The 230,686-nt window shown below is 38.9% G+C and carries 214 protein-coding genes, 1 tRNA gene, 12 pseudogenes and 1 riboswitch (2 of these 228 cut by a window edge); of the genes and pseudogenes, 126 read left to right on the top strand and 101 right to left on the bottom strand.

Annotation, left to right across the window (positions count from 1 at the left end; translation table 11 throughout):
* The 4 genes from atpD to sdbB form a co-directional block, all read left to right on the top strand.
* Positions 1-561 carry the 3' end of a F0F1 ATP synthase subunit beta gene (atpD, locus tag D7D53_RS04850; protein ID WP_000094357.1) on the top strand. It extends 846 nt beyond the left edge of the window, so only the last 561 of its 1,407 coding nucleotides appear in the window; the start codon falls outside the window, past its left edge; it ends in the stop codon at positions 559-561.
* A 10-nt stretch (positions 562-571) separates the two neighbouring features.
* A complete protein-coding gene (locus D7D53_RS04845; protein ID WP_049493458.1) occupies positions 572-991 on the top strand; it encodes a F0F1 ATP synthase subunit epsilon in 420 nt (139 codons plus the stop codon).
* 196 nt (positions 992-1,187) lie between these two features.
* Positions 1,188-1,895: a thiol-disulfide oxidoreductase-associated membrane protein CcdA2 gene (gene ccdA2, locus D7D53_RS04840; protein WP_049500759.1), complete on the top strand. Its 708-nt coding sequence runs from the start codon at positions 1,188-1,190 to the stop codon at positions 1,893-1,895.
* An 11-nt stretch (positions 1,896-1,906) separates the two neighbouring features.
* A complete protein-coding gene (sdbB, locus tag D7D53_RS04835; RefSeq protein ID WP_049493461.1) occupies positions 1,907-2,473 on the top strand; it encodes a thiol-disulfide oxidoreductase-associated lipoprotein SdbB in 567 nt (188 codons plus the stop codon).
* Positions 2,474-2,662: 189 nt separating this feature from the next.
* Here the strand turns inward: sdbB and pbp3 are convergent, their stop codons facing one another.
* The gene (gene pbp3 / locus D7D53_RS04830; RefSeq protein ID WP_120770297.1) at positions 2,663-3,904 is read right to left on the bottom strand and encodes a D-alanyl-D-alanine carboxypeptidase PBP3; all 1,242 of its coding nucleotides are present in this window, start codon (positions 3,902-3,904) and stop codon (positions 2,663-2,665) included.
* A gap of 102 nt (positions 3,905-4,006) precedes the next feature.
* On the opposite strand from pbp3, the gene D7D53_RS04825 reads away from it, so the two are divergent.
* Positions 4,007-5,116 (top strand): AI-2E family transporter, encoded by a 1,110-nt coding sequence (locus tag D7D53_RS04825; protein WP_049551951.1) that lies wholly within the window; start codon positions 4,007-4,009, stop codon positions 5,114-5,116.
* Positions 5,117-5,322: 206 nt separating this feature from the next.
* Positions 5,323-6,519: an elongation factor Tu gene (gene tuf / locus D7D53_RS04820; protein ID WP_120770296.1), complete on the top strand. Its 1,197-nt coding sequence runs from the start codon at positions 5,323-5,325 to the stop codon at positions 6,517-6,519.
* A gap of 282 nt (positions 6,520-6,801) precedes the next feature.
* Here the strand turns inward: tuf and D7D53_RS04815 are convergent, their stop codons facing one another.
* A complete protein-coding gene (locus D7D53_RS04815; protein WP_120770295.1) occupies positions 6,802-7,815 on the bottom strand; it encodes a lactonase family protein in 1,014 nt (337 codons plus the stop codon).
* Positions 7,816-7,968: 153 nt separating this feature from the next.
* On the opposite strand from D7D53_RS04815, the gene D7D53_RS04810 reads away from it, so the two are divergent.
* Together D7D53_RS04810 and D7D53_RS04805 are read left to right on the top strand one after the other, a co-directional pair.
* Positions 7,969-9,135 (top strand): AI-2E family transporter, encoded by a 1,167-nt coding sequence (locus tag D7D53_RS04810; RefSeq protein ID WP_049511091.1) that lies wholly within the window; start codon positions 7,969-7,971, stop codon positions 9,133-9,135.
* Positions 9,125-10,360, top strand: a complete 1,236-nt coding sequence (locus D7D53_RS04805) for a tetratricopeptide repeat protein (protein ID WP_162927872.1) — start codon at positions 9,125-9,127, stop codon at positions 10,358-10,360. Before D7D53_RS04810 ends, D7D53_RS04805 begins: the two co-directional genes overlap by 11 nt.
* Before the next feature lie 696 nt (positions 10,361-11,056).
* Here the strand turns inward: D7D53_RS04805 and D7D53_RS04800 are convergent.
* Positions 11,057-12,043 carry an L-lactate dehydrogenase gene (locus tag D7D53_RS04800; protein ID WP_023942623.1) on the bottom strand — a complete coding sequence of 329 codons (987 nt, stop codon included), beginning with the start codon at positions 12,041-12,043 and terminating at the stop codon, positions 11,057-11,059.
* Positions 12,044-12,236: 193 nt separating this feature from the next.
* On the opposite strand from D7D53_RS04800, the gene gyrA reads away from it, so the two are divergent.
* The 24 genes from gyrA (at position 12,237) to lacD (ending at position 36,451) form a co-directional block, all read left to right on the top strand.
* A complete protein-coding gene (gene gyrA, locus D7D53_RS04795) occupies positions 12,237-14,705 on the top strand; it encodes a DNA gyrase subunit A (protein ID WP_120770293.1) in 2,469 nt (822 codons plus the stop codon).
* The gene (locus D7D53_RS04790; RefSeq protein WP_033681684.1) at positions 14,705-15,448 is read left to right on the top strand and encodes a class A sortase; all 744 of its coding nucleotides are present in this window, start codon (positions 14,705-14,707) and stop codon (positions 15,446-15,448) included. The genes gyrA and D7D53_RS04790 overlap by 1 nt, the downstream gene beginning before the upstream one ends.
* Positions 15,449-15,591: 143 nt before the next feature.
* On the top strand, positions 15,592-16,389 hold the full coding sequence (locus D7D53_RS04785; protein ID WP_000254773.1) for a formate/nitrite transporter family protein: 798 nt from the start codon (positions 15,592-15,594) through the stop codon (positions 16,387-16,389).
* Between the two features lie 146 nt (positions 16,390-16,535).
* Positions 16,536-17,816 (top strand): O-acetylhomoserine aminocarboxypropyltransferase/cysteine synthase family protein, encoded by a 1,281-nt coding sequence (locus D7D53_RS04780; RefSeq protein ID WP_120770292.1) that lies wholly within the window; start codon positions 16,536-16,538, stop codon positions 17,814-17,816.
* Between the two features lie 95 nt (positions 17,817-17,911).
* Positions 17,912-19,186 (top strand): DUF2130 domain-containing protein, encoded by a 1,275-nt coding sequence (locus D7D53_RS04775; RefSeq protein ID WP_120770291.1) that lies wholly within the window; start codon positions 17,912-17,914, stop codon positions 19,184-19,186.
* 10 nt (positions 19,187-19,196) lie between these two features.
* Positions 19,197-20,075, top strand: a complete 879-nt coding sequence (gene truB / locus D7D53_RS04770) for a tRNA pseudouridine(55) synthase TruB (protein WP_120770290.1) — start codon at positions 19,197-19,199, stop codon at positions 20,073-20,075.
* A 109-nt stretch (positions 20,076-20,184) separates the two neighbouring features.
* Positions 20,185-20,823 (top strand): uridine kinase, encoded by a 639-nt coding sequence (udk, locus tag D7D53_RS04765; RefSeq protein ID WP_049551857.1) that lies wholly within the window; start codon positions 20,185-20,187, stop codon positions 20,821-20,823.
* Between the two features lie 125 nt (positions 20,824-20,948).
* Positions 20,949-22,289, top strand: a complete 1,341-nt coding sequence (gene xseA, locus D7D53_RS04760) for an exodeoxyribonuclease VII large subunit (protein ID WP_120770289.1) — start codon at positions 20,949-20,951, stop codon at positions 22,287-22,289.
* Positions 22,267-22,479, top strand: a complete 213-nt coding sequence (locus D7D53_RS04755; protein WP_000043226.1) for an exodeoxyribonuclease VII small subunit — start codon at positions 22,267-22,269, stop codon at positions 22,477-22,479. Before xseA ends, D7D53_RS04755 begins: the two co-directional genes overlap by 23 nt.
* Positions 22,476-23,351, top strand: coding sequence for a polyprenyl synthetase family protein (locus tag D7D53_RS04750; RefSeq protein ID WP_120770288.1), 876 nt, complete (start codon positions 22,476-22,478; stop codon positions 23,349-23,351). Before D7D53_RS04755 ends, D7D53_RS04750 begins: the two co-directional genes overlap by 4 nt.
* Entirely contained in the window at positions 23,344-24,159 is an 816-nt protein-coding gene (locus D7D53_RS04745) for a TlyA family RNA methyltransferase (protein ID WP_120770287.1), read from the top strand. The genes D7D53_RS04750 and D7D53_RS04745 overlap by 8 nt, the downstream gene beginning before the upstream one ends.
* A complete protein-coding gene (locus tag D7D53_RS04740) occupies positions 24,152-24,583 on the top strand; it encodes an arginine repressor (protein ID WP_020900686.1) in 432 nt (143 codons plus the stop codon). Before D7D53_RS04745 ends, D7D53_RS04740 begins: the two co-directional genes overlap by 8 nt.
* Positions 24,584-24,589: 6 nt before the next feature.
* Positions 24,590-26,257: a DNA repair protein RecN gene (gene recN, locus D7D53_RS04735; protein ID WP_120770286.1), complete on the top strand. Its 1,668-nt coding sequence runs from the start codon at positions 24,590-24,592 to the stop codon at positions 26,255-26,257.
* A 1-nt stretch (position 26,258) separates the two neighbouring features.
* Positions 26,259-26,987: a metallophosphoesterase family protein gene (locus D7D53_RS04730; protein ID WP_120770285.1), complete on the top strand. Its 729-nt coding sequence runs from the start codon at positions 26,259-26,261 to the stop codon at positions 26,985-26,987.
* 78 nt (positions 26,988-27,065) lie between these two features.
* Positions 27,066-28,889, top strand: a complete 1,824-nt coding sequence (gene lepA / locus D7D53_RS04725) for a translation elongation factor 4 (RefSeq protein ID WP_001047207.1) — start codon at positions 27,066-27,068, stop codon at positions 28,887-28,889.
* Positions 28,890-28,993: 104 nt separating this feature from the next.
* Positions 28,994-29,605, top strand: coding sequence for a hypothetical protein (locus tag D7D53_RS04720; RefSeq protein ID WP_120770284.1), 612 nt, complete (start codon positions 28,994-28,996; stop codon positions 29,603-29,605).
* A 209-nt stretch (positions 29,606-29,814) separates the two neighbouring features.
* Positions 29,815-30,291: a PTS sugar transporter subunit IIA gene (locus tag D7D53_RS04715; RefSeq protein ID WP_000521974.1), complete on the top strand. Its 477-nt coding sequence runs from the start codon at positions 29,815-29,817 to the stop codon at positions 30,289-30,291.
* A gap of 38 nt (positions 30,292-30,329) precedes the next feature.
* Positions 30,330-30,635 (top strand): PTS sugar transporter subunit IIB, encoded by a 306-nt coding sequence (locus tag D7D53_RS04710; protein WP_023942583.1) that lies wholly within the window; start codon positions 30,330-30,332, stop codon positions 30,633-30,635.
* Positions 30,636-30,682: 47 nt separating this feature from the next.
* Complete coding sequence (locus tag D7D53_RS04705; RefSeq protein ID WP_070479246.1) at positions 30,683-32,158, top strand: PTS galactitol transporter subunit IIC; 1,476 nt, start codon at positions 30,683-30,685, stop codon at positions 32,156-32,158.
* Positions 32,159-32,256: 98 nt separating this feature from the next.
* Positions 32,257-33,153, top strand: a complete 897-nt coding sequence (locus D7D53_RS04700) for an aldose 1-epimerase family protein (protein ID WP_120770283.1) — start codon at positions 32,257-32,259, stop codon at positions 33,151-33,153.
* A 286-nt stretch (positions 33,154-33,439) separates the two neighbouring features.
* Positions 33,440-33,865, top strand: a complete 426-nt coding sequence (gene lacA, locus D7D53_RS04695; protein WP_000029277.1) for a galactose-6-phosphate isomerase subunit LacA — start codon at positions 33,440-33,442, stop codon at positions 33,863-33,865.
* Between the two features lie 148 nt (positions 33,866-34,013).
* On the top strand, positions 34,014-34,529 hold the full coding sequence (lacB, locus tag D7D53_RS04690) for a galactose-6-phosphate isomerase subunit LacB (RefSeq protein WP_001216913.1): 516 nt from the start codon (positions 34,014-34,016) through the stop codon (positions 34,527-34,529).
* A gap of 10 nt (positions 34,530-34,539) precedes the next feature.
* Positions 34,540-35,469, top strand: a complete 930-nt coding sequence (locus D7D53_RS04685; RefSeq protein ID WP_120770282.1) for a tagatose-6-phosphate kinase — start codon at positions 34,540-34,542, stop codon at positions 35,467-35,469.
* Position 35,470: 1 nt separating this feature from the next.
* A complete protein-coding gene (gene lacD / locus D7D53_RS04680; RefSeq protein ID WP_120770281.1) occupies positions 35,471-36,451 on the top strand; it encodes a tagatose-bisphosphate aldolase in 981 nt (326 codons plus the stop codon).
* 65 nt (positions 36,452-36,516) lie between these two features.
* On the opposite strand, the gene D7D53_RS04675 is transcribed toward lacD, so the two are convergent.
* From D7D53_RS04675 to nrdH, 4 genes are all read right to left on the bottom strand, one after another.
* A complete protein-coding gene (locus tag D7D53_RS04675) occupies positions 36,517-37,284 on the bottom strand; it encodes a DeoR/GlpR family DNA-binding transcription regulator (RefSeq protein WP_120770280.1) in 768 nt (255 codons plus the stop codon).
* 141 nt (positions 37,285-37,425) lie between these two features.
* Positions 37,426-38,388, bottom strand: coding sequence for a class 1b ribonucleoside-diphosphate reductase subunit beta (nrdF, locus tag D7D53_RS04670; RefSeq protein WP_000451386.1), 963 nt, complete (start codon positions 38,386-38,388; stop codon positions 37,426-37,428).
* Between the two features lie 194 nt (positions 38,389-38,582).
* On the bottom strand, positions 38,583-40,742 hold the full coding sequence (gene nrdE / locus D7D53_RS04665) for a class 1b ribonucleoside-diphosphate reductase subunit alpha (RefSeq protein ID WP_120770279.1): 2,160 nt from the start codon (positions 40,740-40,742) through the stop codon (positions 38,583-38,585).
* Positions 40,743-40,822: 80 nt separating this feature from the next.
* Positions 40,823-41,041 carry a glutaredoxin-like protein NrdH gene (gene nrdH, locus D7D53_RS04660; protein ID WP_000259240.1) on the bottom strand — a complete coding sequence of 73 codons (219 nt, stop codon included), beginning with the start codon at positions 41,039-41,041 and terminating at the stop codon, positions 40,823-40,825.
* A 350-nt stretch (positions 41,042-41,391) separates the two neighbouring features.
* Here nrdH and D7D53_RS04655 point away from each other — a divergent pair, with 350 nt between their 5' ends.
* From D7D53_RS04655 to D7D53_RS04625, 7 genes are all read left to right on the top strand, one after another.
* Positions 41,392-41,655: a phosphocarrier protein HPr gene (locus D7D53_RS04655; protein ID WP_000146947.1), complete on the top strand. Its 264-nt coding sequence runs from the start codon at positions 41,392-41,394 to the stop codon at positions 41,653-41,655.
* A gap of 5 nt (positions 41,656-41,660) precedes the next feature.
* The gene (gene ptsP / locus D7D53_RS04650) at positions 41,661-43,394 is read left to right on the top strand and encodes a phosphoenolpyruvate--protein phosphotransferase (protein ID WP_042751092.1); all 1,734 of its coding nucleotides are present in this window, start codon (positions 41,661-41,663) and stop codon (positions 43,392-43,394) included.
* Between the two features lie 142 nt (positions 43,395-43,536).
* Positions 43,537-44,454, top strand: a complete 918-nt coding sequence (adcAII, locus tag D7D53_RS04645) for a zinc-binding lipoprotein AdcAII (RefSeq protein WP_120770278.1) — start codon at positions 43,537-43,539, stop codon at positions 44,452-44,454.
* A 7-nt stretch (positions 44,455-44,461) separates the two neighbouring features.
* Positions 44,462-46,990, top strand: coding sequence for a pneumococcal-type histidine triad protein (locus D7D53_RS04640; RefSeq protein ID WP_120770277.1), 2,529 nt, complete (start codon positions 44,462-44,464; stop codon positions 46,988-46,990).
* A 157-nt stretch (positions 46,991-47,147) separates the two neighbouring features.
* Entirely contained in the window at positions 47,148-49,733 is a 2,586-nt protein-coding gene (locus D7D53_RS04635) for a pneumococcal-type histidine triad protein (protein WP_120770276.1), read from the top strand.
* A 180-nt stretch (positions 49,734-49,913) separates the two neighbouring features.
* Entirely contained in the window at positions 49,914-50,804 is an 891-nt protein-coding gene (gene adcAII / locus D7D53_RS04630; RefSeq protein WP_419965913.1) for a zinc-binding lipoprotein AdcAII, read from the top strand.
* Between the two features lie 7 nt (positions 50,805-50,811).
* Positions 50,812-54,405, top strand: coding sequence for a pneumococcal-type histidine triad protein (locus D7D53_RS04625; RefSeq protein WP_120770274.1), 3,594 nt, complete (start codon positions 50,812-50,814; stop codon positions 54,403-54,405).
* A gap of 36 nt (positions 54,406-54,441) precedes the next feature.
* On the opposite strand, the gene pepT is transcribed toward D7D53_RS04625, so the two are convergent.
* Positions 54,442-55,665, bottom strand: a complete 1,224-nt coding sequence (gene pepT / locus D7D53_RS04620) for a peptidase T (RefSeq protein WP_120770273.1) — start codon at positions 55,663-55,665, stop codon at positions 54,442-54,444.
* Between the two features lie 153 nt (positions 55,666-55,818).
* Here pepT and hemH point away from each other — a divergent pair, with 153 nt between their 5' ends.
* Positions 55,819-56,913, top strand: coding sequence for a ferrochelatase (gene hemH / locus D7D53_RS04615; protein ID WP_120770272.1), 1,095 nt, complete (start codon positions 55,819-55,821; stop codon positions 56,911-56,913).
* Between the two features lie 41 nt (positions 56,914-56,954).
* Here hemH and mscL read toward each other — a convergent pair whose 3' ends face one another.
* Both mscL and D7D53_RS04605 read right to left on the bottom strand, forming a co-directional pair.
* On the bottom strand, positions 56,955-57,332 hold the full coding sequence (gene mscL / locus D7D53_RS04610) for a large conductance mechanosensitive channel protein MscL (RefSeq protein ID WP_061864154.1): 378 nt from the start codon (positions 57,330-57,332) through the stop codon (positions 56,955-56,957).
* Positions 57,333-57,417: 85 nt separating this feature from the next.
* Positions 57,418-57,849, bottom strand: coding sequence for a GtrA family protein (locus tag D7D53_RS04605; RefSeq protein ID WP_120770271.1), 432 nt, complete (start codon positions 57,847-57,849; stop codon positions 57,418-57,420).
* A 28-nt stretch (positions 57,850-57,877) separates the two neighbouring features.
* A riboswitch (PreQ1 riboswitch) is annotated at positions 57,878-57,974 on the top strand.
* Here D7D53_RS04605 and D7D53_RS04600 point away from each other — a divergent pair.
* The 4 genes from D7D53_RS04600 to dapA all read left to right on the top strand — a co-directional run bounded on the left by D7D53_RS04600 (position 57,972) and on the right by dapA (position 61,104).
* Positions 57,972-58,481 carry a QueT transporter family protein gene (locus tag D7D53_RS04600; protein ID WP_000737071.1) on the top strand — a complete coding sequence of 170 codons (510 nt, stop codon included), beginning with the start codon at positions 57,972-57,974 and terminating at the stop codon, positions 58,479-58,481. Its footprint overlaps the riboswitch before it by 3 nt.
* A 99-nt stretch (positions 58,482-58,580) precedes the next feature.
* A tRNA-Thr gene (locus tag D7D53_RS04595) sits at positions 58,581-58,653 on the top strand.
* Between the two features lie 382 nt (positions 58,654-59,035).
* Positions 59,036-60,112: an aspartate-semialdehyde dehydrogenase gene (locus D7D53_RS04590; RefSeq protein WP_000542494.1), complete on the top strand. Its 1,077-nt coding sequence runs from the start codon at positions 59,036-59,038 to the stop codon at positions 60,110-60,112.
* Positions 60,113-60,168: 56 nt separating this feature from the next.
* Positions 60,169-61,104, top strand: coding sequence for a 4-hydroxy-tetrahydrodipicolinate synthase (gene dapA, locus D7D53_RS04585; RefSeq protein ID WP_070842327.1), 936 nt, complete (start codon positions 60,169-60,171; stop codon positions 61,102-61,104).
* Positions 61,105-61,148: 44 nt separating this feature from the next.
* Here dapA and mnmE read toward each other — a convergent pair whose 3' ends face one another.
* Both mnmE and D7D53_RS04575 read right to left on the bottom strand, forming a co-directional pair.
* The gene (gene mnmE, locus D7D53_RS04580) at positions 61,149-62,522 is read right to left on the bottom strand and encodes a tRNA uridine-5-carboxymethylaminomethyl(34) synthesis GTPase MnmE (RefSeq protein ID WP_120770270.1); all 1,374 of its coding nucleotides are present in this window, start codon (positions 62,520-62,522) and stop codon (positions 61,149-61,151) included.
* Positions 62,523-62,659: 137 nt separating this feature from the next.
* Positions 62,660-62,842, bottom strand: coding sequence for a 4-oxalocrotonate tautomerase (locus D7D53_RS04575; RefSeq protein ID WP_001117401.1), 183 nt, complete (start codon positions 62,840-62,842; stop codon positions 62,660-62,662).
* Positions 62,843-62,965: 123 nt separating this feature from the next.
* Between D7D53_RS04575 and D7D53_RS04570 the strand changes: the two genes are divergently transcribed.
* The 12 genes from D7D53_RS04570 to pezT all read left to right on the top strand — a co-directional run bounded on the left by D7D53_RS04570 (position 62,966) and on the right by pezT (position 73,394).
* Positions 62,966-63,556 carry a thymidine kinase gene (locus D7D53_RS04570; RefSeq protein ID WP_061864149.1) on the top strand — a complete coding sequence of 197 codons (591 nt, stop codon included), beginning with the start codon at positions 62,966-62,968 and terminating at the stop codon, positions 63,554-63,556.
* Positions 63,553-64,632 (top strand): peptide chain release factor 1, encoded by a 1,080-nt coding sequence (gene prfA / locus D7D53_RS04565; protein ID WP_061864148.1) that lies wholly within the window; start codon positions 63,553-63,555, stop codon positions 64,630-64,632. Before D7D53_RS04570 ends, prfA begins: the two co-directional genes overlap by 4 nt.
* Positions 64,632-65,468 carry a peptide chain release factor N(5)-glutamine methyltransferase gene (gene prmC, locus D7D53_RS04560; protein WP_061864147.1) on the top strand — a complete coding sequence of 279 codons (837 nt, stop codon included), beginning with the start codon at positions 64,632-64,634 and terminating at the stop codon, positions 65,466-65,468. Before prfA ends, prmC begins: the two co-directional genes overlap by 1 nt.
* Positions 65,452-66,054 (top strand): L-threonylcarbamoyladenylate synthase, encoded by a 603-nt coding sequence (locus D7D53_RS04555; RefSeq protein ID WP_061864146.1) that lies wholly within the window; start codon positions 65,452-65,454, stop codon positions 66,052-66,054. Before prmC ends, D7D53_RS04555 begins: the two co-directional genes overlap by 17 nt.
* A gap of 1 nt (position 66,055) precedes the next feature.
* On the top strand, positions 66,056-66,487 hold the full coding sequence (locus tag D7D53_RS04550; RefSeq protein WP_061864145.1) for a GNAT family N-acetyltransferase: 432 nt from the start codon (positions 66,056-66,058) through the stop codon (positions 66,485-66,487).
* Between the two features lie 49 nt (positions 66,488-66,536).
* Positions 66,537-67,793, top strand: a complete 1,257-nt coding sequence (gene glyA / locus D7D53_RS04545; protein WP_120770269.1) for a serine hydroxymethyltransferase — start codon at positions 66,537-66,539, stop codon at positions 67,791-67,793.
* Between the two features lie 7 nt (positions 67,794-67,800).
* Complete coding sequence (locus D7D53_RS04540; RefSeq protein ID WP_162927871.1) at positions 67,801-68,775, top strand: nucleoid-associated protein; 975 nt, start codon at positions 67,801-67,803, stop codon at positions 68,773-68,775.
* Positions 68,775-69,389 (top strand): cell wall hydrolase Pmp23, encoded by a 615-nt coding sequence (gene pmp23 / locus D7D53_RS04535; RefSeq protein ID WP_120770267.1) that lies wholly within the window; start codon positions 68,775-68,777, stop codon positions 69,387-69,389. The genes D7D53_RS04540 and pmp23 overlap by 1 nt, the downstream gene beginning before the upstream one ends.
* A 73-nt stretch (positions 69,390-69,462) precedes the next feature.
* Complete coding sequence (locus D7D53_RS04530; protein WP_001227769.1) at positions 69,463-70,437, top strand: DUF1002 domain-containing protein; 975 nt, start codon at positions 69,463-69,465, stop codon at positions 70,435-70,437.
* Between the two features lie 73 nt (positions 70,438-70,510).
* The gene (gene rlmD / locus D7D53_RS04525; RefSeq protein ID WP_120770266.1) at positions 70,511-71,872 is read left to right on the top strand and encodes a 23S rRNA (uracil(1939)-C(5))-methyltransferase RlmD; all 1,362 of its coding nucleotides are present in this window, start codon (positions 70,511-70,513) and stop codon (positions 71,870-71,872) included.
* A gap of 287 nt (positions 71,873-72,159) precedes the next feature.
* On the top strand, positions 72,160-72,636 hold the full coding sequence (gene pezA, locus D7D53_RS04520) for a type II toxin-antitoxin system antitoxin PezA (protein ID WP_000579616.1): 477 nt from the start codon (positions 72,160-72,162) through the stop codon (positions 72,634-72,636).
* Positions 72,636-73,394 (top strand): type II toxin-antitoxin system toxin PezT, encoded by a 759-nt coding sequence (gene pezT, locus D7D53_RS04515; protein WP_000405378.1) that lies wholly within the window; start codon positions 72,636-72,638, stop codon positions 73,392-73,394. The genes pezA and pezT overlap by 1 nt, the downstream gene beginning before the upstream one ends.
* A 395-nt stretch (positions 73,395-73,789) precedes the next feature.
* Here pezT and D7D53_RS04510 read toward each other — a convergent pair whose 3' ends face one another.
* The gene (locus D7D53_RS04510; RefSeq protein ID WP_050088029.1) at positions 73,790-74,686 is read right to left on the bottom strand and encodes a tyrosine-type recombinase/integrase; all 897 of its coding nucleotides are present in this window, start codon (positions 74,684-74,686) and stop codon (positions 73,790-73,792) included.
* Positions 74,687-74,777: 91 nt separating this feature from the next.
* On the opposite strand from D7D53_RS04510, the gene D7D53_RS04505 reads away from it, so the two are divergent.
* Positions 74,778-77,057 (top strand): tetratricopeptide repeat protein, encoded by a 2,280-nt coding sequence (locus tag D7D53_RS04505; protein ID WP_050088027.1) that lies wholly within the window; start codon positions 74,778-74,780, stop codon positions 77,055-77,057.
* Here the strand turns inward: D7D53_RS04505 and D7D53_RS04500 are convergent.
* Positions 77,041-78,282, bottom strand: coding sequence for an aminotransferase class I/II-fold pyridoxal phosphate-dependent enzyme (locus D7D53_RS04500; RefSeq protein WP_120770265.1), 1,242 nt, complete (start codon positions 78,280-78,282; stop codon positions 77,041-77,043). The genes D7D53_RS04505 and D7D53_RS04500 overlap by 17 nt on opposite strands.
* Positions 78,283-78,711: 429 nt before the next feature.
* Between D7D53_RS04500 and D7D53_RS04495 the strand changes: the two genes are divergently transcribed.
* The 8 genes and pseudogenes from D7D53_RS04495 to D7D53_RS04455 all read left to right on the top strand — a co-directional run.
* Entirely contained in the window at positions 78,712-79,026 is a 315-nt protein-coding gene (locus D7D53_RS04495) for a YdcP family protein (protein WP_000420680.1), read from the top strand.
* A gap of 15 nt (positions 79,027-79,041) precedes the next feature.
* A complete protein-coding gene (locus D7D53_RS04490; protein ID WP_000985016.1) occupies positions 79,042-79,428 on the top strand; it encodes a YdcP family protein in 387 nt (128 codons plus the stop codon).
* A gap of 39 nt (positions 79,429-79,467) precedes the next feature.
* Entirely contained in the window at positions 79,468-80,862 is a 1,395-nt protein-coding gene (locus D7D53_RS04485) for an FtsK/SpoIIIE domain-containing protein (protein ID WP_015646594.1), read from the top strand.
* 5 nt (positions 80,863-80,867) lie between these two features.
* Positions 80,868-81,305, top strand: coding sequence for a hypothetical protein (locus D7D53_RS04480; protein ID WP_015646595.1), 438 nt, complete (start codon positions 80,868-80,870; stop codon positions 81,303-81,305).
* 176 nt (positions 81,306-81,481) lie between these two features.
* A pseudogene (gene mobT / locus D7D53_RS04470) lies at positions 81,482-82,686 on the top strand (MobT family relaxase).
* A gap of 42 nt (positions 82,687-82,728) precedes the next feature.
* Positions 82,729-82,950 carry a hypothetical protein gene (locus D7D53_RS04465; protein WP_001009056.1) on the top strand — a complete coding sequence of 74 codons (222 nt, stop codon included), beginning with the start codon at positions 82,729-82,731 and terminating at the stop codon, positions 82,948-82,950.
* A 116-nt stretch (positions 82,951-83,066) separates the two neighbouring features.
* Positions 83,067-83,564, top strand: coding sequence for an antirestriction protein ArdA (locus D7D53_RS04460; protein ID WP_000342539.1), 498 nt, complete (start codon positions 83,067-83,069; stop codon positions 83,562-83,564).
* A gap of 86 nt (positions 83,565-83,650) precedes the next feature.
* Positions 83,651-83,758 (top strand): annotated as a pseudogene (locus D7D53_RS04455) (TcpE family conjugal transfer membrane protein); the annotation flags it as partial.
* Here D7D53_RS04455 and D7D53_RS04450 read toward each other — a convergent pair.
* From D7D53_RS04450 to D7D53_RS04430, 4 genes and pseudogenes are all read right to left on the bottom strand, one after another.
* Positions 83,744-84,781 (bottom strand): annotated as a pseudogene (locus tag D7D53_RS04450) (site-specific integrase); the annotation flags it as partial. The pseudogenes D7D53_RS04455 and D7D53_RS04450 overlap by 15 nt on opposite strands.
* A gap of 81 nt (positions 84,782-84,862) precedes the next feature.
* Complete coding sequence (locus tag D7D53_RS04445; RefSeq protein WP_000814511.1) at positions 84,863-85,066, bottom strand: excisionase; 204 nt, start codon at positions 85,064-85,066, stop codon at positions 84,863-84,865.
* A 459-nt stretch (positions 85,067-85,525) separates the two neighbouring features.
* A complete protein-coding gene (locus D7D53_RS04435) occupies positions 85,526-85,756 on the bottom strand; it encodes a helix-turn-helix domain-containing protein (protein WP_000857133.1) in 231 nt (76 codons plus the stop codon).
* Positions 85,753-86,175 carry a sigma-70 family RNA polymerase sigma factor gene (locus D7D53_RS04430; RefSeq protein ID WP_000804885.1) on the bottom strand — a complete coding sequence of 141 codons (423 nt, stop codon included), beginning with the start codon at positions 86,173-86,175 and terminating at the stop codon, positions 85,753-85,755. Before D7D53_RS04430 ends, D7D53_RS04435 begins: the two co-directional genes overlap by 4 nt.
* Before the next feature lie 504 nt (positions 86,176-86,679).
* Between D7D53_RS04430 and D7D53_RS04420 the strand changes: the two are divergent.
* Positions 86,680-86,901, top strand: a pseudogene (locus D7D53_RS04420) (helix-turn-helix domain-containing protein); the annotation flags it as partial.
* A 73-nt stretch (positions 86,902-86,974) separates the two neighbouring features.
* Here the strand turns inward: D7D53_RS04420 and D7D53_RS04415 are convergent.
* The 5 genes and pseudogenes from D7D53_RS04415 to D7D53_RS10265 form a co-directional block, all read right to left on the bottom strand.
* Entirely contained in the window at positions 86,975-89,893 is a 2,919-nt protein-coding gene (locus D7D53_RS04415; protein WP_001240982.1) for a Tn3 family transposase, read from the bottom strand.
* Positions 89,894-89,896: 3 nt separating this feature from the next.
* Positions 89,897-90,451, bottom strand: coding sequence for a recombinase family protein (locus tag D7D53_RS04410; RefSeq protein ID WP_000576156.1), 555 nt, complete (start codon positions 90,449-90,451; stop codon positions 89,897-89,899).
* Between the two features lie 354 nt (positions 90,452-90,805).
* Positions 90,806-91,543: a 23S rRNA (adenine(2058)-N(6))-methyltransferase Erm(B) gene (gene erm(B), locus D7D53_RS04400; RefSeq protein WP_001038790.1), complete on the bottom strand. Its 738-nt coding sequence runs from the start codon at positions 91,541-91,543 to the stop codon at positions 90,806-90,808.
* Positions 91,544-91,667: 124 nt separating this feature from the next.
* Positions 91,668-91,751, bottom strand: coding sequence for a 23S rRNA methyltransferase attenuation leader peptide (locus D7D53_RS04395; protein WP_001814874.1), 84 nt, complete (start codon positions 91,749-91,751; stop codon positions 91,668-91,670).
* 48 nt (positions 91,752-91,799) lie between these two features.
* Positions 91,800-91,884: pseudogene (locus D7D53_RS10265) on the bottom strand (MLS leader peptide); the annotation flags it as partial.
* Positions 91,885-92,167: 283 nt separating this feature from the next.
* Here D7D53_RS10265 and D7D53_RS04385 point away from each other — a divergent pair.
* A pseudogene (locus D7D53_RS04385) lies at positions 92,168-92,305 on the top strand (XRE family transcriptional regulator); the annotation flags it as partial.
* A 59-nt stretch (positions 92,306-92,364) separates the two neighbouring features.
* Here the strand turns inward: D7D53_RS04385 and D7D53_RS04380 are convergent.
* The 8 genes and pseudogenes from D7D53_RS04380 to D7D53_RS04345 form a co-directional block, all read right to left on the bottom strand.
* Positions 92,365-92,532: a cysteine-rich KTR domain-containing protein gene (locus D7D53_RS04380; protein ID WP_000336323.1), complete on the bottom strand. Its 168-nt coding sequence runs from the start codon at positions 92,530-92,532 to the stop codon at positions 92,365-92,367.
* A 118-nt stretch (positions 92,533-92,650) separates the two neighbouring features.
* On the bottom strand, positions 92,651-94,570 hold the full coding sequence (gene tet(M) / locus D7D53_RS04375) for a tetracycline resistance ribosomal protection protein Tet(M) (RefSeq protein ID WP_120770264.1): 1,920 nt from the start codon (positions 94,568-94,570) through the stop codon (positions 92,651-92,653).
* Positions 94,571-94,585: 15 nt separating this feature from the next.
* Positions 94,586-94,633: pseudogene (locus tag D7D53_RS10345) on the bottom strand (hypothetical protein); the annotation flags it as partial.
* A gap of 313 nt (positions 94,634-94,946) precedes the next feature.
* Positions 94,947-95,882 carry a conjugal transfer protein gene (locus tag D7D53_RS04365; RefSeq protein ID WP_001224320.1) on the bottom strand — a complete coding sequence of 312 codons (936 nt, stop codon included), beginning with the start codon at positions 95,880-95,882 and terminating at the stop codon, positions 94,947-94,949.
* Positions 95,879-96,880 carry a bifunctional lytic transglycosylase/C40 family peptidase gene (locus D7D53_RS04360; RefSeq protein ID WP_000769868.1) on the bottom strand — a complete coding sequence of 334 codons (1,002 nt, stop codon included), beginning with the start codon at positions 96,878-96,880 and terminating at the stop codon, positions 95,879-95,881. The genes D7D53_RS04365 and D7D53_RS04360 overlap by 4 nt, the downstream gene beginning before the upstream one ends.
* A complete protein-coding gene (locus D7D53_RS04355; protein ID WP_120770263.1) occupies positions 96,877-99,054 on the bottom strand; it encodes a CD3337/EF1877 family mobilome membrane protein in 2,178 nt (725 codons plus the stop codon). The genes D7D53_RS04360 and D7D53_RS04355 overlap by 4 nt, the downstream gene beginning before the upstream one ends.
* A 2-nt stretch (positions 99,055-99,056) precedes the next feature.
* Entirely contained in the window at positions 99,057-101,504 is a 2,448-nt protein-coding gene (tcpF, locus tag D7D53_RS04350; protein WP_000331148.1) for a conjugal transfer ATPase TcpF, read from the bottom strand.
* Positions 101,488-101,787 (bottom strand): annotated as a pseudogene (locus D7D53_RS04345) (conjugal transfer protein); the annotation flags it as partial. The gene tcpF and the pseudogene D7D53_RS04345, both read right to left, overlap by 17 nt.
* Positions 101,788-101,997: 210 nt before the next feature.
* Here D7D53_RS04345 and D7D53_RS04340 point away from each other — a divergent pair.
* The 20 genes and pseudogenes from D7D53_RS04340 (at position 101,998) to D7D53_RS04245 (ending at position 120,407) form a co-directional block, all read left to right on the top strand.
* Complete coding sequence (locus D7D53_RS04340) at positions 101,998-102,564, top strand: hypothetical protein (protein WP_120770262.1); 567 nt, start codon at positions 101,998-102,000, stop codon at positions 102,562-102,564.
* Positions 102,565-102,755: 191 nt separating this feature from the next.
* Positions 102,756-103,835, top strand: a complete 1,080-nt coding sequence (locus tag D7D53_RS04335; RefSeq protein ID WP_120770261.1) for a hypothetical protein — start codon at positions 102,756-102,758, stop codon at positions 103,833-103,835.
* 291 nt (positions 103,836-104,126) lie between these two features.
* Positions 104,127-104,459 (top strand): hypothetical protein, encoded by a 333-nt coding sequence (locus D7D53_RS04330; protein WP_120770260.1) that lies wholly within the window; start codon positions 104,127-104,129, stop codon positions 104,457-104,459.
* Between the two features lie 134 nt (positions 104,460-104,593).
* Positions 104,594-105,064, top strand: a complete 471-nt coding sequence (locus D7D53_RS04325; RefSeq protein ID WP_120770259.1) for a hypothetical protein — start codon at positions 104,594-104,596, stop codon at positions 105,062-105,064.
* A 157-nt stretch (positions 105,065-105,221) separates the two neighbouring features.
* Positions 105,222-105,334: pseudogene (locus tag D7D53_RS04320) on the top strand (ADP-ribosylglycohydrolase); the annotation flags it as partial.
* Positions 105,335-105,448: 114 nt separating this feature from the next.
* The gene (locus tag D7D53_RS04315) at positions 105,449-106,066 is read left to right on the top strand and encodes an SAP domain-containing protein (protein ID WP_120770258.1); all 618 of its coding nucleotides are present in this window, start codon (positions 105,449-105,451) and stop codon (positions 106,064-106,066) included.
* Positions 106,067-106,106: 40 nt separating this feature from the next.
* Positions 106,107-106,961 (top strand): ADP-ribosylglycohydrolase family protein, encoded by an 855-nt coding sequence (locus D7D53_RS04310; protein WP_120770257.1) that lies wholly within the window; start codon positions 106,107-106,109, stop codon positions 106,959-106,961.
* Positions 106,962-107,071: 110 nt separating this feature from the next.
* Positions 107,072-107,953 carry a diacylglycerol/lipid kinase family protein gene (locus tag D7D53_RS04305; protein ID WP_120770256.1) on the top strand — a complete coding sequence of 294 codons (882 nt, stop codon included), beginning with the start codon at positions 107,072-107,074 and terminating at the stop codon, positions 107,951-107,953.
* Between the two features lie 52 nt (positions 107,954-108,005).
* A complete protein-coding gene (locus D7D53_RS04300) occupies positions 108,006-108,461 on the top strand; it encodes a hypothetical protein (RefSeq protein ID WP_120770255.1) in 456 nt (151 codons plus the stop codon).
* A 112-nt stretch (positions 108,462-108,573) separates the two neighbouring features.
* Positions 108,574-109,065: a phosphoribosylanthranilate isomerase gene (locus tag D7D53_RS04295; RefSeq protein WP_120770254.1), complete on the top strand. Its 492-nt coding sequence runs from the start codon at positions 108,574-108,576 to the stop codon at positions 109,063-109,065.
* 176 nt (positions 109,066-109,241) lie between these two features.
* Positions 109,242-110,984: a glycoside hydrolase family 13 protein gene (locus D7D53_RS04290; protein WP_120770253.1), complete on the top strand. Its 1,743-nt coding sequence runs from the start codon at positions 109,242-109,244 to the stop codon at positions 110,982-110,984.
* A 119-nt stretch (positions 110,985-111,103) separates the two neighbouring features.
* A complete protein-coding gene (locus D7D53_RS04285; RefSeq protein WP_120770252.1) occupies positions 111,104-111,415 on the top strand; it encodes a hypothetical protein in 312 nt (103 codons plus the stop codon).
* A 552-nt stretch (positions 111,416-111,967) separates the two neighbouring features.
* A complete protein-coding gene (locus D7D53_RS04280; RefSeq protein ID WP_120770251.1) occupies positions 111,968-113,428 on the top strand; it encodes an aminotransferase class I/II-fold pyridoxal phosphate-dependent enzyme in 1,461 nt (486 codons plus the stop codon).
* The gene (gene speE, locus D7D53_RS04275; RefSeq protein ID WP_000366710.1) at positions 113,429-114,289 is read left to right on the top strand and encodes a polyamine aminopropyltransferase; all 861 of its coding nucleotides are present in this window, start codon (positions 113,429-113,431) and stop codon (positions 114,287-114,289) included.
* Positions 114,286-115,545 (top strand): saccharopine dehydrogenase family protein, encoded by a 1,260-nt coding sequence (locus D7D53_RS04270; RefSeq protein WP_120770250.1) that lies wholly within the window; start codon positions 114,286-114,288, stop codon positions 115,543-115,545. Before speE ends, D7D53_RS04270 begins: the two co-directional genes overlap by 4 nt.
* Positions 115,545-116,672: a carboxynorspermidine decarboxylase gene (gene nspC, locus D7D53_RS04265; protein WP_120770249.1), complete on the top strand. Its 1,128-nt coding sequence runs from the start codon at positions 115,545-115,547 to the stop codon at positions 116,670-116,672. Before D7D53_RS04270 ends, nspC begins: the two co-directional genes overlap by 1 nt.
* Positions 116,669-117,754 carry an agmatine deiminase gene (aguA, locus tag D7D53_RS04260; protein WP_061589722.1) on the top strand — a complete coding sequence of 362 codons (1,086 nt, stop codon included), beginning with the start codon at positions 116,669-116,671 and terminating at the stop codon, positions 117,752-117,754. Before nspC ends, aguA begins: the two co-directional genes overlap by 4 nt.
* Before the next feature lie 9 nt (positions 117,755-117,763).
* A complete protein-coding gene (aguB, locus tag D7D53_RS04255) occupies positions 117,764-118,639 on the top strand; it encodes an N-carbamoylputrescine amidase (RefSeq protein WP_120770248.1) in 876 nt (291 codons plus the stop codon).
* 191 nt (positions 118,640-118,830) lie between these two features.
* Positions 118,831-119,532: a response regulator transcription factor gene (locus D7D53_RS04250; RefSeq protein ID WP_120770247.1), complete on the top strand. Its 702-nt coding sequence runs from the start codon at positions 118,831-118,833 to the stop codon at positions 119,530-119,532.
* A complete protein-coding gene (locus tag D7D53_RS04245) occupies positions 119,529-120,407 on the top strand; it encodes a sensor histidine kinase (protein ID WP_120770246.1) in 879 nt (292 codons plus the stop codon). Before D7D53_RS04250 ends, D7D53_RS04245 begins: the two co-directional genes overlap by 4 nt.
* Positions 120,408-120,447: 40 nt before the next feature.
* On the opposite strand, the gene D7D53_RS04240 is transcribed toward D7D53_RS04245, so the two are convergent.
* The 3 genes from D7D53_RS04240 to D7D53_RS04230 all read right to left on the bottom strand — a co-directional run bounded on the left by D7D53_RS04240 (position 120,448) and on the right by D7D53_RS04230 (position 123,070).
* The gene (locus D7D53_RS04240; RefSeq protein WP_084946507.1) at positions 120,448-121,200 is read right to left on the bottom strand and encodes an ABC-2 family transporter permease; all 753 of its coding nucleotides are present in this window, start codon (positions 121,198-121,200) and stop codon (positions 120,448-120,450) included.
* A 10-nt stretch (positions 121,201-121,210) separates the two neighbouring features.
* A complete protein-coding gene (locus tag D7D53_RS04235) occupies positions 121,211-122,119 on the bottom strand; it encodes an ABC transporter ATP-binding protein (RefSeq protein ID WP_084946508.1) in 909 nt (302 codons plus the stop codon).
* A gap of 141 nt (positions 122,120-122,260) precedes the next feature.
* Complete coding sequence (locus D7D53_RS04230) at positions 122,261-123,070, bottom strand: HAD family hydrolase (RefSeq protein WP_120770245.1); 810 nt, start codon at positions 123,068-123,070, stop codon at positions 122,261-122,263.
* A gap of 116 nt (positions 123,071-123,186) precedes the next feature.
* On the opposite strand from D7D53_RS04230, the gene rexB reads away from it, so the two are divergent.
* The 7 genes from rexB to xerS all read left to right on the top strand — a co-directional run bounded on the left by rexB (position 123,187) and on the right by xerS (position 136,310).
* Entirely contained in the window at positions 123,187-126,462 is a 3,276-nt protein-coding gene (gene rexB, locus D7D53_RS04225) for an ATP-dependent nuclease subunit B (RefSeq protein WP_120770244.1), read from the top strand.
* Positions 126,459-130,109: a helicase-exonuclease AddAB subunit AddA gene (addA, locus tag D7D53_RS04220; RefSeq protein WP_120770243.1), complete on the top strand. Its 3,651-nt coding sequence runs from the start codon at positions 126,459-126,461 to the stop codon at positions 130,107-130,109. The genes rexB and addA overlap by 4 nt, the downstream gene beginning before the upstream one ends.
* Before the next feature lie 17 nt (positions 130,110-130,126).
* Positions 130,127-131,305: a hypothetical protein gene (locus D7D53_RS04215; protein ID WP_120770242.1), complete on the top strand. Its 1,179-nt coding sequence runs from the start codon at positions 130,127-130,129 to the stop codon at positions 131,303-131,305.
* Between the two features lie 188 nt (positions 131,306-131,493).
* Positions 131,494-132,345: a ribosome biogenesis GTPase YlqF gene (ylqF, locus tag D7D53_RS04210; protein ID WP_000201306.1), complete on the top strand. Its 852-nt coding sequence runs from the start codon at positions 131,494-131,496 to the stop codon at positions 132,343-132,345.
* Complete coding sequence (locus tag D7D53_RS04205) at positions 132,332-133,111, top strand: ribonuclease HII (RefSeq protein WP_120770241.1); 780 nt, start codon at positions 132,332-132,334, stop codon at positions 133,109-133,111. The genes ylqF and D7D53_RS04205 overlap by 14 nt, the downstream gene beginning before the upstream one ends.
* A 16-nt stretch (positions 133,112-133,127) precedes the next feature.
* Positions 133,128-134,678 carry a ClC family H(+)/Cl(-) exchange transporter gene (locus tag D7D53_RS04200; RefSeq protein WP_120770240.1) on the top strand — a complete coding sequence of 517 codons (1,551 nt, stop codon included), beginning with the start codon at positions 133,128-133,130 and terminating at the stop codon, positions 134,676-134,678.
* Between the two features lie 561 nt (positions 134,679-135,239).
* Positions 135,240-136,310, top strand: coding sequence for a tyrosine recombinase XerS (xerS, locus tag D7D53_RS04190; RefSeq protein WP_120770239.1), 1,071 nt, complete (start codon positions 135,240-135,242; stop codon positions 136,308-136,310).
* Between the two features lie 72 nt (positions 136,311-136,382).
* Here the strand turns inward: xerS and D7D53_RS04185 are convergent, their stop codons facing one another.
* From D7D53_RS04185 to pynA, 10 genes are all read right to left on the bottom strand, one after another.
* Positions 136,383-137,372, bottom strand: coding sequence for a lipoate--protein ligase (locus D7D53_RS04185; protein ID WP_120770238.1), 990 nt, complete (start codon positions 137,370-137,372; stop codon positions 136,383-136,385).
* 59 nt (positions 137,373-137,431) lie between these two features.
* Complete coding sequence (gene lpdA, locus D7D53_RS04180) at positions 137,432-139,135, bottom strand: dihydrolipoyl dehydrogenase (RefSeq protein WP_120770237.1); 1,704 nt, start codon at positions 139,133-139,135, stop codon at positions 137,432-137,434.
* A gap of 45 nt (positions 139,136-139,180) precedes the next feature.
* Complete coding sequence (locus D7D53_RS04175; RefSeq protein WP_120770236.1) at positions 139,181-140,224, bottom strand: dihydrolipoamide acetyltransferase; 1,044 nt, start codon at positions 140,222-140,224, stop codon at positions 139,181-139,183.
* 102 nt (positions 140,225-140,326) lie between these two features.
* Positions 140,327-141,319: an alpha-ketoacid dehydrogenase subunit beta gene (locus D7D53_RS04170; RefSeq protein WP_000448714.1), complete on the bottom strand. Its 993-nt coding sequence runs from the start codon at positions 141,317-141,319 to the stop codon at positions 140,327-140,329.
* Between the two features lie 15 nt (positions 141,320-141,334).
* Positions 141,335-142,303 (bottom strand): thiamine pyrophosphate-dependent dehydrogenase E1 component subunit alpha, encoded by a 969-nt coding sequence (locus tag D7D53_RS04165; RefSeq protein WP_120770235.1) that lies wholly within the window; start codon positions 142,301-142,303, stop codon positions 141,335-141,337.
* Between the two features lie 153 nt (positions 142,304-142,456).
* Positions 142,457-143,818, bottom strand: a complete 1,362-nt coding sequence (gene pdrM, locus D7D53_RS04160) for a sodium-coupled multidrug efflux MATE transporter PdrM (RefSeq protein ID WP_120770234.1) — start codon at positions 143,816-143,818, stop codon at positions 142,457-142,459.
* Positions 143,819-143,858: 40 nt separating this feature from the next.
* Positions 143,859-145,127 (bottom strand): dihydroorotase, encoded by a 1,269-nt coding sequence (locus D7D53_RS04155; protein WP_120770233.1) that lies wholly within the window; start codon positions 145,125-145,127, stop codon positions 143,859-143,861.
* A 12-nt stretch (positions 145,128-145,139) separates the two neighbouring features.
* On the bottom strand, positions 145,140-145,604 hold the full coding sequence (locus tag D7D53_RS04150) for an NUDIX hydrolase (protein ID WP_120770232.1): 465 nt from the start codon (positions 145,602-145,604) through the stop codon (positions 145,140-145,142).
* A gap of 9 nt (positions 145,605-145,613) precedes the next feature.
* Complete coding sequence (locus tag D7D53_RS04145; protein WP_000401338.1) at positions 145,614-146,267, bottom strand: uracil-DNA glycosylase; 654 nt, start codon at positions 146,265-146,267, stop codon at positions 145,614-145,616.
* 61 nt (positions 146,268-146,328) lie between these two features.
* Positions 146,329-147,021, bottom strand: a complete 693-nt coding sequence (gene pynA / locus D7D53_RS04140) for a pyrimidine 5'-nucleotidase PynA (RefSeq protein ID WP_120770231.1) — start codon at positions 147,019-147,021, stop codon at positions 146,329-146,331.
* A 157-nt stretch (positions 147,022-147,178) separates the two neighbouring features.
* Here pynA and D7D53_RS10175 point away from each other — a divergent pair.
* A pseudogene (locus D7D53_RS10175) lies at positions 147,179-147,377 on the top strand (DUF5960 family protein); the annotation flags it as partial.
* Between the two features lie 41 nt (positions 147,378-147,418).
* Here the strand turns inward: D7D53_RS10175 and D7D53_RS04130 are convergent.
* The 6 genes from D7D53_RS04130 to D7D53_RS04105 all read right to left on the bottom strand — a co-directional run bounded on the left by D7D53_RS04130 (position 147,419) and on the right by D7D53_RS04105 (position 152,078).
* Complete coding sequence (locus D7D53_RS04130) at positions 147,419-147,997, bottom strand: hypothetical protein (protein WP_120770230.1); 579 nt, start codon at positions 147,995-147,997, stop codon at positions 147,419-147,421.
* Positions 147,998-148,032: 35 nt separating this feature from the next.
* A complete protein-coding gene (locus tag D7D53_RS04125; protein ID WP_120770229.1) occupies positions 148,033-149,802 on the bottom strand; it encodes a DUF262 domain-containing protein in 1,770 nt (589 codons plus the stop codon).
* Positions 149,803-150,281: 479 nt separating this feature from the next.
* Positions 150,282-150,827 carry a ClbS/DfsB family four-helix bundle protein gene (locus tag D7D53_RS04120; protein ID WP_120770228.1) on the bottom strand — a complete coding sequence of 182 codons (546 nt, stop codon included), beginning with the start codon at positions 150,825-150,827 and terminating at the stop codon, positions 150,282-150,284.
* Positions 150,828-150,884: 57 nt separating this feature from the next.
* Complete coding sequence (locus tag D7D53_RS04115) at positions 150,885-151,379, bottom strand: YkgJ family cysteine cluster protein (RefSeq protein ID WP_000031481.1); 495 nt, start codon at positions 151,377-151,379, stop codon at positions 150,885-150,887.
* A 119-nt stretch (positions 151,380-151,498) separates the two neighbouring features.
* Positions 151,499-151,795: a hypothetical protein gene (locus D7D53_RS04110; RefSeq protein WP_120770227.1), complete on the bottom strand. Its 297-nt coding sequence runs from the start codon at positions 151,793-151,795 to the stop codon at positions 151,499-151,501.
* Between the two features lie 103 nt (positions 151,796-151,898).
* Positions 151,899-152,078: a hypothetical protein gene (locus tag D7D53_RS04105; protein ID WP_120770226.1), complete on the bottom strand. Its 180-nt coding sequence runs from the start codon at positions 152,076-152,078 to the stop codon at positions 151,899-151,901.
* Between the two features lie 64 nt (positions 152,079-152,142).
* Here D7D53_RS04105 and D7D53_RS04100 point away from each other — a divergent pair, with 64 nt between their 5' ends.
* Complete coding sequence (locus D7D53_RS04100; protein ID WP_120770225.1) at positions 152,143-152,382, top strand: hypothetical protein; 240 nt, start codon at positions 152,143-152,145, stop codon at positions 152,380-152,382.
* A 141-nt stretch (positions 152,383-152,523) separates the two neighbouring features.
* Here the strand turns inward: D7D53_RS04100 and D7D53_RS04095 are convergent, their stop codons facing one another.
* On the bottom strand, positions 152,524-152,715 hold the full coding sequence (locus tag D7D53_RS04095; RefSeq protein ID WP_049506360.1) for an antirepressor: 192 nt from the start codon (positions 152,713-152,715) through the stop codon (positions 152,524-152,526).
* 296 nt (positions 152,716-153,011) lie between these two features.
* Between D7D53_RS04095 and D7D53_RS04090 the strand changes: the two genes are divergently transcribed.
* The 7 genes from D7D53_RS04090 (at position 153,012) to D7D53_RS04060 (ending at position 158,759) form a co-directional block, all read left to right on the top strand.
* The gene (locus D7D53_RS04090) at positions 153,012-153,365 is read left to right on the top strand and encodes a helix-turn-helix domain-containing protein (RefSeq protein WP_120770224.1); all 354 of its coding nucleotides are present in this window, start codon (positions 153,012-153,014) and stop codon (positions 153,363-153,365) included.
* Between the two features lies 1 nt (position 153,366).
* The gene (locus D7D53_RS04085) at positions 153,367-154,461 is read left to right on the top strand and encodes a hypothetical protein (RefSeq protein WP_120770223.1); all 1,095 of its coding nucleotides are present in this window, start codon (positions 153,367-153,369) and stop codon (positions 154,459-154,461) included.
* Between the two features lie 222 nt (positions 154,462-154,683).
* Complete coding sequence (locus D7D53_RS04080; RefSeq protein ID WP_120770222.1) at positions 154,684-155,064, top strand: ImmA/IrrE family metallo-endopeptidase; 381 nt, start codon at positions 154,684-154,686, stop codon at positions 155,062-155,064.
* A 37-nt stretch (positions 155,065-155,101) separates the two neighbouring features.
* Positions 155,102-155,773, top strand: a complete 672-nt coding sequence (locus D7D53_RS04075; protein ID WP_120770221.1) for a zinc ribbon domain-containing protein — start codon at positions 155,102-155,104, stop codon at positions 155,771-155,773.
* A 130-nt stretch (positions 155,774-155,903) separates the two neighbouring features.
* Positions 155,904-156,668 carry a type II toxin-antitoxin system PemK/MazF family toxin gene (locus D7D53_RS04070; RefSeq protein WP_120770220.1) on the top strand — a complete coding sequence of 255 codons (765 nt, stop codon included), beginning with the start codon at positions 155,904-155,906 and terminating at the stop codon, positions 156,666-156,668.
* 231 nt (positions 156,669-156,899) lie between these two features.
* The gene (locus D7D53_RS04065) at positions 156,900-157,496 is read left to right on the top strand and encodes a CD20-like domain-containing protein (RefSeq protein WP_120770219.1); all 597 of its coding nucleotides are present in this window, start codon (positions 156,900-156,902) and stop codon (positions 157,494-157,496) included.
* A 129-nt stretch (positions 157,497-157,625) separates the two neighbouring features.
* Positions 157,626-158,759 carry a tyrosine-type recombinase/integrase gene (locus tag D7D53_RS04060; protein WP_218961677.1) on the top strand — a complete coding sequence of 378 codons (1,134 nt, stop codon included), beginning with the start codon at positions 157,626-157,628 and terminating at the stop codon, positions 158,757-158,759.
* Positions 158,760-159,215: 456 nt separating this feature from the next.
* Here the strand turns inward: D7D53_RS04060 and D7D53_RS04055 are convergent, their stop codons facing one another.
* The 15 genes and pseudogenes from D7D53_RS04055 to D7D53_RS03995 all read right to left on the bottom strand — a co-directional run bounded on the left by D7D53_RS04055 (position 159,216) and on the right by D7D53_RS03995 (position 165,262).
* On the bottom strand, positions 159,216-159,626 hold the full coding sequence (locus D7D53_RS04055; RefSeq protein WP_049540168.1) for a hypothetical protein: 411 nt from the start codon (positions 159,624-159,626) through the stop codon (positions 159,216-159,218).
* A 17-nt stretch (positions 159,627-159,643) separates the two neighbouring features.
* Positions 159,644-159,919, bottom strand: coding sequence for a hypothetical protein (locus tag D7D53_RS04050; protein ID WP_245941810.1), 276 nt, complete (start codon positions 159,917-159,919; stop codon positions 159,644-159,646).
* A gap of 43 nt (positions 159,920-159,962) precedes the next feature.
* Complete coding sequence (locus D7D53_RS04045) at positions 159,963-160,391, bottom strand: replication protein (RefSeq protein ID WP_120770218.1); 429 nt, start codon at positions 160,389-160,391, stop codon at positions 159,963-159,965.
* Positions 160,392-160,436: 45 nt separating this feature from the next.
* A complete protein-coding gene (locus D7D53_RS04040; protein WP_120770217.1) occupies positions 160,437-161,048 on the bottom strand; it encodes a hypothetical protein in 612 nt (203 codons plus the stop codon).
* Positions 161,049-161,139: 91 nt separating this feature from the next.
* Entirely contained in the window at positions 161,140-161,313 is a 174-nt protein-coding gene (locus tag D7D53_RS10000; protein ID WP_162927870.1) for a hypothetical protein, read from the bottom strand.
* Positions 161,314-161,547: 234 nt separating this feature from the next.
* Complete coding sequence (locus D7D53_RS04035) at positions 161,548-162,408, bottom strand: DnaA ATPase domain-containing protein (protein ID WP_120770216.1); 861 nt, start codon at positions 162,406-162,408, stop codon at positions 161,548-161,550.
* An 11-nt stretch (positions 162,409-162,419) separates the two neighbouring features.
* Positions 162,420-163,259 carry a DnaD domain protein gene (locus tag D7D53_RS04030; protein WP_120770215.1) on the bottom strand — a complete coding sequence of 280 codons (840 nt, stop codon included), beginning with the start codon at positions 163,257-163,259 and terminating at the stop codon, positions 162,420-162,422.
* Positions 163,260-163,333: 74 nt separating this feature from the next.
* Complete coding sequence (locus tag D7D53_RS04025) at positions 163,334-163,549, bottom strand: hypothetical protein (RefSeq protein WP_120770214.1); 216 nt, start codon at positions 163,547-163,549, stop codon at positions 163,334-163,336.
* A 97-nt stretch (positions 163,550-163,646) separates the two neighbouring features.
* A pseudogene (locus D7D53_RS10340) lies at positions 163,647-163,781 on the bottom strand (BOW99_gp33 family protein); the annotation flags it as partial.
* Between the two features lie 6 nt (positions 163,782-163,787).
* Positions 163,788-163,946: a hypothetical protein gene (locus tag D7D53_RS09995; RefSeq protein ID WP_162927869.1), complete on the bottom strand. Its 159-nt coding sequence runs from the start codon at positions 163,944-163,946 to the stop codon at positions 163,788-163,790.
* Between the two features lie 10 nt (positions 163,947-163,956).
* Positions 163,957-164,223, bottom strand: coding sequence for a hypothetical protein (locus D7D53_RS04015; protein WP_120770212.1), 267 nt, complete (start codon positions 164,221-164,223; stop codon positions 163,957-163,959).
* Positions 164,224-164,232: 9 nt separating this feature from the next.
* Positions 164,233-164,436, bottom strand: coding sequence for a hypothetical protein (locus tag D7D53_RS04010; protein WP_120770211.1), 204 nt, complete (start codon positions 164,434-164,436; stop codon positions 164,233-164,235).
* Positions 164,429-164,632 (bottom strand): hypothetical protein, encoded by a 204-nt coding sequence (locus D7D53_RS04005; RefSeq protein WP_049548471.1) that lies wholly within the window; start codon positions 164,630-164,632, stop codon positions 164,429-164,431. Before D7D53_RS04005 ends, D7D53_RS04010 begins: the two co-directional genes overlap by 8 nt.
* Positions 164,622-164,894 carry a hypothetical protein gene (locus D7D53_RS04000; protein ID WP_120770210.1) on the bottom strand — a complete coding sequence of 91 codons (273 nt, stop codon included), beginning with the start codon at positions 164,892-164,894 and terminating at the stop codon, positions 164,622-164,624. The genes D7D53_RS04005 and D7D53_RS04000 overlap by 11 nt, the downstream gene beginning before the upstream one ends.
* A 182-nt stretch (positions 164,895-165,076) precedes the next feature.
* Entirely contained in the window at positions 165,077-165,262 is a 186-nt protein-coding gene (locus D7D53_RS03995) for a hypothetical protein (RefSeq protein ID WP_049548469.1), read from the bottom strand.
* Between the two features lie 157 nt (positions 165,263-165,419).
* Between D7D53_RS03995 and D7D53_RS03990 the strand changes: the two genes are divergently transcribed.
* Both D7D53_RS03990 and D7D53_RS03985 read left to right on the top strand, forming a co-directional pair.
* The gene (locus D7D53_RS03990) at positions 165,420-165,953 is read left to right on the top strand and encodes a helix-turn-helix domain-containing protein (protein ID WP_120770209.1); all 534 of its coding nucleotides are present in this window, start codon (positions 165,420-165,422) and stop codon (positions 165,951-165,953) included.
* 91 nt (positions 165,954-166,044) lie between these two features.
* On the top strand, positions 166,045-167,208 hold the full coding sequence (locus tag D7D53_RS03985; protein WP_120770208.1) for a tyrosine-type recombinase/integrase: 1,164 nt from the start codon (positions 166,045-166,047) through the stop codon (positions 167,206-167,208).
* A 153-nt stretch (positions 167,209-167,361) separates the two neighbouring features.
* Here the strand turns inward: D7D53_RS03985 and eno are convergent, their stop codons facing one another.
* Positions 167,362-168,666 carry a surface-displayed alpha-enolase gene (gene eno / locus D7D53_RS03980; protein WP_000022813.1) on the bottom strand — a complete coding sequence of 435 codons (1,305 nt, stop codon included), beginning with the start codon at positions 168,664-168,666 and terminating at the stop codon, positions 167,362-167,364.
* Positions 168,667-168,829: 163 nt separating this feature from the next.
* On the opposite strand from eno, the gene D7D53_RS03975 reads away from it, so the two are divergent.
* Positions 168,830-169,276: a DUF1694 domain-containing protein gene (locus tag D7D53_RS03975; RefSeq protein WP_120770207.1), complete on the top strand. Its 447-nt coding sequence runs from the start codon at positions 168,830-168,832 to the stop codon at positions 169,274-169,276.
* On the opposite strand, the pseudogene D7D53_RS03970 reads toward D7D53_RS03975, so the two are convergent.
* The 12 genes and pseudogenes from D7D53_RS03970 to D7D53_RS03915 form a co-directional block, all read right to left on the bottom strand.
* Positions 169,273-170,384 (bottom strand): annotated as a pseudogene (locus tag D7D53_RS03970) (glycerate kinase). The gene D7D53_RS03975 and the pseudogene D7D53_RS03970 overlap by 4 nt on opposite strands.
* Before the next feature lie 8 nt (positions 170,385-170,392).
* Positions 170,393-171,037, bottom strand: a complete 645-nt coding sequence (serB, locus tag D7D53_RS03965) for a phosphoserine phosphatase SerB (RefSeq protein ID WP_120770206.1) — start codon at positions 171,035-171,037, stop codon at positions 170,393-170,395.
* A gap of 58 nt (positions 171,038-171,095) precedes the next feature.
* Positions 171,096-172,529 carry a glycogen synthase GlgA gene (glgA, locus tag D7D53_RS03960; RefSeq protein ID WP_050253056.1) on the bottom strand — a complete coding sequence of 478 codons (1,434 nt, stop codon included), beginning with the start codon at positions 172,527-172,529 and terminating at the stop codon, positions 171,096-171,098.
* Positions 172,526-173,665: a glucose-1-phosphate adenylyltransferase subunit GlgD gene (gene glgD, locus D7D53_RS03955; protein ID WP_120770205.1), complete on the bottom strand. Its 1,140-nt coding sequence runs from the start codon at positions 173,663-173,665 to the stop codon at positions 172,526-172,528. The genes glgA and glgD overlap by 4 nt, the downstream gene beginning before the upstream one ends.
* The gene (locus D7D53_RS03950; RefSeq protein WP_020902830.1) at positions 173,655-174,797 is read right to left on the bottom strand and encodes a glucose-1-phosphate adenylyltransferase; all 1,143 of its coding nucleotides are present in this window, start codon (positions 174,795-174,797) and stop codon (positions 173,655-173,657) included. Before D7D53_RS03950 ends, glgD begins: the two co-directional genes overlap by 11 nt.
* Positions 174,787-176,715 (bottom strand): 1,4-alpha-glucan branching protein GlgB, encoded by a 1,929-nt coding sequence (gene glgB, locus D7D53_RS03945; RefSeq protein WP_120770204.1) that lies wholly within the window; start codon positions 176,713-176,715, stop codon positions 174,787-174,789. The genes D7D53_RS03950 and glgB overlap by 11 nt, the downstream gene beginning before the upstream one ends.
* A 312-nt stretch (positions 176,716-177,027) precedes the next feature.
* Positions 177,028-179,307, bottom strand: coding sequence for a type I pullulanase (gene pulA, locus D7D53_RS03940; protein WP_120770203.1), 2,280 nt, complete (start codon positions 179,305-179,307; stop codon positions 177,028-177,030).
* Between the two features lie 117 nt (positions 179,308-179,424).
* Positions 179,425-181,383: an NAD-dependent DNA ligase LigA gene (ligA, locus tag D7D53_RS03935; RefSeq protein WP_120770202.1), complete on the bottom strand. Its 1,959-nt coding sequence runs from the start codon at positions 181,381-181,383 to the stop codon at positions 179,425-179,427.
* 92 nt (positions 181,384-181,475) lie between these two features.
* The gene (locus D7D53_RS03930; protein WP_120770201.1) at positions 181,476-182,654 is read right to left on the bottom strand and encodes an MFS transporter; all 1,179 of its coding nucleotides are present in this window, start codon (positions 182,652-182,654) and stop codon (positions 181,476-181,478) included.
* Between the two features lie 79 nt (positions 182,655-182,733).
* The gene (locus D7D53_RS03925; RefSeq protein WP_120770200.1) at positions 182,734-183,597 is read right to left on the bottom strand and encodes an Rgg family transcriptional regulator; all 864 of its coding nucleotides are present in this window, start codon (positions 183,595-183,597) and stop codon (positions 182,734-182,736) included.
* Between the two features lie 43 nt (positions 183,598-183,640).
* Positions 183,641-185,248: a DUF2971 domain-containing protein gene (locus tag D7D53_RS03920; protein WP_120770199.1), complete on the bottom strand. Its 1,608-nt coding sequence runs from the start codon at positions 185,246-185,248 to the stop codon at positions 183,641-183,643.
* 13 nt (positions 185,249-185,261) lie between these two features.
* Entirely contained in the window at positions 185,262-187,163 is a 1,902-nt protein-coding gene (locus tag D7D53_RS03915) for an ABC-F family ATP-binding cassette domain-containing protein (RefSeq protein WP_120770198.1), read from the bottom strand.
* Positions 187,164-187,315: 152 nt separating this feature from the next.
* Here D7D53_RS03915 and D7D53_RS03910 point away from each other — a divergent pair, with 152 nt between their 5' ends.
* Together D7D53_RS03910 and D7D53_RS03905 are read left to right on the top strand one after the other, a co-directional pair.
* Positions 187,316-189,034: a phospho-sugar mutase gene (locus tag D7D53_RS03910; RefSeq protein ID WP_120770197.1), complete on the top strand. Its 1,719-nt coding sequence runs from the start codon at positions 187,316-187,318 to the stop codon at positions 189,032-189,034.
* A 111-nt stretch (positions 189,035-189,145) separates the two neighbouring features.
* Positions 189,146-189,493 carry a DUF6568 family protein gene (locus D7D53_RS03905; protein WP_120770196.1) on the top strand — a complete coding sequence of 116 codons (348 nt, stop codon included), beginning with the start codon at positions 189,146-189,148 and terminating at the stop codon, positions 189,491-189,493.
* A 31-nt stretch (positions 189,494-189,524) separates the two neighbouring features.
* Here the strand turns inward: D7D53_RS03905 and D7D53_RS03900 are convergent, their stop codons facing one another.
* From D7D53_RS03900 to yjbM, 8 genes are all read right to left on the bottom strand, one after another.
* Positions 189,525-190,334 (bottom strand): MBL fold metallo-hydrolase, encoded by an 810-nt coding sequence (locus tag D7D53_RS03900; protein ID WP_120770195.1) that lies wholly within the window; start codon positions 190,332-190,334, stop codon positions 189,525-189,527.
* A 1-nt stretch (position 190,335) separates the two neighbouring features.
* Entirely contained in the window at positions 190,336-191,685 is a 1,350-nt protein-coding gene (vicK, locus tag D7D53_RS03895) for a cell wall metabolism sensor histidine kinase VicK (RefSeq protein WP_120770194.1), read from the bottom strand.
* Positions 191,678-192,385, bottom strand: a complete 708-nt coding sequence (yycF, locus tag D7D53_RS03890) for a response regulator YycF (protein ID WP_033681745.1) — start codon at positions 192,383-192,385, stop codon at positions 191,678-191,680. The genes vicK and yycF overlap by 8 nt, the downstream gene beginning before the upstream one ends.
* A gap of 55 nt (positions 192,386-192,440) precedes the next feature.
* Positions 192,441-193,616 carry an A/G-specific adenine glycosylase gene (gene mutY, locus D7D53_RS03885; protein WP_120770193.1) on the bottom strand — a complete coding sequence of 392 codons (1,176 nt, stop codon included), beginning with the start codon at positions 193,614-193,616 and terminating at the stop codon, positions 192,441-192,443.
* Positions 193,617-193,805: 189 nt separating this feature from the next.
* Positions 193,806-194,780: a phosphate acetyltransferase gene (pta, locus tag D7D53_RS03870; protein ID WP_000451571.1), complete on the bottom strand. Its 975-nt coding sequence runs from the start codon at positions 194,778-194,780 to the stop codon at positions 193,806-193,808.
* A 43-nt stretch (positions 194,781-194,823) separates the two neighbouring features.
* A complete protein-coding gene (locus D7D53_RS03865; protein WP_120770192.1) occupies positions 194,824-195,720 on the bottom strand; it encodes an RluA family pseudouridine synthase in 897 nt (298 codons plus the stop codon).
* Positions 195,717-196,535, bottom strand: coding sequence for an NAD kinase (locus tag D7D53_RS03860; RefSeq protein WP_033681742.1), 819 nt, complete (start codon positions 196,533-196,535; stop codon positions 195,717-195,719). The genes D7D53_RS03865 and D7D53_RS03860 overlap by 4 nt, the downstream gene beginning before the upstream one ends.
* On the bottom strand, positions 196,519-197,190 hold the full coding sequence (gene yjbM, locus D7D53_RS03855; protein WP_070527712.1) for a GTP diphosphokinase: 672 nt from the start codon (positions 197,188-197,190) through the stop codon (positions 196,519-196,521). The genes D7D53_RS03860 and yjbM overlap by 17 nt, the downstream gene beginning before the upstream one ends.
* A 128-nt stretch (positions 197,191-197,318) precedes the next feature.
* Between yjbM and D7D53_RS03850 the strand changes: the two genes are divergently transcribed.
* The 7 genes from D7D53_RS03850 to D7D53_RS03820 all read left to right on the top strand — a co-directional run bounded on the left by D7D53_RS03850 (position 197,319) and on the right by D7D53_RS03820 (position 202,090).
* Positions 197,319-197,888, top strand: coding sequence for a CYTH domain-containing protein (locus tag D7D53_RS03850; protein WP_120770191.1), 570 nt, complete (start codon positions 197,319-197,321; stop codon positions 197,886-197,888).
* Between the two features lie 111 nt (positions 197,889-197,999).
* On the top strand, positions 198,000-198,959 hold the full coding sequence (locus D7D53_RS03845; protein WP_001283818.1) for a ribose-phosphate diphosphokinase: 960 nt from the start codon (positions 198,000-198,002) through the stop codon (positions 198,957-198,959).
* Between the two features lie 9 nt (positions 198,960-198,968).
* Positions 198,969-200,084 carry a cysteine desulfurase family protein gene (locus tag D7D53_RS03840; RefSeq protein ID WP_120770190.1) on the top strand — a complete coding sequence of 372 codons (1,116 nt, stop codon included), beginning with the start codon at positions 198,969-198,971 and terminating at the stop codon, positions 200,082-200,084.
* A 4-nt stretch (positions 200,085-200,088) separates the two neighbouring features.
* Positions 200,089-200,436: a DUF1831 domain-containing protein gene (locus D7D53_RS03835; RefSeq protein ID WP_000863540.1), complete on the top strand. Its 348-nt coding sequence runs from the start codon at positions 200,089-200,091 to the stop codon at positions 200,434-200,436.
* A 7-nt stretch (positions 200,437-200,443) separates the two neighbouring features.
* Entirely contained in the window at positions 200,444-200,659 is a 216-nt protein-coding gene (locus D7D53_RS03830) for a DUF4649 family protein (RefSeq protein WP_060628213.1), read from the top strand.
* Between the two features lie 82 nt (positions 200,660-200,741).
* Entirely contained in the window at positions 200,742-201,383 is a 642-nt protein-coding gene (locus D7D53_RS03825; RefSeq protein ID WP_000653414.1) for a redox-sensing transcriptional repressor Rex, read from the top strand.
* Positions 201,384-201,400: 17 nt separating this feature from the next.
* Positions 201,401-202,090 carry a gamma-glutamyl-gamma-aminobutyrate hydrolase family protein gene (locus D7D53_RS03820; protein ID WP_120770188.1) on the top strand — a complete coding sequence of 230 codons (690 nt, stop codon included), beginning with the start codon at positions 201,401-201,403 and terminating at the stop codon, positions 202,088-202,090.
* On the opposite strand, the gene radC is transcribed toward D7D53_RS03820, so the two are convergent.
* From radC to D7D53_RS03805, 3 genes are all read right to left on the bottom strand, one after another.
* Positions 202,087-202,767: a RadC family protein gene (gene radC / locus D7D53_RS03815; protein ID WP_120770187.1), complete on the bottom strand. Its 681-nt coding sequence runs from the start codon at positions 202,765-202,767 to the stop codon at positions 202,087-202,089. The two genes, D7D53_RS03820 and radC, sit on opposite strands and share 4 nt — an antisense overlap.
* Positions 202,768-202,809: 42 nt before the next feature.
* On the bottom strand, positions 202,810-205,101 hold the full coding sequence (gene pcrA, locus D7D53_RS03810; RefSeq protein ID WP_120770186.1) for a DNA helicase PcrA: 2,292 nt from the start codon (positions 205,099-205,101) through the stop codon (positions 202,810-202,812).
* Between the two features lie 159 nt (positions 205,102-205,260).
* Complete coding sequence (locus D7D53_RS03805; protein ID WP_120770185.1) at positions 205,261-206,931, bottom strand: formate--tetrahydrofolate ligase; 1,671 nt, start codon at positions 206,929-206,931, stop codon at positions 205,261-205,263.
* 225 nt (positions 206,932-207,156) lie between these two features.
* Between D7D53_RS03805 and coaB the strand changes: the two genes are divergently transcribed.
* From coaB to D7D53_RS03780, 5 genes are all read left to right on the top strand, one after another.
* A complete protein-coding gene (gene coaB / locus D7D53_RS03800) occupies positions 207,157-207,846 on the top strand; it encodes a phosphopantothenate--cysteine ligase (RefSeq protein WP_120770184.1) in 690 nt (229 codons plus the stop codon).
* 11 nt (positions 207,847-207,857) lie between these two features.
* Positions 207,858-208,409 carry a phosphopantothenoylcysteine decarboxylase gene (gene coaC / locus D7D53_RS03795; protein WP_120770183.1) on the top strand — a complete coding sequence of 184 codons (552 nt, stop codon included), beginning with the start codon at positions 207,858-207,860 and terminating at the stop codon, positions 208,407-208,409.
* The gene (locus tag D7D53_RS03790; protein ID WP_000747406.1) at positions 208,393-208,956 is read left to right on the top strand and encodes an ECF transporter S component; all 564 of its coding nucleotides are present in this window, start codon (positions 208,393-208,395) and stop codon (positions 208,954-208,956) included. The genes coaC and D7D53_RS03790 overlap by 17 nt, the downstream gene beginning before the upstream one ends.
* Positions 208,957-209,245: 289 nt before the next feature.
* Positions 209,246-209,773 carry an ECF transporter S component gene (locus D7D53_RS03785; protein ID WP_120770182.1) on the top strand — a complete coding sequence of 176 codons (528 nt, stop codon included), beginning with the start codon at positions 209,246-209,248 and terminating at the stop codon, positions 209,771-209,773.
* Positions 209,774-209,784: 11 nt separating this feature from the next.
* Positions 209,785-210,300, top strand: coding sequence for a transcription repressor NadR (locus D7D53_RS03780; protein ID WP_120770181.1), 516 nt, complete (start codon positions 209,785-209,787; stop codon positions 210,298-210,300).
* Here D7D53_RS03780 and D7D53_RS03775 read toward each other — a convergent pair.
* From D7D53_RS03775 to D7D53_RS03765, 3 genes are all read right to left on the bottom strand, one after another.
* The gene (locus D7D53_RS03775) at positions 210,297-210,764 is read right to left on the bottom strand and encodes an 8-oxo-dGTP diphosphatase (protein WP_033687068.1); all 468 of its coding nucleotides are present in this window, start codon (positions 210,762-210,764) and stop codon (positions 210,297-210,299) included. The two genes, D7D53_RS03780 and D7D53_RS03775, sit on opposite strands and share 4 nt — an antisense overlap.
* A 22-nt stretch (positions 210,765-210,786) precedes the next feature.
* Positions 210,787-212,775 carry an excinuclease ABC subunit UvrB gene (gene uvrB, locus D7D53_RS03770; RefSeq protein ID WP_120770180.1) on the bottom strand — a complete coding sequence of 663 codons (1,989 nt, stop codon included), beginning with the start codon at positions 212,773-212,775 and terminating at the stop codon, positions 210,787-210,789.
* A gap of 76 nt (positions 212,776-212,851) precedes the next feature.
* The gene (locus tag D7D53_RS03765) at positions 212,852-213,805 is read right to left on the bottom strand and encodes a CPBP family intramembrane glutamic endopeptidase (protein WP_120770179.1); all 954 of its coding nucleotides are present in this window, start codon (positions 213,803-213,805) and stop codon (positions 212,852-212,854) included.
* A 173-nt stretch (positions 213,806-213,978) separates the two neighbouring features.
* On the opposite strand from D7D53_RS03765, the gene D7D53_RS03760 reads away from it, so the two are divergent.
* The 3 genes from D7D53_RS03760 to zwf all read left to right on the top strand — a co-directional run bounded on the left by D7D53_RS03760 (position 213,979) and on the right by zwf (position 218,522).
* A complete protein-coding gene (locus D7D53_RS03760) occupies positions 213,979-216,144 on the top strand; it encodes an ABC transporter substrate-binding protein/permease (protein WP_120770178.1) in 2,166 nt (721 codons plus the stop codon).
* A complete protein-coding gene (locus tag D7D53_RS03755; protein WP_120770177.1) occupies positions 216,144-216,884 on the top strand; it encodes an amino acid ABC transporter ATP-binding protein in 741 nt (246 codons plus the stop codon). Before D7D53_RS03760 ends, D7D53_RS03755 begins: the two co-directional genes overlap by 1 nt.
* Positions 216,885-217,034: 150 nt before the next feature.
* Entirely contained in the window at positions 217,035-218,522 is a 1,488-nt protein-coding gene (gene zwf, locus D7D53_RS03750) for a glucose-6-phosphate dehydrogenase (RefSeq protein ID WP_120770176.1), read from the top strand.
* A 44-nt stretch (positions 218,523-218,566) separates the two neighbouring features.
* On the opposite strand, the gene ftsY is transcribed toward zwf, so the two are convergent.
* The 3 genes from ftsY to D7D53_RS03735 are packed head-to-tail and all read right to left on the bottom strand — an operon-like array spanning position 218,567 to position 221,469.
* On the bottom strand, positions 218,567-219,856 hold the full coding sequence (gene ftsY / locus D7D53_RS03745; protein WP_120770175.1) for a signal recognition particle-docking protein FtsY: 1,290 nt from the start codon (positions 219,854-219,856) through the stop codon (positions 218,567-218,569).
* Between the two features lie 3 nt (positions 219,857-219,859).
* A complete protein-coding gene (locus D7D53_RS03740; protein WP_120770174.1) occupies positions 219,860-220,678 on the bottom strand; it encodes a Cof-type HAD-IIB family hydrolase in 819 nt (272 codons plus the stop codon).
* Positions 220,678-221,469 carry a Cof-type HAD-IIB family hydrolase gene (locus tag D7D53_RS03735; RefSeq protein ID WP_120770173.1) on the bottom strand — a complete coding sequence of 264 codons (792 nt, stop codon included), beginning with the start codon at positions 221,467-221,469 and terminating at the stop codon, positions 220,678-220,680. Before D7D53_RS03735 ends, D7D53_RS03740 begins: the two co-directional genes overlap by 1 nt.
* Before the next feature lie 230 nt (positions 221,470-221,699).
* Between D7D53_RS03735 and D7D53_RS03730 the strand changes: the two genes are divergently transcribed.
* Positions 221,700-222,395 (top strand): VIT1/CCC1 transporter family protein, encoded by a 696-nt coding sequence (locus tag D7D53_RS03730; protein ID WP_049487249.1) that lies wholly within the window; start codon positions 221,700-221,702, stop codon positions 222,393-222,395.
* Positions 222,396-222,436: 41 nt separating this feature from the next.
* Here D7D53_RS03730 and D7D53_RS03725 read toward each other — a convergent pair whose 3' ends face one another.
* Together D7D53_RS03725 and D7D53_RS03720 are read right to left on the bottom strand one after the other, a co-directional pair.
* Positions 222,437-224,425, bottom strand: a complete 1,989-nt coding sequence (locus tag D7D53_RS03725) for an ABC transporter permease (RefSeq protein WP_120770172.1) — start codon at positions 224,423-224,425, stop codon at positions 222,437-222,439.
* Between the two features lies 1 nt (position 224,426).
* Positions 224,427-225,185 (bottom strand): ABC transporter ATP-binding protein, encoded by a 759-nt coding sequence (locus tag D7D53_RS03720; protein ID WP_000173358.1) that lies wholly within the window; start codon positions 225,183-225,185, stop codon positions 224,427-224,429.
* A gap of 444 nt (positions 225,186-225,629) precedes the next feature.
* Between D7D53_RS03720 and D7D53_RS03715 the strand changes: the two genes are divergently transcribed.
* Both D7D53_RS03715 and D7D53_RS03710 read left to right on the top strand, forming a co-directional pair.
* Complete coding sequence (locus D7D53_RS03715; protein WP_115904393.1) at positions 225,630-227,624, top strand: DUF1430 domain-containing protein; 1,995 nt, start codon at positions 225,630-225,632, stop codon at positions 227,622-227,624.
* A gap of 1 nt (position 227,625) precedes the next feature.
* Positions 227,626-228,276 (top strand): ABC transporter ATP-binding protein, encoded by a 651-nt coding sequence (locus tag D7D53_RS03710; protein WP_120770171.1) that lies wholly within the window; start codon positions 227,626-227,628, stop codon positions 228,274-228,276.
* A 104-nt stretch (positions 228,277-228,380) separates the two neighbouring features.
* Here the strand turns inward: D7D53_RS03710 and D7D53_RS03705 are convergent, their stop codons facing one another.
* The 3 genes in view from D7D53_RS03705 to D7D53_RS03695 are tightly spaced (at most 58 nt apart) and all read right to left on the bottom strand, a layout consistent with a single transcriptional unit that may run on beyond the window.
* The gene (locus D7D53_RS03705) at positions 228,381-228,653 is read right to left on the bottom strand and encodes a PspC domain-containing protein (protein ID WP_001085044.1); all 273 of its coding nucleotides are present in this window, start codon (positions 228,651-228,653) and stop codon (positions 228,381-228,383) included.
* A 58-nt stretch (positions 228,654-228,711) separates the two neighbouring features.
* On the bottom strand, positions 228,712-229,161 hold the full coding sequence (locus D7D53_RS03700) for a SprT family protein (RefSeq protein ID WP_120770169.1): 450 nt from the start codon (positions 229,159-229,161) through the stop codon (positions 228,712-228,714).
* Positions 229,148-230,686: the 3' portion of a Tex family protein gene (locus tag D7D53_RS03695; RefSeq protein ID WP_120770168.1), read on the bottom strand. Its footprint extends 591 nt past the window's final position; the window shows 1,539 of its 2,130 coding nt (coding positions 592-2,130); its start codon lies off the right edge, out of view; the stop codon is at positions 229,148-229,150. The genes D7D53_RS03700 and D7D53_RS03695 overlap by 14 nt, the downstream gene beginning before the upstream one ends.

Genomic DNA, 230,686 nt, shown 5'->3' with positions numbered 1-230,686 from the left:
GGTCAATTGCAAGAGCGTATCACATCAACTAAGAAGGGTTCTGTAACCTCTATCCAGGCTATCTATGTGCCAGCGGATGACTATACTGACCCAGCGCCAGCAACAGCCTTCGCTCACTTGGACTCAACAACTAACTTGGAACGTAAGTTGGTACAATTGGGTATCTACCCAGCCGTTGACCCACTTGCTTCAAGCTCACGTGCCTTGGCACCTGAAATTGTTGGAGAAGAGCACTATGCAGTTGCTGCTGAAGTAAAACGCGTTCTTCAACGTTACCATGAATTGCAAGATATCATTGCTATCCTTGGTATGGATGAGCTTTCTGATGAAGAAAAGACCTTGGTTGCTCGTGCCCGTCGTATCCAGTTCTTCTTGTCACAAAACTTCAACGTTGCGGAACAATTTACTGGTCAGCCAGGTTCTTATGTTCCAGTTGCTGAAACTGTTCGTGGCTTTAAGGAAATACTTGATGGTAAACACGACCACTTGCCAGAAGATGCCTTCCGTGGTGTAGGTTCTATCGAAGATGTGATTGCAAAAGCTGAAAAAATGGGATTTTAAGAGGTGATCTATGGCTCAGTTAACTGTCCAGATCGTGACACCAGATGGTCTCGTCTATGATCACCATGCCAGCTTTGTATCAGTTCGAACTCTGGATGGTGAGATGGGAATCTTGCCACGACATGAAAATATGATTGCAGTTTTAGCAGTTGATGAGGTTAAGGTTAAACGTGTAGATGATGAAAATCACGTGAACTGGATTGCAGTAAACGGAGGCGTTATCGAAGTTGCCAATGGCGTTGTCACAATTGTTGCTGACTCTGCAGAACGTGCTCGTGATATCGACGTTAGTCGTGCAGAACGTGCCAAACTTCGAGCAGAGCGTGAAATTGAAGAAGCACACGACAAACACTTGATTGACCAAGAACGTCGTGCGAAGATTGCACTGCAACGTGCCATTAACCGTATTAATGTCGGAAATAGACTATAAGAAAAAAATGAACTTGAGTTACCAAGTTCATTTTTTATGTTTTCTTAGGGAGCAAAACTGATGCAAAATTAGAATTGTCTAGAGATATAAAAGATAATTAAAAGATTGCATAGTTCAATTTGCGTAGCAGAAATCATACAAATGAAATTGATTATAGTAAAATAGAATTAGAATTATTAAGAAAGTTGGTTTTTTATTGGAAACGATAGTATTTTCAATCTCCGTTTTTTTAGCAGGAATTTTGTCCTTCTTTTCACCTTGTATTTTCCCTCTGTTACCTGTTTATACTGGAATTTTATTGGATGATCAAGAAAGCGCAAAAAGTTTTTCTTTGTTTGGGAGAAAGGTTGCCTGGTCAGGTCTGATTCGAACTCTTTGCTTTATCGCAGGCATTTCACTCATTTTCTTTATTCTAGGATTCGGTGCTGGTTACTTTGGTAACATTCTCTATGCCAATTGGTTTCGCTATACCATGGGAACAATTATTATCATTTTAGGCCTTCACCAGATGGAAATTTTTCATTTTAAGAAATTAGAGGTTCAAAAAAGCTTTACTTTTAAGAAATCAGAAGCCAATCGTTATTGGTCGGCCTTTTTACTCGGTATTACCTTTAGCTTTGGTTGGACGCCTTGTATTGGTCCTGTTTTGAGTTCTGTTTTAGCGCTTGCGGCTTCTGGAGGAAATGGCGCTTGGCAAGGTGCAATCTATACTCTTATTTACACTCTGGGTATGGCCATTCCTTTCTTGGTCTTGGCTCTAGCTTCAGGCGTAGTGATGCCTTATTTTAGTAAAATCAAGCGTCATATGATGCTACTGAAGAAAATTGGTGGTTTCCTCATTATTTTAATGGGAATTTTGTTACTATTAGGACAAGTAAATGTTCTAGCTGGTATTTTTGAATAAAGGAGAAAAAGATGAAAAAAGTAATGTTTGCTGGCTTAAGCCTCTTGTCACTAGTTGTATTGATGGCCTGTGGCGAGGAAGAGACTAAAAAGACTCAAGCACCAGAACAATCCCCAAAACAACAGCAACAAACGCCTGTACAACAAATTGCTGTTGGAAAAGATGCTCCAGACTTCACCTTGCAATCTATGGATGGTAAAGAAGTTAAGTTATCTGATTATAAGGGGAAAAAAGTCTACTTGAAGTTTTGGGCTTCATGGTGTGGTCCATGTAAGAAAAGTATGCCTGAGTTGATGGAATTAGCAGCGAAACCAGATCGTGATTTTGAAATTCTTAGTGTCATTGCACCAGGAATTCAAGGTGAAAAAACTGTCGAGCAATTTCCACAATGGTTCCAAGATCAAGGATATAAAGATATCCCAGTACTTTATGACACAAAAGGAACCACCTTCCAAGCTTATCAAATTCGAAGCATTCCTACAGAATACCTGATTGATAGTCAAGGAAAGATTGGAAAGATTCAATTTGGTGTCATCAGCAACGAGGATGCAGAAGCAGCCTTTAAAGAAATGAACTAGAATCAAGATTTTAAAATAGTATTTATACAATCAATCCCCTAGATTTTAGATAGTATTAATCTAAGATTTAGGGGATTTTTGCTATCAATAAATTAAGTTTAAAAAAGAAGGGAGTTCTGTATTATACAGATTCCCCTTCTTTTTCTTTAAACATAATATTTATTTTTTAGCTTTAAGAAGTTTATTATATCATAGCTTCTCGTTGATAAAGCGGATAAACTGATTCCACCAAACTTTTAAGAAGAAGGCTTTTTCTACTTTCTTTTCTGCTACCATTTCAAAACTAGGACGTTCTGTGGTGATGTAACCTTGACCAATCAAGTCTGAGTCTTCATAAGTCAAATGTCCAACCACTGTTCCGGCTTCAAGTGGTGCTGGAATTGCCTTAGAATCAGGTGTGAATTGAACAGATTGAGAAGATTGATTCCCAATACGTTCAATTAGAGAAATATCATCTTTAGCAACAGCAGTGACTGTATCTTCTTTTCCGTCTTGTACAGGGACTTTGCTATCTTGATAGGCATCACCTTTCTGAACGATTTTGCGAAGTGTGAATGTAGAAGAGATATAATCCATTAGTGAAGATGTAGCTGTGAAGCGAGCGTAAGGATTATTGTCTTGATGATCCGCATTCAAAACAACTGTGATAACCCTCATGTCTTTTTCGACAGTAGTACCAACAAAAGACTCTCCAGCCTTATCTGTGGTCCCTGTTTTTAATCCATCAAAACCACCGCGATAAGCAGGCATACCCTCTAACATGTAATTGGTAGAAGTGATTGTCATTCCAGCAAAAGTAGAAGAAGGTTTTTTCGTGATTTCTAAGACTTGTGGGTATTTTTTGATGAGGTTGCGAGCAACGATAGCGACATCATAAGCACTGAGCTTATTTTCCTCATCTTTTTTAGAGCCTGGGTAAATGTTATCACCTAGACTCTCATTGTTAAGCCCCGTCGTATTGACAACAGTTGCATCCGAAATTCCCCATTCCAAGAGTTTTGCCCTCATCATATCGACGAAATCTTTTTCTGAGCCTGCAATTTTCTCAGCTAGCGCAATAGCCGCACTGTTGGCGCTAGATACCAGGGTTGCCTCAAGTAGTTGTTCGACGGTATAATTACGAGCTTCCATAGGAACGTTACTCGCTTCAGAATTTGTCGTTAATTTGTAAGGATAATCAGAAATATCTACCGGAGTTGATAGTGTAATACTGCCGTTTTCCAAGGCTTCATAGACAAGATAAACAGTAATTAACTTTGTGATTGAAGCAATTTCAACTGGCTGGGTTGCATCTTTCTCATAGAGAATTTTACCAGTATTTGCCTCAACAGCAATTGCATGTTTAGCAGCAATATTAAAATCTTGAGCAGCAACAGTAGATGCTGAGCCAATAATGGAAAGGCTTAAAAGAGTTAAAATTATTTTTTTCATAGTAAGTTTATTCTATCATAAAGAAAAAAATATTCCCAGTTTCATGATAGAAGAAAGAAGCTTTTTTGAAAGTGTGGTAAAATAGATGAATGGAGGTACTTCATGTTTCGTAAGAATAAATTATTTTTTTGGACCAGTGAGATTTTACTATTAACCATCATCTTCTATTTATGGAGACAGATGGGAGCGATTATTACACCTTTTGTAAGCGTTGCAAACACTATAATGATTCCCTTTCTTTTAGGTGGTTTTTTATATTATTTGACCAATCCTATTGTAAATTTTTTACAAAAGTATTTCAAAATTAACCGTATCATTGGTATTTTACTAACCTTGTGTACCTTGGTCTGGGGGCTAGTTATTGGGGTAGTTTATCTTTTACCGATTTTGATTAATCAGTTGACCAGTTTGATAGCAACAAGTCAGACAATTTATAGTCGTTTGCAAGATTTGATTGTGGATTTATCTACTTATCCAGCCTTTCAAAATATAGATATTCAAGCGACAATTCAACAATTAAATCTATCCTATGTAGATATTCTACAAAATATCTTAAATAGTGTGACGAATAGTGTTGGAAGTGTCTTATCTGCGCTCTTTAGTACCGTTTTGATTATTATCATGACCCCTGTGTTCTTAATTTATTTTTTGTTAGACGGTAACAAGTTCTTGCCGATGCTTGAACGTACTGTTTTAAAGAGAGATAAGCTACATATTGCAGGCCTATTAAAGAATTTGAATGCGACAATTGCTCGCTATATTAGTGGAGTTGCAATTGATGCGATTATTATTGGGTGTTTGGCCTTTATTGGATATAGTATTATTGGTTTAAAATATGCTTTGGTCTTCGCCATCTTTTCAGGATTAGCCAATCTCATTCCTTATGTAGGACCAAGTATTGGCTTGATTCCAATGATTATCGCTAATGTCTTTACTGATCCTCATAGAATGCTGATTGCAGTTGTTTATATGCTAATTATTCAACAAGTGGATGGAAATATCCTCTACCCTCGAATCGTTGGTGGGGTAATGAAGGTTCATCCAATTACGATTTTAGTATTGCTTTTGTTATCAAGTAATATCTATGGTGTCATTGGCATGATTGTCGCAGTACCAACCTATTCTATCTTGAAAGAAATTTCTAAGTTTTTATCACGTTTGTATGAAAATCATAAAATAATGAAAGAACGAGAAAGAGAATTAGCTAAGTAAAAGTCAGGAAATTCCTGATTTTTCTTTTTGTTTAGCTAAGTGATAGGAGCAGAAGTGTCGTTTAGATTAGTAGATTAAGAATAATTCACAAAAACTTTGTAAAACACTTGCAATTTAGCTGAAATTTGATAAAATAGTAAGGAAAGTTAGACTGTATTGCCTACTGTCTATCTATAAAATATATTTTATTGGAGGCTTTTACTCAAATGGCAAAAGAAAAATACGATCGTAGTAAACCACACGTTAACATTGGTACTATCGGACACGTTGACCACGGTAAAACTACCCTAACTGCAGCTATCACAACTGTTTTGGCACGTCGCTTGCCTTCATCAGTTAACCAACCTAAAGACTATGCGTCTATCGATGCTGCTCCAGAAGAACGCGAACGCGGTATCACAATCAACACTGCGCACGTTGAGTACGAAACTGAAAAACGTCACTACGCTCACATCGACGCTCCAGGACACGCGGACTACGTTAAAAACATGATCACTGGTGCCGCTCAAATGGACGGAGCTATCCTTGTAGTAGCTTCAACTGACGGACCAATGCCACAAACTCGTGAGCACATCCTTCTTTCACGTCAGGTTGGTGTTAAACACCTTATCGTCTTCATGAACAAAGTTGACTTGGTTGACGACGAAGAATTGCTTGAATTGGTTGAAATGGAAATCCGTGACCTATTGTCAGAATACGACTTCCCAGGTGACGATCTTCCAGTTATCCAAGGTTCAGCTCTTAAAGCCCTTGAAGGTGACACTAAATACGAAGACATCGTTATGGAATTGATGAACACAGTTGATGAGTACATCCCAGAACCAGAACGTGACACTGAGAAACCATTGCTTCTTCCAGTCGAAGACGTATTCTCAATCACTGGACGTGGTACAGTTGCTTCAGGACGTATCGACCGTGGTATCGTTAAAGTCAACGACGAAATCGAAATCGTTGGTATCAAAGAAGAAACTCAAAAAGCAGTTGTTACTGGTGTTGAAATGTTCCGTAAACAACTTGACGAAGGTCTTGCCGGAGATAACGTAGGTGTCCTTCTTCGTGGTGTTCAACGTGACGAAATCGAACGTGGACAAGTTATCGCTAAACCAGGTTCAATCAACCCACACACTAAATTCAAAGGTGAAGTTTACATCCTTACTAAAGAAGAAGGTGGACGTCACACTCCATTCTTCAACAACTACCGTCCACAATTCTACTTCCGTACTACTGACGTTACAGGTTCAATTGAACTTCCAGCAGGTACTGAAATGGTAATGCCTGGTGATAACGTGACAATCGACGTTGAGTTGATCCACCCAATCGCCGTAGAACAAGGTACTACATTCTCTATCCGTGAGGGTGGACGTACTGTTGGTTCAGGTATGGTTACAGAAATCGAAGCTTAATTCGATTTAGTTCCCAGAAGAACAATTATTTAAGTCAGACACTAAAAGAATCTTGCTTTGCAAGGTTCTTTTTCATTATGTCACTATTAGTTCGTCTAGCTCCGTTAGGTGTGAGACAAATAAATGATGGCTGTGAAATATTTTTACTTTTCATGGAAAAATTGTTTTGAGAAAGGTTCCATCTTTTTTTGGGGGAGTAATTTGTTGATATAAAAAAGACAAACACTAAAATGATGTTTGTCTTTGGTGTGTAGCTCCGTTAGTTGGTCAGTTATAATTATGTTAATTAGCAAATCTGATGCAGACCGCTTCTGGGACATGGAAGTCATTAGAAAGTTCTGCAAGACGACCAGTTTCAGGATTGCGTTTAAAAACGCTTGCATTGTCAGAGTCTTGATGGATAGCAATGATAAATTCTTGATCCGGTGTCAAATCAAAATCACGTGGAGTCTGACCATGAGTCGGAACGATTTCTAACAACTCTAAACTACCGTCCGCAAGGATTGTATATACTGCGATAGAATCATGACCACGGTTAGAAGCGTAGAGGTATTTACCGTCTTTAGAGAGACGAATAGCAGCAGTACCATTAAAGCCTTCATAACCGTCTGGTAGAGTTGAAATGACTTGCATGCGTTCAAATTCGCCAACACCATCGTAGATTAGAACCTCGATAGTGCTATTAAGTTCACAAATGAGATAAGCAATTTTATAATGGTTATGGAAAATAATATGGCGTGAGCCTGCTCCTGGCTGGCTGTGATAGGTATAGAGTTTAGATAATTTTCCTTCTTGATCAAGATCATAAGTGATGACTTGGTCAGTTCCCAAGTCGCAAGTCACTAGATAGTGGTCAGGTGTTAAATCTGTATAGTGAACATGTGGAGAAGCTTGATTTTCATGTGGACCTTGGCCACTGTGTTGATCCACATCACTAAGTAGAAGACGACCATCTTCCTGACGTTTATAAACAAGGACCTGTCCCTTGTGGTAGTTTGCTGCGTACACCAAATCACGCTTTTCATCAACGGCAACATAACAGTGGGGAGCTCCTTCTTCCACGACATGATTTAATAAGGTTCCATCAGTTTGATAGGCTGCAATCCCCCCCTTATCGTCTTGACTACCAACAGTGTATAAATGTTGGTGTTGGTCAAAGGCAAGGTAGGTCGGACTTGGCTCAGCTGCAAAAAGTTCTAGATTTGAAAGCTGACCAGTTTCTGTATCGAAGTCTGCCTTGTAAATCCCTTGGGAAGTCCGACGTGTATAAGTTCCAAAATAAACAGTTTCTTTCATAACTTTACCTCTTTATAAAGATAAGTCTATTATATCACAAAATGAATTTATAATATGCTATGCGGTGCAATTCAATGGAATGTAAGCACTTTAAAAAAGAGTTATTTTGATTTAAAAATGGTATAATGAGAGAACAATAGAAAGGAAGTATTTATGGAGCAAAAAGAGAAACATTTTAGCCTATCTTGGTTTTTCAAGTGGTTTTTGGATAACAAGGCAATTACGGTATTTTTGGTAACCTTATTATTGGGACTGAATCTTTTTATTTTAAGTAAGATTAGTTTTCTATTTTCACCGGTTCTAGACTTTTTGGCAGTTGTTATGTTGCCAGTCATTCTATCTGGTTTGCTATATTATTTATTAAATCCTATCGTTGATTGGATGGAGAAGCATAAGATTAATCGTGTCATCGCAATCAGTATTGTCTTTGTCATCATCGCTCTCTTTATCATTTGGGGCTTGGCAGTCGCCATTCCAAATCTGCAACGTCAAGTTTTAAGTTTTGCAAGGAATGTTCCAGTCTACCTCGAAGATGCAGACAGAGTTGTTAATGATTTGGTCACCAAGCGTTTACCAGATGATTTCAGACCTCAATTAGAGCAAGTTTTAACAAACTTCTCTAGTCAGGCTACAGTTTGGGCAAGTAAGGTTTCATCTCAGGCTGTCAACTGGGTGAGTGCATTTATTAGCGGGGCATCTCAAGTGATTGTTGCCTTGATTATCGTTCCTTTCATGCTCTTTTACCTTTTGCGTGATGGGAAAGGCTTGCGTAACTATTTAACCCAATTCATGCCAACGAAATTGAAGGAACCTGTAGGACAGGTTTTGTCAGATGTGAATCAACAGTTGTCCAACTATGTTAGAGGACAAGTAACAGTGGCTATTATTGTAGCAGTAATGTTTATCATCTTCTTCAAAATCATTGGTCTACGCTATGCAGTTACGTTGGGGGTTACTGCTGGTATTTTAAATCTGGTTCCTTATTTGGGTAGCTTCTTAGCCATGCTTCCTGCCCTAGTATTGGGCTTGATTGCTGGGCCAGTCATGCTTTTAAAAGTAGTGATTGTCTTTATCGTAGAACAAACTATTGAAGGCCGTTTTGTCTCTCCATTGATTTTGGGAAGTCAATTAAACATCCATCCTATTAATGTTCTCTTTGTCTTGTTAACTTCGGGCTCTATGTTTGGTATCTGGGGAGTCTTGCTCGGTATTCCAGTTTATGCCTCTGCAAAGGTTGTTATTTCAGCGATTTTTGAATGGTATAAGGTAGTTAGTGGCCTATATGAACTAGAGGGAGAGGAAATCAAGAGTGAACAATAGTCAACAGATGTTACAGGCTTTGGAGGAGCAAGACTTAACCAAGGCTGAGCATTATTTCGCTAAAGCTTTAGAAAATGATCCAAGTGACCTTCTGTATGAGTTAGCTACTTATCTTGAAGGAATTGGTTTTTATCCTCAGGCCAAGGAAATTTACCTGAAAATCGTAGAGGACTTTCCAGAGGTTCATCTTAATCTAGCAGCTATTGCTAGCGAGGATGGTCAAATCGAGGAAGCCTTTGCCTATCTAGAGGAAATACAAGCTGACAGTGACTGGTATGTTTCGGCTTTGGCGCTTAAGGCAGACCTTTACCAGATGGAAGGTTTGACAGATGTGGCGCGTGAGAAATTACTAGAAGCCTTGAGCTATTCAGAGGATCCACTCTTGATATTGGGCTTGGCAGAGTTGGATAGTGAGTTGGAAAATTACCAAGAAGCTATTCAAGGCTATGCCCAGTTAGATAATCGTACTATTTATGAGCAAACAGGCATTTCTACCTATCAACGGATTGGCTTTGCCTATGCCCAGTTAGGGAAATTTGAAACAGCTACAGAGTTTTTAGAAAAAGCCCTGGAGTTAGAATACGATGACCTAACAGCTTTTGAGTTGGCCAGTCTTTACTTTGATAGAGAAGAATACCAAAAAGCTGTCCTCTACTTTAAGCAACTTGATACCATTTCACCTGATTTTGAAGGATATGAGTATGGTTACAGTCAGGCCTTACATAAGGAACATCAAGTTCAAGAAGCCCTGCGTATCACTAAGCAAGGCTTAGAGAAAAATCCCTTTGAAACTCGCCTCTTGCTGGCTGCTTCACAATTCTCTTATGAATTGCATGATGCCAGTGGTGCAGAAAACTACCTCCTTACTGCAAAAGAAGACGCTGAGGATACGGAAGAAATCTTACTCCGTCTAGCCACTATTTATCTAGAACAGGAACGTTATGAGGACATTCTAGACTTGCAAAATGATGAGCCAGAGAATCTTTTGACCAAGTGGATGATTGCTCGTTCCTATCAAGAAATGGACGATTTGGATACTGCCTACGAGCATTATCAAGGGTTGGCAGGAGATTTAAAGGACAATCCAGAGTTTCTGGAACACTATATCTATCTCTTGCGTGAATTGGGTTATTTTGAAGAAGCAAAAGTCAATGCGCAAGCTTACTTAAAACTGGTTCCAGATGATGTGCAAATGCAAGAATTGTATGAGAGATTGCAGGAATAAAATGTTTTAAATCTATATCTTATCATTTTTCATAGTATCATCTACAGGTTATTTTATCTATTGTATGGTGAGAGTATATTTGAGTTGTTGTGTTTGTATTCGAATTTACAATACAATACATAAGAAGTGAGATAAGTAATATTTTTAAAAGTACAATCTTAGATTTTATAACAATAAAAAGAAAAGTTCTCATTTTATAAGAAACTCAGACTGAAAACAAAGCCCTTAGATTAAAAGTTTCTAAGGGCATTTTTTCTAAAGTCGTATAATAGATGTCAGAAAAGTTGTGAGATGTTTCCTATGTTTCATAAAGAAAATCCAGACAATAACCGCAATCAGGTTGTCTTTTACACGCTAGATGAACTCGTTCCGCAAGAACATTTTCTTAGTCAGATTGGACAAGTTATTGATTTTCCTTCATCTATGACTGAATCGTATCCAATAACCACAAATATACTCACAAAGTGTTGATAATCAAGCTAAGTTTATAAGTGAGTAACTGGAAGTTAAGATTGACTTAGTTCGGAAAAAGCAAGGAAAACAGGGAGGGAAAGTTTTTTGTTTTGCATTGAAAAGTATTTTGTAGAGGTTTCAAATTTTTTAAGGATAGGAGATCTGGAGAAATAAAAAAGACAAACACTAGAATAATGTTTGTCTTCGGTATGGAGTTCTCATTTAATGAGAACCTAGTTACAATTAGTTTTTAGAAGCTTCTTGGAATTCTGGGTTTTTCCATGCTTCGTCAATGATAGCTTGTAATTCTTTAGCAGATGCTTGCATTTTTTGAGTTTCTGCGTCGTTCAATGGGATATTTACTGGACGAACAATACCATGTGCCCCAACAACAGCTGGTTGACCGATAAAGACGTTTTTAACTCCGTATTGACCTTCTTGGAATACTGAAAGTGGAAGTACTGCGTTTTCATCGTCAAGGATTGCTTTAGTAATACGAGCAAGAGCTACTGCGATACCGTAGTATGTTGCACCTTTTTTGTTGATGATTGTGTAAGCTGCGTCACGAACACCTTCGAACAATTCAATCAATTCAGCTTCTTGAACATTTTGAGTGTCTTTAAGGAATTCTTCAAGGTTTACACCAGCGATGTTAGCGTGTGACCAAACAGCGAACTCAGAGTCACCGTGTTCACCCATGATGTAGGCGTGCACTGAACGAGCATCAACATCCAATTTTTCAGCAAGTGCTTGACGGAAACGAGCTGAGTCAAGTGAAGTTCCTGAACCGATAACGCGTTCTTTAGGGAATCCAGAGAATTTCCAAGTTGAGTAAGTCAAGACGTCAACTGGGTTAGCAGCAACAAGGAAGATACCTTTGAAACCTGATTCAACAACTTGAGTTACGATTGATTTGTTGATAGCAAGGTTTTTACCTACAAGGTCAAGACGAGTTTCACCTGGTTTTTGAGGCGCACCTGCAGTAATCACAACAAGGTCAGCGTCTGCACAGTCAGAGTATTGAGCTGCATAGATTTTTTTAGGTGAAGTGAAAGCAAGGGCGTGACTAAGGTCAAGCGCGTCACCAACAGCTTTTTCATGCAATTGTGGAATTTCGATAATTCCAAGCTCTTGTGCAATTCCTTGGTTAACAAGTGCAAAAGCGTAAGAAGAACCTACAGCACCATCACCGACAAGGATAACTTTTTTGTGTTGTTTAGTTGAAGTCATTATTCTAAACATCTCCTTAATTTTATTCAGGGATTTCCCCAGTTATTTCAATTCTATCACTTTTAAAAAGCTTTGTCACGGATATGCTTTGCAGTTCTTGATGTAAACGTTTTAGTGGTTTTAGATACCTGAAATATGGCGGACATTATGGTATAATATATTTTATACTAATAGTGAAATGAGGCATTTATTAATGCAGGATAGAAATTTAGTGAATGTCAATCTGACAAAGGAGATGAAGACGAGCTTTATCGACTACGCCATGAGTGTTATCGTAGCGCGGGCCCTTCCTGATGTTCGAGATGGCTTGAAACCTGTTCACCGTCGGATTCTCTACGGAATGAATGAACTGGGTGTTACTCCAGACAAACCTCATAAAAAATCTGCTCGTATTACAGGGGATGTTATGGGTAAATATCACCCACACGGGGATTCCTCTATCTATGAAGCCATGGTCCGTATGGCTCAATGGTGGAGTTACCGTTACATGCTTGTAGATGGTCATGGGAACTTTGGTTCCATGGATGGTGATGGTGCTGCCGCCCAGCGTTATACTGAGGCACGTATGAGCAAGATTGCTCTGGAGATGCTTCGTGATATCAATAAAAATACGGTTGATTTCGTTGATAACTATGATGCCAATGAACGTGAACCTTTAGTCCTTCCAGCTCGTTTTCCAAATCTTTTAGTTAATGGAGCTACTGGTATCGCTGTCGGTATGGCGACCAATATTCCACCTCATAACTTGGGTGAAACTATTGATGCTGTGAAGTTGGTCATGGACAATCCTGAAGTGACCACTAAGGATTTGATGGAAGTCTTGCCTGGGCCAGATTTTCCAACTGGTGCCCTGGTTATGGGGAAATCAGGCATTCATAAGGCTTACGAAACTGGTAAAGGTTCTATTGTTCTTCGTTCTCGTACTGAAATTGAAGAAACTAAGACTGGCCGTGAGCGCATCGTTGTAACAGAATTTCCTTACATGGTCAATAAAACAAAGGTGCATGAGCATATTGTTCGTTTGGTTCAGGAAAAACGCATTGAGGGCATCACAGCAGTCCGTGATGAGTCAAACCGTGAAGGAGTTCGTTTCGTAATCGAGGTCAAACGAGATGCATCCGCAAATGTTATCCTCAATAACCTCTTCAAGATGACCCAGATGCAAACCAACTTTGGTTTCAATATGCTTGCTATCCAAAATGGGGTGCCGAAGATTTTGTCTCTTCGTCAGATTTTGGATGCTTATATCGAACACCAAAAAGAAGTGGTTGTTCGTCGTACTCGTTTTGATAAGGAAAAAGCAGAAGCGCGTGCTCATATTTTAGAAGGTCTCTTGATTGCGCTAGACCACATCGACGAAGTGATTCGTATCATCCGTGCTAGTGAAACGGATGCGGAAGCACAAGCTGAGTTGATGAGTAAATTCAAGTTATCTGAACGTCAAAGTCAAGCCATTCTTGATATGCGTCTTCGTCGTTTGACAGGTTTGGAACGTGATAAGATTCAGTCTGAGTATGATGATCTCTTGGCTCTGATTGCCGATTTAGCAGATATTCTTGCTAAGCCGGAACGTGTTTCACAGATCATCAAAGATGAATTAGACGAAGTTAAGCGTAAATTTGGTGACCAACGTCGTACTGAATTGATGGTTGGTGAGGTCTTGAGTCTTGAAGATGAGGATCTAATTGAAGAAGCTGATGTCTTAATTACACTGTCTAACAAGGGTTACATCAAACGTCTGGACCAAGGCGAATTTACTGCTCAAAAACGTGGGGGGCGCGGTGTTCAAGGTACAGGTGTTAAGGATGACGATTTTGTTCGTGAGTTAGTATCAACTAGCACGCATGATCATTTGCTCTTCTTTACAAATAAAGGACGTGTTTATCGTCTTAAAGGTTATGAAATTCCTGAATATGGCCGTACAGCCAAGGGATTGCCGATTGTCAATCTTTTAAAATTGGATGAAGGCGAAAGTATTCAGACTATTATCAATGTTGAGTCTGAACGCAGTGATGATGCTTATCTCTTCTTCACAACCCGTCATGGCATTGTGAAGAGAACCAGCGTCAAGGAATTTGCTAACATTCGTCAGAATGGACTCAAGGCTTTGAACCTCAAGGATGAAGATGAGTTGATTAATGTATTGTTGACGGAAGAAGACACGGATATTATCATTGGTACAAAGTTTGGTTATGCAGTTCGCTTTAATCAATCAGCTGTTCGTGGTATGAGTCGTATCGCTACGGGTGTGAAAGGTGTTAATCTCCGTGACGGAGACACAGTTGTTGGTGCTAGTGTGATTACAGACCAGGACGAAGTTCTTATCATCACTGAAAAAGGATATGGTAAGCGCACCGTTGCGACTGAATATCCAACAAAAGGTCGTGGTGGTAAAGGGATGCAAACTGCTAAAATTACTGAAAAGAATGGTTCCCTTGCTGGTCTTATGACAGTTAAAGGTGATGAAGATTTGATGATTATCACTGATACTGGTGTCATGATTCGAACTAACGTTGCCAATATTTCACAAACAGGTCGCTCAACTATGGGAGTTAAAGTGATGCGCCTGGACCAAGATGCTAAAATTGTAACCTTTACTACGGTTGCAGCGGCAGAAAAAGAAGAAGTTGGGACAGAAAACGAAACAGAAGGTGAAGCATAATGTCTCATAAAAAGAATAATAAGAAAATCAAACGAAAAAATCTGCTGACAAATATCTTGGCTGTATTTCTCATACTGATCTCTATTGCTTTAATTTTTAATGCAAAGATTCGTGATGCATTTATTGCTTGGAATAGTAATAAATACCAAGTTAGTCAAGTATCAAAAGAAAAAATAGAAGAAAATCAGGACACAGAGGGAAATTTTGATTTTGATTCAGTAAAAGCCATTTCCTCTGAAGCTGTTTTAGCCTCTCAATGGGATAATCAAAAATTACCTGTTATCGGAGGAATTGCAATACCTGAGCTTGAAATTAATTTACCTATCTTTAAGGGGATTGCAAATGTCAATCTTTTATACGGTGCGGGTACCATGAAGCGTGACCAAGAAATGGGTAAAGGGAATTATTCATTAGCTAGCCATCATATTTTCACAGGTGATAATGCTAGTCAGATGCTTTTTTCTCCACTAGATCGTGCGAAAAAAGGGATGAAAATTCACTTGACAGATAAGAATAAAGTGTATACCTATGAAATTAGTGAAGTGAAACGAGTTACACCAGATAGAGTAGATGAAATTGATGACCGAACTGGTGTTGATGAAATTACTTTAGTAACTTGTGAGGATGCAGCAGCTACTGAGCGGATCATTGTAAAGGGTGATTTGAAAGAAACAAAAGATTATTCACAAACATCTGACGAAATTTTGACAGCCTTCAATCAACCATATAAACAATTTTATTAGTTCTAAAAGAATCAGTGAAGATTAAGTTTCATTGATTCTTTTAATATTTTCGTAAAATAAACTTTTATGAAATACAGAAAACGTTTCCTTAATTCTAAAGTTTGTGATATAATTATCACAAATAAAAGTTTTAGGAGTTTATTATGGTTTCTTCAGAATTTATCTCAAAGATTGAATTTGCTTGCAAGAAGAAAGAAAGTCTTTATAGTCAAAGCAAATTTAAGTATGCGATTCGTTCGATGTTCGCAGGTGCATTTTTAACCTTCAGTACAGCTGCAGGTGCAGTTGGAGCTGACTTGATTAATAAAATTGCACCGGGTAGTGGACGCTTCCTATTCCCATTTGTCTTTGCTTGGGGATTGGCCTACATTGTTTTCTTGAATGCCGAGTTGGTAACATCAAACATGATGTTCTTAACTGCTGGTAGTTTCTTGAAAAAAATCTCTTGGAGAAAAACAGCTGAGATTTTACTTTACTGTACCTTGTTCAACCTTATCGGGGCCTTGATAGCAGGTTGGGGCTTTGCTCATTCGGCAGCCTATGCACATCTAACTCACGATAGCTTCATCTCAGGTGTTGTTGAGATGAAGTTAGGCCGTTCAAATGAATTAATCTTGCTTGAGGCGATTTTGGCAAATATTTTCGTTAATATTGCGATTCTTTCATTTGTTTTGGTCAAAGATGGTGGTGCTAAACTATGGCTCGTTTTATCAGCGATTTACATGTTTGTATTCTTAACAAACGAGCACATCGCTGCGAACTTTGCTTCTTTCGCGATTGTAAAATTCAGTGTTGCTGCTGATTCAATTGCTAACTTCGGTGTTGGAAATATGCTTCGTCACTGGGGTGTAACCTTCATTGGAAACTTTATCGGAGGAGGCCTCTTGATGGGTCTTCCATATGCCTTCCTCAATAAAAATGAAGATACTTACGTAGATTAAGAAAATGAGCACGATTAAGTCGTGCTTTTTCGTTTTTAAAATAGGGTAATAGCTATTTCTTATATCAAAATATAGAAAACTGATATTTGTAAACTATACCTTAAGGTGCTACAATATCCTTAATCAAACTATTTGGAGGTCGTTTTATGACTCGTGATTTAAAATTTGAAACCTTACAATTGCATGCTGGGCAAGTAGTTGATCCAGCAACTAAGTCTCGTGCAGTACCGATTTATCAAACAACATCCTTTGTTTTTGATGACACGCAGGAAGGTGCCGATTTGTTTGCCTTGAGAAAACCAGGGAACATTTATACTCGTATCACCAACCCTACAACAGCTGCCTTTGAAGAAAGAATTGCTGCCCTTGAAGGTGGTGTCGGAGCTCTTGCAACCGCATCAGGTATGGCTGCAGTGACTTATACGATTTTGGCGCTTGCCCATGCAGGTGACCATGTAGTGGCAGCATCAACTATTTACGGTGGAACCTTCAATCTCTTGAAAGAAACCCTTCCTCGTTATGGTATCACAACAACCTTTGTGGACGTGGATAATTTAGAGGAAGTGGAAGCAGCGATCAAAGACAATACCAAGCTTGTCTTGATTGAAACCTTGGGCAATCCCTTGATTAACATTCCTGACTTGGAAAAATTGGCTGAGATTGCTCATAAACATCAGATTCCACTTGTTTCCGATAATACCTTTGCTACACCTTATTTGATTAACGTTTTTTCTCACGGTGTAGATATTGCCATTCACTCTGCGACTAAGTTTATCGGTGGACATGGTACGACAATTGGAGGAGTGATTGTCGATAGCGGGCGTTTTGATTGGGCAGCTTCAGGAAAATTCCCTCAATTTGTTGAGGAAGACCCAAGCTACCACAATTTGAGCTATACTCGTGATGTGGGGGCAGCAGCCTTTATTATCGCTGTCCGTGTTCAATTGCTTCGTGATACAGGTGCAGCCTTGTCACCATTCAATGCCTTTCTCTTGCTCCAAGGACTTGAAACCCTGTCACTTCGAGTGGAACGCCATGTACAAAATGCAGAGAAAATTGTTGATTTCCTTGTTAACCATCCTAAGGTAGAAAAGGTCAATTATCCAAAACTTGCAGATAGTCCTTACCATGCCTTGGCTGAGAAATATTTACCAAAAGGTGTGGGTTCCATCTTTACCTTCCATGTCAAAGGTGGGGAGGCCGAAGCCCGCGAGGTAATTGATCATTTAGAAATCTTTTCTGACCTAGCAAATGTGGCAGATGCCAAATCGCTTGTTGTCCATCCAGCAACAACCACTCATGGTCAATTGTCAGAAAAGGACCTAGAAGCAGCAGGTGTTACACCAAACCAAATCCGCTTGTCTATCGGACTTGAAAATGTAGATGATTTGATTGAAGACTTGCGCTTGGCCTTGGAAAAAATTTAAAGTAAAAGAAGATAAACAGTGGGTTTCGACTCACTGTTTTTGATTTTCCCTTAGGCATGATATAATGGTTAAAGAAGTCTAGAAAGAGGAACGATATGAACGAAATCAAATGTCCTAACTGTGGGGAAGTCTTTACAGTAAATGAAAGTCAGTATGCCGAACTTTTATCCCAAGTGAGAACAGCAGAGTTTGATAAGGAATTGCACGATCGGATGAAGCAGGAACTGGCTTTGGTTGAGCAAAAGGCAATGAATGAACAACAGTCTAAACTAGCTCAAAAAGACCAAGAAATTGCGCAATTACAGAGTCAAATCCAAAACTTTGATACAGAAAAAGAATTGGCCAAGAAAGAGGTTGAACAGACAAGCCATCAGGCTTTATTAGAAAAGGACAAGGAAGTACAGGCCTTGGAAAACCAGTTGGCGACCTTGCGTTTGGAGCATGAAAATCAACTACAGAAGACCCTATCTGACCTAGAAAAAGAACGCGATCAGGTCAAAAATCAACTCCTTTTGCAAGAAAAGGAAAATGAGTTATCTTTGGCTTCTGTTAAGCAAAACTATGAAGCCCAGCTTAAAGCAGCTAGTGAACAAGTCGAATTTTATAAGAATTTCAAGGCACAGCAGTCTACAAAAGCTATCGGGGAAAGTCTGGAACAGTATGCAGAGAGTGAGTTTAACAAGGTCCGTAGTTTTGCCTTTCCAAATGCCTACTTTGAGAAGGATAACAAGGTCTCCGCGCGTGGGTCTAAGGGAGACTTTATCTTCCGTGAATGTGATGAAAATGGGGTTGAAATCATTTCTATCATGTTTGAGATGAAAAATGAAGCAGATGAAACAGAGAAGAAGCACAAGAATGCCGATTTTTATAAGGAATTGGATAAGGACCGTCGTGAAAAGAATTGCGAATATGCTGTTTTGGTGACCATGCTAGAGGCCGATAATGACTACTTTAATACGGGGATTGTTGATGTCAGCCACGAGTATGAAAAGATGTATGTGGTTCGTCCTCAATTCTTTATCCAGTTGATTGGGCTCTTGCGTAATGCTGCGCTTAATTCTCTTAAATATAAGCAGGAGTTGGCCTTGGTTCGTGAGCAAAATATTGATATTACTCATTTTGAAGAAGACTTGGATGCCTTTAAACAGGCCTTTGCTAAGAACTATAATTCAGCTTCGACTAACTTTGGCAAAGCTATCGATGAAATTGACAAGGCCATAAAACGGATGGAAGAGGTTAAGAAATTCCTAACTACATCCGAAAACCAACTCCGTCTAGCGAACAATAAATTGGAAGATGTTTCTGTTAAAAAATTGACCCGTAAAAATCCAACCATGAAAGCGAAGTTTGAAGCATTGAAGGGGGAGTAGAAAGTAACATATGAACGGTATTATCAACTTAAAAAAAGAAGCAGGGATGACCTCGCATGATGCGGTTTTTAAACTGCGTAAGATTTTGGGAACAAAGAAAATTGGTCATGGTGGGACCTTGGATCCGGATGTGGTGGGTGTTTTGCCTATTGCAGTTGGCAAGGCAACCCGCATGGTCGAGTTTATGCAGGACGAGGGCAAGGTCTATGAGGGGGAAATCACTCTTGGCTATTCAACGACGACAGAGGATGCTAGTGGGGAAGTGGTCGCAGAGACACCTGTTTTATCGCCCTTGGATGAAAAGCTTGTCGATGAAGCGATTGCTAGCTTGACTGGGCCTATTACCCAGATACCACCTATGTATTCGGCTGTTAAGGTTAATGGTCGCAAACTCTATGAGTATGCGCGTGCAGGTCAAGAAGTAGAGCGTCCAGAGCGTCAGGTGACCATTTATCAATTTGAGCGGACAAGTCCAATTTCTTATGAGGGTCATCTTGCACGCTTTACTTTTCGTGTAAAATGCAGTAAAGGGACTTACATCCGTACATTGTCAGTTGATTTGGGAGAGAAGCTTGGTTATGCGGCCCATATGTCTCACCTGACTCGAACTAGTGCAGCTGGTTTACAGTTAGAAGATGCTCTTACCTTGGAAGAAATTGCTGCAAAAGTGGGGGCTGGCCAATTGGACTTTCTTCATCCTCTAGAGATTGGGACAGGAGACCTTGTCAAAGTTTTCCTAACTCAAGAAGAGGCTACAGAAGTACGCTTTGGTCGTTTTATTGAGTTAGAACAGTCGGATAAGGAATTAGCTGCTTTTGAAGGAGATAAATTGTTAGCTATTCTAGAAAAACGGGACAATCTCTACAAGCCAAGGAAGGTTTTTAGCTAGTCTAACTGGGGTGTAAGGAGTGTTGTTTCCCCTAGATTATCCAAACCAGACTATAAATTTTGTAAAAAATATGATAGAATAGACGACGGATAAAAAAACGGAGGATAGCATGCAAAATAGACCAATCATTATCGGAGTGACAGGTGGTTCTGGTGGTGGTAAGACCAGTGTTTCAAGAGCCATTTTATCGCATTTTCCTGATGAAAAGATTTCCATGATTGAGCATGATTCATACTACAAGGATCAGTCTCATTTGACCTTTGAAGAGCGTGTCAAAACCAACTACGACCATCCTTTTGCCTTTGATACAGACTTGATGATCGAGCAGATTAAGGAATTGTTGGCAGGGCGTCCGGTGGACATCCCGACCTATGACTATACAGAGCATACACGAAGTAGCAAGACCTATCGTCAAGAACCTCAAGATGTCTTTATCGTTGAGGGGATTTTGGTCTTGGAGGACAAGCGTCTGCGCGATTTGATGGATATTAAGATTTTTGTGGATACGGATGATGATGTGCGCATTATTCGTCGTATCAAGCGTGATATGGAAGAGCGTGGCCGTAGCCTTGATAGTGTTATTGACCAGTATTTAGGCGTAGTCAAACCTATGTACCATCAGTTTATCGAGCCAACTAAGCGTTATGCTGATATCGTCATTCCTGAAGGGGTCAGCAATATAGTGGCTATCGACCTGTTGACAACCAAGATTGCAAAGATTTTGGAAGAAGCTCGAAACAGTAAATAATCAGATGAGGAGGCTTGCCTCCTTTTTTATTTTTCCCTCATAATGGTACATAAATGGAGATTTTTAGGCATATTTTTGGTATAATAATACCCATGAAAGAGCAAGAAAATGAATAGTAGGTGGAGATGGAAAAGTATTTATCGGTAACAACTTTGACCAAGTATCTGAAAATGAAATTCGATAAAGACCCTTACTTGGAACGGGTCTATTTAACTGGTCAAGTTTCCAATTTTCGTAAACGACCTACTCACCAATATTTCTCCCTAAAAGATGATCATGCAGTCATTCAAGCGACCATCTGGTCTGGAATTTATCAGAAATTAGGTTTTGACCTGGAAGAAGGAATGAAAATCAATGTGATTGGACGTGTGCAGGTCTATGAACCAAGTGGTAGCTACTCCATCATCATTGAAAAGGCAGAGCCTGATGGAGTTGGTGCGCTTGCGATTCAGTTTGAACAACTCAAGAAAAAATTGACAGAAGAAGGCCTGTTTCAAGAACGTTTCAAGCAACCTCTGCCCCAATTTTCTAAGAGAATTGGGGTAGTAACCAGTCGCAGCGGAGCCGTTATTCGAGATATTATCACGACCGTTAGCAGACGCTTTCCAGGTGTGGACATTCTTCTCTATCCGACAAAGGTACAAGGTGAGGGAGCTGCGGAGGAAATTGCTCGAAATATTGCGCGTGCCAATCAACGGGACGATTTGGATTTGCTGATTATTGGTCGTGGTGGAGGTTCTATCGAGGATCTCTGGGCCTTTAACGAAGAAATTGTGGTACGAGCTATTTTTGAATCTCGTTTACCAGTTATCTCTAGTGTGGGGCATGAGACGGATGTGACCTTGGCAGATTTTGTGGCAGATCGCCGGGCTGCAACGCCAACAGCAGCTGCTGAACTAGCGACACCTGTGACCAAGTTGGATGTGTTGGCTCATTTGCAAAATCAGGAAAAACGGATGGCAACGGCAGTTCGAAATGTGCTATCTAAGAAACAAGAAGCTTTGAAAAAATGCAGTCAGTCAGTCATCTTTAGACAGCCAGAGCGTTTGTATGATGGTTATTTGCAACGCTTGGATCAGCTGCAACTGCGCTTAAAACAAAGTTTGCGAACACGGATTTCTGATAACAAACAAGTCGTCCAAGAAAGGACGCATCGACTGGTACAATTATCACCTGTTACTAAAATACAACGTTATCAAGATCGTCTTGGTCAGTTGGACAAGCTCCTCCGTAGCCAAATGGCTTTGGTTTATGATGCCAAGGTTGCTGAGGTGAAACGACTTTCGGAAGCCTTGCTGATGCTGGATACCAGTCGAATCGTGGCGCGTGGTTATGCTATTGTCAAAAAAGAAGAGTCCGTTGTAGATTCGGTTGAGAATTTAAAGAGAACAGACCAAGTGACGCTTTTGATGCGAGATGGTCAAGTAGAATTAGAGGTTAAAGATGTCAAAACAAAAGAAATTTGAGGAAAATCTAGCAGAACTGGAAACCATTGTCCAAAGTTTGGAAAATGGTGAAATTGCTCTGGAAGATGCGATTGCTGCCTTTCAAAAGGGTATGGTCTTGTCAAAAGAACTCCAAGCGACGCTGGACAAGGCTGAAAAGACCTTAGTTAAGGTCATGCAAGAAGATGGAACAGAAAGTGATTTTGAATGAAAAAGCAAGAAAAATTAGCTCTTGTCGAGTCAGCCTTGGAAGATTTTTATGGAGACCAGCAGTTTGCCTCTAGTTTGCGAGAGTCTGTTCTCTATTCCATTCATGCTGGTGGCAAGCGTATTCGACCCTTTCTCTTGTTAGAAGTTCTGGAAGCCTTACAAGTTACCATCAAACCTGCTCACGCGCAGGTGGCTGCAGCATTAGAAATGATTCATACAGGTAGTTTGATTCACGATGATCTTCCAGCTATGGATGATGATGATTACCGTCGGGGACGCTTGACCAATCACAAGAAATTCGGTGAAGCTATGGCCATTTTGGCTGGAGATGCTTTATTCCTAGATCCTTATGCCTTGATATCACAGGCAGATTTGCCAAGTCAGATCAAGGTGGACTTGATTGCCAACTTATCTCTTGCTTCAGGAAGTCTGGGCATGGTGGCAGGGCAGGTTTTGGATATGGAGGGCGAGCACCAACACTTGTCCTTAGAAGAACTCCAGACTATTCATGCTAATAAGACTGGAAAGTTACTAGCCTATCCCTTCCAAGCAGCAGCCATCATAGCCGAATTGGCACCTGAAATGCAGGCAAAGCTGAAAACTGTTGGTGAACTAATTGGTCTTGCTTTTCAAGTTCGAGATGATGTGTTAGATGTGACCGCCAGTTTTGAGGAAATTGGCAAGACACCACAAAAGGACCTGCAGGCAGAAAAATCAACCTATCCTGCTTTGTTAGGATTGAAAGAGGCTATTGCCTTTTGTAACCAGACTCTGAATCAAGCTAATGCAAAATTGGAAGAAATTGCCCAGCAGGTTCCCTTTGAGATAGAATCGATCGTAGAAGTAGTAGAAAGTTTGAGAATCAATGGCTAAGGAAAGAGTGGATGTACTAGCTTATAAACAGGGCTTGTTTGAAACGAGAGAGCAGGCCAAGCGTGGTGTTATGGCTGGCCTAGTCGTAGCAGTACTTAATGGAGAACGGTTTGACAAGCCAGGAGAGAAAATTCCAGATGACACCGAGCTAAAACTCAAGGGGGAGAAACTCAAGTATGTCAGCCGTGGTGGCTTGAAATTGGAAAAGGCCTTGCAGGTCTTTGATTTGTCAGTGGATGGCGCGACCACGATTGATATCGGGGCTTCTACTGGAGGTTTTACCGATGTCATGTTGCAAAATGGTGCCGAGTTGGTCTTTGCAGTCGATGTTGGTACCAATCAGTTGGCTTGGAAATTACGCCAAGACCCACGAGTTGTTAGCATGGAGCAGTTCAATTTCCGCTATGCTGAAAAGACTGATTTCGAGCAGGAACCGAGCTTTGCCAGTATTGACGTGAGTTTCATTTCCCTCAGTCTGATTCTTCCGGCCTTGCACCGTGTATTGGCAGATCAGGGTCAGGTTGTGGCTCTGGTTAAGCCTCAGTTTGAGGCAGGCCGTGAGCAAATTGGGAAAAATGGAATCATTCGAGACTCCAAGGTTCACCAGAATGTTCTTGAATCTGTCACAACAATGGCAGTAGAGGAAGGTTTTTCAGTCCTTGGTTTGGACTTTTCTCCCATCCAAGGTGGGCATGGAAATATTGAATTTTTAGCGTATTTGAAAAAAGAAGAGTCAGCAAGCCATCAGGTTCTTGCTGAGATTGAAGAAGTAGTAGAGAGGGCGCATAGTCAATTTAAAAATGAATAAAAAAGAGAGACTTGAAAAAATTAGACGATTTGTGACAGATTATCAAATCGGTACACAAGAAGAAATCGTAGAACATTTGAAAGAGGCAGGCATCACTGCCACTCAGGCAACGGTATCCCGAGATATCAAAGAACTGGGGATTGTCAAAATTCCTTTGAGAGACAACACCTATGTCTATGAATTACCAAAATCAATCGTAAAAAGTTTGCAACTGGCTGAAGACAATATTGAGTCAGCTGAATTGATGGATAAGATGATCAATCTCCAAGTCATCCCAGGGAATACGGCTTTTGTAAAAGCTCAGTTAATTGAGACTTTTGCGGACAAGATTTTTAGCTGTTTAGCTGATGATAGCTCGATTTTAGTCATTGCCAGAAGTGAAAGTCTAGCTGAGGAAATCTTTGAACAAGTAAAAAATTGGTAGGTCTGTATGTTACTTGAAATTTCGATAAAAAACTTTGCCATTATTGAGGCTATTTCCCTCAATTTTGAGAAAGGTATGACTGTCCTGACTGGTGAAACGGGTGCAGGGAAGTCAATTATCATTGATGCCATGAATATGATGTTGGGAGCTCGTGCGACGACAGATGTTATTCGTCATGGTGCGCCAAAGGCAGAGATTGAGGGACTTTTCTCAGTTGAGAATAGTCGCCTTTTACAGGAAATTTTTGATGAGCAAGGTTTAGAAATGGGGGATGAAATTATCATCCGTCGGGAAATCTTGCAAAATGGTCGTAGTATCAGCCGTGTCAATGGCCAGATGGTTAATCTGTCTGTTTTGCGTGCTATTGGGCAACATCTGGTGGATATACATGGTCAGCATGACCAAGAGGAGTTAATGCGACCTCAACTTCATATCCAGATGTTGGATGAATTTGGAGACGCAGCTTTTTGGGAATTGAAAGAAACCTATCAAACGAGTTTTGATGCCTATCGTAAAATGCGTAAGCAGGTTCTGGAAGTCAAGAAAAACCAACAGGAACACAAGGCTCGTATTGAAATGTTGGAATTTCAAATGGCAGAGATTGAGGCAGCAAACTTGCAAGCTGGTGAAGACTTATCTCTCAATCAAGAGCGAGAGAAACTTCTCAACCATAAAAATATTGCTGATACACTGACCAATGCCTACAGTATGTTAGACAATGAAGATTTTTCAAGTCTGGCCAACGTTCGTTCAGCCATGAATGACATGGAAAGTGTCGAAGAGTATGACCCTGAATATCGTGAAATTTCAAGCTCACTATCTGAGACCTACTATGTCTTAGAAGACATTAGCAAACGTTTGGAAGCAATCATTGAGGATTTAGATTTTGATGGTAATCGCCTCATGCAGGTCGAGAATCGCTTGGACCTCCTTCATACCATTACCCGTAAGTATGGTGGGACTGTAGATGATGTCTTACTTTATTTTGCCAAGATTACGGAAGAATACAATCTCTTGACTGGCAATAATCTTTCGTCTGAGGATATGGAAGCTGGGCTCAAGAAATTGGAAGTCAATCTTGTTGATTTGGCAGGTCAGCTTGCATCTGCTCGTCATGACTTGGCTCAGCAGCTCGAAGCAGAGATTAAACAAGAGCTTCAAGACCTATATATGGAAAAAGCCCAGTTTCAAGTTCGTTTTAGCAAGGGCAAATTTAGTCGTGAAGGAAATGAAATGGTCGAGTTTTACATTTCAACCAACCCTGGTGAAGACTTTAAACCCTTGGTTAAGGTTGCGTCTGGCGGGGAATTATCTCGTCTCATGCTAGCCATTAAGTCTGCCTTTTCACGTAAAGAAGGCAAGACTAGCATTGTCTTTGATGAGGTGGATACAGGAGTTTCAGGTCGTGTAGCTCAAGCTATTGCACAGAAGATTCACAAGATTGGCCAACATGGTCAGGTTCTGGCTATTTCCCATTTGCCACAAGTGATTGCGATTGCGGATTACCAATTCTTTATTGAGAAGATTAGCAATGAGCATTCAACGGTTTCGACTGTTCGTCTCTTGACGGTTGAAGAGCGAGTGGAAGAAGTTGCTAAGATGTTGGCAGGTGATGATGTGACGGAAGCAGCCCTGACGCAAGCTAGAGAATTGTTGAGAAACAGGGAGAAATAAGATGACAGACTATTATGTAATTGGAGATGTTCACGGAAAAGCTGGGATGCTGGAAGACCTTCTCAAAACTTGGGATGGTCAGACTCAGTTGCTCTTTTTGGGTGATTTGATTGACCGCGGTGAGGATAGTCGCCGTGTCCTAGAGATGGTTAAGGACTTGGTGGACAATCAAGGGGCTATCTGTTTGTCAGGAAACCACGAGTATATGTTTTTGACATGGCTCGATAACCCAGAAGAAAGCTATGACCATTATCGTCGCAATGGTGGAGATACAACCATTAACTCTATCCTAGGTCGTCCCTTGGATGCACCAGTTGATGGAGTTGAGGATGCCAAGCGTGTTGCTACTGAAGCAGCAGACTTGGTCGAATTTATTCGTCAAATGCCGTTTGTGGTAGAGACAGACAAGTATATCTTTGTTCACGCAGGTATTGATTTGACCTTGGAAGACTGGCATGAAACCACAGATTATAAAAAAGTCTGGCTTAGAAAACCATTCCACGAAGCAGAAAATCATACTGGAAAAATCATTGTCTTTGGTCATACACCGGTTTATGGTTTGCTGAAGCAGGAGCGTGGTACAGCTGAGCTCTGGACTACAGAAGATGGCAAGATTGGAATGGATGGAGGAGCTGTTTATGGTGGTGTCCTTCACGGTATTGTCTTTACAGACCAAGGAATGACAGAACATCACTTTATCGAAAATGACGGCTTTATCGCTGAAGATTAGTACTCCTAGCAGGGTATGGTCTTGTCAAAATGTCAAAAACAATTTATAATAAATAGATACCCTGAAAGGAAGAGAATCATGAACTTAGAAGAATTGAAAAAACGACAGGAGAAGATCCGTAACTTCTCTATTATCGCCCATATTGACCATGGAAAGTCGACTCTAGCAGACCGCATTTTGGAAAAAACAGAGACAGTCTCCAGTCGTGAAATGCAAGCTCAGCTTTTGGATAGCATGGATCTAGAGCGAGAACGTGGGATTACCATTAAGTTAAATGCCATTGAGCTGAATTATACTGCAAAAGATGGCGAAACTTATATTTTCCACTTGATTGACACGCCGGGGCACGTTGACTTTACCTATGAAGTTTCACGTTCGCTAGCTGCCTGTGAGGGGGCGATTTTGGTGGTTGATGCCGCTCAAGGGATTGAGGCTCAAACCCTTGCCAATGTTTATCTAGCCTTGGACAATGATTTGGAAATCATGCCAGTCATTAACAAAATTGACCTGCCAGCAGCGGATCCAGAGCGCGTGCGTACTGAAATTGAAGATGTCATTGGTTTGGATGCCAGTGAAGCAGTCTTAGCATCTGCCAAGGCTGGTATTGGGATTGAAGAAATTCTCGAGCAAATCGTGGAAAAAGTGCCAGCACCAACGGGTGATGTGACGGCTCCACTTAAGGCCTTGATTTTCGACTCTGTTTACGATGCTTACCGTGGGGTTATTCTCCAAGTGCGTGTCATGGATGGAGTAGTTAAACCTGGCGATAAGATTCAGCTTATGAGCAATGGCAAGACTTTTGATGTGACAGAAGTTGGTATTTTTACACCCAAAGCAGTTGGTCGTGATTTCCTTGCGACGGGTGACGTTGGTTATATTGCAGCTTCTATCAAGACAGTTCAGGACACTCGTGTGGGTGATACCGTTACCTTAGCAACCAATCCTGCAGCAGAGCCATTACATGGTTACAAGCAGATGAATCCTATGGTCTTTGCGGGTCTATATCCTATCGAGTCAAACAAGTACAATGACTTGCGTGAAGCCCTTGAAAAATTGCAACTAAATGATGCTAGTCTTCAGTTTGAACCAGAAACATCTCAAGCACTTGGATTTGGTTTCCGTTGTGGTTTCCTTGGACTTCTCCATATGGATGTTATCCAAGAACGTTTGGAACGCGAGTTCAACATCGACCTCATTATGACAGCTCCATCTGTTATTTATAAAGTTAATTTGACCGATGGTGAATCAATGGATGTGTCTAACCCATCTGAGTTTCCAGACCCAACTAAGATTGCGACCATTGAAGAGCCTTATGTTAAGGCGCAAATCATGGTACCGCAAGAGTTTGTTGGAGCAGTGATGGAATTGGCTCAGCGTAAGCGTGGAGACTTCGTGACTATGGATTATATCGATGATAACCGTGTCAATGTTATCTATCAAATTCCACTGGCTGAAATCGTCTTTGACTTCTTTGACAAGCTTAAGTCTTCGACACGTGGTTATGCAAGCTTTGACTACGAATTGTCAGAGTACCGTCCATCTAAGCTGGTCAAAATGGACATCCTTCTCAATGGAGACAAGGTGGATGCCCTCAGCTTTATCGTTCACAAGGACTTTGCCTACGAACGTGGGAAACTCATCGTTGATAAGCTTAAGAAAATCATCCCTCGCCAACAATTTGAGGTACCAATCCAAGCAGCAATTGGACACAAGATTGTGGCTCGTACAGATATCAAGGCCCTTCGTAAGAACGTACTTGCTAAATGTTATGGTGGTGACGTTTCTCGTAAACGTAAACTCCTTGAAAAACAAAAGGCTGGTAAGAAACGTATGAAAGCCATCGGATCAGTAGAAGTTCCACAAGAAGCCTTTCTTAGCGTCTTGAGTATGGATGAGGAATAGAAATGAAAACAAAACTCTTGAAGATTTCTCAAGAGTTTTTGTTATTACTGTTATAATTTGACATCTATCCTTACTTCTACTATAGTAGGTAGTGGAGGAAGTTTATGAAAAAAAGTTTAGTTTTAGCAACAATTTTTATATCAAGTTTTGCATTAACGGCATGTTCAAATAAGAGTCAAACAGAATCTAGCACGAATGTGATTACTAGTTCTTCAAGTAGTCAGGAAGCGTCTACCTCGACGACTACAAATTCTGATAAGAAGACTGAAGAAACACAGGTTATTGGTTCTGATGAGTATGGGTTCGTTAAAGTGCCAAAGTCTTGGATTAAGTTTAATGAAGTACAGGGAGGCAATGATATTCAATATTCAGACGGTACGGATGTGAATATTGTCACCTTGAATACTTTTAAAGCAGAACAATTTGGTATTTCTGATAATGAATTTCAAAAACTTGAAACAGTTCGTATTTCTGATAGTATTTTCACTTCAAAAGAAAGTAATCCAGAATTCACTAAAGTTTGGGGTTCTAAGTCAACTATTGGAGGTTATGAAGCCTATGTAGTTAACGCAATTTCTAAGTCTGGAAAATACATCATTACATGGATTTTTAAATCTAGTGATGGTAAGTTCAGATATGTTGCTTTAGAAGGGACTCCAGAAACATTAAAAAATCTACTTCCCATGATTGAAGAGAGTTGGACAATTCAAAAATAATTATTAAAGCAGGATTGGTATCCTGTTTTTTTTGTTTAAGTCATTAAAAACCGTTTTTAATGTTTGTTTTTAATGTTTGTTTTGGTTATAAAGATAAAAAATAAACAAAACAATCAAAAAAAGGACAAAAAACAACAAAAAATATTGACAACGGTTTCATATAGTGTTATACTTATAGCATAAAGTTAATGGAAAGAAGGGAAAACCTTATGGGATTAGATCATTTCTTTGACAAAAACCTTGTGTTTTGCTTAGAAGCGGATAATCAAGAACATCTCTTTGATCAGGTTGCAACTTTATTGGAAGAACGAGAAATCGTAACTCCAACTTATCGTGAAGCCTTGATCACGCGTGAAAAGTCATTTCCAACTGGCTTAGATATGGAATTTTTGGGTAAAGATTTGCCGAATGTGGCTATTCCTCACACGGATATTGTTCATAATCTAGCCGAAAAAGTTGTGGTCGTTCGATTAGAAAAACCAGTGACTTTCCACAATATGATTGCGCCAGATAAGGAAGTAGAAGTATCCTTACTCTTCTTTATCATTAATAACTCAAGTTCAAGTCAAACGAACATTCTTGCTCAGTTGATGGACTTCTTTACTGGAAATGGTCATCTTGAAGACCTATCAAAAATTTCTGAACCAGAAGCCCTCTATGCTTATATTGCTGAAGCAATTGCTTAATCTTGTCTATTAAAAATATTAAATCGGAGGAAATCCATATGATTAAAATTCTTGCTGCCTGCGGTGCAGGTGTTAACTCAAGCCACCAAATTAAAAGTGCTCTTGAAGAAGAACTTTCAAACCGCGGTTTTGATGTCCACTGTGATGCAGTCATGGTCAAAGACGTTAACGAAGACCTTATCAAAGGTTATGACATCTTCACACCAATTGCTGCTACAGACCTTGGTTTTGAACCAGGTATTCCAGTTATCGAAGCTGGACCAATCTTATTCCGTATACCAGCTATGAGTGCTCCAGTATTTGACAATATTGAAGCAGCTATCAAAGAACACGGATTAAGCTAATTTTAATTTGTTAACATTCATATAACTATAATAAGGGAGGAACTATTATGGATGTCATTATCGAACTAGCCAATAAGCTGTTCAAACCTATCTTGGATATGGGTGGACCAATCATCATGCTGATTATTTTGACAGTATTGGCTCTACTTTTTGGAGTGAAATTCTCCAAAGCGCTTGAAGGTGGTATCAAACTTGCCATCGCTCTTACTGGTATCGGTGCTATCATCGGTATGCTAAATGGTGCTTTCTCAGCATCACTTGCAAAATTCGTTGAAAATACTGGTATTCAATTGAACATCACTGACGTTGGTTGGGCACCACTTGCTACAATCACTTGGGGATCTGCTTGGACACTTTACTTCTTGCTCATCATGTTGATTGTCAACGTAGTGATGCTTGCTATGAAGAAAACTGACACACTTGACGTCGATATCTTCGATATCTGGCACTTGTCTATCACAGGTCTTTTGATTAAATGGTATGCAGACAACAATGGAGTTAGCCAAGGAGTTTCACTCTTCATCGCCACTGCAGCAGTTGTCCTTGTAGGTGTTCTTAAAATCATCAACTCTGATTTGATGAAACCTACATTTGATGACCTTCTTAACGCACCAAGTTCATCACCAATGACTTCAACTCACATGAACTACATGATGAACCCAGTTATCATGGTTTTGGATAAGATTTTTGAAAAATTCTTCCCAGGTCTAGATAAATATGACTTTGATGCTGCTAAATTGAACAAAAAAATCGGTTTCTGGGGATCTAAATTCTTCATCGGTTTCATCCTTGGTATCGTTATTGGTTTGATGGGTACTCCACATCCAGTTGAAGGACTTAAAGATGCAGCAAACTGGCAAGAAGTTATCAAAGGTTGGTTATCTCTTGGTTTGACAGCCGGTGTAGCTTTGGAACTCTTCTCACTTATCGGTTCATGGTTCATTGCTGCCGTAGAACCACTTTCACAAGGTATTACAAACGTTGCTACTAAACGTTTGGAAGGACGTAAGTTTAACATCGGTCTAGACTGGCCATTCATCGCTGGTCGTGCTGAAATCTGGGCTTGTGCAAACGTACTTGCACCAATTATGTTGATTGAAGCAGTACTTCTTTCAAACGTCGGAAATGGTATCTTGCCACTTGCAGGTATCATCGCTATGGGTGTTACTCCAGCTCTCTTGGTTGTAACACGTGGTAAATTGCTCCGCATGATTATCTTCGGAACACTCTTGTTGCCACTCTTCCTTCTTTCAGGTACACTTATCGCGCCATTTGCAACAGAACTTGCTAAAGGTGTAGGTGCCTTCCCAGAAGGTGTGAGCCAAACTCAATTGATCACTCACTCAACTCTTGAAGGACCAATCGAAAAACTTCTTGGTTGGACAATTGGTAACACTACAACTGGTGATATCAAAGCAATCCTTGGTGCTGTAGTCTTCCTTGTATTCTATATCGGTATCTTTGCTTGGTACAGAAAACAAATGATCAAACGTAACGAAGAGTACGCAGCAAAAGCAAAATAATGCGCTCCTATAAAATGTAAATTGTTGAAACTAGGTTGTCATACCATTAGGAGTGACAGCCTAGTTTTTTATAAACTATCAAGAAATCGGAGAAAATAATGGTAATTGAATTAAAATCAGAACAATTAAGAGTTCAATTTAACAGTTTTGGTGGGGCTCTTTCTTCTATAAAAGATGCTGAGGGACTTGAGTATTTGTGGCAAGGGGATGCTACTTATTGGAGTGGACAAGCTCCTGTTCTCTTTCCCATTTGTGGTTCATTGAGAGAGGATACAGCCGTATATATAGATGAGAAGGGGCAGGACAGCAAAGGAAACATTCCTCGTCATGGTTTAGTTCGCAAGAAAGAATTTGAATTAGTTGAACAGACAGATAATAGTGTAACTTTTGCAATTGAAGACGATGAGAATAGCTATCAGAACTACCCTTATCATTTCTGCCTAGAAATCACTTATATCCTTACTGGAAAGACAGTACGGACTCAATACAAGATTTTCAATAAAGAAACTAGCAAGGTCATGCCTTACTTTATTGGTGGACATCCAGGCTTTAATTGTCCCTTACTGGATGATGAAGTCTATGAAGATTACTATTTAGAGTTTGAGAAAGAAGAGACTTGCTCTGTTCCACGTCCTTTCCTAGAAACGGGTATGCTGGATTTTCAAGATAGAAGTCCATGGCTAGAGGGTCAAAAAGAATTAGACCTCAGCTATGATCTTTTCAGTACAGATGCAGTCACCTTAGATGAATTGCAATCTAGAACAATTGCGCTTCGTTCTCGGAAACATGATAAGGGATTGAAAGTGAACTTTACAGAGTTTCCAAACCTCATTATATGGTCAACTTTGAATAAAGGACCTTTCATTGCTTTTGAACCCTGGTCAGGCTTGTCAACATCCCTTGAAGAAGGAGATCATCTAGAAGATAAGAAGAATGTTCGCCTCCTAGAACCTGGTCAAGTGGATCAAATTGGTTTTGACATCGAAATTTTTTAGTTAAAAAAACACAAAAACAAACATAAACTGTTGACTTTTTCAGAAAATAGGAGTATATTATGTTTGTAAGCAACAAATGATGTTTGTAACAAACAAATAATCAATTGTTATATTTTCTTTCGTGGAGAAAGATTATTTCTAGGGAAATGGTTTCCTAAACTTGAATAAGGTGTCATTAATCTCATTCAATCTAATTTGTCAATAAACTGCTAGAAAGCTTTTTGTAGGTAAACTGCTAACTATAAAAGTCTTTACTAGCCTAGAAAAATAAAAAGGAGTATACAATATGTCTATTGTTATCGGTGCAGATGCTGCAGGTTTGAGATTGAAAGAAGTTGTGAAAGACTTCTTGGAAAAAGAAAACTTCCACGTTGTGGATGTTACAGCTGAAGGTCAAGACTTTGTTGATGTGACTCTTGCTGTTGCTGCAGAAGTAAATAAAGAAGAACAAAACCTTGGTATCGTGATTGATGCTTATGGAGCTGGTCCATTTATGGTTGCAACTAAGATCAAAGGAATGGTTGCTGCAGAGGTATCTGACGAACGTTCAGCTTATATGACTCGTGGTCACAACAATTCACGTATGATCACTATGGGTGCACAACTTGTTGGTGATGAATTGGCTAAAAACATCGCTAAAGGATTTGTTAACGGTAAATACGATGGTGGACGTCACCAAATTCGTGTCGATATGTTGAACAAAATGTGCTAATACTCTTCAAAAATCAAGATAATCTGTTGTCAGCTCACTTTAGCTAACCTCAGTTATGCTTGCAGCTCGCTTCCTAAGCTAATCTTGATTTTTCTTGAGTAGGGATAAATGATATTAGATTTACATAATTAATCGGAGGGAATAACTAATGAGAATTGCAATTGGATGTGACCACATCGTAACAGATGAAAAAATGGCGGTTTCAGAATTTTTGAAATCAAAAGGATATGAAGTCATTGACTTTGGTACATATGACCATACACGTACTCACTACCCAATCTTTGGTAAAAAAGTTGGTGAAGCTGTAACTAGCGGTCAAGCTGATCTTGGGGTATGTATCTGTGGTACTGGTGTTGGTATCAACAACGCTGTAAATAAAGTTCCAGGTGTTCGTTCTGCCTTGGTTCGTGATATGACAACAGCTCTTTATGCTAAAGAGCAATTGAACGCTAACGTTATCGGTTTTGGTGGTAAGATTACTGGTGAATTGCTCATGTGCGATATCATCGAAGCTTTCATCCATGCTGAATACAAACCATCTGAAGAAAACAAGAAATTGATTGCGAAAATTGAACACGTTGAAAGTCACAATGCTCAACAAACAGACGCAAACTTCTTCACTGAATTCCTTGAAAAATGGGATCGCGGAGAATACCACGACTAAGAGGTGACCTATGATTTTAACAGTCACAATGAACCCATCCATTGATATTTCCTATCCCTTGGATGAGTTGAAGATTGATACTGTCAATCGTGTGGTGGATGTAACCAAAACGGCTGGTGGTAAGGGACTCAATGTTACCCGAGTACTTTCAGAATTTGGGGATTCTGTTCTTGCTACTGGTTTAGTGGGTGGCAAACTTGGTGAGTTTTTGGTTGAAAATATCGATGATCAAGTAAAGAAAGATTTCTTCTCAATTCAGGGAGAAACTCGGAACTGTATCGCTATTCTCCACGGAGACAATCAAACAGAAGTTCTTGAAAAAGGTCCTGTTGTATTGGATCAGGAAGGTCAAGACTTTTTGGTACATTTCAAAAATCTCCTGGATTCAGTTGAAGTAGTCGCTATTTCAGGTAGTCTCCCAGCTGGTCTTCCAGTTGATTACTATGCGAGCTTGGTAGAACTTGCTAATCAAGCTGGTAAACCTGTAGTCTTGGACTGCTCTGGTGCTGCTCTTCAGGCTGTTCTTGAATTACCACATAAACCAACAGTCATCAAACCAAATAATGAGGAATTGTCTCAACTTCTAGGAAGAGAAGTTTCTGAGGATTTGGATGAATTAAAAGAAGTTCTTCAAGAACCTTTGTTTGCAGGTATTGAATGGATTATCGTTTCACTTGGTGCCAACGGTGCCTTTGCCAAACATGGAGACACTTTCTACAAGGTAGATATTCCTAGAATTCAGGTGGTAAATCCTGTTGGATCTGGAGATTCTACTGTAGCAGGAATTTCTTCAGGACTTCTTCACAAAGAATCGGATGCAGAATTACTCATCAAGGCAAATGTCCTTGGTATGCTCAATGCTCAAGAAAAAATGACTGGTCATATCAACATGGCCAATTATCAAGCTCTATATGATCAATTAATAGTAAAAGAGGTATAAAATGGCTTTAACAGAACAAAAATGTGCACGCTTAGAAAAACTTTCTGATGAAAATGGAATCATCTCAGCTCTTGCATTTGACCAACGTGGTGCTTTGAAACGCCTCATGGCTCAACACCAAACAGAAGAACCAACTGTAGCTCAAATGGAAGAACTGAAAGTCTTGGTAGCAGATGAATTGACTAAATACGCTTCATCAATGCTTCTTGATCCTGAGTATGGACTTCCAGCGACTAAAGCTCTTGATGAAAAAGCTGGTCTTCTCCTTGCTTATGAAAAAACAGGTTATGATACAACAAGCACAAAACGCTTGCCAGACTGCTTGGATGTTTGGTCTGCAAAACGTATTAAAGAAGAAGGTGCAGATGCAGTTAAATTCTTGCTTTACTATGATGTAGATAGCTCAGACGAACTTAACCAAGAAAAACAAGCTTACATCGAACGTATCGGTTCTGAGTGTGTGGCTGAAGATATCCCATTCTTCCTTGAAATCCTTGCTTACGATGAAAAAATTGCTGACGCCGGTTCTGTAGAATATGCGAAAGTAAAACCACACAAAGTTATCGGTGCTATGAAAGTCTTCTCAGACCCACGCTTTAACATTGACGTCTTGAAAGTAGAAGTTCCTGTTAACATTAAATATGTTGAAGGCTTCGCTGAAGGTGAAGTAGTTTATACACGTGAAGAAGCAGCAGCCTTCTTCAAAGCACAAGATGAAGCAACTAACTTGCCATACATCTACTTGAGTGCTGGTGTATCAGCTAAACTTTTCCAAGATACTCTTGTATTTGCCCATGAATCAGGTGCAAACTTTAACGGAGTTCTTTGTGGCCGTGCTACATGGGCTGGATCAGTTGAAGCTTACATCAAAGATGGTGAAGCAGCAGCTCGTGAATGGCTTCGCACAACTGGATTTGAAAACATTGATGAGCTCAATAAAGTTCTTCAAACAACAGCGACTTCATGGAAAGAACGCGTGTAAGAAAGTCTTTTAAAACTGAAATTTTTAATACTTACAAAAATCCCCACCAATCGGTGGGGATCATTTTATGGTTTAGAAAGAATAATTTTTGTTTGTTTTGAAAGTTGTTCAAACGTTTCTTTGCTCAGTTTAGAGTCTGAAACGATGATATCAATATCAGAGATATTGTAGAAGGTATAAAAATCAAATTTATTGAACTTACTATTGTCAGCTAGTAAGTATTTTTTATTGGAATTATTGAGGGCGATGCGTTGAGATTCACCTTCCTCTTCACTAAAGGTCGCAATCGCATTGTCCTGAATACCATTACAGCTAACGAAGGCTTTAGAAAATTGTAAATTGGCCAAGTTTTGCAAGGTTAGTGTTCCCACAAATGCTCCAGTGATAGAGCGGTAATTCCCACCAATTAAAATCAAATCTGTTAGTTTTCGTTCGTTTAAGATGAGAAAGACTGGTAAACTGTTTGTTACAACACGAATATTATCAATTGGAAGTTCACGAGCAAAAGATTCTAAGGTCGTACCAGGGCCGATAAAAATAGTTTCACCCTCATCGATTAAATGGCCTGCAAAACGGCTGATTTCTTGTTTTTCTGCGATTTGTAAGCTTTGTTTTTCGATATTGGAACGTTCATTATTTAAAATAGAACCTGTGCGAATTTTTTCAGCTCCCCCGTGCACCCGAACAAGTAAATCCTTGTCTGCCAACTCTTGCAAGTAGCGTCTAGCAGTCATATCAGACACATCCAAGCGAGTCATGATTTCTTTTACAGTAATAGTTCCCTTTGTATTTATCGTTTCTAGAATATTATCTAGTTTTTCCTGCTTTAGCATCGTTATCACCTCTATTTCTATTACTATTTTATCATAAAGTATTCAATCAATCAATTTAAAAAACAAAAGAAAACAAAAACAAAAATATCATGGTTGTTTTAAACAAACCATGATATTGATATCACTTCTGAAATTGTTGACTTAGTCTAAACCGTAGTTGTAGTCATCGTCTTGCATGGCTTCAACTTCGCCAAGAAGGTAACCATTTCCGACTTGAGAGAAGAAGTCGTGGTTAGATGTTCCTGTTGAAATACCGTTCATAACGATTGGGTTGACATCATCTGCTGAATCTGGGAAGAGTGGATCTTGCCCCAAGTTCATAAGTGCCTTGTTAGCATTGTAGCGAAGGAAGGTTTTGACTTCTTCCGTCCAACCAACACCATCATAGAGGCTTTCTGTGTAGCCTTCTTCATTTTCATAAAGAGTATAGAGCAGGTCGTACATCCATTCTTTTAACTTTTCTTGTTCTTCTTCAGGCAATTCATTGAAACCGAGTTGGAATTTATATCCGATGTAGGTTCCGTGAACAGATTCATCACGAATAATCAATTTAATGATTTCCGCAACGTTGGCTAGCTTGTTGTTACCAAGATAGTAGAGGGGAGTGAAGAAACCAGAGTAGAAGAGGAAGGTTTCAAGGAAGACGCTGGCTACTTTCTTTTCAAGTGGGCTACCGTTTAGGTAGATTTCGTTGACAATCTCAGCCTTCTTTTGTAGGTAAGGATTGGTATTAGTCCATTCGAAAATTTCTTCAATCTCAGCCTTAGTATTTAAGGTAGAGAAGATTGATGAGTAAGATTTAGCGTGGACAGATTCCATAAATTGGATGTTATTGAAAACAGCTTCCTCATGTGGTGTACGGATGTCCGCGCGAAGGGCTTGAACCCCAGTTTCAGATTGCATAGTGTCGAGAAGGGTTAAACCACCAAAGACTTTTCCTACCAAGTCTTTTTCTACATTTGATAGCTTTCTCCAGTCATCCAAGTCATTTGACAAGGGAATACGTGTATCGAGCCAGAATTGCTCCGTCAACTTTTCCCAAGTTGATTTGTCGATGACATCTTCGATGGCATTCCAGTTAATGGCTTTGTAGTAAGTTTCCATTTTGAAATCTCTTTCTGTGTTTAGTATTGCGAACTCACAATTATTTTATTTTATCATAATTCTAGAGGAGTATCGCACAAAAAGTCGGAAGTCCGACTTTTGTGTTTTTCCATAGTATAGATGCTTATTCCAGTTTAGTTTAGCAGGGTGAATGAATCACTAATTTGAGAAAATGTAGTTTCCTCAAGCAAAGATTAAATCACACAGCTTTCACATTGGTTAGCACCGACTTCTCCACCGTCGTCTGTAAAGGTACGGACGTAGTAGATAGACTTGATTCCCTTGTTAAAGGCATAGTTACGAAGGATAGACAAGTCACGTGTCGTTTGTTTGTTTTCTTTCTTCCATTCGTAAAGTCCTTTTGGAATGTCACTACGCATGAAGAGGGTGAGTGAAAGTCCTTGGTCCACGTGCTCAGTCGCAGCAGCGTAAACATCAATCACCTTACGCATATCCATGTCGTAGGCAGAAGTGTAGTAAGGAATGGTTTCTGTTGACAAACCAGCAGCAGGATAGTAGATTTTACCAATTTTCTTCTCTTGGCGTTCTTCGATACGTTGCGTAATCGGGTGGATAGAAGCAGAAACATCGTTGATATAGCTGATAGAACCATTTGGTGCTACAGCAAGGCGGTTTTGGTGGTAAAGACCATCTGCTTGAACCTTGTCGCGAAGTTCAGCCCAGTCAGCAGCACTTGGGATAAAGACATCTTTGAAGAGTTCTTTAACACGGTCTGATTTTGGAACAAACTCGCCTGTAATATACTTGTCAAAGTAGCTTCCCTTAGCATAGTCTGATTTTTCAAAGTTATGGAAGGTAATACCACGTTCACGCGCGATATTGTTTGACTCAACCAAGGTCCAGTAGTTCATGAGCATGAAGTAGATGCTTGTAAATTCAACAGACTCAGGCGATCCATATTCAATCAATTGTTGGGCAAGGTAGCTGTGAAGTCCCATAGCACCAAGACCAAAGGTATGAGCTTGGCTATTTCCGTGGTCGATGGTAGGCACAGCTACGATGTGTGAACTATCTGTAACGAAAGTAAGGGCACGAACCATAGCACGGATAGAACGACCAAAGTCAGGGGAAGTCATCATGTTAACCACGTTGGTTGAACCAAGGTTACATGAAACGTCCGTCCCCATTTGAAGGAATTCTTGAGCATCGTTGATCAAGCTTGGTTCTTGAACTTGAAGAATCTCAGAACACAAGTTACTCATAATAATCTTACCATCAACTGGATTTGCACGGTTAGCCGTATCAATGTTGACTACATAAGGGTAGCCAGATTCTTGTTGCAATTTAGAGATTTCAGTTTCCAAATCACGCGCCTTGATTTTTGTCTTGCGGATATTTGGATTTGCGACTAGCTCATCGTATTTTTCAGTGATGTCGATGTAGTTAAATGGCACACCGTATTCAAGCTCTACTGAGTATGGGCTGAAGAGGTACATTTCTTCATTTTTACGTGCTAATTCGTAGAATTTATCGGGCACCACAACACCAAGTGAAAGGGTCTTAACACGAACTTTTTCATCGGCGTTTTCTTTCTTAGTGGAAAGGAAGGCAATAATATCTGGGTGGAAGACGTTGAGGTAGACAACACCAGCACCTTGACGTTGACCCAATTGGTTTGAGTAAGAGAAGCTATCTTCGAAAAGTTTCATAACTGGAACGACCCCAGAAGCTGCTCCTTCATAGCCTTTGATAGGTGCACCAGCTTCACGAAGGTTGCTGAGGGTAATTCCAACACCACCACCGATACGTGAAAGTTGAAGAGCTGAGTTGATAGAACGTCCGATAGAGTTCATATCATCTGTTACCTGAATTAAGAAACAGGATACCAACTCCCCACGACGAGCACGTCCAGCATTCAAGAAGGAAGGAGTAGCAGGTTGGTAGCGTTGGTGGATGATTTCATTGGCAATATCGATTGCAACAGCTTCATTGCCATCAGCGAAATAAAGGGCGTTAAAGAAGACGCGGTCTTCCATGCTTTCAAGATAATATTCACCGTCGTTGGTTTTCAAAGCATATTGATTGTAAAATTTATAGGCAGCCATGAAAGACTTGAATTGGAAATTTTGATCTTTGATAAATTGCGACAATTCTTCCAAAAATTCTGGACGGTATTTCTTGATAAAGTCTGTTTCGATGTAGTTGTGTTCAATGAGGTAGTTGATTTTATCCTTGATTGAATCAAAAACCATAGTGTTTGGAACTACATTTTCTTTAAAGAAGGCATCCAAGGCTTCCTTATCTTTATGAAGCATGATTTGTCCATTGACAGGACGGTTGATTTCGTTATTGAGACGGAAGTAAGTCACGTCCTCAAGATGTTTTAATCCCATAAAATTTCCCTTATCTAATTACAAAAGAAAGGCTTCTAAGTTAGCCCTAGAAGCAGTTTCTTCTGGATGATGTACTAAGATTATGCTAATTGTTTCAATTTTCCTGGTTGGAAACCTGAAAAGACTTCAGTTGGTGTTTGGATAACAGGAGCTGCGCTGAAACCGAGCTCTTTAACTTGATCGATGTACTCAGGTTGCTCATCGAGATTGATTTCGCGATAAGCGACATTATTACTGTCCAAGAAACGTTTGGTCATTTTACATTGGACACAGTTGTTTTTAGAATAAACGGTTACCATTGTGTAACTCCTCTTTCAAAATAGATTACTTTCCTAGTATATCAGAAAATAAATTTTTGTCAATGATTTGAAACTAAATATAGTGGTCTATTTTTCTGCTCGAGCTCACAAAACACAATATGTAGTGTTTGCTTTGTGAAATAGTGATGATAATCCTACAAGTAGTTTTTTGGAAAACTATATCCTGTGTTTTGTTATCTAAAATAGAAGATTTTCAGCAAGTTATCTGAAAGGAAATCGAATAAATCCCATAAAATGCTTGAAAAAAATTCTAGAAGATGATATAATACCAAATTGTAAGGGTTATCACATATAACTCAAAAAAGAAAGAACAAAAGGAGAGTCAAACTATGGCTTCTAAAGATTTCCACGTAGTGGCAGAAACAGGTATTCACGCACGTCCAGCAACATTGTTGGTACAAACTGCTAGCAAATTTGCTTCAGATATCACTCTTGAGTACAAAGGTAAATCAGTTAACCTTAAATCAATCATGGGTGTTATGAGTCTTGGTGTTGGCCAAGGTGCTGATGTAACTATCTCAGCTGAAGGTGCAGATGCAGATGACGCTATCGCTGCAATCTCAGAAACAATGGAAAAAGAAGGATTGGCATAAGGAAAATGACAGAAATGCTTAAAGGAATCGCAGCATCTGATGGTGTTGCAGTTGCAAAAGCATATCTACTCGTTCAACCGGATTTGTCATTCGAGACTGTTTCAGTCGAAGATACAAACGCAGAAGAGGCTCGTTTGGATGTAGCTCTTGAAGCTTCTCAAAACGAGCTTTCTCTTATCCGTGAGAAAGCTGTAGGTACGCTAGGTGAAGAAGCAGCTCAAGTTTTTGACGCTCATTTGATGGTTCTTGCTGACCCAGAATTGATTGGTCAGATTAAAGAAACAATTCGCGCTAAGAAAGTCAATGCTGAAGCAGGTCTTAAAGAAGTGACTGACATGTTCATCACTATCTTTGAAGGAATGGAAGACAATCCATACATGCAAGAACGTGCAGCGGATATCCGCGACGTGACAAAACGTGTGTTGGCTAACCTTCTTGGTAAAAAATTGCCAAACCCAGCTTCTATCAATGAAGAAGTAATCGTAATTGCGCATGACTTGACACCATCTGATACAGCTCAATTGGACAAAAACTTTGTAAAAGCTTTTGTAACAAACATCGGTGGACGTACAAGCCACTCAGCTATCATGGCACGTACACTTGAAATTGCAGCTGTATTGGGAACAAATAACATTACTGAAGTAGTGAAAGACGGTGATATCCTTGCCGTTAACGGAATTACTGGTGAAGTGATTATCAACCCAACAGATGAACAAGCGGCAGAATTTAAAGCAGCTGGTGAAGCTTATGCTAAACAAAAAGCTGAATGGGCACTTTTGAAAGATGCTCAAACAGTGACTGCTGACGGTAAACACTTTGAGTTGGCTGCTAACATCGGTACTCCAAAAGACGTTGAAGGTGTTAACAACAACGGTGCAGAAGCTGTTGGACTTTACCGTACAGAATTCTTGTACATGGATTCTCAAGACTTCCCAACAGAAGATGAGCAGTATGAAGCATACAAGGCTGTTCTTGAGGGAATGAATGGTAAACCAGTGGTTGTTCGTACAATGGATATCGGTGGAGATAAGGAACTTCCTTACTTCGATATGCCACACGAAATGAACCCATTCCTTGGATTCCGTGCCCTTCGTATCTCTATTTCTGAAACTGGAGATGCAATGTTCCGTACACAAATCCGTGCCCTTCTTCGTGCTTCTGTTCATGGTCAATTGCGTATCATGTTCCCAATGGTTGCCCTCTTGAAAGAATTCCGTGCAGCTAAAGCAGTTTATGAAGAAGAAAAAGCAAACCTTCTTTCTGAAGGAGTTGCAGTTGCGGATGACATCCAAGTTGGTATCATGATTGAAATCCCTGCAGCAGCAATGCTTGCAGACCAATTTGCAAAAGAAGTAGACTTCATGTCAATTGGAACAAACGACTTGATCCAATACTCAATGGCAGCAGACCGTATGAACGAGCAAGTTTCATACCTTTACCAACCATATAACCCATCAATCCTTCGCTTGATCAACAACGTTATCAAGGCAGCTCACGCTGAAGGTAAATGGGCTGGTATGTGTGGTGAGATGGCTGGTGACCAAAAAGCTGTTCCACTTCTTGTCGGAATGGGCTTGGATGAATTCTCTATGTCAGCAACATCTGTCCTTCGTACACGTAGCTTGATGAAGAAATTGGATACTGCTAAGATGGAAGAGTACGCAAACCGTGCCCTTACAGAGTGTTCAACAATGGAAGAAGTTCTTGAACTTCAAAAAGAATACGTTAACTTTGATTAATCGAAAAGTCCTTGCAACTAAGTTGCAAGGTTTTTTTATAGTTTAAAATCATAAAATCTATTAACTAGTTCATAAAATGCTTGACAATAAAAAAAATCGGAGTAGAATATTAACTAGTTAAATAACTAGTTAAGGAGTTTTTATGAAGAAACAAAATTTGTTTTTAGTGTTGTTAAGTGTCTTTCTTTTGTGTTTAGCTGCTTGTGGGCAGAAGGAGAGCCAGTCAGGTAAAGGGATGAAAATTGTGACTAGTTTTTATCCTATCTATGCCATGGTCAAGGAAGTATCTGGTGACTTGAATGATGTTCGAATGATCCAGTCAAGTAGCGGAATTCACTCCTTCGAACCTTCAGCAAATGATATTGCAGCCATCTATGATGCAGATGTCTTTGTCTACCATTCGCATACACTTGAATCTTGGGCGGGAAGTCTGGATCCCAATCTAAAAAAATCCAAAGTTAAAGTTTTAGAAGCTTCAGAAGGAATGACATTGGATCGTGTCCCTGGTCTAGAAGATGTGGAAGCAGGTGATGGAGTTGATGAAAAAACGCTTTATGATCCTCACACTTGGCTAGATCCTGAAAAAGCTGGCGAAGAAGCCCAAATTATCGCTGATAAACTTTCAGAGGTTGATAGTGAACACAAAGAAACTTACCAGAAAAATGCGCAAGCCTTTATCAAAAAAGCTCAAGAATTGACTAAGAAATTCCAGCCTAAATTTGAAAAAGCGACTCAGAAAACCTTTGTAACCCAACATACGGCCTTTTCTTATCTAGCGAAGAGATTTGGACTTAATCAACTTGGTATTGCAGGCATCTCTCCAGAACAAGAACCAAGTCCAAGACAACTAACAGAAATTCAGGAATTTGTTAAAACCTATAAGGTTAAAACAATTTTTACAGAAAGTAATGCTTCTTCGAAAGTAGCTGAAACTCTTGTTAAATCAACAGGTGTAGGTCTTAAAACTCTGAATCCTTTAGAAGCAGACCCACAAAACGATAAGACTTATCTAGAAAACCTAGAAGACAATATGAGTATTTTAGTAGAAGAATTGAAATGAGGAGATTATGAAAATCAATAAAAAATATCTAGCTGGGTCAGCAGCTGCACTTGTTTTAAGTGTCTGTGCTTATGAACTAGGTTTGCATCAAGCCCAAACTGTAAAAGAAAATAATCGTGTTTCATACATTGATGGTAACCAACCAAGCCAAAAGGCAGAGACTTTGACACCTGATGAAGTCAGTAAAAAAGAAGGTATAAATGCTGAGCAAATTGTTATCAAGATTACGGACCAAGGTTATGTGACTTCTCATGGAGACCATTATCACTACTATAATGGCAAGGTTCCTTATGATGCTATCATCAGTGAAGAACTTCTGATGAAAGATCCAAATTATCAGTTGAAGGATTCAGACATTGTCAATGAAATCAAGGGTGGCTATGTGATTAAGGTAGATGGTAAGTATTATGTCTATCTAAAGGATGCAGCCCACGCTGATAATGTTCGATCAAAAGAAGAAATCACTCGTCAGAAGCAGGAACACGGTAGTAATCACGGAGGTGGTTCTAGCGATAAAGCGGTAGTAGCTGCTAGAGCTCAGGGCCGCTATACAACGGATGATGGTTATATCTTTAATGCCTCTGATATCATTGAGGACACGGGTGATGCCTATATCGTTCCTCATGGCAATCATTTCCACTATATTCCTAAGAGTGACTTGTCTGCCAGTGAATTAGCTGCAGCTCGAGCCTTCCTATCTGGAAAAGGTAATCAACCAAGCTCAGTTGGGTATCGTCCTTCAACAAATTCTTCTAGCAGCTCATCAGAGGCATCAAATAGTAGTTCATATGGACAAATGAATCAAAGCAATGTTGAAGCAAATACTAGAAGATGGACTCCAAGTGTTAGCCCACAAGTGGATAATAGCTATCAAGCTAGTCCGAGTGAAGACGTATCTAGTCTCTTGAAACAACTTTATGCCTTGCCACTCAGTCAACGACATGTGGAATCAGATGGACTTGTCTTTGATCCGGCGCAGATTACAAGAAAAACTGCGAATGGTGTTGCAGTGCCACACGGAGATCATTATCACTTTATTCCTTATTCTCAAATGTCTGATTTAGAGCAGAAGATTGCGAGAATGATTTCTGAAAATTATCAAGGAAATCATACTACTGCAGGTGGCAAAGAATTAAAACCAATTCCGAATCCAAGTCTTCCAAATTTAATTCCATCTCCTGTTTTGCCAGCTCTTACCTTAAAACCTTTGAAACCTATTGTAAAGCCGGCTCCTACTCCAAATCCTAAAATAGACTCAAATTCTTCTTTGGTTAGTCAGCTGGTACGAAAAGTTGGGGAAGGGTATGTATTCGAAGAAAAGGGCATCTCTCGTTATGTCTTTGCGAAAGATTTACCATCTGACACTGTTAAAAATCTGGAAAGCAAGTTATCAAAACAAGAGAGTGTTTCACACGCTTTAACTGCTAAAAAAGAAAAAGTTGCTCCTCGTGACCAAGAATTTTATGATAAAACATATAATCTGTTGGCCGAGGCTCATAAAGCTTTATCTGAAAATAAGGGTCGTACTTCTGATTTCCAAGCCTTAGACAAATTAGCAGAACGCTTGAATGATGAATCTTCTAATAAAGGAAAATTGGTAGATGATTTATTGGCATTCCTAGCACCAATTACTCATCCAGAGCGACTTGGCAAACCAAATTCTCAGATTGAGTATACCGAAAATGAAGTCCGCATTGCTCAATTAGCTGATAAGTATACAACTTCAGATGGTTACATTTTTGACGAACATGATATTATCAGTGATGAAGGAGATGCCTATGTAACGCCTCATATGGGACATAGTCACTGGATTGGAAAAGACAGCCTTTCTGATAAGGAAAAAGCTGCGGCTCAATCTTATACTAAAGAAAAAGGCATCCTACCTCCGTCAGCAGACGCAGATGCTCAAGCAAATCCAACTGGAGATAGTGCAGCGGCCATTTACAATCGTGTGAAAGGTGAGAAACGAATTCCACTCGTTCGACTTCCATACATGGTTGAGCATACAGTTGAGATTAAAAATGGTAATTTAATTATTCCTCACAAGGATCATTACCATAACATTAAATTTGCTTGGTTTGATGATCACTCATACAAAGCTCCAAATGGTTATACTCTGGAAGACTTATTTGCGACGATTAAGTACTATGTTGAACATCCTGATGAACGTCCACATTCTAATGACGGATGGGGAAATGCCAGCGACCATGTCTTAGGTAAGAAAGACCACAGTGAAGATCCCAAAAAGAACTTCAAAGCGGATGAAGAACCAGTAGAGGAAACACCTGCTGAGCCAGAAGTTCCTCAAGTAGAGACTGAAAAAGTAGAAGCCAAGCTCAAAGAAGCAGAAGCTTTGCTTGCGAAAGTAACGGATGCTAGTCTGAAAGGAAATGCGACAGAAACCCTAGCTGGTTTACGAAATAATTTGAGTCTCCAAACCATGGATAATAATGGTATCATGGCAGAAGCAGAAAAATTACTTGCGTTGTTAAAAGGTAGTAATCCTTCGCCTGTAAGTAAGGAAAAAACAAATTAATGAAAAATGGGAGTCTCGATAAAGAGGCTTTCATTTTTATTGTGTATATACGAAAAATTCTTGACAAGCAGTACTAAAAAGAGTAAACTATTAACTAGTTAATTAACTGGTTTATTATTTTATAGTGAATCAAATAGAGTTAAGAAAAGAGGAAAGAATGAAAATCAATAAAAAATATCTAGCTGGGTCAGCAGTAGCACTTGTTTTAAGTGTATGTGCTTATGAACTAGGTTTGCATCAAGCCCAAACTGTAAAAGAAAATAATCGTGTTTCATATATCGATGGCAACCAACCAAGCCAAAAGGCAGAGACTTTGACACCTGATGAAGTCAGTAAAAAAGAAGGTATAAATGCCGAGCAAATCGTTATCAAGATTACGGATCAAGGTTATGTGACTTCTCATGGAGACCATTATCATTACTATAATGGCAAGGTTCCTTATGATGCTATTATCAGTGAAGAACTGCTGATGAAGGATCCAAATTATCAGTTGAAGGATTCAGACATTGTCAATGAAATCAAGGGTGGCTATGTGATTAAGGTAGATGGTAAGTATTATGTCTATCTAAAGGATGCAGCGCATGCTGATAATGTTCGCTCAAAAGAAGAAATCACTCGTCAGAAGCAGGAACACAGTAGTAATCATGGAGGAGTTTCTAACGATAATGCGGTAGTCGCTGCTAGAGCTCAGGGTCGTTATACAACGGATGATGGTTATATCTTCAATGCGTCTGATATTATAGAAGATACAGGTGATGCCTATATCGTTCCTCATGGCAATCATTTCCACTATATTCCTAAGAGTGACTTGTCTGCCAGTGAACTGGCTGCAGCTCGAGCCTTTCTATCTGGGAAAGGTAAACACCCAAGCTCAGTTGGGTATCGTCCTTCAACAAATTCTTCTAGCAGTAGCGCATCAGAGACATCGAATAGTAGTTCATATAGACAAACTAATCAAAGCAATGTTGAAGCAAATACCAGAAGATGGGCTCCAAGTGTTAGCCCACAAGTAGATAATAGTTATCAAGCTAGTTCGAGTGAAGACGTATCTAGTCTCCTGAAACAGCTTTATGCCTTGCCGCTTAGTCAACGACATGTGGAATCAGATGGGCTTGTTTTTGATCCAGCGCAGATTACAAGAAAAACTGCGAATGGTGTTGCAGTGCCGCACGGAGATCATTATCACTTTATCCCTTATTCTCAAATGTCTGACTTAGAGCAGAAGATTGCAAGAATGATTTCTGAAAATTATCAAGGAAATCATACTACTGCAGGTGGTAAAGAATTAAAACCAATTCCGACTCCAATCCTTCCAAATCCAATTCCTGCTCCAGAGCCTACCCCAATACCAAGTCCACAACCTGTACCAAATCCTAAACCAACTCCAAGCAATCCAATTGATGGAAAATTGGTAAAACAGGTGATTCGAAAGGTGGTTGATGGTTATGTCTTCGAAGAGAATGGAATTTCGCGTTATATTTCTGCCAAGGAACTTTCAGCAGAAACTGTTGCAGCCATTGATGATAAACTTGCCAAACAAGAGAGTTTGTCTCATGAGTTAGGAGCTAAGAAAACCAATCTTGCATCTGGTGATCAAAAATTTTACAACAAAGTTTATGATTTACTAGCAACAGTTCATCAAGATTTGATTTCCAATAAAGGGCGCCAAGCTGATTTTGACACTTTGGATAGACTATTGGAACGTCTCAACGATGAGTCAAGTGATAAAGTCAAGTTAGTTGATGATATCCTTGCTTTTCTAGCGCCGATTCGTCATCCAGAACGTTTAGGAAAACCAAATGCACAAATAGCTTACACAGATGATGAGATTCAAGTAGCCAAGTTGGCAGGCAAGTATACAACAGAAGATGGCTATATCTTTGACCCCCGTGATATCACCAGTGATGAGGGGGATGCCTATGTAACTCCGCATATGAGCCACAGTCATTGGATTAAGAAAGATAGTTTGTCTGAAGCTGAAAGAGCAGCAGGGCAAGCTTATGCTAAAGAGAAAGGTTTGACGCCTCCTTCAACAAATCATCAAAGTTCAGGAAATACTGAGGCTAAGGGAGCAGAAGCGATTTACAATCGAGTAAAAGCAGTTAAGAAGGTACCACTTGACCGTATGCCTTACAATCTCCAACATACTGTGGAAGTTAAAAATGGAAGTCTGATTATACCTCATTATGACCATTACCATAACATCAAATTTGAGTGGTTTGACGAAGGACTTTATGAGGCACCTAAGGGGTATACTTTAGAAGAGCTATTTGAGACTGTGAAGTATTATGTTGAACATCCAAACGAACGTCCGCATTCAGATAGTGGTTGGGGCAATGCGAGCGACCATGTTCAAAGAAACCACAATAGTCAAGCTGATAACAATCAAACAGAGAAACCAACAGAGGAGAAGCCTCAGACAGAAAAAATTGAGGAGGAAAAACCTCGCGAAGAAAAACCGAAAAATGAGAAAGCAGAATCTCCAAAACCAAAAGAATCAGAGGAATCAGAAGAAGAATTACCATCGGAACCAGAGGGACCTCAGGTTGAAACTGAAAAGGTTGAAGAAAAACTGAGAGAGGCGGAAGAGTTACTTAAAAAGATTCAGGATCCAATTCTTAAGTCAAATGCCAACGAAACTCTCACAGGATTAAAAAATAACCTGTTATTTGGTTCTCAGGACAACAATACTATTATGGCAGAAGCTGAAAAGCTATTAGTCTTGTTAAAGGAGAGTAAGTGACTATACAACTATTATAGAAGATAAAAAGGGAGCAGAATATGGATTCTGTTCTCTTTTTTATGAAATTGTGTAAAAATTCTTGACATATTCTCTAAATAAAGATAAACTATTTACTAGTTAATTAAATGGTTAAACACTAGTTAAGGAGTTATAGTGAAAAAGAGGACGATTTTAGTATTGATGACCAGTGTATTGGCTCTGGTATTAGCTGCTTGTGGTCAAAAGGAAAGCCAGTCAGGTAAAGGGATGAAAATCGTGACCAGTTTTTATCCTATCTATGCCATGGTCAAGGAAGTATCTGGTGACTTGAATGATGTTCGAATGATTCAGTCAAGTAGCGGAATTCACTCCTTTGAACCTTCAGCAAATGATATTGCAGCCATCTATGATGCAGATGTCTTTGTCTACCATTCTCATACGCTCGAATCTTGGGCAGGAAGTCTGGATCCCAATCTAAAAAAATCCAAAGTTAAGGTTTTAGAGGCTTCTGAAGGAATGACATTGGATCGTGTCCCTGGTCTAGAAGATGTGGAAGCAGGTGAGGGAGTTGATGAAAAAACGCTTTATGACCCTCATACTTGGCTAGATCCTGAAAAAGCTGGCGAAGAAGCTCAGATTATAGCTGATAAACTTTCAGAGGTTGATAGTGAGCATAAAGAAACTTACCAGAAAAATGCACAAGCCTTTATCAAAAAAGCTCAAGAATTGACTAAGAAATTCCAACCTAAATTTGAAAAAGCGAGTCAGAAAACATTTGTAACACAACATACAGCCTTTTCTTATCTGGCTAAGCGATTTGGACTCAATCAACTTGGTATTGCAGGTATCTCTCCAGAACAAGAACCAAGTCCAAGACAACTAACAGAAATTCAGGAATTTGTTAAAACCTATAAGGTTAAGACGATTTTTACAGAAAGTAATGCTTCTTCAAAAGTAGCTGAAACTCTTGTCAAATCAACAGGTGTGGGTCTTAAAACTCTGAATCCTTTAGAGGCAGACCCACAAAATGACAAAACTTATCTAGAAAACCTAGAAGACAATATGAGTATTTTAGCAGAAGAATTGAAATGAGGAAAGAATGAAAATAAATAAGAAGAAACTTGCTGCTGGTGCAGCTGTTGTCCTTTCTTTAAGTCTTTGTATTTATGCATTGAATCAACATCAGACAGGAGAGAATAAAGATACGAATCGTGTATCTTATGTCGATGGGAAACAAGACACTCAAAAAACAGAGACACAAACACCAGAGCAAGTTAGCAAAAAAGAAGATATCCAGGCTGAACAAATTGTTGTGAAAATCACCGATCAAGGTTATGTGACTTCACACGGTGATCATTTCCATTATTATAATGGGAAAGTTCCTTTTGATGCGATTTTCAGTGAAGAACTTTTGATGAAAGATGCCAATTATCAATTGAAAGACGCTGATATTGTCAACGAAGTCAAAGGTGGTTACATTATCAAGGTAGATGGTAAGTATTATGTTTACCTTAAGGATGTGGCACATGCGGATAACGTTCGTTCGAAGGACGAAATTGAACGCCAAAAACAAGGTCATACTCACGATGCACCAACATCTAATAGTGCAGTGGCGCTTGCTCAATCTCAAGGTCGCTATACTACTGATGATGGCTACATCTTTAATGCATCTGATATTATAGAGGATACTGGTGATGCTTATATCGTCCCTCACGGAGGACATTACCACTACATTCCAAAGAGTTCCTTGTCTGCTAGTGAATTGGCTGCAGCACAAGCCTATCTCTCTGGAACTAGAAAACAAGCGAGTGTGACTGACTATCGTCCAAGTACAAATGGGACTGGTCAAACTACCAAGCCTATTCAACAGGCTGAAATACCAAGTAATAAAGCCGAGAGTCTTCAAAGTCTATTACAGCAGCTCTATGCTCTTCCAAGTACTCAACGATATGCTGAATCGGATGGTTTGACTTTTGATCCTGCTAAGATTTTAAGCAGGACACCGAGTGGTGTAGCGATTCCTCATGGAAATCACTATCATTTCATTCCCTATGCAAAGCTTTCTGCATTAGAAGAAAAGATTGCGAGAATGATTCCTCTAACTAGTGACAGTGTGAAACCAACACCATTGGAGAATCCAAGCAAACCAGCAGAAAAACCTACTCAGCAAAACCATCATCATGAGCAAGACGGTGACCATGGAAGTCAGGCCCCTAAGCATGAAGAACATGGACATGACGCTCATCATGATGAAGACCATGATCATGGTTTTGATGCCAATCGTGTCATCAGTGAGGATGATCAAGGCTTTATCATGACCCATGGTGATCACAATCATTATTTCTTTAAGAAAGATTTGACAGCAGACCAAATTAAGGCCGCGCAGGATCATTTGAGAGGTAAAACGACAGTAACACCAAGCCCAGCCCATGATGATGAACACGATAACGATAATCATGGCCACAAACATGATGAAGACCATGATCACGGTTTTGATGCTAATCGTGTCATCAGTGAAGATGCGGCAGGCTTTGTCATGAGTCACGGAGACCATAATCATTACTTCTTCAAGAAAGATTTGACAGCTGACCAAATTAAGGCCGCGCAGGATCATTTGAGAGGTAAAACGACAGTAACACCAAGCCCAGCCCATGATGATGAACACGATAACGATAATCATGGCCACAAACATGATAAAGACCATGATCACGGTTTTGATGCTAATCGTGTCATCAGTGAGGATGAACAAGGCTTTGTCATGAGTCATGGTGACCACAATCATTACTTCTTCAAGAAAGATTTGACAGCAGAGCAAATTAAGGCAGCTCAGGATCATTTGAAAACACATCATGATGCGGAGCCTGTAAAACCTCTTGCTAAAACGGTAGAGTCTTTCTCAAGAGATGCTAGCGATGAAGAAAAGATTGCTTATATTTCTAAAACATACGGAGTTCCACTTGAAGCGATTAGAATTTCAAACGGATTCTTTGTCTTTGGAAATCCAGACCAAGCCTACGATCCAACTCATATCCATCCATATGCTGTTCGTAAGGAACATGTGCGTCTTCCGCTACAAACTGGCAATCCAGAACTTGATTTCCTAAATGAACTCTATACCACTGCTTTGCGAGATGGTGTGTCTCCTTATAGTTTACAGGTAGAAAATGGTAGTTTTGTGATTCCTCATGGCGACCACAATCACTACATCAAGGTGCAAACTAAGGGCTATGAAGTGGCTTTGAAAAATAAAATTCCAGCTCTTCAATCTAACTACCAACCTGGAGCTTTTGATGAAAAGGCAGTTTTGGCAAAAGTAGATCAACTTCTAGCTGATAGCAGAAGCATCTACAAAGACAAGCCTATCGAACAAAGACAGATTGAGTTAGCCTTAGGTCAGTTTACTGAGAACATGAAGAAACTGGCAACTAACTCTACAGCAGGTTATCTTGCGACACTTGATCTCTTTGATAAGCAATATATCCATATTGATGAAAGTGTTAAACCTACTGAAACAAGTGCTTTAGATAAGAAATATCAAGCCTTGATTGATAAAATAAATACACTGGATACAGACTCTTATGGACTTCCTAAGAAAGACCTTCTTGTTCGACTTCAAGAAGCTAAATTGGCAAAAGATGAGGCTGCTTTAGCAGCGGTTGAATCACAACTTCAAGCTCTTCAAGATTTTAATGATCGAACAGGTGTTACAACTGTAGAATACATCAAGTATTTCTACGAACACGTAAATGACGGTCGTTTAAATGATGAACTTCGTAATAAAGTGGCTCAGTTGACTTGGACCTTGTATCAATCTCAATCTTTCCTTAAGGCAGCAGAATTGAACAAATTATTCCCAAGCATCTATCAGGCAAAACAAGAAGTGGAAGAAGCTTTGAAAGCTCAACCAACTACTGCTAAATCGACTAAGACAGTTCTAGATACTGAAAAAGTAGATAACCAAACTGCTAAGACAGCTATTTATGGCTTCTTGAAAGAATTGTACGGAGACTTTATGCCTGAAGAGCATGTCAATCATGTCAGCAAGGAGCAAGTAGAAAGTCTTTTGAGCAAGGCAACTCAACTCTTGGAACAAATCCAAGAAGAAGGAATCAGACAATCCTTGGCAGAAGAAGTAGAAAATCTCAAAGCTGCTACAAACAAGGTTGATGCAGACTTGGATGAAGTAAACAGCCAGGTAAAAGATGTCTTGACTCGTATCGCTAGCGCCCTTCAACAAGAGAAGGAAAATGCAGAGCAAGATCCTCAGACACTTGTACTCTATCAAAAACTTTACGATATCCTCATGTCACTTCACGCATACTTAGAAAACAATAGGGGTTCTGATGCCGACTTTGATAAGGTGGATGCATTACTAGATCAACTTTCTGCTAAGAGTAAGGATAAAGCCGCTTTACTTGAATTGACAAAAGCTATACTGGTCTTGAATCAAGAAATCAAGTCAAAATCAAGTGCAAGTGAAGAAACAACTCCATCAACAAATGCTGAATCAAATGGTGATAAGACAAGTGCTGAAAACCAACCTAACTCAACTACAGAATCTAACAGTGAAACTGCCATCGACGAAAACAAACCGAGCAAGGCAACAGATTCTAAACCAGATGAATCAACTTCAGAAAAGGAAACAACAGAATCTACAACAAGTACTGGAAATCAAGAAAAACCAGCAGAATAAAAAGAAAGGCGAGGTAGCTGAGCTACCTCGTCTTTTTTAGTCTCTATAAGCTACGATACCAATGATGGTATCAACTGCACGTTCCATAGTCTGAAGGCTGACGTATTCAAAACGTCCGTGCATATTTTCACCACCCGCAAAGATATTGGGAGTAGGGATTCCCATAAAGGAAATTTTAGAGCCGTCTGTCCCTCCACGGATTGGTTCGATTATAGGAGTGATACCTAAATCTTCCATAACGGCTTTAGCAATGGTAATTGGAGTCATATCTTTTTCAATGACTTCTTTCATATTGTAGTACTGGTCTGTCAAGTTTAGAGTGACACGGTCGCTACCAAGTTCTTGATTCATCTTATCAGTGATAGACTGCATAGCTGCTTTACGAGCTTCAAAGGCATCTTTTTCAAAATCACGAATGATGTAGCTTGCACGCGCCTCTTCGACACTACCTGTCACATCCATTAGGTGGTAGAAGCCTTGGTAACCTTCTGTTAACTCAGGTCGGTCATTCTCTGGAAGTTGATTATGAAAATCAATTGCTAGCTGAAGGGCATTGACCATCTGATCTTTGGCGGTACCAGGGTGGACATTGCGTCCTTGGAAATGCAATTCAGCCCCAGCTGCTGAGAAAGTCTCGTACTGAAGTTCTCCGAGAGGTCCGCCATCTACAGTATAGGCAAAATCAACATCAAAATCTTCTGCATCAAATTTATTAGCACCAACACCGATTTCCTCATCTGGACCAAAACCAACACGAATCTCACAGTGTTTGATTTCAGGATGGGCAGTCAGATATTCAATAGCAGTCATAATTTCAGCAATCCCTGACTTGTCATCAGCTCCTAGTAAGGTTGTTCCATCGGTTGTGATGAGTGTTTGTCCTGGATATTTTTCAAGACTCTTGAAGTCGGCTGGATCGAGTTTGAAACCAGAATTTCCAAGTTCAATCACACCACCATCGTAGTTTTCAATTACCTGTGGATTGACTCCTTCGGCATTAAAATCAGCAGTATCCATGTGAGATATAAAGCCAATCTTACGTGTTAAAGATGGATCATTGGCTGGCAAGGTTCCAATTGCAAAACCATTTGGTAGATAATAAACATTTTGTAATCCAACACGTTTCATTTCAGGAATAAGGACATTGGTAGCAAAATCTACCTGACTCTGCGTACTTGGAGTAGTAGTAGAGTGTTCATCAGAGCGCGTGTTGACCTTAACGTAGGTTAAGAAGCGATCCAAGAGATTGGGGTAAGTCATAAAAAACTCCTTTTGAATTCATTTTTTCCATTGTATCATAGAAAAGAGAGAAAAACAAAAAACAGAAGTTTGGGAAATTCGCTATGTTGGCGTTTACTTATTAATGGATAAATGATAAAATAAACTTGATAAAAATATCACAAGGAAGCGATTATGAAAAAAGCAATTTTAATGATGACTTTCGGTTCGCCAGAAGAGATTACCTTTGAAGGTGTGGCTGATTTTTTCACAAATATTCGTCGTGGAGTGAGACCTCAAGACCACGAGATTCAAACTCTCTATGATAATTATGTACTAATTGGAGGGACGCCTCTGCAAAAAATTACTCGAGAAGAGGTTGCCTTGGTAGAAGCTAGGTTGGGGAATGAGTATAGTGTTTATTTTGCTAATAAGTTTTCCAGACCTTTTATTCCAGATGTGATTGGTCAGATGGAAGCAGACGGCATTGAACAGTGTATTTGCCTGATTTTGGAGCCCCATTATTCTTTTTACTCTGTCATGGGATACGAGAAATTTTTAGAAAGCAAACAAATTCAATTTTTAGTTATCAAGGACTGGTATCAAGAAGAAGCGCTCTTAAACTATTGGGCAGATGAAATTGCTAAGATTTTAAAAGAAGAAGTGAAGCAAGATAGCTTTAAAGTCGTCTTTTCAGCCCATAGTGTACCTATTTTTGCCTTGGACTTTGGTGATCCTTATATCGACCAAATTTTTGAAAATAGCAAGCTAGTCGCTGAAAAACTAGGCTTGAGTTCCGAGCAATATACCAACACTTGGCAGAGTGAAAGTGATATCGGGATTCCATGGATTAAGCCAGATGTTTTGGAGTATCTCAGAGAACAGACAGAACATCCAGACCATTATATTTTTGTTCCTATCAGTTTTATCAGTGAGCACATTGAGGTCTTGTTTGACAACGATGTGGAATGTTATGACTTATGTCAGGAATTGGGTGTGAACTACCATCGTCCACCAATGCCAAATACGGATTCTCGTTTGATTGATGCCTTGGTTAATACAGTCAGAGCTAATGAACATCAAGAGTTTAAGGAATTTCTCCCAGAAGAAGAAACCTTTGATGAATTAGTTCCTTCAGATGAGACGAAAAATATCTTGGCCGAATCTCAAGATTTACAAATGCCGGAATTTGTGAAAAAATTGATTGAGAAAAAAGGTCGTGAAAATGTTAAGATGCCTTATCTTATTAAGAAAATGCTTGAGAAAGCAGGCAAGTTACCGAAAGAGTAAAGAAAAAAGGATTTAGCTTTGTGCTAGATCCTTTTAATCGATTATTTTTTCTCAAGAAGAGCTTTGATTTCTTGAAGTACTTCCAACTCAGTTGGACCAGCTGGAGCTTCCTCAGCAGCTTCTTTCTTAGTAAGGCTTTGAGCTTTTTCAATACCTTTGATAATGAAGAAGAGAACAGTACCGATAACTAGGAAGTTGATAACAGCACTCAAGAATTTACCATATGTAACACCATTCCAAGCAAGCTCAGCGATGTTTTGTACTTTCGCAGCTTCCAAGGCTGGGTTCAAAATAAGTGGAGTGATGATATCGTTAACAAGTGATGTAACGATTGCACCAAAAGCAGTGGCAATGATCACACCGACAGCAAGGTCAACAACGTTACCACGAAGCAAAAATGCTTTAAGATCTTTTAACATTTTCATAATTTCCTTTCAAAAAATTTTTACACTTAATTATATATTAATTAAGAAGTTCTTGCAAGCTATATGTTTAAAATTTTTCTTATTTTTTAAAAATAAATACCTTACTAAAAATGTAATTGAGGATAATTATTAAGAATTGTGCAATAACTGTTTCAATACCATTCACCTTATTAATATTATAATTTACAAATTGCCCGATTATATTAGGAAACTGAGTTACAAAGAGAAAAGTTAAAAATAAGTCTAAAAGAAAAGTAGAAAGACGTGCTAGAGTAAATTTCACTAGACGTCTTGGCCAATCCTGCCTAGCTTGCTTAAATACAATTGTATCATTGGTGATAAAAGCAAATAGGATACCGATACTATTTGCTAGCCCAGTAGCAAGGAGTTCTCTATGAGTTAGTTGATAAATGACTAATCTGGCTAGAATGGAGACAAGAGTAGTTGCTATTCCAAAAAAAAGATAGGCTAAGAGCTCATTCACGAAGAGATTTTGAATGCGTTTTTTCATGCTTTTAGTATAGCATAAAGCAGACTATTGTGCTATACTAGTAAGGTTGATTCAAGCAACCCTTGGTGCTTAGCTTCTTTCACCAAGCATATTATACGCGGGAAACCGCCAAAGGAGAAAAAATGAAAAAATTAACTATTCGTGATGTTGCAGATATTGCAATTGTCGCTGCTATCTATGTCGTTTTGACTGTTACACCGCCCCTAAATGCCATTAGCTATGGTGCTTATCAGTTCCGTATTTCAGAAATGATGAACTTTATGGCTTTTTACAATCCTAAGTACATCATCGGAGTTACTATCGGTTGTATGATTGCTAATTTCTTTAGCTTCGGACTGCTAGATGTCTTTGTTGGTGGTGGTTCAACCTTAGTATTTCTCAGTCTAGGTGTTTGGCTTTTTGCAAAATATAGCAAGGATTACCTCTTTAATGGATTGATTCGAAAAGATCATTTCTTCTTTTCAATCCTCTTTTCAATTTCCATGTTTACCATTGCTGCCGAGTTAAATATTGTAGCAGAATTACCATTTTTCCTTACTTGGTTTACAACAGGAATTGGTGAATTTGCCTCATTGATTATTGGCGCGATTATTATTGGTAAAATTGGTCGTCGAATTGATTTAAGCAAATAGAAGAAGATAAGCTAGGTAGCTCTTACCTGGCTTTTTCTTATGGAAAATTTCTAAGGAAACTTGACAAGTTTTTCTAACTATAGTATACTTTTTAAGTAAGCTGATTTAGCTCAGTTGGCAGAGCGCATCCATGGTAAGGATGAGGTCGCCGGTTCAATCCCGGCAATTAGCATGATATTTACAGGGAAACTCTTGAACACAAGAGTTTTTTCTTATGCTCGCGAGAAAAAATTCTGACTTTTGTATAATAAAAGTCATCCTGCAAAAATTTTTTATTGACAAACCCACTTATTTCTAGTAATATAATAGACGCGATGAGTCGATAGGTAGTCTTCGGACTACTATTGAGCATAAGGAGGTCATAACGCAGGAGCGGACCTTGATGAGTTGTGTGAACCTGCTCATCACATGGAGATGCCTCTTAGTCCCTGGTCAATGACTGGGGATTTTTAATTTTCAGAAAATATAACCCAAAAATGCTTTTCAATTTCTTGAAAAAGTAGTATAATACATCTATTATAGAAATTTTTAGAAAATTCCGAAAGAGGTTATTTATGGGATATACAGTTGCTGTAGTCGGCGCGACAGGTGCTGTCGGAGCTCAGATGATAAAAATGTTGGAAGAATCAACACTTCCAATCGATAAAATTCGTTACCTTGCTTCTGCACGTTCAGCAGGCAAGACTTTGAAATTTAAGGACCAAGATATTACGATTGAAGAAACGACTGAGACCGCTTTTGAGGGTGTTGATATTGCACTCTTCTCAGCAGGTGGTTCGACATCAGCTAAGTATGCACCATACGCAGTTCAAGCTGGAGCTGTAGTAGTAGATAACACATCTTATTTCCGTCAAAATCCAGATGTTCCTTTGGTTGTTCCAGAGGTCAATGCTCATGCACTTGATGCCCACAACGGGATTATTGCCTGCCCTAACTGTTCAACAATCCAAATGATGGTGGCTCTTGAGCCTGTTCGTCAAAAATGGGGCTTGGACCGTATCATCGTTTCAACTTACCAAGCGGTTTCAGGTGCTGGTATGGGAGCGATTCTTGAAACACAACGTGAACTTCGTGAAGTCTTGAATGACGGTGTGAATCCACGTGATTTGCATGCGGAAATCTTGCCTTCAGGTGGTGACAAGAAACACTATCCTATCGCCTTTAACGCTCTTCCACAAATCGATGTCTTTACTGACAATGATTACACTTATGAAGAGATGAAGATGACCAAGGAAACGAAGAAAATCATGGAAGATGATAGCATCGCAGTGTCTGCAACATGTGTTCGTATTCCAGTTTTGTCAGCTCACTCTGAGTCTGTTTACATCGAAACAAAAGAAGTGGCCCCAATCGAAGAAGTGAAAGCAGCTATCGCAGCCTTTCCAGGTGCAGTTCTTGAAGATGATGTAGCGCATCAAATCTATCCACAAGCCATCAATGCAGTTGGTTCACGTGATACCTTTGTTGGTCGTATCCGTAAAGACTTGGATGCAGAAAAAGGAATCCACATGTGGGTTGTTTCAGATAACCTTCTCAAAGGTGCTGCCTGGAACTCAGTTCAGATTGCAGAAACGCTTCACGAACGTGGCTTGGTTCGTCCAACGGCAGAATTGAAATTTGAATTAAAATAGTCATATTGTTTAGGAGTTCAGATGAACTCCTTCTTTGAAATAGAGAGGTGTTTCTCATGTCTTATCAAGATTTAAAAGAGTGTAAAATCATCACAGCCTTTATTACCCCCTTTCATGAGGATGGTTCCATTAACTTTGATGCCATTCCAGCCTTGATTGAGCATTTATTGGCCCATCATACAGACGGTATTCTTCTAGCTGGAACGACTGCTGAGAGTCCAACCTTGACCCACGATGAAGAGTTGGAACTCTTTGCGGCAGTTCAAAAGGTTGTTAATGGACGTGTTCCTTTGATTGCGGGTGTGGGTACCAATGATACGCGTGACTCTATCGAGTTTGTCAAAGAAGTCGCAGAATTTGGTGGTTTCGCAGCTGGGCTTGCTATTGTTCCTTACTACAACAAACCTTCTCAAGAAGGAATGTATCAGCATTTTAAGGCCATTGCAGATGCTTCTGACCTACCAATTATTATCTATAACATTCCAGGTCGTGTGGTTGTCGAATTAACTCCAGAAACCATGCTTCGTTTGGCTGACCATCCAAATATTATTGGTGTCAAAGAATGTACCAGCTTGGCCAATATGGCTTACTTGATTGAGCACAAGCCAGAAGAATTCTTGGTCTATACTGGTGAAGATGGAGATGCTTTCCATGCCATGAACCTTGGTGCGGATGGGGTTATTTCTGTTGCCTCTCATACAAATGGGGATGAAATGCACGAGATGTTTATGGCCATTGAAGAAAGCGATATGAAGAAAGCAGCAGCTATTCAGCGTAAATTTATTCCTAAAGTCAATGCCCTCTTCTCTTATCCAAGTCCTGCTCCTGTTAAGGCGGTTCTTAACTACATGGGATTTGAAGCTGGACCAACTCGTCTACCTCTTGTTCCAGCACCAGAAGAAGATGCCAAACGCATTATCAAGGTTGTTGTAGATGGCGACTACGAAGCAACTAAGGCAACTGTAACAGGTGTCTTAAGACCAGATTACTAATAATTACAATAAAATCCATGACCGATTGAACGATCATGGATTTCTTATTTTCCTAAACAGAATTGGCTAAAGAGTTGGGTGATGAGTTCATCTGGAGCAGCATCTCCAGTAATTTCTCCGAGAATTTCCCAAGTACGGGTCAAGTCAACTTGAAGCAAGTCAACTGGCATACCTAGTTCCAGCCCTTCATTAACAGCCTGTAGGCTTTCAACGGCCTTCTCAATCAAGGAAATGTGACGGGCATTTGACAAGTAAGTAGCATCTTGTTCAACCAAACCAGCATTTTCAAAGAAGAGGTTGTTGATTCTCTCTTCAATCTTATCGATGTTTTGGTTTTTAAGAACTGAAATGCGGATGACGTCTTCAGGTAGTTCTTCTGTTTCAATCGATTCAGGCAGATCGGTTTTATTAAGGAGAATAATTCGGTTGGTATCCTGACTGATTTCTAAGAGTTTGCGATCTTGAGCGGTCAGTGGTTCACTGGCATTTAGCACTAGAAGAACCAAGTCAGCTTCCTTAAGAGCTTTTTTCGAACGCTCAACACCGATTTGTTCAACGATATCATCCGTTTCACGAATACCAGCTGTATCAATCAATTTGAGAGGAACACCATTGATGTTGACGTATTCTTCAATGACATCACGGGTTGTACCAGCAATATCTGTGACGATAGCCTTGTCCTCACGCAAGAGGTTGTTGAGAAGGCTTGATTTCCCAACGTTGGGGCGTCCGATGATAGCTGTTGAAATTCCCTCACGGAGGATTTTGCCGCGACGGGCTGTCCTAAGGAGATTAGTTAGCAATTGCTCAAATTCCATAGTCTTCTCACGGACAACAGCAGTAGTGGCTTCCTCAACATCGTCGTACTCAGGATAATCAATATTGACCTCGACTTGGGCAAGTGTATTGAGGATTTCTTGACGGGTATTATTGATAAGATCAGAAAGGGAACCATCAAGTTGTTTGACCGCAATGTTCATGGCCTTGTCTGTCTTGGCGCGGATGATATCCATCACTGCCTCGGCCTGTGTCAAATCTACGCGACCGTTTAAAAAAGCACGTTTGGTAAATTCACCAGGTTCTGCCAGCCGAGCTCCTTCACGGATAGCTAGCTGGAGAATCTCATTGGTCACCGCAATCCCACCGTGAGTGTTAATCTCGATAATATCCTCACGAGTGAAGGTCTTTGGAGACTTCATAGCTCCAACCATAACCTCGTCCATGACTTTTCCTGTCTGAGGGTCAACGATGTGACCGTAGTTAAGGGTATGGCTAGCAACCTGACTCAAGTCTTTTCCTTTAAAAATCTTTTGTGCAATAGCAAAACTTTCTGTACCGCTCAGGCGGACAATACCGATAGCTCCTTCACCTAGTGGAGTAGATATAGCAGCGATGGTATCAAATTCACGTGTAATCATAATGTTTCCTTTAATAAATAGATCTTTTCTTGGAAAATTCTCCAAGTCTCTTTTCAAATTGTAACAAATTTGAACTATTTCTTCAATGGATGCTACTTGGAGATTGAAAAAGCCTAAGCAATTCTGCTTAAGCTAGCTTATTTGGTGCGCATTTCACCTTGAGGGAAGTAAGTTCCTTCTGGCATGTCATTGATGATGACATGAACAGCTGATTGAGGGGCCCCAGTATTACGGACAACAGCTTCCGTTACTTCCTTAGCAAGAGCTTTCTTTTGTTCGAGCGTGCGTCCTTCAAATAAATCGATGCGTACAAATGGCATAATAGCTTCCTCCACTAGTTTTTGATTTCTTCTATTTTACCACATTTTGCCGTTTAAAGCTTAAGAAAATTATGATATACTAGAATGTAGCAAAAATTTAGAAATGGACGTGAAGCAAGAAACATGGCACAGTTGTATTATCGTTATGGGACCATGAACTCTGGTAAGACGATTGAGATTCTCAAGGTGGCCTATAACTATGAGGAGCAAGGAAAAGGTGTTGTGATTATGACCTCGGCTCTGGATACTCGTGACGGTGTTGGTTATGTGTCGAGTCGAATTGGCATGAAACGCCCTGCCATTGCGATTGAGGAAACGACGGATATCTTTGGCTATATCCGAGACCTACCAGAAAACCCTTACTGTGTATTGGTTGATGAGGCTCAGTTTCTCAAACGTCACCATGTTTACGACCTAGCTCGTGTTGTGGACGAGCTAGACATACCCGTCATGGCCTTTGGTTTGAAAAATGACTTTCGCAATGAACTGTTCGAAGGTTCCAAGTATCTCTTGCTCTTAGCAGACAAGATTGACGAAATCAAGACCATTTGTCAGTATTGTAAGAAAAAGGCGACTATGGTTTTGCGTACACAGGATGGACTGCCCGTTTATGATGGTGAGCAGATTCAGATTGGTGGCAATGAAACCTATATCTCGGTTTGCCGTAAACATTATTTCGCACCTGAAATCAATAAGGAGAATGAAGAAAAATGAACATCTATGATCAACTACAAGCTGTAGAAGACCGTTATGAAGAATTAGGAGAATTGCTCAGTGACCCTGATGTCGTTTCAGACACCAAACGTTTTATGGAGCTTTCAAAAGAAGAGGCTTCAACTCGTGATACAGTAACAGCCTACCGTGAGTACAAACAAGTCCTGCAAAACATCGTTGATGCTGAAGAGATGATTAAGGAATCAGGTGGAGACGCTGACTTGGAAGAAATGGCCAAGCAAGAACTCAAAGATGCCAAGGCTGAAAAAGAAGAATACGAAGAAAAACTGAAAATCTTGCTCCTTCCTAAAGATCCAAACGATGACAAGAATATCATCCTAGAAATCCGTGGAGCAGCTGGTGGTGATGAAGCAGCACTTTTCGCTGGAGACCTTTTAACTATGTACCAAAAGTATGCGGAAGCTCAAGGATGGCGCTTTGAAGTTATGGAAGCTTCTATGAACGGTGTTGGTGGTTTCAAAGAAGTGGTTGCTATGGTTTCGGGTCAATCTGTATACTCTAAACTCAAGTATGAATCAGGTGCCCACCGTGTGCAACGTGTCCCTGTAACAGAGAGTCAAGGCCGTGTTCATACTTCGACAGCGACAGTGCTTGTTATGCCTGAAGTGGAAGAAGTTGAATACGATCTTGATCCAAAAGATCTTCGTGTTGATATCTATCACGCCTCTGGTGCTGGTGGACAGAACGTCAATAAGGTTGCGACTGCCGTTCGTATTGTTCACTTGCCAACCAATATCAAGGTTGAGATGCAGGAAGAACGTACCCAGCAGAAAAACCGTGAGAAGGCCATGAAAATCATCCGTGCGCGTGTTGCTGACCACTTTGCACAAATTGCTCAGGATGAACAAGACGCTGAGCGTAAGTCGACAATCGGTACTGGTGACCGTTCAGAACGGATTCGTACTTATAACTTCCCACAAAACCGTGTCACAGACCACCGTATCGGCCTAACCCTCCAAAAACTAGATACGATTTTATCTGGTAAATTGGACGAAGTTGTGGATGCCTTGGTTCTTTATGACCAAACACAAAAATTAGAAGAATTAAACAAATAATGAAATTAGCTCAATTATTTTCAGATTTTGAAGAAGAATTGATAAGACAAGGAGAGGAAGCTGAAAGCCTCTCTTTTGTCTATCGTAGCCTGAAAAATCTTTCTTTTACTGACTTTGTTTTTGCTCTTCAGCAGGAAGTGACGGAAGAGGAAGAAGTATTTGTAAAAGGAATTTTCCAACAGTTAGTAGCTCATAAACCGGCACAGTATATCATCGGACAGGCAGATTTCTTTGGTATGCAGTTAACAGTTGATGAGCGGGTTTTGATTCCTCGTCCAGAGACAGAGGAGTTGGTGGAGCTTATCTTGGCTGAAAATCCTGAGATGAATCTATCAATTTTGGATATAGGTACAGGTAGTGGAGCTATTGCTCTCGCCTTAGCAAAAAACAGACCGGCTTGGTCAGTGACAGCAGCGGATATTTCTCAAGAGGCTTTAGAAATAGCTAGCGAAAATGCTAAAAATCAAAAAATTAATATATTTTTTAAAAAATCTGATTGTTTTGCAGAAATTTCTGAAAAATATGATATAATTGTATCCAATCCACCCTATATCTCTCGTGAAGATGAGTCAGAGGTAGGTTTGAATGTTTTGCATTCAGAGCCTCACCTAGCTCTCTTTGCAGATGAGGATGGTTTAGCTATTTACCGTAAAATTGCGGAAGATGCAAAAGACTATCTCAAAGATGGTGGTAAGATTTACCTTGAAATTGGATACAAGCAAGGTCAAAGTGTTCCTGAACTTTTTAGGAAGCATCTTCCTGAAAAGAGAGTACGAACACTAAAAGACCAATTTGGTCAAGATAGGATGGTTGTAGTTGATGATGGACAGGATTAGACAAGAATTGGAAAAGGGTGGGGCTGTTGTTCTGCCTACTGAGACAGTTTATGGTCTTTTTGCTAAAGCTCTAGACGAAAAAGCAGTTGATTATGTATACCAGCTCAAACATCGTCCTAGAGACAAAGCTCTTAACCTAAATGTTGCTTCTATAGAGGATATCTTGTACTTTTCTAAGAATCAGCCAACCTATCTTCAAAAACTTGTAGAGACTTTTTTACCAGGTCCCTTGACCATTATTCTCGAAGCTAATGACAGAGTTCCCTATTGGGTTAATTCTGGTCTTGCAACTGTTGGATTTCGGATGCCCAGTCACCCTATCACACTTGATTTGATTCGAGAGACAGGTCCCTTGATTGGGCCGTCTGCTAATATCTCAGGTCAGGCAAGTGGAGTGACCTTTAGTCAGATTCTAGAGGATTTTGACCAAGAGGTTCTGGGGCTGGAAGACGATGCTTTTCTAACTGGACAGGATTCAACTATTTTGGACTTGTCTGGAGACAAGGTGAAAATCTTACGCCAAGGGGCCATTAAGCGAGAGGATATTCTTGCTCAGTTGCCAGAGATTTCTTTTGAGGAGGAATGAGATGCTAAGAGATTTACAAGAAACAGATGTGAAAGCTATATGTGACATCAACCAAGAGGCTTTGGGTTATTCTTTTAGTCCAGAGGAAACAGCTAGTCAATTAGCTAGATTATCTCAAGATTCCCATCATTTCCTTCTTGGTTATGAGGATGCAGCCAGCCATGTCTTGCTGGGATATGTCCACGCTGTGGTTTATGAATCCCTTTATTCTAAAGCAGGATTTAATATCTTAGCCTTAGCAGTTTCTCCTCAAGCACAAGGGCAAGGTATCGGTAAATGCTTACTGCAAGGGTTGGAAGACGAAGCAAAAAGACGTGGTTATGGGTTTATCCGCTTAAATTCTGCCGATCATCGTCTGGGTGCTCATGCATTTTATGAAAAAGTTGGTTATACTTGTGATAAAATGCAGAAACGGTTTATTCGCATCCTTTAGTTTATTTTCTTAAACTAAATGACCTGTCACATTATAAAGGAGAAGACCTATGATTTTTGACAAAGATGATTTTAAAGCATATGATGCTGATCTCTGGAATGCTATTGCAAAAGAAGAAGAACGCCAACAAAACAATATCGAGTTGATTGCTTCGGAAAACGTCGTTTCCAAGGCTGTTATGGCAGCTCAAGGGTCTATCTTGACGAATAAATACGCCGAAGGCTACCCAGGACGCCGTTATTATGGTGGAACTGAGGTGGTGGACGTTGTAGAGACTCTTGCTATTGAACGCGCAAAAGAAATTTTCGGTGCAAAATTTGCTAATGTTCAACCTCACTCTGGAAGCCAAGCTAACTGTGCGGCATACATGGCCTTGATTGAGCCAGGTGATACCGTTATGGGGATGGATTTAGCAGCAGGTGGACACTTGACCCACGGAGCTCCAGTTAGCTTCTCAGGTCAAACCTACAACTTTGTTTCTTATAGTGTAGATCCTGAAACGGAACTCTTGGATTTTGATGCTATCTTGAAACAAGCTCAAGAAGTAAAACCAAAATTGATCGTAGCAGGTGCTTCAGCCTATTCTCAAATTATCGACTTTTCAAAATTCCGTGAAATTGCTGATGCTGTTGGGGCTAAGCTCATGGTCGATATGGCCCATATTGCTGGTTTGGTTGCGGCTGGTCTTCACCCAAGTCCAGTTCCATACGCTCATATTACTACAACAACGACCCACAAAACCCTTCGTGGACCTCGTGGTGGTTTGATTTTGACCAATGATGAAGATTTAGCTAAGAAAATCAACTCAGCTATTTTCCCTGGTATTCAGGGGGGACCTTTGGAGCATGTTGTTGCTGCTAAGGCAGTTTCCTTCAAAGAAGTATTAGATCCAGCCTTCAAGGAATATGCTGCTAATGTTATCAAAAACAGCAAGGCTATGGCAGATGTCTTCTTGCAAGACCCTGATTTCCGTATCATTTCTGGTGGGACTGAAAACCACCTCTTCCTTGTTGATGTGACTAAGGTTGTAGAAAACGGAAAAGTTGCTCAAAACTTGCTGGATGAGGTCAATATTACCCTAAATAAAAACTCAATCCCTTACGAAACCTTGTCCCCATTCAAAACAAGTGGTATTCGTATTGGAGCAGCAGCCATTACTGCACGTGGATTTGGTGAAGAAGAAAGTCGCAAAGTGGCTGAACTCATCATTAAAACCCTTAAAAATGCAGAAAATGAGGCTGTCTTAGAAGAAGTGAGAAGTGCAGTCAAAGAATTGACAGATGCCTTCCCATTATACGAGGACTAAAACTTTTATGGACATTTATATTAAGAAAGCCATTATTCACCAGTTCAGTCCGGATGATACCGAGCTGTTACTAGCGGATAAGTTTCTCAATATTACTCCAAAAATCGAAGAATACCTGCGTAAAAAAATTGAACGTGTGTATTCAGATGAAGCCAAGACTGGGATTTTCGAAGAAGAAAATCCCTTCTTCAATCACATCACAGACGATTTGTTGGAGGCATCAGTAACGCTGGCTAACCTCTGGAAAGAGGAGTTCAGCATTTCAGAAAATCTCAAGACCAATGACTTGATTTTTGTGCAATTTACTAAAGAAGGTGTAGAACATTTCGCTTTCTTGCGAATTGCCCTGCGGGAGACCTTGACCCACCTCGGTGGAGAAGTTGATAATCCAATCAAGCTAACTCAGAATAACTTGCCTGGATTTGGAACGGGTGCTGACGAGGCCTTGGTAGTCAATCTTCAGAGTCGCAAGTACCATCTGATTGAAAAACGAATCAAGTACAACGGGACTTTTTTGAACTATTTTTCAGATAATCTTCTTGCTGTCGCTCCTAAAATTTCTCCTAAGAAATCCATCAAAGAACTGGAAAAAACAGCCCAGAGAATTGCCGAATCTTTTAATACAGATGATTTTCAATTTCAATCTAAGGTAAAATCAGCGATTTTCAACAACTTAGAAGAAAGCAATGAATTGTCGCCTGAGAAATTGGCCAACGACCTTTTTGACAATAATCTGACTGCTCGTTTGAGCTTTATTGATCAAGTTAAAGAAGCTGTCCCAGAGCCTGTTCAATTCGATGAAATTGATGCCAGTCGCCAATTAAAGAAATTTGAAAACCAAAAACTCTCCTTGTCAAATGGAATTGAGCTCATCGTTCCCAATAACGTCTATCAAGACGCCGAGTCTGTTGAGTTTATCCAAAACGATAATGGAACCTACTCTATCTTAATCAAAAATATCGAGGATATCCAAAGTAAATAATGTTTAAACGAATTCGAAGAGTGCTTGTACTAGCAGTCTTCCTTTTTGCTGGCTATAAAGCTTACCGCGTTCACCAAGATGTCAAGCAAGTCATGACCTATCAACCCATGGTGCGAGAAATCTTGAGTGAAAAAGACACCCCAGCAAACGAAGAGCTTGTGCTCGCTATGATTTATACCGAAACAAAAGGAAAAGAAGGCGATGTCATGCAGTCTAGTGAGTCTGCAAGTGGTTCCACCAACACCATCAATGATAATGCCTCTAGCATTCGGCAAGGCATTCAAACTCTGACCGACAATCTCTATCTGGCCCAGAAGCAGGATGTAGATGTTTGGACGGCTGTTCAAGCCTATAATTTTGGACCTGCCTATATCGATTTTATCGCCCAAAATGGCAAGGAAAATACCTTGGCTCTGGCCAAACAGTACTCTCGTGAGACTGTTGCTCCCTTGCTTGGCAATACCACTGGAAAGACTTATAGTTATATTCACCCCATTTCCATTTTTCACGGTGCCGAACTCTATGTAAATGGAGGAAACTATTATTATTCTAGACAGGTGCAACTCAACCTTTACATCATTAAAACTTTCACTCTCTTTTCGACATCTGGCTAGTCCAGGTGTTTTTGCTATAAGTTTTCTTTAAGATAGATATATTACTCTAGAAAGGTAAAGGAGGAAATTCCCTATGAGAAAGAAACTCTTTCTGACTAGTGCTGCGGTCTTGTGGGCAGTAACAGCTATGAATAGCGTCCATGCAGCAACAGATGTTCAAAAAGTCATCGATGAAACCTACGTTCAACCTGAATATGTCCTAGGTTCATCATTGTCTGAAGATCAAAAAAATCAAACCCTTAAAAAACTAGGCTACAATGCCTCAACAGACACCAAAGAACTCAAGACCATGACACCTGATGTCTATTCTAAGATTATGAATGTTGCCAATGACTCAAGTTTACAGTTGTATTCATCAGCCAAGATTCAAAAACTAGGTGACAAATCGCCACTTGAGGTCAAGATTGAAACACCAGAAAACATCACGAAGGTGACTCAGGATATGTACCGCAATGCAGCAGTAACCTTGGGTGTAGAACATGCTAAAATCACTGTGGCAGCACCTATTCCAGTTACAGGTGAGAGTGCCTTAGCCGGGATTTACTATTCGCTGGAAGCTAATGGAGCCAAGGTGCCACAAGCCAATAAAGACTTGGCTCAAGAAGAGCTGAAGGCTTTGTCAGATATCAATGCTGAAAACAAGGACAAGTCAGGCTATGATGCTAATAAATTAAACGTTGCCCTAGCCGATATCAAGTCAGGACTCGCCAAAGCTAAAGAAAGTAAGGGAAATCTGACAGAAGAAGATGTCCGCAAAATCGTTGAAGATACCTTAAAAAATTACAAACTTGATCAGGTTATAACAGGAAACCAGATCAATATTATCATCAATTTTGCTTTGAATCTCTCAAAGAGTGATATCCTCAGCAATGCAGACTTCACTAAAACACTGAATGACCTGAAACAAAGCATCGTATCACAAGCTGGCGACAGTTTTAAAAATATCAACCTTAACTTTGATGCTGATAAGGCACTAGAGGACGGTGGGAACTTCTTAAGCTCCCTTTGGCAGGCCATTGTCAACTTCTTCAAGAGTTTTGGTTCTTAAGAAATTTCATGGTATAATAGATGGTAACCGTAACGTTGCCGTCTTTTTTGTCGGCCAATAGAAAGAGAAGAGAATGTTAAAGAAAAATGATATTGTAGAAGTTGAAATTGTTGACTTGACCCATGAAGGGGCAGGAGTTGCCAAGGTAGATGGTTTGGTCTTTTTTGTAGAGAATGCTTTACCGAGTGAAAAAATCCTCATGCGTGTCCTCAAAGTCAATAAAAAGATTGGCTTTGGGAAGGTTGAAGAATACCTTGTCCAATCACCACACCGTAATCAAGATATAGATTTGGCTTACCTGCGTTCAGGAATCGCGGATTTAGGTCATCTTGCCTATCCAGAACAGCTCAAATTTAAAACTAAGCAAGTCAAGGACAGTCTCTACAAGATTGCTGGATTTACTGATATAGAGGTTGCTGAAACGCTAGGAATGGAAAATCCAGTCAAGTACCGCAACAAAGCACAGGTGCCTGTTCGTCGTGTTAATGGTATCTTGGAAACTGGATTTTTCCGTAAAAATTCCCACGACATCATGCCTTTGGAAGATTTCTTTATCCAAGATCCTGTGATTGATGAGGTAGTTGTAGCCCTACGCGACTTGCTCCGTCGTTATGATTTAAAACCTTATGATGAAAAGGAACAATCTGGCTTGATTCGTAATCTTGTGGTACGTAGAGGTCACTACTCAGGACAAATCATGGTCATTTTGGTGACAACTCGTCCGAAGATTTTCCGAGTGGAGCAATTGATTGAACAACTAATCAAGCAGTTCCCAGAGATTGTTTCTGTCATGCAAAATATCAACGACCAGAACACCAATGCGATTTTTGGTAAGGAATGGCGCACCTTTTATGGACAAGACTTTATCACTGACCAGATGTTGGGAAATGACTACCAAATCGCTGGACCAGCTTTTTACCAGGTCAATACTGAAATGGCTGAAAAGCTCTATCAAACAGCCATTGACTTTGCAGAGTTAAGAGAAGATGATGTGGTTATTGATGCCTATTCTGGTATCGGAACGATTGGCCTCTCTGTTGCCAAACATGTCAAAGAAGTTTATGGTGTTGAAGTTATTCCAGAAGCAGTTGAGAATAGCAAGAAGAATGCCCAACTGAACAATATTTCAAACGCCCACTATGTCTGTGATACAGCTGAAAATGCTATGAAGAATTGGCTCAAAGATGGAATTCAACCAAGCCTTATCCTAGTGGATCCACCAAGAAAAGGACTCACAGAAAGCTTTATCAATGCAAGTAGCCAAACAGGTGCTGAACGCATTGCCTATATTTCCTGTAATGTTGCGACCATGGCGCGTGATATCAAACTCTACCAAGAATTGGGATATGAGTTGAAGAAAGTCCAGCCGGTTGACTTATTTCCGCAAACGCATCATGTGGAGTGTGTAGTGTTGCTACAAAGAAAAAAAGGGTGAAAATCCTTGATTTCAAGCTATTTCACAAGCATTTTGTCTTTGTAGATAAAGGCAATTTTGACATCAAAAAAATCCTAAAAAGGCACATAGATGTAAATGTATTTGTAGATATCGTTTGCGTATCGGAAAAATGAATACAACAATAAATATTTATCTAAGGAGAGAACAATATTCAATTGTTCTCCTTTTTATTATAGCTTGAAGCCATAATAAGAAGCAACGCACCAATTTTGGTGCGTTCTGCTTTTTTATGCTATAATGGATTTAGAAAAATAAAGGAGTTTGCCATGATTGGAAAGAACATAAAATCCTTACGTAAAACACATGACTTAACACAACCCGAATTTGCACGGATTGTAGGTATTTCACGAAATAGTCTGAGTCGTTATGAAAATGGAACGAGTTCAGTCTCTACCGAATTAATAGACATCATTTGTCAGAAGTTTAATGTATCTTATGTCGATATTGTAGGAGAAGATAAAATGCTGAATCCTGTTGAAGATTATGAATTGACTTTAAAAATTGAAATAGTGAAAGAAAGAGGTGCTAATCTATTATCTCGAATCTATCGTTATCAAGATAGACAGGGAATTAGCATTGATGATGAATCTAATCCTTGGATTTTAATGAGTGATGATCTATCTGACTTGATTCATACGAATATCTATTTAGTAGAGAATTTTGATGAAATAGAGAGGTATAGCGGCTATTTGGATGGAATTGAACGTATGTTAGAGATATCTGAAAAACGGATGGTAGCCTAATGGAAATCCAAGATTATACCGATAGTGAATTCAAACATGCTTTAGAGAGGAACCTTCGCTCTCTGACAAGAGGAAAAAAGTCCAGTAAGCAACCTATAGCGATTTTGCTTGGAGGGCAAAGTGGTGCTGGTAAGACTACAATTCATCGAATTAAACAGAAAGAATTTCAAGGAAATATTGTTATCATAGATGGCGATAGTTTTCGTTCTCAGCATCCACACTATTTAGAACTGCAGCAAGTATATGGTAAAGATAGTGTTGAATACACTAAAGATTTTGCAGGCAAAATGGTGGAGTCTTTAGTAACAGAATTAAGCAATTTGGGATACAATCTTTTGATAGAGGGAACTTTACGAACAGTTGATGTTCCAAAGAAAACAGCACAACTCTTGAAAAATAAGGGATATGAAGTACAATTAGCCTTAATTGCAACAAAGCCTGAGCTGTCCTATATAAGTACTCTTATCCGTTATGAAGAACTGTACGCCATCAATCCAAATCAAGCACGCGCAACTCCAAAAGAACATCATGATTTCATTGTAAATCATCTAGTTGATAATACCCGACAGTTGGAAGAACTAGCTATCTTTGAAAGAATTCAAATTTATCAACGAGATAGAAGTTGTGTACATGATTCAAGAGAAGATAAAATTTCAGCAGCAGATATTCTTCAAGAGTTACTGTTTGGGGAGTGGAGTCAGGTAGAGAAAGAGATGCTTAAATCTGGAGAAGAAAGATTTAAAGATTTAACTAATTGAAATAGTTGTTAGAACACAAATTTTAAAATATAGTCTACTTATAACTTTTGTTAGTTGTTTAATTAAGGTGGGCGAAAATTTTTTAGAACCAAAAAACGCATAATCTCAGGTGTTGAAAAACTTGAAATTATGCGTTTTCTTGTGGGAAGATTTACTCCATTTTCTTCAGGAATTGAGATTTTGCCCATCTCTTTTTATTATATTTAAGGATATTTGAAAGATATATTTTAGAAAAACAATTATGGAGTTCTTAAATACAGAATATATTATAAATGCTGATTCAAAGTGAAGTTTTATATGTTTTTTGATTTTGTTGAGCATAAAATCTATTAACTAAATTCGAACTACAAAAATTAATTTTAGATGAACTAAACTGTAGGCTTTGGAAAGTTCTCTTATTCGATTTCAGAATGAATCGCTGATACAGGATTAAAAGAACTAAGTATTTCTTTTTGTTTTGAATGAGATACGTGAGTATAGATTTGTGTGATTGATATAGAACTGTGTCCAAGAATTTGTTGAATGTATCGAATATCTACATCATTATCTAGAAGCATTGTCGCAAAGCTATGTCTAAACATATGTGGTGTAATAGTTTTAGATAAGCTATTTTGTTCAACGATTCTCTTTATAACTAAACGTACACTTTGCTCTGACAATGGTTTAAGAGAATGTTTCCCTGGAAACAAGAAATCATTTGATTCATTTCTTGTTTTATTTATATATGTTTCTAATAAATTGAATGTTTTTTGATCTCCTAAAAATAGGATACGTTCTTTCTTACCCTTTCCTATAATATGGAGTGTCTTATTGGAAAGATTAATATCTTTGAGATGAATGTGGCAAAGTTCAGAAATTCTGATGCCTGTTGAAAGTAAAAGTGAAATAATTAGTAGATTTCTTTCAGCGTGTTGTTTTTGATAGTCAGTTTTAGATACAATTACTTTCCGTTCTAAATATATAAAAATGCTTTTCAGAATGTCATACGGAATCGTTTTAGGCAATACTTTTTCAGTTCTAAATTGAAAGCGCAATTGATTGAAGGGATTCTCTTCAATTATGTTCTGGTATTTTAGATAGTTATAAAACACCTTCATACAAGCAATTTTTCTTCTTAATGTATTCGTTTTTATGTTAGATCGTGTCAACTGTTCTATATAGGATTCGACATTATCATAGTCTGAGTTATAAAATTGCATAAGATCATTCTTATAAGCGCGAATCGTGTGCGAACTCAAACGCTTATGAGTTTTGCAATAATCTAAGTAAGTAGAAATAAGTTTATAATCCATAAAAATCTCCTTTATCAATAATCATGCTATTATAAACCTATTTAGGTGCTTTGTATAGCGATAATAAATTGTTATCGGTAGGAGATGTTTTATGTATTACGGTCGAGATACTGAAATAGAAGAATTAAAACAGCATTTTAAATTTTCTAGTAATGATAAAAATAGTTTATATATTATTAATGGTTTAAGTGGTAGTGGTAAAACCGAGCTAATCAAAGAGGTTTGTCAACGAGTTTACAGCCATGATAAAGAAGCCTTTATTCTCTACATTGATGTTATAAATGATGGGTTTGAAAGTAATAAATTTTTTGAAAATCTACTAAAAGGAGCGTATGTCCCAACACAATTCAGAAGAAATCTATGCTTATCAATACCTCAAAAATATTCGTTTTCAAATTATTTAAGAAAACAAAAACTAACAAATCTAACTCTGAAACATAGTCTTAGGTTAATCAGATCGTTTATTGCGTTCGATACAACTTACAAAAAAGTAATTGATTATCCTTGGGAAGAAGTTATTACTGAAATAAAGGAGGGAATATTTGAAAATGATTTATATTTAAGATATTTCAGTCATGTTTCAAAAAAAATCCGTCTTAATATTATTATTGATAATTATCAATTTTTATCTGAAGATATAAAAATAAAATTTGAAGATGACTTTAATACACTTCAAAGCGGAATCTCTTTAACAATTATAAACCGAACAAATGATAAGTTAAAATCGATTGATAAACTAGATACATTGGACAATTATACTCCTACTGTATTAAATTTATCGTATCTTACTGAGGATGAGTGTAAATTACTAATAAGAAATAAAATTGCTTTACTTGATAATGTCAAATTGAATCAAATCTGGCAGATAACACAAGGTAATTATAAAGATATTGAATTAATTATTAACAGACTTATTGATAATCCAAATTCAGAATTATTTAATATTTCTGATATATATGACAAACTTCCAGATATTCAAAAAAATATACTTATCATATCATCAATTTTTCCTGCTGGTATGAAAAAAGATATAGTTTTTAACTACATTAAATCTATATTAGACGAAAATACTGAAGTAGCTGATTCTCTAAAATCCCTTATTGATGCAGGTTTTGTCTATATTAATGGTGATACAAATGATAAAATCAAAATTTCACACGAATCAATTGTAAATGGTATTTTAAATCACACAAATGCTTCTGATCTTCAATTAGTAACCAACAATCTAAAAATATATTTAGAGCAAACTATCCTATCTATAGGAGTTGGTGGCGAGTTAGCTTATTTAATTCACTGCTTAATAAATATATGTAATATTGAAGAGTTGCGGCAAAATGTAGAATATATCAAACAGTTACTTGAAATCGAATACAGGAAAAATTCATATTTTTACATTGTATCTTTGAGTAAGAAGATACTTCATTTAATAGAATTATTACCCGAAAAATACTTACATTATATGTTGAACTCGTACCAGTGGATTTCTGATTTTAATGGAGGTTTAGCTATTTTAAACAGTCTTCAAAAAGATAATTATTCAAAAGATTTACAGCTATACTATCCTAGATTTCAAATTCAAAAATATGAATTTGAGGAGGCGCTAAAATCACTGGAAAAGTTAGAAAATTGCTCTGGAACATTACTCTACAAGCTAAATGCTTATGGTCATTTAGGTAAAGATCGAGAGGCAATTAAACTCCTTAATGAAAGCATGAATTCTGTAGAAAAAGACGACTTCTATTATATTATTTTACGAAATTCTGCTCATTATTTCCCAACTAAAGAAGCTACCGAAAATCTCAAACTAGCATTGGACTATTTTCAACGTAATGAATATCAAATACCTGTTGCAACAGTATATAATAATTTAGGTGTTGTTAATATCTGGGACGGAGAATATGATATAGCTTTAGAGAATCTAAATAAGGCCATAAAAATACTAAAAAAATATGATTCAAATGAAATTTTTGAACCATATTGTAATAAATCAATTATTTTTTTGATGAATAAAAATTATCAACAATCTCTGAAGTTTATAAATAAATCACTTCAAGAATGTCCTAAAGCTTTGACCTTAGATATTAGGATGCTCAAGTTAAACAAATTAATTATTGAATTGATTTCTGAAAGAATCTCTTTTACAGAATTTCAAAATTCACTAAGAAACTTTGAGGAAGAAATTCCACTCATAGACGATCCTTGGTATAAATTTCAAATAGTATACAATTTACAACAATTTGATGATATTCCTTTTGTTTGTGAAAAAACTTATATTGATGATTATCAAGACGGACTCACTAAATACTATCTGTTGATTCCTTACAAAAAATATAATTTCTGTATAGGTCTTTCTCCTAATTGGAGATATTAATTTGTTCATGGTACTTGCGAATGAGATCTAAATATATGGAATAATCATATTGTTTATATTTTAATAAATTAGCTACTAGTTTAGCTAATTTTTTAATATCATCATCAGTATAGGATAAATTTGTAATTCCGATTGTTCCTAATCTTATTCCTGAAGTCGTCATTGGTCCGTGTGTATCATTTGGAATTTGATTTCGGTTAACTAATATTTTATGTTGAAAAAGTAGATTCTCTGCATCCTTACCACTCAAGTTTAGATTCAGTAGATTAACTAAAATTATATGAGTCTTTGAGTTTTTATAAACAACATCAACCCCTTCTTTACTTAATTGTTTTATAAACAATAAAGTATTTTTTATAACCTGTTGTGCATAATCTTGAATATCTATTGATAATAATTTGATTAAACAGATACATTTCGCAAATAATGCATTTTGTGTAGGACCTCCCTGTATTCTAGGAAAAATTGAATTAGTTATTTTTTCTTCAAATATAGAACGATACATTAGTACTCCTCCTTGAGGCCCACGTAAACATTTATCCATTGTAAAAGTAACGAAATCGACATATGGAAAAATCGACTTATGTAGCTTTGCCATAATATATAAAACACTATGGCAAATATCCGCTAAAATAAGGGTATTGGGGCTAACCTCTTTTATAATTTCATAAATTTGTTGATAATTAAATTCATTTCCATACGATGAAGCACCAATAATAATCAATTTAGGTTTATATTTATCTAATAATTCCTTTAATTCGATATAATCAATATTTAAATCATGATCTAAGTGATAATATTTTACAGTACCTTTGCCTGTATAAGTGTGTGAAATATGTCCTCCGTCTTTTGGAGATAACGATAAAATATAATCGTCACTTTCTAAAACACAATTATAGACTATTTGGTTAGCCTGAGTTCCTGAATGTGGTTGCACATTAACTCTATAATCACCAGGATTTAAATCAAAAAGTTGAAGACACAATTCTTCTGAATATATTTCAATATTATCCAATGAAGTACAATGAGGAAAAAAGCGTTTTTCAACAGCTCCCTCTGTTGGCAGAGTAGCGAGAGGGAAACTTTGAATCTCTAATACTTCGGTGAATGGATAGCTAATACATGCAGCAAGATTTATTACGCTATTCTGTTCTTGGTTATATGAATCAAGAATTTTATTTAACTTCTGATAGATTTCACCTTCAAATTTATTAATTTTATACACTGACTTCTCCTACCGATAACAATTTATTATCACCAGTATACCATAAATTCATCTTTAGTAGCTTGATTTGTATAATGATTTTTTTAGTTAAAAATAGTATGAAAATCTAGTTATCCGTATAAACACTGGACTTATCACACTTTATCAAGGTCGAAACCAATCAATTTACTACTAATTTACTACTTATGAATGAGCTTTGATACGACGATTTACCCTTGAAAAGTGAAGAAACAAAGATACTTCCAATAAAAATTGAATAGGCAAAAGGTGGACACTTCAAAAATGAGGTGTCTATTTTTTTACCCGATTTGAAAGGACGTGATACTACGAAAATAGAAAAACAAGAGAATAAAGGTCGCTCCCCACCGTGAAAGACCATCAAACAAACGAGATTCATTCAACCATAAAAAAGAAAGGATAGGTAAAAATATGGAACTTAAATTTGTGATTCCCAAGATGGAAAAAACATTCGGCAATTTAGAATTTGCTGGCGAGGATAAAGTCGTACAGCGAAGAATCAACGGACATCTAACCGTCTTATCTCGAAGCTATAATCTCTATTCAGACGTTCAAAGAGCAGATGATATTGTGGTCGTACTTCCTGCTGAAGCTGGCGAAAAACATTTCGGCTTTGAGGAACGTGTTAAGTTAGTCAATCCACGTATTACCGCCGAGGGCTATAAAATCGGCACTCGTGGTTTTACAAATTACCTTTTACATGCTGACGACATGGTAAAAGAATAAAGAAAGAGAGGAAAAATGATGAGATTAGCAAATGGTATCGTATTAGATAAAGACACGACTTTTGGAGAATTAAAATTCTCTGCTCTACGTCGTGAAGTGAGAATCCAAAATGAAGACGGTACGGTTTCAGAGGAAATCAAAGAACGTACCTATGACTTAAAATCCAAAGGGCAAGGACGCATGATTCAAGTAAGTATTCCTGCCAGCGTGCCTTTGAAAGAGTTTGAATATAACGCACGGGTGGAACTTATCAATCCCATTGCGGATACTGTCGCTACTGCTACCTTTCAAGGAGCAGATGTTGACTGGTACATCAAGGCAGACGATATTGTGCTGACAAAGGATTCTAATTCCTTTAGAAATCAACAGCCACCTAAGAAAGAACCTGCTACGGACAAATAGCCACGTATCTTCCATTAGAGAGAAAGGAGAAAATCAAACATGAAACAGCGTGTCTTTCGTGGTAAAAGGATTCGTCCGAGTGACAAAGATTTAGTCTTTCATTTTACAGTAGCGTCCTTACTGCCTATTTTACTGCTTGTTGTCGGACTGTTTCATGTGAAGACAATCCAGCAGGTCAACTGGCAGGACTTTAACCTATCACAAGCAGATAAGATTGACATTCCGTATTTAAGTATCAGTTTCAGTGTCGCAATTCTTGTCTGCTTGCTGGTGGCGTTTCTATTCAAACGGTATCGCTATGATACGATTAAACAACTCTACCACCGTCAAAAGCTGGCGAAGATGGTTCTTGAAAATAAGTGGTATGAATCAGAACAGGTCAAAACAGATGGCTTCTTCAAGGATTCCCCCAGTCGTACCAAAGAAAAGATAACCTACTTCCCTAAAATCTATTATCGCCTTAAAAATGGCTTAATACAGATACAAGTGGAAATCACTCTGGGGAAATATCAAGACCAGCTCCTACACTTGGAAAAGAAATTAGAAAGTGGCTTGTACTGTGAGCTGACGGATAAAGAGTTAAAGGATTCCTACGTGGAATATACCTTGCTCTATGATATGATAGCCCGTCGTATTTCTATTGATGAAGTACAAGCTCATGATGGGAAACTTTGCTTAATGAAAAATATGTGGTGGGAATATGACAATCTGCCTCACATGCTCATAGCTGGTGGTACAGGTGGCGGTAAGACCTACTTTATCCTGACACTGATTGAAGCCTTGCTTCATACAGATTCTAAGCTGTATATCTTAGACCCGAAAAATGCAGACTTAGCCGATTTAGGCTCTGTGATGGCAAATGTCCACTACAGAAAAGAAGACTTGCTTTCCTGCATTGATACATTCTATGAAGAAATGATAAAACGCAGTGAGGAAATGAAGCAGATGGAAAATTATAAGACTGGCGAAAATTATGCTTACTTAGGACTTCCAGCACACTTCTTAATCTTTGATGAATATGTCGCTTTCATGGAAATGCTGGGAACAAAAGAAAACACCGCAGTTATAAATAAGTTGAAACAGATTGTCATGTTAGGTCGTCAAGCTGGCTTCTTTCTAATACTGGCTTGTCAGCGTCCAGACGCAAAATATCTAGGCGACGGAATCCGTGACCAGTTTAATTTCAGAGTGGCTTTAGGTCGTATGTCTGAAATGGGCTATGGCATGATGTTTGGCAGTGACGTACAAAAGGATTTCTTCTTAAAGCGAATCAAAGGTCGTGGCTATGTTGATGTAGGAACAAGTGTCATATCAGAGTTTTATACTCCCCTTGTACCAAAAGGACATGACTTTTTAGAGGAAATTAAAAAGTTATCCAACAGCAGACAGGACACAAAAAAGCCATCATCAGAACAACAAGAAATGGAGAAATAAAAGTAATGGATATTAAAAGATTGGAGATATATCATACACCGACTGAAAAATCTGTCATTTGTCTTTGCTTGAATACAGACCAATTCACGGTAGATTGTGAACAATACATCATTGACCGATACAGGCATTTTACCGTCAATCCAAAAGTACGATTCTATTCCAGAATAGATAAGCTGATTGATGAAATTATCCGTGAAGTGAAGAAACCACCGTTCACATTCAGAATGAGGTTAGAGAAGCGACATAGTATTACCAGCAAAAATATTCTATATGAATTTCAGCTTTTTGATAGAAATTCATTCAAAACGGACGGTCTATCAGAAGTGATTGAACAGGAATATTTAAGACCAGAAGTTGATTTGGTAGTGATTTACACTGGCATACAGGGAGAATCAAAGGCAGATACAGACGACAAAGGCAGGTTTTACGGTCTTAAACCGTAAGTTCTGGCTTTGTCGGGCAGGGCTTGCCCTGCCCATTAACCCCCCGTATCTAACAGGGGGGTACAAATCGACAGGAAACAGTCAAAAAAACATTAGAAAATCCTTTGGTTACAAGGGATTTACAAAATTTCAGCGTATGTCAAATGGGCTTTAAAAGTTGACATACGCCTTTTTGATTGGAGGGATTTTTACTGAATGAACAAACTTGGTTACAGCATTTAAAAGAAAAACGCTTGGCTTATGGACTATCTCAAAACCGTTTAGCTGTTGCGACTGGTATTACAAGGCAGTATCTAAGCGATATTGAAACAGGAAAAGTCAAGCCATCAGAGGATTTACAGCAGTCCCTTTGGGAAGCTCTGGAACGCTTCAATCCCGACGCTCCCCTTGAAATGCTGTTTGATTATGTAAGAATTCGCTTTCCGACAACAGACGTACAGCAGGTGGTCGAAAACATCTTACAACTGAAACTGTCCTATTTTCTTCATGAGGACTATGGTTTCTATTCTTATTCAGAGCATTATGCTTTAGGCGACATATTCGTCCTTTGCTCCCATGAACTGGACAAAGGAGTTCTGGTGGAATTGAAAGGTCGTGGGTGCAGACAATTTGAAAGCTATCTTCTGGCACAACAAAGAAGCTGGTATGAGTTCTTTATGGACGTTTTGGTGGCTGGCGGTGTGATGAAACGCCTTGACCTTGCCATTAACGATAAGACAGGGATTTTAAATATCCCTGTACTCACTGAAAAGTGCCAACAGGAAGAATGTATCTCCGTCTTCCGCAGTTTTAAAAGCTATCGCAGTGGCGAACTGGTACGCAAAGAGGAAAAGGAATGTATGGGAAACACCCTCTATATCGGTTCATTACAAAGTGAAGTTTATTTCTGTATCTATGAAAAGGACTACGAGCAGTACAAGAAAAATGATATTCCCATTGAAGACGCAGAAGTAAAAAACCGTTTTGAGATTCGATTGAAAAATGAGCGTGCTATTATGCAGTCCGTGATTTACTCGTCTATGACAATCCAGAGCATACCGCCTTTAAAATTATCAATCGGTATATCCGTTTTGTAGATAAAGACGATTCCAAACCTCGTTCTGATTGGAAACTGAATGAAGAATGGGCTTGGTTTATTGGGAACAATCGTGAACGATTAAAACTAACCACAAAACCAGAGCCTTACTCCTTCCAAAGGACGCTGAACTGGCTATCTCATCAAGTTGCCCCGACCTTAAAGGTTGCGATTAAACTTGATGAAATCAACCAGACGCAGGTTGTAAAAGACATTCTCGACCATGCGAAACTGACAGACCGACACAAGCAGATTTTGAAGCAACAGTCAGTAAAAGAACAGGACGTGATAACAACAAAAAAATAACTCAAATACAAATTCATTGAATATAGAGAGGAGAACATTTTTATGAATTTTGGACAAAACCTTTATAACTGGTTTCTATCAAACGCTCAATCACTGGTGCTTTTAGCAATCGTTGTGATTGGCTTGTATCTTGGCTTCAAGCGTGAGTTTAGCAAACTGATTGGCTTTTTAATTATTGCGATTATTGCGGTTGGCTTAGTCTTCAACGCTGCTGGAGTAAAAGACATTTTACTAGAGCTATTCAATCGCATTATTGGTGCTTAAATAAAACCGTTCTTTTGTGGAATATAAGTGGTTTTCTTATGTTCCGCAAAGGAATGGTACACCAAACGAAGTGCGGTAGGGATTTTTGAATCTCTACAAAGAAAGGACGTGAATATATGGACGATATGCAAGTCTATATTGCGAATTTAGGCAAATACAATGAGGGCGAATTGGTCGGTGCGTGGTTTACCTTTCCCATTGACTTTGAGGAAGTCAAAGAGAAAATCGGCTTGAATGATGAATATGAGGAATACGCCATTCATGACTACGAGTTACCCTTTACGGTTGACGAATACACTTCCATTGGCGAACTCAATCGACTATGGGAAATGGTATCGGAATTACCCGAAGAATTACAATCGGAGCTATCTGCTCTGCTCACTCATTTTTCAAGCATTGAAGAACTAAGCGAACATCAAGAGGATATTATCATTCATTCCGATTGTGATGATATGTATGACGTGGCACGCTACTACATTGAAGAAACGGGTGCTTTAGGCGAAGTACCAGCTAGTCTTCAAAACTATATTGATTATCAAGCCTATGGTCGGGATTTAGACCTTTCAGGAACGTTTATCTCAACCAATCATGGGATTTTTGAAATCGTCTATTAAATCTGTCGGTACATTCTTACTGGCAGATTTTCTTGTTTACGGGGTAGTCAAAAGACTATCCCCATTTTTATGAAAGGATTGATTACATGAAGAAAATACGAAGCTATACCAGTATCTGGTCTGTTGAGAAAGTGTTGTACTCCATCAATGACTTTAGACTTCCGTTTCCCATAACCTTTACGCAAATGACATGGAGTGATGTGTGGTAACTTATCATCATTATACTTGTTGTATTTCTTAACAAGACCTTTCATCATACCATTATAGTCACTTGCCACTTTTGGATAGTTCTTTCTATTAAGAAAGAGAAAATCACTATATCCATCAATCTCAACACGCTTATCATTCTTTCGATTCGCTAACACTCGCTTAAATGCTTGATAGGCTTCTTCAACCATAGGAACTTGACGTTCGCCACTTTTGGTCTTTGGTGTTTCAATGTAGTACCCAATTTCAGTATCTCTCAATAGCTGATGGTCTATATTGACAAGACGATTCTCAAAATCTAAATCTGGAAGTGTCAAACCACCAAACTCTGAAATACGAAGACCTGTTTTTAAGAGTATCAGAATTTCATCATAATTTTTGCTGTAGGTTTTATCAGCTTTTGCAAAGGCTAACAGTTTTTCTTCCTGTTCTTCTGTTAGTACGGTCTTAGGGACAGTATCATCATCAAGAACTGCTTTCAGTTGAAAGTCAAATGGATTCTTCCGAACACAATCATCTTGTATAGCAATATAGAATGAAGCCTTTAAAGAACGTTTGTAGTTATTGATGGTTTGATAAGCATAACCATTTTCACTCATTCTAATAGTCCATTCTTTAGCGTCTGATGGCTTAATACTGTCAATACTTCTTACACCTAACTTGTCTTTCTTCAAAATATCCATAAGATATTTGCGTCCAGTTTCAGTGTTTTTTCTAACCTTTGGTCTTTGAGCGTTCTGTTTTGCGTAAAGCTGGCAGAGTGTCATTTTCTTTCCTACAACATCAATACCATCATGAATGTCTTTCTGTAACTCTGCGATTTTCTCTCTAAGTGAGATACAATCACGCTTTCCTGCTGGTACTCGGTCTGTAGCCACAAGTTTCCACGAGTAAACAAATTGCGGTTCTCCAAATGAATCTATATATTTGTATAAGTATCTTCCGTCTTTTCGTTGGCTCTCTCCAGTCTTTAAGATTCGACCTTTATTGTCACGTCTTTTTTCTGACATGGCATTTGCTCCTTTCCTTTATGGAAAGAGCCTTGATACGACTTAATACTATTTTATCATATACAAGACCCTTTGGCGACGCTAGATTGCGTCCAATGTATCTATAATTTTTTCAAATTGTTTTCGTTTAATCTGAATACGATTGCCATTCATAATCAGCCAATTTGCATTTTTATTTTCCTCTGCCAAGCGTCGTAGCTTGTTTTCGCCAATACGAAAATATTTTGACGCTTCTTCAATAGTTAGGGTATAACGCTCCCAAATCGGAATGTCAGTCTGCTTCATAAAATCCTCCTTTCCAAATCACTTATTGGATTTCATAAAAGTTGTTTTACAAGCAATCGAACAGCTCTAGCAAAGCTCACGGGAGTTCCACCCCTGCATGGTTCTCATGTAGCCATACTCATTGCCTGCGACGGTTTTATCACGCTCGGACTATTGACTGTATGGGAGTATCATTATCACGATAAGAATGTCGTTGCAGGCAATCCTGCTAAAGATTGCTTCTCGGATCACTAACATGAATCGCTCGCTATCTTTATAAGATAGGTCATGGCGGTTAGTTCCGTTGGCTCTTTTCTTATCGAAACGTATTCGATTACTTTTATTCAGTTTTCAAAGAACAATGGCTCGTTAGCCTATCAAAACACATTGAAAGCTCAATATGCTTTGGTGGAATAACAAACCTCCCTGTTCGGGAAGCGTGGAATGGTTTAGCACGCTTCCACGAAAGGAGAGAGGATATTACTTAATTTCAAATGACAAAATCTTTGTAATCAGTCTGGTTTCCATTCTTCCACGTAAGACTTCATCAACGACCATACTTTGATTGCCATATTCATCTTTCATAAGTCGTAGGGAACGCTTCGTTATGTACCCTCTGTAATGATGTAGAATCTGGTTAATCGCTTCGGTATCGCCATCTGTTGCCTTTACAATGAGAGGAAAGGGAATCATAGGATATTGTGTTTTCATTCTTCAAATTCCTCCATAAACTTTTTAATTAAGGCTAGTCCACTGGTTCTATGCCGATAGACAGTAGAACGGTTCAATTTCAACAGGTCTGCAATTTCTGAATCGCTCATGTCCATAAAGTAAAACAGCAGTAGAATTTCACGTTTCTTGTCTGGCAACTCACGTAATGCTTCACTCAACAAATCATTTTCAACGCCTACTGATAACCCATTGAGTGTAAAAATCTGAAAGTCAGTTGAATAGTTATCTGTTGTCGCAAACTGGCTAACAAGATAATCGCCAACATCCGAAAAGGACACCTCACGCTTTGCAATCCTTGAAAGATAAAGCATATAATTCTTTCGCTCGTCTTCCATAGCACGTTTACAGATATAGTCAAACTGATTTTCTATTGTGGTCTGAAAAGAAGATGGTTTCATGTTTCTCACCCCCTTTCTGTCTAGGAAAGGAAGTGAGCCTTGCTCGTTTATCTCCTTTCACTCTTAGTCCCAATGTGAAAGGGGGATTTGTTGCATTACTGATAAATAAACTTTGTAAAAAAGTTCTGAATAGCCAAAAAAGCATATAAACAGATTTATTTCTCTGTTTACATGCTTCTGTTATTCTATCTATATGATTTATAAAACCACATTGGTGGACGTACTTATCTATTGCAGATAGACGACTTTTTTTGACAAGAACCCAATGTAAGGAAATTTATTGTATATGATGTACTTCATGGCGACGTTGACCTCCAACAAACCGCCATTTGGAAGTAATATACAATATTTTAACAGCGTAAATAGCACTACCATATAACGGTTTTTTTTATTGGCGTTTAGTAGTGCTTTTTATTAAATATAAACCTATAAACCATATAACACGTTTTTCTATACCTGTTTTTAATTCAGTAGGAACAATAAAATGTATAGAGGTGGTCTACTATGCGTAAAAAAGAAGATAAATATGATTTTAGAGCCTTTGGTTTAGCCATTAAAGAAGCTCGATTGAAACGAGGTTTAACTCGTGAACAAGTGGGAGCATTGATTGAAATTGACCCACGGTACTTAACTAATATTGAAAATAAAGGGCAACACCCCAGCATACAAGTTCTTTATGACCTTGTATCGTTACTTCATGTTTCCGTTGATGAATTTTTCTTACCTGGGGTCCCGAGCGCTTAGTGGGAATTTGTATCGATAAGGGGTACAAATTCCCACTAAACCAATGTTTCAAGGCCTATTTATTTTTTATATTCAATTCTCTTAAGTGTTTAGGAATAGATAACAAGTCAAATTTATACTCTCCAAGAAAAGTGATATGCTCCCAATTAATAGGAGATACATGCTTCATATACTTAGTTACTTCGGGATCTATTTTGACGAGATAATTATAAGCTGCTTGTAAGTAGACGGCGTTCCATATACTTATTGCATTTATTAACACATTAAGCGCACTAGCACTTTGAAGTTGTCGGCGAATATCGCGCTCCATAAATTTTCCGCGTCGCCCAAAAAATAGTTCTCTAGCTAAAGCATTAATCGCTTCTGTCTTATTTAGTCCATGAGTGATCCTTCGCCGTAGCTCACTATCTGTAATATAATCTATCATAAAAATGCTCTTTTCAATGCGACCTAGTTCTCTCAGTGCAAGAGCTACTCTATTCTTACGTGCGTATGAGCCTAGCTTTCCTAATAGTAAAGAACTAGATACTTTTCCTGTTTGAATCGAATAGGCGATTCGTTTAATTTCATCATAGTTTTCTTCAATAATTTTTACATTGATTTTTCCGCTTATATCTTCTGATAAGTTAGGGTAGTAGGAAGGTGATTTGATAGAAAATAATTGTGATTTTTTTATATTTCTGATGCGAGGTTCAAAATCAAAGCCTAGTAATGCGGTCATTCCAAACACCTGATCAGAATACCCATTTGTATCAGTAAAATGTTCCTCAATATCTAGATCTGTTTCATGATAAAGTAGGCCATCAAGGGTATGAGTAGCTTCCCTTGTATTAGTTGAAGCAACCTCGATATGATGAGTCGTATGCCTATCATTTATTGATCGAATCATTGTAGCTCCTTTTTCCATACTTTTGTAATGTGGATTAACATCGGATTTTAGAGCTGAGACGCCCACTGGGACGCGCATTCCGTCTGAAGCAGTGGTTTTTCCTTCACCCCAAAAGTCTGCAACAGGAAGCTTTAACTGATAATTAACCAAAACAGATTGAGCACGAGTCAGAGCTTCTTTATAAAAGCGCCATTGTTTGGCATTGGCTAACTGAGAATAAGAAATTCCAGGAGTTGATTGGGCCATTTTTTCAAGACCAATATTCATCCCTAAACCCAGCAAAGCAGCAAAAATAATTTTTCTTTCTTGTTCACTCGGCGGTTTCCCTGTAGAATCATGACTAAATTCTTGTGAAAAGTTGGTCCAACTGTCCACCTCAATTAAAAGATCACTAAGCCTTATCTTAGGAATTATTGAATAAAGTTTTTTTCTATATATTTCTGCTTCGCTAGGTGTAACTTTTTCCAACTTTTTAAGGTTTGCTCTTGAAATTCTCTTATCAACTGTCGAATAAAATTGAAGCTGTAAATCTAAAATTATTTCCCGATCCTTTAAATAGTCCTCAAACGTGTCTGGAATAGTTTCTGAATCAATACAAGCAGATAAATCAACTAAGTAATCATCAATATTTCGATGGATCATACTTCCTTCAACTGAAATATCTCCTGATCGAATATTGTTCTTTAGCTCGGTGAAAGCTACTAACTCATAGTAAGACCGATCTATTTTCCCCTCTTCTGGCCGAACAAGGCTTTTCCATTTTTTACTCACAAAATCAGTAGAAGTATCTGCCGGTATTTTTCTTTTACCACTATTGTGTAAATCAGTTAGTTGAGTTAGGGCCATGAGGACTGGATTTGCTGCCGGAGTTGCTTTGAACGAAAGGGTCCTCAATAACATTGGCGTGTATCTTCGGAGGTAATTAGCTTTATTTCGAACCATTTCTAAATAGCCATGATTTTTATTACCTGTAATTTTTTTAGCTTCTTCTCCATCTTGTACTAAATCTTCCCAAGGCATGATTCGTTCAATTTCGTCAAAAGGATTACTATCATTATCTTTTGCAAAGTGAAGAGCATCAATTAAAGAAGCATAATGTTCCAATTTTTTAGTAGCCAATTTTCCTTTTTCTTTTAACTGTTCTTGTGAATCACGTGTCCCTTTGCGTTTAATACTTGCTAAAATGCGGTCATTAATCTCAATCAGTTGATCGATCAGATATTGATGATGATTGACTAAAAAAGCAATAAGTAAAGAGTATCTTTTTTCAAGCTCAAAACGGGAGAAGTCATATGCATCATAATTTTCCCCTAGTCTAGCTAGCTGAAGAAACCTGTTCCGATTAATATGGGAGACATTAATTGTCCCGAGTCCCATGGAAGCAATCACTTCCACTTTTTTACAAATACTCATAAAGCTTTCTGGATTTGCCTTACCTGGAATGTCTTTTAGCCAAGCGAGTTTAGTTATTTTCGTCTCTTCATAAATTTGAAACAAACTCTCTAGTTTTTCAATTTGTATATCTGTTAATGAACAGAGTAATATTGAAAATAAGTTGTTTTCTGCTTTATCTCGACAGCGGCTTATAATGTCTTCAAGTGTAGCTATAGATGGAAAAATAATTCTTTTTCGAGTTAAGAAATCAATTGTTTTTTTCATTAGATAGATAGAGTCATCATTTTCTAAAGCTAGTTCAATTAAATATTCTATTAACTGTTTTTGTGTATTAGCACTACCGAATCGATGATAGTTGAATACTTCTAAGATCTCGTTGAAGTGATTTGCACGTGTATTTCTATGATCATATGAATTTAAATCAATTGCATCAAGATGGAGCTGTCGACTCACATAAGAAGTTAGTCTGGTTGATTTAATCGGCCAATTACTTAAAGAACACCCAGGATACCGGGCCAAACAAAGTTGTATCGCAAATCCTAGTTTATTGACCTTTCCACGGTGTTGATTAATAACCTCCAGATCATAATCAGAAAAACTAAAATACGCTTTAAAATCCTCTTCTGATAAGTGGTCTACAGAAAGAAGTTGTTCACGCTGTGAAGTAGTTAAAATTCTTTTCATAGCCATATCTTAAGCATTCCTTTTATTGAGGTAACGGTAAAAGGTTGTTTTGCTTAATTTAGAGGCATCAAGAATTTGACGAATAGAATACTCTTTGCTGTCATACATTTTTAAAGCTAAATCAATTGATAGCTTACCTTTACTTGGACGGCCCCCTTTTTTTCCTCGGACTCTGGCTGCCTTAAGACCAGAGTTAGTTCGTTCAATAATAATATCCCGTTCCAGTTCTGCTAAACTAGCCATAACTCGGAAAAAGAATCTTCCCATAGACGTTGAAGTATCTACGTTATCTTGAATAGATATAAAATTGACACTAAGTTCTTCAAATAATTCAGAAAGTTCAATCAAATGTTTAGTTGATCGTGAAATTCGATCTAACTTGTAAATGACAACAGAATCTCCTTCACGTAGTAGGTTGATCATTTCTTCTAATTGCGGTCGGTCTTTTTTCGCACCAGTTACTTTTTCTTGAAATAATTTATCAATTCCATAATGAGTAAGTGCATCAATTTGTAAACTAAGATTTTGATCATCCGTACTCACTCGAGCATAGCCAAAAATCATAAAAAAACCTCCTTAATTTTATAATTTAAATGTACCATAACTCATTAAGTATAACTATATAGGAACTATGAAAAAGGAACGGATTTTGGTACTTGATTTACTTAAAAAACATTTAGAAAAAGCAGGAAAATGAAAAGGTACCATAAACGGTCGTTTATGGTACCATTCAAATTTATCCTTATTGTACAAAATAACAGCGAAATTTTTAAATCTATTCCTTATCGATACAAATTCCCCGTAGGCGCTAGGGACCTCTTTAGCTCCTTGGAAGCTGTCAGTAGTATACCTAATAATTTATCTACATTCCCTTTAGTAACGTGTAACTTTCCAAATTTACAAAAGCGACTCATAGAATTATTTCCTCCCGTTAAATAATAGATAACTATTAAAAATAGACAATACTTGCTCATAAGTAACGGTACTTAAATTGTTTACTTTGGCGTGTTTCATTGCTTGATGAAACTGATTTTTAGTAAACAGTTGACGATATTCTCGATTGACCCATTTTGAAACAAAGTACGTATATAGCTTCCAATATTTATCTGGAACATCTGTGGTATGGCGGGTAAGTTTTATTAAGACACTGTTTACTTTTGGTTTAGGATGAAAGCATTCCGCTGGCAGCTTAAGCAATTGCTGAATCGAGACTTGAGTGTGCAAGAGCAACCCTAGTGTTCGGTGAATATCCAAGGTACGCTTGTAGAATCCTTCTTCAACAATCAGATAGATGTCAGACGCATGGCTTTCAAAAACCACTTTTTTAATAATTTGTGTGCTTAAATGGTAAGGAATATTCCCAACAATTTTATACCTCTGTTTGTTAGGGAATTGAAACTGTAGAATATCTTGGTGAATTAAAGTGACACGAATGTTCAGTTTTAATTTTTCTGACGATAAGTTGAATAGATGACTGTCTAATTCAATAGACGTTACCTGTTTACTTATTTTAGCCAGTTTCGTCGTTAAATGCCCTTTACCTGTTCCAATTTCGTAAACGGTATCGGTTTCTTTTAAATTCAATTGTTTTATTATTTGGTTGAGTACTTTTTCACTCGTTAAAAAGTTTTGAGAATATTTTATATTTTTGTTCATGTAATCACTCCTGAAGTGATTACATCTATAAATAAATACAGAAGTTAAACGATTTGTTTGTAATTTTAGTTATCTGTTTAAAAAGTCATAAGATTAGTCACTGGTAGGAATTAATCTAACGTATTTATTTATCTGCGTAATCACTGTTTTTAGTCTGTTTCAAAACAGTAGATGTTTTATCTACATTACGCATTTGGAATACCAACATGACGAATCCCTCCTTCTTAATTACAAATTTTTAGCATCTAATTTAACTTCAATTCCTATTATACCAAAATTTTAAGATAATGCACTATCAACACACTCTTAAGTTTGCTTCTAAGTCTTATTTCCATAACTTTAGGGTTAACCATACGCAAGACCAATCACTCTCGGACAATACTCATGATTTTAATGATAAAATCCATGTTAAACCCATAGATAAGAAATACACCTGCAATAACCGTTACCTGTTTGTGCCAATTTAAAAATGCACCACTTTTTTATAATTAAAACGGTTGAAAACTGTACCACTAATAACTCACAATAGAGAGATGTCACCGTCAAGTTAAATGTACAAAATAACAGCGAAATTTTTAAATCTATTTCTTATCGATACAAATTCCTCGTAGGCGCTCGGGACCCCTACCTGCTAATAACTTGGTAAAAAGCACCCGACGATTACAGATAGAGAAATACATGGATAGCTTTACAGACAAAGAACTATCCTTAATGGAATCTTTAGCCAGCGGTATCAACGAAGCAAGAAACATCGAAGACTAATTAAAAGAATCCATACATAACGGAAAGAGCCGATAAAATGAGATTGTATTAATCTCATTTTATCGGCTCTGCGTCTTTGCGTCTGGCTCTGTAATCACAGTTACTTTGAACTGCTTTATTTCAATTAAATTTTCTTGTCTGCATTTCGGACAATAGAGGGGGAATTTTTTTAATTCAGTATCTTCCCTTATCTTTAATCGTGTTTTATTTCCACATACAGGACACAATATCCACTTGTAGTTTATAATAACTATCTCCTCCTTTACACTTTAATTCAAATCTTTATTAAAAAATATTTCATCTTATTTAACAAGAAACCATATTTATATAACAACATAAAATACACTAAGTTATTTTATTGAACATATATCGTACTTTATCTATCCGACTATTTGGACGACGGGGCTGGCAAACAGGTTCACCGGTAGTAACATGGTACCCTTTTAACTCTGTTAAACAAACACTACGTCCATTTGTAAAGAAAGTTAAATCACTACGATATTCTTGAATACACCGAGCAGGGATTTCTCCACTAAGAATGACCTCATTATTTTTCAATTGAGTGTCTACGATGTTCGCACAATATTTAGGAGCATCGTTGTATGCTCGTGAAAGATATTCCTGTGGCGCATAAATTTTAAAACTAAGATATGGCTCTAACAATTCTGTTCCAGCTTTTTTTAAGACTTGTTCCAATACAATAGGAGCAAGCATCCGAAAATCTGCTGGGGTACTAACAGGGCTATAGTATAAGCCATACTTAAAACAGATTTTACAATCCGTCACATTCCAACCATATAATCCTTGTTCGCAACCATAGCGTATCCCTTCCATAACTGCATTTTGAAATGATTGATTTAAGTATCCAAGAGAAACCGAGCTCTCATACTGCATTCCACTTCCCAACGGAAGCGGTGATACAGATAAACCAATGGAAGCCCAGAAAGGATTTGGCGGCACTTCGATGTGAATGGTATATTCTGCATTTTTTAACGGTCTCTCCATATAAATGACTGTAGGCTCTTTTATTTCTATCTCCACATGATACTTTTCTTGCAGCAGAGCACAAGTCACTTCCATTTGTACTTTCCCTAAGAAAGAAAGTATGATTTCATGTGTCGCAGAATCCACATAATATCGCAGAAGCGGGTCACTGTCGGAGATTTCTAAAAGTGCATCAAGTAACATTTCCCTTTGTTGAGGTTTGCTCGGTTCAACAGTCGTTTGCAGCAGAGGGAGGGGATTTTCAATTCTCTCTCTCTGTGGCAATAGCTTTGTATCTCCAAGAACACTATTTAACTTCAAAAACTCATTCTGCAAAATAACAATTTCCCCGGAATAAGCCTTATCGATTTTACATAATTCACCATTTATTGAAGTATACATTTCTGTAATTTTTATTTTTTCCTTTTCCGATATTCTAACCGAATCTCGCAAATGCAGTACGCCACTATAAAGACGTATATATGCAAGACGCTGTCTTTTTTCCGAATACTCAATTTTGAAAACTTTTCCGCAAAGTTCAGACTGACCTCGATGTGTTGATGAATAAAATTTATTCGTAATCACTTCTATAAGGTTATCAATCCCTATATTGTTTTTTGCACTTCCGTGATAAACAGGGAACAGGGAACAATTCTGAAATCTTATGCTTTCCTCTTGTTCGAGTTCCAATGCTTCTAATGATTTACCGGACATATATTTCTCTAAAAGGTCATCGTTTCCCTCTATTACCGTATCCCATTGTTCAGATTCGGTAAAGTTCGTCACACACATATTAGGATACAGTTCTACCTTCTGTTTGATTACAATTTCGGCAGAAAGTTTCTCTTTAATATCCTGATAAACCGTTGATAAATCAATTCCATTTTGGTCAATCTTATTGATAAAAAAGATTGTGGGAATCCCCATTTTCCTAAGTGCATGAAATAATATACGAGTTTGTGCTTGTACGCCATCTTTTGCAGAAATCAGTAGAATTGCCCCATCTAAAACTGATAATGAACGATATACTTCTGCTAAGAAATCCATATGTCCTGGCGTGTCTATGATGTTCACCTTCGTATTTTCCCACTGAAAAGAGGTTATTCCTGTCTGAATTGTAATTCCTCTCTGACGTTCTAAAAGCGTATTATCCGTCCTCGTTGTACCTTTGTCCACGCTTCCTAATTCTGTAATCGCTCCACTGTTATATAATAAGCTTTCTGTTAAGGTAGTTTTTCCTGCATCAACATGAGCTAAAACTCCAATATTAATAATTTTCATGTGATTTTCCTCCATTCAAAAGCCCAAAAGGGCATAAAAATCCCAGTGATAAATACTCTTATCACTGGGATTTTTATGCATAACCATAGGCATACAAAGCATACAGATATTCTCCGGATACTTTAGAATCACATGATAAAGGTATTCTTAAACTGGGTACAAAAAACTAAGCCCTCCTAAAAAAGGACATCCAATTATTTGTTCCCACTATCAAATTGACAGTTTATTTAAGAATACCTTGCCGCATATTTATTAACTCCTTTTAAATAGATACTTAAATAATAGCACGTAAGAGCATATTTGTCAAGGAATCTCCAATTTTTTATCAAAGAGAGTACGTGATTACAAAATAGCTGTAATAATGTACCAATATTTGTTATTCTATAATCTTCCAATTACTCCCGTTCTTTTCAAGTACCAAATCAAATTGAGATACCTGCGTTGCTTTGGTCTGCTGGTCGATATACTCCACTGTCAGCGATACCGTGACTTGATTATCCTTACGATTGTGAATAGGATTTACCAGTTCTTGAAAGATGTACTCTTTTCCGATTGGTTTTAATATCCCGTCATTCACATAGTAGGAAAGTTCACTGGCTGTCGCTGTAGGATAGAGCTTGAAGAACGTCGTTAAAAACTCATTGATTTCATTGGTTGTAATGGAATCAACCGTCCCCTCACTTTCAATGGCTTTTGGTTTATAACTTGATTTCTTAGGTATGTTGGTAATGGTCGGATTCTTAACCAGTACCATATTTCCAGAACCATCTACATAGACACTCACTATATAAGCAGAGTGGACGGTCTTTGTATTTTCTCCCTCTGTAATGAGCTGGTCTACACTGTAGGTTACATTAAACTCATTGTCGCCAGTTGGCTCTACCGTCCATATCTGAAATCCTCTTACAGAAGACGATACAGGAATATCTTTGCGTACTGTATCAACATTGAGAGCTTGAAGTTCATCTGTCAGATAGCCTTTTAGACTTTCCATTCGATTATCAATGGACTTATCGGATTGCTCCCATGAATAGTAGACTTTCGCAAAGTTCTCTACAAAATTTTCTACATGATGAGTATCAACGTATTCCTTTTCTATGATAGTTGTTTCGTGAATAGTATGAGTATCTATAGCTGTAAAGTGCTTGAATATCGCAAAGCTGAAACTAAGCCCTAAAAGTACCCACAAGGCAATCACAACCTTTTTATGAGGATTGACCTTATAGTAGACACGAGGTTTCTTTTCCTTTGGTATCTGTTTTTCTTTATTCTGATTTTTTCTAAATTTCATCATTAAATCTTCCTTTCTCATTGTTTGATTCGTCCTGCTCCCACTAAATGCTGTTGCCAGTAGGGGCTTGTTAAGTCGGCATAACCGATTGGGTCGCCTGCATGAAACATACGGTTATTGCCAAGGTATATCCCAACATGAGTAATATAAGAGCCAGCGTTATAGGTAGAATGAAAGAAAACCAAATCGCCAGCTTGTGCTTCCGATAGTGGGATATGCTGGGTCACATCATATTGCTGTTGTGCGGTTCGTGGTAAGTTAATTCCAGCTTTTCCATACGTCCATTGTGTCAGTCCGCTACAATCAAAAGAAGTAGTCGGGGAAGCTCCACCGTAAACGTATCGCCAGCCCTCATATTTCAGTGCTTCGTCCATGATGGCTTGTACCGTATCATCATCAAACTCTGTTGTGACAAGATACTGCGTTACCAGTTGCACATAAAACATATTGCCATAGTTGTATCGCCAGCCCCCATTGATAGGTATGGCTATGGGATTGGGGTAAGACACTTTTTCGCCACCTGAATACTCTTTTGAGAAACTTTGAGCCAGTTCAAAGGTATATTTATTTCCACGATTAGCCACATACCCTAAGAAACCACCACCATAATTGTAGGACTGGATAACCGATTCTAAATCTACACTGAGCCTTTCGCTACTGGCTAATAATTCACTGAAATACTTCACACCTTGCTTAATGGATTCTTCTGTACTCAATGAATTAGGTGGAAGACCGAGGGATTCCGAGGACTGCATAACATCTTCCGCAGTACCGCCCGATTCCACCTGTATAATCGCAAGAAGTATGTTGACATATTCTTCAACGCCATATTCTTTGGCATATTTTTCTACCATAGGCTTATGAGCCAGCACTTCTGCGGAAACATTCACACCTCCATAATGAATATTGGAAATTCCGCTGTCCTGTTCATCTGAAAATAAAATGGCAACAAACAGAAGCAGTGAGAAGACCATCAAGAATAATCCAGAACCACCAATCACTAAAGTTTTCAACTTCATGGTTTCTTACCGACTTTCTTAATGGTGGCGGTTTTGATTGGTGGTCTACTTCTTGTATTTTGTAGTGGTACTCTTTGAACAGTAGACGGACGTTCTTTTGTGATTGGACGTTGTGAAGTTCTATCTGCTGTAGTGGTTGAAGTTGCTGGCTTTTGAACGGTTTTTTCTTGAACGGTATTGCCTTGGCGTTCCACTTTTGGACTTGAAAAATCGGACTTAACTGCTGGACGCTCTTGTTTGGCTTGTTGAGATTCCTTATATGAAGTCTGAATATTAGACTGTTTTGAGGTCTGTTCATCATGATATTGTTCTTGTCTTGTAGTCGGTCTTTCATGAACAGAAGAAGCAGGCTGTTTTTTCTGTTTGACCTGTTCCATTTCAGAGCGACGCTTCGCAATGGTTTTTCGCCTTTGTTCCTGCTGTTCCTTGCGTCCACTGGCTCTGTCCGCTTTGGTTTGAGAAATACTACTGGTTAAATCACGGACATTCTCTTTTACTTTGGATTTTCCTTGATATACTGCATATCTTGCATTGGTCGGCAAATCTTTAACCTGTTCTTTCAAACCACTAGCAGTGTCTACCATTCTGTCTTTGGTATCAGCTACTGTACCGATGGTTTGACCGATACGTTTTCCAAGTGTTGATTTTTCCTTTCCGTCTGGTCGGGAGTGATCTGCTTGTGTCCTTGCAGAACTCCCCGAACCCGACTGTCCTTTTTTACCTGTAACAATGGCAGACCCAGCCCCTAGAGTAGTCATGGAACGTCCAAGTTTCCGCTGTAGACGGTGCATGTGAGCGTGCATAAGCATACGAGGTTTTCTCATCACACGACTTCCCACACTTTGAGAATCGTTACTCTGTAGAGAAAACATACTCATTAAATCGCCCAGCTTGAAGTAGATTCCTGCAAAGGTCACAATCTGTAGAAAAGCAATCAAAAAGAACGGATAACCAGCCGATAAGGTATAGAGCATGGTTGAAATACTAAATGCTGTCGTAATAATCAATGTGATTCCAGCTCGTGTCAAAATGGTATTAAAGAGCTTTGTTATGGCTCGTTTTGACATACCATCAAATGATGGAATCATGCTTAAAATAAAGCTCACAGGCAGAAACATAGCATAGATGATAAAAAGTACCTGCGAGAAAATCATGATTCCTGTTAATAGGAATACAAATATGGAAATCCCAATATTGAAGACAAATATGAAGAAGACTGTACCTAAACGGTTAATCGTCTTTGTAATCGTCATATTGGTATTGCTTCTATCTTCAATTTCTTCCGCAACAATTTTTTCTCTGTCTTCCCCATTGTTGGAATCTGGACTGGTTGAGAGCAGGCTTTCCACACGGTCAATACCAATACTTTCAATGTCTGAACTGTTATATTGAAGCAGTAGCCACGGTTGCTGAACCTGTATGGAAAATAGGCTGTCACGTATCAAGTCCACACTGTCCTTGCCTTGACTATCTGAATGGGGCATGACAATTTTTGTACCCAGTGACAAACTAGCGTTGCTGATGTCTGATGAAAAGTCATTGATTTTCTTAATATAATCGGGAGCATAGGCAATAAAGGAAGCCGATAGGATAAAAACCAGCACAAAATTCATGAGGGCATGAATTGCCTTTGTGGTTTCTCTCTTTATCAGTCCTGTATAGGCAACATAAACCCCAAGAACCAAAATCAAGAGTAAAAGGAATCCAACATAGAAACCCTCTGTTGATAGTCCACTAGGCGTAACCCCTGCAAGGGTCTGCATATTCTTGCCAATGGAATCTGCTGTAGCGGAAATGAAGTCTAAGGAATAGGCTTCCTGTACTAAGTAACCCGTCGCATTGGAAACATAAAGACTGATTGTCCAAATAAAATTGGTAATGGCATATAGTCCATACATGACTTGTTTTCCAATTCCGTCCGACCAGTTCCACGGTAGCCAGCCCCAGCTATTATCCACATAAAAATCCAGTTGATAGTTTTCAAGTGGGTATCGGCTGTATTCATTTGCCACATTGACCGTATCATCTACCAAGCCCGCAGCTTGAACCACCGTTCCCAGCATGGCTAAAAGAAAAATGGCAATCACAAGTGTGAAAGCCACTGTCATTGCCACTTTACCTAGACGTTTCAGCGTCCAGTTTGATTTTATTCTGTTTAATATTGATGGTTTCACATTTACACCTCTTTTCGCACAGGTGGTCTGGTATCAAAGGCATGGAGCAGTTCTTCAAATACAGGGTGGAACTGTATCACACCGACACGACCATATAAATCACTGATAAGGCATTGCCCGTTTTCCAAATCACGCAATCGCTTCTGATTGTTTTCGTCCTCTGGGTCTACACCAAAAAAGGCAAGGGTTTTTTTAATCTCGTTAAGGTCAGTGGAACGAAAGGCAAATTTTAAGCCGAGGTTATTTTTCAGTTTTTCATCTAAGAGGTCATCTGTATTTTGGGTCACGAAATATACCCCAGCGTTCATAGCACGACCAGCACGAACCAGCTTCATAGATAGTGTTTTCCCTTGTGCCACCTGTAAGAAGCTCCATGCTTCGTCTAAGTCTACAATCTTGAAAATACTTCGGTCTGTATGGATAAAGTCCAACGCAAAGGTACTAATGACAATCAGCATTGCTACCGATAGTAACTCCATTGTGGTATATTCCTCAAAGGAAGTTTCCTTGTCAGGAAGTACCAAGTCGGCAACCTGTATAATGTTCAGTTGTTTTTCAAGGCTGATAGACTGCTCTACATAACCATCACTAAAAAGCAGATGGGCAAAGTCATAGTCTGTAAAACTTTCGATATGGTCGGCTATGCTGGTACTTAGTGGCGTATTCTCAACCCGTAATTCTTCAATCACTTTCATCAACCCTCGCACTTCACTATTGGTTACTGCACGAATGGCTTTTCTAAGGATTGGGAAGCGTTCCCCATCACGAGAGGAAATCCCCGTAAGGAATGTCAAAATATCAATAGCCAGTGATTCAGAATCTTTGGTATTTTTCATAATTACATAAGGGTCAAGTAAGCCTTTGTTTTTCTCATCAGAAGTCAGATTGACGATATTGATTTCATGGGAAATCTCTGGCAAGGTTTCTTTCCATCTGCCACGTTCTGCTTTTGGGTCTACAATCACTGCTTGTGCCCCATAAAGCACTGCATAATAGACGATAAGGTTATTCGCAAAGGATTTACCACCACCCAGCGAACCGACAAAGGCAGACGCTAACGCATTGGTTACTGAACCCTTAACCCCTTGACTGGCAAGAGCAGGTTTCAGATAGACATTGCGTCCAGTATCTAAGCTGTAGCCAACATAAATCCCCTCATTTTCACCCAGCATTTGAGTAGCACCAAAACCTAAACCAGCGAGGAAATCAGAGGTCACGTATTGAATATAGTCATTCATATATCTTTTGCTGGCAGGTAAAAATTCTTCATGTAAGCCCAGCATATCCCCAAAAGGTCGTACCAGTTTCACGCTCAAATCATCATAGAAATCTTTCACTTCATTACAACGACGTTTAAGTTCGTCAAGGTCATTTGCTGATACCCTTACAACATAGGACAGCTTATACATAGATTCCTTGCTTTGGTCTAAATTGGTTTCCAGCTCGTTCACACTTTCCAGAGCTTCCGCCACATTAGAGCTGGTTTCATTATCACTTTGCCATGCGTGGTTATCCAAGTCTTTCAGTTCTTTCTTTTTATTGCGGACAGTAGATAGGGCTTTACGATTCGCTACAATTTCCACATTCATTGACGTATCAATCGGAAAGGTAAATTGCTGTTGCTGGTAGTAGAAGATTTCAGAGGACGGGAAGTCCAGTTCGCCGACAATACTGTTGATGGTAAAGTAAGCTACATAGGCGGTTTCGTCTTCCTGCTGGATTTTCAAATATCGCTGTTTTTCTTCCACCAGACAGCGAGTAGGCTTAATGAGGTCATAGGTTTTAATCAGTGTTTCATGTTCCAGCTTTTTCTTTGATAGAGGATACTCATACTCTTCATAGGCAGTGCCTGTCTGTCCGTAAAGGTGTTCAATCAGATAGCCGAAGTCGTCCTTATCTAATCTTCGGATTTTGAAACGACGGGAGATTTTATTTTCTAAAAGCTTTTCCATCTTCTGAAAACGCAGGATTTCATCATTACTCATACTAACAAAATCGCCCATCAGCTTATGGTTCACATCATAGACAAAATCAGTAAAAGCATTTTTTGCTTCAACGGTAAGACTTTTCATAGAAAACTCCTGATCGTTGAGAAGCAACTTAAAACCGATAAAGAAACGGTAGTCCACTTGATTTTCGCCAATCATGGATATTAAAGCGTCTGTCTGTTGGTCGATTTTGTCATAGGCAACCGTTTTGAGCTTTCCAGTGACTTCATTTTTGGAACGTTCTTGTGCAGAAAGTATGCTGGATTCTGTACTGATTTGTAAAGCATGAATCTTGCCATCACGATTTTGTGCGATAAGCTGTCTGAAAGAATCATGTACTTGTATTTTCTGTTCCGGACTTAGAAATGAGTAATTGTAGGGAACAAGCTCATAGTAAGCGTAACATTCCCCATCTTTATTCCAGACCAGATTGTTTTCAATATATTTAATTGGATATGCCATAAAATTCACTCCTAACTGCTGTAATGGCTTCTTGTGGCTGGTTTCTGCCAAGCGTTACTTTTTTTCCTGCATAGGTCAGTTTTCGTCGCAGTGCATAAGCAATGACAGACTTCAAAAATCCATAAGGCTTTTTACCATCAAAGGTTTTTGTAGACATAAACCATGTGAAAGCCACAGGAATCCCAAAGTATTTGAGAAATGCTCCCTCTATCATAGAAAGAGGGGGCAAGTTGCCAAGTATCATAACTGCAAAGAGTGACACGACAAACCACGTTGAGGCGGTATCACTGCTTGTACGAGCTGAGATATCAGTGAAGTAGAAGTAGATGCTCAGCCAATGCGACGAGGTGAGACCGAAGGTCGATAAGATGTGTTCTGGGTATAGGACTCGTAAAGTAAGTAGGAAATATGATGAGATGATACAGAGAGCCTGAATTGGTCAGGTGACGTGCTTATTTACATTAGCCTGATAATTAAAATGGAGAGATTATCGATGGTTATATTGGAATTGTACCAAAATGATTATTCTAAAGATTTAGTTGCGTTTGATTCCATAGAAGATGGGAAAGCCTTTGTAGCTCAAATCCCGGGATACACTCTGGAAACAGAAGATGGTTTTGAAGTGGAGTATTTTAATCCTAAAAACATACCGGATTATATGGAAATTATTTTTAACGGGAATATTGTTCCTTTATCTAAATTTATGTTCGGTCCTGAGGAAAATGTAGACATTATTTGGAAAGAGATTTCAAATTTATCCCTCAAAAACGATAGAGTGATCGAAGGATATTCAAAAATTGATGCATATGTTGTTAACAACGATGAAGTTAAAACCTATGTCGAAGCGAGAGAAGTGAACTATTGCCAGGCAAAAGACTTTCTAGAAGGCAGTGGATATGAAGTAGACAGAAGCTTTTTCGGAAGTGAAGACGGCGAAGCGATTCTCTACAGAAAAAAAGGTGCCGAAGATTGGCATTTCTTGTGTCACTTAGACCCAATGTTTGTAGAGATTGAAGATGTAGAAGGATATGTTAAAGAAGAGGTGGGAGAGATTCAATAGTCAACCAAAGTTCCTTGTGAGTATGCACCTTTGCTAGTAAAAGCGTCAAAACGTTGTAACGAAAGAGATTATGAAAATCTTTGAAGTTAAGACTTTTTCTTGTGTGTCTGAAAAGTCTGTGACTTGTATTCCTTAGTCACCTTATTTACAATTACCTAAATTCTATAGTTAATAAAAATTGAGAGGTTTGTATGTGGACTCAACGTAAACAGTATTTAACCCAATTTATCGAAATTTCGGACTATTTGAAAAAACACGGTTTCTTTCACGATTTTTTAATTGGATCATTCTCTTATGATAGTCAGGAAAAATCCATTTTGTTAACCATTGAGGAAGATTTTACTACAACTAATAATACCAATTCGCCTTCCCTTATTTGGGATTTAAAGTGTAAGGGAGTGCATGATTTCTTAATGGAAGATATGGATGGCCTTTCCAAGTGGTGGATCTCTGAAATACTGATGGACGACGATGATATTCAGTTTCAACTCGTCAATGGATATTTTTCATTTAAAATGGAATCTGTATCTTTAGGTATTCCTCAGGAAATAAATCAAAATTCTGTCCCTAAAGTTTCTTCTTTACATATTGACTACCTTATTCAAGAGTTTAGAGCGGGGATGAATGTTGATGAAACTTCATTTTCTTTTGAGAAGGATAATCAGGATTTTATATGCTATATTGGTTATTCAGAAAATGAGCCCTTGCCATATTGGGCGGGTCTATGTGACTTACCTGATGGTAGAAGATTTCGAACAGCTGATCAACTTTTTGAAGCAAGGATTTATGATGGTAAATCGCTAAAAGAGAGGTGGGATGAAGTTACTATTTATAGTATCAATTCTTTGCCACTTGATGATTGGTTGAGTTGTTTGCCACATTCCGTTGAGACAACTGTTTATGAACCAGAGGATGATTACGCTCTGTATGTTAATGGTGTTAAACTTGAGGGTTTTATTGATGAAGATTCTATATGTAAGACATGTGGTGCTAATCAATGTTATTTGGACGATTATGATGAATATTTTTGCCCCTATTGTAATTTATGGATGTATAAAGATTTTTGGGATAGTGATGAAACACACTATTTTAAAAAAAGACCCCTAGAACCAGAGTTGTTATGGAAACCAAGTAAAGAATTGAATTTTTGTAATGTTCGATTCTTTCCGAATGACAAAGAATATGTGTATTATTGTCCTGATGAGTCAATAGAGAAATTTGATTGGATAGAAGTTCCTGTTGGGAACAAATCTCATTTAAAAGAAGCATAAGTTACTGAAGTTTTCAAGAGACAAGCCAATAAACCGCCATTTCCTCTTGAAAAAATAAAAAAAGTAGAACGAAAACTATCCACTATAAACAAAAAAATTTTAGAAACTCAAAATAGTCTATTAAGCGAAGGAGTTATCTGCGATTTATCAGAAGCTAAAAATATAGTAAACTCAAAGCAAGCTTATGATATCCTAAAAACGCCAATCGGAAACTTTTGGTTAGAGCTTAATGGTTCCCCCATAAAAATTTCCATTGGCGCACATTATCCAAATAATGATGAAGAATACTATGTGGAGGCTTCTTATTACATAAAACCTCTCAATCCAGATTTTGAAAAGTTTAAATCGTTGACAATCTGCTCAGATATTGATTTAAGAAGTTCAAGATTAATAGATAATTTAGGTGGTGAGCATAAAGAGGGTTATAATTGGCAAGTCTATAATATTGATTTAGGTATTGTGGCTCATCCATATTCTTATCTAGAACAGGAAGTCTCTGAAACTCCCGTTGGACTTCCATATTATGCGGAATGGATTGAAAAATATAAGGAACTCTATGGATTTACAGTTGCTTGGAAGTATTTTGTATCTGATGACGATTTGTCAGTTTGGTTTAATACATAAAATTTTCATATAATTTTAATAGATAAATTAGGAGTAATTTAGCATTATATCTAAAAGTAAAATTTATTCCACTAAAAGTTGATTGACGATTTTTAAACAATTTATCCTAGCATAGTTAGGAATGGAGAGATAAGATGATATGGACTAAGGAATATTTTTCTAAAATTGAATTTATTATTCATTGTGGTTGTGAAATTTTTGGTTATTTTGAGTGTAATCTGATGAACTCTGAACTGTCCTACCAAGAGTGTGGGAATACTGGAATGATCGTTTTTGAACATAGTCAGAAACTATCCGAAAAAGCCTTATCTAAACTTATGAAATATACGCTACTTATTGATTTTGAGAAATATAGAAAGGGGAATAATTCAAATAAGAATGATAAAGTTATTGGTTATAGAGATGCCTTTTCGATAACTTTCAAGGGCTATAGTCAAGATGGACAAGCTTTATTGATATATAATATGGACTATGTTTACAAGGATTGGTACAATAGACCCGTTGATAGCTTATATAGTTTTATAAGCGATACCTATTTTCCAGATTTTCAAAATAATAGATGTTTTATTGCTCAAGGGCTGATGGCTGGTGTACTTCCGTTTTAGGTATAATAGGAAGATGTAGTACATAATGAAATCAAAAAAGTTATTTAATTATAATTTGATTAGATGAATACCTATAAATTATAAAAAATTCGTTAATAGATAATTTAAAAACTATAGTTGATGGTCAAATTCCCGATATCTTACAAGGAGGAAACGGATGCTAGGAGCAATAGTTGGAGATATTGTAGGTTCAGTTTACGAATGGAACAATATCAAAACGAAGGTTTTTCTTTATTTCGTGAGGATTGTTTTTTCATGGATGATATGGTAAGTCCGAATCGCTGAGTGTGTGATTGTGATCTGGTGTCCTAAGTATGAAAAATGGCAAACAGTAAAGTACTCTTTTAAGGTGAAAACCTAAACTGGTTTTAAGGAGGTAAAATATTGATAGAAAGCAGACCTGAGTTTGAAAAAATCACATCCTTTGATGAGTTTAATAAATACTATTGGTATCGAGATGAACTTTCACAGATATGCAAGTCATTAGGACTTGAATATAGTGGTACCAAACAAGAACTAAATGATATTATTGAGCAGTACTTTAAGGGCAATTTGATTACAAAATCATCAATAAAAAGGAAAAAGAAACGAGTAGAAGTCGTTACCTTGGACACGCCCTTACTTGAATGTGGATTCTCCTTTAATGCAGACTTTAGAGAATATTTCTCAACTTTAACAGATGTTTCGCCCTTTAAATTTACTGCTGATATGGCTACAGCTTGGAGAAAAGTAAAAAGAGAAAATGATTTGAGTTTTACAATCCAAGATATGCTAAAAGTCTATTATGGAAATTCAGACTATGCCAAGTATGATCATTCGGTTTGTCAATGGAATCAATTTTTAAAGGATTTCTGTGCAGACGAAAATAGCCGCAACTACTCAAACAAGTTAAAAATAGCTTCTATTCTTTGGAAAGAAGTTAGAAATTCAAAGGCTGAAAAAATTTATTCAAAGAATCTTTTGACTGAATATGCTGATAAAATAAACGGGTATGGGAAATAGAAAAATCAGTCTAAACTAATAGTTCACAAGGAGGAATCTTATGCTAGGAGCAATCGTTGGAGACATTGTTGGCTCTGTTTACGAATGGAACAATATCAAAACGAAGGACTTTCCTTTATTTCGTAAGGACTGCTTTTTTACAGATGACACGGTTATGACCTGTGCTGTTGCAGAGGCGATTATGAATGGGGGACAAAAAGACGACTTCATTGATGCTATGAAGAAATATGGTAGACTGTATCCTGATGCTGATTATGGTGCTCGCTTTAATGCATGGCTAAACAGCGATAACCGTGAGCCTTATAATAGCTTTGGGAATGGTTCGGCTATGCGTGTTTCTCCATGCGCTTGGTCCATGGACTGTAGTTTTTATGCTAGAACCGGAATGTGGCCATCATCTAGAGAACTTGCGAGTCTTTCTGCAGAGGTAACTCATAATCACCCAGAAGGTGTCAAAGGTGCTATGGCTATAGCTGATGCTATTTTTCTGTGTCGTTTTTACTTTGGTGGTTATTGTAGAGAATACGAACAACCAATTAATGACAATCCTACAGAGTGTAAAAGACTGATTAAGGATTATATAGAGAAGACTTACGGCTACAATCTATCTCAAACTTTAGATGAAATCCGCCCTAACTATCGTTTTAACGAAACATGTCAAGAAACTGTCCCTCAAGCCATTATTGCCTTTCTTGAAAGTAGAGACTTCGAAGATGCGATAAGGAATGCTATCTCACTTGGTGGCGATAGTGATACACTTGCAGCAATCACAGGAAGTATAGCCGAGGCAGCTTATGGTATTCCTGATTGGATCAAGGATAAGGCCTATTCTTACTTGGATGAACCCTTAAAGGATGTAGTTATACGATGGGAAAACAGAATAAAAGCTTATTAATCTCCAGTACGTCAGATTTCTCTTTTCTATATTTTCATTGTATAATGAGAGTACATTTAGTTGCATACGACGAAATGTAAACATTTCTATTTAAAATTAAGGAGAAATTAATGAAAAAGGCAATGTTAATTATCAATCCTACTTCTGGTGGCGAGAAGGCTTTGGATTACAAAGATAAGCTGGAAAATAAAGCAAAAGAATATTTTGAGCACGTGGAAACCAAAATTACTGAAAAAGCGCTGGATGCAACACATTTTGCTGAGGAAGCTTCTCGTGAGCAGTATGATGTAGTGGTTGTGTTTGGTGGAGACGGGACTGTCAACGAAGTCATTTCGGGTATTGCTGAGAGAGACTACATTCCTAAGTTAGGGATTATCCCAGGTGGGACGGGTAACCTCATTACGAAACTGTTGGAAATCAATCAAGACATCGATGGCGCGATTGATGAACTGGATTTCAACTTAACCAATAAGATTGATATCGGAAAAGCGAATGACAATTATTTTGGTTATATTTTTAGTATCGGTTCTCTTCCTGAAGCGATTCACAATGTTGAAATCGAGGACAAGACAAAATTCGGTATTTTAGCCTATGCTGTAAATACCATGAAGTCTGTCATGACAGATCAGGTCTTTAACATTAAGGTTGAGACAGAAAATGGAAATTATGTTGGTGAAGCGAGCCATGTTTTGGTTCTCTTGACAAATTACTTCGCTGATAAGAAAATCTTTGAAGAAAACAAAGACGGCTATGCCAATATTTTGATTCTGAAAGATGCATCTCTATTCTCCAAATTATCCGTCATTCCAGATTTACTAAAAGGAGATGTTGTCGGCAATGATAATATTGAGTATATCAGAGCGCGTAATATTAAGATCTCTTCAGATAGTGAATTGGAGTCAGATGTTGACGGCGATAAATCGGATAACCTACCTGTAGAAATCAAAGTCCTAGCTCAGCGAGTAGAAGTATTTTCAAAACCGAAAGAGTAGAAGGACTGCAATTAAATATTAATATTGTTTAGAAAGTGAAAGGGGGCTTATTATGCCGAAATGCTATAAAAATATGGAATTAGAAAAGCTTATAAAAAATGGCTTAAAATATATTGGATTAAGAGATAATTTGGATATTACTATTGATTTAATATTAAAGATTAGAGAATATCTAGAATTGAAAGATATTAAATGGTATGAAAAAACATTTCCTGACGCATGTAAATTTGATCAAACAATAGGTGAAAAAAAACCGTACTCTGATGATGGAATTAAGTATTATTTTGAAAATGAAGTTTTAAAGTATTGCATATTATATAATTCAGATCAAATTTTTTACCCATACCAAAATTTTGGTCTTAATTTAAGTGGTTATAAAAAATGTGCTAACATTTACAAATATCGGTATATAAACGAAATTGATCATTTTTTTACGCATGCAATCAATAATTTTCTATTAAAGAAATCTTGTTCTTTTTTTAGAGAGTCAGGGTTGAAAATGATATAATTAAGAATTCTAAGTTAGATTAATTTTTTTGATATTGGTAATTGTAAAAAATGATATATATTTAAGTATATGTTATTAATTTAAACACCAAAATATAGATATCTTGATTTTAATGATTAAACTATTTGATGAATTTCGAACAATTTGTTCTCATTTAAACCAAGTCGGAATCACTCCGACGCTCATGGGGTCTTTGGGTTTTGTATACCGTTCAAATGAAGAATGGCAGCCGTCCGACATTGACATTCATGTTCCTGGAGATCCTAGAGGATGGGAAGTACCTGATCATCTCAGAATTTATGATTGGGACAAGATAATGAAAGTGATGAAACACTTAGGCTATGCCTTAATAGATATTCATGAGCATGAATTCCAAAAAGATGGTCTGAGTGTTGAGTTTGGAAGTATTGATTCTTTATCTGATTTTGCAGGAGTTTCGGAATCAGATATAGAGCTGATTCATCTTGAGAACATCACTTTTCGCGTTCCAAGTTTGGAACAGTTTTTAAGTATTTACAAGGCTTCTTCCCAAGATTCCTATCGAAATGACCACAATAACAATAAGGATTTTAAAAAGATTGAGTGGCTGGAAAGACATTTGTAAATCATCGTTTGAAAAGTAGTAAGTTGTAAGACTGGCTGCTTTTTTATTTATAGAACCAAACCACTAGAATCTATGGACAAACCTTGCAAATAAAATACGAAAGTAGTATACTAGATTAACAATTGTGAAAACGTTTGCGTTGTATACGTATAAAAGCAAACTAGGAGACAGATACAATGGAATTAACAGCCATTTACCACAGGCCTGAGTCGGAGTATGCCTATCTTTATAAGGATAAGAAGCTTCATATTCGGATTCGAACTAAGAAAGGGGACATCGAAAGCATCAACTTGCATTATGGTGATCCTTTTATCTTTATGGAGGAATTTTATCAGGATACAAAAGAAATGATCAAGATAACTTCTGATGTCTTATTTGATTATTGGCAGGTTGAAGTGTCCGTCGACTTTGCACGTATCCAGTATCTCTTTGAACTCAAGGATACAGAAGGCCAAAGTATTTTGTATGGCGATAAAGGGTGCGTTGAAAGTTCTCTAGAAAATCTTCATGCCATTGGAAACGGATTTAAGTTGCCTTATCTTCATGAGATTGATGCCTGCAAGGTTCCTGACTGGGTTTCAAATACGGTATGGTATCAGATATTTCCTGAGAGATTTGCCAATGGAAATGCTCTATTAAACCTAGAAGGGACTTTAGACTGGGATTCATCTAACACACCTCAGAGTGATGATTTCTTTGGTGGTGATTTACAGGGGATTATTGACCATCTGGATTACTTGCAAGACTTGGGCATTACTGGACTATATCTTTGTCCTATCTTTGAATCTACGAGCAATCATAAGTATAACACGACAGATTACTTTGAAATTGACTGTCATTTTGGAGACAAGGAGACCTTTCGGGAGCTGGTCGAACAAGCTCATCAGCGTGGCATGAAAATCATGCTGGATGCTGTATTTAATCATATCGGTTCGCAATCTCCTCAATGGCAAGATGTTGTCAAAAATGGTGAGCAATCTGCTTATAAGGATTGGTTCCATATACAACAATTCCCAGTGACTACTGAAAAGCCAGCTAATAAGAGAGACTTACCCTATCATGCTTTTGGTTTCGAGGACTATATGCCTAAGCTAAATACAGCCAATCCAGAGGTCAAGAATTATCTTTTAAAGGTTGCGACTTATTGGATTGAAGAGTTTGATATCGATGCTTGGCGTTTGGATGTGGCTAATGAGATTGACCATCAGTTTTGGAAGGATTTTCGAAAAGCAGTTTTAGCTAAAAAGCCTGATCTTTATATCCTAGGAGAAGTCTGGCATACGTCTCAGCCTTGGTTAAATGGAGATGAGTTCCATGCGGTCATGAATTATCCTTTATCTGATAGTATCAAGGACTATTTCTTACGAGGAATTAAGAAGACAGACCAATTCATCGATGAAATCAATGGTCAGTCTATGTATTACAAGCAGCAGATTTCAGAGGTCATGTTTAATCTCTTGGATTCACATGATACAGAACGAATCTTGTGGACGGCCAATGAGGATGTTCAACTGGTTAAATTAGCCCTAGCCTTTCTCTTTTTACAAAAAGGAACACCCTGCATCTATTACGGAACCGAGCTTTCCTTAACCGGCGGTCCAGACCCAGATTGTCGACGTTGTATGCCTTGGGAACGTGTATCAAGTGACAATGATATGCTGAATTTCATGAAGCAGCTGATTAATATTAGAAAACAAGCGTCATCAACCATTCAGCACGGCAAGTATAGCCTAAAAGAAATCAAACAAGATATAGTAGCTCTGGAATGGACATACGAAGGCCGGGTCCTTAAAGCAATATTTAACCAATCAAAAGATGATTATCTTGTAGAGAAAGAAGCAGTATCACTAGTAAGCAATTGCCAAGAATTGGAGAATCAGCTTGTTATCTCTCCAAATGGATTTGTGATTTTTCATTAAAGAGCAATTAAGAGTGTCAGGAAAATTGTAGGATAGAGAGAATTTTACAAACAGACTATTTGTCGTCTTGCTATAAATGATATATAATTTAACTTAAAGAAAATAGGAGGACTAATCGAATGGAATTAAAAGATTTTACAGAAAAAGAACAAGAGATGATTAAGAAGGGGCTTACGACGTCTAAGATTAGTGACAAGGAAACTGCTGAGAAAATTCTTGCACTAGTACCACAAGACTTGATTAAGCGCATTCCGTTTTTCGTCAGAAAACATGCAACAACACGTACGATTAAACGCATTTCAATTGAACACCCTGAACTCTACGCTGCAGCTCAAACAAGTGGTGAAATTCCAGAAAAAGAAAGAGAAGAATTGCGTCAGATTATCACGACTATCTTTGATCAAAAGATGAATAAGCATAGTATTCGTTAAATACAAAATCTGAGAACTAGAGCCTTCTAGTTCTTTTTATATCCGCTTTCACATTATACAGTTTATAAAAATCTATATAAAATATTATATTTCCGAACAAAAGTAGATGTTTTTTAAAAAAAGTACTTTACAGAATGTTGGAAGTATGATATAGTAATAAAGCTTAGAAAATGAGATGATGTTTTCTAGCAAATATAAACCCGAGTAAAAAATGCCTACGGACAGGCAGGGTTGAATGCCGAAGCGTGGTTGAAAAACCACATTATTGATAGGGTTAAAAGCCTACTTTTATAAGTTGATGTTAGGACACTTGTCCTAATTCATAAATTTTTAGTGTGGTGAAAGCACACGTCATCTTGTGAAACGATCAATAAAGTACGTAATATTTGCTACTAGAGAGTTAGGAAACATCAGGAACAGACATACTCAACAGAAACAAACATAAAAACGTCAGAAGATTGCAGAGCAGGTGAAATCCTGCTCTTTTTTCATGAGTCAACCTTTAGTTCCTTAGTTTTTATAAGGTCCTAAAAATATTGAAAGGAGTATGTCTTGAAAGAGTTAGATCAAAATCAAGCCCCAATTTATGAGGCCTTGGTGAAGTTACGCAAGAAACGGATTGTTCCCTTTGATGTTCCAGGTCACAAGCGTGGACGAGGAAATCCAGAACTTGTTGAACTACTAGGTGAAAAATGTGTAGGCATTGATGTTAATTCGATGAAACCCTTGGATAATTTAGGGCATCCCATTTCGATCATTCGGGATGCAGAGGAGCTGGCAGCTGATGCTTTTGGAGCAGCCCATGCCTTTCTCATGATTGGGGGAACAACTTCATCGGTGCAGACTATGATTCTTTCCACCTGCAAGGCTGGAGATAAGATTATTCTGCCACGAAATGTCCACAAATCTGCTATCAATGCCCTGGTTCTATGTGGTGCTATTCCTATCTATATCGAGATGAGTGTGAACCCTAAAATTGGTATCGCTTTAGGTCTTGAAAATGACCGAGTAGCCCAGGCCATAAAGGACCATCCAGATGCTAAGGCCATTTTGATTAACAATCCTACTTACTACGGCATCTGTTCAGACCTAAAGGGATTGACAAAAATGGCTCATGAAGCTGGCATGATGGTTTTAGTAGATGAAGCCCATGGAGCGCATTTGCATTTCACTGATAAACTTCCAATTTCTGCTATGGAAGCAGGAGCTGATATGGCAGCAGTTTCCATGCATAAGTCTGGTGGGAGTTTGACACAAAGTTCGCTTCTTTTAATCGGGGAGCAGATGAATCCTGAATACGTACGTCAGATTATCAATCTTACCCAGTCAACATCCGCCTCTTATTTGTTGATGGCTAGCTTGGATATTTCGCGTCGCAACTTGGCTCTTCGTGGTAAAGAGTCGTTTGAGAAGGTCATTGAGTTATCAGAGTATGCTCGTCGTGAAATCAATGCTATCGGTGGCTACTATGCCTACTCAAAAGAGCTAATAGATGGTGTGTCGGTCTGTGATTTTGACGTGACCAAGCTGTCAGTTTACACTCAGGGTATTGGCTTAACAGGTATCGAGGTTTATGACCTCCTACGAGACGAATACGACATTCAGATTGAGTTTGGTGATATTGGCAATATCTTGGCCTATATTTCGATTGGTGACCGTATCCAAGACATCGAGCGTTTGGTCGGTGCTTTGGCTGATATAAAGAGACTATACTCACGAAATGGGAAGGACTTGATAGCAGGAGAATATATCCAGCCCGAGTTAGTGCTGTCTCCGCAAGAAGCCTTCTATTCAGAGAGAAAAAGTTTGACCTTGGATGATTCTGTTGGACAAGTCTGTGGGGAATTTGTCATGTGCTATCCTCCAGGGATTCCAATCTTGGCTCCAGGTGAACGCATTACACGAGAAATTGTAGACTATATCCAATTTGCCAAGGAACGTGGTTGTTCCCTCCAAGGGACGGAAGATACAGAGGTCAATCACATCAACGTCATTAAGAGAAAGGAGAACTAGATGGATTTATGGTTTTCTGAAGTTCATACTCCAGATGTGAAATTGTCCTTGAGAACTGCCAAGCAACTCTATGCTGGAAAAAGTGAATGGCAGGATATAGAAGTCTTGGATACGCCAGCTTTTGGGAAAATATTAATCTTAAATGGCCATGTCTTGTTTTCAGATGCAGATGACTTTGTCTACAACGAAATGACGGTCCACGTACCCATGGCTGTGCATCCCAATCCAAAGAAAGTATTGGTTATAGGGGGTGGTGACGGCGGTGTGGCCCAAGTTTTAACACTCTATCCAGAATTGGAGCAAATCGATATTGTGGAACCGGATGAGATGCTGGTTGAAGTCTGTCGTGAGTATTTTCCAGATTTTGCTGCAGGGCTAGATGATCCCCGTGTTACCATTTACTACCAAAATGGACTACGCTTTTTACGAAACTGCGAAGATGACTACGATATTATCATCAACGATGCGACAGATCCATTTGGACATACGGAAGGGCTCTTTACCAAGGAATTTTACGGAAACAGTTACAGAGCCTTGAAAGAGGACGGAATCATGATCTATCAGCATGGGAGTCCTTTCTTTGACGAAGATGAGTCAGCTTGCCGAAGCATGCACCGCAAGGTCAATCAAGCATTTCCAATCAGTCGGGTTTATCAGGCCCATATCCCAACCAGTCCAGCGGGCTATTGGTTGTTTGGATTTGCATCGAAAAAATACCACCCTATCAAAGATTTTGACAAGGAGGGCTGGAAAAAACGCCAGCTTTTCACGGAATACTACACTGCAAACTTACATGTGGGGGCCTTTATGTTGCCCAAGTATGTTGAGGACATTTTAGAAGAAGAGGAAGGAAAAAAATGAGTCGTTTACTTGTTATTGGATGTGGGGGCGTTGCCCAAGTTGCTATTTCAAAGATTTGTCAAGATAGCGAAACATTTACAGAAATTATGATTGCTAGCCGTACCAAGTCAAAATGCGATGACTTGAAAGCGAAGCTAGAAGGTAAAACTACGACAAAAATTGAAACTGCTGCTCTTGATGCTGACAAGGTTGAAGAAGTGATTGCCTTGATCGAAAGCTACAAACCAGAAGCAGTTTTGAACGTAGCTTTACCATATCAAGATTTAACCATTATGGACGCTTGTTTGGCAACAGGTGTTCACTATATCGATACAGCCAACTACGAGGCTGAGGATACAGAAGACCCTGAGTGGCGTGCTATCTATGAAAAACGCTGTAAGGAACTTGGATTTACAGCCTACTTTGACTACTCATGGCAATGGGCTTATCAGGAGAAATTCAAAGAAGCCGGCTTGACTGCTCTGCTTGGATCTGGCTTTGACCCAGGTGTGACTAGTGTCTTTTCAGCTTATGCCCTCAAACATTATTTTGATGAAATCCACTATATCGACATTTTAGACTGTAATGGTGGTGACCACGGTTATCCGTTTGCGACAAACTTCAACCCAGAAATCAATCTCCGTGAGGTTTCTGCGCCAGGTTCTTACTGGGAAGATGGAAAATGGGTAGAAGTTGAAGCTATGTCTATCAAACGCGAGTATGATTTCCCTCAAGTTGGGCAAAAAGACATGTATCTCCTTCACCATGAAGAAATTGAATCACTTGCCAAAAACATTCCAGGAGTCAAACGGATTCGTTTCTTTATGACCTTTGGTCAATCTTATCTTACACATATGAAATGTTTAGAAAACGTTGGTCTCCTTCGTACAGATGCTATTAATTTTAACGGACAAGAGATTGTTCCAATTCAATTTTTGAAAGCCTTGCTTCCAGATCCTGCAAGCCTTGGCCCACGCACTGTTGGTAAAACCAATATCGGTTGTATCTTTACAGGTGTCAAAGATGGTGTTGAAAAGACCATCTACATCTACAATGTTTGCGACCATCAGGAATGCTACGCAGAGGTTGGTTCACAAGCTATTTCTTACACTACAGGCGTTCCAGCTATGATTGGGACAAAATTAGTTATGAACGGTACTTGGAAACAACCTGGAGTTTACAACCTTGAAGAATTGGATCCAGATCCATTCATGGAAGCTTTGAATGAGTATGGCTTGCCTTGGGTTGTGGTTGAAAATCCACAAATGGTGGACTAATGAAGCTAGAACAAGTACCAACACCAGCTTATGTCATTGACTTGGCAAAGTTAGAAGCCAACTGCCGCATTCTACAATATGTGCAAGAAGAAGCCGGTTGCAAGATTTTACTTGCCCAGAAGGCATATTCTCTTTATAAAACCTATCCCATGATTAGCCAGTACCTATCTGGTACGACAGCTAGTGGACTCTATGAAGCGAAGCTGGCTAGAGAAGAATTTACGGGGGAAGTCCATGTCTTTGCGCCTGCTTTCAAGGATACGGACTTGGAGGAATTGCTTGAGATAACGGACCATATCGTCTTTAACTCGGAGAGACAGTTGCGTAAGCATGGGGCTCGTTGTCGAGAGACTGGTATTAGTGTCGGTTTACGTCTCAATCCTCAGTGTTCAACTCAAGGAGATCACGCGCTCTATGACCCTTGTGCACCTGGATCTCGTTTTGGAGTTACTCTAGACAAGATACCAAGTGATTTGTTGGATTTAGTGGACGGTCTTCATTTTCATACCCTTTGTGAGCAAGGTTCAGATGATTTAGAGACAACCTTGAAAGCAGTAGAAGCGCAGTTTGGATCCTATTTGCATCAAGTTAAATGGCTCAATATGGGTGGTGGACACCACATCACCAGAGAAGACTACGATGTAGATTTGCTGATTTCTGAAATCAAGCGTATCCGAGAAACTTACAATCTTGAAGTCTATATTGAGCCGGGTGAAGCCATTGCGCTCAATGCAGGTTATCTAGCAACTGAAGTATTGGATATTGTAGAAAACGGCATGGAAATCTTGGTTTTAGACGCCTCTGCTACCTGCCATATGCCTGATGTACTTGAGATGCCCTATCGTCCACCTTTGAGAAATGGCTTTGAGGCACAGGAAAAAGCCCATACCTATAGACTTTCTTCCAATACCTGTCTGACAGGTGATGTGATTGGTGATTATAGTTTTGAAAATCCAGTCCAAATCGGAGACAGACTTTATTTCGAAGACATGGCCATTTACTCATTTGTTAAAAATAACACCTTTAATGGTATTGGATTGCCAAGTCTCTATCTCATGGACGAGCAGGGTGACTGCAGCTTAGTTAAAGCCTTTGGCTATCAAGACTTTAAAGGGAGATTATCATGATGGACAGTCCAAAAAAATTAGGCTATCACATGCCAGCAGAGTACGAACCACATCATGGTACCCTCATGATATGGCCGACTCGACCAGGTTCATGGCCTTTTCAAGGAAAAGCTGCTAAAGCAGCATTTAGCCAGATTATTAAGACCATAGCAGAAGGGGAAACCGTTTATCTCTTGGTGGAGCAAGACTATCTATCTGAAGCCCAATCTTATCTTGGAGACAAGGTAGTTTATTTAGACATTCCCACCAATGATGCTTGGGCGCGTGATACAGGTCCGACCATTCTTCTTAATGATAAAAGGGAAAAGTTGGCGGTAGATTGGTCTTTCAATGCCTGGGGTGGTGCTGTTGACGGTCTCTACCAAGACTATGAAGCAGATGACCAAGTAGCCAGTCGCTTTGCAGAAGTTTTAGAGATACCTGTTTATGATGCCAAACCTTTTGTACTGGAAGGTGGAGCCATTCATAGTGATGGTCAAGGAACCATTCTCGTAACTGAAAGTTGCTTGCTTAGTCCTGGTCGCAATCCTCATCTTAGTAAGGATGAAATTGAAAATACCTTATTAGAGTGCCTTGGTGCTGAAAAAGTTATTTGGCTTCCTTATGGTATTTATCAGGACGAAACCAATGAACACGTTGACAATGTTGCTACCTTTGTTGGTCCTGCTGAGCTTGTTTTAGCTTGGACAGATGACAAAAGCGATCCTCAATATGCCATGTCAGCAGCTGATTTAGCGCTTTTAGAAAAGGAAACAGATGCAAAAGGTCGACACTTCACCATTCATAAATTGCCTATCCCTGCAGTTCGACAAGTTGTGACAGAAGAAGATCTTCCTGGTTATTCCTACGAAGAAGGTGAAGAAGAGCGATACGCAGGTGAAAGGCTTGCTGCTTCCTATGTCAATTTCTATATTGCCAACAAGTCTGTTTTAGTGCCACAGTTTCAGGATAAAAATGACCAAGTAGCCTTAGATATCCTCAGTAAGTGTTTCCCAGACCGTAAAGTTGTCGGAATACCAGCCAGAGATATTCTCTTAGGTGGTGGAAATATTCACTGTATCACCCAACAAATCCCAGAATAGGAGAAAAAGATGAGAAATGTAAAAGTTTCAGCCATTCAGATGCAATGTGCCAAGGATGTGGCAACAAATATTCAAACAGCAGAGCGTTTAGTACGTCAGGCTGCAGAACAAGGTGCACAAATTATTCTTTTACCCGAATTATTTGAACGTCCATACTTTTGTCAGGAACGTCAGTATGACTACTACCAGCATGCCCAATCTGTAGCAGAAAATACTGCCATTCAGCATTTTAAGGTGATTGCTAAGGAACTACAGCTTGTTTTACCGATCAGTTTCTATGAAAAAGATGGCAATGTCTTGTATAACTCTATTGCCGTCATTGATGCAGATGGGGAAGTGCTGGGCGTTTATCGAAAGACCCACATACCAGATGACCATTACTATCAAGAAAAATTCTATTTCACGCCTGGCAATACAGGTTTCAAGGTATGGGATACTCGCTATGCTAAGATTGGGATCGGTATCTGTTGGGATCAATGGTTCCCTGAAACAGCGCGCTGTCTTGCGTTAAATGGTGCTGAATTGCTCTTTTATCCTACAGCCATCGGTTCAGAGCCGATTTTGGATACAGATAGTTGTGGTCATTGGCAACGTACCATGCAAGGACACGCAGCAGCAAATATTGTCCCAGTTATTGCAGCCAATCGTTATGGATTAGAGGAAGTCACTCCTAGTGAGGAAAATGGTGGACAGAGTTCCAGTCTTGACTTCTACGGTTCATCCTTTATGACGGATGAAACAGGAGCTATTCTAGAGCAAGCTGAAAGACAAGCTGAAGCTGTTCTGTTAGCTACTTATGACCTAGACAAGGGAGCAAGCGAACGCCTAAACTGGGGCTTGTTTCGAGATAGAAGACCCGAAATGTATCAACGTATTACGGACTAGTAGGAGAGAAATGAGAGATTCATTCTGCTAGATTAACTTCTTATTTTCGACTATAAGGATACTATGTTGTCTAGTAAGCGGATTTTATATTTTAACCCTCTAAGGCTTTCTCGCGCTTTGATGCGAGGAGCTTTTCTGTTTAAGCTTTATCAATAAAACATGCTATAATAGTTGCAGAAAGGTTGGTATTTATGGCTAGGATATTGGTTATTGAAGACAATAGTGACATTCAAGAGATTTTGCGAACACTTCTTACTGAGGAGCATGAGGTGATTCAAGCCTTTTCTGGTACAGAAGGAATCATGCTTTTTGACCAAGGTGGGATTGACCTCGTTTTGCTAGATATCATGCTTCCTGGGAAAAATGGGGATCAGGTTTTAAAAGCCATCAGGGAACAAAGTCAAATTCCAGTCATTATGCTAACAGCTTTGAGCGATAAGAAGTTAATCAGTCAATACCTCTTAGACGGTGCCAATGATTACATAGTCAAACCTTTTGATTTGGACGAAGTCTTTGCCAGAGTTACTGTTCAATTACGCCAAAGTGCAGAAAAACAGCCTATGGAAATAGGAAAAACTGAAAATCTGCCACAAAACTTGAAAAATATCCAGTTTGATGCAGAAAGTTTTGAAATCAAAAATAGTCAGGAAACGATTCGCCTTGCCAAGAAAGAATGCTTGATTCTCCAAACTCTCATTAAATATCCAAAGAAAATTTTCACCAAGGAAGAACTTTATGAATTGGTCTGGGAGGATAGCTACCTACCTGGAGATAATACTCTCAATACGCATTTGAGTAATCTTCGTAAAAAATTAAACCAGCTTGACCCAAATCAAGAATATATTGAAACCATCTGGGGCGTTGGGGTAAGATTAAAAGGAGACAAGCAATGACCTACATGATAATTTTTGTTCTACTGGTACTCCTAATTATTTTATCGATTGCATTGATTCGCTACCATCTAGCACTTAAAAACTTGAGTCAACAGATTGAAGACAAGATTCTCACGGGTAGTATGAAAAGAGTCGGAGTCAACATTTTTTCCAAACATTTTTTACATCTCTACCAGCAAATTGAAAATCTATTTCAAGAAGTGGAACAATCTCGATTGGTGATGAAAAGGGAAAAACAGACTCTGGATATGGCCATCAGCAATATCGCTCATGATATTCGAACACCTTTGACTATCGCTTCAGGTTACACCCAACAATTGATAAAGTCTCCTGAAAAGCAAGCAGAAACCTTACAAAAAATCGCCCAGCATCTTGATTTAGTTTCCAAACGTTTAGAGGCTCTTCTAGAATATCGTCGTTTGATGGAAGGAGCTGTCAAACCGAAACTGGAAGAAGTGGATTTTTCAGCTTTTATCACCAAAAAGACTCTGGCTTATTATGATGTTTTTCAGGCGGCGAATATCACGCTTGATTTTAAGGTTGAAGATGATTTAAAAATGAGGACTGATGAAGACTTGCTGGATCGAATTTTACAAAATTTGCTTGGAAATGTCCTCAAACATGGCAAGGAAGAAGCGCGTCTATCTTTGAGAAAGGAAAAGGAACAGCTTGTCTTAGAGATTGCAAACCTTGTTAAACAGCCCATCAAAAGAATAGAAAATCTCAGTAACCGTTTTTATTCTGAAAATCTATCTGATACGGAAGAATCTTCTGGTTTAGGTCTTTATATCACTGAGGAATTATGTCATCTTCTCGGTGCAGATATGAAACTAAGCACAGATGGGCAATGGTTGTCGGTTTTCATTTACTTTTAACGAAAATAACCCTCCTCTGTAGCTAGAGGAGGTCATTTTTTTATAGACTTTTCTTTTTGAAAACTGCCAGTCCACTTAGATTAAAGATTACAATAACAGCTAAGGTAACTATAAGTGTATAGAAAATGGATTCACTATTAGCAGTCATAGCATAGGAAAAATGCAAGGACAAATATGGTAAAAATTTGATATTTGGAAAAATGATCATTGGCATAGAAAGGATGATAGAGCTAATCAGATAACCAATAAATACGGCAAGATAAGAATGAGTCAGGTAGAGAATAAAGGAAATAATCGAAAGCCAAGCGAGAAGGCAGAGAAATTGAAGGAAAATCATTAAGAGGAGATTAGTAACAAAACCATCAGGTATCGTACCAAGTCCGTTTAGTAGAGTTGAGGGAACAAAAGCAATCACAAGGCTGGCGATGAGTTGTAAGAGAGCGATACTTGCTAGAACAAAGGATTTAGCAAGGAAAAACTCTGTACGAGAAACGCCAACTGTCAAACTATTTTTATAAAGCTTGCCGATTAAATCGACCCCAAGAACTAAACACACTAGAATAATGCAGAGAAAAACGAGGTTTGAATCATTGCTAGACGCATTGATAAGAGCTTCTATCCCATTCCAACCATGGGTTCGAGTTTCTGGAGGTGTTGTCTGAACTGCCATTAAATGTCCTGTAGCCCCGATAGTGGCACCCAGTAGCAAGAGTACAAAGAGAATGAATTCTGTAATCCAGAATCCTTTGGAGCGGAAAAGACGGTAAAAGTCTGCTTGAATGGTATGTATCATGATTTTCCTCCTATTGGACCAATTGAGTGAAGTATTCTTCTAGGTTTTGACGGGCATAGTAAATCTCGTCAATGGCGACATCTGCCAAGGTTAATTCCTTAAGAATCTGTTTGACATCTTGTTCCTGACCAAAGATGTGAATTTCATTTTCTGGATTAACAACCTTGAACTGGAGCTGGATTTGTTCTTTTAATACTTGACAAGCTTTCTCTTGGTCAGCTGTCTTAAGGACAATATAATCCTCACTTAGTGTTTCAAATTCAGCTTTGCTGATTTCACGGATAATCTTGCCTTGATCTAAAATACCAAAGCGATTTGCTACGAGATAGAGTTCTGACAAGATATGGCTAGAGATGAGAATGGTGATTCCTTTTTCTTGATTGAGGCGTTGAATCATCAGACGAAATTCTTTGATCCCAATTGGGTCGAGACCGTTGATAGGTTCATCTAAAATAAGGAAGTCTGGTTTGGATAGGAGGGCAATGGCGATACCAAGTCTTTGTTTCATTCCTAGCGAGAAATCACGAAAGACTTTCTTACCTGTATCTGGCAAACCTACATAATCCAGGGTTTCTCGAATGACTTGATCAGCATTTGGAATATGACGAATCATACAATAATAATTCAAATTTTGATAGGCTGTTAAGTGATTATGAGCTACAGGTGATTCGATAACAGAACCTACTCGAGTTAGAGCCTTGGTCCACTCATTTTCCGTTTGGCTAGAGAAGAGGGAAACAGTCCCTTTATCCGCAAACAGTAGTTGCGTAATGATTTTGATTAAGGTAGTCTTCCCAGCTCCGTTCTTTCCTATAAGTCCATAAATATCTCCCTCTCTTATCGTTAGATGAAGATCCTGAAGAATAGCTTGTTTGTCAAAGTTTTTGGACAATCCATGAATGTCGAGTACTGTTTTCATGATTCTCTCCTTTTGATTTATTTTGTTAACTTTAGTATAAAGCATAGAAATCAAAGAAAGCTCAAGGATTTCTAAAGAGTTTCTAAAGTTTTAGGAATTTTTAAATATCAAAACCCAGTTGATATGAACTGGGCTTCTTTACTATAAAATATATTTCTCAATGGCACGCGCGACGCCGTCTTCTTCGTTGCTGGCTGTAACGGCATCAGCTAGCGATTTGACATAATCGCTGGCATTTCCCATTGCAATCCCAAGCCCTGCAAACTGGAGCATTTCGATATCGTTATTGGCGTCGCCCATGGCCATGATCTCTGAGGAATCAATCTTCAGAATCTCTGCCAGTCGTGAAAGAGCAGTAGCCTTTGTCGTACCAAGTGGCATAGCTTCATAAATAACAGGCTGCGAACGAACTCCACTGAATCGTTGGCAAAGCTCCCCAGCAAAACGCTGCTCAAAATCGTCCGTTTGGCTCTCTGTTCCTAAAAACATACCTTGGAACATCCGGCACTTACCACTAGTCGCTTCCTCAAGAGAAATTTCAGTCAGGTCTGAAAAGACTAGTTTAGCATCATTTTGAACGATTTCATTAGGCTTGCCACCGAGGACAAAATAATGTTCCTCATCAAAAAGAGTCAACTGAACATCACTTTTTTCAGCTAGGTCATAGAGGTATTCAATGTCAGATGGACTGAGTTCTTGCCAATCAACCAGACTCCAATCACTGGTCTGGTGAGTTGAGCAACCGTTGTTAACAATGACATATTCGTTCTGGAGGTCAAGCCCCAGTTTTTTGTAGTAGGGGAGGACACCGAAAAGGGGGCGCCCCGTACAGAGAACCAGTTTGACACCTTTTTCAATAGCTTGGTGAATAGCAGTAATGTGAGCTTGTGGGATTTCCTTGGCTTCATTGAGGAGTGTTCCGTCCATATCCAAGGCTAGTAGTTTAACCATAAGACTTCCTTCTTTATCTTTTGGTATTATTATAGCATATTTTGGAGAAAGGAGGAGTAATCTTCGGGCTAATCATGGTATAATAAAAGGTAATGAAAAATTCCAACGAGGCTGAGATGAAATTACTTTATACTGATATTCGGACTTCTTTGACTGAAATTCTAACCAGAGAGGCGGAAGAGCTAGTTGCTGCTGGCAAGCGGGTCTTCTACATAGCTCCCAACTCTCTTTCTTTTGAAAAGGAACGCGCCGTGCTGGAATGCTTGTCCCAGCAGGCTTCTTTTGCGATTACCGTCACGCGCTTTGCGCAGATGGCTCGTTACCTGATTTTGAATGACCTACCTGTCAAAACCAGTCTAGATGACATCGGTCTTGGTATGGCCTTTTACAGATGTCTTGCTGAACTTGATCCCAAAGACTTACGAGTATACGGCGCCATCAAGCAGGATCCTCAGTTTATCCAGCAGTTGATAGAGCTTTACCACGAGATGACGACTGCTCAGATGAGTTTTTTGGACTTGGAGAGTTTGACGGATGAGGACAAGCGAGCCGATTTACTCTTGATTTTTGAGAAGGTAACGGCCTACCTCAATCAGGGTCAGTTGTCTCAAGGAAGTCAGTTATCCCATTTGATTGAGGCTATTGAAAATGACAAAGTTAGTAGTGATTTTACTCAAATCGCCTTGGTTATTGATGGATTTACCCGTTTTTCTGCTGAGGAAGAGCGGATTGTAGACTTACTTCACGGCAAGGGTGTTGAGATTGTCATTGGAGCCTATGCTAGTAAGAAAGCCTATACCAGCCCATTCGCTGAAGGCAATCTCTATCAAGCCAGTGTGGAGTTTCTCCATCATTTAGCTGCTAAATACCAAACGCCTGCTCAGGACTGTTCTCAAACTCATGAGAAGATGGATAGCTTTGACAAGGCCTCTCGTTTGTTGGAGTCTTCTTATGACTTTTCAGAATTAACATTGGATGTCGATGAGAAGGATCGTGAAAACTTACAAATCTGGTCTTGCTTGACGCAAAAGGAGGAGTTGGAGTTAGTAGCCCGTAGCATTCGTCAGAAATTACATGAGAACTCAGACCTGAGCTACAAGCATTTTCGTATTCTCTTGGGGGATGTAGCTTCTTATCAATTATCTCTAAAAACGATTTTTGACCAGTATCAGATTCCTTTCTATCTTGGTAGAAGCGAATCCATGGCTCATCATCCCTTGACACAGTTTGTCGAGTCTATTTTAGCTTTGAAACGCTATCGTTTCCGTCAGGAGGATTTGATAAACCTTCTTAGAACAGGTCTGTATACCGACCTTAGTCAAGCTGATATTGATGCTTTTGAGCAATATATCCGCTACCTTGGTATCAATGGCTTGCCAGCCTTTCAGCAAGCCTTTACCAAATCCCACCATGGAAAATTTGATTTAGAACGTTTAAATGCTCTTCGTTTGCGTATTTTAACACCTCTTGAGACTCTTTTTACTAGCAGAAAACAAAAGGCTGAAAATCTCTTTCAAAAATGGAACTCTTTTCTAAAAGAAGGAGCTGTGACCAAGCAGTTTCAAGATTTGACAGCTACTATGGAAACTCTTGAACAGGAAAGACAAGCTGAAGTTTGGAAGGCTTTCTGTCATGTTTTAGAACAATTTGCAACTGTTTTTGCTGGTTCACAGGTTAGTCTAGAAGACTTCCTAGCCTTGCTCCATTCTGGAATGAGTCTATCTCAGTATCGCACCATTCCAGCAACAGTGGATACTGTTCTGGTGCAGAGTTACGATTTGATTGCGCCCTTAACGGCTGACTTTGTCTATGCCATTGGGCTGACTCAGGACAATTTACCAAAAATCGCGCAAAACACCAGTCTTTTGACAGACGAAGAAAGACAGAGCCTAAACCAAGCGACAGAAGATGGGGCGCAATTGCTGATTGCTAGCAGTGAAAATCTCAAGAAAAATCGCTACACTATGCTTTCCTTGGTCAATTCTGCCCGTAAGCAGTTGGTCTTGTCGGCTCCAAGCCTTTTTAACGAAAGTGAAAGCAAGGAATCAGCTTATCTTCAAGAGCTAGTCCATTTTGGATTTAGGCGGAAAGAGAAAAGGATAAATCACAAAGGGCTGTCTAAGGAAGATATGGGGTCATATCACAGTCTTTTGTCCAGTCTGGTTGCCTATCACCAGCAGGGCGAGACGAGTGATACTGAGCAAGATTTGACCTTTATTAAGGTTCTGGCGCGTGTCATGGGTAAAAAACTAGACCAGCAAGGTTTGGAAAATCCATCCCTCCCAACCAGTCCAAGCAGTAAGCAGTTGAACAAGGATACCTTACAGACTCTCTATCCAGCTGACAAAGAGTTTTACCTGTCTACCTCTGGTTTGACGGAGTTTTATCGCAATGAATACAGTTATTTTCTTCGCTACGTTTTAGGCTTGCAAGAAGAATTGCGTCTACGTCCTGATGCCCGTAGTCACGGAAATTTCTTGCACCGTATCTTTGAACGCGCCTTGCAGTTATCTGATGAAGACTCTTTTGACCAACGTTTAGAACAGGCTATCCAAGAAACCAGTCAAGAACGGGAATTTGAGGCTATTTATCAGGAAAGTTTAGAAGCCCAGTTTACCAAGGAAGTTCTGCTTGATGTTGCACGGACAACTGGACATATTCTCCGCCACAATCCAGCCATCGAAACCATCAAAGAAGAGGCGAACTTCGGGGGTAAAGAGCAGGCCTTTATTCAATTGGACAATGGTCGCAGTGTCTTTATACGAGGCAAGGTGGACCGAATTGACCGTTTGAAAGCTGATGGATCGATAGGAGTAGTAGATTACAAGTCGAGTCTGACTCAGTTCCAGTTTCCTCATTTCTTTAATGGGCTCAATTCCCAGTTACCAACCTATCTAGCTGCCTTAAAAAGAGAAGGGGAGCAGAACTTTTTTGGTGCCATGTACTTGGAAATGGCTGAGCCTGTCCAATCTCTGATGGCCGTTAAAAGTCTAGCAGGTGCAGTAGTAGAAGCTAGCAAGTCAATGAAATACCAAGGCCTCTTCTTAGAAAAAGAAAGCAGTCATTTGGGCGAATTTTATAACAAAAACAAGGCTAATCAGCTGACAGATGAGGAATTCCAGCTCCTACTGGACTACAATGCCCATCTTTACAAGAAAGCAGCTGAGAAGATTTTAGCAGGGCAGTTCGCCATTAACCCTTATACTGAAAATGGTAGAAGTATTGCCCCATACGTCCAGCAACATCAAGCCATTACTGGCTTTGAAGCCAATTATCACTTGGGCCAAGCCCGTTTTCTAGAAAAGTTGGACTTAACTGATGGCAAGCGTCTGGTAGGAGAGAAACTCAAGCAAGCTTGGTTTGAAAAAATAAGAGAGGAGTTGAATCGATGAAGCCCATTCCCTTTTTAACCGAGGAGGAAATTCAAAAATTGCAAGAAGCAGAAGTAAATTCGAGCAAGGAACAAAAGAAAACTGCTGAGCAAATTGAAGCCATCTACACTTCTGGTCAGAATATTCTCGTTTCAGCGTCGGCTGGTTCTGGTAAAACCTTTGTCATGGCCGAGCGCATTCTAGATCAATTGGCGCGTGGAGTGGAAATCAGTCAACTCTTTATCTCAACCTTTACCGTTAAGGCTGCCACAGAGCTTAAAGAACGTTTGGAAAAAAAAATCAGCCAACAAATCCAAGAAAGTAGTGATGTTGACCTCAAACAACACTTGGGTCGCCAGTTGGCAGACCTACCCAACGCGGCTATTGGTACCATGGACTCTTTTACACAAAAATTCCTTGGTAAACATGGCTATCTGATTGATATTGCGCCTAATTTCAGGATTTTACAAAACCAAAGTGAGCAACTCCTTCTAAAAAACGAAGTCTTCCATGAGGTCTTTGAAGCCCATTACCAAGGTAAACAGAAAAAGAAGTTTAGCCATTTGCTGAAAAACTTTGCTGGGCGTGGCAAGGATGAACGGGGGCTACGCCAGCAGGTCTATAAAATCTATGACTTCCTCCAATCCACCAGCAACCCTCAAAAGTGGCTGAGTGAATCTTTCTTAAAAGGATTTGAAAAAGCTGATTTTAGCAGTGAAAAAGAAAAACTGACTGAGCAAATCCAGCAAGCCCTTGGGGATTTGGAAAGTTTTTTCCGTTATCATCTGGATAATGATGCCAAGGAATTTGCAAAGGCTGCTTATTTAGAAAATGTTCAGTCAGTTCTGGATGAAATTGGCCCCTTAAATCAAGAGTCCGATAGTCAGGCTTATCAAGCAGTGCTTTCGCGTGTTGTCGCAATTTCGAAAGAGAAAAATGGTCGAGCTCTGACTAATGCCAGTCGTAAGGCTGATTTGAAGCCACTGGCCGATGCCTACAACGAAGAGAGAAAGACCCAGTTTGCTAAACTAGGACAACTAGCAGATCAGATAACGATTCTCGACTATCAAGAACGTTATCATGGAGATACCTGGGAACTAGCTAAAACCTTCCAATCTTTCATGAGTGATTTTGTGGAAGCTTATCGTCAACGTAAGCGCCAGGAAAACGCCTTTGAATTCGCTGATATCAGTCATTACACCATTGAGATTTTAGAGAAATTCCCGCAAGTTCGTCAGGCTTATCAGGAGCGTTTCCACGAAGTCATGGTCGATGAGTATCAAGATACCAACCATATTCAAGAACGGATGCTGGAATTACTTTCTAATGGCCACAACCGATTTATGGTGGGAGATATCAAGCAGTCCATCTACCGTTTCCGTCAGGCAGACCCGAAGATTTTCAATGAAAAGTTCCAACGCTATGCGCAAAATCCACACAAATGCAAGCTGATTCTCCTCAAGGAAAATTTCCGTAGTAGTTCAGAAGTACTGTCAGCAACCAATGATGTTTTTGAGCGTCTTATGGACCAAGATGTCGGAGAAATCAACTATGATAACATGCACCAGCTTGTTTTTGCCAATACCAAACTGACTCCCAATCCAGACAACAAGGCAGAATTTCTCCTCTACGACAAGGACGATACAGGTGAGGAAGAAGAGGATCAGTCAGAAACGAAACTAACTGGGGAGATGCGATTAGTCGTCAAGGAGATTCTGAAACTTCATCAGGAAAAAGGTGTTGCCTTTAAAGAAATTGCTCTTCTAACCTCCAGCCGCAGTCGTAATGACCAGATTCTTCTCGCCCTGTCTGAGTACGGGATTCCCGTCAAAACAGACGGAGAGCAAAACAACTATCTCCAATCTCTAGAAGTGCAAGTCATGCTAGACACCCTTCGTGTCATTCACAATCCTCTTCAGGACTATGCCTTGGTTGCCCTTATGAAGTCTCCTATGTTTGGCTTTGACGAGGACGAGTTAGCGCGTTTGTCCCTTCAGAAAGCAGAGGATAAAGTCCAAGAAAATCTCTATGAAAAACTGATCAATGCACAAAAAATGGTAACAAGCCAGAAAAACTTGATTCACACGGCTCTAGCTGAGAAACTAAACCAATTCATGGATATCCTAGCTTCTTGGCGCTTGCATGCCAAAACTCACTCCCTCTATGACCTGATTTGGAAGATTTACAACGACCGTTTTTATTATGATTATGTTGGGGCTTTGCCAAATGGTCCTACTAGACAGGCCAATCTCTATGCCCTAGCTTTGAGAGCAGACCAGTTTGAAAAGAGTAATTTCAAGGGCTTGTCTCGTTTTATTAGCATGATTAACCAGGTCTTGGAAGCCCAGCACGATCTTGCAAGCGTGGCCGTCGCACCGCCAAAAGATGCAGTAGAGCTCATGAGCATTCACAAGAGTAAAGGGCTGGAGTTTCCTTACGTCTTTATCCTCAATATGGATCAGGATTTTAACAAGCAAGACTCTATGTCAGAAGTCATTCTCAGTCGTAAAAATGGGCTTGGTGTCAAATATATTGCCAAAATGGAGACAGGAGCAGTGGAAGATCACTATCCTAAAACCATCAAACTCTCCATCCCTAGCCTAACCTATAGGCAGAACGAAGAGGAATTACAGCTGGCAAGCTATTCAGAGCAGATGCGCCTTCTTTATGTTGCCATGACGCGGGCTGAGAAAAAGCTCTATCTTGTCGGTAAAGGTTCTCGTGAAAAGTTGGAAGCCAAGGAATACCCAGCAGCTAAAAATGGAAAACTAAATAGCAACACTAGACTTCAAGCAAGGAATTTCCAAGATTGGATTTGGGCTATCTGTAAAGTATTTGCCAAGGATCATCTCAACTTTAGCTATCATTTTGTTAGTGAAGAGCAGCTGACTAGAGAAGCTATTGGTCAGTTGGAAAACAAAAGCCCTCTCCAAGATAGCTCCCAAGCAAACAATCGCCAGTCAGAAACCATTAAAGAAGCTCTTGAAATGCTGAAAGAAGTGGAAGTTTATAATACTCTTCATCGCGCATCCATTGAACTTCCTAGCGTTCAAACCCCAAGTCAAATCAAGAAATTCTACGAACCAGTTATGGATATGGAAGGTGTTGAGATTGCAGGACAAGCTCAATCAGTAGACAAGAAAATCAGCTTTGATTTACCAGATTTTTCAAGCAAAGAAAAGGTAACAGGAGCTGAGATTGGTAGTGCTACCCACGAACTCATGCAGAGAATTGACCTCAGCCAGCGACCAACGCTTGCTAGCCTGACAGAAACTCTCAAACAAGTTCAAACCAGCCCAGCTGTCAGAGACAAGATTAATCTTGCTAAAATTCTTGCATTCTTTGAAACAGCACTCGGTCAGGAAATTCTTGCCAATACCGATCATCTCTATCGCGAGCAACCCTTCTCCATGCTCAAACGAGATCAAAAGAGTCAGGAAGATTTCGTTGTCCGTGGTATCCTTGATGGCTATCTGCTTTACGAAGACAAAATCGTTCTGTTCGACTATAAGACAGACCGCTATGATGATCCAAATCAACTCATAGATCGCTATCGTGGTCAATTAGCCCTATACGGAGAAGCTTTATCACGAGCCTATTCGATTGAAAATATTGAGAAATACTTGATTTTACTAGGTAAAGAAGAGGTTCAAGTTGTAAAAGTATAATCTAGAAAGGAGACCTCATGACACTTCCAGTTAGAAAATCCCTGCATGATGCGGTTTTACAGGCTTCAAAAGCTGATACTTGGGAACAAGCTACCAAGGAATGGAATGAAGTTTCCTTGATTTTTAACGGTATCGGCCGTAGCAATTGTGTCTGTGGAAATGCCATCAAGTACGCTTACGAACTCTTTAACGGCGTCACAGGTCAACGCCTCTTTCCGATTGGTAGCGATTGTGTTCGTCATTTTCATCGATTGTCTCTTGACCAGCAATTGGAAGAGGAAGAAAAACTACTCAGAAAAGTTGAAAATCTGACCAGAAAAGCTAAGAAAAAGGAAAAAATCAAGGTCAATAAAAGTGACTTTGACGAACGACTTCTAAAATGGCTCTGGGAAAAAGGTGTTTTCAAGCCCAATCGTGGCAATCAGTTCTCACCTGAGAAAGACTACCAGCTTTTCCTAGTAGTCTTTCAGGGAGGAAGTTGGACCAAGGCAGAGCCTAAGAAGAAGGCTCGGATGGAAGAAGTCCTTGAAAAGTTTATCAAACCCTTTTTACTTGGCAAACCAGATGACCAACTCTACCTTGTCAAGCTAGGCAAGGAGAAAATTGACTACGAACAAGAACTCCGTATCCAGGCAGAGAAAGAGCGCAAGAAGAGGGATAAAATCGCCAAACAATATGCAGACAATCTGGTTCTAGCCATGGGTCCAGCAGAGCGTGCCTATCAAGATTACTTTGGCTTTACAGAAACCCTAACTCAAGAAGAACGCAAGTGGGAAAAAATTCTTTTTGGTAAAAATAGGACAGAACGGGCTGTCAAGGCCAAACAATACCAAAAAGAGCTGGAAAAAGACCAACGAATTGCTAGTCAGGATCCAATTGAAAGAAAGCAGAAGCAGACCTGGCTCCTCAATTCCTATTTCCGTGAGCTTCCTGACGAAAAATCCCGCTTTGCTCGACTCTTATTAGAATATCGAAAAAGTGGAGAAGTGCCATTTTCAACTGAATATCTGTCAGACCATCTGCTCGACTTTTTCTATAAAATGAAAGCCTTTGAGTTTGAAATCGCACCAGAACAAGTTCGAGATTTTCTAAAAGAAAGCCTTCAAGCAGAGCATCTCTCCTCAGCACAAGAAAGCTGGATAGAAGGAATTTTGACAAATTGTATAGTCCCATTTTTATCTCGAATACTCATCTAAAACTAAATATATAAGATATATAATTTTATATAAGGTTAATATACAAATCAAGTGGGGTTGAAATCAGTCTTCCTTTAAAAAGTAGCTATTACAAACAAAAGCTTATGCAAAAAAGACTAATTTATGATAGAATAGAGGATAAGAAAGAAAACGTTTTTACAGTTTTTTCAATCCGAAGGAGATATATTATGGCTACTATTCAATGGTTTCCTGGTCACATGTCTAAAGCTCGTCGACAGGTGCAGGAAAATTTAAAATTTGTTGATTTTGTGACGATTTTGGTGGATGCCCGCTTACCTCTATCTAGTCAAAATCCTATGTTGACCAAAATTGTTGGTGACAAACCAAAACTCTTGATTTTAAATAAGGCGGACTTGGCTGACCCAGCAATGACCAAGGAATGGCGCCAGTATTTTGAATCACAAGGAATTCAGACGCTAGCTATCAACTCCAAAGAGCAAGTGACTGTAAAAGTTGTAACAGATGCGGCCAAAAAGCTCATGGCGGATAAGATTGCTCGCCAAAAAGAACGTGGCATCAAGATTGAAACCTTGCGTACCATGATTATCGGGATTCCAAATGCTGGTAAATCAACTCTGATGAACCGCTTGGCTGGTAAAAAAATTGCCGTTGTCGGAAACAAACCAGGTGTGACCAAGGGGCAACAATGGCTCAAAACCAACAAAGACTTGGAAATCTTAGATACGCCAGGGATTCTTTGGCCTAAGTTTGAGGATGAAACTGTTGCGCTTAAGTTGGCCTTGACCGGAGCTATTAAAGACCAGTTGCTTCCTATGGATGAGGTAACTATTTTTGGCCTCAATTATTTCAAAGAACATTATCCAGAAAAGTTGGCTGAACGCTTCAAGCAAATGAAAATTGAAGAAGAAGCGCCTATTATTATTATGGACATGACCCGCGCCCTCGGTTTCCGTGATGACTATGACCGCTTTTACAGTCTCTTCGTGAAGGAAGTCCGCGACGGCAAACTCGGTAACTATACCTTAGATACATTGGAAGACCTCGATGGCGACGATTAAAGAAATCAAAGAACTCCTTGCTACTGTCAAGGACCTTGATAGCCCTATTATTTTAGATTTTGAAAAGGATAATCGCTCTGGAGTTCAAAAGGAAATCAGCAAGCGTAAAAAAGCCATTCAGGCAGAATTGGAGGAGGATCTTCGTTTGGAATCCATGCTTTCCTATGAAAAAGAACTTTACAAGCAAGGATTGACCTTAATTGCTGGTGTTGATGAGGTCGGCCGAGGTCCTCTGGCTGGGCCAGTAGTTGCTGCAGCCGTTATCTTGCCTAAAAATTGTAAGATTAGAGGCCTCAACGACAGCAAGAAAATTCCTAAAAAGAAACATCTGGAGATTTTCCAAGCCGTTAAAGATCAAGCCTTATCAATCGGCATTGGTATCATGGATAATCAGATCATTGACCAAGTCAATATCTATGAAGCAACCAAACTAGCCATGCAGGAAGCAATCTCCCAGCTCAGTCCTCAACCTGAGCACCTTTTGATAGATGCCATGAAACTGGATTTACCAATTTCACAAACATCTATCATCAAAGGGGATGCCAATTCCCTTTCAATTGCAGCAGCTTCTATAGTAGCCAAAGTGACACGTGACGAATTGATGAAGGAATATGATCAGCAGTTCCCTGGCTATGATTTTACTGCTAATGCAGGATATGGAACTGCTAAACACCTAGAAGGCCTCACAAAACTAGGAGTTACCCCAATTCACCGAATAAGTTTTGAACCCGTTAAATCACTGGTTTTAGGAGAAAAAGAAAGTTAAGTTAGAAGGAATGATTATGGAGGAACAGTCAGAAACACTCAGTTCCAAGAAAGAATTTGCCTTTGCCTCAAGTACTATATTATCCCAAGTTGGACGAGGAATCATTGTTGGTCTCGTTGTTGGAATTATCGTTGGATCCTTTCGTTTCTTAATCGAAAAAGGCTTCCACCTGATACAAGGACTTTATCAAGATCAAGCGCATCTAGTGCGCAATCTTTTTATCATTGGTCTATTTTATTTAATAGTTTGTTGGCTCAGTGCGAAATTAACTCGGTCAGAAAAAGACATCAAAGGTTCAGGAATTCCTCAAGTTGAAGCCGAATTAAAGGGACTCATGACCCTCAACTGGTGGGGTGTACTTTGGAAAAAATATATTTTAGGAATTCTTGCTATTGCCAGTGGACTTATGCTGGGGCGAGAGGGACCCAGTATTCAACTTGGAGCGGTAGGTGGTAAAGGAATTTCCAAATGGCTCAAATCCAGTCCAGTAGAGGAACGCTCCTTGATTGCTAGTGGAGCTGCAGCAGGATTAGCCGCAGCCTTTAATGCACCAATTGCAGGACTTCTCTTTGTTGTAGAAGAAGTTTATCACCATTTTTCGCGCTTTTTCTGGGTCTCAACTCTAGCAGCCAGTCTCGTAGCAAACTTTGTTTCTCTGCTCATATTTGGCCTAACACCCGTACTGGATATGCCAGATAATATCCCACTCATGACCCTGGATCAGTATTGGATTTACCTCCTCATGGGAATTTTTCTCGGGCTTTCCGGTTTTCTCTATGAGAAATCTGTACTCAATGTTGGTAAAGTTTATGATTGGATTGGTCAAAAAATCCGTTTGGATAGAGCTTATTATCCGATTCTTGCCTTCATCCTCATCATACCAGTCGGAATCTTCTTACCCCAAATCCTTGGTGGTGGAAATCAGCTGGTTCTTTCCTTAACTGAACAAGATTTTAGTTTCCAAGTTCTATTAGTTTACTTTTTGATTCGCTTTGTTTGGAGCATGATTAGTTATGGAAGTGGCCTTCCAGGAGGAATTTTCCTACCAATTTTAGCGCTAGGTTCCTTACTTGGTGCCCTAGTTGGTGTCATTTGTGTGAATATTGGACTTGTCAGTCAGGAGCAATTCCCTATATTTGTTATTCTAGGAATGAGTGGCTATTTTGGAGCAATATCTAAAGCTCCCTTAACTGCCATGATTCTGGTAACCGAGATGGTAGGCGACATTCGCAACCTCATGCCACTTGGATTAGTGACCTTGGTTGCCTACATCATCATGGATCTACTCAAGGGTGCACCAGTCTATGAAGCTATGTTGGAAAAAATGCTGCCTGAAGAAGCATCAGATGAAGGAGAAGTTACCCTTATTGAAATTCCTGTATCAGACAAAATTGCTGGGAAACAAGTACACGAACTCAATTTACCACACAATGTCCTTATCACAACCCAAGTTCATAATGGAAAAAGCCAAACCGTTAACGGTTCAACCAGAATGTATCTGGGGGATATGATCCACCTGGTGATTCCAAAAAGTGAAATTGGGAAAGTCAAAGATTTGTTGTTGTAGGAGTTTTTACATAATTTATGTTATGTAAAAATAAATTTCTTAATTAAATATATTAGAAAACCGATTCTCAACAATGAGATCGGTTATTTTTTACAGATAAGATATTTCACATACAAGTAATTGAACTTTGGTAAAAATAAGACTATAATCAAGTTAGAAATGAAAAGCATAAAGCTAGAAAGGAGTTTACTGTATCAAATCTGTACAGTAAGATTAAAATTATGAAAAAGAAAACAATAGCAATTATACAATGTATTTTGTGTCTCATAGCTCCTTATATAGCTCTTCAGTTATGTAGAATGAACAGAAGTTTCGTTACTGATAATCTTCTTTTTTATTTTCCTTATTCTGCTGACTATTTCATTCTGGTTTAGTATTTGGAAACTAGAAAAAGCACTAGCTAATGATTCACAATGAAATTCCAAAGATTTAGATCCCTTTTACTCAGGTCTAAGTCTTTTTTAAAAAGCTCTATAACATCTTTCCGAAAAACTATAATTTTCTTGAAAAATATATGAGTCTATGCTATACTACTAGTAGACTTATTTATGGAGAAAATACATGAAACGTGAGATTTTACTGGAACGAATCGACAAACTAAAACAAATCATGCCCTGGTATGTTCTTGAATACTACCAATCTAAGCTTGCTGTTCCTTACAGTTTTACAACCTTGTACGAATACCTCAAGGAATATGATCGATTTTTCAGCTGGGTTTTGGAGTCTGGCATTTCAAACGCTGATAAAATATCTGATATTCCTTTATCTGTCTTGGAAAATATGTCAAAGAAAGACATGGAATCCTTTATCCTTTACCTACGTGAACGTCCTTTGCTGAATGCTAATACAACCAAGCAAGGAGTTTCTCAGACAACCATCAATCGGACCTTGTCAGCACTTTCTAGTCTTTACAAGTATCTGACCGAGGAGGTTGAAAACGATCAAGGGGAACCTTATTTCTATCGTAATGTAATGAAGAAAGTTTCAACAAAGAAAAAGAAAGAGACACTTGCTGCTAGAGCTGAAAACATCAAGCAAAAACTCTTTTTAGGTGATGAAACAGAAGGTTTTCTATCTTATATTGACCAAGAGTATCCACAACAACTTTCAAATCGCGCTCTCTCATCATTCAACAAAAATAAAGAACGTGATTTGGCCATTATTGCCCTTCTCTTGGCGTCTGGTGTCCGCTTATCTGAAGCTGTTAATCTGGATCTAAGAGATCTCAATCTCAAAATGATGGTTATCGATGTCACTCGAAAAGGGGGCAAACGTGACTCGGTAAATGTTGCTGCCTTTGCAAAACCTTATTTAGAGAATTATCTGGCCATTCGAAATCAACGCTATAAGACGGAAAAAACAGATACAGCCCTTTTTTTGACTCTCTACAGAGGTGTTCCTAATCGTATCGATGCTTCTAGCGTTGAAAAAATGGTTGCTAAGTACTCTGAGGACTTCAAAGTGCGTGTAACCCCCCACAAACTACGACATACTCTAGCAACTAGGCTCTATGATGCCACTAAATCTCAAGTTTTGGTCAGTCACCAGTTAGGACATGCCAGTACACAAGTCACTGACCTCTATACCCATATCGTTAATGATGAACAAAAGAATGCTCTAGATAGTTTATAATTTTACGTATTTTAAGTTATGTAAATAAATATCAAAAAAAGAAGTTGGTTGTAGGACCAGCTTCTTTTTGATTTATCCAACTACTGCTTCAGCGATTTCTTCACGGCTGATACCAGCGAAGTAGCGTGTGATATCAATGGTTTCTAGCGCTTTGAGGACATCTTCGCGTTCGTATTTCACCCCACGAAGGACATCTTCTACTGCAGCAACGTCTTCGATACCAAAGAAGTCACCATAAATCTTGATATCTTGGATTTTTGATTCAATGACGTTGGCAAAGACTTCAACCTTACCACTGGTGAATTTTGTTCCACGACGGATGTTAAATTCAGGTGATTTACCGTAGTTCCAGTCCCAAGTACCAAACTTAGTATCCTTGATGCGATTGATTTCAGCCAATTCTTCCTCAGAAAAGACGTATTCTGTCATCTCTGGATACTCTTTTTTCATGTATTCCAAGAGTAAGTCACGGAATTCTTCGACTGTGATTTTTTCTGGTAATTCATTGATAATATTGGTGACACGAGCACGAACAGATTTCACCCCTTTTGATTCAAATTTATCCTTTGAAACCTTGAGGGCATTTGCGAGGACTGACAAATCAACGTCAAAGAGCAAGCAACCGTGGTGCATGATACGACCGTTGATATAGGCTTGGGCATTGCCACAGAATTTCTTGCCATCAATCTCAAGGTCATTACGGCCTGTAAATTCAGCTTTAACACCAAGTTGAGCCAAAGTATTGATAACTGGAGTTGAGAAGCTCTTGAAGTCAAAAGCTTTGTTTTCATCTTCTTTTGAAATGATCGTGTAGTTGAGGTTATTTAAATCGTGGTAAACAGCTCCACCACCACTGATACGGCGAACTACCTCAATTCCGTTTTCGCGAACATAATCACGGTTGATTTCTTCGATGGTATTCTGGTGACGACCAACAATGATAGATGGCTTGTTAATCCAAAGTAGGAAGATTTGATCCTCATCCAAAAGATGTTTAAAGGCATATTCTTCCAAGGCAATATTAAAGGCAGTGTCGTTTGAATGATTGATAATGTATTTCATGATATCCCTTTATACGATAGAGACTAGAAAGATATTTCCCAGTCTAGTCTATCTTTCTTTTATTTTTTCTTAGGTGAGTGGATGGCCATTCCTAAAACATCTGCAAATGCTTCGTACATCACTTCAGAGTAAGTTGGGTGTCCGTGGATAGTCTTCAGCATTTCTTCAACAGTGATTTCCATTTCGATAATGCTTGATGCTTCATTGATCAATTCTGCAGCTGCAGGGCCAATGATGTGAACACCAAGGATTTCTCCATATTTCTTATCTGCAATGACTTTTACAAAACCTTGAGCTGCATCAGATGCAATAGCACGACCGTTAGCAGCAAAGTTGAACTTACCGATGGCAACATCGTATTTCTCACGTGCTTGTTCTTCAGTCAAGCCTACTGCTGCTACTTCAGGAAGAGTGTAGATGGCTGCAGGAGTCAAGTTCAGTTTGGCAACAGCATGATTTCCTTTAAGGGCATTTTCAGCGGCAACTTCACCCATACGGAAGGCTGCGTGCGCCAACATCTTAGTACCATTAATATCACCTGGTGCGTAAATACCTGGAACAGAAGTTTCCATGTATTCGTTGACCTTGATACGTCCACGATCCAATTCAAACTCAACATCGCCAATACCTTCAAGATCTGGTACACGACCGATTGACAGAAGAGCTTTGCTTGCAATGATATCGTCTTTTCCTTCAACTTTAATACGAAGTTGACCATTTTCCTCGATGATTTCTTGCAGTTTAGTACCAGTCAAGATGGTCATTCCTTTACGTTCAAGGATCAAGCGAAGATTCTTAGACACTTCTGCATCCATAGCTGGCACGATACGGTCCATCATTTCGATAACAGTTACTTTTGAACCAAATGTCATGAAGGCCTGACCAAGTTCGATACCGACAACTCCACCACCGATGATAACAAGACTTTCTGGTACTTCATTCATTTCAAGAATGTCGTCACTAGTCATCACAAGTGAAGATTCCATACCAGGAACGTTGATTTTGCTGACTTTTGAACCACCAGCAAGGATGATTTTCTTGGTTTCAAGCAATTCAGAACCATTTACCAAGACATTCTTGTCCTTAGTGATCGTACCAATTCCTTTATGAACAGTAACTCCGTAGCTACGAAGAAGACCAGCAACTCCACCAACAAGAGTATTAACAACTTTAGATTTAGTTTCTAAAAGTTTGTCCATATCTACAGTGAAGTTTGGATTTTCAATGACGATACCACGGTTTGCAGCATGACCAATATTTTCAATAATTTCAGCGTTATGAAGGTAGGTCTTGGTTGGAATACATCCACGGTTTAAGCAGGTTCCACCAAGTTCAGATTTCTCAACAAGGGCAACCTTACCACCGAGTTGGGCAGCTTTAATGGCTGCAACATAACCAGCAGGACCTCCGCCAATCACGACGATATCAAAAGCATCATCGCTCTTACCATCATCGTTTGCATCACTTGCTACAGTTACAGGGCTAGCTTCTGGCGCTGCTGCTCCAGCTGTTGGGATGTTTTCCCCTTCTTCACCAAGGTAACCGATAACTTCCGTTACAGGGACAGTTTCACCATCTCCTTTGAGGATAGCGATCAAGTAACCGTCTTCTTCGGCTTCCAATTCCATGCTGACTTTATCAGTCATGATTTCCAAAAGGATTTCTCCTTCTTTTACAAATTCTCCGACTTTTTTATTCCATTGGACGATTTGTCCTTCTGTCATATCCACGCCGGCTTTTGGCATAATTACTTCTAAGGCCATGTCTTCCTTCCTTTATCTATATCTTAAAAATGAATACTCTTGTTCTTAAATCAACATTGAGATTGGATTTTCAATTAATTCTTTCAAGTCTTTCATAAACTTAGCACCAGCCATACCATCTACGACACGGTGGTCAATTGTTAAACCAAGACTCATGATTGGGCGAATGACAATCTCACCATTGACGACAACTGGCTTCTCGATTGTCGAACTGACACCAAGGATAGCTGAGTTTGGTTGGTTGATGATAGGACCAAAGGACTGAACGCCAAACATTCCCAAGTTACTGATTGTGAATGTTGAATTTTGCAGTTCACTTGGAGCCAATTTGCCATCCAAGGTACGGCCAATAACATCTTTGAAGGCTACAACCAGTTCTGAAAGACTCATCTTCTCAGCATTGTAAACAACAGGTGTCATTAATCCATTATCCATCCCAACTGCCATCGCAAGGTTGATATAGTTGTGAGTGATAATGGTCTTGCCATCTTCTGTCAATGAAGCGTTGATGTATGGGTGTTTCATAAGAGTCTTAACAACTGCAAGTGAAAGAAGGTCTGTTACAGTAGTCTTCTTTCCAGTTGCTTCCATGATTAGCTCAAGAACCTTCTTACGAAGAGCCAACATTTCAGTCATATCAACTTCATAGTTGAGAGTGAAGGTTGGCGCAGTCAAGTAAGATTCAACCATACGTTGGGCAATAACCTTACGCATTGGTGTCATTGGAATACGTTCAATTTCACCGTATGGTGTTACGTTATCAGGAACTTCTTCCACTTTTTCAATCTGAGCAGGAGACTTGATGGTGTTGTTTTCAATATTTTCAGGAAGCAAGGCCAAAACATCCTTCTTCATGATTTTACCACGATGACCGGTTCCTTGGATCTCCTGCCAAGCAATGTTATGTTCGAGGGCAATTCGTTTTGCAAGTGGCGAAATGCGAACCACGTTTGTGTCTTTATAAGTTTCCACGTCTTCTTTGTGGACACGACCGTTTGCACCTGAGCCAGAAACGTCGTAGAGGTTGATCCCTAAATCATCCGCTAATTTTCTAGCTGCAGGAGTCGCTCTTAGCTTGTCATCAGCCATGACCTCTCCAATTCTATTTATGATATTAAGCGCGCAGAGAACTCTGCACCTAAAAGATACAAAGTTTCTCGTCCGCTTTTTTTACATAATTTATATTATGTATTATTCTTTGTTATAAGTTTTTCGGATTGCATCCTTAATGCTCTCAACTGTTGGTATCATTGCATTTTCTAGGTTTTGTGCATAAGGCATTGGCACATCTTCTCCTGCACAACGGCGGATTGGTGCATCTAGATAGTCAAATGCTTCCGATTCTGAAATAATTGCTGAAATCTCTCCGATATAGCCACTTGTTTTATGGGCATCGTTAACCAGAACAACCTTACCAGTCTTCTTAACTGAGTTAATGATGATATCCTTATCAAGTGGAACAAGGGTGCGTGGGTCAACAATCTCAACAGAAATTCCTTCTTCTGCTAATTCTTCAGCAGCTTGAACCACACGACGAAGCATTTTTCCATAAGTAACAACTGTTACATCCGTTCCTTCGCGTTTAATTTCGCCAACTCCAAGTGGAATCGTGTAGTCTGGATCAACTGGTACTTCCCCTTTTTGGTTAAATTCTGACTTGTACTCAAGAATGATAACAGGGTTGTTATCACGGATAGAAGACTTAAGCAGTCCTTTCATGTCCGCAGGTGTACCTGGTGCTACAACCTTAAGTCCTGGAATGTGAGTAAACCAAGACTCTAGTGATTGCGAGTGCTGGGCTGCAGAACCAACTCCGTTACCTGCTGCACAACGGACAGTCATTGGAACCTGACCTTTCCCACCAAACATGTAACGTGTTTTAGCTGCTTGGTTGACGATATTGTCCATGGCAATGACCGAGAAGTCCATAAAGGTCATATCAACGATGGGACGAAGGCCTGTCATGGCTGCTCCGGCTGCTGCTCCAGAGATGGCAGCTTCAGAAATCGGACAGTCACGGACACGTTCTGGACCGAATTCTTCAAGCATTCCAACAGAAGTTCCGAAGTCTCCTCCGAAGACACCGACGTCTTCTCCCATCAAGAACACATTTTCATCGCGACGCATTTCCTCAGACATAGCAAGGATAATGGTGTCACGGAAGGACATTGTTTTTGTTTCCATTTTATCTCTTTCTCCTTAGTCTGCGTAAATATCTTCAAATGCTGATTCAAGCGGTGGGAATGGACTTTCTTCTGCAAATTTAACAGAAGCTTCTACTGCTTCCTTGACTTGCGCTTGGATTTCTTCCAATTCTACGGCACTTGCAATAGTATTTTCAATGAGGTACTTGCGAAGGTTTTCGATCGGGTCTTTTTGTTTCCACAATTCCACTTCTTCACGCGTACGATATTTACCAGGGTCAGATGATGAGTGACCAAGCCAGCGATAAGTTACACTTTCAATCAAGACTGGACCATTGCCACTGCGAACATGATCTACAGCTTTCTTAAATCCTTCATAGACGTCGATGACATTGTTACCGTCTTCGATGAACATTCCAGGAATTCCATAAGCGGCGCTACGTTGATGGATATGTTCGACATTGGTCATTTTCTTGATATCCGCAGAGATACCGTAACCGTTGTTAATGCAATAGAAAATGACTGGCAGGTTCCAGATAGAAGCCATGTTCACTGCTTCGTGGAAAACACCTTCATTGGTCGCACCATCTCCAAAGAAGCAGACAACGATTTTTCCGGTATGTTGCATTTGCTGACTGAGGGCTGCACCAACAGCGATTCCCATACCACCACCTACGATACCATTGGCACCAAGGTTACCAGCATCAAGGTCAGCGATATGCATAGAACCACCTTTACCTTTACAGGTTCCAGTATATTTACCGAGGATTTCAGCCATCATTCCGTTTAGGTCAATTCCTTTGGCAATAGCTTGTCCATGACCACGGTGGTTTGAGGTAATCAGATCATCTGGATTGAGAGCCAACATAGCACCCACGTTAGCTGCCTCTTCTCCAACAGAAAAGTGCGTCATTCCTGGCACTTTCCCTTTCTTTACTAATTGCGCAATTTTTAAGTCCATACGACGGATTTCTTCCATCTTTCGGAACATCTCTAGCAAAAGATTTTTATCTAAAGTTGACATCTTCTTGCCTTTCTAACTTTCTTCTTACCTTACTATTTTACCGTTTTTGACAAATACTGTCAAAGTTTTTCTAAAAGAAATTTCACAAAATAAAAAAGAAAACCCCATAGGAATAAGGGATTTCCTTATTAAGAATATTTTTTCACAAACTTTTTATCGTTTAGATTTTGCTAAAGATTCAAATCTCTTCATAATCACAGTTAAACGCCAACGGTATAGCGCCCCACTCACGATTAGACTAATAATCAAACCGATCCAGTAAGAATAAGCTCCAAAATCTGTTAGGAAATCAAAGACCATAGCTACTGGGATTGCTACTCCCCAATAACCAACCAAACCAAGGTAAAAAGGAATCACTGTATCCTTATAACCTCGTAAAATTCCCTGAAGCGGTGCTGCAAAGGTATCTGCTAACTGGAAGAAGAGGCTATAAGTCAAAAAACGCGCTGTCAAATCGATAAATTCTGAGTCGTTACCATAAAGACTGGCCACATTTCCCCTAAAAATGTAAAGGAAAGATAAGGTGAAGGCCGCAAAAATGAGGGCAGTCCATCTTCCTAGACCAATATAGGTTTTCGCATCATCAAACCGCTTGGCTCCAACTTCATAGGAAACGACAATAGCCATAGCCGATGAGATACTCATAGGGAAAGCATACATGAGAGATGAAAAATTCATAGCTGACTGGTGACTAGCGATAATCAAGGACGAAAACTTAGCCATAATCAAACCAACCACGGAGAAAATAGCCACTTCTGCGAAGACAGTTCCCCCAATAGGCAGACCTAAGCGAACCCCTTCCTTAATTTTATCCATATTAAGCGGAATTCGTTTCTCAAGATGTAGGGCTTTGAGCTTCTCCTGTTTAAATAAAACCAGAACAGAAATCCCCAGCAAGACCCAGTAGGCCAAGGATGTTCCTAAACCTGAACCAGCACCTCCCAGTTCTGGAACACCAAAGGCTCCGAAAATCAAGAGATAGTTAAATCCACTATTGAGAGGAAGTAACAAAAGCATGAGGTACATGGAAAGTTTGGTCAAGCCCAGCGAATCCAGCAAAGAGCGAATGACACTAAAGAGCAACAAGGGGATAATTCCGATAGATAAAAACCAAAGATAGCGAACCGCTACTGCCGCCACTGGTGCTTCTAGTCCAATATGATTCAAGATTGGTGGTGCCAAGAAAAGTACCATCCCCAGTAAGATAACGGATAGACCCAGGGCCAAATAGATGAATTGGTAAAAATCAGATGCAACTTCTTCCTTTTTTCCTCGACCAAGATGGTGACCAATGATGGGCACCAAAGCTGAAACAATCCCTGTTAGGAAAGTAAAGAAAGGATTCCAGATACTGGTTGCCATAGACACACCAGCCAAGTCCATGGTATTGTATTGACCTGTCATAGTCGTATCAACAAAGGAGGCAGAATAATTGGCAAATTGATAAATCAGGATAGGGAAAAATATCTTTAAAAATAAGATAAATTTGTCTTTAAAATGATGGGTTTGGTACATATAGGCTCTCTATTCTTTTGGTTTAAGAGCAGACTCCCACCTAGTTTTGATAGACAATTTGTCCCTTACAGATGGTATATTTAACCTGCCCTTTTAAAGTTTCACCGATGAATGGTGAATTAGCTGCTTTTGAAGCAAAATGGGAGTCCACAAGGCGGTCAGCCTTAGCATCAAAAATAGTGATGTCCGCTGGACCATTCTCAGCCAAGTAACCTGCTTCAAAGTTGTAAAGCTTGGATGGGTTGTATGTCATTTTTTCAAGTAATTCCATCAAGCTTAACTCACCAGCTTCCACCAAATAAGTTAAACCGAGAGAAAGAGATGTTTCTAAGCCAGTCATACCAGATGGCGCTTTGGTAATATCTTCGACATTTTTTTCATCCGCATGGTGAGGCGCATGGTCAGTCGCGATAACTGTGATGACGCCAGATTTAAGACCTTCGATAACAGCACGACGGTCTGATTCCAAACGAAGTGGCGGATTCATCTTAGCATTGCTTCCTTGTGTCAAAAGGAGCGCTTCTGTCTTAGAGAAATGCTGTGGCGCTACTTCTGCTGTTACTTGCGCACCTAGCCCCTGAGCAAACTCCACTACTTTAACACTTTCTTCCTTAGACAAATGTTGAATATGAACATGGGCCTTGGTTGCATAGGCAATCATGACATCACGCGCCATCATAGCATACTCAGCTACCCCAGTCGCACCACAGATATGGAAATGTTCTTTAGCAATATTTTCGTTAAACCCAAGAATCCCATTCAAACCTGGATCTTCCTCATGAAGACTAATAAAGGTATTAAGCTTTTTAGATTCCTCCATGGCTTCCTTGACAACTTTACTGCTTTCAAGTGGAATACCGTCATCAGAGAAACCAACCGCACCAGCTGCTAAGAGTGCCTTGAAGTCAGTCAAGTCTTGGCCATTAAAGTTCTTAGTAATGGTCGCAACCGTCTTAACATTAATCTTCTCTTTGGCAGCTGACTGGAGAACTTCTTGCAAAGTCTCCACGTCTGAAATGGTTGGACTAGTATTAGCCATCATGACAACCGTGGTAAAACCACCTGCAGCGGCTGCTAGGGCACCAGTATGGATGTCTTCCTTGTGGGTCTGACCAGGTTCACGAAAATGAACATGGATATCAACCAAGCCAGGAGCAACTACAAGACCTGTGGTATCCAGGATTTCTGCGCCTTCTTCTTTAATTTCAGGCGCAATTTTGATAATCTTTCCATCTTCAACCAAGACATCACACACTTGATCCAAACCAGACTTGGGATCCATTACACGACCATTTTTGATTAGTAGCATCTGCTTTCTCCTTTATTCATAGAAATCAACTTGGGTATCCAACAATTTATCCCCATCATAAACAAACTTGGCTGAAAAGAAGGGTTTATCCTCTAAAAGCCATTCAACAAAGGTGTGGTCACCTTCCCAAGTTGGCTTGCTGAGAACTTCATCATAGGGAACCCATTCTAAGGTTCCCTCGTTGCAGTCAATCAAGTCCCCCTCGAACTCCGTCACTTTAAAAACATAGGTGTACCAGTCTAAATCTGGCGTAAATTCAGGAAAAGTGATAACACCTTTTAGAACTGGCTTGGCTTTGAGTCCTGTTTCTTCGAAGATTTCACGCGCTGCGCATTCCTGAGGCGTCTCACCACGCTCTAGTTTGCCACCCACACCAATCCATTTCCCTTCATGGACATCATTGGGCTTCTTATTACGGTGGAGCATGAGCAGTTCTTTCCCGTTATCAATGTAGCAAATCGTCGCTAACTGAGGCATATTTTCTCCTTATCTAAGCCAATCGATTGGCTCTTGTCCTGTTTCTTTTAAGAATGCATTGGCCTTGGAAAAAGGCTTGGAACCCCAAAATCCTCTATAAACTGACAAAGGACTGGGATGGGCTGATTCGATAATCAAGTGATGAGGATTGGTAACTAAGGCCTTCTTCTTGCGTGCATAAGCTCCCCAGAGTACAAAAACGACTTGTCTATCTAGATGATTGACCACCTGAATCACAGCATCCGTAAAAGGCTCCCATATCTGCCCAGCATGACCATTAGCCCGTCCAGCCGGAACTGTCAAACAAGCATTAAGAAGTAAGACTCCTTGCTCAGCCCAAGCTGTCAAATCATGAGATTTCTTAACCCCGATATCATCTGACAATTCTTTCAAGATATTTTGCAAGGATGGTGGAGCTGGGATAGAGTCCGGTACAGAAAAACTCAAGCCCTGCGCTTGACCTGGCCCGTGATAGGGATCTTGCCCTAGAATCACCACCTTAACTTCTTCAAGCGGTGTTGTCAAGAGAGCCTGAAAAACCTTTTCCTTGGGTGGATAAATAGTCCCCTGAGCATAGACCTGATTCATAAACTGATTGATTTTCCCGAAATAACCCTCAGGTAATTGCTCCTTAATCAAAGCATGCCAAGACGAATGTTCCATAGCCGACTCCTTCGTTTTTACTGCCTCTATTATAGCAAAAAGTGGCTGTCTAAACCACTTTTTACAGTTTATCTAAGCAATCCAGCAAGTCTTGATAAGAATGGACTTCGTAAGTCGGCTGGGCTTGTGTGTGATTTTCAACGCGATGAGGATTGTACCAAATCGTGTCAATCCCAGCATTATTACCACCTTGGATGTCTGCGGTTAGAGAATCTCCAATCATCAGCGTCTTTTCTTTGCTAAAGCCTTCAATCTGATGACCAATTTTTTCATAGAATAGTGCATCAGGCTTTTGTGTTTGCAGCTGTTCAGAGATAAAAACTTGATTGAAATAAGGTTCCAGACCCGATTGAGCCAAACGTCCCGTCTGAATGGCAGTAATTCCATTTGTCGCAGCATACAGCTCATAATCACGCTCAATGAGACTGTCCAAAAGCTCATGAGCGCCCGAAAGAGTTTGTCCCTGCTGGGCTAAGTAAAACTGGTAACGTTGGGCAAGTAAACTACCGTCTTTTTCCTGTCCAAAATGACCAAATAAACGAGAAAAGCGCGTGTTAACCAGCTCTTGTTTACTGATTTTCTTCAGCTCCAAGTCCTTCCAGAGAGCCTTGTTCATAGGAACGTAATAGTCTTTATAAACCTGAATATCTGCAACTCCTTCTTCTCTTAGAAGTTGCGTCAAAGCCACATCCTCAGCAGCATCAAAATCAAGAAGAGTGTGGTCGAGGTCGAAGAGTAGAAATTTGTAGGACAATTTAAGAGTTTTCCTTTCTATGGGATGCAAAATTTGATATTTTTGTTTAAATATGTTTACATTATACCATAAAAATAGAACTCCCCTCTCTAGTTAAATACTATCATATTAGAACCAAAGGTAAATCATAATGCAGTTTGAACTTCATAGAAATGAATTTCAAACGGACGACATCATGCTTACCATGGCTAAATCTATGAAGAACTACTTCAAATTAAATAAAGAAAATGCCAACCAAAGATCATCGTGATCACTACTTCATTTTCAATGTAAAAACTTTAAAAGAGAATAAACTTACTAGGAAGTACAGCTATCAAAAAACTGTAACGAATATAAATCAAGGAGCAAAAAACTGATTTGCTCCTTTTGTATATCCGGAAATTTAATCCTCGCCTCCTTAAACAGCATCAGAACGATATATTGTTTTTTGTAGATTTAGATAATCCATCAAGTTAATAACTTTATTATTTTCTGCCACTTCTGAAATAGTATCAGTCTCAAATCCATTTGCTTGAGCAAATAGAATTGTATAATCATATACAAGATCAAACAACTCATCTATTTCAGAGTCTAGTTTTAAAGAAAGTAGTCCTTTTTGATTATCTTGTAAAAATTTTAAGAAATTATCAACCTCTTCTTCACTTACTTCTCCTTTTTGGGCTAATTGAATGAAATGAACTAGCTTTTCTATAAGTTTCTTTACAGTCTTCTTATATCTATTTGAAATAAATGCATAATAACCAACACCACCAACAGCTAGAACAGTTGCACCAATAGCTGTTACTAGCACATATTTATTTTTTGCAAGGCCTTTAACGACCTGTTGAGCTGGTTCTCCTGCCTTTACTTCTTTTAGATGCTTTACTATATGGCCAGATGAATTTCTGATTATTGAACCATAACGTTTATAAATTCCTGAGTCTAATCCTTTCTGAATATTTAATGGAATTTCTATTGTAACTTGATTTAATGACATAATTATAACTTACCTCTTAATTCTATCGTTCTAGTTTACTCAAAAATAAAATTAGCAATTCGTTTAGCAGCTTTTTCTGTTGCCAGTTCAATGTCAGTTTTAGTCCAGGTGTCATTTACATAATTAACAAGAGATTTAGCTATTGGAAACTTACTACCTATATAGCCATGACCACTTGTGATTGTATTCTCTCTTTTTGTTCTAAACCAAGCATCTCCAATTCCACGATTAATTTCGGATTCAAGGAGAATTTTATTCCCCAATTTTTCAGCATAATCTCGGAATTCTTCTTGACTTTCTAGTCCAGCATCTGACATAATATTTTCTCTATTCAAACCACTTTGCGGCATAATATGTTCAATATCAATATTCCCTTCTAAATTAAAGTCAGTACCTTTTTCCAGTGCAAATAAGAATTCATTTACATAAAGAATAGAATTTGAAACACCACTTTCAGTCAAAGTTTGTTTAACATCTTCATAAACAAAATTGTCATGAATATGCTTCTTTATTTTTGAAATAAGTTCGTCGATTGAAATTGAATCAACTTGACTGTACATCAAATTAATTTCTTCTAGAAAGCCTTTAAAAAGTTTATGGCTATATGAAAGTTCAGATAATTCAATCAAAACTCCAAGTTTAAGTAAGTATTCTAAAAATGTGTTGTCTTGTCTGAAAAATAAATAACTACTAACAAAAGGTCGTAAATTACCGTTTAATTTGTTTATCAATTGACCATTGATAGTATCAGATACTCGTTCAAAATTATTTAAGATTGTATTTAGTTCAGCAGTAAACAGAACATCTTCATTCAATAGATGTTTATTTTTTGAGAAAAAGGCTCTTATACCAGGATTTCTTCGATCAGCACTGTTTTGTTCTGAAAGTTTTACGAAAATATAGTGAGTAATTAACGCATTTAAGTCTAATCTAGATGAATCTGTACGTTGTACAATCTCTTGCCAATTTTTTTCGAAGTTTTTCCTATCTGATGCGTTTGCGGTGGTCTTAGATACAATTACTTCAATTGGGGTCAATGGAACACCAGTCCCATTTAAAGAATTGAAAATATTTATTGCCTGGTCAGTATTATAACTTGTAATAGTAATCACTTGGCAATTATCAATAAAGTGGTTAGCAAAATTGATAAGAGTAAAAACATTCAATTCGTTACACATATTGTAAAAATATCTAAAGTTTTTATAGAAGTTAGTATAGCGGTTGTCTTTCTGGCGACGATAGATTTGGTGAACTCTATCTTTAATAGATATAAAATCTTTACCTAGCAAGATAGTAGTCATCTCACTAGCATATTTTTCTGAAATCGAATGATTTAGATACTTTATTCTATCATCGCTAGGATAATACAGTCCATCAACGAAATCATCTTTTTCGTCATCTGAAACATTGAAAAGCATTGTTACAATCTGCTCTTTAAGACCATTAAGGCGTTTGACTAATCTGCGTGCATCAGTATCTAGAGTCGGTTGAAGTGCAAGCTCCTTATCGATCTTCAATAGGATTGCCTTAAGAAGCAACATAAATGTCGTTGTTCTTTGTTGACCATCAATCAAGGTTACTTCATGATCTTCTCCAGATTCTTGAGCGATGAGAACTGCCCCAAAGAAATAATTGTCTTGGGAAGTATCATCGAAATTTTCCATATGAAGATTAATATCTTCAATGAGTTGTTCACATTGTGGTACTTGCCAAGCATAAGGTCTCTGATAGGTAGGAATATAAAATTCTGATTTTTCAAAATAAGATTTTACTGTTTGTAAGGCTGGTTGAATATCGTTTCTCATTTAGATTCTCCAATAATATTTTCTAATGATATTATACCACGAAAACGCTAACAATTAAACACTAACTATATCCGAACTATCTAACGATTTAATCCCCTTTTAACGATTACATCTTTGGAATGTTAACAAGTTATACCATTATAATTTGAGAGCTTTGCTTTCTAAAAATTCACTAAGAACATTGTAGCCATAAAGCTCCTCACACAATTAACTAATTTAATAACTTGAAAAAATTCGTACTCTAGCCTATACAATTCAACACAAAACTTTCATAATAGACCAATCCTAACCATAGAATCCTCTATTTTCCTAAATATCTATGCAATTCTAGACCTAGAATTCCTACAAACTAAATTCTTTTGCACTCTTCTAAGTCATGGATTGTCTTAAATTTTTATTTTTGAAGGATTCTAAAGCTAGAATTGCACTAAAAAAACGAAAACTAAGGTATTCTAAACCTAGAAGAACACATCCACACCTCAACTACGACACTTACAATTCTTCCGATGTGCTTTGAGTTTTTTGCTAGCCCATTCATAATGACTAGAAGTGCTACTAACAAAGTAGGAACCTAGACTTGTACCTCCCGTCCACTTATAGACACCTTTGGTAAAGAGTTCGTCATTGCTGAAGCCTTCCATCAACTCTAAAACCTCTCTATGTGATTGCGCCAAGAGTCTAGTTGCTTCTTCTAATGTCGTTTTCTGGTGCTTCTTCCAAAAAGCGTCATTCATTTGTCCATAAGTTTTCCAATTATAAGGCTCAGGGAGAAAAGTCCTTTCCTGACCTTCTTGATTAGAATGTACCCAAGTCAAAAGTAACTGCTGCCATTCATAAAGATGAATCAAGACATCCCGTAGATTCTTATCCCTTTTCCAGTGAGCTTCTTTTTTCTTTGGGTCTCTTGAAAAATCAAATGGAGTCTGTAGCTCATCTTCACTTAGTTGGGAGATGAAACGATTGAGCTTTTCATAGTTTTCCTTAGAGGCCAGCATTAGCTCCTCTTTTGTTTTCGATCTAGGCACAGGAGTTCTCCCTTCATATTGTTAGTTATTATTAGAAATTTTTTATCCTTTAAATTTCTATAACTTATCCTTTAATTTCTCAACAAAGAGATAGGCTGCTGGACAGGTTAAAGTATTCTTAATCGTCAAATGGTTGATTTGATGGATTTTTTTCCTGTCTGTATGAGGAAATTCACGACAGGCCTTTGGACGAACGTCATAGATGGAACAGAGATTATCTCCTCCTAGAAAGGGACAAGGCATGGATTTAAAAACCTTATCACCATCTTCATCTACCTGCAGAAACTCCGCTTCAAAAGCAGGTAATTTCATCTTAAAATACTTGGCGATTCGTGTAATATCCGCTTCTTTAAAGTCAGGTCCCAAAGTCTTACAACAGTTGGCACAGGCGGTACAATCAATCTCCTCAAAGACTTCTTGGTGTATCTGCTGGGCTATCTTATCTAAATTTTTTGGTGGCTTTTTCTTTAAATTGGCTAAAACTTTACGGTGTTCCTTCTGCTTTTGTAAGGCTAGCTGGTGGTAGTACTCAATATCAATTTCTTTAGACATAATTTCTTTCTAATTCACGTATTTTTGTCTATTATACCATAAACACTGCCCCCTTTTTGCCCCCTGAACAGAAAAAAAGCCCTTCGGATAAAATCCGAGGGGCTAGAAACGTTGTTAAATCAACGGCCGAACTTTTGAATTTCAAGGTTCGGGATAAAATAGTTCACTGATTCTATATCGCTTTCAGATTGTAATTTCTGAATTTCAGCAATCACTGTCGCATCGATTTCAATAACATCTGGAATTGCTGTGATAGTGATTTTTGGTTTCTTATCCGCAGGCATTTCTAGTTTAAAATCAATTACCCCTCGGCCAAGCTCCCAATCATTGATTTTTACTGAATATCCTGAAGAATTAAGAGATTGATCCTCAGTAGGTTCTTGTTTGGGCTTAATACTTAGTTTTAATTGCTTCATGTTTGCTCCTTTCTCCATTTTGTTATATAAACCACTATATTTTTGATAGGTTTAATGAATGTTTATTGATTGCTAACAAACATATCAATGACAAACTCCACCTTCAATCTTCTGCGAACTGCTCGCAGAGTTCATCTATTTCCTTCCGTTGCTCTTTTGTAAACGGAGCGGTATTATTTGTCCAAGTTATCTGCTTGCCTTCTTCACGCTTTATTCTACCTGCTCTAACAAGCAGGTTTTTAAATACCTCGTAAGGCATGTGAACTCTGATATCTTCTTCCATCCGCCCTCCTTTCTGTTTCTAATCTCCATTTCTGCTATAATAAAAGCAGAAAGGAGTTAACCTTATGACTTTTAAAGAATATTTGACAATAGCAAGCAAACGCAACATCTACGATGATGGTAAAGATTTTGATTTTGAAACCATCTTTGCTAGAGAAATATTACGTTATGCACACGATTCCGAACTGGAAACCAAAACAGGTTTCTTTCGTCATCTTGAAATCATGGATGCCGAAGCTTGGTTTATCGAACTTGCTCACTCAGTCTATCAAGATTTTGAGAAATCAATTTCAGATTCTCACTAATCGAGCGTGACTTTTTTTGATACGGCAATCTCAGAAATTTACCACCAGAGCTGACTACCTTAATGATTTTTTCAAGGTGGTCTTTTCTTTTTCAAGAGCATCAATAAATTCTTTCATCCTTCCTCCTACTCAATCCAATTTTTACCGAATTTTAAAATCTTCAATCACACGAGCGATGAACTGATTCGCTTGTGGATTTTTTAGCTTTCCATTCAGGATATTCGTCACATCCTGACGAGTCATGCTATACTGTACCGCTAGCGTCGCCATCGTCAAGTTGTGTTCTTTTAGATAATCCCTGATTTTTTGACGTCCACCATCCATATTTGGCATCTGCCTCCCTCCTTTCTTCAAAAGTAAGAAAAAAAGTTAGAAATTTTATAAAATGCTTGACAACTTTTACACCATAGTGTAAAATGAGGGCATAATTAAAAACCTTGATAAAACCATGTATCTATCAACTTTCTTGCTCGCCAAAGCTATTTATTTTTAGATAAGTTTTAACTTCGTTTTTTACTAACTCATTAACTTACAAAAACTATTTTACTCTTTAGTATTATTCCTGTCAATAGAAATAATACTTTTTTATAAAATATTTTTTGTCATGTCTTAGAAAAGGTAATATGACAATGTTTTCCACACTTGAAAAGATTAAGGAACTTGCCCAAAAACAAGGAATAAGTCTTCAAAAAGTTGCTGAAGATTTAGGCTATAGTATAAATTACCTCTATACTTTAAAAGAAAAGACTCCTAAATCTGACCGCCTACAAGAAATCGCCGACTACTTCAACGTATCCACCGACTACCTGCTCGGTCGTACAGATAATCCAACTATTGCAAAGGATGATACAATCGCAGGATACACGTCTGACGACCTCCGAAAGATGGCAGAGAATGCCAAGACCTTCGATGGCAAGCCGCTTACAGAGGAAGACATCGATGCCATCCAGAACATCATTGAGATTTATTTGAGAGGTAGATAGTATGACGATTACCGAACAAGATGCCTTGCTCTTCAATACCCTTTTTGAAAACATATATCATCAACTCCCGTCTGTTGATAGTTCTAAAGATTATTGGTTTGTAAGGGCTCAAAAAGGGCAATTCTATAAAAGTTTTCAAACTGGTGGCTATATCGCCATTGGATGGAACTATATAACATTAGATGACCTTAAAAATCTTGACGAAGATGCAATCAAAGGAAAAATCAAGGAGTTCGACAATAGGATAGAAAAGCCTGGCTCTGCCTACAATCAAATGATGAAGTTTGCGTATAGTCTTAATATCGGAGACATTGTCATTGTTCCGTCAGAATCTCCTAACGATTTTCTTGTAGGTGAAATAACGAGTAGACCCTATACAGAGAGCGAAAGCAACATAGAGTCCGCATCTAACGTTTGCCCATTTAACAAGAGAATGAACGTGCACTGGTTTGGAGTTATACCAAATAGAGATATTGACTCACAGCTTTATAAATTAGTCTATTCAGGTCATACCATCACTGATGCAAATGCCTACAAGAAGTTCATCAACCGAGGTCTATACGATGCCTACATTGATCATGACCACATGAGCATTACTTTTAAAGTACAAGAAGAAAACAATATAGATGCCTTCGAATACTCAACATTTTTGCACACAGTCCTACAAATGGTTAATGTTATAAAAGAATCTGATGAATTACAAGATGAGAAAGTCGTTCTAAGAACCAACGTCCAATCGAAAGGACCGATTGAACTACTTGGACATCCTGAAATACTAGTCCCGGTTCTAGTATTTATCATTATTTTAACCGGAGGAATTGCTTTTCGCAATTTAATTAAACGCAATGGTGCAAACTTTGAAGTCGATTCTAAGCTTGGAAAATTTAAAGCTCAGTTAAATAGCGATGGGGATGAAGCAATCAAAAAAGCCCAGGCAAATAAAATAAATGCCGAGGCTATTGCATTATTAATAGATAAAGGGATGAGTCCTCAGTTTAAAGGCGCTACATCTCAACTAGATATTAAAGCTCCAGAAGTAGCAACTAAGATTCTTCAAAATGAACTATCCGAATCTCCAGAAAAAGTCGAAGAATAATTTCAGAAATAACAAAACTGAGTAAAACGATAATTGGAAGTGTTAGGATTTGTCTTAGAAAAAAGTAACAAATCAAAAAAACAAATGCTGAAACTTGAAACAGTACAGCTAAATGTGCATAGAGTTTCAACTTCATTTTTATCACTTCCTTTCAATTCTATTTTACTCTAGTTCATGAGATAAAACAACTAATTTAAAAAAATATTTGAAGGATGATAGCCTATGACTATTGAAGAGCTAGTTGACTCACACGGTGTCACTCTCGCTTACTTTGATAACGAACTTTGGCAAAGACCTGGAGTTTATATCAAAGAAATCAGTATTATCTTTATAAACCGTGAACTGTCCGAAGATGCAAAAAAACGGGTCATATACCACGAATTAGGACATCTGGAACATTCTACTGTACTATATCAAAACAACCACACTAGGCGCGAGAATGAAGCTAATAGACATATGATCCATAAGTTGTTAGAAGAAGAACTCGCACTATCAGACGACCATCAATCATTCAACTATCTTCATTTCATGCAAAAACATGAGCTTAGAACAGTCGCAGACGAATTAATGGTCATTGACGAATATTATGAATTGATAGGATAATTAAGAAAAGATAACAAAATATAAATTGGAGGTCAATATGAAATTTTGTCCTGAGTGTGGTAATCCAGTAGAGGGCTACAAGTTCTGCCCAAATTGCGGTTATTCTATCGCTAACCAAGAACCTGCAGAGCAACTTCAACCAACTACGAAACCAGTTTCTCCTGCTCCTGCTGCTAAAAGCAGACGGACAGATAAAGTCGGACCGCTTGAGATTGATAGATATAATCGTACCTATCGTATTCATGGAGCTCAAAAAGCAAAAGGCTCTTCAGGATTGGTCGGAGGAGCAATTAAAGGCTCGTTAAAAGCAGGGCTTGCAATGGGAACGATGGGATTGTCTTTGATACCGTCCTTGGTTAAGAAAGATAAGAATGACACAGATTGGTATTCATTTGAGGATTTAGTGTCGTATGAATTGATTATCAATAATCAAACGGTTGTTTCTGGAGGAGTTGGTCAAGCATTGATTGCAGGTGCTATGTTTGGTGCGATTGGCGCTGTCGCAGGCGGTATTGTAGCAAAAAGAAAATCAACTTCTAAAATTTTGAACATGACAGTTCGTGTGACCTCAAACGACTTCACCAAACCAGTCATATTTATTGACTTGATTAGAAAGCCAGTAAAGAACACTTCGAAAGAGTACAAAGAAGCAGTCGAAAACGCTCAGCGAATCATGGGAGCCTTGGACGTTATCGTTCATAATTCGTAAATAAAAAAATCACCACATTCTCCGACGGCAATCTTTGAGTGTGAGGATATCGGCTATAAGAAACAACCATTAAACACGACGAGTTCCAGATTTGAAGGTGAGGTTGTCAGTGTGTATAGAGAGAAATAAAATGAACAAAGAAAATCCATATTTTGAACAAACCAAACAAAACTACATAGAAGTTGAAAAACTCTATAAACTTGGTAAAGCAAAGCATACATCTTCTAAATACAGATTTCTTGCACCAGCAGTTAAAAGACAATCTGAACAATTCTTATTTGAAGCTAAGACTCAAAAAAGAAAATATTGGAAATTCAGTCGTGGTTCTCTAGTATTCGTAGAGTTCGGTGTAAATATAGGCGGAGAATTATCAAATAATCATTGGGCGATTGTTTTAGACAAAGTAGATAGTCCTTATAAAAAAACACTCACAGTAATTCCTCTAACATCTAAAAATCAAATAGATACTGTACTCATAGACGAAATTATTGCGGAATATCCTTCTATTTTACTTGATGAATATATTGAAAAATTACACAAAGAATTATTTGCCTACCTAAAATATTTAGATTCCAATAATGCAATTACTGAAGCTGCCTTATCGGATGTCTACCAAGCTTACACAGAACAATTTTCAAACGAAATAATTCAACCTAAGATAGTAGACGATAACAACCTTAAACGAACACAATCAGAAATAACTGACATTATTGAATTAACTCAATACTACAAAAAATACATTAAGCGTTCTTATGCCAAGTGTAATAACCTTCAAACAATCAGCAAAGATAGAATTTTAAAGAAAAATAGATTAGATCCAATCGGAAAAATGAAAGTATCTGATAACACATTGGACAAAATTAACGAAAAGTTAAAAGAATTATACCTTTTTTAATCTCTTGACATTTTTTAATAATTATATTACAATACAGCTATTAGGAGTTTAGCTCCATAAAGTTTACATTGGGATTTTAGATCCATAACGTGATGGTAGCCGTATTTGATACGGCTACTTTTCTTTTTATCTAGCAACTGTTTCCATTTTGGAAATAGTTGGCATGTAAAAAACGGAAATAAAAAATGTGCAACAACTGATCCACACTAAAAGCTGATAGAGAGGTTTCTTATGAAACAAGAACGTAAAGTTTTAGGTATTCTAGCCATTATCTTCGGAGGTCTTGCACTGCTTGGCTCGTGGATGCCTATCATCAATAATTTTTCATTCCTTTTGGCTATTTTGGCTCTTATCTTCGGTTTAATTGGTTTTGCAGTAAACAGAAAAAGACCAAAAACACTAGCTATTATCGGAACTGTTTTATCTGTTGTTTCGATTGCTATAGTGCTTGCAACTCAAGCTATGTATGCTAAATCGCTTGATAAAATTGGTAAAGATGTGGAACAAGCAGTTAGCTCAGCAAGTTCTTCAATCGAATCTTCACAAAAAGAAGAAGATGCTAAATTTAACTGGACAAAAGAGCAGTTTGATGCGCTTGTTACTGGTGATATTGCTAATAGAGGTGCAGGCGGTTCTAAATACGATGATATCGTTAAAGAACACGGTGAGCCGAGCGATACTAACACAAGTACAGTGAATGATCACGAAAATAAAACAATCTCTTACACTTCGATTGGTACTAAATATAAAGCTGTTATCTTGTCATTCGCAAAACAAGATGATGGAACTTTCTTATTGATTACCAAAGTTGGTAACGGTTTGGAATAAAAAAAGACAACAAAAAATCCTCACACTCTCCGACGGCAATCTTGAGTGTGAGGAACTTACGTATAAGAAACAACCATTCAAAAGGTCGTTTTCTTATACTCATTTTAACAAAAAAGTGAGGTAAAATCAATGTGGATAGAAGAACTTCCAAACGGAAAATACAAATTCTTTGAACGATACAAAGACCCTTATACTGAGAAATGGAAAAGAGTGTCTATAACCCTTGACTCTGGATCAATAAGAGCGAAAAAAGAAGCACAGAAGCAGCTAGATGAGAAGATTGAAACTGTACTGCAGAAACTGACCACTGCTTCTGCTTTCTTCCATACAGTTTTTTCGGAATGGTGGGAATTCCATCAGAAACAAATAAAACTAAGTACGTATAAGACCATGCTTTCAACCTATAACAGAATCTCGGATAAAATCGAAGGTGGTACTAAATTAGAAAATATGGATGTGAGACTAATTCAAAGATTGCTTGATACTGAAGACTGGACTTACACCCAAAAATACCGAGTTAAATCTATTTTGAATGTTTTCTTTGATTATGCTATCGACCAAGGATTCATTGAAAATAATCCAGCAAGAAAAGCAAAGTTACCTCGAAAAAAACAAAGCTTGGAGCAGATTAAAAATGCGAAAGACAAATACCTGGAACCGAAAGAATATAAAGAAATTTTGAAAGAACTGTATAGAAAAGATATCACTCTAAGATATGCTTTAGCCTGTGAATTCATGATCCTGAATGGTTGCCGGCTTGGAGAGCTAGCTGGCCTTACGCTAGATAAATATCACAAAGATAGCAAGACATTAGACATCCATACAACATTCAACCGATATATTCCAGACGATGATGGGCCTAAAACATTTGCAAGCTTTCGAACTACACACTTAACAAAAAGAGAGATTGAGATACTAGATAAAATGATTGAACTTAACCAGATCAGTGAAAAAACTGACCTAAATTGGCACAAAAGCGCTCGTATATTTGTCACAAACACTGGTAAGCCGATTCATAGTTCAATTCTAAGCAAGTCGCTTCAGAGAGCAAATGAGCGCCTTAAAAAGCCAATTCCCAAACATCTGTCCCCTCACATCTTCAGACATACAACTATTAGCATTTTAGCTGAAAATAAAATTCCGCTAAAAACAATCATGGATAGGGTTGGACATTCTGATTCTGATGTCACAACTTCTATCTATACCCACGTCACAAAGAATATGAAAGATGAAGCAATCAATGTCTTAGATAGGGTTTTATGAAAAAAATTTTATAAGAAAGTTTTGCCCCTTTTTTGCCCCCTGAACAGAAAAAAAGCCCTTCGGATAAAATCCGAGGGGCTTAAAACGTTGTTAAATCAACTATTATTTTTTCAAGTTATATACCTATAATAAAGTACCCCAAAAATGCACAATTTTAAAGAGCTTATTTTGTCTAATCTAGTAAAAGTGACAAGGTACAAACAAGTAGGGTATTTTTGAGGGGTAACAAAAAAGGTAATAAAATTGACGAGTTCAGCAGGCAAGAGAAATAGCACTTTTCATAGTGTTATTTTTTTAATTCAGCAATGGAGTAGGCACTTAATTGATAGAAACAAAAAGCACCTAGTTTCCTAGATGCTAGCACAATAGCCCGGATTCGAACCGGAATCTCCTCAATCAAGGCGCAATCCCTATATACTACTCATTGTACTTTGGTTTATTATATCATACAATCAATTAGATATCTACCAAGTCATGATACGCTCCCATATTCGGTAATGGAATAATACTAAAATACAAATCTGAATAAGTTTCAAACCATTTATTTAGCTTGTTATAGGCTGACGACTGACTAACAAATAATATACGTTGACAAGCTCCGATAACATTCATGTGATTATACACATAAACCTCTTTAATGGCCGTTAAAAAATCGTCTTCACTAGTCTGTACCCTAATATCTGTTATCTGTTTAATCGTGGTGTATTTTTTATAAGCAAGCAGATCTTGCTTTTTAGCAGCATCAAACATTTTACTCTCAAGGACACTATACTTAGGATTTTCTTTATCTCTCATGAAATACCACTTGAGCCATAAAATTTTTTCTCTGTGGATTACTGAAATACGCTCAATTTTCTTCTTTGGCATGATTACCTCCTAAATTATTAATCTAATAGCTTTAACCACTCACTTTTTGAGATTGTTGTATAAGGTTCATCTAGCGCGTGATATAAAGGTTCTAAACCTTTGTTAAATCGGATATAGTCCATTTTATCCTCATGCTTTGGAAAATATAAGATTCCTGTTTCATCTTCATTTAGACTACGGTTACACCAATCATCAACGATAACCTGCACTTCCCATTCACGCCACTTTTTAAGGTTTTCTAAAAGTTCAATATCACTAAATAACTCACCATCAACTTGGAAAAATTCTCCCAAATCATCGTTACCCTCGACGATGATAACTTCAGGCGTATTTCTACTACTTAATAATTCCTTGAGTTCTTGTAACTCTTTGATCTCCTTTAGATACTTCCTCAATTTCTAACCTCAATTCTTCAATTTGTCTTACTACTCCAAAAATTTCATGAGTTTTATATGATTGTTCAAGTATAGCTTTTGCTGCTTGAGTTCTTATAAACGGGTTAACCTTAGAATCCATCATAATATCATTGAGTACAGAAACAGCATTGGATGAGGCTAGATATAGCATCTGTGTAGTTTTATCCATCATCTCATCTTGTTTTAGTCTCAATGTTTTTTTAACTGCTGCAACCTTTAGATACTTATGACCTGTTGCCCTTGACACCCCTGCTTTTTGGCACGCTTTTTCTATCGTTGGCTCGGTAAGCATGGCATCTATGAATTTTATTTGTTTGGATGTAAGGCCATCATTTTCATTTCCTGCCATCTATTACCTCCTTGTTATCAAAATAAAGGGTTCCCCCTTTATTTCTTATGCTAGATATTTACGCAATTCTTCATCCAGCGACTCAATATTGCTTTCAACAATCATCTCATGTTGCATTAAATCAATCTTATCACCGTTGATATATAAACCATCATGGAAGTAATTAATTTTCCTAGTAAAGAAAATGATTAATTTTTCAAGAAGATTTTGTTGTTTGAATTGATCTATATCAATTTCAATATAAGAAAGATCAGCATCATTTTCGATAATATTCTCTAACTTTCTAATTGCTAAAGGTTTATTCTTATACTTTTCTAAATATTCTTTCATTTCTACCGCTGTTGGCTTGATACTAGAAAATAAAGATAAATCAGCTACATCATCTGCTGTAATAGACTCTTCTTTTGATTTAAGATTTTCTAATTCAATATTTTTCTCTTTTTCTAGTTGTTGACACAGCATTTGAAAAGTATTAGAAGAATAATTTTCTGCATCTTTTTTATATTTCAGCAGTGTTTCTTCTGCATAAACTTTTCCGATTAACTGTTTGTGTAATTTATCTTGAAAATCGTCCTGCATGGCGATATAACCACGCATATATTCTATTTTTTTCTTCCCAAATGCTTGAATGTCATTTTTAAGTGTTGTAAGTGTCATGTTATCCTCCTTATGACAAAAAGTAAAAGAGGTATGACAAAAGAGTGTTAAACTCAATTATCATACCTCTGGTTTTTCCAGTCAGTATTTATTAACAATGTCCTCCAGTGGTCACTTCCTTATAAACTAACTGCCCATCTTGAGCTTTTAGCTTAATACTCCCGTGTTCTGGAATTTCAATGTACTTTATTATACCATTTTTTGAGTATAAAACAAAGCCTTTCTCCATCATTTCTAATAATTTATTATCCTTGTTTTCAGTCATGAATTTCTCCTTTATTTCGATTTATTATAATCTGAATATCCCTAGTCTATTGATTTGACTAGGTTTTTAAGGTTCGTGTTATAAAATACTACCCTTTTTGTGTACCTAATAGTTGTTTTTCGTCATTGATTAAATTACCATGCTTGATTAGTTTGGTCGAGGAAAGCATAGTAATTTTTTTAGAGGCGATTTCTCACCCCAGGAAAAGTGTCTAGTTTTGTTTAGATTTGTAAGTCAATTACTTCCATTTAACTGCTTTACCTTATTTTTTAACTGATTAATTGAGTATCGCTTATCCTTGATCGTGAATGACTTGAAAAAGTTACCCTCTAGGCCAGTTCTGACACGGCTGGCCACTCGATCACTATACAAGCTAGCAATCTCTGAGCTACTTAGATTTGTAGTAATAATGGTTTTATCTCGATTACTGAGAATATCAAAAATAAACCCTTCTTCCCAAACTGATTTACCTTTACTACTAGCGTTGTCCGATTTTATACCTAAATCATCAAGTACTAGGTAATCAACCTCTTTCAGCATTCTTGAGTAGTGCCCCTCTAGACTAGTAGGAGCGTTAAAGCTCTCTCGAACTCGTCTAAGGATTTCTGTTAGATTGACAAATAACACGCTTTTAGGCTCTCCTTTAGCCTTGTAGCCCTCGTTTATTGCCTTAGCAATAGCTACGCTTAAATGACTCTTTCCTATCCCTGTAGATCCTGTAAATAGGGTATTCCCTGTCATGCCGTCCAGGTATTTCTCTACTTGCACTCTAGCAAACTCCAGTAGTTGCTTTTCCTCGGCTGTCTCAACTATGAAATTCTCAAAGCTAGCCTCTTTAAGCTCTCTAGGGATCGTACTGTCTCGCATGAGCACATTATAGGTTTTTAGGTAGGTCTCAGCATTCAAGCTATTATCTACTCCCTCCCTATCCTGTCTCTCTATTAGTTCCTTTGTGCATTCAGGGCAAAACTCTTGTATACTTCGTTCCTTACTACCCCTCTTAGGTGTTGAAATTTGCCAATAATTGACCTTGTGAACCTCACATACCTTTTCACTAATTTTTCTGTTGTTATATTGCTCAAATTTATTTTCCATTGCTTACCCTCCTAAAATGGATTTTCTTCTGTTCGTGTTTTCAGCCATTCTTCACGGCTCATAGGTTCTGATTGCTTAGGAGATTGTTTCCTAGCCTCACGCGCTGCAAAGCTATTTCTAACAAGTTCCACCGTCAATAGATTGTCCTGTTTCCAACGATTAAGGATTGCCTTGATGTATGCAAAGTTTGCTTTACCCTGGCTGACAGCTTCTTTTAACGCCTCATGGATAAGCTCTGGGCTAAAATCTTCTAGCATATACTTCAATTCTTGAATTTGTAACGGTGATAATGCTTTACCTGTCTCAGCTTCAAAAGATTTATAGAGATTTACAAATTCTTGATTGAGGGTAGAGGGAGTGGGTGATTGTTCTTTATCTACTTCTACCTCTTTCTCTAACTCTTTCTCTATCTCTTTCTCTTTCTCTTTCTCTGTTGGACACGAGTTGGAAAATGTCAAAGATGGTTGGACTTCTTCCAATTTTCCTTTTTTTCGTTGTTCACGTTTATAGTTTGCCCAGTTTGTTTCACTCTCAACCAAGGCTTTTGCCTGTGATAGTTCTGCGTTTTTATCTTCATCAATTTGTATTAGACCACACTTAGTAAAGTATGCCATGGTCATATCTATATCATCTTCCGATACATCTAATTTTAGGGCTAACTCTTCCTTGAGATTGTCAAAGTAACCCTCATAGTATAAAATACAGTCACTTTCTAAGCTCTCTAGCATGAGCCTAATATAAATGACTGTCATGGTGTACCCGCCAGGTACCGTCTTTAGCCTCTTGATAAAAATATTATCAAAAAATTTCTTATCAATTTTTAGCCAAAAATAGACTTTTGTTTTTGCCATTGTTCCCTCCTTTGATTATTTATAATTCTCTAACTTGATTAGTTTTAATACTCTCTTACGACTACTTGCTAAACTCATTCAATTCCTCCCCATACATTGATCCCTGTAAGCTGAATATATCGCCCATAATCAGGGCTTAAATCCTCGCTAGGTGTTTCTATCATCTGTTTGCTTTCTCGCTCAAATTGGGCGCTTTTTTGGCGGTCTCGGTGGTTTAGATAAAGCAGCAAGCCAATCAATACCACGGAAAAGATAACCGCCTGTGTATTGGTTAAATCTAACTCATTCATTTCATTGCCTCCTCAAACTGCTCTATAAGATTACCTCTCCTATGCACCCTTTTGGTATATCAATGGTTGCAGACTGGTTACCATTTTTTCGCATCTCCTCCATTCTACGCTCATTTACTTTTCTAAAAAGTGCATATACTGGGTTATCGTCAGGGATAACATATCCATCAATACTATCTCTTTTTGTCCCGTCGGCCATCGTATGAGTTACGGTATAATGTTCTTTTACCATTCGGTTTCACCTCCAAATTGTTCTATGATTTAATTTTGTTACACGTTCAATCAATTCATCGCGCATGTTTCCTGGTACTTTATCACTGATAAATACCACATCTAAATTAGGTGAGTAATGGGCTCTACCTCTCCATCCATCACCATCAATAACAACCACTTTCAAAATAGACCTCCTAGCGTACAGTAAGAAAGTTAATCACATCAGAAACCTTAAAATAAAGTTTCTTGCTGCTTTCAAAAGGGGATTGATACGATACAAGCCCAATATCTATCCAATTTTTTAATGTTGTCCCAGAAATATCTAGCTCATCTTTGAGTTCCTTAGCAGTGATTAAACCTGTTTTCTTTTGTAACTTCTTCTCTAGCTCCAGCTTTTGTTGTGCTAGTCTATCAACTCTATCTAATAAGTCCTGTTCAAATTCAACTGAAAATGTCGCCATACTCCCCTCCTAATTGTAATCCTTGTTTGAGAACGAAATATATGCCCCGTAGCGCTCTTTTACATGGTCTGCGGTGTTTCCCTCCACTTTATCAATTTTGGGAGTAATATCAAGCTCTATATAGCTTTCATAACGCCATAATAGGACTAGAATAAACAAGCATATAATAATTAAGATAATACTTTGTGTTGGTGTTAGATTTAATTCATTCATTGCTAAACTCCTTGAAAAATCTATCTGATAATTCTGTATGTTCTAAAACAAGATACTTTAGCCCATTGATTGCTACCGTTACAAGATCTGTTGTTTTGTCTTGGTCAATATCAGTAATAGATATCTCTAAAGTGCTAATTACACTTTCTAGCTCAGTACATAGCAATTCATAGCTACTTAAAATCTTATCGTTCATGTTGTGTAATAACCTCCAATTCTTTATCATCACAATTTATCAACTTACAAGCGATCTGGTCTAATTCTTGATATGCTTGATCTGTCATTTCAAAAATAACGCTAAATGCTTGTTTCATTTGATGGTGTAAAACTGTGCTATCTGCTCCAGAATTATCAGCAAGTAATAAAGCTTTACTTAGCTGTTGAATAATTTCAATATGTGGGAGTAACTTAGCTATTTTGTTGCCTTGTCGCTTGATGTTTTGTGTACTCAATGTCATTTTTGATTTTTTCCTTTATTTTTGGTAAAATTAGAATAGAAATATTTGATAAGGGGAGGATTGTTTTTCTCTCCCTTACTAAATACCTAACAAAACCACGCGCCTTGCCTTTGCTTGAGTTTTGTTATTTTTCCTTAGCCGTGTACGTTGGTTTGGTCGCCTGTACACGGCTTTTTTGTATCTTAATAGCCTTTTGCTAGCCATTCCATGACTTTCGTATAAACCGTTTTCTTAACTGTTCCACCCTGTACCACTTTTTTATAAGTGATTGGGTTAATACCAATAGCCTGTGCTGCCGCTTTAGCTGTCAACATGCTATCTGCTTGCTTACGACGCACAGCTTTAGCTTGATTTTCAGTGATAATCATGTATTTCCTCCTCTCTTTTTGTATCCGAACGGATATTTAATTACAAGGTTATTTTATATCTAAACGGTTACTTTGTCAAGTGTTTTAATAAAAAAATATATTTTTGGCTACATTTTTAGATTTTATGTTATAATCTTATTGAAACGGAGGTCATATAATGGGTGAATTAAAAGTCACAAATAGTACCAATATCAAAACTTTAAGAAAAGAGAAGAAGCTCACACAAGAAGAGCTAGCATCAATTATTGGTGTTACTAAATTAACAATTTTACGCTGGGAAAACGGCGAAAGAGTTCCCAAAGCTGACAAAGCCCAACTTCTAGCAGATTATTTCGGTGTAACTGTCCCATATCTTCTAGGCTATGAAAAAGAAATAAATAGCGCACTATATGAAACGTTACCGACTGTCATACAAAGAACTGATGAGCAGTATGAACATTACTTGGAGCTCTACAAATCTGCTGTGATAGAGGTAAACAATCAGTTGGATAATGTTGTAAAAGCACTTAATCCAGAAAAACAGTTCTCTTTTGAAAAAATAAGTGAACTCTTAATAGCTTTAGCTGGTGAAATAAGCAAATTAGAAACCTCATCAGAAGCACTTCTAAAATTAAAAGATATTCAAATTCAAAACATTACAATGAAACATGAATTTGAACAATTCAAAAACTACTTTGAAAATAAGCAATAAAGCCAATTATCGAATAATAACAGTTACTCGTGTATAAATACCTAACAAAATCACGCGCCTTGCCTGCTGATGGAAAGAAAGGTACAAATACATGAATATCAAAGAGAAAATCAAAAAGAATGGCCAAAGAGTTTATTATGCTAGTGTTTATCTAGGCGTTGACCAACTAACGGGCAAAAAAGCCCGTACAACTGTTACAGCAACCACTAAAAAGGGCGTTAAAGTAAAAGCGCGTGATGCGATCAATACTTTTGCTGCTAATGGCTATACAGTTAAAGACAAGCCGACAATTACAACATATAATGAGCTTGTAAAAGTTTGGTGGGATAGTTACAAGAATACAGTTAAGCCAAATACTCGACAATCTATGGATGGATTGGTTAGAGTGCATTTATTGCCCGTATTTGGCGATTACAAGCTTTCTAAACTCACTACGCCTATTCTTCAACAGCAAGTAAATAAATGGGCTGACAAGTCAAATAAAGGCGAAAAAGGAGCATTTGCTAACTACTCTTTGCTCCATAACATGAATAAGCGTATTTTGAAATATGGCGTAGCTATCCAGGTAATACAATACAACCCAGCTAATGATGTCATCGTTCCACGCAAACAGCAGAAAGAAAAGGCTGCTGTCAAATACTTAGACAACAAAGAATTAAAACAGTTTCTTGATTATTTAGATGCTCTGGATCAATCAAATTATGAGAACTTATTTGATGTTGTTCTGTATAAGACTTTATTGGCCACTGGTTGCCGTATTAGTGAGGCTCTAGCTCTTGAATGGTCTGATATTGACCTAGAAAGCGGTGTTATCAGCATCAATAAGACACTAAACCGCTATCAGGAAATAAATTCACCTAAATCAAGCGCTGGTTATCGAGATATACCAATAGACAAAGCCACATTATTTTTACTGAAACAATACAAAAACCGTCAACAAATTCAGTCTTGGAAATTAGGCAGATCTGAAACGGTTGTATTCTCTGTATTTACAGAAAAATATGCTTATGCTTGTAACTTACGCAAACGCCTAAATAAGCATTTTGATGCTGCAGGAGTAACTAACGTATCATTTCATGGTTTCCGCCATACACATACTACTATGATGCTCTACGCTCAAGCTAGCCCTAAAGATGTTCAGTACAGACTGGGACACTCTAATTTAATGATCACTGAAAATACTTACTGGCATACTAACCAAGAGAATGCAAAAAAAGCCGTCTCAAATTATGAAACAGCTATCAGCAATTTATAAAAAATAAGGGTGACCCATTTCCGGGCTACCCTCTTACTATACCAAAAATTAGTAGGGGTAGTAAAAAGGGTATTAAATTATAAAAAGCACTAAGGGAAAGCGCCCCAAAGTGCTTATTTCAAAGGCTTTATAGCCCCTCATCTCATAAAGAGATTATTTTTTCAAGTTGTAAAATGATTTCAATCCACGGTATTCTGCTACTTCACCAAGTTGGTCTTCGATGCGAAGCAATTGGTTGTATTTAGCGATACGGTCTGTACGTGAAAGTGAGCCAGTCTTGATTTGTCCTGCGTTAGTTGCAACTGCGATGTCAGCGATTGTTGAATCTTCAGTTTCACCTGAACGGTGTGATACAACGGCAGTGTAACCAGCTTCTTTAGCCATTTCGATAGCTTCAAAAGTTTCAGTAAGTGTACCGATTTGGTTAACTTTGATAAGGATTGAGTTAGCAGCACCTTCTTGGATACCACGTGCAAGGTAGTCAGTGTTTGTTACGAAGAAGTCGTCACCAACAAGTTGTACTTTCTTACCAAGACGTTCAGTAAGAGCTTTCCAACCATCCCAGTCGTTTTCATCCATACCATCTTCGATAGTGATGATTGGGTATTTGTTAACCAATTCTTCAAGGTAGTCGATTTGTTCTGCAGATGTACGAACAGCAGCGCCTTCACCTTCAAATTTAGTGTAGTCGTAGACTTTGCGTTCTTTATCGTAGAATTCTGATGAAGCACAGTCAAATCCGATAAATACGTCCTTACCTGGAACATATCCAGCAGCTTCGATCGCAGCAAGGATAGTTTCAACACCGTCTTCAGTTCCTTCGAAACGAGGAGCGAATCCACCTTCGTCACCTACGGCAGTTTCCAAACCACGTGATTTAAGGATTTTCTTAAGAGCGTGGAAGATTTCAGCACCGTAACGAAGAGCTTCTTTAAATGTTGGCGCACCAACTGGCAAGATCATGAACTCTTGGAAAGCGATTGGAGCGTCAGAGTGAGAACCACCGTTGATGATGTTCATCATTGGAGTTGGAAGAACTTTAGTGTTGAATCCACCAAGGTAGCTGTAAAGTGGGATTTCAAGGTAGTCAGCAGCAGCACGAGCTACAGCGATAGACACACCAAGGATTGCGTTAGCGCCCAATTTACCTTTGTTAGGAGTACCGTCAAGAGCGATCATAGCACGGTCGATAGCTTGTTGATCACGTACATCGTAGCCAATGATAGCTTCAGCAATGATGTTGTTTACGTTGTCAACAGCTTTTTGTGTACCAAGACCACCGTAACGAGATTTGTCACCGTCGCGAAGTTCAACTGCTTCGTGTTCACCAGTAGAAGCTCCTGATGGAACCATACCACGTCCGAAAGCACCTGATTCAGTGTAAACTTCTACTTCAAGTGTTGGGTTACCGCGTGAGTCTAGGACTTCGCGAGCGTAAACATCAGTAATAATTGACATTTTTTACTCTCCTTATGAGTTAATTTTTTTACACCTCTATAATACCTTAAAAGCCCTCCTTTTTCAAGAAAAAACGTTATCTTTGTGCAAATTTTCCTTAACTTTATAAAGTAATCGCTTTCTTTTGTCTGTTTTATTCTAACTTTTATGATATACTGTTTTCATGACAGATTTATCAAAACAATTACTTGAAAAAGCTCATGGTGGAGCAAAATTAAATCCAGATGAGCAAAGACGCTATCTTGGTACCTTTGAGGAAAGAGTTCTTGGGTATGCAGATATTGACACAGCAAATAGCCCTCAGTTAGAAAAAGGTTTTTTATCTATTTTAGAAAACCTTCAGGAAAAAGCAGAGCCACTATTTGTAAAGATTTCTCCAACTATCGAATTTGACAAGCAAGTTTTCTACTTAAAGGAAGCTAAAGAAACTGATAGTCAAGCTACCATTGTATCAGAAGAGCATACTTCTTCTCCTTTTGGCCTGATTATTCATAGTAATGCACCAGTTCAAGTAGAAGAAAAGAACCTTCGACTTGCTTTTGCAAAACTTTGGGAAGTTAAAAAGGAAGAACCAGCCAAAACATCCTTATGGAAGAAATGGTTTGGCTAAATCATGCGCATATTTAATAAATGCCCGATATTGGCAGCCGTGTGCTCCAAATAGAGACTGGCATTTTTCAAACTATCTTCTAGAGGTTCACTTTTCTCCAAAATAGAAAAGGCAGCTTGAATATTTTCAAATGGTAGGGAAGGTAAATCCTCAGCAAGACTACCGCAAATAGCAATAACAGGAACTCCGACAGGGTTTTTTTTGCAACACATATAGGCGCTTTCCCAGCAAAGCTTTGACAATCTAGTCTTCCTTCTCCAACAATAACCAAGTCAGCATCTGAAACTTTCTTATCAAAGTTGATCAGGTTCAAGCAGGTATCAATTCCCGACACGATATTTGCCTGAGTAAAGGCACACAAACCAGCAGCAATGCCTCCACCAGCTCCTGCTCCTTTAATTTGCAATGTTGCTGGTGAAACTTTTTTATAAAAATCTTGGATTGCCTGATCTACGACTGCAAACATAGTAGGTTGTAGGCCTTTTTGTTTGCCAAAAGTGTAAGTCGCACCTTGAGGACCACATAAGGGACTCACGACATCTGCTAAAATATGAATTTGAACACCTTCAGGAATTTCATAGAGATTTTCTGTTGAAACAGAAGCTAAGTTTAGTAAGTGACCGCATGCAGGCAAGACATTTCCATCCCTATCATAAAATCGATAACCTAAACCAGCAGCAATCCCAATACCTCCATCATTACTGGACGTGCCACCAACGCCGATATAGATATCTTTAATCCCTTGAGCAATGAGATGACGAATCAACTCTCCAATACCACAAGTTTGGATTTGAAGTGGATTTCGTTTCTCTAGCGGAATCTTTCCAAGGCCAACCAAGTCGGCAACTTCAAATAGCGCCAGTCCCCCTTTTTGAAAATAGCGCATGGCTTCTTTTTGTCCAAAAGGTCCTGTCACTTTGATCCATTTTTCTTCAAGGTCAATAGAATGCCGAATAGCATCTACTGTACCTTCGCCACCATCACCAACAGGGCAGAGAAAACATTCTATATCTGCTATCGATTGTTGGAAGCCTCTTTTAATAGCTTCAGCCACCTCTTCAGCGCTCAAGCTTTCCTTAAATGAATCTGGTGCAATTATAATCTTCATACTTTCCATCATTCTAAAAAATCAATCAAAGGAAGAACTTCTAAAAAATCCCTCTTGTCAACATGATTCGGTATTTCTTTTTTGAGCACTTCTTTGGCACAAAAGGCGATTCCAAGTCCCGCTGACTTCAACATTAATAAATCATTAGCCCCATCACCGATTGCAACCGTTCTATCTTTAGAAAGTTTTAGTTCCTCTCTCCATTGTTCCAGAGTCTCTTCTTTGACCTGGGGACTGATAATTTGTCCAATCAATTTTCCTGTTAAATGACCGTCTTTATCTTCAAGTTGGTTGGCAGAGAAATAGGCAATACCAAGTGATTTCGCTAATCTCGCAACTATTGGTGTAAATCCACCGGACACCAGACCAACTGGGATGCCATTCTTTTGGAGAATAGAGATAAATTCTTGAACATTTGGCGTTAGATGAATAGAATTGAAGACTTTATCAAATACCGAAATAGGAAGGCCTTCCAAGAAGGACACTCTTTTTCTTAAACTGCTTTCAAAGTCTAACTCTCCTCTCATTGCCCGACTTGTAATCTGCGAAATTTCCTCCTCACAGCCTGCCTCTCTTCCCAAAAGATCAATTACTTCTTCTAGGATTAAGGTTCCATCAACATCCATAACACACAAACCTTTTACTTGAGACATCAGTTCTCCTCTCTAAACAGCCCAAAAATCGTATGAAGTCATCATACGATTTTATCTATTAATTAACTAAACTATGGTACAAGTCAAGGTATGACTTGCAGGCTGTATCCCATGAGAAGTCACACTCCATAGCTTGTTTTTGTAGGTTTCTCCAAATGTCTGGATGGTTTCTATACAAGTCCAAAGCTGTTTGGAAAGTCCAATTTAACCAATAAGGTGATAGATTGTCAAAGCTAAAACCAGTACCGCTTCCTTCGATTGGATTGAAAGCGCGAACGGTATCTCGTAAACCACCAACTTCATGAACCAATGGCAAGGTTCCGTAACGCATAGCCATCATTTGAGACAAGCCACATGGTTCAAAACGACTTGGCATGAGAAAGAGGTCACAAGCAGCGTAGATTTCTTGAGCTAGTTTGACATCAAAAGTGATATTTGCTGATAGCTTATCTGGATAGATTTGAGCAAACCATGAGAAAGCACCCTCAAAGGCTGGATCTCCAGTTCCCAAAAGAACAATCTGAACATCATTTTGCAAGATATGGTGAAGACTTTCGACCACCACATCAAAACCTTTTTGGCGTGTCAAACGAGAAACAATTCCCACCAGTGGAACGTCAGCTCTAACTGGCAAGCCAACTCTCTCTTGTAATTTTGCCTTATTCTGGGCTTTTCCAGACAAATCTTCCTGATTGAAATGATAGTCTAAAAGGGCATCCGTCTGAGGATTATAAAGGTCAGCATCAATTCCATTCACGATACCAGAAACTTTACCAGACTCCATCCTAAGAATCTGATCCAAGTTACATCCGAATTGGCTAGTCATAATTTCATGAGCATAACTAGGTGAAACAGTTGATACACGGTCTGCGTAAAGAATACCAGCCTTCATCCAGTTCAGACAGTTGTTCCAGCGAAGGGTCCCATCTGCATAACGTTCAAAGCCAACTCCAAACAAATCCCATAACATTCCTTCTGAGAATTGTCCTTGGAATTCCAAATTATGAATGGTTAAAACAGTTTTAATACCTTGATAGGCTTGAATCCAACGGTATTTTTCCTTTAACAAGAAAGGAATCATAGCTGTATGGTAGTCATGAACATGGAGAAGGTCAGGGATAAAGTCAATTCTTTCCATGGCCTCAATGGCAGCAAGTTGGAAGAAAGCAAAGCGTTCTCCGTCATCAAAATCACCGTAAACATGACCGCGGAAGAAATAATATTGGTTGTCAATGAAGTAGAAGGTTACACCATTTAATACTGTTTTCTTAATTCCACAATACTGTCTGCGCCAACCAACACTCACCTCAAAATGAAGAACATCTTCAATCTGATTTCCAAATTTAGCCTCTACCATGTCATAGTAGGGTAAAATTACGGCAACTTCATGTCCCGCTTTTACTAGTGATTTAGGAAGAGCGCCAATGACGTCTCCCAAACCACCTGTTTTTGAAAAGGGTGCACCCTCAGCTGCTACAAATAAAATTTTCATGAATGAATATCCTCTGTTACTTTGCTACCTTTCTTAACGACGACTGGATGTTCTGCAGTTCCTCGAATCACAACGCCATCCGCAACTTCAACACCCTTGTCCAAGATAGCATATTCTACCTGAGCACCTTCTCCAATAACAACACGAGGGAATAAGATGCTATCTTTAACCAAGCTATCCTTATGCACATGAATATTACGTGATAAAACAGAATTAGCCACTTGACCTTCAATAATACTACCAGAGGCAAACTGAGAAGTGCTTACCTTAGATGTATTAGCATAATAAGTTGGCTCTTCGTTTTTGACCTTTGTATAAATCTTTTGGTTTGGTGAGAAGAGAGAGTAGAATTTTTGTGATTCAAGCATATCTTTGTTAGCTTTGTAATAAGACTCTACAGAATGAATATTTGCCAGATAACCTGTGTACTCGTAGGCAAAAGCTCCTTCTTTGGCAGCTAAATCACGTAAAACATAGCGCAACTTCTCTGGATGTTCTTTCTTAGCCTCTTCTTCCAAGCGTTCAATCAACCACGGTGTATCAACGACAAAGATATCTGTCGACATATTGTAAACTTCATCTGATGATTTACTATCAAAGAGTTTATGAGAACGAACATGGTCTGTTTCATCTACTTCCAAGATTGCGTTTACTTCTGAAATATCTTTTTTAGGCAATTTTTTATAAACTACAGTGATTGGCCCCTTATTTGCACTGTGTAGGTGGAATACTTGGTTCAGATCAATATTAATCAAAACATCACAGTTAAGTGATACTGTTTGGTTTGAGCCGGAACGTTTCAAATAAGTAAGAAGCTGTTGGTAGTATTCTTTTCCAACTGTACTACTTTCCACACGGGTATTGTAAATACCTAGATAGTAGTGGCTAAGAAGAGTTGACAATCCCCACTCACGCCCTGAACGGATATGGTCAAAGACTGAACTGATATTGTCTTGTTGGAAAATACCAAAAATACTACGGACACCAGCATTAGCAAGACTTGAAAGCGGGAAGTCAATCAAGCGATATTTACCACCAAATGGCAAACTAGCTACTGGACGGTGGTCTGTCAGTGTTGACATATCATGAAAACCAACTGTGTTTCCTAAAATGGCAGAATATTTATCAATCTTCATCTGTTGCTACCCCCACTACTTCATCATATCCTACAACTTGTACTTCTTCTGTTCCATCGATTTCGACACCGTCAGAAATAACTGCACCTTCACCAATAATGGCACGTTTGATTTTAGCTCCCTGACCAACAATTGCACCACTCATGATAACTGAATCTACTACTTCTGCTCCTTCGCGAACTTGCGCACCTGTTGAGAGGATAGAATGTTTAACAGTTCCATCTACAAAACAGCCATCAACAACCAAGGAATCTTCCACGTGAGCATTTGCCCCAAGGAAGTTTGGTGGTGAAATTAAGTTTCTTGAGTAAATCTTCCATTGACGGTTACGGCTGTCCAAGGCATTTTCTGGAGAAATGTACTCCATGTTCGCTTCCCAAAGCGATTCAATCGTACCAACGTCTTTCCAGTAACCATTAAATTCGTAGGCATAGACACTTTCACCTGACTCAAGGTAATTTGGAATGACATTCTTACCAAAGTCTGACATATCGACATTGCTCTTTTCAGCAGCAACTAGCATATTGCGAAGGCGTTGCCAATCAAAGATATAGATTCCCATAGAAGCTTTGGTCGATTTAGGTTGAGCTGGCTTTTCTTCAAATTCAACAATACGGTTATTTGCATCTGTGTTCATGATACCAAAACGGCTTGCTTCTTTCAGTGGAACATCTAGAACGGCTACTGTCAAACTGGCATTATTATCCTTGTGAGACTGGAGCATATCATCATAGTCCATTTTATAGATATGGTCCCCAGACAGAATCAAAACATACTCTGGGTTAACACTGTCGATATAGTCGATATTTTGGTAAATAGCGTGACTAGTCCCTTCAAACCAACGATTTCCTTCACTTGCAGAATAAGGTTGAAGAATTGAGACACCAGAATTGATACCATCTAGTCCCCAGCTTGAACCGTTCCCAATATGATTGTTAAGAGCAAGTGGTTGGTACTGTGTAATGACTCCAACATTGTTGATGCCTGAGTTAGCACAGTTTGAAAGAGCAAAGTCAATGATACGGTAGCGCCCACCAAATTGCACAGCTGGTTTTGCGATGCTTTGAGTGAGTTTACCGAGACGAGTTCCTTGCCCACCAGCAAGAATCAAAGCTAACATTTCATTCTTCATTTTCTACTCCTTTTTGTTTTTTACTTGTGTCGGTTTTAGTAGGTTTCAAGCGACGCTTGATTTTCCATATACTTGCTCCCATAGCCGGTAAAGTAAAGGTCAAGGTCTGCTCATAATCTTTCCATAGTCCTTCTTGCGTTTGCACAGTTTGATTATGTTCTTTCCAAACGCCTCCCCACTCTTCTAACTCAGTATTCCAGACTTCTTCGTAAATCCCTGCAACAGGAAGTCCGATTGTAAAATCTTTTCGTTCAACAGGTGCCATATTAAAGACACAGACTAACATATCATCCTTCTTCCCCTTACGGATGAAGGAAAGAACACTCTGGTCTCGATTATCTGCATCAATGATTTCAATACCATCATAGCTAGTATCAATTTCCCACAGACAGCGGTGGTCTTTGTAAAACTGGTTTAGCTGAGAAGTGAAATACTTCATCTTAGCATTCATTGGATCTTCTAGGTTAGACCATTCCAACTGTTCTTCAGATTTCCATTCTAGGAATTGACCGTATTCGCTACCCATGAACAGTAATTTCTTACCAGGGTGACAAATTTGGTAAGTGTAGAGATTGCGTAAACCAGCAAATTGGTTGTATCGATCTCCCCACATCTTGTGCATCATACTCTTCTTGCCATGAACCACTTCATCGTGTGAAAATGGTAGGAGATAATTCTCCTTGAAGACGTACATAAAGCTGAAAGTCACCAGGTTAAAGTCATATTTACGATAAATCGGATCTTCTTCATAGAAACGGAGGATATCATTCATCCAACCCATATTCCATTTGTAGTCAAATCCTAGACCATCTGAATCCTTAGTGTCAGTAATCTGAGTAGCTGATGAACTTTCCTCAGCTATCATCATAACGTCTGGATGAGCTTGTTTAATCACATCATTCAAGCGTTGAAGGAAATAATAACCCTCATAGTTGAGATTGCCACCATCTTTATTAGGTGTCCATGGAGCATTATCGTAGTCAAGATAGAGCATATTGCTAACCGCATCCACGCGAATACCATCTAAATGATAAAAATCAATCCAGAACTTAATACTAGAAATCAAGAAGGACTGGACTTCATTTTTCCCAAGGTCAAAATTGAGCGCGCCCCAACCGTAGTTATGAGCCTTATTATGGTCTTGGTACTCAAAAGTCGGTGTTCCATCATAATAAGCTAAGGCATCATCATTAATGGTGAAGTGACCAGGTACCCAGTCTACAATAACCCCAATATTGTTTAAGTGACATTCCTCAACAAAATCTTGAAACTCTTCAGGGCGACCATAGGCATGCTCTAAAGCGAAGTAACCCATAAGCTGATAGCCCCAACTCAAACCGAGTGGGTGGGACATCAAAGGCATAAACTCGATGTGAGTATAGTTCATCTCAACCAAGTAAGGAATAAGTTCATCTTTCAATTGAGCAAAACTATAGGGGCTACCATCAGGATTTCTCTTCCAAGAGCCAGCATGAGCCTCGTAAATATTGACAGGACGCTCTTCAAAGCTCAAGCGTTTTCTACGGGCTAGCCAGAGACCATCCTTCCATTTCTTTTCTGGAATATCTGTTAAAATAGCCCCAGTCCCAGGTCGTGCCTCATATCGAACAGCCAAAGGGTCAATCTTCATCAGCTGATGACCATTTGCACGCGTGATATGGTACTTATAAATTTGGCCTTCTTGAGCAAGACTGGTAAAGACTTCCCAGACTCCAAATTCATTCCGTTCCATCAGAATTTGATGTTCAACCCAATTGGTGAAATCCCCTACCAAGTGAACAGCCTGAGCATTAGGCGCCCACACACGAAAAGTATAGCCATACTCTCCATTTTTTTCTTCCCTATGTGCTCCCAGATAGTGCTGGAGGTGAAAATTTTCACCTGTCTTAAAGGTTTCTAAAGCTTGTTTCTTATCCATACACCCTCCTATTTCTGTAAGCGTTTTCTATAGATTTATTATACTACCTTTTTAGGGAAGATTCAAGTAAATTACGGAATTTGCTAAAAATTCTTTTGAAAGTCTTCAACAAATTCACTGATGTGTTCACTTGTAAATCAAGAAATTTTCAGAAACGCTTTGAAAACGAATTGTTTTTTATAATACTATCATAAAGTTCGTTATTTAGCTAACAAAAATATAATTTTAAGTAAAAAAATAAATCAGGAAACGAATCTCCTGATTTTATTAACAGATAAAGCACCACAAATGAATTTAAATTGTAAATCTATTCTACAAAACTTTAAAGACGCTGGCACTGACGCCACCAACCATGTCTTTATCACTTAAATGGCTATTGGTCACCAATAGTTCTAGATTTCCAGCATTTTCAAACTGGAAGTCTTGCCCTTTAGCATTAAATACAACCAGTAAATGTTCTTCCCCTTGAATCTCATAGGCAATCCAACCACTATGTTCGTTGGCTGAATGAACAAAAACATGATGGTAAATCTCATCATAAGTTGGGTAAGAAAAGGCACTGCTTTCTGTCTTCAATCGAATCATCTGACGGATAAACGCAATACTATCTTGACGCTCATTAATCAAATCCCAGTTCACTTGGTTCACACTGTCAGGAGCATTATAGCTATTCATAGCACGTTCTCTATCATCATGGGTCAGTTCACCATTTTCACCAGTCGCAACCAGTTTGGTACGACCAAATTCTTGACCGATTTCCATAAAGGCCATCCCTTGCATGAGTAGATTCATGGCTGTGGCAGTTTCGACTTTGCGCATGATTTGCTCTGAACTTTGGTCTGGATGTAGGGTTGCCAACAAATCGTGAAGATTGTAATTGTCATGGGCTTCTACATAGTTAAGCACTTGATTTGGATGTGTATAGGTTCCTAATTCACGACTGCCTAGGATTGCTTTGGCAAGAATTGGCTCTGTAGCAGCACCACTAACAAATCCTGACTTGATAGCACCATAAACTTCTCCACCTTTGACAGCATCACGCTGATTGTCGTTAAAGAAACCGATATTTGGCATCTGGTAGGCATTGTCCTTCTTAGCCTTATCATAAGGTGCAAGACCTGTTCCCATATCCCAACCTTCTCCATAAAGGATAATGTTAGGGTCAATTTCATCCAAGCTCTGACGAATCATCTGCATAGTCTTGACATCATGAATCCCCATCAAATCAAAACGGAAGCCGTCAATATTGTATTCCTGCACCCAGTATAGGAGGGAATCAATCATATACTTGCGGAACATTTCATGTTCGCTGGCTGTTTCATTTCCAACACCCGTTCCATTCTGGAAAGTACCGTCTGGATTCATACGATAATAGTAATCAGGGACAGTTGTTTGGAAAGGTGCATCAACAACTGAGAAAGTATGGTTATAAACCACATCCATAATGACACCAATACCCGCATCGTGATAGGCTTGAACCATGGTCTTCAAATCACGAATGACCTGTGCTGGATCCTCTGGATTAGTTGAAAGGCTCGTTTCTGGTGCGTTATAGTTTTGTGGGTCATAACCCCAGTTGTAGGTTACATTCCCATCTGCATCATACTCTTTATGACGATCTGCAATTGGTTGCAATTGAACATAATTGAAGCCCAGCTTCTTGATGTAATCAAAAGCAGTTGACTGACCGTACTGGTTAACAGTTCCAGACTGAGCAGCACCCAAGAAAGTTCCTCGAAGATGTTCATCCACACCTGAAGTCAGTGATTTGGTCAAATCACGAATGTGCATTTCACAAATAACTGCCTTACATGGATTAGCCAAGCGCCAAGTAGCCTCCGAACCGTGCTTGACCTCAAAGTTTTCAACTTGCTTTTCTTCATGACTCAGAATAGCTGAACGTTTGCCATCGGGACTGGTCGCGATTGTGTATGGGTCGCGTGTCAGTGTTTGGTGATGGGGGAATTGAACTTGATACTGATAAGCCTTGCCAGTCAAATCTTCCTCAACATCCAAACTCCAGACACCGATTGTATTGTCCTTATGATTATAAGAGTAGCTATTGCCTCTTTCCATATCAAAAGTTTTCCAAACAGGTGCGTCATTAGCAGCTGATTCATAAACGACTATCTGCACTTCTGTCGCTGTTGGAGCCCAAAGAGAAAAATGAGCTTGATTATCCTCTACACGGCACCCCAATTCCCCTTGGTAACCCCAATGATGGTCAAAACTAGCACTGTTAATGGCCTTATCAAAGGCAAAAGGATTTTGATCTTTATAGAAGGGACTTGCAATAGCAGGATTTTCAGAATAATAAATTCTATCATCTCCTTCCAAAATCCAAACCTCTGTTAAGAGGGGATAGTGATTAAAACGGATAGCATATTCCTTACTAGTTTGGCCTGTGTGAACCACAAAATTTAGGCTTTCTAAGGCATGGGAACTTGGATGTTCAAAACTGAATAAGGCACCAAAATAATCTTCTTTATAGGTCAGCAAATCAATTCGCTGGTCTTGACTTTTTACAAAAGAGCAGGTGTCGTATTCTCCATTCTTGCGATGGTAATGAATGCGCATAGGATAGTTATACATTGTTTATTTTTCCTTTTTACTTCTATTTTCTTTCTATTTCACTAATAAATTCTTTACCGATTTTGTCCTGATTAACAAGCATTGTCATACTGTCTAAACTCTGTTTTTAAAAGATCATTACAGACTTTCTAGCCATGCTTCATCTCGAACTTCGATACCAAGTTCTTGTGCTTTTTGCAGTTTGCTTCCAGCATCTGCTCCTGCAACGACGAGGTCGGTCTTTTTAGAAACACTGCCTGTTACCTTAGCACCCAGACTTTCGAGTTTACTTTTAGCTTCTGAGCGCTTGAGACGTTCCAATTTTCCAGTCAATACAACGGTCAAACCTGACAAGGCCGCATCTGCCACTACAGTTTGACCTTTATAGTCCAGATTGACCCCAGCTTCTCTCAATTCTCTGAGGAGAATTTCAGAGCCTTCTGTCGCAAAATAAGTCTGAAGACTCTTGGCAATCACACCACCCAGACTCTCAATACTAGCCACTTCCTCTGGATCTGCCTGGGCCAGATTTTCAATTGAATGAAAATGTTGAAGTAACAACTGACTGGCCTTGCTTCCTACATGGCGAATTCCCAAACCAAATAAGAGCTTCTCGGCAGAATTTTCCTTAGATGCTTGGATGGCCTGATACAGTTTAGAAGCAGACTTTTCCTTAACACCTTCTAAAAGGAGGAAATCTTCTTCTTTCAAATGGTAAATATCTGCCACATCCTTGACTAGATCTGCAGCAAAGAGTTTCTCAACGATAGATGGACCAAGACCTGTAATATTCATAGCATCACGAGAAGCAAAGTGAATCAAACCTTCCATGATTTGGGCAGGACAACGTGGATTGATACAACGGAGGGCCACTTCATCTTCAAAGTGCAACAAATCAGAATCACAACTTGGACAGTTTGTAGGGATATCTAGTTTTTCTTCAGAAACCCGTTTGGACTCTACCACACGTAAAACAGCAGGGATGATGTCCCCAGCCTTATAGACGATAACCGTGTCGTCTTTACGGATATCTTTTTCAGCAATATAATCCACATTGTGCAGGGTCGCACGGCTAACAGTTGTTCCAGCTAGTTGTACTGGTGTTAGATTCGCAGTTGGGGTTACAACACCCGTACGGCCAACTGTCCAATCAACTGATAAGAGTTTAGCTTCTTTTTCCTCAGCAGGAAACTTGTAGGCTACTGCCCACTTTGGAGCCTTAACGGTAAAACCAAGTTCTTCTTGACCTACTAGGTCGTTGACCTTGATTACCACTCCATCAATATCGTAAGGCAGATTGTCCCGTTCTTGTCCTACTTCTTGGATGAAATTCCATATCTCATCCATGCTTTCAGCTAAGATTCGCTTAGGATTAACCACAAAACCGAGTTGTTCAAGGTGCTTCAACACCTTTTCTTGGCTATCACGAGTTGAAGGGCTAGCTTCTTGATAGAGAAAGGTAGCAAGATTGCGCTTGGCAACTACTGCTGTATCCAACTGACGCAAGGTTCCTGCCGCCGCATTACGAGGATTGGCAAATTCAGGCTCTCCATTTTTTTGACGAGCTTGGTTGACCTGGTCAAAAGAAGCGCGTGGCATGTAACATTCCCCACGAACTGTGATATCTAGTTCTTCTGGCAAGGTCAAAGGAATGTCCTTAACACGCTTGAGGTTTTCCGTGATATTCTCCCCAACAGAACCATCTCCACGCGTTGCCCCAGCAACTAAAATCCCCTTTTCATAAGTCAGCGAGATAGACAAGCCATCTATTTTCAGCTCACAAATATAGGTTGGATGAGGCACTTCCTTACGAACACGCGCATCAAAAGCTTCAAGCTCCTCACGTGAAAAAGCATCCTGCAAGCTGTAAAGAGGATACTGATGACTGTATTTTTCAAAACCATCTAAAACCTTACCACCAACACGATGGGTCGGACTGTCTGCTAGCACTTGATCTGGATAGGCAGTTTCTAACTCAACCAACTCTCGGTAAAGGCGATCATACTCACTGTCTGAAACCGAGGGATTATCGCTGGTATAGTACTCAGTCGCATAGCGATTGAGCAAGGCGACTAACTCATTCATTCTTTTATTCATAAAACCATTTTACCATAAAGTAAGCCCTCCTCACAAACGAGAAGGGCGGAAAAAACACTTAGATTGGAATTATTTTTGAAGTCCAAGCAAACTTATGTCTCTTTTTCAAAATGAGTTCGAACATATCCGAGAGCTAAGAAAGATAAGGCTACAACTCCAAGTCCAATAATCAAGAAAGAATAAAGATGAACACTTGGAAGCAAGGTCATCAAACCTTTCGCAATCGGCATAAAGAGAATAGCTAGTGTAAAAATGGTACTCAATACCCTACCCAGATATTCTCCATCAATCTTGGTCTGTACCTGTGTAAAGAAGTGAATATTAAAAATCGTCATAAAGAGTTCACAAATCAGGTTTCCAGAAAAGGCTAAAATATTGGGTAGTGGCAAACCCATCATGAAAACTCCTACTCCTGTTAAAATCAATAAGAACAAAAGTGTATTCATACTTGATTTAAATTTATTTGCTATCAGTGCTCCTATAATTGAGCCAATCGCACCCATGGTTAAGATAGTCGCATAAGCTCCTTCTACTCCATATAGTTTATTTGAAAAAGGAAGCAAAAACTCAAAAGCCGCAAAAAAGAAATTAACGCTGGAAGCCACTAACAGAAGAAAGAAAATCTCTTTTTGATGCCAGATATAGTGCAAGCCATCTTTGATATCCGCAAAAATATCTTTCCCAGTAAAAGGTTTCTTATCTTGAACCATTGGTTCTTCTTTTGGAAGTAAGGCCACTAGAACAAATGCTATAAAAAAAGTCAAAGCATCTAGTAAGAGCGTCAGATGGAGACTTGCGAATTGTAAAACCAGAAAAGAGAGTACAGGGGAACTCACACTGACAACCTGCAAGACCAACTCCAAACGAGAATTGTAGAGGACCAGTTCATCCTTCTCTACTAATTCTGTGATAATGGCCTTATTTGCAGGTCTAGAAAAGGCAAAAGCAATAGCCTGAACAATGTTGGCAAAAATCAAAGCCCCAATCATCCAGCTATCATTCCTTATGAAAGAAATAGCCAGACAAAGAATTCCACAAACAAGGTCTGCCGCCATTAAAATCTTACGACGAGAAAAACGGTCTGAAATGACTCCACCAAAGGGATTTACGAGAATAGATGTGACGAGTTCAGAGATCTGATACATTCCTAAAACTGTCTGTCCGATAGTTCCCATGGAAGCCAACCAAACACTATTTCCATAATCATAGAGCATATTCCCTATCTTGTTAACAGCTCCACGGCTAATCAACTGTACTGCATAGCGATTCATATAAAAACTCCTCTCAAATTTTGAAACTATTGTATCAAAACTGAAAGGAGCTTTTTATTTTTTCCCTTATTTGGGAAAATTAATCTTTGACAAATTTTTCGTAGTGTTCCTGATAATAGGCTACTTGCTCTGGAAGACCTAGCACGTCAAAAATATGCATGGCCTCTTGCATTTGGCTACAACCTTCTTTACACTGTCCCTTTTGATACAAGGCAAAACCTTTTAAATAATGAAAAACATTACGCTCATAAAGCTTAATACCTTTACCAATAATCTTCTCTGTATAAGTCTCAAAATAGCTTGCATTGTCAAAAGAAAGATGCTCTAAACAATGCTGGTAACAATTGAGGGCCAAAATCAACACCAATCTCTTATGACGACCAATCTCTTGGTAAAACTCCTCCCTCTCCATAACTTCTCTACCAATCCGAGTGACATAGTCCACATCGTAGAAACTATAGAGGTTACCGAAAAGAATCAATTCATACATGGTCCATTCTTCTGTTTTGAAGAGATAATCTGCTACCTTATCCAAATCATCCTGCTTCATCTCATAAGTCGCATCTCTTTGACAAATCAGACCTTGTAGCAAAATCCAATTCAGCTCAAAATAAAGGGGATTCGTCGAACTCTTAGCCTTTTCAAGTTGTTCTTCTTGAAGCTTTTGAAAACCTACAATATCATTTGAGTAGTAAAGCGGAATAATTTGTCCCATCATGGCAACATGTTCATGATTGTGAAAATTCCTAGCCTTATCCATGAAATTTTCGATTGTGACATGAATGTTATCCAAAATCTCAAAGAAACGCGAGACTGCTAGGTCAGACTCCCCAAGCTCAAAGCGAGATAACTGAGAGGTAGAGCAAGACTCCCCTGCCGCCTCCTTTAAAGAATAATTTCCACTCGTCCGAAATTCACGAAATACTTTTCCAAGATGTTCCATCTTTACACCCTTTTTTACAAAATAAACATTCAAAATTAATGAATTAACGATAAGATATTTGCGACTTAGTTACTTCAATATTTCTATCAACGAATTTTATATAGGGAGCAACAAAATCAATATCATCACATTTAGGACCAAGTTTAATTTTGGAATATTTTAGTTCTTTGCCAATATAAGCATATAGACCAGGAATCACACTATTAGAACTTTCGCTAGAAAAAATAACATCTTCGTTGCCTTCATAAGATTGAATAATTCTATATTCATTTTCATAGCTGTAATCTGCATCTTTAAACAAATAACGAATGTCATCAATTAGGTTTAATGCTGATAAAAAGATACCTTCTTTTTCTTTATCATCGTCATAATTTTTAATTTCATTAAATGCTGATTTTATTGAATTTATTTCTTCCTCTAGTAAATCTTCCTTAACATTATAACAAACTTTATAAATTTCTATTCCATCTTTTATTAAGCTTTTAATGTACTCAGAATGATATGTTAGATTAATCCCTTTTGCATCATCACCATACTGCTTCCACATTGGAAGACTATCATCTAGATTTTGTTCACCTCCAGTTTGTGTCATAGAAGCAAAGAAGAACGGCGATGTATCATAATCGGTTTCAGACAGCTTCTCTTTCTCAATACCTATGAAATTGAGAAATGTATATCCTTCATTTGGATCATTCATTTGTCTGGCATTGCTAAGCCGTAATCTAGGATAATTATTTTTATCATCAGTTTTATAAAGCAAAAATTTTAATGTATTTAGGGAAGTATAGTGAATAAAACTGTCATCGTTTGTAGTTCGAGAGTATCTTAATTTGTCCTTAATTTTCTTAACACTAGTTGATATTTTTCCTAAATCTTCATTTTTAATGGTCTCTAGCTCTGACTTTAATTGATCAAAATTAGTTCTTTCAAGTAAGGAAAGTAATAAATCAATACCATTTTGATGTTGGCCATAGTTTAGATTATCTAAAAAATATCTGGCTAATTTATTTAATAATTCAAAATTAAAATTACACCCTCCAACAATTTTGAAAACTAACTTTTTATTATCCTCAGTTATTTCATCATCCATTAATATTTCCAAAATATAATCAAAAATAAGTTCTAAATATTTCTCAGTTGAAACACAATTACCAACATTTAATTCTGAATCGATTCTTTGTATTTCACTATTAAAATCTATTATATCTTCACTTTTTGTTATCCCATCATTTCTTAAGAGAGCTTTCTTTACTCCACTATTTTCTTTTATATCTTCTGGTATATCATTAAGTGTTAAATCATTGTGCTCTTTTAGAAAATCATCATAGTAATCCTGTGAAAATTCATACAATTTTTGATAAAACTCTAGATTACAAGCTAAAGAATATTTTTGATTCCTATCAAAATCATCTTTAGATAATTCAAAAATAGATTTAATTCCATCCGCATTCTCTTGTTCTTCTATTTCAGATTCATAAATTCTATAACTACCTATGTATCTTTCACTACAATCATTATCATAATAATAAACACTAAAAGTAATATTATAACCATAGTCATTCCAATTATCTTTAAAAAAAACAAAACTATCTGAAAATGTCTTATTGGTTACTTTCTTATATTCTGTGTTAAAATATCTAAATTCTACCATCTGTTTTCTCCTTTTACACCTGCTCCGATAATTCTTCCCATTCAAGCATAGCTTCTTCCTGACGGTGGCTGATTTTGTCCAGCTCAGCCTGTAATTCCATCAGTTTATCGGCATCATTTGTCTCCAACATTTGTTCAGAAATGGCTTGGCTTTGACTTTCTAGCTCTTCAATTTCAGCTTCTAGACTTTCGATTTGTCTCATGAGCTTGCGAACTTCTTTTTGACTTTCTTTCTGGGCCTGATAGTCATTAACTGGGCTTGCTTCCTTTGCTTGATTGCTAGTTGAAGCTTCCTCAGTCTGACTCATTTCTACTTCTGCTTTCTTCTCGACATAGTAATCGTAATCTCCAAGGTAGAGAGTTGAACCATTCTCAGACAATTCTAGAACATGAGTTGCTACACGATTGATAAAGTAACGGTCGTGGCTGACGAAGAGAAGAGTTCCATCGAAGTCAATCAAGGCATTTTCCAACACTTCCTTGCTATCAATATCCAAGTGGTTGGTCGGCTCATCCAGAATCAAGAAGTTGTTGTTTTCCATAGACAATTTAGCTAAAAGCAAACGAGCTTTTTCGCCACCTGACAACATGCCGACTGATTTTTTAACATCATCACCAGAGAAAAGGAAGGCACCTAGACGGTTGCGGATTTCAACTTCTGGTGTCAGTTTGAAATCATTCCAGAGTTCATTCAGCACCGTATTACTTGGTGTCAGCTTACTTTGGGTTTGGTCATAGTAACCAACCTCAACATTAGCGCCAAAGCGCTTTTCTCCCTTGATAAAAGGAATCTGGTCAACAATAGACTTGATAAAGGTTGACTTGCCGATTCCATTTGGACCAACGATGGCAACAGCATTCATCTTACGAAGGTCTAGGTTGATAGGTTGTGACAATATTTCCCCATCATAGCCAATAGCCGCATTTTCAACAGTCAATACAACATTGCCCGACGTTTTTTCAGACTGGAAGGTCATGTTGGCTGCTTTCTTACTAGCTTCAGGCTTGTCCAAACGTTCCATTTTTTCCAGTTGTTTACGTCGAGATTGGGCACGTTTAGTCGTTGAAGCTCGGACTAGATTACGATTGACAAAGTCTTCCAGAGCCGCGATTTCCTTCTGTTGCTTTTCATAGTTTTTTGCCTCAGTAGCTAGTTTTTGTTCTTTCAACTCGACAAAACGAGAGTAATTACCCACATAACGATCCAAGGAATGCTTGGTCAAATCTAGCGTAATTGTCGCAACCTTGTCCAAGAAGTAACGGTCGTGGCTGACAATAATAAGGGCACCGCTATAGTTTACCAAGTAATTCTCTAGCCAGGCAATGGTTTCAATATCCAAGTGGTTGGTTGGCTCGTCTAGTACCAAGAGATTGGGCTTTTCTAGGAGCATTTTGGCTAGAGCCAAACGAGTATTTTGACCGCCAGAAAGCTCGCCAATTTTCATCTGCCACATAGACTCATCAAACTTGAATCCATTCAAAATAGCTCGAATATCAGCTTCATAGGTAAAGCCACCTGCTTGGCGAAAATTCTCAGATAAGCGGTCGTAATCTGACATCAGTTTATCCAAAGCCTCACCAGACTTTTCTCCCATCTCCAACTCCATCTGACGAAGTTGCTTCTCAGTTTGACGTAGGTCATCAAAGACATGAAGCATCTCATCGTAGATGGTGTTTTCAGACTCAAAACGGCTATCTTGGGCTAGGTAAGACAGAGAAATATCTTTTTTCTTATTGATTTCTCCACTTGTTGGCTCCTCTTCTCCAACCAAAATCTTCAAAAGAGTAGACTTACCCGCACCATTTTTCCCAACAAGAGCAATCCTGTCTCGTTCATCAACCTGCAAGTTGATATTATCAAAAAGAACCTCTCCTGCAAAAGAACGTTCAATTTTATTAGCTTGTAAAATAATCATACAAGTAGTATAGCATGTTTCCCTAAGGCATTCAAGACTTGATAAACCGGCATATGTCACCACCATTCTGAAATTTATGCTAAGGTTTTACTAAAATGCTAAAAAATGCTATAATGTGAACGGTTAAAACAATTTACAAAAGGAGAATTTTAATGTCTTACCAAGAAAATTACCAGAAATGGGTTGATTTTGCGGATCTTCCTGACTACCTTCGTCAAGATTTGGAAAATATGGATGAAAAAACAAAGGAAGATGCCTTCTATACTAATCTTGAATTTGGTACTGCAGGTATGCGTGGCTTGATTGGTGCTGGTACAAACCGCATCAACATCTACGTTGTTCGCCAAGCTACTGAAGGATTGGCTCGTTTGATTGAGTCAAAAGGTGGAAACGAAAAAGAACGTGGTGTGGCAATCGCTTACGATAGCCGTCACTTCTCACCTGAGTTTGCCTTTGAATCTGCAGCAGTTCTTGCTAAACACGGTATCAAATCTTACGTTTTTGAAAGCCTTCGTCCAACTCCAGAACTATCATTTGCAGTTCGTCACCTCAACTGTTTCGCAGGTATCATGGTTACAGCCAGCCATAACCCTGCTCCATTTAACGGTTACAAGGTTTACGGTGAAGACGGTGGACAAATGCCTCCACACGATGCAGACGCTTTGACTACTTATATCCGTGCAATCGAAAACCCATTTGCAGTTGAAGTTGCTGATGTGGAAGCTGAAAAAGCTTCTGGCTTAATTGAAGTCATCGGCGAAGCTGTCGATGCAGAATACCTCAAAGAAGTTAAGGACGTTAACATCAACCCAACCTTGATTGAAGAATTTGGTAAAGACATGAAGATTGTCTACACACCACTACATGGTACTGGTGAAATGTTGGCTCGTCGTGCTCTTGCCCAAGCAGGATTTGATTCTGTTCAAGTCGTTGAAGCACAAGCAACTGCTGACCCTGACTTCTCTACTGTAAAATCTCCAAACCCAGAAAGCCAAGCAGCCTTTGCTCTTGCTGAAGAACTTGGTCGTCAAGTTGGTGCAGATGTTCTTGTCGCAACTGACCCTGACGCTGACCGTGTTGGTGTTGAAGTTCTTCAAAAAGATGGTAGCTACCTCAACCTTTCAGGTAACCAAATCGGTGCTATCATGGCTAAATACATCTTGGAAGCACACAAAAACGCAGGAACTCTTCCTGAAAATGCGGCTCTCTGCAAATCTATCGTATCAACTGACTTGGTAACAAAGATTGCTGAAAGCTACGGCGCAACCATGTTCAACGTTTTGACAGGTTTCAAATTTATCGCTGAGAAAATCCAAGAATTCGAAGAAAAACACAATCACACTTACATGATGGGATTTGAAGAAAGCTTCGGTTACTTGATTAAACCATTCGTACGTGATAAAGACGCTATCCAAGCCGTTCTTGTCGTTGCTGAACTTGCTGCTTACTACCGTTCTCGTGGTTTGACTCTTGCTGACGGTATCGAAGAAATCTACAAAGAGTACGGCTACTACGCTGAAAAGACTATCTCTGTTACCCTTTCAGGTGTCGATGGTGCTGAACAAATCAAAGCGATTATGGCTAAATTCCGCAATAATGCTCCAAAAGAATGGAATGCAACAGCTATCACTGTCGTAGAAGACTTCAAAGCTCAAACAGCTACTGCTGCTGACAGTACTGTTACAAACTTGACAACTCCTCCAAGTGATGTGTTGAAATACACACTTGCTGACGGTTCATGGATTGCCGTTCGCCCTTCAGGTACAGAACCAAAAATCAAGTTCTACATTGCAGTTGTAGGTGAAACCAACGAAGAATCACAAGCTAAGATTGCTAATATCGAAGCAGAAATCAATGCATTTGTAAAATAAAACACTAGAAAAGATGAGACCAACCAATCTCATCTTTTTTTCGTATCAAATCTAAGCAATTTTAGAAACTTTATGGCATACTAGACTTATCAATGAAAGCGAGGTAATCTCATGGAACAATTTTTAGATAATATCAAAGACCTTGAAGTCACTACAGTTGCGCGTGCGCAAGAAGCTCTTGATAAAAAAGAAACTGCAACCTTCTTTATCGGTCGTAAAACTTGCCCTTACTGCCGTAAATTTGCTGGTACATTGTCAGGTGTCGTAGCTGAAACCAAAGCTCACATTTACTTCATCAACAGTGAAGAATCAAGCCAACTCAATGAGTTGCAAGAATTCCGCTCACGCTACGGAATACCAACTGTACCAGGCTTCGTTCACATTGCAGATGGACAAATCAATGTCCGTTGCGACTCTTCAATGTCAGCACAAGAAATCAAAGAATTTGCAGGATTGTAAAATATATAAAAAGAAGGCTCTCGCCTTCTTTTTATATATCTGTCAATGGTGTTGCGGTATCTGGTGATGTATCGTAAACCTTAAAGTCTACTCCTACACCTAAATCAGCTTGGGCTAGCTGATTGACCATGGTCATGTGAGCCAGTTCCTTGATATTATTTTCCTTAGATAAATGTCCAAGGTAGATTTTCTTAGTGCGATTCCCAAGTGTCCGAATCATTGCTTCAGCACCATCCTCGTTAGAAAGATGCCCCAGATCAGATAGGATTCGTTGTTTGAGTCGCCAAGCGTAAGAACCTGCTCGCAAAATCTCTACATCATGGTTGGACTCGATAAGGTAGCCATCTGCATTTTCGACAATCCCTGCCATACGGTCACTCACATAACCTGTATCAGTCAGCATGACAAAACTCTTATCATCCTTCATAAAGCGATAAAACTGCGGTGCAACCGCATCGTGGCTAACACCAAAACTCTCGATGTCGATATCTCCAAAGGTTTTGGTTTTACCCATTTCAAAGATATGCTTTTGCGAAAAATCTACCTTTCCAAGGTACTTGCTATTTTCCATTGCTTGCCAGGTCTTTTCATTGGCATAAAGATCCATACCATACTTGCGAGCCAAAACTCCCACTCCGTGGATATGGTCTGAATGCTCATGTGTAATCAAGATGGCATCCAGGTCCTCGGGTTTACGGTTAATTTCAGCAAGTAGGCTGGTAATTTTCTTACCAGACAAGCCTGCATCCACTAAAAGCTTCTTTTTAGGGGTTTCCAGATAAAAGGAATTTCCACTGGAACCCGACGCTAAAATACTGTATTTAAAGCCTGTTTCACTCATTCTAGTCTTCTACTTCGTCCTCCCATACTTCTTCTTTCACTGCATCCTTATCATAAGGTAACACAATGGTGAAGGTTGATCCCTTACCGTATTCACTCTTGGCCCAAATAAAGCCCTTATGTTGTTTGATAATTTCTTTAGCAATGGACAGTCCTAGGCCTGTACCACCTTGGGCACGACTTCTGGCACGATCAACACGATAAAAACGGTCAAAAATACGTGGTAAATCCTGCTTAGGAATACCCAAACCTTGGTCTGAGATAGATAAAATCATCTGATCATCAGTTGTCTTCATGGTCACTGTGATTTTCCCACCATCTGGTGAATACTTAATGGCATTGTTAAGAATATTATCAATCACCTGCGTCATTTTGTCTGTATCAATTTCAATCCAGACAGACGTAATCGGATAATCTCTAACCAATTCGTATTTCTTCTCTTCATCTGATCCCCTCATCTTATCAAAACGGTTAAGAATAAAGGTAATAAAGGCAGTAAAGTTAATCAGTTCCACATCTAGGTGACTGGTCGCATTATCAATCCGTGAAAGATGGAGAAGATCTGTCACCATTCGCATCATACGGTTGGTTTCGTCTAGAGATACCTTGATAAAGTCTGGCGCTACAGGTTCTGACAAGGCACCCTCATCCAAGGCTTCAAGATAGGATTTTACGCTGGTCAGAGGCGTCCGTAGCTCATGACTAACGTTGGAAACAAAGAGTCTTCGTTCTCGTTCTTCCTTCTCCTGCTCCGTCGTATCGTGTAAAACTGCAACCAAACCTGAGATAAAGCCAGACTCACGACGCACCAAGGCAAAGCGTACACGAAGGCTCAGATACTCACCATTGTCATCCTGAGAATCAATCATAAGCTCAGGAACTTGGGTAATCAAATCACGAAGTTCATACTCATCTTCAATCTTAAGCAATTCTAGAATACTTTTATTGAGAACCTCTTCTTTCTGAACACCTAGCTGTTTCTTAGCCATGTCATTAATCATAGTAATCTTGCCACGACGATTGGTTGCAAGGACTCCGTCTGTCATGTATGAGAGGATACTGTGCAATCGTTTACTCTCTTGTTCCAGATTTTCTTGGGTCAAACGGATTACTTCTGATAAATCATTAAGATTATTGGTAATATTAGTGATTTCAGAGCTTCCCTGCATATCCAATACCTGCGAATAATCTCCTGCAATCAAGTCTTTAACTTTTTGATTAATCTGCTTCAACCGAATATTATCCCGCCGATTTTCTAGTAAGAGCAAGGTAACAATCAAGATAAAACCCAATAAAATTAAAATGAAGATAAAATCACTAGTAAGAATATTTTTTCTAATCAATTCAATCATTATTTCTCATATAATAACCAACACCACGACGTGTTAGGATATACTCTGGACGACTAGGTGTATCTTCAATCTTCTCACGCAAACGTCTGATAGTTACGTCAACAGTCCGAACATCTCCGAAATAATCATAACCCCAGACCGTTTCAAGCAAATGTTCACGTGTAATCACTTGACCAATATGAGAAGCTAAATGGTATAAGAGTTCAAATTCACGGTGGGTTAAATCTAGTTCTTCACCGTATTTCTTAGCTACATAAGCATCTGGCACAATCTCCAAGTCCCCAATTTGCAAGGGTTGGGTTTTCTTTTCATCTGACTCTTGATTATCTACAGAAGCCAAGTCCGTGCGACGAAGAAGAGCTTTAACACGTGCCTGCAACTCACGATTTGAGAAGGGTTTTGTCACATAGTCATCCGCTCCAAGCTCTAAACCGATAACCTTATCAAACTCACTATCTTTAGCCGACAGCATGATAATAGGCACACTACTCGTCTTGCGAATAGTCTTAGCAACTTCTAACCCATCAATTTCTGGAAGCATCAAATCCAGAATAATAATATCTGGCTGCTCTGCTTCAAATTGTTCTAGCGCTTCACGACCGTTAAAAGCAGTTACAACCTCGTAACCTTCCTTGGTCATATTAAACTTGATAATGTCCGAGATTGGTTTTTCATCATCTACAATTAATATTTTTTTCATTTGTTCACCTTTTTCTCTACTATTATACCAAAAAAATAAAAAGAAGACACAATAGCTAGTCTTTGCTACTGTCTAAGTTGGCTTGTGCATAAGCCTGCCAGATTTTTTGTTGGGGTTTAGCAAGTGGAACATTCTTGAATTCTTCTGGTGAAAGCCAGCGAACTTCCCTATCTGAAAAATCATGGAAATCACTCACTTGCCCTGCTACAATTTGAACATGCCACTTGCGATGACTAAAGATATGCTTAACAGTCTCAAAATAAATATCAAGCCAATCAACATCTAAGTCATAGTCCTGCTGGAAACTCTCTTCTGGACTGGGTCCAAAATTCACACTTTCTTCTGCAACCTGATGAAAGAGGTCAAACTGCTCTTCTTGCGAAAAGTTATCAACTTCTATCAAGGGGAAATGCCAAAAACCTGCCAATAGCTTTTCACTTTCATTTTTTTCAAGTAAAAATTGTCCTTGAGCATTTTTGACCACCAAGGCTTTGAGATAAATGGGAACTGGCTTTTTCTTGGGAGCCTTGATTGGATAACGGTCCATTGTGCCATTCTGATATGCCGCACTAAAGTCCTTAACTGGGCTTTCTTCTGGTCTGGGATTTACAGGAGCCTCAATATCTGAGCCCAAGTCCATCAAGGCTTGATTAAAGTCACCCGGACGCTCTGGGTCAATCAAGATTTCCATCATTGCCTGAAAAATTTTGCGATTACTTGGAATGCCAATATCGTGATTGACTTCAAACAGACGCGCCAAAACCCGCATGACATTACCATCTACAGCTGGCTCAGGCAAGTTAAAAGCAATACTGGAAATGGCTCCTGCTGTGTAAGGTCCAATTCCTTTCAAGCTGGAAATTCCTTCATAGGTATGTGGAAATTGACCACCAAAGTCAGTCATAATCTGCTGGGCTGCAGCCTGCATATTGCGAACTCTAGAATAATAACCCAAGCCTTCCCAAGCCTTCAACAAACGTTCTTCAGGAGCTGTTGCCAAACTTTTAACTGTTGGAAACCAGTCCAAGAATCGTTCGTAATAAGGAATAACCGTATCTACCCTAGTCTGCTGGAGCATAATTTCAGACACCCAAATATGATAAGGATTTTTACTCCTACGCCACGGCAAATCTCTTTTATTTTCATCATACCAGTTGAGAAGTTTCTCACGAAAAGAAATGATCTTCTCCTCCGGCCACATGACGATACCGTATTCTTTCAAATCTAACATATCTATAGTATAACACAGAAGATTCTAACTGTCCTTTTCCTAGTATTAATACTCTTCGAAAATCAAATTCAAACCACGTCAACGTCGCCTTGCCGTACTCAAGTACAGCCTGCGGCTAGTTTCCTAGTTTGCTCTTTGATTTTCATTGAGTATAAAAAGCCTCTTTCCAAGGGGAAAGAGGACTAAATATTATTGATGAACAGCTTGGGCTGCTGTGATAAGAGTCAACTTGTAGACATCATCAGCATTACATCCACGAGAAAGGTCGTTAACAGGCTTGTTCAAACCTTGCAAAACAGGTCCAACAGCCGCAAAACCACCAAGACGTTCAGCCATCTTGTATCCGATATTTCCAGCCTCAATACCTGGGAAGATGAAGACATTTGCTTGACCAGCTACTGTACTTCCAGGAGCTTTCAAAGCTGCAGTTTCAGGAACAAAGGCTGCATCAAATTGCAACTCACCATCGATTTCAAGGTCAGGGCGCAAGTCGTGAGCAATTTTAGTTGCTTCAACAACCTTATCAACGCTTTCTCCAAATCCTGAACCTTTAGTAGAATAGCTTAGCATAGCGATTTTAGGCTCGATGCCAAACATCTTAGCTGTGATTGCCGAGTTGATTGCAATCTCAGCCAAGGCTTCTGCATCTGGATTGATATTGATAGCACAGTCCCCAAAGAGGTAACGTTCCGTACCACGAACCATGAGGAAGGCTCCTGAAGTACGAGTTACGTTTGGACGAGTTTTAATGATTTGTAGAGCTGGACGAACTGTTGACGCTGTTGAGTGAATCGCACCTGATACCATTCCATCAACCAAGCCCAAGTAAACTAACATAACACCAAAATAGTTGACATCTTCAACCAAAACCTTGCGTGCATCTTCTTCAGACATTTTGCCCTTGCGACGCTCTACCAAGGCAGCAACCATTTCTTCAAATTTATCGTAGTGTTGAGGGTCGATGACTTCATAACCATCTTCGATACCTTCGATTTCAAGATAAATTTTAATTTTTTCAGGATTTCCAAGCAAAACAGGAATTACTTCTGTTTCTTTTACCAGACGTTTAGTCGCTTGAAGAATACGAGGTTCTTCCCCTTCAGGGAGAACGATACGAGCATTTTTACCAACCAAGTTGGCTTTGAGACTTTCAAAAACTTCCATGAGTTTTCTCCTTTAAGATAATAATTATACTCTGAAACAGTTTTTATAGAGTATTAGTTGATAACTGGGTAATAAGGTTGCTAAAATCATCTGGCAAGGGACTTTCTAACTGCAAGTCTTGCTCTAAAAATGGATGATAAAAGGATAGGTAATGGCAATGCAGGGCCTGACGTTGGATGCCGTCGTCCAGACTACCACCATACAAATCATCTCCCAACAAAGGAAATCCAATATGAGAAAAATGGACCCGGATTTGATGGGTTCGTCCAGTATGCAGGCGAATATCAACCAAGTGAATATTTCCATAAGAAGCTACAATCTTGTAAGAAGTATGGGCATACTTTCCGCCTTTAGCCACTCGTCTGGTAATAATGGAGTCTTCATCACGCGCAATCGGAGCAATAATTTCCCCCTCTGACTCCAAATATCCATCACCTTTAACCAAAGCAAAGTAGCGTTTCTCGATAGATTTCTTCTGCAACTGCTTGTCTAATCGTGCATGGGCATAGCCGTGTTTGGCAAAGAGCATCAAGCCAGAAGTATCACGATCAAGTCTAGTCACAATGTGAACCTGCTGATTTTCATAGTTTTGCTTAACGTAGTAACCCTTGATAAAATTGGCAATGGTATTGGAGTGATTGACACTAGGAATAGACGCCACTCCATAGGGTTTATTCAAGACTAGAAAATGGTCATCCTCATAGAGAATATCCAGTGGGCGCTCGATTGCTTCTAGAGTTTCAAAGCCTTCCTCAGCGGGAATGTCAATGGTAACTCGATCTCCAAGATCCAATAGATACGTTGCATTTTGCGGTTGGTCATTGACTAGAATAGCTCCACCCCGAAACTTAATCTTGGCCAGAAGCCCCTTCGAAACCTCGTGCTTTTTCAAAAAGGTCTTAACCTTGACATGTTCATCTGCGATAAATTCAAACTTCATTCGTCTACCTCGCCGATGAAAGCATCTTTAACACGATTCCAAAAACTGGTGTGACTCGGCGACGCGACAAAGTGAATCTTATGATGGTCGATTTGATATTCGATTCGTTCAATATTGCGGAAGGAATAAACGCTATTGTCAACAGAAATAGTATGGTAATCGTTTCTCGTTGGGATAAGTTCAATCTTATCCTTCTTAGGAACAATAATAGATGAACCCAGCGTTCGATAGACACGATTATTAAGGCTGGCAATTTCCGTCAACTGAAGAGCTTCAATGGTAGGATGTAAAACAGCTCCACCGAGAGACTTGTTATAGGCTGTACTACCAGTCGGCGTCGAAACTGTTAGCCCATCTCCACGAAAACGTTCAAAGTGGACACCATTAATCACAACATCCGCCACCATGGTTCGATCCGACCTGCGGATACTGGCTTCATTTAGTGCTCTGAAAATCTTAACTTCACCATTTTCAAGAAAGACCTTCACATTCAGAACAGGGTATGATACCTTTGCCCCAGTATCTAGCTGCAAATTAGTCACTAGCTTGTCCAACTCAAAATCACGGTAGTCCGTATAGAAGCCCAAATGTCCAGTGTGAACACCGATAAAGCGTACCTTATCAAGTTGGTTTTCGTACTTATGAAAGGCCGACAAGAGCATACCATCCCCACCAATGGAGATTACAATGTCCGGATTGGTATCATTGAGTATAAACTGATTTCTCTTCAAACGATCTCGCAATTCATACAAAACCCTTTGACTCTGCGGTTTTCTATTGGCTATCAGGTCAATTCGTTTACCTGTATTCTTCATCTGTATCGTCACTGTTTCCTACACCGTCATTTAATTTTCTACTCAAAGGATCAAAAAGAGCCTGGGCTTCCTGAATATCATCTCGAATTTTACCCATTTCTTCATCCAACTGATGGGCAATTTTGGCGGTAATTTCCAGTCTCTTTTTAATTTCCTCTGGGAAATCCCCTTGGTACTTGTAGTTGAGAGAATGTTCTATTGTTGCCCAGAAATTCATGGCCAAGGTACGAATCTGAATTTCCGCCAAAATGGTCTTGGCTCCATTGATGGTATCAACCGAATATTCAACTACCACATGGTAGGAACGATAGCCTGAGGATTTTCGATGAGTAATGTAATCGCGCTCCTGTATGATCCGCATATCCTGACGTTTGCGCAAAATCTCCACTACTTCCTTGACGTCATCTACAAACTGAACCATCACACGCAAGCCAGCAATATCCTGCAAATCGTGCTCTAAGGTCGCATAAGTAATGCCACGACGAGCCATTTTTTCCTTAATGCTCTCAATTGGCTTGACTCGACCAGTCACAAACTCAATTGGAGAATGCTTATTTTGTTTACGATATTGCTTACGAATACCACGAAGTTTAATCTTTAACTCACCAACAGCTTGAATGTAAGGATCTAGAAATTCTTCCCATTCTAAGGTCATATATTCTCCCTTATTCTCATATTATCCTTCAAAAATATCTTTGATTTTTTCTCCAGATTCATATACAATAAATACAATGCTTATTATACCATAAATCCGCTTTCAACGATAAAGAAAAGGTAAGAAAAATGAAACATTTAGAAATTGAATTGAAAACACTCTTGAAAAAAGATGAATACAATCGTCTCAAAGACCAGTTCACAGACGTCACTCCTGTTCTTCAAAAAAATTACTACATAGACACACCTGATTTTGAGCTGCGAGAAAAGAAAGTTGCTATGCGCATTCGAACCTTTGAAGACTGGGCAGAATTGACACTCAAAGTCCCGCAAAGTGTTGGAAACATGGAATACAATCAAAAATTGCAACTAAAAGATGCTGAAAACTATCTGAGCAAGGAAGAACTTCCTCAAGGGCTTGTGCTAGATGAATTGGCTAAACATGGTATCCAAAGTAAAAAATGGCAGGTCCTTGGTTGTCTAACAACGCTTCGCTATGAAATGCAAACAGCTATCGGTCTCATGGCGCTGGATGAAAGTCAGTACTTTGATATTACAGATTACGAATTAGAGCTTGAAGTTGAAAATCACGAGCAAGGGAAACAAGATTTCCAGCAATTTTTAGAGGAAAATCAGATTGCTTATCAAAAAGCTCCCTCAAAATTGGTCCGATTTGTCAAAAGCATGAAAAATAGCTGAAATAATCTCTATTTTTTGGTAAAATAGAAAAGATAAAATACAAAAATCCCAGTTCATATAGGCTAGGCAGATATGACTAGGATTTAAAAAGTTTACAGAGGACGGTCTATAATGTCAGATAGAAAAAACATGAAACTTTTCGCACTCAACTCTAACCAAGAGATTGCACAGAAAATTGCTCAAGCTGTTGGTGTCCCACTTGGAAAACTATCATCACGTCAATTTTCAGACGGAGAAATTCAAGTAAATATTGAAGAAAGTGTCCGTGGTTATGATGTTTACATCATCCAATCAACAAGTTTCCCTGTTAACAACCACCTAATGGAATTGCTTATCATGGTCGACGCTTGTGTGCGTGCAAGTGCCCACAGCATCAACGTAGTCCTTCCATATTTTGGCTATGCACGTCAAGACCGCATCGCTTCACCTCGTGAGCCACTTACAGCAAAACTGGTTGCCAATATGCTAGTTAAGGCTGGTGTTGATCGTATCCTTACGCTTGATTTACATGCCGTTCAGGTTCAAGGATTCTTTGATATTCCTGTCGATAACCTTTTCACAGTTCCCCTATTTGCAAAACATTATTGCGATAAGGGCTTACTTGGTTCAGATGTTGTTGTTGTCAGCCCTAAAAATTCAGGTGTGAAACGCGCTCGTAGCTTGGCTGAATATCTTGATGCTCCTATCGCCATTATCGACTACCCACAAGACGATGCAACTCGCAACGAAGGTTATATCATCGGTGATGTTGAAGGTAAGAAAGCTATCTTGATTGACGATATTTTAAATACAGGACGTACCTTCTCTGAAGCTGCTAAAATCGTTGAACGTGAAGGTGCTACAGAAATTTATGCTGTTTCTAGCCACGGCCTCTTCGTCGAAGGAGCTGCTGAACTTCTTGACAATACTAATATTAAAGAAATTCTTGTGACTGATTCAGTAGCAACAAAAGAAAAAACTCCTAAAAACGTATGCTACATCACTGCTAGTGAGTTAATTGGTGATGCTATCGTCCGTATCCACGAAAGAAAACCAGTCAGCCCACTCTTTGCTTACAACAAAAAGAAATAAGGTGATTCTTTGATTTATTTGGACAATGCTGCAACGACTCCCATGTCAGCAGTTGCTATTTCAGCGATGACCAAGGTGATGCAAGAAACCCATGGCAATCCATCTAGTATTCATGGTCATGGTCGTCAAGCTGGCAAACTCTTGCGAGAAGCCCGTCAGGAACTAGCTCAGTTACTGGGGACAAAACCTCAACATATCTTTTTCACTTCTGGTGGGACAGAAGGCAACAATACTGCCATCATTGGCTACTGCCTTCGTCATCAAGAACAAGGAAAACATATCATCACAACTGCCATTGAGCACCATGCCGTCCTTGAAACAATTGATTACTTGGTTCAACACTTTGGGTTTGAAGTAACCATTATTCAGCCAGAAAATCAAGAAATCTTAGCCCAGCAAATTCAAAAAGCTTTACGTGATGATACGATTTTGGTTTCTACCATGTTTGCCAATAATGAAACTGGAAACCTACTTCCCATTGCTGAAATTGGCCAAATACTCAAGCAACACCCTGCTGCCTATCATGTTGATGCAGTTCAGGCTATTGGTAAAATCCCTATACACCCAGAAGAATTGGGCATTGATTTTCTCACTGCTTCTGCCCACAAGTTCCATGGTCCTAAGGGAATCGGCTTTCTCTACGCATCTAGCATGGATTTTGATTCCTATCTACATGGCGGAGACCAAGAACAGAAAAAACGTGCAGGGACTGAAAATCTGGCTGCCATCGTAGGCATGCTTGCGGCCCTAAAAGAAGACCTAGAAAAGCAAGAAGACAATTTTCAACATGTACAAAATCTAGAAACTGCCTTTCTTGCAGAGCTAGAGGGAGTTCAGTATTACTTGAATAGAGGACAACATCATCTCCCTTATGTTCTCAATATTGGATTTCCTGGCCAGAAAAACGACCTCTTACTCCTTCGTCTAGATTTAGCTGGAATTTCAATCTCTACTGGCTCAGCCTGTACTGCAGGCATTGTACAATCCAGCCATGTTCTTGAAGCCATGTACGGGGCAAATTCAAAACGCTTGAAGGAATCCGTTCGTATCAGTTTGTCGCCAGAAAATACTGTTGAAGACCTACATACCCTCGCAAAAACCTTAAAAGAAATTATCGGAGGTTAGCCATATGGCATTTGAAAAAACCATTCAGTTAAAAAATTGTCGTTACGACTACACTCTTAGTCCTTCTGTTAAGAAATTCACCCTTAAGGACAACACATTTTTTGAGACAAAAGTTGGTAACTATGAACTAACTCGCCTGCTTGAAAAGGTTCCAAACAGCGGTGAGGGATTCCAGCTCAAAATCATCATTAACAAGGAACTTACAGGTGCTAAAATCAATATCACTGACAAGTTTGGGCTACGTCTAGTTGATATTTTCAAATCAGAAGACCACCACATTCATCAGGAAAAATTCTATTTCCTCATGGATAGCTTGGTAGAACGTGGTGTCTTTACAAAATCGGAAAGATAGAGCCAAAATGTTTGAACTGACCTATAAGGATAACTATCATGTAGAGCGGACTCTAAAGTATGAGGATTACGAGGCTCTCATGCTGGCTCTATCAGGATGTGTGACTCTACCAGATACACTTTATGTGACTTCTCTGACTTTTAAGGGCCAGAAAGTTTATCAGGGTCTGGTCGGAGACCTCTACCGTTTTCTATCACATGCAGATTTTTTACATCAAAACTAAGATTTTTCTTAGTTTTTTCTTATTTTTGTTGATTTTTTCACAATGTTTCTATAAAATAGAAGAATAGAAAGGTTGTGATTTTGTGAAAGATAAACAGTCTGCTATTCCAAAAGCAACAGCGAAAAGACTCTCTCTCTACTATCGAATTTTTAAGAGATTTCATGCAGAAAAGATTGAACGTGCCAACTCTAAACAAATTGCAGAGGCCATTGGGATTGACTCAGCGACCGTACGTCGTGATTTTTCCTATTTTGGTGAACTAGGTCGTCGTGGTTTTGGCTATGATGTCAAAAAACTGATGACGTTTTTTGCCGATTTGCTCAATGATAACTCTATTACCAATGTCATGCTTGTTGGTATTGGAAATATGGGCCATGCCCTTCTCCACTACCGCTTCCACGAGCGTAACAAGATGAAGATTATCATGGCCTTTGACCTAGATGACCATCCTGAAGTTGGTAGCCAAACTCCTGATGGGATTCCTATTTACGGAATTTCTCAAATCAAGGATAAAATCAAGGATGCTGATGTGAAGACTGCTATCTTGACTGTTCCCAGCGTCAAGTCACAAGAGGTTGCCAATCTCTTGGTAGATGCTGGCGTGAAAGGAATTCTCAGTTTTTCACCAGTCCATCTGCATTTACCAAAAGACGTGGTCGTTCAGTATGTTGATTTGACAAGTGAACTCCAAACCCTCCTCTACTTCATGCGAAAAGAGGATTAGAAAGCGAAAATCATTTTATGAAAAAACCAGTTATTGGGATTACAGGAAACGAAAAAACTCATCCAGATGATGACATCATGATGAGCTACGCAACAAAAGGCTTTGTTGAAGGCGTTAAAGACGCTGGAGGGATTCCCATCATCCTACCGATTGGTGATCAAGAAATGGCCTACCACTATATCAGTATGATTGACAAGCTCATCTTGACAGGTGGTCAAAATGTTGATCCAAAATTCTATGGTGAAACAAAAACCATCGATAGCGATGACTACCACCTTCAAAGGGATATCTTTGAACTGGCCCTCATCAAGGAAGCTATTAAACAGAAAAAGCCAATTTTTTCTGTCTGTCGTGGAACTCAACTCTTTAACGTTGCCATGGGTGGAACTTTGTACCAAGATATCGAAGACCATTGGCAGGATTGTTCTGCTGAGTACACAACTCAACGCTTGATGACAGAGCCTGATACAGTTCTTCGAGAAATCTATGGAGAAATTTCGCATATTAACTCCTTCCACCATCAGAGCATCAAGGATTTAGCACCAAATTTAAAGATTGCGGCCCATGATCCTCAAGATGGCATCATTGAAGCTGTCATGAGTACGGATGATGTTGCCTTTCTCGGTGTGCAATGGCACCCAGAATTTCTATTTGAAAATCGCCCCAAGGATAAAAACCTCTTTGACTATGTCGTTAATGAACTTTAGATTAAATCTGTCTTTTCACGATAACTAAAGTAATTAGAATGAGAGACAATCAAATGGTCCAAGAGGACAATCCCCATCAGTTCGCAGGCTTCTTTGACAAGTTTAGTGACATGATCATCATTTCGGCTAGGCGCTACCGCTCCTGAAGGATGATTGTGAACCAAGATGAGAGAAGTCGCCATATGCTTGATTGCATAGTGAAGGATCTCTCGCGGTTCAGCGATACTACGAGTTGCAGAACCGATGAAAATGGTCTGTTGATGGATGATTTGATTTTGAGTATTGAGATAGAGCGCCACCAGGTGCTCTTGTTTTTTATGTCCCAACTCCTGCTGCATCTTCTTGGCCAACTTTTGGCTACTAAGAATACTTTCCAACTCAATAGTCTCATGTTTATGAATACGATGCCCCAGTTCAATCATAGCTTGTAATTCTATGGACTTAACACGACCTATACCAGACAGACTCTGCAATTCCTGCAGGGTCATTTTTTTCAAATCCGTTAGGCTTGAAAGATTGTTCAAGACTTTCTGGGCAATTTCAAAAACACTGACTTGACGTGTTCCTGTCCTAAGTAAAATAGCTAGCAACTCTTGATTACTGAGCGCTTCTACTCCTTCCTTAGCTAGTCTTTCTCTTGGTAATAGTGAATCTTCTTGAAATGAAATACTATACATAAAAATCCTCCTCACTTTATTATTCGTGAGAAGGATGGAAAATTAGATTTTTTTCTCAATTGGAGCCACACTGGCTAAAAGTTTTTTCAAACCTACTTCTGGGAAATTGATTTTTAATTCCTGAGTAGCACCGCTACCTGAAACTTCCAGAACAGTTCCCTCTCCCCACTTCTTGTGGAGGGCAATGTCACCAATGGACCAATTTGCCTCGCTAGACGCTGATTTTGCTCCAGCTGTAAATTGACCAAATGGGAGACCACTTGACTGGATAGATTTTGGTGCAGCATTGCGTTTCCGTTCTTGAAGAGCTTGAGCCAAACTCATACCTTGACCAAAGGCAAGACCACCACTGCTATAAGATGCCTTAAAGCTTGTATTGGCTGGACGAGCCAATCCTTGATACTCAAGTAAGTCTGAACTGATTTCGTTAATAAAACGAGTTGGACGGTTGTAGTTGGTACGACCAAAAAGCAGGCGTGAGTTGGCATTGGTCAGATAGAGAATTTTCTCTGCACGCGTGATACCTACATAGGCTAGACGGCGTTCTTCTTCTAATTCATCTTGATCTTCAGCTGCACGGCTAAGCGGAAAGACATTTTCTTCCATCCCAATCAAAAAGACAACTGGAAACTCGAGACCTTTGGCAGCGTGTAGGGTCATCAGGGTCACTTCTGATGTCTCCTGACTACCTGAATCTGTGTCTGCAATTAAGGCCAAATCATTTAAGAAACGACTCAGTTTATCCAGACCAGTTTCCTCTTCTGGCCCATCAGAGGTGTCATCAAAGTTTTTCGTCACAGAAAGGAACTCTTCAATATTTTCAACCCGAGCCTTGCTTTCTAAAGTCGCTTGAGCATTTAGAATATCGACGTAACCTGTTTTTTCTAGGACGGCCTCAACCAACTCAGTAATGCTTAAGTGGTCCAGTTGCTCCCGCAAATCCAGAATCATATTGGCAAAATCCCAGATAGACTGGGCTGCTTTACCCTTGATACCAGACAACATGATGTTTGCAGAAGCATCTAGCATGGACATGTCTTGCATATTCGCAAAGTCACGAATTTTCTCGACTGTACCTGGCCCAATTCCACGTTTAGGCTCGTTGATAATACGCTCAAAACTGATATTGTCACTCAAATTGGCAATAAGATTGAGGTAAGCGATAATATCTCGGATTTCCTTACGGCTGTAGAACTTGGTTCCGCCAACCATGGTATAAGGGATATTTGACTTGAGCAAGGCTTCCTCAATAGTACGGGACTGCGCATTAGTACGATAAAGAACTGCAAAATCCTTGTGAAGGAAGTTTTGGTTGCGACCCAGTTCATCGATGGTTTTGGCTACAAATACAGCCTCATCTATTTCATCATTAGCACGATAGTAAACGATTTGCTCCCCATCAGCATTCTGGGTCCAGAGATTCTTAGGACGGCGGTTTTTATTATTTTTAATAACCTCGTTAGCCGCTTGGAGAATGGTTTTAGTTGAGCGGTAATTCTCCTCCAACAAAACAACCTTGGCTTGGGGATAATCCTTTTCGAAGTCCAAGATATTCTGCATATCAGCACCACGCCAACCGTAGATAGACTGGTCCGCATCCCCAACCACACAGATGTTTTTTAAGCGCGAAGCCAAGAGTTTGACCAATTGGTACTGGGCATGGTTGGTATCTTGGTACTCATCAACGTGGATGTATTGGAATTTCTGTTGATAGCAGGTCAAAACATCAGGATTTTGATCAAAGAGACGCAAGGTCAGCATAATCAAATCATCAAAGTCAACAGACTCAGACTGACGAAGCTCTTTTTGATAAGCCGTGTAACACTGGGCCACGATTTGCGTATACATATCGCCAGCTTGGGCAGCATAGGCAACATCATCAATCAAATCATTCTTAGCATTGGAAATGGTCCCCAAAATAGTTCGTTCATTCCATTTTTTAGGATCCAAGTTCAACTGTTTAAGAATGCGTTTCATGAGCGTTCGCTGTTCACCAGGATCTACAATAGTGAAATTGCGGTTGTAGCCAATATAGTCCGCATCGCGACGCAAAATACGAACACACATGGAGTGGAAGGTCGCAATCAGACAGTCCTGAGTGGCTGGATTGAGGCTATAAGCACGCTCCTTCATCTCACGCGCAGCCTTATTAGTAAAGGTAATGGCCAAGATATTCCAAGGATTGACCAGCTTTTCATCAATCAAATAAGCGATACGGTGGGTCAAAACACGGGTCTTTCCAGAACCAGCCCCTGCCATGATTAACAAGGGACCTTCTGTCGTTTGCACCGCCTCAGCCTGACGGTCATTCATTCCATTTAATAATGCGTTCATCTTCTCTTCCTTACTCTTGAAGTCAATATTTCTATTATATCAGAATTCAAGGAAAATATCTTTACCTAGACTGGTTACGTGTAGAAGGCAACTTCTTATATCTAGATAAAAAATGAGCTTGGATATTATTTCCAAACTCATTTGAATTCAATTAAACTATTAGAACAAGCCTAGAACGGTTCCATCGCTTTCAACATCCATATTGAGAGCTGCTGGTCGTTTTGGAAGTCCTGGCATGGTCATGACATCACCAGTTAGGGCAACGATGAAGCCTGCACCTAATTTTGGCACCAATTCGCGAATGGTAATTTCAAAGTTTTCAGGTGCTCCAAGTGCATTTGGATTATCTGAGAAACTATATTGAGTTTTAGCCATACAGATTGGTAATTTGTCCCAACCGTTTTGAACGATTTGAGCGATTTGTGTTTGAGCTTTCTTCTCAAAGTTCACTTTACTACCACGGTAGATTTCAGTAACAATCTTTTCAATCTTTTCTTGGACAGAAAGGTCATTGTCATACAAACGTTTATAGTTAGATGGGTTTTCAGCAATAGTCTTAACAACCGTTTCAGCAAGAGCTACTCCACCTTCCGCACCATCAGCCCAGACACTTGCCAACTCAACTGGTACATCGATTGAGGCACAAAGTTCTTTCAAGGCTGCAATTTCAGCTTCTGTATCAGAAACAAATTCATTGATTGCTACAACTGCAGGTACTCCAAATTTACGGATATTTTCAACGTGGCGTTTCAAGTTAGCAAAACCTGCACGAACTGCTTCTACGTTTTCTTCAGTAAGAGCGTCTTTAGCCACACCACCATTCATCTTAAGGGCACGAAGGGTTGCAACAATGACAACTGCATCTGGAGATGTTGGCAAGTTTGGTGTCTTGATATCAAGGAATTTTTCAGCACCAAGGTCTGCACCAAAACCAGCTTCAGTAACAGTGTAATCAGCCAAGTGAAGTGCTGTTGTAGTTGCCAAGACAGAGTTACATCCGTGAGCGATATTGGCAAATGGACCACCGTGTACAAAAGCAGGCGTACCATAAATTGTCTGAACCAGGTTCGGCTTAATCGCATCCTTCAAAATCAAAGCTAAGGCACCTTCAACCTGCAAATCACCTACAGAAACAGGTGTACGGTCATAGCGGTAACCAATAACAATATTAGCCAAACGTCGTTTCAAGTCCTCTATGTTCGTTGCTAAGCAAAGAATGGCCATGATCTCTGAAGCAACTGTAATGTCAAAACCATCTTCACGTGGGATACCATTTAAAGGACCACCAAGCCCAACTGTAACATGACGAAGTGCACGATCGTTCAAGTCCACAACACGTTTCCAGAGGATACGACGTTGGTCAATTCCCAACTCGTTTCCTTGGTGCAAGTGGTTGTCAATCAAGGCAGAAAGAGCATTGTTGGCAGTTGTAATAGCATGCATGTCTCCAGTGAAGTGAAGGTTGATGTCTTCCATTGGCAGAACTTGAGCGTAACCACCACCAGCGGCACCACCCTTGATACCCATTACTGGACCAAGAGATGGTTCGCGAATAGCAATCATGGTTTTCTTGCCAATCTTGTTCAAGGCATCCGCAAGACCAATGGTAATAGTTGATTTTCCTTCACCTGCAGGTGTTGGGTTGATGGCAGTAACCAGAATCAATTTTCCAACCGGATTGCTCTCAACTGCACGAATTTTATCAAAGCTGAGCTTAGCCTTGTACTTTCCGTACAACTCCAAATCGTCGTAAGAAATACCAAGTTTCTCTACAACATCAACGATTGGTTTCAACTCAATACTCTGTGCAATTTCAATATCTGTTTTCATTCAAAACTCCTCTAACCTCTTATATGATAATTCATTATAACACAAAACAAGATTTTTAACATCCTAAAACTCTCTAAACGTTCGTAAATATCCCTGTTTTTAAGGTTTTTAGAGCCCTTTCTTAAATTTTATATGGCTTTATAGTTTGAAACTATATTCTTTCCTTTTACCAAATTTTTATTGCTTTCATTTTACTTACCGTTTATTTTTGTGTACAATAGTGCTATGAAAATTTTAGTTACATCGGGCGGTACCAGTGAAGCTATCGATAGCGTCCGCTCTATCACTAACCATTCTACAGGTCGCCTGGGCAAAATCATCACAGAAACTTTGCTTGCTGCAGGGCATGAAGTTTGTTTAATTACTACAAAACAAGCTTTGAAGCCAGAAGCCCATCCCAACCTAAATATTCGAGAAATTAACAATACCAAGGACCTTCTAATAGAAATGCAAGAACGTGTTGCAGATTATCAGGTTTTGATTCACTCAATGGCGGTGTCCGACTACACTCCTGTTTATATGACAGGGGTTGAGGAAGTTCAGGCTAGCTCCAATCTAGAAGAATTTTTAAGCAAGCAGAATCATCAAGCTAAGATTTCTTCAACTGATGAGGTTCAGGTTTTGTTCCTTAAAAAGACACCCAAAATCATCTCCCTAGTCAAGGAATGGAATCCTGCTATTCATCTGATTGGCTTTAAACTGCTGGTTGAAGTTACCGAAGATCATCTGGTTGACATTGCTAGAAAAAGTCTTATCAAAAACCAAGCAGAGTTGATTATAGCCAATGATCTAACTCAAATATCAGCAAACCAGCATCGTGCAATCTTTGTTGAGAAAGATTATCTTCAAACGGTTAACACTAAAGAAGAAATTGCAAAACTCCTCCTTGAAAAAATTCAAGCCTATCATTCTTAGAAAGGAAAGCTATGGCACATATTCTCTTGGCTGTAACGGGCTCAATCGCCTCTTATAAGTCGGCAGATTTAGTCAGTTCTCTAAAAAAACAAGGTCATCAAGTCACTGTTTTAATGACTCAGGCTGCTACAGAGTTTATCCAACCTTTGACACTACAGGCACTTTCACAGAATTTCGTCCACTTAGATGTCATGAAGGAACCCTATCCTGCTCAAGTCAATCATATAGAACTGGGAAAAAAAGCAGATTTATTTATCGTGTCCCCTGCTACTGCTAACACTATTGCAAAACTAGCCCACGGCTTTGCGGACAACATGGTGACCAGTACGGCTCTAGCCTTGCCAAGTCATATCCCAAAACTCATCGCACCAGCAATGAATACAAAAATGTATGACCATCCAACAACTCAGGCTAATCTAAAAACATTAGAAAGCTACGGCTATCAGCTGATTGCTCCAAAAGAATCCCTACTAGCTTGTGGCGACCATGGACGAGGAGCTTTAGCCGACCTCACAATTATTTTAGAAAGAATAAAGGAAACTCTCGATGAAAAAACGCTCTAATATTGCACCCATTGCTATCTTTTTTGCAACCATGCTCGTGATACACTTTCTGAGCTCACTTATCTTTAACCTTTTTCCATTCCCAATCAAACCGACCATTGTTCATATTCCTGTCATTATTGCCAGCATTATCTACGGACCACGAGTTGGGATTACACTTGGATTTTTGATGGGGTTACTTAGTTTGACGGTTAATACAATTACGATTCTACCAACAAGCTACCTCTTCTCACCATTCGTCCCAAACGGAAACATCTACTCAGCTATCATTGCCATCGTTCCACGTATTTTGATTGGTTTAACTCCTTATCTAGTCTATAAACTGATGAAAAATAAAACTGGTCTGATTCTAGCTGGTGCCCTTGGTTCACTTACCAATACAGTCTTTGTACTTGGTGGAATTTTCTACCTTTTTGGAAATGTCTTTGATGGTAATATCCAAAAACTCCTAGCAACCGTTATCTCAACAAACTCCATTGCAGAATTAGTCATTTCCGCAGTTCTAACCCTAGCCATTGTTCCAAGACTACAGACTTTGAAAAAATAAAAACATCTCCACTTTCAAGCTTGAAGGTGGAGATTTTGCTCTATACAGTTTTTTTTAGTGAAATCTTTACAAATATTTATACTCAAAGAAAATCAAAGTGCAAACTAGGAGGCAAGCTACAGGTTGCTCAAAACACGGTTTTGAGGTTGCAAATGGAAGCTGACGTGGTTTGAAGAGATTTTCGAAGAGCATTAACTTAAAAATAGCCTATAAACTCAAGTAAATCCTTGCTTTATTGTCTGGTTTATTGTACTATACTAGTGTATATACAGTGAAAAAGGAGATTATTATGAATACACGGAAAAAGACACAATTTATGACAATGACTGCCCTCTTAACAGCTATTGCGATTTTGATTCCAATTGTTATGCCCTTTAAGATTGTCATTCCACCTGCTTCTTACACTTTGGGAAGTCACATCGCTATTTTTATTGCCATGTTCTTATCGCCCTTGATGGCAATTTTTGTCATCATAGCTTCTAGTTTTGGATTTTTGATGGCTGGCTATCCCATGGTTATCGTTTTTAGAGCTTTCTCTCATATCGTTTTTGGTACCCTAGGAGCTCTTTACCTACAAAAATTCCCCGATACCCTAGATAAACCAAAATCTTCCTGGATTTTCAACTTTGTGTTAGCTGTCGTTCATGCCCTTGCTGAAGTATTGGCCTGTGTCGTTTTTTACGCAACTTCTGGTACCAATGTAGAAAATATGTTTTATGTTCTATTTGTGCTAGTTGGATTTGGCACAATTATCCATAGTATGGTAGACTATACATTAGCACTAGCTGTCTATAAAGTGCTTCGAAAACGCCGTTAAAAGGAAAAGCTATGACAAAAGATCGCAAACAAGCTCTGCTCCAACTCTTGAAAGAAACTCCTAAAGCCCTCAATGGCCAAAGTTTAGCTGAACATTTTCATGTTACACGCCAGGTCATTGTACAGGACATTGCAATTTTAAGAGCCGATGGCGCTCCTATCCTATCCACCAATCGTGGCTACGTCTATAAGCAAGTTGAAACCAATCCTTATGTTCACAAACTTTTCAAAGTGAAACATGAAGTTGAAGAAATCGGTCAAGAACTCCTTGCTATCGTTGATAATGGTGGACGTGTTCAAAATACCTTGATTGACCATCCCGTCTATGGAGAAATTGAAACCTTGCTGAAACTGTCTTGTCGTAGAGATGTGCAACATTTTCTAGAACAAGTTGAGCATTCAGATTTTAGACCTCTGTCTGAATTAACAGATGGTATCCATTACCACCTAGTTGAAGCCGAAACACAACAAGACCTCCACTATATCGAGGAGGCCTTAGATCAGCTAGGTTATTTAGTAAAAGACTAGAAGATTTTCTTCGCCCAGCCATCTTCTGTACGGTGGCGGTAGAAAAATTCAGATTTGTCAGGAGCTTCCATCATCTCCATCAATGGTAACATATCATAGGCCAGATCCAAGTTTGGAATCTGGTCTTTTTGCACCCAAGAAACTTCTCCTTCATCTGAAGAGCGAAGGGTACCAGAGAACTCAGTCGCCTTATAACAAAAGACGATATAGCGCCCGCCTGTATCCAGAGGCCAATTTTTAATGCCGACAAGTTGAGGATTTTGGATAGTTAACCCTGTTTCTTCGTAGATTTCACGAATGACAGACTCCGCAAAAGCCTCACCATTTTCTACATGACCTCCTGGAAAGGCATAACCAGACCAGCGATTGGTTTCAGGAGAGCGATACTGCATAACCACGCGCTGGGTTTCGAGATCTTCAATCAGACAAATGTTTGTTAAAATCGTTAATTGGGAACGGGACATATTTTCTCCTTTAGGTAATATTCTAATCCAACGCCTTGACTTCCAACATCACATCACGGATCTGAGCTGCTAGTTCAAAGTCAAGCACTTCGACGGCTTCTTGCATTTGTTTTTCTAGTTTCTTAACAAGTTCTTTGCGCTCTTGTTTGTTGAGGCTATTGATGTCAACTTCCTTGTCTTCTTCCTTAGCAACCGCCTTGGTCACAGCAATCAGGTCACGGATTTCTTTCTTGATTGTCTGTGGTACGATACCATGCTCTTCATTATAGGCCATTTGGATTTTCCGACGACGAGCAGTTTCATCGATAGCACGTTGCATAGACTGAGTAACGGTGTCCGCATACATGATTACATGACCTTCACTGTTACGGGCGGCACGTCCAATGGTCTGGATGAGTCCACGTTCGTTACGAAGGAAACCTTCCTTGTCAGCATCAAGAATGGCTACGAGGCTCACTTCAGGAACGTCAATTCCTTCACGGAGCAGGTTAATTCCGACCAAGACATCAAAGACACCCAAGCGCAGGTCACGGATAATCTCTGTCCGCTCTAAAGTCTTGATATCCGAGTGCATGTACTTGACCTTGATGCCCATTTCCTTGAAGTAGTCGGTCAAGTCTTCTGCCATTTTCTTGGTCAAGGTGGTGATAAAGGTTCGCTCGTTCTTTTCAACACGGGCATTGATTTCACCTAAGAGGTCATCAATCTGTCCCATGGTCGGACGTACTTCCACCTCAGGATCCAATAGCCCTGTCGGACGAATAATTTGCTCAATCACTGTCTCAGTTTGTTCATTTTCATAATCACCTGGTGTCGCTGAAACGTAGACAATCTGATGGACATGGCTTTCAAACTCTTCACGACGAAGAGGACGATTGTCCAGAGCAGACGGCAAACGAAAACCATAATTTACTAGCATTTCTTTACGCGAACGGTCTCCATTGTACATGCCCTTGATTTGTCCCATAGTCATGTGACTCTCGTCAATCATAATCAAAAAATCATCTGGGAAGAAGTCGAGAAGGGTATAAGGAGGCTCACCTTCGCTACGTCCATCCATGTGGCGAGAATAATTTTCAACCCCATTGGTATAGCCCATCTCACGCAACATTTCGATATCGTACTCTGTTCGCTGTTTCAAACGTTGGGCTTCAAGTAATTTACCTTCCTTCTCAAAGATAGCTAGTTGCTCCTCCAATTCGGCCTGAATCTTGGCAATGGCAACTTCCATGTGGTCGTCATTGGTCACAAAGTGAGTAGCTGGGAAAATAGCCAAATGATCCACTTCTCCCAACACCTGACCTGTCAGAGCCTCAACTTCACGAATACGGTCAATTTCATCTCCAAAGAATTCTACTCGAAAGGCATGTTCATCACGAGAGGCTGGGAAAATCTCCACTACATCCCCACGAACGCGAAATCTTCCACGTTGGAAATCAATATCATTTCGCTCAAACTGAATATCGACCAAGTCATTTAAGAGTTTATCACGAGAAATTTCAAGACCTGGACGGAGACTAACGACACTATCAGCGTATTCCTTGGGCGAACCCAAACCATAGATACAAGAGACTGAGGCAACGACAATAACATCATTACGCTCCAGAAGGGCTGAAGTCGCTGAGTGGCGGAGTTTGTCAATCTCGTCATTGACAGAGCTGTCCTTTTCAATATAGGTATCACTGGAAGGGACATAGGCCTCAGGTTGGTAATAATCATAGTAAGACACAAAGTACTCAACTGCATTTTCAGGGAAAAATTCCTTAAACTCCCCATAGAGCTGTCCTGCTAGAGTTTTATTGTGGGCAATAACCAGAGTTGGTTTATTGACTTTGGAAATGACCTGACTCATGGTATAGGTCTTCCCTGTTCCGGTCGCCCCCATCAGAATCTGAGCTTTTTCTCCACCCTCGATATTATCAACCAACTGCTCGATAGCTTGGGGTTGGTCTCCTGATGGTTGATATTTTGATACTAGTTTAAATTGATTGTCTGTAATACGATTGATCATAAGAATCCTCTCTCGATGTGCTATTCCTATTTTAGCATACTTGTAGCATTTTCACGAAGAAAAGGACGGACCGAAGTCACATCCTTTCATTTTCTTTCTTTAATTGATAGGCGAGATAGACAATCAGCAGTAGTAAGACCAGACTTGTCATGATGGAACCCTCAATACCAAAAGATCCACCTGATAGCCAGCCTTGATTGCCTTGTGGTAAAAAGGTCATCAATGACGTTCCTGACGGCTGACCACTAACTAAAATCCCAAAGAGATTGCCCTGAGCAAAATTCCAAGCGCCATGAATACCTGCTACCCCCCAAACTGTATCTGTTTTGAGGAGATAAAGTGACATGGCAACTCCGAATAAGAAGAGATTCATTAGAGATAGAGGTGTTAGACCAGAATTCCCCATATGAAGCAGGGTAAAGAATAGGCTAGATATAAGAACAGCAAGTTTTAAATTAGTTCTTGATGCCAATTGAGGAAGGAGCCATGCACGGGAAACCACTTCTTCTGCTGTCCCCTGTAAAATCCAAAATGGGATAGTAAAGACAACAAAGACAAGCGAGTAAGGATTCAAGTGAATAGACTCAAAATGATACTGCCCCAAGGCCACTAAACCTAACAAAGTAAGAAGAAAAAGTGCCAGACCTAGCCCAAAACCTTTCAGAAGACTGCTGAGGAAATTTTCTCTATAAAATCCCAAAGTTCGAATAGGTCTTTTCTCAACTTTTCCAGTCCATCTGAACACTGTGTTGAGAATAAAACCAAAGGCCAGCAATTCTAAAATTAAATGAAAATCACTTGTTTTATCCGTCAAGCTCTGTTGCAAGGTCTGTAAGTAGCTTGCAAGATTTTGACCAGCTTCTCCAAAATTTCTAGCAAGTCCGACGAGAGCTAACAAACTAATACCATATAAAGTATAAGCCACAAACTCTCCTATGAAGACAAAAACAAAGGCTAACAAGGGGCTTGTGTAAATGTTTAAACTCATTTTTGAAGCTTGGAAGTCTTTAAATATTCTTTTGTTCTTCATATGCCTGTCCTCTTTTCTTCTATTATATACCATTATTATAGCACTTTATAGTAGCAATTCAATAAAGAAACAAAGGACTTTTATGTTATATCTTCTAACATAAAAGCCCCTAGATTTGCATTTTTTAGTTTTTTCTGATATAATGGGAAAATATTCGGAAAAGGAGACTAAAAATGAAGAAAAAATTTCTAGCATTTTTGCTAATTTTATTCCCAATTTTCTCATTAGGTATTGCAAAAGCTGAGACGATTAAGATTGTGTCTGATACCGCCTATGCACCTTTTGAGTTTAAAGATTCAGATCAAACTTATAAAGGAATTGATGTTGACATTATTAACAAAGTCGCAGAGATTAAAGGATGGAATATTCAGATGTCCTATCCTGGATTTGATGCAGCGGTCAATGCGGTTCAAGCTGGTCAAGCTGACGCTATCATGGCAGGGATGACAAAAACTAAAGAACGTGAAAAAGTCTTCACCATGTCTGATACTTACTATGATACAAAAGTTGTCATTGCAACTACAAAGGCACACAAGATTAGTAAATATGACCAATTAACTGGCAAAACCGTTGGTGTTAAAAACGGAACTGCTGCTCAACGTTTTCTTGAAACAATCAAAGATAAATACGGCTTTACTATTAAAACATTTGACACTAGTGATTTGATGAACAACAGCTTGAGTGCTGGTGCCATCGATGCCATGATGGATGACAAACCTGTTATCGAATATGCCATCAACCAAGGTCAAGACCTCCATATTGAAATGGACGGTGAAGCTGTAGGAAGTTTTGCTTTCGGTGTTAAAAAAGGAAGCAAATACGAGCACCTAGTCACTGAATTTAACCAGGCATTGGCTGAAATGAAAAAAGATGGTAGTCTTGATAAAATCATCAAGAAATGGACTGCATCATCTTCTTCAGCAGTACCAACCACAACGACTGCAACTGGTCTAAAAGCAACTCCTGTTAAAGCTAAATACATCATTGCAAGTGATTCTTCTTTTGCACCTTTTGTGTTCCAAAACTCAAGCAACCAATTTACTGGTATTGATATGGACTTGATTAAGGCAATCGCTAAAGATCAAGGCTTTGAAATTGAAATCACCAATCCTGGTTTTGATGCAGCTATCAGTGCTGTCCAAGCTGGTCAAGCAGATGGTATCATTGCTGGTATGTCTGTCACAGATGCTCGTAAGGCAACTTTTGACTTCTCAGAATCATACTACACTGCCAATACAATCCTTGGTGTCAAAGAATCAAGTACCATTGCTTCTTATGAAGATTTGAAAGGGAAGACAGTTGGTGTTAAAAACGGAACGGCTTCTCAAACCTTCCTAACTGAAAATCAAAGCAAATACGGCTACAAAATCAAAACTTTCGCTGATGGTTCTTCAATGTATGACAGTTTAAACACTGGTGCCATCGATGCGGTTATGGATGATGAGCCTGTTCTCAAATATTCTATCAGCCAAGGTCAAAAATTGAAAACACCAATCCCTGGAACTCCAATCGGTGAAACAGCCTTTGCCGTTAAAAAAGGAGCAAATCCAGAATTGATTGAAATGTTCAATAACGGACTTGCAAACCTTAAAGCAAACGGAGAATTCCAAAAGATTCTTGATAAATACCTAGCTAGCGAATCTTCATCTTCATCAACAAGTACTGTTGATGAAACAACTATCTGGGGCTTGCTCCAAAACAACTACAAACAACTCCTTAGCGGGCTTGGTATCACTCTTGCTCTAGCTCTTATCTCATTTGCTATTGCCATTGTTATCGGGATTATCTTCGGTATGTTTAGTGTTAGCCCCTACAAATCTCTTCGTGTAATCTCTGAGATTTTCGTTGACGTTATCCGTGGTATTCCTTTGATGATTCTTGCAGCCTTCATCTTCTGGGGAATTCCAAACTTCATCGAGTCCATCACAGGACAACAAAGTCCAATTAACGACTTCGTAGCTGGTACTATTGCCCTCTCACTCAATGCAGCAGCTTATATTGCTGAAATCGTTCGTGGTGGTATTCAAGCTGTTCCAGTTGGTCAAATGGAAGCCAGCCGAAGCTTGGGGATCTCTTATGGAAAAACCATGCGTAAGATTATCTTGCCACAAGCAACTAAATTGATGTTGCCAAACTTTGTTAACCAATTCGTTATCGCTCTTAAAGATACAACCATCGTATCTGCTATCGGTTTGGTTGAACTCTTCCAAACTGGTAAGATTATCATCGCCCGTAACTACCAAAGTTTCAAGATGTATGCAATCCTTGCTATCTTCTATCTTGTAATTATCACACTTTTGACTAGACTGGCGAAACGCTTAGAAAAGAGGATTCGTTAATGGCAAAATTAAAAATTGATGTAAATGATTTACACAAGCACTATGGAAAAAATGAAGTTTTAAAAGGAATTACGACTAAGTTCTATGAAGGAGATGTTGTTTGTATCATCGGTCCTTCAGGTTCTGGTAAGTCAACTTTCCTTCGTAGCCTCAACCTTCTAGAAGAAGTTACGAGTGGTCACATCACTGTGAACGGTTATGACTTAACTGAAAAAACAACCAACGTTGACCACGTTCGTGAAAATATCGGAATGGTGTTCCAACACTTCAACCTCTTCCCTCATATGTCTGTATTGGACAATATCACCTTTGCTCCTATTGAGCACAAGTTGATGATTAAGGAAGAAGCTGAGAAATTGGGAATGGAATTGCTTGACAAGGTTGGGCTAGCAGATAAAGCTAATGCTAATCCAGATAGCCTATCAGGTGGTCAAAAACAACGTGTGGCTATCGCTCGTGGACTCGCCATGAATCCTGATATCATGCTCTTTGATGAGCCAACTTCCGCTCTTGACCCTGAGATGGTCGGAGACGTACTAAACGTTATGAAGGAATTGGCTGAGCAAGGTATGACCATGATCATCGTAACCCATGAGATGGGATTTGCCCGTCAGGTTGCCAACCGCGTTATCTTTACTGCAGATGGCGAGTTCCTTGAAGACGGAACACCTGATCAAATCTTTGACAACCCTCAACACCCTCGTCTGAAAGAGTTCTTGGACAAGGTCTTAAACGTCTAAACGCAAACTGTAAGGATTTCCTTGCAGTTTTTTTCTATCTCGTATTGGATTTTTTGATTTTTCGGAAAATTATGTTAGAATTAAGTTTATGAAATGAGGTTTCCTCATACCTAGCAAGACTAGGAATAAAAATAGAAATTAGGTAGCTAGATGTCATCTAAGGTTATTGTTACAATTTTCGGTGCGAGTGGAGACCTGGCTAAACGCAAGCTCTACCCTTCCCTTTTTAGACTATATAAATCCGGCAATCTTTCCGAGCACTTTGCAGTCATTGGAACTGCTCGTCGTCCTTGGAGCAAGGAATATTTTGAATCTGTTGTCGTCGAATCCATCCTTGATTTGGCAGATAGTACCGAACAGGCTCAAGAGTTCGCTAGTCACTTCTACTATCAAAGTCATGATGTCAACGATACAGAACACTACATTGCTTTGCGTCAATTGCAGGCTGAACTAAATGACAAGTACCAAGCTGAACACAACAAGCTCTTCTTCTTGTCTATGGCGCCTCAGTTCTTTGGAACCATTGCCAAACACCTCAAGTCTGAAAACATTGTGTATGGTAAAGGTTTTGAACGCTTAATCGTTGAAAAACCATTTGGTACAGATTACGCAACTGCAAGCAAGTTGAATGACGAGCTCCTAGCAACATTTGACGAAGAACAAATTTTCCGTATTGACCATTATCTTGGTAAGGAAATGATTCAAAGCATCTTTGCAGTTCGCTTTGCCAACCTTATTTTCGAAAACGTTTGGAACAAGGACTTTATCGACAATGTTCAAATTACCTTTGCGGAGCGCTTGGGTGTAGAAGAACGTGGTGGCTACTATGACCAATCTGGTGCCCTCCGCGACATGGTACAGAACCATACGCTCCAACTTCTTTCCCTCCTTGCCATGGACAAACCAGCAAGTTTCACAAAAGATGAAATTCGTGCTGAAAAGATTAAGGTCTTTAAAAACCTCTATCATCCAACTGATGAAGAACTTAAAGAGCACTTTATCCGTGGTCAATACCGCTCTGGTAAGATTGATGGCATGAAATACATCTCTTATCGTAGTGAGCCAAATGTAAATCCAGAATCAACAACTGAAACTTTTGCATCTGGTGCCTTCTTTGTAGACAGCGATCGATTCCGTGGTGTTCCTTTCTTCTTCCGTACTGGTAAACGACTGACTGAAAAAGGAACTCATGTCAACATCGTCTTTAAACAAATGGACTCTATATTTGGAGAACCACTTGCTCCTAACATTTTGACTATCTATATCCAACCAACAGAAGGTTTCTCTCTTAGCCTAAATGGGAAGCAAGTAGGAGAAGAATTCAATTTGGCCCCTAACTCACTTGATTACCGTACAGATGCGACCGCAACTGGTGCGTCTCCAGAACCATACGAGAAATTGATTTATGATGTCTTAAATAACAACTCAACTAACTTTAGCCACTGGGATGAAGTTGGTGCATCATGGAAATTGATTGACCGTATCGAAGAGCTCTGGGCTGAAAATGGTGCCCCGCTTCATGACTATAAAGCTGGAAGCATGGGACCTCAAGCCAGCTTTGACTTACTTGAAAAATTTGGTGCCAAATGGACTTGGCAACCAGATATCGCCTACCGTCAAGATGGTCGTTTAGAATAAAAAAAATCCTGCAAGTTTATGCCTTGCAGGATTTTTGCTTCTGATTAAATTAAGCCTTCCAAGAGACCTTTCATAAAGTTTTCTGAGTTAAACTCACCAATATCATCGGTTTTTTCACCAAAACCAATCAATTTTACAGGAATATTGAGTTCTTCACGAATGGCTAGAACAACACCACCTCGAGCAGTTCCATCAATCTTGGTTAAGACAATCCCTGTAACAGGAGTAATTTTTGAAAATTCTTTGGCCTGTACAAGAGCGTTTTGACCTGTTGATGCATCAAGTGCCAAGAAGGTTTCATGCGGAGCTTCTGGCACTACGCGTTTGATGATACGACCAATCTTTTCCAATTCAGCCATTAAGTTTTCTTTGTTTTGCAGACGACCTGCTGTATCAATCATGAGAATATCAATACCTTCAGCCACGGCACGTTCCATTCCATCAAAGACCACACTGGCTGGGTCAGCTTTCTCAGGTCCAGTCACAACTGGAACGTCCACACGACGGCCCCATTCAGCAAGCTGGGCTACTGCACCTGCACGGAAGGTATCTGCCGCAACCAACATGACCTTCTTACCAGCTTGTTTATAGCGGTGAGCTAGTTTCCCGATAGAAGTTGTTTTCCCAACACCATTAACACCAACAAAGAGCATGACTGTCAAGCCATCTTGGAAGTGGATACTTTCATCGTAGTTGCCATCCTTTTCATAAAGCTCAACCAATTTCTCAATGATGACACGACGAAGTGCGTCCGGTTTCTTGGCATTTTCAATCTTGGCTTCGTAGCGTAGCTCCTCTGTTAAGTTAGAAGCGACTTGGACACCAACGTCACTCATGATCAGCAATTCTTCCAGTTCCTCGAAAAATTCTTCGTCAACAGAGCGAAAATTGGCAAAGAAGGCATTCAAGCGGGCACCGAAGCCTGTACGAGTTTTCTTAAGACTACGGTCATATTTTTCCTGAACAGTTTCTTCTGCTTGAGGTCTTTCTGCTTCAAGCACTTCAGAACTATTTTCTTCAAGAGCTTCTTCATGTTCAGAATTCTCTTCCTCTACGACTTCTTCTGAGTTTGCAAATTCCTCTATTTCTTCTTGATTAACCTCTACAACTGGCTCTGGATCATGACTTTCTTCAACTGACTCTTGATTTGCCTCTTCTTGGAGCGCAACTTCTTCAGAACTTTCAACTTCTGCTTCTTCTTGAGAAACTTCCTCAGCTTCTGTAAGGGCAGGCTCAGTATCTTCAGACATATCAAGATTTTCTAGAGCTTCTTTTACAACTTCTTCGATTTTAGGTTCTTCTTTTTTTCCGAATAGACGGTCAAATAATCCCATATCTTAGTTCTCCTTTAGCACATATTCTTCGATAGCCCAGGCAACAGCTTCTTCATCATTGGTCATTGGCGTCACTACATTTGCGACTGCCTTAACTTCAGGAACAGCGTTTTGCATGGCAACACCGAGCCCTGCCCATTCAATCATAGAGAGGTCATTTGCCTCGTCACCACAAGCCATCACTTGGCTTTGATCAATTCCCAGATGACTGATTAGTTTTGCCAAACCTGTTGCTTTGTGAACATTCTTTGGTGACCACTCTAGCAACATTTCACGTGATTTAAAGATCTCATATTGGTCAAACAATTCTGGAGAAATCTTCTGAATGGCTGCATCCAAGGGTTCTTGAGCAAAGGCAGTCACACATTTATTATAAGTCATTTGACTAGATAAGTCTGCAAAGTCCACTGGAACAAAAGTCAAAGCTGGATTGAATTTGGCATAAAGACTTTCTTGGTCGGATTGAATTTGATAAACAGTTCCTTCTGAGATGGCATCAAGAGGCAGTGATAATTTCTCTGTTTCTTCATACAAGCGTGCCACATCATCATAGGAAAAGACTGTCTTATCAAGGATTTCACCTGTATTTTTCTGAACTAAACCACCATTAAAGGTAATCGTATACTCATCTTCCTTGCCGTCAGTTCCTAGCTCATGGAGAAAGAAATCCATAGCTTTTAAGGGACGACCAGTTGTCAATACGACCTTGATACCACGATCACGCGCAGCTTTCAAGGTTGCCTTGGTGCGATCCGTCAGCCTTTTATCAGTAGTCAGCAAGGTCCCGTCCAAGTCCAATGCGATCAATTTTATATCTGCCATTATAAACCCTCCATATAAGCTATAACTGACTGGTCCTTATGGTGACCAATCACAGTCTCTGCTAATTCTAAAATTTCTGGTCGTGCATTTTTAGGAGCTACAGGATGTCCCACAACCTGCATCATATGCAAATCATTTAGATTGTCTCCAAAAGCCATGACCTGATCCATTGTGATACCAAGTTTTTTAGCTAATTCAACAATGGCCACACCCTTATCGACATAGTCCAGAACAATATCAATGGATTCAAAGCCAGTTGTCATGGCCTTAACACCAGGGACATTTTCGTTTACCCAAGCTTCCCCAGCTTCTAGCGTTTCTTCTGTGAAGTTGGTTGTAAATTTGAAAATGTCATCTTTAATATCTTCCAGACTCGCTACTTTTTGGATATTTTCATTATAGTGCTGACTCACTTTTAAATAGGTCTCATCAACCGTATCTAGCACATAAGAGCCTTTTTTCCCCGTCAAGAGCAGTTTATTGACATCTACATAAGGTGACGTTTTCAGCTTTTCAAAAGTCGTCAGATAAAAGTCACGAGACATGGTCGCTTCATACAAGTCCTGACCTTGATACTCTACCAAACTGCCATTTTCCGCGATAAAAATAATGTCATCACGAACATCAGCAAATAATTTTTCTAAAGATAGAAATCCGCGCCCCGAAGCCACCGCAAAGTATATCCCTTTTTCCTTGTAGGAAGCCAAGATAGACTTGAGGCGGTCCATATCAAAGCATCCATTCCCATCTAGGAAGGTCCCGTCCATATCCGTTGCTACTAGTTTAATCATAAAATCTTTCTTACTCCGATTAGTAAATCTACCTCCTATTATACCATAGATAAGTAGAAAAAGGACTAGTCTATCAGCTTTGCTTCTCTTTTATCCTTCTCTGCTAGCTAGTGTTGTTTCTATCTTTTAAAAAAGCTCGTAAAATTAAAATCGTGCAACTTTTTTCAGATAGTTTCAAAAGATTGATTTCCTTATATTTTTTCTTTATACTGGATAAAAAGGAGATTAGTATGTCAGAAACAAATCACGAAATCGATTCAAATTTTGCAGGTCGTTTAAATATCCTGCGTGCAGGTGTTCTTGGTGCCAATGATGGAATTATTTCCATTGCTGGTGTGGTTATCGGGGTTGCCAGTGCTACGAGCAATATCTGGATTATCTTTTTATCAGGATTTGCAGCTATTTTGGCTGGTGCCTTTTCAATGGCGGGTGGAGAATATGTATCCGTTTCAACTCAAAAAGATACAGAGGAAGCAGCCGTTGCGCGTGAGCAACTCTTGCTAGACCAAGACATGGAGCTAGCTAAAAAGTCTCTCTACGCTGCCTATATTCAAAATGGCGAGTGTGAAACATCAGCCCAACTTCTCACCAACAAAGCCTTTTTAAATAATCCACTCAAGGCTTTGGTAGAGGAAAAATATGGGATTGAGTATGAAGAGTTTACCAATCCTTGGCATGCTGCTATCTCTAGCTTTATTTCTTTTTTCCTTGGTAGCTTACCACCAATGCTTTCAATTACCATTTTCCCAAGTGAATACCGCATCCCTGCTACTGTCCTTATCGTCGGCGTGGCCCTTCTTCTCACTGGTTACACTAGTGCCAAACTTGGAAAAGCTCCAACCAAAACAGCTATGATTCGGAACCTCGCTATTGGTCTTTTAACCATGGGAGTTACCTTCCTGCTCGGTCAACTTTTCAGCATTTAGAAGACAAGAAATACCTCGATTTTGAAGTCGAGGTATTTTTTTTACATTTGCACAATCTTGCGATAGCTTCTTGAAGTAATCATGAAAATCAGCACATAGGCGATGAGGAAGATAGCGCAGATAGACAAGGTCACAATCAACATCATAGTCGCATCCAGTACACCTATCACTTTAAGAATCAGACTAAGCATATGGTAGGCAAAGGCTAGATGTATGAAGGCAAAAAGCAAAGGAAGGAAGAAAACAGTTAAAACCTGTTTGTTGATGGTTTGCTTGATTTGCTTTTGATCTAAACCGACTTTCTGCAAGATAATAAAGCGTTCACGGTCTTCATAACCTTCAGAAATTTGTTTGTAATAGATGACCAGAACAGTTCCGACCATAAAGATAATGGATAGGAAAATACCGATAAAGAATACTCCGCCAAAGAGGACACTCATTTGAGCACTAGCATCTGCTAGATTGCTACCATACACATAGCTACCTTCAGTGTTTAATTGAGCATTAAACTTTTGTAAGTATTTTTCATATTCTTCAGCGACTTTGAGTTGTTCTTCTTCACTGATATTTACATTCATACCACCGTACAGCTGATTATAGATAGCTGAATCAGGGAATTGGTCTAAAAATGCTTGCAAATTAGGTACAACAAGGTAATTGTAATCAGCAGTCAAAATATTAAACTGATTTGGAACATGGTTTACAATGAAATCTTTAGTAAATTCTTCTTTGACAGAAAATTGATGATCATTTAGAGTTAGAGCTTTCTGTTCTTTAACTCCCTCATTCTTTGCAAAGAGTCCGACCTCATTTCCTGATAGAGACAATTTTTGGCCAGTCATATTTTCATAATCTTTTTGGTCAAATACCATGAAAACTGTTGTGGGTTGGACACGATTTTGTCCTTTTTCAAAAAGGGTTAACTTGCTACCTTCTTGGTTTGCAACACCAAAGTAAGCGTAACGAAGCACTTCTTTCTCTTTAATCTTATAACCTTTATCACTTGCAAACTGGCTCAAGAGTTTGTCCAAGTCTTCTTTTTCAACATTTTGCCCTGAAACCCCAAAATCATGAGGATTTAGAACTTTTTTAAAGCTTTCTGAGGCATTGAAAATACTAGTCGCTGCTGACATGGTTACCAAAACCATTGTTGACAAAATTGCGATAGTTGCTAGTCCAACCGCATTTTTCTTCATACGGAAAATCAAGTTAGACACTGAGATAAGGTTATTGGGCTGGTAATAGTATTTCTTATTTTTCTTTAAGATTTGGAGGAAAACGGTAATACCTGCATTGAACAAGAGATAGGTTCCAAAAATAACCAGCAAAACAGCTAGGAAGAAAGTTGTTAAGGCTGTAAGAGGATCTTTTACAGTAAGGGAAAGATAATATCCAATCCCTAAACTTATGGAACCAAGAATAGTTTGGAGAGGTAGGAAACGACCTTTTTTCTCTCCGCTTGCTTTCTCACGAGAGAGCTGGAGGGCATTCATACGGGCAATTCGAAGGGCATTCAGGAACATGAGGCCTAGGAAAATCAAACCAAAGACAACAAGTACTGCAATGACAACATTCATTTGGAAGGTAGCGACCAGCTCAACCTTCAATTTCATCAGTTTGAGCAAGAAAGCGAAAATTAACTTGTCAAACAAGGCTCCAATACCGATACCCGCTCCAACAGTTAGAATCCCAAATACCACTAACTCCTTAAAGGTCATACTGATTAGATGACGCTTCTCCAAGCCCAACATGCCATAAATTCCTAGTTCCTTGGAACGGTTCTTCATGACAAAACTATTGGCATAGAGGACGATAATGGCTGACGCAAGGGTGACGACAAACATACCAAATCCTAGAGTAGCTTGAATGGTTGTCCCTCCACGGATTTCCGAAATCTTGGGATTGAAGGTTAAGGAGTAAAAGAGATAGGTGACGGTGACTGCCAAGAGAACAGCCAGCGCAAAAGGATAGTAGAGTTTGCGGTTTTTAATCAAGTTCGATACCGCTAACTTATTGGTTAATCGAAACATACTAATTCACCTCGCTTGCCATGACAGTCAAGGTATCAGAGATTTCTTGGAACATCTGACGTTCTGTCTTCTCTCCACGGTAGATTTGGTTGTAAAGAATGCCGTCTTTGATAAAGAGTACACGTTTAGCTCTGCTAGCTGCTGCTGTTGAGTGGGTTACCATAAGAATGGTTTGTCCACGCTCATTGATTTCATCAAAAACATCCAGTAGAGCTGCAGATGACTTGGAGTCAAGGGCGCCTGTTGGCTCATCCGCAAGGAGAATTTCAGGTTCTGTGATGATGGCACGAGCTACTGCTACACGCTGTTTCTGCCCTCCTGAAATCTCGTAAGGGTACTTCTCTTGTAATTGGTTGATTCCCAGATTCTCAGCTGTCACCACCAATTTCTTCATCATCTCCGTAATAGGTCTTCTTGACAAGACAAGTGGAAGCAAGATATTATCCTTAACAGATAGAGTATCTAGCAAGTTAAAGTCTTGGAAGACAAATCCTAGCTTTTCACGACGGAAGCTAGAGGCTTGTGAATTTTTAATGGTTGCGGTGTCCGTTCCATTTAAGTAAACCTGCCCACGACTTGGTTTATCCAGCATAGCTAGAATATTGAGAAGAGTTGATTTACCAGAACCAGACTCACCCATGATAGCGACGTAATCGCCTTTTTCGACGGTAAAGTGAATATCCTTGAGGGCTTCTACTTGGTTGCCCTGAAAACGAGTTTTATAAATTTTTTGAACGTGTTTTACATCTAAAAGTGTCATGAGAATCTCCTTTCTTAATATCCCATCAAATGAAATGTTGCTTGCATCATAGCGCACCCCAACTGAACGCGCTCGATATCTTTGTGGCTTGGTTTTCTTGTTTTCTTCTGTAAGATTTGTTTCATGATGTTACTCCTTTGTTCTTTATGAGTCTAGTTTACATCAAAAAAAGACCGCTTGCCATAACCTAATCTTACAAAAGAGACTTTAATCTTACATTTTTGTAAGATTGGAGAATTTTTTGAAAATATCTACTATACAAAGTCCTATCATTACTTGTTTTATTTTTAAAAAAGGAGTAAAATAAAATTATGAAAGGGTTTTCTTCGGCACCTTGTAAAACTTTAGTTTTTTAGTGCTTATTTTAAAAAGTAGTAAGCTATAATTCGCATAACTGCAATGAAGAGGGAGGTTGATCTCCCTCTTTTTTAGAAAGAGGTTCCTATGAAACGTATATTTCTCTTCATCAGCAATCTTCTTCTGGCACTCTTTCTGATTGGTGCTTTGTCCTTTTGGAAAGACTCTCTTCCACAAATCCTGTTCCCAGGTGCAGCAGTATTAAGCGGTCAAGCAGATTATTCTACCGTTAAAGAAGAATTAAATAGTCTTGCTAAAGAACATAATAGTCTTATCGCAAGAACCATTTGGGAAGTAGATAGTGATGGAAAATCACAAACTTACTACGAAGTTTTTGGAGATGGGAAACTTCCAGACTGGATGCCTCAAGCAAGTCAAGAAAGTATCAATAAAAGTAATCTTCTCAACAATTACAATATTATCAGTGGCTCGCTAACAAATCAAGAATTAGCTATTCACCTTAAACAACTTGGACTAGAAAAAGTTAATACATTTGAAAATAATAGAGTCTCCTTCGTATTGACCCTCATTGCCCAACCCAATCAACTTACTAGTCTTTTCATTTTTTTATTAACCTTTTTATCACTTATTGTTATCGGACAGATTCAATCTCTCTCTCAATCAGGAATAAGACTGATTAATGGAGAACGTCTCAGAAATCTCTTCTTTCGTTCTATCATAAGAGACGGACTTGATATCCTTCTTTTCGGCTTGCCTGCTTTCCTAATAGCTAGTGTTTTAGTAATTTACCTAGGCTATCCTTATGAAATTCAGACTTTTTTAGTAATACTATTTATTTTTTATAATAGCCTGCTTCTCTTGCTAAGTCTTCTCATCGCTTTTCTTTTTACTATTTCTTTAAAAAGAGTTCATCTTATCTCTATCATTAAAGGAAAATTACCAATTAAGTCAATTTTACGTATTCTTTACTTTGGTCAAGCTCTGTCTATCTTATTAGTTATTGTAGGATTTGGGCGCTTGTCCATTGATCATCATATATTTATGAAAAATGAGGCTGGACAAGCTACTTGGAAACAACACTCCAATATTGTTAATCTTCAAACAGGTCGTTCAAGTCAAAGAAAAAATATAGATGAACTCAAAATGAATGCTAATAAATGGTTTGACTTTATTCAATATTCTTTAGAAAATGGAAATGCCTTTCTAGTCAAACATAATCTCGCTATTCAAGCTATAAAACATTCTCTTTCAACTCATAATGATTCTGAACAAAATCCCTATGACTTGGAAGGGAAAAATATTCTCTATGTAACACCTGACTACTTCAAAAAAGAAGGTATAGAGTTAACATCAGAAACCTTTAAAAAAATCAATAATCTAAAAGATGGACAGGTTCTTGTAATACTACCTCAAGAACAAAAGAAAAATGAGGAACAAATAAAACAAAACATACAAGAAGATTTAACTAATCGATTATACAGTAGTGATACAAAGCATAGAGTCGAAGTTAGTATAACTTATACTGATCAAAAAAAAGATGTATTCATTTATAATACTACCCATATTTCTTATGATCAATGGTTGTCAACCCCTATTTTTATCGTAGTTTCTCCTAAGGCACTTGGAAAAGATTCTTCTATATTTTGGTTTACGAATCTAGAATATCTCTATTTTACCGATTTACAGCAAACACAAGAACTTTTGAAGTACTATCAACTTGATACTATGATTTCAGGATTATCCTTTGCTAGAGAGACCTACCTCCAGTTAAATCAAAAAATTAAAATCGAAATTTTTAGTAACTTAGCAAGTGCTATATTTGCTATTTTGACTTCAATTTTGCTGTTTACAAGTTTAAATCTACTCTATTTTGAAGCCTTTCGCAAAACCATATTCTTGAAAAAAATAGCTGGTTATTATTTCTTTGAATTACACTGTAGATATATCACTTCTCAAATAATAGCTCTCTTTGTCGGAAGTAGTCTAGCTTTCATTATTTCTAAGAATATCTGGATTACCCTGATTTTATTTCTCAGTTTTTCAGGTTTAGCTGTTTCTCTATTGAAAATCTGTGATAAAAAGGAAACTAAAACTTATGCTAGCATCATCAAAGGAGGATAGTATGATTGAATTACAACATATTTGGAAACAATTTGGTTCTCGTGTCATTTTTTCAGACTTGAGTCTTAATTTTCAAAGTGGTATGGTGTATGCATTGATAGGAGATAGTGGTTGTGGCAAAACCACTTTGCTGAATATGCTAGCAAAACTAGAGACTTTCGATAAAGGGGAAATATTTTACAAAGGAAATCCTTTGACTTCAATAAAAAATGAGGAATTTTATCGTAACGAACTTGGCTATCTCTTCCAGAACTTTGGACTATTAGAAAGTCAGACCATTCGAGAAAACCTTGAGCTGGGAATGATTGGTAAAAAAAAGAACAAGAAACAAGAAAAAGAAAGACTTCTTCTTCAAGCACTGCAAGCTGTAAGACTGGATTATCTAAGTCTCAACCAAAAAATCTATGAATTATCTGGTGGTGAAGCTCAACGTGTAGCACTTGCCAAAATTATCCTGAAAAATCCTCCTTTGATTCTAGCTGATGAACCAACCGCCTCACTAGATCCTAAAAATTCCAAGGAAATTATGGAAATTCTCCTTGAACTTCGTAATGCTAATAGAACAATTATCATCGCAACTCACAATCCTAGTATTTGGAAAATGGCTGATCAGACAATTCGGCTTTCTAAAGACGAAACAGATTATAATTAAATACCAAAATCCCTTGTGGCTATGTAGCGACAAGGGATTTTCAGTCATTTATGACACTTCTTTGAAGTACTATAGTGCAAATAATAAATATTTCCTTATTAACCTCACCAAAACCATCCTTCATTATCGTCAATGGCTTGGGCTTCTTTGCGTTTTCGTGGGCCTGTTCCGTACATTTCTGCTTCGATTTCTTCCTTGGTAGGCATGATAGAAGCTAGGATGATATAGATAATCACCCCAAGTCCAAAATTTGCGACTGTAAAAATAGCAAATAGAAAACGAACAAGGGTAACATCAAAATTCCACTTGTCTGACAGACCTGCCAAAACTCCTGAAATCATGCGATTTCGTCTCATTTTATAAAATTTACTGTTCATGATATTTCCTCTTTCTGCTATGTTAGACATAGTATATCACAGGTAGGCTCGGCTTTCATCAGTCCTCAGGCTGATTTATTAGTAGCAATTTACCTCGACAAACTCCACAGCGATAGCGTTTGGTATCAATCCTTCTCTTGCGCTGATACCTTTGCTGGCAGGATTGACAACGATAAAGTTTGAGTGGTTTAGAGTGACTATTTGTCAAGTAGGGCACAAAGCGTAATCCATCCACTGCTTTCAACAGTTCCTTAAAATCCCTATCCTTGTGTTGATAGCCCTTCCCTTGAAAATAGAGGTGATAATGACAGAGTTCATGTCGGACAATTTTCCTAAAAACATCCAGACCCAGTTCCTGATAAACCTTGGGATTAAAATCCAAATGCCCATCTTTTGGGAAAAATCGCCCACCTGTCGAACGTAGACGCCTATTCCACTGGACATGATGGGTAAAAGGTCTGCCGAAGTCTTCTAGTGAAACCTGCTTAACGTAATCAGTCAGTTTCATTTGGAGCGAGGAGCGACAGATTGACTTTTTCACGTTCAGTATCAATTTTCTTAACCCAGACTGTCACCAAATCACCAACGGATACCACTTGACTAGGGTGTTTAATAAATTTGCGACTCATGTGGGAAATATGAATCAAACCGTCCTCGTGAATCCCGATATCAACGAAGGCACCGAAATCAACGACGTTACGCACCACACCTTCTAGCTTCTGACCGACAACAAGATCCTTGATATCCAATACATCTTGACGGAGAACTGGAGCATCAAAAGAGTCACGGAAATCTCGACCTGGTTTGAGAAGATCTGCAATGATATCTTTAAGAGTTTCTGGACCAAGATTCAGTTCTTGCGCTATTTCCTTGACTGAAAGCGACTTGAGTTTGCCTTGGGCTTCTTCGTTTAGGTCTTTAATATCTAAACGTTTGAAGAGTTCCTTAACAGCACTGTAATTTTCTGGGTGAACTCCTGTATTATCAAGGATATTGCTACTTTCAGGGATACGAAGGAAACCAGCAGCCTGTTCAAAGGCCTTGGCCCCCAGACGCGGAACTTTCTTGATTTGGGCGCGTGAAGTGATTTTTCCTTCCTCCTCACGGTATTTGACAATATTTTCAGAAATGGTTTTATTGAGTCCAGCGACATGGGAAAGAAGAGCTGGGCTGGCTGTATTGACATTGACACCGACTTGGTTTACCACTGTATCGACAACAAAGTCCAGACTCTCAGATAGTTTCTTCTGACTGACATCGTGTTGATATTGACCGACACCAATTGACTTAGGATCGATTTTGACCAACTCTGCAAGAGGATCTTGCAAACGACGTGCGATAGAAATAGCAGAGCGTTTTTCAACGGTTAAGTCTGGAAATTCCTGACGAGCAAGTTCGCTGGCAGAATAGACCGAAGCACCACTTTCATTGACGATAACATAGCTGACCTCAGGAAAATCTTTCAGAACTTCCGCCACAAAGGCTTCACTTTCACGACTAGCCGTTCCATTTCCGATAGCAATGATCTCTACACCATATTGACCAATCAAGTCCGCCAGATCTTTCTTAGCTTCTTCGATTTGACGAGCTGATGCTGGTTTGACAGGATAAATGACCTGAGTTGTCAGCATTTTCCCAGTTGCATCAACGACAGCTAGCTTGGCACCTGTACGAAAGGCAGGGTCAAATCCAAGAACCACGCGCCCTTTCAGCGGAGCAACCAAGAGAAGATTGCGCAGGTTGTCAGAAAAGAGTTGGATAGCTCCTTCTTCTGCCTTCTCAGTTAGTTCTGTCCGAATACGACGCTCGATAGCAGGCAGGACCTTTTTCTTAACAGATTGCTGAACCACTTCATCTATATAGGCATTTTTCACCTTGAAACGAGCTGCAAAGAAAGCAAAAATGCGGTCTGTCGCATGTTCAAAACCAACTTTCAAAATACCTAGCTTCTCCCCACGATTGAGAGCCAAGGTACGATAACCCTGCATATTCCCAACCGTCTCTGAAAAATCATAATAAATCTGAAAAACCTG

It is taken from the genome of Streptococcus gwangjuense (genome assembly GCF_003627155.1).
Taxonomy (GTDB): domain Bacteria; phylum Bacillota; class Bacilli; order Lactobacillales; family Streptococcaceae; genus Streptococcus; species Streptococcus gwangjuensis.
Note: the sequence above shows the minus strand (reverse complement) of the source record. Positions and strands in the feature narration are given on the sequence as shown.

Coding starts and splice junctions, on each gene's coding strand:
- D7D53_RS04845 (WP_049493458.1), top strand. CDS start 572: ATGGCTCAGTTAACTGTCCAGATCGTGACACCAGATGGTCTCGTCTAT.
- sdbB (WP_049493461.1), top strand. CDS start 1,907: ATGAAAAAAGTAATGTTTGCTGGCTTAAGCCTCTTGTCACTAGTTGTA.
- pbp3 (WP_120770297.1), bottom strand. CDS start 3,904: ATGAAAAAAATAATTTTAACTCTTTTAAGCCTTTCCATTATTGGCTCA.
- D7D53_RS04825 (WP_049551951.1), top strand. CDS start 4,007: ATGTTTCGTAAGAATAAATTATTTTTTTGGACCAGTGAGATTTTACTA.
- tuf (WP_120770296.1), top strand. CDS start 5,323: ATGGCAAAAGAAAAATACGATCGTAGTAAACCACACGTTAACATTGGT.
- D7D53_RS04815 (WP_120770295.1), bottom strand. CDS start 7,815: ATGAAAGAAACTGTTTATTTTGGAACTTATACACGTCGGACTTCCCAA.
- D7D53_RS04810 (WP_049511091.1), top strand. CDS start 7,969: ATGGAGCAAAAAGAGAAACATTTTAGCCTATCTTGGTTTTTCAAGTGG.
- D7D53_RS04800 (WP_023942623.1), bottom strand. CDS start 12,043: ATGACTTCAACTAAACAACACAAAAAAGTTATCCTTGTCGGTGATGGT.
- gyrA (WP_120770293.1), top strand. CDS start 12,237: ATGCAGGATAGAAATTTAGTGAATGTCAATCTGACAAAGGAGATGAAG.
- D7D53_RS04790 (WP_033681684.1), top strand. CDS start 14,705: ATGTCTCATAAAAAGAATAATAAGAAAATCAAACGAAAAAATCTGCTG.
- D7D53_RS04785 (WP_000254773.1), top strand. CDS start 15,592: ATGGTTTCTTCAGAATTTATCTCAAAGATTGAATTTGCTTGCAAGAAG.
- D7D53_RS04780 (WP_120770292.1), top strand. CDS start 16,536: ATGACTCGTGATTTAAAATTTGAAACCTTACAATTGCATGCTGGGCAA.
- D7D53_RS04775 (WP_120770291.1), top strand. CDS start 17,912: ATGAACGAAATCAAATGTCCTAACTGTGGGGAAGTCTTTACAGTAAAT.
- truB (WP_120770290.1), top strand. CDS start 19,197: ATGAACGGTATTATCAACTTAAAAAAAGAAGCAGGGATGACCTCGCAT.
- udk (WP_049551857.1), top strand. CDS start 20,185: ATGCAAAATAGACCAATCATTATCGGAGTGACAGGTGGTTCTGGTGGT.
- xseA (WP_120770289.1), top strand. CDS start 20,949: ATGGAAAAGTATTTATCGGTAACAACTTTGACCAAGTATCTGAAAATG.
- D7D53_RS04755 (WP_000043226.1), top strand. CDS start 22,267: ATGTCAAAACAAAAGAAATTTGAGGAAAATCTAGCAGAACTGGAAACC.
- D7D53_RS04750 (WP_120770288.1), top strand. CDS start 22,476: ATGAAAAAGCAAGAAAAATTAGCTCTTGTCGAGTCAGCCTTGGAAGAT.
- D7D53_RS04745 (WP_120770287.1), top strand. CDS start 23,344: ATGGCTAAGGAAAGAGTGGATGTACTAGCTTATAAACAGGGCTTGTTT.
- D7D53_RS04740 (WP_020900686.1), top strand. CDS start 24,152: ATGAATAAAAAAGAGAGACTTGAAAAAATTAGACGATTTGTGACAGAT.
- recN (WP_120770286.1), top strand. CDS start 24,590: ATGTTACTTGAAATTTCGATAAAAAACTTTGCCATTATTGAGGCTATT.
- D7D53_RS04730 (WP_120770285.1), top strand. CDS start 26,259: ATGACAGACTATTATGTAATTGGAGATGTTCACGGAAAAGCTGGGATG.
- lepA (WP_001047207.1), top strand. CDS start 27,066: ATGAACTTAGAAGAATTGAAAAAACGACAGGAGAAGATCCGTAACTTC.
- D7D53_RS04720 (WP_120770284.1), top strand. CDS start 28,994: ATGAAAAAAAGTTTAGTTTTAGCAACAATTTTTATATCAAGTTTTGCA.
- D7D53_RS04715 (WP_000521974.1), top strand. CDS start 29,815: ATGGGATTAGATCATTTCTTTGACAAAAACCTTGTGTTTTGCTTAGAA.
- D7D53_RS04710 (WP_023942583.1), top strand. CDS start 30,330: ATGATTAAAATTCTTGCTGCCTGCGGTGCAGGTGTTAACTCAAGCCAC.
- D7D53_RS04705 (WP_070479246.1), top strand. CDS start 30,683: ATGGATGTCATTATCGAACTAGCCAATAAGCTGTTCAAACCTATCTTG.
- D7D53_RS04700 (WP_120770283.1), top strand. CDS start 32,257: ATGGTAATTGAATTAAAATCAGAACAATTAAGAGTTCAATTTAACAGT.
- lacA (WP_000029277.1), top strand. CDS start 33,440: ATGTCTATTGTTATCGGTGCAGATGCTGCAGGTTTGAGATTGAAAGAA.
- lacB (WP_001216913.1), top strand. CDS start 34,014: ATGAGAATTGCAATTGGATGTGACCACATCGTAACAGATGAAAAAATG.
- D7D53_RS04685 (WP_120770282.1), top strand. CDS start 34,540: ATGATTTTAACAGTCACAATGAACCCATCCATTGATATTTCCTATCCC.
- lacD (WP_120770281.1), top strand. CDS start 35,471: ATGGCTTTAACAGAACAAAAATGTGCACGCTTAGAAAAACTTTCTGAT.
- D7D53_RS04675 (WP_120770280.1), bottom strand. CDS start 37,284: ATGCTAAAGCAGGAAAAACTAGATAATATTCTAGAAACGATAAATACA.
- nrdF (WP_000451386.1), bottom strand. CDS start 38,388: ATGGAAACTTACTACAAAGCCATTAACTGGAATGCCATCGAAGATGTC.
- nrdE (WP_120770279.1), bottom strand. CDS start 40,742: ATGGGATTAAAACATCTTGAGGACGTGACTTACTTCCGTCTCAATAAC.
- nrdH (WP_000259240.1), bottom strand. CDS start 41,041: ATGGTAACCGTTTATTCTAAAAACAACTGTGTCCAATGTAAAATGACC.
- D7D53_RS04655 (WP_000146947.1), top strand. CDS start 41,392: ATGGCTTCTAAAGATTTCCACGTAGTGGCAGAAACAGGTATTCACGCA.
- ptsP (WP_042751092.1), top strand. CDS start 41,661: ATGACAGAAATGCTTAAAGGAATCGCAGCATCTGATGGTGTTGCAGTT.
- adcAII (WP_120770278.1), top strand. CDS start 43,537: ATGAAGAAACAAAATTTGTTTTTAGTGTTGTTAAGTGTCTTTCTTTTG.
- D7D53_RS04640 (WP_120770277.1), top strand. CDS start 44,462: ATGAAAATCAATAAAAAATATCTAGCTGGGTCAGCAGCTGCACTTGTT.
- D7D53_RS04635 (WP_120770276.1), top strand. CDS start 47,148: ATGAAAATCAATAAAAAATATCTAGCTGGGTCAGCAGTAGCACTTGTT.
- adcAII (WP_419965913.1), top strand. CDS start 49,914: ATGACCAGTGTATTGGCTCTGGTATTAGCTGCTTGTGGTCAAAAGGAA.
- D7D53_RS04625 (WP_120770274.1), top strand. CDS start 50,812: ATGAAAATAAATAAGAAGAAACTTGCTGCTGGTGCAGCTGTTGTCCTT.
- pepT (WP_120770273.1), bottom strand. CDS start 55,665: ATGACTTACCCCAATCTCTTGGATCGCTTCTTAACCTACGTTAAGGTC.
- hemH (WP_120770272.1), top strand. CDS start 55,819: ATGAAAAAAGCAATTTTAATGATGACTTTCGGTTCGCCAGAAGAGATT.
- mscL (WP_061864154.1), bottom strand. CDS start 57,332: ATGTTAAAAGATCTTAAAGCATTTTTGCTTCGTGGTAACGTTGTTGAC.
- D7D53_RS04605 (WP_120770271.1), bottom strand. CDS start 57,849: ATGAAAAAACGCATTCAAAATCTCTTCGTGAATGAGCTCTTAGCCTAT.
- D7D53_RS04600 (WP_000737071.1), top strand. CDS start 57,972: ATGAAAAAATTAACTATTCGTGATGTTGCAGATATTGCAATTGTCGCT.
- D7D53_RS04590 (WP_000542494.1), top strand. CDS start 59,036: ATGGGATATACAGTTGCTGTAGTCGGCGCGACAGGTGCTGTCGGAGCT.
- dapA (WP_070842327.1), top strand. CDS start 60,169: ATGTCTTATCAAGATTTAAAAGAGTGTAAAATCATCACAGCCTTTATT.
- mnmE (WP_120770270.1), bottom strand. CDS start 62,522: ATGATTACACGTGAATTTGATACCATCGCTGCTATATCTACTCCACTA.
- D7D53_RS04575 (WP_001117401.1), bottom strand. CDS start 62,842: ATGCCATTTGTACGCATCGATTTATTTGAAGGACGCACGCTCGAACAA.
- D7D53_RS04570 (WP_061864149.1), top strand. CDS start 62,966: ATGGCACAGTTGTATTATCGTTATGGGACCATGAACTCTGGTAAGACG.
- prfA (WP_061864148.1), top strand. CDS start 63,553: ATGAACATCTATGATCAACTACAAGCTGTAGAAGACCGTTATGAAGAA.
- prmC (WP_061864147.1), top strand. CDS start 64,632: ATGAAATTAGCTCAATTATTTTCAGATTTTGAAGAAGAATTGATAAGA.
- D7D53_RS04555 (WP_061864146.1), top strand. CDS start 65,452: ATGATGGACAGGATTAGACAAGAATTGGAAAAGGGTGGGGCTGTTGTT.
- D7D53_RS04550 (WP_061864145.1), top strand. CDS start 66,056: ATGCTAAGAGATTTACAAGAAACAGATGTGAAAGCTATATGTGACATC.
- glyA (WP_120770269.1), top strand. CDS start 66,537: ATGATTTTTGACAAAGATGATTTTAAAGCATATGATGCTGATCTCTGG.
- D7D53_RS04540 (WP_162927871.1), top strand. CDS start 67,801: ATGGACATTTATATTAAGAAAGCCATTATTCACCAGTTCAGTCCGGAT.
- pmp23 (WP_120770267.1), top strand. CDS start 68,775: ATGTTTAAACGAATTCGAAGAGTGCTTGTACTAGCAGTCTTCCTTTTT.
- D7D53_RS04530 (WP_001227769.1), top strand. CDS start 69,463: ATGAGAAAGAAACTCTTTCTGACTAGTGCTGCGGTCTTGTGGGCAGTA.
- rlmD (WP_120770266.1), top strand. CDS start 70,511: ATGTTAAAGAAAAATGATATTGTAGAAGTTGAAATTGTTGACTTGACC.
- pezA (WP_000579616.1), top strand. CDS start 72,160: ATGATTGGAAAGAACATAAAATCCTTACGTAAAACACATGACTTAACA.
- pezT (WP_000405378.1), top strand. CDS start 72,636: ATGGAAATCCAAGATTATACCGATAGTGAATTCAAACATGCTTTAGAG.
- D7D53_RS04510 (WP_050088029.1), bottom strand. CDS start 74,686: ATGGATTATAAACTTATTTCTACTTACTTAGATTATTGCAAAACTCAT.
- D7D53_RS04505 (WP_050088027.1), top strand. CDS start 74,778: ATGTATTACGGTCGAGATACTGAAATAGAAGAATTAAAACAGCATTTT.
- D7D53_RS04495 (WP_000420680.1), top strand. CDS start 78,712: ATGGAACTTAAATTTGTGATTCCCAAGATGGAAAAAACATTCGGCAAT.
- D7D53_RS04490 (WP_000985016.1), top strand. CDS start 79,042: ATGATGAGATTAGCAAATGGTATCGTATTAGATAAAGACACGACTTTT.
- D7D53_RS04485 (WP_015646594.1), top strand. CDS start 79,468: ATGAAACAGCGTGTCTTTCGTGGTAAAAGGATTCGTCCGAGTGACAAA.
- D7D53_RS04480 (WP_015646595.1), top strand. CDS start 80,868: ATGGATATTAAAAGATTGGAGATATATCATACACCGACTGAAAAATCT.
- D7D53_RS04465 (WP_001009056.1), top strand. CDS start 82,729: ATGAATTTTGGACAAAACCTTTATAACTGGTTTCTATCAAACGCTCAA.
- D7D53_RS04460 (WP_000342539.1), top strand. CDS start 83,067: ATGGACGATATGCAAGTCTATATTGCGAATTTAGGCAAATACAATGAG.
- D7D53_RS04445 (WP_000814511.1), bottom strand. CDS start 85,066: ATGAAGCAGACTGACATTCCGATTTGGGAGCGTTATACCCTAACTATT.
- D7D53_RS04435 (WP_000857133.1), bottom strand. CDS start 85,756: ATGAAAACACAATATCCTATGATTCCCTTTCCTCTCATTGTAAAGGCA.
- D7D53_RS04430 (WP_000804885.1), bottom strand. CDS start 86,175: ATGAAACCATCTTCTTTTCAGACCACAATAGAAAATCAGTTTGACTAT.
- D7D53_RS04415 (WP_001240982.1), bottom strand. CDS start 89,893: ATGGCTATGAAAAGAATTTTAACTACTTCACAGCGTGAACAACTTCTT.
- D7D53_RS04410 (WP_000576156.1), bottom strand. CDS start 90,451: ATGATTTTTGGCTATGCTCGAGTGAGTACGGATGATCAAAATCTTAGT.
- D7D53_RS04395 (WP_001814874.1), bottom strand. CDS start 91,751: ATGTTGGTATTCCAAATGCGTAATGTAGATAAAACATCTACTGTTTTG.
- D7D53_RS04365 (WP_001224320.1), bottom strand. CDS start 95,882: ATGAGAAAGGAAGATTTAATGATGAAATTTAGAAAAAATCAGAATAAA.
- D7D53_RS04360 (WP_000769868.1), bottom strand. CDS start 96,880: ATGAAGTTGAAAACTTTAGTGATTGGTGGTTCTGGATTATTCTTGATG.
- tcpF (WP_000331148.1), bottom strand. CDS start 101,504: ATGGCATATCCAATTAAATATATTGAAAACAATCTGGTCTGGAATAAA.
- D7D53_RS04340 (WP_120770262.1), top strand. CDS start 101,998: ATGGTTATATTGGAATTGTACCAAAATGATTATTCTAAAGATTTAGTT.
- D7D53_RS04335 (WP_120770261.1), top strand. CDS start 102,756: ATGTGGACTCAACGTAAACAGTATTTAACCCAATTTATCGAAATTTCG.
- D7D53_RS04325 (WP_120770259.1), top strand. CDS start 104,594: ATGATATGGACTAAGGAATATTTTTCTAAAATTGAATTTATTATTCAT.
- D7D53_RS04310 (WP_120770257.1), top strand. CDS start 106,107: ATGCTAGGAGCAATCGTTGGAGACATTGTTGGCTCTGTTTACGAATGG.
- D7D53_RS04305 (WP_120770256.1), top strand. CDS start 107,072: ATGAAAAAGGCAATGTTAATTATCAATCCTACTTCTGGTGGCGAGAAG.
- D7D53_RS04300 (WP_120770255.1), top strand. CDS start 108,006: ATGCCGAAATGCTATAAAAATATGGAATTAGAAAAGCTTATAAAAAAT.
- D7D53_RS04295 (WP_120770254.1), top strand. CDS start 108,574: ATGATTAAACTATTTGATGAATTTCGAACAATTTGTTCTCATTTAAAC.
- D7D53_RS04290 (WP_120770253.1), top strand. CDS start 109,242: ATGGAATTAACAGCCATTTACCACAGGCCTGAGTCGGAGTATGCCTAT.
- D7D53_RS04285 (WP_120770252.1), top strand. CDS start 111,104: ATGGAATTAAAAGATTTTACAGAAAAAGAACAAGAGATGATTAAGAAG.
- speE (WP_000366710.1), top strand. CDS start 113,429: ATGGATTTATGGTTTTCTGAAGTTCATACTCCAGATGTGAAATTGTCC.
- D7D53_RS04270 (WP_120770250.1), top strand. CDS start 114,286: ATGAGTCGTTTACTTGTTATTGGATGTGGGGGCGTTGCCCAAGTTGCT.
- nspC (WP_120770249.1), top strand. CDS start 115,545: ATGAAGCTAGAACAAGTACCAACACCAGCTTATGTCATTGACTTGGCA.
- aguA (WP_061589722.1), top strand. CDS start 116,669: ATGATGGACAGTCCAAAAAAATTAGGCTATCACATGCCAGCAGAGTAC.
- aguB (WP_120770248.1), top strand. CDS start 117,764: ATGAGAAATGTAAAAGTTTCAGCCATTCAGATGCAATGTGCCAAGGAT.
- D7D53_RS04250 (WP_120770247.1), top strand. CDS start 118,831: ATGGCTAGGATATTGGTTATTGAAGACAATAGTGACATTCAAGAGATT.
- D7D53_RS04245 (WP_120770246.1), top strand. CDS start 119,529: ATGACCTACATGATAATTTTTGTTCTACTGGTACTCCTAATTATTTTA.
- D7D53_RS04240 (WP_084946507.1), bottom strand. CDS start 121,200: ATGATACATACCATTCAAGCAGACTTTTACCGTCTTTTCCGCTCCAAA.
- D7D53_RS04235 (WP_084946508.1), bottom strand. CDS start 122,119: ATGAAAACAGTACTCGACATTCATGGATTGTCCAAAAACTTTGACAAA.
- D7D53_RS04230 (WP_120770245.1), bottom strand. CDS start 123,070: ATGGTTAAACTACTAGCCTTGGATATGGACGGAACACTCCTCAATGAA.
- rexB (WP_120770244.1), top strand. CDS start 123,187: ATGAAATTACTTTATACTGATATTCGGACTTCTTTGACTGAAATTCTA.
- addA (WP_120770243.1), top strand. CDS start 126,459: ATGAAGCCCATTCCCTTTTTAACCGAGGAGGAAATTCAAAAATTGCAA.
- D7D53_RS04215 (WP_120770242.1), top strand. CDS start 130,127: ATGACACTTCCAGTTAGAAAATCCCTGCATGATGCGGTTTTACAGGCT.
- ylqF (WP_000201306.1), top strand. CDS start 131,494: ATGGCTACTATTCAATGGTTTCCTGGTCACATGTCTAAAGCTCGTCGA.
- D7D53_RS04205 (WP_120770241.1), top strand. CDS start 132,332: ATGGCGACGATTAAAGAAATCAAAGAACTCCTTGCTACTGTCAAGGAC.
- D7D53_RS04200 (WP_120770240.1), top strand. CDS start 133,128: ATGGAGGAACAGTCAGAAACACTCAGTTCCAAGAAAGAATTTGCCTTT.
- xerS (WP_120770239.1), top strand. CDS start 135,240: ATGAAACGTGAGATTTTACTGGAACGAATCGACAAACTAAAACAAATC.
- D7D53_RS04185 (WP_120770238.1), bottom strand. CDS start 137,372: ATGAAATACATTATCAATCATTCAAACGACACTGCCTTTAATATTGCC.
- lpdA (WP_120770237.1), bottom strand. CDS start 139,135: ATGGCCTTAGAAGTAATTATGCCAAAAGCCGGCGTGGATATGACAGAA.
- D7D53_RS04175 (WP_120770236.1), bottom strand. CDS start 140,224: ATGGCTGATGACAAGCTAAGAGCGACTCCTGCAGCTAGAAAATTAGCG.
- D7D53_RS04170 (WP_000448714.1), bottom strand. CDS start 141,319: ATGGAAACAAAAACAATGTCCTTCCGTGACACCATTATCCTTGCTATG.
- D7D53_RS04165 (WP_120770235.1), bottom strand. CDS start 142,303: ATGTCAACTTTAGATAAAAATCTTTTGCTAGAGATGTTCCGAAAGATG.
- pdrM (WP_120770234.1), bottom strand. CDS start 143,818: ATGTACCAAACCCATCATTTTAAAGACAAATTTATCTTATTTTTAAAG.
- D7D53_RS04155 (WP_120770233.1), bottom strand. CDS start 145,127: ATGCTACTAATCAAAAATGGTCGTGTAATGGATCCCAAGTCTGGTTTG.
- D7D53_RS04150 (WP_120770232.1), bottom strand. CDS start 145,604: ATGCCTCAGTTAGCGACGATTTGCTACATTGATAACGGGAAAGAACTG.
- D7D53_RS04145 (WP_000401338.1), bottom strand. CDS start 146,267: ATGGAACATTCGTCTTGGCATGCTTTGATTAAGGAGCAATTACCTGAG.
- D7D53_RS04130 (WP_120770230.1), bottom strand. CDS start 147,997: ATGTCATTAAATCAAGTTACAATAGAAATTCCATTAAATATTCAGAAA.
- D7D53_RS04125 (WP_120770229.1), bottom strand. CDS start 149,802: ATGAGAAACGATATTCAACCAGCCTTACAAACAGTAAAATCTTATTTT.
- D7D53_RS04115 (WP_000031481.1), bottom strand. CDS start 151,379: ATGTCTAAAGAAATTGATATTGAGTACTACCACCAGCTAGCCTTACAA.
- D7D53_RS04110 (WP_120770227.1), bottom strand. CDS start 151,795: ATGAAGCAATTAAAACTAAGTATTAAGCCCAAACAAGAACCTACTGAG.
- D7D53_RS04105 (WP_120770226.1), bottom strand. CDS start 152,078: ATGGAAGAAGATATCAGAGTTCACATGCCTTACGAGGTATTTAAAAAC.
- D7D53_RS04100 (WP_120770225.1), top strand. CDS start 152,143: ATGACTTTTAAAGAATATTTGACAATAGCAAGCAAACGCAACATCTAC.
- D7D53_RS04095 (WP_049506360.1), bottom strand. CDS start 152,715: ATGCCAAATATGGATGGTGGACGTCAAAAAATCAGGGATTATCTAAAA.
- D7D53_RS04090 (WP_120770224.1), top strand. CDS start 153,012: ATGTTTTCCACACTTGAAAAGATTAAGGAACTTGCCCAAAAACAAGGA.
- D7D53_RS04085 (WP_120770223.1), top strand. CDS start 153,367: ATGACGATTACCGAACAAGATGCCTTGCTCTTCAATACCCTTTTTGAA.
- D7D53_RS04080 (WP_120770222.1), top strand. CDS start 154,684: ATGACTATTGAAGAGCTAGTTGACTCACACGGTGTCACTCTCGCTTAC.
- D7D53_RS04075 (WP_120770221.1), top strand. CDS start 155,102: ATGAAATTTTGTCCTGAGTGTGGTAATCCAGTAGAGGGCTACAAGTTC.
- D7D53_RS04070 (WP_120770220.1), top strand. CDS start 155,904: ATGAACAAAGAAAATCCATATTTTGAACAAACCAAACAAAACTACATA.
- D7D53_RS04065 (WP_120770219.1), top strand. CDS start 156,900: ATGAAACAAGAACGTAAAGTTTTAGGTATTCTAGCCATTATCTTCGGA.
- D7D53_RS04060 (WP_218961677.1), top strand. CDS start 157,626: ATGTGGATAGAAGAACTTCCAAACGGAAAATACAAATTCTTTGAACGA.
- D7D53_RS04055 (WP_049540168.1), bottom strand. CDS start 159,626: ATGCCAAAGAAGAAAATTGAGCGTATTTCAGTAATCCACAGAGAAAAA.
- D7D53_RS04045 (WP_120770218.1), bottom strand. CDS start 160,391: ATGGCAGGAAATGAAAATGATGGCCTTACATCCAAACAAATAAAATTC.
- D7D53_RS04040 (WP_120770217.1), bottom strand. CDS start 161,048: ATGACACTTACAACACTTAAAAATGACATTCAAGCATTTGGGAAGAAA.
- D7D53_RS10000 (WP_162927870.1), bottom strand. CDS start 161,313: ATGACTGAAAACAAGGATAATAAATTATTAGAAATGATGGAGAAAGGC.
- D7D53_RS04035 (WP_120770216.1), bottom strand. CDS start 162,408: ATGGAAAATAAATTTGAGCAATATAACAACAGAAAAATTAGTGAAAAG.
- D7D53_RS04030 (WP_120770215.1), bottom strand. CDS start 163,259: ATGGCAAAAACAAAAGTCTATTTTTGGCTAAAAATTGATAAGAAATTT.
- D7D53_RS04025 (WP_120770214.1), bottom strand. CDS start 163,549: ATGAATGAGTTAGATTTAACCAATACACAGGCGGTTATCTTTTCCGTG.
- D7D53_RS04015 (WP_120770212.1), bottom strand. CDS start 164,223: ATGGCGACATTTTCAGTTGAATTTGAACAGGACTTATTAGATAGAGTT.
- D7D53_RS04010 (WP_120770211.1), bottom strand. CDS start 164,436: ATGAATGAATTAAATCTAACACCAACACAAAGTATTATCTTAATTATT.
- D7D53_RS04005 (WP_049548471.1), bottom strand. CDS start 164,632: ATGAACGATAAGATTTTAAGTAGCTATGAATTGCTATGTACTGAGCTA.
- D7D53_RS04000 (WP_120770210.1), bottom strand. CDS start 164,894: ATGACATTGAGTACACAAAACATCAAGCGACAAGGCAACAAAATAGCT.
- D7D53_RS03995 (WP_049548469.1), bottom strand. CDS start 165,262: ATGATTATCACTGAAAATCAAGCTAAAGCTGTGCGTCGTAAGCAAGCA.
- D7D53_RS03990 (WP_120770209.1), top strand. CDS start 165,420: ATGGGTGAATTAAAAGTCACAAATAGTACCAATATCAAAACTTTAAGA.
- D7D53_RS03985 (WP_120770208.1), top strand. CDS start 166,045: ATGAATATCAAAGAGAAAATCAAAAAGAATGGCCAAAGAGTTTATTAT.
- eno (WP_000022813.1), bottom strand. CDS start 168,666: ATGTCAATTATTACTGATGTTTACGCTCGCGAAGTCCTAGACTCACGC.
- D7D53_RS03975 (WP_120770207.1), top strand. CDS start 168,830: ATGACAGATTTATCAAAACAATTACTTGAAAAAGCTCATGGTGGAGCA.
- serB (WP_120770206.1), bottom strand. CDS start 171,037: ATGTCTCAAGTAAAAGGTTTGTGTGTTATGGATGTTGATGGAACCTTA.
- glgA (WP_050253056.1), bottom strand. CDS start 172,529: ATGAAAATTTTATTTGTAGCAGCTGAGGGTGCACCCTTTTCAAAAACA.
- glgD (WP_120770205.1), bottom strand. CDS start 173,665: ATGAAGATTGATAAATATTCTGCCATTTTAGGAAACACAGTTGGTTTT.
- D7D53_RS03950 (WP_020902830.1), bottom strand. CDS start 174,797: ATGAAGAATGAAATGTTAGCTTTGATTCTTGCTGGTGGGCAAGGAACT.
- glgB (WP_120770204.1), bottom strand. CDS start 176,715: ATGGATAAGAAACAAGCTTTAGAAACCTTTAAGACAGGTGAAAATTTT.
- pulA (WP_120770203.1), bottom strand. CDS start 179,307: ATGTATAACTATCCTATGCGCATTCATTACCATCGCAAGAATGGAGAA.
- ligA (WP_120770202.1), bottom strand. CDS start 181,383: ATGAATAAAAGAATGAATGAGTTAGTCGCCTTGCTCAATCGCTATGCG.
- D7D53_RS03930 (WP_120770201.1), bottom strand. CDS start 182,654: ATGAATCGCTATGCAGTACAGTTGATTAGCCGTGGAGCTGTTAACAAG.
- D7D53_RS03925 (WP_120770200.1), bottom strand. CDS start 183,597: ATGGAACATCTTGGAAAAGTATTTCGTGAATTTCGGACGAGTGGAAAT.
- D7D53_RS03920 (WP_120770199.1), bottom strand. CDS start 185,248: ATGGTAGAATTTAGATATTTTAACACAGAATATAAGAAAGTAACCAAT.
- D7D53_RS03915 (WP_120770198.1), bottom strand. CDS start 187,163: ATGATTATTTTACAAGCTAATAAAATTGAACGTTCTTTTGCAGGAGAG.
- D7D53_RS03910 (WP_120770197.1), top strand. CDS start 187,316: ATGTCTTACCAAGAAAATTACCAGAAATGGGTTGATTTTGCGGATCTT.
- D7D53_RS03905 (WP_120770196.1), top strand. CDS start 189,146: ATGGAACAATTTTTAGATAATATCAAAGACCTTGAAGTCACTACAGTT.
- D7D53_RS03900 (WP_120770195.1), bottom strand. CDS start 190,334: ATGAGTGAAACAGGCTTTAAATACAGTATTTTAGCGTCGGGTTCCAGT.
- vicK (WP_120770194.1), bottom strand. CDS start 191,685: ATGATTGAATTGATTAGAAAAAATATTCTTACTAGTGATTTTATCTTC.
- yycF (WP_033681745.1), bottom strand. CDS start 192,385: ATGAAAAAAATATTAATTGTAGATGATGAAAAACCAATCTCGGACATT.
- mutY (WP_120770193.1), bottom strand. CDS start 193,616: ATGTTAGATTTGAAAGAATACGGTATCGTCATGTGGCCGGAGGAGAAG.
- pta (WP_000451571.1), bottom strand. CDS start 194,780: ATGGAAGTTTTTGAAAGTCTCAAAGCCAACTTGGTTGGTAAAAATGCT.
- D7D53_RS03865 (WP_120770192.1), bottom strand. CDS start 195,720: ATGAAGTTTGAATTTATCGCAGATGAACATGTCAAGGTTAAGACCTTT.
- D7D53_RS03860 (WP_033681742.1), bottom strand. CDS start 196,535: ATGAAGAATACAGGTAAACGAATTGACCTGATAGCCAATAGAAAACCG.
- yjbM (WP_070527712.1), bottom strand. CDS start 197,190: ATGACCTTAGAATGGGAAGAATTTCTAGATCCTTACATTCAAGCTGTT.
- D7D53_RS03850 (WP_120770191.1), top strand. CDS start 197,319: ATGAAACATTTAGAAATTGAATTGAAAACACTCTTGAAAAAAGATGAA.
- D7D53_RS03845 (WP_001283818.1), top strand. CDS start 198,000: ATGTCAGATAGAAAAAACATGAAACTTTTCGCACTCAACTCTAACCAA.
- D7D53_RS03835 (WP_000863540.1), top strand. CDS start 200,089: ATGGCATTTGAAAAAACCATTCAGTTAAAAAATTGTCGTTACGACTAC.
- D7D53_RS03830 (WP_060628213.1), top strand. CDS start 200,444: ATGTTTGAACTGACCTATAAGGATAACTATCATGTAGAGCGGACTCTA.
- D7D53_RS03820 (WP_120770188.1), top strand. CDS start 201,401: ATGAAAAAACCAGTTATTGGGATTACAGGAAACGAAAAAACTCATCCA.
- radC (WP_120770187.1), bottom strand. CDS start 202,767: ATGTATAGTATTTCATTTCAAGAAGATTCACTATTACCAAGAGAAAGA.
- pcrA (WP_120770186.1), bottom strand. CDS start 205,101: ATGAACGCATTATTAAATGGAATGAATGACCGTCAGGCTGAGGCGGTG.
- D7D53_RS03805 (WP_120770185.1), bottom strand. CDS start 206,931: ATGAAAACAGATATTGAAATTGCACAGAGTATTGAGTTGAAACCAATC.
- coaB (WP_120770184.1), top strand. CDS start 207,157: ATGAAAATTTTAGTTACATCGGGCGGTACCAGTGAAGCTATCGATAGC.
- coaC (WP_120770183.1), top strand. CDS start 207,858: ATGGCACATATTCTCTTGGCTGTAACGGGCTCAATCGCCTCTTATAAG.
- D7D53_RS03790 (WP_000747406.1), top strand. CDS start 208,393: ATGAAAAAACGCTCTAATATTGCACCCATTGCTATCTTTTTTGCAACC.
- D7D53_RS03785 (WP_120770182.1), top strand. CDS start 209,246: ATGAATACACGGAAAAAGACACAATTTATGACAATGACTGCCCTCTTA.
- D7D53_RS03780 (WP_120770181.1), top strand. CDS start 209,785: ATGACAAAAGATCGCAAACAAGCTCTGCTCCAACTCTTGAAAGAAACT.
- D7D53_RS03775 (WP_033687068.1), bottom strand. CDS start 210,764: ATGTCCCGTTCCCAATTAACGATTTTAACAAACATTTGTCTGATTGAA.
- uvrB (WP_120770180.1), bottom strand. CDS start 212,775: ATGATCAATCGTATTACAGACAATCAATTTAAACTAGTATCAAAATAT.
- D7D53_RS03765 (WP_120770179.1), bottom strand. CDS start 213,805: ATGAAGAACAAAAGAATATTTAAAGACTTCCAAGCTTCAAAAATGAGT.
- D7D53_RS03760 (WP_120770178.1), top strand. CDS start 213,979: ATGAAGAAAAAATTTCTAGCATTTTTGCTAATTTTATTCCCAATTTTC.
- D7D53_RS03755 (WP_120770177.1), top strand. CDS start 216,144: ATGGCAAAATTAAAAATTGATGTAAATGATTTACACAAGCACTATGGA.
- zwf (WP_120770176.1), top strand. CDS start 217,035: ATGTCATCTAAGGTTATTGTTACAATTTTCGGTGCGAGTGGAGACCTG.
- ftsY (WP_120770175.1), bottom strand. CDS start 219,856: ATGGGATTATTTGACCGTCTATTCGGAAAAAAAGAAGAACCTAAAATC.
- D7D53_RS03740 (WP_120770174.1), bottom strand. CDS start 220,678: ATGGCAGATATAAAATTGATCGCATTGGACTTGGACGGGACCTTGCTG.
- D7D53_RS03735 (WP_120770173.1), bottom strand. CDS start 221,469: ATGATTAAACTAGTAGCAACGGATATGGACGGGACCTTCCTAGATGGG.
- D7D53_RS03730 (WP_049487249.1), top strand. CDS start 221,700: ATGTCAGAAACAAATCACGAAATCGATTCAAATTTTGCAGGTCGTTTA.
- D7D53_RS03725 (WP_120770172.1), bottom strand. CDS start 224,425: ATGTTTCGATTAACCAATAAGTTAGCGGTATCGAACTTGATTAAAAAC.
- D7D53_RS03720 (WP_000173358.1), bottom strand. CDS start 225,185: ATGACACTTTTAGATGTAAAACACGTTCAAAAAATTTATAAAACTCGT.
- D7D53_RS03715 (WP_115904393.1), top strand. CDS start 225,630: ATGAAACGTATATTTCTCTTCATCAGCAATCTTCTTCTGGCACTCTTT.
- D7D53_RS03710 (WP_120770171.1), top strand. CDS start 227,626: ATGATTGAATTACAACATATTTGGAAACAATTTGGTTCTCGTGTCATT.
- D7D53_RS03705 (WP_001085044.1), bottom strand. CDS start 228,653: ATGAACAGTAAATTTTATAAAATGAGACGAAATCGCATGATTTCAGGA.
- D7D53_RS03700 (WP_120770169.1), bottom strand. CDS start 229,161: ATGAAACTGACTGATTACGTTAAGCAGGTTTCACTAGAAGACTTCGGC.